The sequence below is a fragment of the Microbulbifer maximicatervae (SeqCode) genome (assembly GCF_052467505.1).
The window spans coordinates 1997733-2228418 of record NZ_CP174313.1 but is presented as its reverse complement, the minus strand read 5'-3'; the positions used below and the strand labels follow the sequence as shown (position 1 = coordinate 2228418).

The window sequence follows — 230686 nt, the reverse complement described above, 5'->3', positions numbered from 1 at the left end:
GCACGGGCGAGGCGTGGGCGTGATTGCTCAAGAGGTGGTGAAATCAAAACCTGATGCAGTTAGTGAAGATGTTAGTGGCTACCTAAAGGTCGATTATGAAAAGCTCAATTAATCGCGATGCATCTTAAGGCATTGGCCGTAATTGCCTACAGCCTCAGACGCAACTACAACGCCATTTTTAACTATGAAGCGGGTGGAGCATTTCCAGGCACCGGTTGTAAACCCATCAAACTCCATCATTGTTCGTCCATCGCTTAGGGTAACTTCGGCAACTGGTGCGCCATAGCGAAGTATTACATCGTCACGGCTTGCTCCATTCCAATGGCTTATATCCAGCTGGTTGGCGCACCCAGCCAAAAGCCCTAAACACAGTAATCCAATTACTCGCATACATTTCCCCTTTTTAGGGATTCAAACAAATACCATTTTTCCAGTCAATCCATAGGTTGAATTATGCGACCAGTATTAACGATGGGGGAGCCGATAGGCACCCTAGATTCCAATTTTATTGAGCCAAAACAATCTCCACTATTTGATGGTGGCGACCCGTTTGCGCTGGAGATGGACCGTCGCCAGCAGCAAATCATGGAAAACGACAGCCGAGTGGAAGCCTTAAAGAAGGATAAGCTCGGGGGAATTGGTCGAATGTTGACAGCCATAAATATGGGGTATCACGGACAAAACCCTAGTGAAGCCTTTGCCGGGTTTAATAATCGAGTGGCCGCGCTCCAGCAGCAGAACGCACAACTCAATTCCGAGATGGGCGATATCAATTTAAGGCGGGCGATGATGGAGCAGCAAGGAACAGGCTCTGCGGATACGGTGGGCTCACCGTTGACGCTCGCTAATGGCAATTATGGAATCGCCGTAAAAAATCCAGATGGCTCAACTGAAGTTCGAGACCTGGGGGTTAGGTTTGACCCGAAGGTGCACAAGGTGGGTGACCAGCTTTTAACTACAACGGGAGGCGGCACACCGGTAGAGCTATTAACTGATGAACAGCTCAAGAATATTTATGACCAGCGCATGAAAAATGCAAAAGGCGAAATTGATTTAAAGAATAATTCTGAGGCTGAAAAAATCGCAGCTCTTAACGCCAAAACATACAAGGCGTATCGGGCGGGAATGGAGGGCTTGTCCAGAGGGATGGAGGGGACCACCACCAACCCGCTTGTGGGCTCACTACCTGCACTGACCTCGGAGGCGCAAACCGCAGATGGCGCCGTCTCTGCAATGGCTCCGATTCTAAAGTCTCTGTTCCGTGAAGCCGGTGAGGGTGTCTTCACCGATAAAGACCAAGAGCTACTGCTAAAGATGATTCCAACTCGGAAGGACCACCCAGAGGCCCGCAAAGCAAAACTCGAAATGGTTGATAGGATTGTTCGGGCGAAACTTGGAGTCGATTTCGAAGATATTGAGCGTGATGGCCCCGAGGCAGCAGCTGACGCTGCCAATACAAATAAAGATCCACTGGGGATTCGATAAATGGCTCTAACTATCGCGGAAATTCGTAAGCAATACCCTGAGTACTCAGACATGAGCGACGAGGCTTTGGCGCGCAGCCTACATCAGTCGTATTACAGTGACATGGAGTTTGGTGAGTTCGCCAATAAGATTGGCTACACGCTGCCGGACCCTGCGGGCCTTAATCAGCCAAGCGCTGTTGAGCAGTTTGTGGACAATTCAATTGGTGAATTTGAAGTATTAGGTGCAGTAGGTTCGTCGATTTTGGCTGAGCCTGTTTCCGGTCTCGCCGGTATTGTTCAAGCTTTAAACCCTTGGGCTACACAGGGGGCTGGTTCTCGCACTGTAGAGGCAACCCGCGATTTCCTCACCTACGAACCGCGCACAGATATAGGCAAGGATAAGCTAAATGCTATAGCCGGTTATATCGAACCTGTTGGTAAGGCATTGGAGTATGTCGAAACCGGATTAGGTGATGCGACTTATGACGCTACTGAGAGTCCAGTGCTATCTGCCGGAGCCACCACCGTACCAACGGCAATATTGGAAGCGCTCAGCGTTGGTCTCGCTAAAGGAGCTGCTCGTGTTAAAAGGGCTACTCCAGAGAATGTAAAAACGGAGCTATCTAAACTCGGAGTAGACCCGGCCCAACTGTCGGATGAAGCCGTTCTAAAAGTGGTGGATGAGCTGAACGAGGGCGCCGACTTCTCTGGGGATGGGTTGGTCGGTGCTCTTGAAAATGCCGAAATGCCTGAGGACTGGGTGCCGAAAACACGTGCTGAGCAGCAAGGCATTGAGACTGGCAACTTTGACCTGTGGCGAAAACAGAATGAAGCCGCTTCTGGCGTCTATGGCAGTAACGCTGAACAGGCCGTTAATCGATTTACTGATTTCCGCGAGCGTCAGCTTGGTAGGGTGGTGCAGGGCCAGCTGGATAGTCTGGGACCAACTGAGGGAGCCAGTTCACTCGCAAGTAGCTCGGAGCTGCTCTATGACGGCATTCTTTCAAAAGTAGAGAATGCCAAGCAGGCTAAGTCCGATGCTTATGCCAGGGTGGAAAATATTGCTAATGAGCATGGCCCAATGATGGCTGAGGGCTCGGTAATGCAAGAGGGACTGGGGGCGGCATATCAGGGTTTCAATGGTGACATTAAGCTGGCGAGCAAGACTGAAACACCCAACGCCTACGGGTTGTATGAGGAGCTTCAGGCAGCACTGCGCGGTGAAAAGTCTTCAGACCTGCCGGGCGCGCTGACAGTCGCGACCAACAAGATGGAAAGTCTGGATAACTTCGAAAGCTTGCGCCGTCGAATCTCTGCTGCTGAGCGGGCCACCGCGCCGGGCTCTGCCGACCAGGCATTACTTGGGCAAGTGCGTCGGCAATATGACAGCTGGCTGGATGAGGCCGTGGAGAATGGGAAGTTTTTCGGCTCACCCGAGCAGCTGGACGCCCTCAAAGAAGCTCGCCGCCTGAATCGCGATTACATGCAGATAGTTAAAGGCACCCACAAGGACGGCAAGCCAACAGCCCGCACCCGCATCATCAATGATGTTGTGAATGGCCGTAGCACACCCGAGGAGGTGGTAAACAAGATTATCGGCGGCACCGGTAAGAAGCAGGGAGCGGCTATCGTTGAAGACTTCAAGCGGCTATTCGGTGAGGACTCCCCGGAATTCGGAGCCCTGCGGCAGTCTGCTTTTATGAATATTTTCGGTCCCGCTTTCAAGGTGGCCGAGGATGGCAGCCTACAGCTATCCAAGGGCAGCTATATCAATCGACTCTCCGACCAGCTCAAGAACAATGAGAGCAATCTGCGGGCGTTGTTCGATGAGTCTGAGCTGAGGCGGTGGAATAAGTTTGCAGGCGAGTTGCGGAAGTTGCAGGAAGATGTGCGCAAGAAGAACTTTTCAGGCTCAGCGTACCACTTAGCTGGGCCGATGAGTGCACTAGTAGACAGGGTGGGAATCATCACTCAATGGTTGCCATTCCTGCGCGAGGGGGCCGAGAGCGTGAGTAAAAGCCGCCGTTGGCGAGACCTGAGAAAGAACGGCTTGGCTGAAGGTGATTTCACCGTGTCCAGCGACACTGCTACTTTACTTGGTGCATTACTGGGTGGCGCCCCGGCGCCCTCAGGAGTATCACCGGCGCTACTGTTAAGTGAGGATGACGAGCCTCGCAATCAGGGTGTCTTGGCTGTTAAATAATTTATCTATTGCCTTTCGGTTTGGTTTGGCCTTCAACCCTAAAGGCGGGGAGCGCCACGAGCGAATACCTTTCTGGCTTGGTGCTGCCTTAGGCCCACAAAACTTCAACAGAAAACCCTGTCTTAAGACGCTTAATGGCTAGGGCTAGATGCTGGGTTTCTGAGAAGATAAGTCTCTATGGCGATTGAGTATAAGATATCACGACTATTTGAAACGATTGTTTTGAGCAGCTGGCATGAGTCTGCTCTAGAGTCGACTGAAAAGCTGGGGTTGTCTTGGACGCGCTTCAAACAATACTATGAACTAAATTAATTCCCAATAGCAATAAATATGAATTCTATATGCAGCCTTTTAAAAGACCCTACAAAAAACCATCACTATGTCTCCCAAGTAGAGCAAAGGCTCAATGCTTGGAATCCAAATGCACAGCCGAGAAACCAAAAAATATATGCTTTTAATGTTATCGATAGGGATAACATTAATGTGAAACTGAAGTCAGATAGAGGCGAGGGAATAGAGTCTAATCTCAGATGTTTAGACCTTTATTCGTTTGAGGTCTTTGATGACGAGCAGAGGCTGAACTTAGAAAGGGCCTTTAAGAAATATGAAAATAAAGCTAGGGTCTATACGAGATCTCTTCTTGAGAAGATTAATGGGGGTAGATCTGATATCAAAGAGGAGGTGTTAGAATTATTCGCCTTAAAGCATCTCAATATACTGAGAAACCCTTATAATATTCATCTGACGCTTGAAGTTTTAGAGAATCTTTCAAATCTAGAGCCGGCAGACGATATTACAAGAAGATTTTATAGGAAGGTGGAGATATACGATTTTCCTCAAGCTAGAAGAATACAAGAGGAGTATGCTATATCCATTGAGAGTTACAGAAGCTGGATCAAAGCGCTTTTTTTACTCTTGGTTCCTGCGGATATGGAGAAAAATAATATTCTTGAATTATTTGTGAAGGAATTATTTGAAAGTAGTCGCGAAATAAATATCCATGTGTACGACTGCTCGGGAGTAAGTAATGCTCATCCACTTTTGTCCGATAGAGGATTTGCATCTGCCCCAAGAGTCGAACAAGATTCTTTAAATTACTGTTTTAATTTGAGCTCGGATGCTTTTATTTGCTATGACTTCCGCGGTGCTGGTGTGGTCGAGGCGGAAAAAGGTAAGCATCAATCCAAAGCTAATGTCATGAGAGTCAATGACAAAAACTCTGTGTCTACGGCGCTGTCAGTTTATAACGAAAATGTTATTAGGCAATGTTTCGATACTGTTTTCTGTAAATCTAAAAAAATATATGGGTTGGGAAATAAGTCAGCGTAATGTTTAGAGTTGGATTATTTCTAATGATTTCAAGTAAGTATATTTTTGTTCGCTTTACTTGTTCTGGCAGCAATGCCAAACGGCTGTTAGGGTACCAACAGTAAAGCGGAACCTGGGACCTACGACGACCAGCAGCGGCTACCCCGCTGGTTCGATGCTGATGGTGACTAGCATAGCACTCGACAGGAGCATCTGATTCGTCTTTCCCTACTTTCAGTTGCTTGCGGCAGAGTGTTGCGTTAGATTTCACCGAGAAAGGATGCTAGTTACCAAAAGCGTGGCGCTACCCAAGGAGGGGGGAGTGAGAGACTATATAGTTCAAAAATTTCTTCATTTTGAAGAGAGAGACTTTGTTCCTGGTGAAAGCTTAAAAGAGGCGATTGTTATATTCCTTGCCTGGACGGCTCCAGCCTTTCTATTTGTTCTTTGGGCAAATAGGTTTTATCCAGAGGTAGAGTTTTATCAAGCTGCAATTAGAGAAGGTATTGGCCCGAATCTCTGGAATGTAATCGGGGCCTTTGGATTCATTTCGTTTTCAGTGGCTGTTATGTTTCCTCAGTTTTCCACCCCCTCGTTGGTTTCAAGGCACATACTGTCAAACACCTATGCAATTGGCTGTCTTACGTTTGGGTTATTGCTTGGTCAATGGTTCGGATTTCTATCGACTGATGGCTTAGTTTGGTGGCAGCGGGGTTTATTTGGGGTTACTTCGGGATTCTTGCTGGCTATAGTTTTAATGCTTAACTTGTTTGTTTGGTATTTGGGTTTCCTACTTACAGGTGATTCTGGTATGAAATCGAGTTTCTTGAGAAAGATGGAGCAACTGCATGGGTTAATTAGAATCCCATTAAGTATATGTTTTGCAGCTGCAATGATTATGATCTTTTTGTCCGAAAAGTAACTTTCGGTGTGCATCACTGTATTTGTCAGGCTTTTTTATCTTTAGTACGATCCCTTAAAATTATAGTGAGGGGTCGTCATGCGCCTTCTGTTGCCTATTCTAATATCTGCCGCCTTGGCCGGCTGTCTCGAAGTCGAAGCCAAAGAAGAGCGCGGCTATGACCGCCATGAATGGCTACCGAAGTGGTCCGACTCTGACGGTGATTGCCAGAGCACACGTCATGAGCTTCTGGTTCAATACTCCCTGGCTCCGGTCAGCTTTACCAACGACAAAGCATGTACGGTAGACACTGGCCTGTGGCTGGACCCATACACCGGCAACTTCTATACCCTGGCTTCCGACCTGGATGTTGAACACATCGTACCGCTTTCATGGGCGCATGAGCACGGTGGTGCCAATTGGACTGTTGAGTTAAAGAGGCAGTTTGCAGAGGACCCAGAGAACCTGTGGCTAGTTGATGATGGCCGGAACCAAAGCAAGGGTGATAAAGGCCCTGATGAGTGGATGCCACCCTATGAGCCCGTCCAGGCAATCTATGTGCAGCGGTTCATGGCGATAGTGGAGAAGTATGGGTTGGCGTTCTCAGAACAGGAATCAGCCCAGATTTTGGCGCTTCTAGAAGAGTAAATAACTAGCTCTCTATTTGTGATTGTAGGTTTTTTAGGAGGGAGTGAGAAGGAATACCGCTCACCTCTTCTTGATTATTTATTTGAAATTCTCTTATTGCTCGTATAGTGTTTTTTCCAAGAATTCCATCCTCTTCACCTGCTTTGTATCCAAGCATGTTTAGTGATTTTTGTATGCGGATTACCAGCTCGTGGGAGCTCAAAGGTTCTAAACTCTCTGTAGGAATTTTGGCATTATAAATGTCTGATATGGCCGTCATTTCATTTGCAATCTGATCGATGTTGTTACCTAGCCGGTCAATCTGTGCAGAGTAGTTGACAGTTGAGCCTTTTAAAATTGCTGATTCAATAGAGTTGACCATCTGAGGAACCTCGTATTGCGATGAGGGCTTGAGGTAAATATTAACTCCACTTATAAATATGGGGCTAGCTATAGCAAGCATTAAAGCTCTTTTGGCGTTTTTATTTTGCTCTTCAAATCGAGCCTCTTCTTCACTTTTATAATCGCGCTCACAGAAGCGTTTAAGTTCAGGAGTTGAAAGCAACTCTAGCCCTGTATATTTTCTCAATAATTTAATTAAATTTTCGTCTAGTAGAATATTAGCGATAGCATTTTGACCCTCATTCCCTACGGAGATCTCTATTGGATCATTGGGATTATAATTGGGTGGATGATAGAGATTGATTAATTTGTCTGAGTGCAAATTATCAATGATATATAGAACGTTGACTAAGTCTTCAGTTACTAAACGTTTCAGATTTTCAGGTACGGTATGATTGCTTGCATCTTCGGTAAATACACGTTGATCAATATGGATGCTTATTCGATCTGATCCAGGGGGTAAAAAAATGCTGACCCCATCATCAATCCGAGATACTTTAGTGAAAATTCCAGCGAATCCCCTTGCACCCTCCTCGCTCACAATTTCACTAATGATTATCTTTTCTTCTCTTGATGTACTCATAGCTAATCTAGTGCCGTTTCCAAGGCTGACCTTCCTGGTCAGACATCTTGAGTGAATTATGCCATCGCTTTCCGATAAAAGGTAAGATCGGGTTAGAAATCAGTTGGGAGCTTATCTAAACAGATAGCGGCCAACTGAGAGGCGCGTTTGCTTGAACACTATTGAGATGACCGCAGACACTGCCGATCCTAAAATCAGGGACATGCTAAAAGTGCAGATAAACAACCTGGATGCGGCAACCAACACTCTTGTTGATGAGCTAAACGCTCTCAATGAGAAGCAGGAGCGGCTTAATGAGCTATTGAAGTAACATCACCATGCAAGTACCACCGCTATACAGCTGCGGCAATAGCATCGGACTTCAACATGTATCATGTGGTGGTGGGGATGCCCCTCCAGACTGGCGGGGCTAGTCAACTAATACTGGGTGAGATTCTTGCTGAAGAACAAGCCATCCAGCGATGAAGCTTCAACTGCTTCTTTGAAGGCCTCAGTGCAATAGATACTGACATTGGACTCTTTCGTCCTGAATATCGGAACCCCTTTCAGCTTATTTTCTTCGAACTCAATAGCTGAGATTAGATCGTTATCTCGAGTAACCGATCCGGGCACTACTGCATTAAGGTCTTCGGCAATAGTTAGTGGATTGAATAGGTAAAAATTGGCCCCTTGATAGGTGCAAGGCAGAAACTCGCCAAAAGAGCCTAGTGTAGCTTCGAGAGCGTTGTGCGCAGCCTCATGCAATACAAGATAGTTTTGCCACCGAGAAATCGTTGGAATGACCGGGGCTGAATCACAAGCCTTGATACTCAGCTCTAATGGTTCCCATTCTTCACTGTAGGACTTAGGGACTGTATTGAAAAGGAACTTCATGCCCACTCGCTTTTTAAGCACCGCGGTAGGCTCGAAGTAGGGTGTCATAAAGTCGCTGTCGTTTTCAGATACTTTATAGATGCTCATGCTTTTCCTATACGTCTAAGTTCGTCGGCCGGTAACATAACATAGTGCGGAAATGATGAGAATTTGAGGTCATACTCGATACCTCTTAGGAGATTCTCTACACCCTCTGGATTTAGCTCCTCAGGCTGCATGGTAAGTGTGTCGAATTTCTCCCTTAACCACATGTAGTAGCCGTTTCTATGAATGCGAGAGTGAGGAACTGCACTAGGCATTTTGGGGTGAGGGGTGTCTGCTGTTCTAGAGGGGAGCCAGGTGCCATTCCGTATATCATCTATTCGGATTTTTACATAGGCTAGAATGGCCCGCTGCTGCACGGCTTTTGGGTGGGAGCCAGAGACTATGGCATGAGCGTCACAATTACCGCCAGGGTGCGGCTTGCCATTTTTGTCCATAAACTGCCCCATTCTGGTTGAGTCATGTTCCTCTAGTAGTAGGGCCTCTTCATCCATATCCTTGGATGCTTTACGGTACTTGTCTAGCCCCTCTTCAACTTGCTCAACGACCCGCAAAGCCATGTAGTCTGCCCGAGTAATGTTTTCCTTTGAGGCAAACATATCAATGGCTACTTCGCGGCGATCTTTTAGGTAGAACGGTTTTGGTTGTTCATAGTGGCCCATTCTTGAAGCTCCCTCTTTGAAACTGAGGCGTATTATATGAGGGCAGCTGGCGGGCAAAGTCTGCTGTAAGGAAGTGAAATGTGAGCTGGTTCATCAATTAGATCGAATAAATTCGCCCAGCTAGTCAACTGCCCATATCACTAAATTGATTAGGCGGTATCGTTGTGGAAGGCTGGTAAATACATCAATTTGGTACTCTCGTTGGGATTGCTGGGAAGCTGGCTATACATACAGTTTTGCCGCGATTTTCGACGCTACTGTGACAGGCGGGCATTTCATCTATAAAACCCTTTAAAATCAATGAGTTAAATTTTTGTACTAGTATTTCTGGGGGTGTGGTGGTCGTCGGTTCAAATCCGGCCGCTCCGACCATATATATCGTTGCCTAGCAACGGCCAAGAAACCCGCTTTTTAGCGGGTTTTTTTGTGGATTGGAATTGATACCAGCTAAATCTGAATATGTTGGCTCACATAGTGATTATCTTGCACATGGCTCAAGCTTGAGCTTATAAGGTTGAGCATTGGTTTTGAGCTATCTGGAAGGGGTGGTCGTGTGGGCTGCGGGGGCAGGAAATCTACGAGCCTAAAAGGGGTCTCAAGGCACCATACTAGAGTAACCCCTTGATCATCAATGTCTAAATTTGGCGTTAGAGCCCATCTAAATTGATAACATTCTCTTCACCAAACCATCCTATAGCCTGATTCACTACAGCCTGGCTCGGCTGGTGGAAAAATACTGCCAAATTCCTTTTGGCTCGAGTGCAACAGACATAAAAAAGTTTTCGGGTCCTCTTGACTATTGAGGCTTTGTCGGCACGCTCAGTGAATAAATATTCGAAGTTATAACTGTTCCATCCGCCATTGTCTAACACCACCAGCACATTTGGAAATTCTGAGCCTTTGGTTTTATGTTGAGTTGAAAATGGCGTAAAGCCTTCCAGATATGCATACAAATTTTGAAATTCACTGAAGTTAAGCTTTACAACTTGATCATAAATATACCTCTTCTTAGAAATGAAATTTTTGAGCCGGTCATCAATTTCAACGATTCCAGCTTTATCAGCAATTTCTATAACTTCTTCTATTGTTTTGCCGTCCACTTCAGATAATTTTTCTATGCTTTCATGTAATTTAATTTTGTCAGAGACTCGAGTGATTTTATAATCTGTGTATTTAATAAATTTGTTATACTTTTTCTCATTATAGAGTCGTACATTATTTTGGATTTTAAAAAGATGTTTTATGAGGTCATCCCTGTTTGAGCCTGGTTTGCCTTCATCCTCCACATGATTTTTTTTGTCATCGACTAGCTGGTCTTTATCTATATATATTGATGAGATTAAATCGTAGGTGGTTTCAAGGGCTGATTCAAATTCCTGACTATGCTTATTAATATAAGCTTGCATCCCTGGAGTTGGTTGAACTTTTGAAAGATCGCTTCCAGCTTTACCTTGGGCTAGTTCATTCAATACTTCTGAGAATTTTTTACCATTGGTGTTAATGTTGATATTGTTGTCTTTTATGTGATTCTTTATTCGGCTGACGAATTTCAGAACTTGATCACTGGCGTATATTCTCATTAGATTCGAGAATCCAGCTTTATTGGCGATTAGATTGTGGGTGAGATTAAGTTCTTTGATTGACCGTGTATCTTCAAAATCCCAGCCAAGAAATTCTCTAACCCTTTTAAGGTTTGAGTTCTCAGAATAAAGAAAATAAGCACACCCAGCTCTAACGTTTCCATCTTCACATATGTTTGGTGCGGAAGGGTCTTGTGATGGGTGTTGAACCAATCCATCATTTCTAAGTTTATTTGCTAGAGAAATTATCGCAGATGGATTTCGTCGATTTTGTTGTTTTCTTACTTCGAAGACTTCATTTGATCCATTCTGTGTATAGGCATCAATGTTCTCAATGCTTTTTTCATAAATGGACTGCATTGAGTCTCCAAAAAAACCTATCACATGTTTTTGAGGTGAGCTTTTGAAGTGATCCAAGAAGATATCAATTATGGCTTTGTTAGAGTCTTGATATTCATCGATGAAAATAAATGGGAATGAACTTTTCGTAATCGCGGATAGTCTTGGATTTTTTTCATACATTTTTTTTGCAACGATCAAAAGCTCATCATGAGATATTATCCCTTCTGATAATTTGACAAATTCTTTGTATTGAACTCCTTTTTCTAGGTTTTTAAAATGGTTGTGCTCTAGTTTTTTATCAGAAAATTGTCTGAATAGTGAATGATCGTCACTGTTAATGAGCTCAACTAATAATGATTTGATTTCATTTTGGAAATGTTTTATGTTGAGCCATAAAAACTCATGTATTGTTGATACATGTACTTTTTCATCGTCTGCCCGCTCCGATATTTCTTCAGCCGCAACATTCGTGTATGTGATACAGGCAATTCTGTCGGTTGGAAATTTTTTTCGAATTTCTCTTATTACTTCTACTAATGTATGAGTTTTCCCAGAGCCTGCGCCACCACTTAGAAGAAAATTTTTTCCCTCCATGATCTTATCTATGATTTTTGATGTCTCATCGCTCGTAATGAAATCATTTAATTTTTGCGGAGCCATGTGAGACCCTCCTTAATGTAGCTGGGAATCTTCCAGTTGCTGAACTCAGAGTTTTGGGTGCCCTTGCTGTTAATGAGGATTTCAATTGCTAAAGAGGGTTTGCTTCCAATAGCTTTGTTTGAGAAGGTGAACACATCGGTAGGGTCTTGATCATCGATATATTTGTCGAACCATTTTTTTGTTAGTGATGGAAATCTGTAAGAATCATCCCCTAAAAATTCTTTGTTTATACTAAAGAAAGCATCTTCAAAGCTTCGGGGGTGGTAGCTTTTTTCTTCCATTTGATAGGCGGTTAATAGGCTGTCATTTTCATCTTTTTCCCATTTGCCATTTTTAAAAGAGAGGATTTTTTGGGGGAGGGTGAGTGATTTAAAATATTCCAAGTCTTCTTTGTTCTTGTCATGAAAAAATAGTAGAGAGCTGTTCGACGTTTTTTCAGCGTTTGGATCATTGGGGGAGCAAACGATAGTTTCTTGTTTCTCTTTTCCATTATCGTCCATGGTTATTTTTTCATAATAGCTGTCTATGTCAGTTATTACTAATGTTTTGGCTCCAATGAATCTAATAAATTTCTCGAATGTTTTCGAATGTGCTCCTACTTCAATAATTGAAATGTTTTGTGAGAGTAGCGGAGTGTAGGAAATCCCTTCTGATTCTTCTTGGTCGATCTTTCTCATCATGGCGGGAAGCAATACTCTTTCTGTGTCTCCTTCTATCAAAATTACTTTTTCAGCGAAGAATATTTCAGATCTATTGAGTGTTAAGTATTGTTTTAAGAACTTGAATTGCCTCTTGTATGCTGCATCTTGGGTCACTTCTGAAGATCGGTATTCTTTTTGTAAGTCTTTTAGATTTTTTGACTCCACGCTGTTTTTGTCGATACTTTTTCTTAGATATTTTATATCGTTAAAGTCGGATTCTGATACAATGTGCGAAGAGTGTGTGCTGATTAAAGTCTGTAGATTAATGGATATGCCGTCGGTTCTTTCCCTACTGTCGCTGAGTAAGTTTTTTATGTTCTTAATGAATATATATTGCATTTGCGGGTGAGTATGAGCTTCCGGCTCTTCGATGAAAAGCACGTTTATTGCTGAAGGGCTTTCTGTGAGAGTTCTTTTGAATTCACTCATGACAACTTCAATTTCGAAGATCATGCTTATGAGGTTCATATACCCCAAACCATTGTAATGTTCAGGGAAGTTGTGATCATCGTGAGCGTAAAAAACTGTGGTGTTTCCTTCAAGTAGCTCTCGGTCTTGTAAAGTAGAAGCTATTTTTATATCGGTTTCGTTTTGCTCTATACCACCAAATTTAGCAACTTTTTGTAGAACTTCGCTAAACATAGATCTATATATGTCAGTTAGTTCTAAATCTGTGCTTCTTAGCTTATCTTTGAATGCGTTAGTAGATGACTGATGTTCGTCAGAAGCTGGAGATTTTTTATATATTTGTGAGGTTTGAGTTGAAAGCGTCTTGTCATTGTTTTTGTTTGTTACACTTCTTTTGGCGCTGATATATTTAAAGCAAATTACCTCTCGTAAACTAATGCCTTCCTTTGCTAAGTCTACAAAATTTGCGTCATCCGCAGGGTCAATACTTTTTCTTTTAATTGGGCCGAAGTAGTTTTGAATATTTTCTTTTAGGAATAAATTTGGATCGTTGTTATATTTTTCTTTTTGCTCATCGTAAGTGTTCACCATCAGATGTAGCTTATTCCAAGTTGCTTGATACTCAAAGCCCAATACGATTGAATTATGGCTAATGTCTAAGTTCATTATTAGGTTGCGAACTGCTGAAAGATCGTCATTTTCATCATAATCAATAATGACTCTCAAGGTGATTCCGAGAGGCTTGTACTCTTCTTCAGTACCAATGCTTTCTGGGTCTACTAAGATAGAGGATAATTTCTTTTTTAGGTTGACATTAAAGTCATCTATCGTTATGGGATTTTTTTCTGATGGATTTATAAACTTATCAATTGCCGTTAAAATAGATGTCTTTCCTGTATTGTTCTTCCCAATTATAAGAGAGAGATTGTCTTCGAGATCAAGTGAAAAATCTTTTAGCAATCTATAGTTACTGATTTTTATGTTGGCTACTTTCACCGGAATCGCCTATTTGAAGTTCATAAGAGATAATTCTTAATCGACCTCCATCTTAATTGCTAGATGTATTGGACGTAAAGATACAGATATATTATTTACGATAGAGGTGCACTTATTTTTCTTGAATAAAGAAATCCTAAATGTATGGAATGGTCCCTAGCGTATGGCACTACTCAACCGAGTTCTCAACTTATTTTTGATTCTATCGGCTAAGCAAAGGCTTTTAGGGCCTAAGAAAGCCATCATTTGATTTTAATATCTCAACTGGTACGTCCGAACCTTTAATCTGAAGTAATTCTAGATATCCGAAGACTTGAGAGAGGTATAAGTTATGCGGCAAGCATGAGTTTTGAGGCTCTTCATATCTAATTTAGAGGTAAGGGACGTGAAATACTGGGCGTTTGAGTTCGAGATTAGTGAATTTTATTTGAACATATTGTCGACAATTTTAGCGTCGAGTGCTTGCAGCAGGGCAAAATTAGTAGAAATCATCAGATAAAAGGCACTGGCAACTGCCTATGTTGTGTACCCAACGTTTATTGAGCTAGTTACAAACTTGTTATATTACCCAGACTGACTCCTTCAAGCCTTGTCCTTAGGTGATCCTTAAATTTCTGGTTGGAATATAGCCTGTGTCTGGATGAAATACCAAGCCGCTTTAGAAAAGAAAGCGCGCTTTCGGAAATACAACCTTGTTTCTGAGATCTGCTTAGGCTATACAGGCGGCGAGGATTCCTTGATTCAGAACCGGCAATCGAATCCGGAACACCCAAAGATTGGAGGGTAGTGTCAGTTACGTGGCAAGCACCAGCTCTGGTGGTTCTTCCTCTCTGATTTAGGGGTAAGGGGGGTGGAATACAGGGGGGGGTTGTGTTCAGTCTGTAGGTAGCGCAATTTTTGGATATAAAACCGGCAGTCGTGCTATCGAATGTTTGGAGTAGGGCTAGATTAGTGGGGGGTAGCTGAGAGGAAGCGCCGGCAGTCACCAATACCGTGTACCCAGCGTTTATTGAGCTGGCTACAGGCTTGCTGTACCACCTTCACTGATCCTACCAAGCCTTTAAAGCGACTTTCAAAATTCCGGTTGAGATAGAGCCAGTGCCTGGGTGAGATACCACTTAGCCTGATAGAGCCCGCTTATCCAAGCAAGCTTGAGATTTGAATGCCTCCTTCCAAAAGTGGCGACCCTACCTCTCCTCATAGCAGTTAGGCGGAAGTTTGTTATAAAACTCTACTCACTATGGTATTTGCCATAGCCCTCTGACCACTCTTGCTGATAGCCTTGCTTTTTGAAGTAACCTCTAAATATATGAAGTGCTTTTTCTAGCCAAGACTGAATATCTGAAATACCCTCAATCATCTTGCAATCTTTTTCGTCATCAACCGCTTGATCCGTCATTTTCCAGAAAAAGTAAGCCAAAGACTCTGCCTCCTCTTTACTATCTAAATTGGAGTTTCCAGAAACAACCGATCGAGCGATTTCAGAGTTTAGTTGTTTCGCATAATACAGAACCAATGTCTTTGCTGGTTGATTATATTCATTGAAATTTATCATGCTTTATAGGTCTCTAGTGGCAAGTCATTCATTATGGCCACTCTTTAAGCTCATGGAGCTTTTCTATTTCGCTAGAATCGAGAGTGTTCCCTTGAAGATAGCGCTGAATTAGTACGGAAGTTCTTAAAAGCCCTCATCAGGGAGTAAGGATCTCGGTATCGGACCAAGTTTTGGCGGCTTCTGCGCTGATATAGAACACAATATAGTAGTGGTTGCTCACCACAGCATAGGCTGCAACATCGAGCGCAAAGATGGCGACTAGCTTTTGCATTCTACCCTCAATACACTGACGTCGATGCTCAAAATCCTCTCTGGGTTGGGTATCTTTCCCACAAAGAAAGGCCCTGCGTATGTAACCAGAAGCGCAATGATTTACATTGGAGTCAAACTTACGAATGGAGATAGAAATACTCTTGAAATAGTTATCAATATGACTAGCTATTATTGATGGCTACCTATTAAGCGCATTTATAAAGGAGATAACTGCCATGCCATACAAAGAACTTGGAATGCTAAAAGATAGCGGTTTAAGTAAAGATACTTATAGTGGAGTTGTTGTGCCCTATATGAGTGAAGCTGAACGAGAAGAATATCAGGTTACGATACAAGATGGGCTTCTGTTTTGGCGCGGAGAGAGACTTAATACCAATCCTGGCGGATCTTGGGCATTCGTTATGGATAAGAATGGGCGTATCTTTTGTGGTAACAAAAATGGTGACATTCAGCACCATTCAGCATTTTTCTCGGGGCGACCAGTTGCTGCGGCTGGGCATATCTCGGTGGTAGGTGGAATAATAGAGCATATTAATAATTTCAGTGGCCACTATCAGCCCACTAGCGATTATATGGAGCAGTTTAAAGAAGAACTGGAAAAAAATAATGTTGACTTAAGTGAAACTGAAATGGATTTTGGGATTTCGTCAAAAACCTGTAAGTTGCGCTTAAAAAATTTTCAAGATCATAATTATAGAGGCAAATGGTATCAACGTTTTCGCGGTACTGTTGTTAAAGAGACTGTCGATGGGAGCGAGGATACTTATACCGGCCGTACACATATTCAAGGGCAAAGATTAAGGCTTTATCCTGATGGCCCCAGATGGCAGTGGCTCTGATGTAAATAGCCATAAAAGCTTTCTGCAGACTCTCCATCTCTGGCATAGAGGCAGGGGAAGTGGAGTACCAGAAATTGACGTTCAGGTTTTGGTGAAGGCTGATTTTGGGGGTAGGCCAGATTATAAGGAGCGATGAGAGGAAGCTACTGGCAGTCACCTACACTTTAATCTGCTTTCAAAATATGGTTGCTTCATAGCCAATGGAGAGGTGAGGTATCAAGTATCTCGGATAGGAGGGCTGATACAGCACATCCTACCTCGTTTTAAGGATCTAAATACCGGCCACTCCAGTCACTGGCTCGAAATAGTATTCCAACTGAAAGGGGAGTGCTATAGCTTCCTTCAAGCGCTCACCACCAATAAATAAAGTAGAGCTTTGGGTTGCTCACTAGATACGACTGTGCGAATGCGCTGTTGAGTACAAGTGTAATCAGAGTCTTCAATATCTTGGCAATACTGGTAAGGAGAGAGCTAAGCCTGGAATTTAAAATGACCTCACCAGCGGCTACTTGTACGGTTGGTTTTAACCCAAAATAACCAAGCAATAGCACTAATGTGGAGAGGTGACTTGCAAGGTGGTAACTCCATGCTGAACTCAATATTTATCCCTACAACGGAATCCCGTTCCTCCAGTATTTAACAAAGGAGTGTGGATACGAGTTTAAAACTAATGAGCCAATAAAATCATTAGTGAATTTTCACATTCCCCGGTTTTGCCTTTAGTTAGTCATGTGATTGAGAATGTTGCTCTTTAATATTTTAAGAAAAGCATAGGGTGAATTTCAATGTGAATTGAGTTTTCCAATGGTTGATTGAGATTTCCTTAGTCAAAAATAACTAAAATATAGGCGCGAAAATTATCCTATTGGAATTTATTCAGTTTGTTTCGCTCTCAAAGCTGCGTAAAATCGATAGATATTTTTGGTATTTTGGCCGTAATTGAGCGAGCCAATTAAAAAGGCTTCAGAAGTTTAAAGGATTTTGGAAGCTCCGATAGAGCCGAGAATTTTCTAAAAGACCCATCCCCTCAAAGGAGAACGGTAGCGTGACGTAAGAGTAAGTAAAAGGCGCTGACCCAAGGTGCTAGGAACACCCGGGGCCAGCTAACCAAATTGATACGTAGACTATCAAAGTGGCTATATGCATAGTACGCTAGAAACCCGCTCGTCTTCAATAAAGTGGAGTACATTCAGCAGCTTGGGGCCGGTTCCCAAGCGCTGGAAGCCTAGCGCCCGCCTTTTCCTCTTCTCTGCCTACCGCCCCCGCGCACCACCCCACATTTCCTCCAAACGTTAAGCCCAAGCTTCCCCATCCCGGAAGCGCCCAAACTTTGACCATCGAAGGAAATAAGTATGTTGATCTTAAAGCGACGGACAGGTGAACTTCTGAGGATTGGAGCAAATGTCTCAGTCACAGTGCTGGAGGTGAAAGGCAATCAAGTGAAGATAGGCATAAGCGCACCCAAATCACTCCCCATCCACCGTGAAGAAATCTATGTGCGGATCAAAAAGCAGCAGCGAGCAAAGGCCTGAATATCCTAAAAAGGGTAGGGCGACTTGAGGCACCCAATAATTGAAAGCGGGATTCCAAGAAGAATCATTGCGCCTCTGTTAGTAAGGCGATATACGCGCACTGATTCGAATGCCTCTTGGATGCCAAAGGTGACTAGGTAGCGAACTAGGAGTGACCGTGCTAATGTCTTGGAGGTGTTTAACAAGCAGACCCTCTTATCCGACAGGAAGAGAGGGTAAGCAAGCCTTGCCAGCGTCATAAGATGTGTACTCAATGCTTGGCTTGCTATACACAGATCCTCCAGATGAATGTCGCCGAGCCCACCAGCTGCTTCAAGCAGCCTTCAGGATTGCGCTGAAGGCAGACTCTACACTAAGTGAAGATGCCTAGCCTTTTGATGAAGGAGGTATATTTCTGTCAATGCTCCCTAGCTCTTGTGTACTGAGTCAGTGATTAATCTAGCTGCCAGCAATGGAGGTTCCACTTTTGAAGGAATCTATGCTTTGGTTTTTCTGCTCCTCGCAGCTCATCCTTTCCTGAATGGAGCCTCAAGCGGCTCGCCTACCCTGCAAAGTGCCCCTCCATATCTCTAGATTTCAATCCAACACACTTTTTCGAACCTGTATAGCCAGCCCCGCAGAATCGTTATTGCTACTTACAAGGGTGGTAGTAACGGAAGCCCTGTTGACGCCAGGTGATAAAAATCAGGAGATCAATAAGGTTGGGGGAGTGAGAGGGCAGATGTGACTAGCTAGTATAACCCTCAGATTATAAACTTTTGGCTATCCAAATTGGCTAATACCGAACGAAAAGTGTACAGCTGTACAATCTATAACAAAAATCAGCGATAGCTGCTCCTATTTCTAGGTGAAACTCAGTAACTCATTGATACTTAAAGGGTTCAAAAGTTGATGTAAAGCAGAGAAAATACGGAATTGTAAAGACGCTGCTTTGTATTTATTTTTGCGTATTAACACAAATTTACGATAACTTATTGGTTTTTTAAGTCTTCAGAGGAAGTGGAGTATAGAAATATAAAGCAGGGTGATATAAGGAAGTTTCTTTTAAATTAACTGTTATACGTCTTTGAAGTGAAGGAAAGTTCTAATTGAAACTGATAGGAAAAGAAAAGTTTAAGCAATGGAAAGAAGAGCGGAGTATCCCTGAAGATGTCCGTTTCGGTACGAGCAGAGCTTATTACGGTCTGTGTTTTCGTTCTAGACCAGGTGCATTGTATGTAGATCGAGAATCGATCGTACATTGGTCCTATAGTCCGAATGATTGCTCGGCGGCAATGTTTGAAAAGGAAATAAAAATCGCCATTCCACTTGAATGTATCAAGTCTGTAGAAATAGAAAACTTGAGTTTCTGGTGGAAAATAGCGTTTATGGGCGCTAAATGGGTTGTAAGAATTGAGACCGATTCGGATAAGCATGAAGTAGTTCTTTATGACGATCCATCAGATCTTATGGCCCCGATAAAAACAACCAGTCCGCGGGCCCAATAACAAGTTTAGGCTGGCGACGCCCTAGCGTGCACACGCTGCTAAAATCGTTAACCCTCAAGGAGAGTCATGAGGCATCTACTGAAAATAATCGTTATTTCTTCGTTGTTATCTGCCCAAGGGGCATTGGCGTGCTCATTTAGCGGCTCTGATTTATTCAAGCCCACTTTAAAGCAATGGGAGCAACACCCTGGTCCAGCTCAAAAGGGAGAGAAAGGAGACTATTGGGAGCAAGTTCCTGCTCCTATCGTTAGAGTATCTGGCATCACCAGAGGTTCAAGCGCACCGGGAAGCTCCTGTTCTGATGCTGGCACTTTGTCTCTGGAAATCTCCCTCCCCAAAGAATCCACATACTCAATCGAAGAGTTTGGCATTTATTTCCGAGTTAAAAACGGAGTTCTGCCAGATGCTATTTTCCCGGACTTACCCGTGGTCGGAGCAATTGAAAACGGCAAGAGTAATATCTTATTTGCGTGGCTGGATGGGCACCCATCTCATCAAATCGCGCTTGATTTAGAAATTGAGGTATTTCTTGTTACCAACGGCCTAAACGTTGGTCCATCAAGTGTTTTTACCGTCAAAGCGGGCAAGGGTTAACAAGTGACTATGGTTGCCAATCAAGTTATTAAGCCATACTTTCATCCCTGTAAGTGTTATTTTTCACCATCGTATTCAGGATCGTAATCTGCTTTCTTATGCTGGCAATTAGAGCGACCCTTTAAATTTGCCAGCATTTATACATCGGCTTTAGTTTGGGATGATGCTGTATGGCCGGCCTGATGGAAACAAACAGAATCGTGCGTACACAATGCCTTCCGCCCCGAATGTATCTCTTTCCCTGGAAGCTGACGCTAGCACGGTTAATCGGTGCGACACCTACAAGTGCAGCGATTTCTTTACGGTTCAATTCTCCGAGCTCAGGAAGTTCACTCATCAGCGTATAAGCCAATACATTTCCGACTCCTTTAGGGTTCAACAATAGGTCGCGCCTTTGCTGCCACTCAGACACACTGTTATCCAGTTTTTTTGTTGATACCTTGTAACTCTTTTCTAATGGTGCTTAAAATGGTCTGGATAGGTTTGTGCACTGATCTAGGCATCCGCTGAAGCCGACTCTTTTGCATTGTGCTCATCTCTATGCACTGGCTTCTTGCAGATCAGTAAGTCACTGATCTCCCTAAGTTTTTCTGGTTTTAGCGTCGACAACCTTGGCTTCATGGCCTCACCACAATGTGCAATATCTATTGCATCTAGCTTTGTTAGTCTAGGCGAGGCGACCTGCGGATTTAGCGAAGTTTCTTATCTGCTAAGAACTGCAAACAACAACAGGTAATCCAGCTTTGTCGGCGGCGTAAACAAAATGTAACTCGAGTCTTCCCGTGGACTCTATTAATACTCTTTGAGGTTTAATCGGTTGTAGTTGTTTAATGGCATCCTTATTGCCGTTTTCATTATCGGCAACACTAAAAAACTGACCAGTAGGTCTTACATAAATATCGAGCTGTTTACTGCTGGTGTCGATACCGACATTGATATCTTGAGGTTCTATAAGATAAGCTATTTCCGCCTTGCTATTCAGGCTCGAGGCCCACATGACTATCTGAGTTATGCCTAGTGAGTGTTTGTCACGTTCCTACTTGTTATAAACCTGTGCAGCGACGAACGGTGACAAACAAGGCCTTCGGTGGCCGCCGAAGGTAGGTCTCAATTTACCCGTTAGCGAAAAAGATTTTCAACATCAGAATCGATCAAGAACAACCATACAAACGCAAGCAGTTTGCTGCGGCCCTTCGGGCCTCCGCGGGAGTTATGATTTTTTATGCCTAGAAAGATACAAAGAATAGGATTAAGGCACTATGGAGCTAAGACGGTTGAGTTGAATAGTTCCGTAGATTGGGAGTCAGTGGTAACCGAGGTTTTCATTGGTTTTCTGCTTGGAGTCTTCGCTTATATGGGGTATGTAGGTGGAATTCTATTGCTCTTTGTCCCGTGCTTCATCGGATCAGTTATATGCTTCTGCACAGTGATAAGAAGTGCTGTGTTGTATTCCTGTAAGAAATCTAAAAAGAAGCGTGCTGATGGCCCAACTTCATAACAAGCGGCTCAAGTACACAGGCTTCGTCTGCCGGGCTCGCTGCTGGGCGTTGTGCTCACAAGGAAAGCGAGTGAAGAGAGCCCCGATATTTATTTTAATATTCCTCATTCTTGTGCAAGCGGGTTGTACAACGAAATCACAAACTAAGCCTCCACTGGGAAAGAGTGCGTTTAAACGGGAGTTTCTTACAGATTGCAAAGGCATAAAAACAATCTACGAGGGGCACAATAGCTCAGGCTACTATTTTGAGGGCAATAGCGGCGGAGCGATCACAAAACACTCAATTAGCTTGTCAGAAATGGCATCGTGGCTCAAAGAGTGTGGAATTGATCCAAGTAGCGTAAGCCAAATAATAGAGTAGCAATAATGTCAGCATTGCATAACAAGCGAAGTTGCACCGCCCACTACATGGGTTGGACAGTTTTTCAGCAGCTTCGCTGCTTCAAATCTGCCGCTGTTTGCGGCGTTATGTACAAGACTTACCCACGCTTGGTAGACACCCTGTATAGTTAGGTTTAGACCTATTGCAGATGATCGATGAATTGGCACGTCGTGCATTGGAAATGGCTCTAGAGCGACGATAAATAAAGCCTGGACTAATAGTTCGCTCTGACAGGGGGGGGGGCAATATCGGTCGCAGAAATGCTAGTATCTCTTGTCTGAAAGCAAGTGCAAGCCGAGTATGAGTCGCCAGGCTAACTGTTGGGATAATACGGCAATGAAATCATTCTTTAGCAGGCTAAAAGTCGAGCTGGTCTATGCCGGAACATTCGAAAGAGAAGGGCAAGCAAAATCTGAGGTGTTTGAATACATTGAGATTTCTACAGTAGGGTTCGTAAGCACTCTGCATTGGGCTGTGTAAGTCCAGCAGAGTATGAGCGAAAATACGTATAGTTGGAGAGTCTACTTTTTGTGGGCAAGCCCAGTCTCAGGCAACGACCAAGAAACTCATGAGTAAATACGAAAAATCCATTAAATTATTTGGCGATTATTTATTCGAGTCAAAATTTGATAAAGACAATGCAGAAAAAGATTTTTTGTATATGTACTTCTACTCGAAAAAATTTTCTAGATTGATGGCCCTACTTTTTGGAGAACAGAGCTCTCCATTTTGGGGTTACCTCCCAAGGAAGCTTAGAGAAGACAAGGATGGATGTCTGGCATTTGCCTCTCCTATTATCGAGAAAAGTAATACTAAAAGTGGGGAAGTTTTTATTAATTCGGGAGAGGAGATCGACATTGAGGAGTATTTCAGTGTTGTTCACTCTATCGATTCACCTAATAAATTACTCACACACTTATTTAAATTTGACAAAAATATGGTGGGGGTAATAGAGAGGTATTGGGTGTTTCTATATCTCTGTTGTGAATCTGGTCTATCGGAAGCCGCTAGGATGTTAACTGATGTGGAAATCCAGTATCGAAATCGCTGGGGAAGTGCGAAAGAACTTGATGAGTATATAGTTAAAGAGTTTATAGAAATATATGAAAAAACATAACAAGCTGATGTAATTTGCTCTGGGTCTTCGCCCCTCCATGGGATAAAGCCTCCCCCCTACTGAGTAGATGCTTACCATTTTGAATTGGGTAGGCGTCTACTCAATACGAGAGAGTTTTCAGGGGGTAATTACATGACAAGCCCAAATTCCAGAGGCTCATCATCATTCGAAATGAAGGCCGTGGATATGAAATGTTACAAATTTTACTCAGCCTTCTAACGCGATTCTTTATAGAAAACGGCAATCGCGGCGGTAGATGTTCGAGGGTGAGCTAGATTAGCAAAGAGTAATTAAGATGAGGTGACTGTATTGATCTATGCCATGTACCCAAATTCTATTTAGTCGGCTTTAAATTTGTTGCACTGCCTGACTAATTCCTAAAAGCCTGGAGGCGGCTTTCAAAATCCCGGTTAAATGCAGCCTTGATGGTGTGAGATACCAAGCCGCTTTGGGTGGGAGGCGTGCGTTCGATAACATAGCCTCGATTTCTAAGATCTGAATGCCGACGACTCCAGCCCGGGAGTCTCAAATAGTTGTCCAATTGAAAAGGCAACGCTTTCGGCGTATTCAAACGCTTACACGGGTTAATAGAAATAGGTATCTGGGCTGGTTGCCTTAGGCTGAGACACGAATACGTTGTTAAATCGAAGAGTAATTAGTGCCAATTGACATTGGTATGGGTAGAGTTAAGGCTTTTAAATGAAGCTGCGCAAGCAGGGATTACTCCTAGGTTGAAGTTATACATCTTAGTCAATTGCCTCTTGGAGTTGTATAGATGAAGGTTTGGGTCGATCTAATTTAGGTAGAAAAACCCACTCATCCCACAGCTATCTATTCGTTACATGAGTGCTATAGATGATGAAATATACATTGGATTGTTGTAATATTGAATTTATTTTTGATATTTAAAGGGGGTGAGTGTTGAAAAATTTTGCTTTTTCTCTGCTGCTGATGCTTGTAACTCCAAATGTATTTGCAGAACCTAGCTGGTCGTATGGCGAGATTGATTTACTTGAATCTTTTTCTGATTATGTGGTTGTAAGATGGACTGGGCCTAAAACTCAAGAGTGTGGTAGCGGCAGTCATGCGGTAAGATTTGATGCTGACTCTTTGGGTAATGAGGCAGCTTTTAACCGTGCTGTATCAATTGCAATGACAGCTCAAGTTAGCCAAAAGCCTATTCGTTTCAAGTTGGACGGATGCATTGGTGAAAAGCAAAAAGCCACTATAGTTCAGCTGTGTACCAATTCAGATTGCACTTACAATAGTTAAAATAGTTATTGCAAAGAATACCCTTGTGTTCTTAAGCGCATGGGTATTCCCCCCCCCCCCTCCCTCACACAAACACAATTAAAGTCATAAATTATCGCTAATTTACAATTGAAGGGGAAATGCATACAAGTTGTTTTTGCTCTATTTAGGTTTGTTTCTTGTTTTGGCGTTATGAGTAGGTAAGTGTTAAAGTTACATTTATTCTCTTATACACTATCTTCCGTGGGTATTGTACGGCCTGAGCTAAAAAGCAGAGGGTAGATGGCATCTAATTGCTCCATAGGTAAAGGCAGGGTAATGAATTTAGTGGGGGTTCTCAGTCGATAATGGTAGTATTTTATTACCAATACTTTCTTTTATTGCATGAAGGTTAATTTATTTAAATAAACGGAAGGGAGCTCCAATGAAGGATTTAATCTTTTCAGCTATGTTGGTGATATCTTGCCCTATATCGGTGTACGGCGACTGTAGCGGTGTGTGGAATATCAGTGGTAATGTATATGTAGAGGGAGTTGAGTTTCAGAAAAAAGAGCACGCTGGTGAGATGTTCTGCTATGTGGAGTTTTATTACGATAGTGGGGGTTATTTGCCAGATAACTATATTCTCGAAGAATGCCATATCGGTGAAACGGTACTAGATTGGAGGGGGGAAGCAAAGGCCCTAATTACATTGATAATGATAAGCAAGGAGCCAGATGCAAAGGGAGATTATGGAATCAGGAGAAAGCAAGCGTACACCTATCATCATTGTATTAATTAGAAAAGTAGTTTATTGGCATCTATGGATTGGAAAGGGGTGTCAGTTGTACGGCAAGCCTATACTCTGAAGGATTTTTATTTGCGAATAATAAACAAGGAAAAAGTGCTGGCAATTTGTACTCAGGTTTTAAAGTTTAATGTTTAACTAGAGGGATGGTGGTCGCCTATGTCGTGAGCTCAAAATTTATTGAGCTGGCTATAAGCTTGTTGCAGTACCCCCTCCGATCCCGTAAAACCTTTAAAGTAATCTTCAAAGTTTAGGCTGATAGAAGACCAGCATTTGGATGATGCATTAATCCACCCTGGAATAAATGGAATATTTTTAGCCGTGTGATTTTTCCTGAAATCTAAATTGCGATCCTTCTTTTTGGAGGCTACATACAGATAATTCTATGGGTTAAGCAAGCGTGGTTTCGCGAAGAGAATAGAAACCACTTTATGCCGTTACACCCAAAGCTTCCGAACACTGGAGGTGCTCGGTTCAAACTTGAAACTTGAGACGGTAACAGCTGGCGATCCATTTTTTAGATCGCCTGGAGAAATACATCCGCTTATAACTGTCTAGCGTATGCTGAGTTTTGGGCGCTCTACCTGATGTTTATACTTATCTTAAATTGATAACTATTAAGAAAAGGTCACTGCACGCTCATTCAAATCATAATATTTGGTATTAACCTTAATCTTGACAGAGCTGCCAGTAGCGTCAAACCAACCAAGGTACCCAGTAACCTCTAGGCTTTTATGGGTAGTGGCCATCGCCTCACGTAAACGCTGTGCCCAGGGCCTTAGCCTCTCACCGTCATAACCTGACCCGCAAGCACAGAGATGTAGGTCAACAAAACTACCAGGCAAACCTTCTTTAACCAAAGTAGCTGCTAGTTGCGTCGGGGTATAGGTTTTCCATTCTCCACCCTGCCACGACTCTACGCCTCTCTCGAAAACTTTGGTTTGTTTATTCTTACCGTTATTGCGTTGAGCACCAATTTGCTCACCGTCACCAGCGCCAGTACCATGAGAAACAATATAAAGAGTATCTCCAGATTTGAGGCTACTGAGACACTTATCAATCCAGCGGTACATAGACTTACCAATACCGGATGTAACCTTGTTGGCAAGAATATGATTCTTCGGAATACTCCATGCGCTCGCCATATTCTCCGCAAACTCTAGCATTTCTTCACTGTTTACCGGGAGGTAAATATATTTTGCCATTTCGACACCTTGTTATTATCACGGTGACAAGATTATAACACTAAGCTTCGTTCATAAATAATTATTCAGAGTATTGTGTGGTTAGTGAGAGTTGTCAGTTACACGGTAAGTGTCAGTTTCTGTGGATTATCATCTCTGGTTTAGAGGTAAGACACTTAAAATGCTGGGCGTTTGTGTTATAGCTTTAAAGGCTAGCTTTGGGATAAAACTTAAAGGGCTGTGGTGTCGGATGTATTGAGCAGGGCTAGACTAGCAGGAAGTTGCTGAGAGGAAGTACTGGCGGCTAGCTATCCTGTATGCCCACGCTCATTGAGCTGGCTAAAGACCTTTGACACTGCCCTCAATGATCTCACCCAGCAAGCGGTCTGCGATTTTAAAATTACGGTTGAGATATGGCCGGCGTTGGGGGAGATAGCAAACTACCTCGGGATTGGAGGTCAGCTCTCAGACATGCAGCCCTATTTCTGGAAGATAAATACGGCCTGATCACTTGGCTGACAAACAGCAGATCAACTTGCAGTACACAAGTCAAATAATATCCATTAGAAGCTCGCTTTTCAGGGCGACAACTTCTTGTAGTTTTACCAATGTATAGTGGCTGAGGGTGCCGTTATGACAGTTTTGAGGTCTTAATTAGCGTCTGCCAATGAAGAATAACTTTGCAATCTATCCTCTTAAGGGGTGGCTCTTTGTTGATAGAAAGTACGATATTGTAGTGATTGTTCACTACAGCTTAGACTGTGGTATCAATGATAAAACTCCTATTACTTGTGTATACGGCTTTTAACCACACAGCACGCAGCAGGATGGGTAGTTATAAGGAAGTGTTGCATCAAGAAAAATCTCGGCGCGTCATAGCAGAGCCTCTGGCTAAACATATGCAGATAAACGTCCAGTGCTCTATAAGATCTTACTCGATTGTTAATGAGATTGGCGCTTGAGACTTTATGTTGGGAGGATATCCATAGACAACGGGTACCAATATCGCATTCTTTGTGTCAAACATAAAGCGAGTTAGGAAATGGGGCTTTTGAAGTTATGTACATATATGTTGCGGCATGCGACAAATTGCAAGGGTATAGTTAAGATGTATCAGACTTATCCCCTAAGTGTTTGCCCCTTGTCTATATTACGAATTGCTTATCTATTCATGGGGGGGCGACTAACAGTATTGTGATCGGATTAATATTCAGGCGAATGAAAGTTCGGTATGGATGGAAGCTACTTATGCGATCGGCAATTTATTATACTTTTTATTGCTCTCTTGACAAATGACAGTGGAGGGAGCTGATGAGATATCCGGTTTCAGGTTTGCAAAAATTAGATGAATACCCTTCAGTTAGTTTCTCTGGCGTGCTTATAGGAGTTGTACTTTTACTGTTGGGGCTGATGGGCAGGGCATTAGGCGCACAGGAAATCAGTTCCTCAGCAGCAGGGCAAATTAAACTCGCTAACGGTATCGCTGTTAATTAGTTAAAGAAGGAGCTAGAAAGCAGCCAGAACTTGGTTTGGATTGGTCATAAAATTCCCGATACAGATTCCGTGAGCGGAAGCTTGCTCGCAGCCTTTATTTATGGAGGTGAACCAAGTATTCCGAGTAAAGTTAACCCGGAAACTCGCTTTGCAGTTGAGCGATGTAATGCGAGTGATCCAAAAATTATCGAGGATTTTTCAGGAAAGACTGTTGGACTGGTTGATTTCAACCAAAGCACTCAACTACCAGGCGGCATCGATCCAGACTCAATCGTGGCAATAATCGATCATCATGCAATTGGTGGGTCGCCAGTCAACATTCCAAATGTGATCAATATAGAAGTTAGACCCTGGGGATCAACTGCGACAATTTTAGCTGACCATGCACAGTTGCTTGGTATTGAGTTACCAGTGAATTTAGCATGTATGGGATTGGCTGCAATCCTCTCTGATACCGTGAATCTGACATCACCGACTACTACCGAATATGATAAAGCCTATGTTCAAAATTTGGCCAATAGAGCAGGTATAGATGATGTCAATAAATTTGCAGAGAATATGTTGCTGGCGAAATCTGATCTGGGTGGGTTTTCAGCTACGGACATTATTTTACTTGATTATAAGAATTTTGAGTTTGGAGGAAAGAAAGTCGGAATTGGTGTTGCTGAAACACTTATACCCCAGGAGTTGATCAATCGGAGGTATGAATTGAAGTCCGCTATGGAAGAGATTAAGAAAGAAAAAAATATCGATCACTTGATCTTTGCAATTGTCGACACTCGTGAAAATAGATCTTATCTCCTTTGGAGTGACGATCAAGACAAAGATGTTGTTGTTGCGGCTTTTGGAGATCAGGAGGTGGATGACATGGTTATTGCCGAGGGGGTGATCTCACGTAAGCGCCAAATTGGCCCTGCTATACAAAGAGCTCTAGAAAATTGAAAGGTTTATTTGTTTATTGAGTTCTCCAAAAATATTTTATTTCTGCGATGCTCATTCTTGGGTGATGATAAAATCGGGCGGGATCATTATCAAGAAAGAGAAGATGTCAGAAAAGCTGGAATAAAATTGGCTTATGCCAGGTGTGAGAATTTACTACAAGTAAAAAATGGAGTGCGGATAGTTTCGCTGGCGCCAGGATACCTCGATCGTCAACGACGATTCTGATTGAAATGGTTGGAGATCATCAAATATTTCGAGTACTTATAGGATTGTCCTTGGTAAGGTAAAGTCAATTGTGTGGGAGATAATGTTTCATGATAACTACCTCTATAACAATTTAGAATGTGTTGTAATTGATTCTTACCACTTCGCTTTTAAGTAAAAGTGGGTGGAAGTATTTATATGATTAGTAAGTAATTTATAGTTTTAGAAGGTTTTATTTTCTCAGGATAATTTCCCCCTTTAGATTGTTGAGTATATATTTCTAAAAATCTTATGGAGGTAAAGATGAGATCTGATATAGGCGATATCTGACTGTTGTTTCCATTGTTAAAGATGTACAGATGTGGGCGTGATAACAAGATTTTTAAATGTTTTATGCTGGGTTGAGTGAGATTGGAAGGCTTTGAATATTTTAGGCTTCCTCTCCAAAGAAATGTCTTCCCTGTACTTTTTGTATGTTTATGTTTGTTAGTAGGGGATAAAGCGGTAAAGCCCAGCGATAGTCTGGAGATATGATAAGTTCATTAAATTGTATTTCCTTGTTCATGTTGTGTGTACCAATTTTCCTTTCCCTAATACGAGTTTGGGTTCGTCAAAGTTTATGCTGCTCCAGAACTGGTACCTTTGATTCTTGGTATCTTAACTGCCAAAACAGGCCCCTAAAAAATCTTTTGGAGTTGTCAGAGTCACAAACACGGAGGTCTTACTACTGGATACGCTAACCTGAATCCTAAATAAAGAATCGGTTACTTCACAGTTAATGCAATCCCAAGGTATTATGGTAGATGTCGCAGTAGATCAAACAAAACCTTTGTTCCAAATTCAGGGGGCTGGACGATGATGGCATTACGGACATTAGAATAGTAGTTGGTGGTGGTACCAGTAATGGTTTTCGCGGATTAATCGCGATAGTTCTCAGGTTCTATTCCTCCAATATTCTGGAATGATTTATTAGTGAAGTGGCTTGGCGATATGATAGTTTTCTGGAGCCGGAGTCGAGAGGACAGTGGAAGATCCTACTTGGTAAGGCTTGAACTATTTGAGGCTTCAAGTCTCTCTTAAATCCATTGTTCTACCATGATCTATCTACAATATGCATTTTGTCGCTTTATTCGGTTTGTTTGGCGCATTATCTAGATCTAATGGTTGTGCTTTGTTTAAGAGCGTAGTGAAAATAGCGGCACAATTTAGGAGGATCTAATAATGATAAAAACAACAGCCAAGTGGGTTGGCGGGATGCTATTACTTGGAATGGTTGCAGTTTCAGTCTTTGCTGTAAATGCGATTTATTTTAAACCGTGGTCTATCAATGTGTATTTTGAAAGGGCCTTTATAAAAATCCAAAGTACCAGCCCGGAAACACTCTCAATTTTTCGTATGCTAGAACGATTTGGGATTGATGACCATAATGCTCATCTTGATGATGTTTCTGAAAAGATGGAGCTGCATGAGATACAGATAGTTAAGGATGAACTATCTACTTTAAGAAGCTATGATCGATCTAGCCTCGATGATCGGCAGGCAATTTTCTACGATATTCTGGAGTACTACCTGGAGAATCTTGTAGAAGGAGAGCGCTGGAGGCATCATAATTACCCTCTCAATCAAATGTTTGGTGTGCAAAATGCTCTTCCGGAGTTTCTCGTTGAATTGCATCAAATTAATAATGTCAAGGAAGCTGATTATTATCTCTCCCGCTTAAGTGAAGTAGATAGAAAGTTTTCTCAAGTATTGGATGGGTTGAAAATTCGGGAGCAGAAGAAAATCTTGCCTCCACGTTTTGTAATTGATCGTGTGTTGAGCGAAATGCAAGGATTTATTAACGTTCCTGTGCATGAAAACATACTCTATACCTCTCTGGAAAGGCGACTGGATACCCTTGAAACTCTGCCAGCCAAAGAACGTACACGCATTCTTGATAGAGGAAAAATATTAATTGAATCAGATGTCTATCCTGCATACGCAAGCTTGATCGCCTATTATCAAGAATTACAATATAAAGTTACAGAGAATAATGGCGTTTGGGCCCTTCCTGAAGGTGATGAATTTTATGCATATCAAACACGTATTCATACCACTACAAATCTGACTCCTGATGAATTGCACCATACAGGATTGATGGAAGTGGAACGTATAGAAGACGAAATGAAACAGATCTTTGCTTCTGTAGGTCTTGATACGGGTAGCATTAATACCCGTTTCTCTGCAATAAATAATGATCCTCGGTTTCTTTATGAAAATTCAGATAAGGGCCGTGAGCAGATTATCAAAGACTATCAATTGATTATCGATGAGATTAACGCAGGTATTGACGATTATTTCAATATAAAGCCAACTGCGGGTGTTGAAGTTAAGCGAATTGCGGAGTTCAAAGAACAAGGCGCACCTAAAGCATACTATATGCCCCCGGCAATTGATGGGTCTCGCGGAGGGGTGTTTTATGTAAACCTGCGCGATGTTCATGAAACAAAGAAATTTACCATGCGAACTTTGGCTTATCATGAGGCAATTCCAGGGCACCATTTTCAAGAGGCAATTGCAAAAGATTTAGAGGGATTGCCAACTTTTCTTAAAGCCGTATCAAATACAGCTTATGCGGATGGCTGGGCTCTTTATACAGAGAGGCTAGCCAAGGAGATTGGTTTTCAAGATGATCCCTATGATGATCTTGGGCGTTTACAAGATGAGATGCTTCGTGCTGTTCGTTTAGTGGTAGATACCGGTATACATCACAAGCGTTGGAGTCGAGAAGAGGCGATTGAATATATGGTGAAAACGACCGGTTTTCCGAGAACTGAAGTCACCACTGAGGTTGAGCGCTACTTCGTGATGCCGGGTCAGGCTGTAGCTTACAAAACTGGTATGTTGAAGATATTGGAGTTGCGAGAACGTGCTCGTCAAAAGTTAGGGAATAAATTTGATATACGTGAATTCCATGATGTGGTACTAACTAATGGTGCCGTACCACTGATGGTGTTAGAGCAACTAGTTGATCACTGGATTGTCACTAAGAAAGTCTATGAGAGTTAATAAAGAGGCATTTCAAGCGGTATTATTTGCTATTTAGAGTGAGCTCGCGTTAATTGTAATAGAGATCATCAAGGTCATTGTAGCACTTGAATAGGGGGTTGAGTTCGACTCATACCCCACTACTGAACCCAAACAGATAATGGCCTGCTTGCTGCGGGTCATTTTTTATTTATCCCTTAGAATCTCCATCGCAGCGTTATGTCCAGGCACTCCAGTAACGCCGCCTCCTGGGTGGCTACCGGAGCCACAGAGGTACAGCCCTTGGATCGGCGTGCGGTAATCGGCAAAGCCCATGAAGGGCCGGTTGCTCCACAGTTGGTCCAATCCTAAGGCACCATGGAAGATATCCCCCCCCATCAAGCCAAATTTGCGTTCTAAATCTAGAGGTGAGTGAATTTGATGAGCGATGATGGAGTCACGGAAATTGGGGGCATGGTTAGTGACAGTATCGATAATGGTTTGTGCTGCTTGCTCGCGATAGTCATCCCAGCTTTTAGCGTCCGGCAGTTCTGGAGCAAATTGTTGGCAGAATAGGCTGGCGACATGTTGACCCTCGGGGGCCAGGGAGGGATCGATGGTGGAGGGGATCAATATCTCTACTATGGGTTGCTTTGACCAGCCGTATTGAGCCGCATCTATATAGGCCTGCTCCAGGTAATCCATGGTAGGGCCAATGACGATTCCTGACTTGTGGTGTGGTTGCACGTGAGTACCGGGTTTGCATGTAAAGTCTGGCAGTTCAGACAGTGCGACATTCATACGGAAGGTGCCGGACCCCACTCTAAAACCACATACACGGCGGTGGAACTCTGGGTCCAGGTGTTGTTCGTCAATCATCTGGGAATAGAGTAGTTTGGGGCCGACATTAGCGATTACTTTATTGGCAGTAATGGTCTCCCCGCTACTTAGTCGTACCCCGGTAGCGCGATCACCATCGATAAGCACTTCTTTAACTTCAGCGTCTGTGCGAATAGTGACTCCGAGGTGCTCTGCTTCTTTACACATAGCCTGAGTGATAGCACCCATACCGCCCATGGCATGACCCCAGGCGCCTTTCTCACCATTTACTTCTCCAAATACATGATGTAGTAACACATAGGCAGAGCCGGGAGTACTGGGGGCGGCATAGTTGCCGACAATAGAATCGAAGGCAAGCGCGGCTTTGACATGGTCGTTCTCAAACCAGCTATCGAGTACGTTGGTAGCGCTCTTAGTGAACAGGTCCAGAGCATCTCGGCGTAATGCCATGCTTAACTTTTTTGCTCTAAGCCCAAATCCACCAGCGCGAACCATGTCCACAAGGCCGCCTCCCACATTGGGGGGAGTGCGCAGTAGCTCTTCGCGCAGTATGTTCGCAACGCTTTCGAGCATGGAATAAAAGTCAGGTAGCGTGGCTGCATCCCTCTTCGAGAAGCGGGCAACTTCAGCCTGTGTATCGAGAAAATTCTTATGGAAAGAAAGGCTTTCATTGTCTGAAAGTGGATAAAAATTAGATTGAGGCCGTAACTTTATATCCAGGCCATGTTGACGGAGGTGCAGCTCCTCAATGATTTTCGGGTTGAGTAGACTTACGGTGTAGCTTGCTACAGAGTTCCGGAAGCCCGGGTGAAATTCTTCTGTAATCGCGGCGCCGCCGACTATAGATCGGCGCTCTAGGATTGTTACAGCTTTTCCCGCTTTTGCCAAATAGCAGGCGCAGACCAGGCCATTATGGCCACCACCGATAATTAAAAAATCCTTCATTATTATTCTCTAGTTGGATTATGGTTGTACAGATTGTTGCCAAAAAAAATCAAAAAATAAAGGGGCGACTCAAATATACCTTTCCTAAAGACTGATCTCTTTTATTTTTAGTCTAAGGCTAAAATAACTTGCGATCCAATTATTTTGGCACACTGGCCCTAAGCTCTATGGGGATGCTCCTTTGTGCTGCCTGTAGTAAGTAATAGAGATACTCTATCTTACTTTAATCCTTTTAGGGTCGGGTGACTATTTTGAGAGGTAAAGTCTAATCAATGAGTTAAATCAAATGAAAAATCGGTAGTCGGTGTGAATAATAAGTGCCAGTATAATGAGTAGCAGTTTTAATTTTTACAGGCACTGAAGGGATGAGGATCAATTCTTCCAAATTTAATTTCTCTAAGTATGCTCTATCGGAGCAACGATTTCACCTAGATTAAATAGGCGGTTTAGAATTAATCCAGTGCAAGTGTTTAACTCAAGCCCTAATTATTTTTAGTGATCTAGCTGTTGCAATATGATGCAAATCGGCGCCATCCTTCTTCAAAAAGAGTAGGGTTTCATTGACTGTACTATCATTTGTGTCTAGTGACGGTTGAATGATAAAGCTATATTTCGAATTTTTGTTAGTAGATTCGTGATATTCTGAATGTGGTTTCTATTTAGAAAATTAGCCTTTTTTACCTCGGATAAAGACTGTATTGGGCGCCGCAATGGATATTATGATTCGCCCATAGTTTTCCCTCTAAGTGTACTAGGGTATCCTTCCCTCAAGCTGCTAAAAAGTAACTGAGAATAAGTGATTTATTTTGTTCTAAAGAAACGCCGCCAATTACATATCATGAACCCAATACAGAACAGGTATATCTTTTAGTACTGCCTATAAAAACTTGATGCAATTAATCATTTGGCGGCTGTGAGGTAAACAATATTAGGTGATCTAAGATTTATCACTCACCGACAGGGAGGGGTTCTCTTGACAGTAGCTGCGTGCGCACTCAAGGTTTGCATGGGGTGAGAGCATGCCAAAATTAAATTTCTTCAACAAACGGTTTTTCTTAACCGCGCAGGGCCAATCTTGATTGGCCAGGGCAGTTTTACCTAGCGAGATAATATCTGCTTGATTACTCTCTAGTACCTGACTTGCCTGCTCTGGCTCGGTCACGCCACCATTGGCGATCACTGGCAGACCGCTGTACTTCTTCGCTAGCTGCGAGAGTGATTCCGTGCCTTCAAAGGCCGGAGCGCTTATTTCAGGCTCCGTGGTGTGAATATAGTCGGCGCCGTATTGTCTCACTAACTCGAAGACTTTGGCAGCTCCAGATTCGCCTTCGTCCCAGATGTGGTTGGTATCGTTGACTTTCTTCTGTGAGAAGCGAATACCTACCGTAAAGCCATCTCCGACTGTTTCCCTTACAGCTTTAAGGGTTTCTTTGTAGATACGTAAGCGGTTATTAAGTGACCCGCCAAAGCAGTCTTGTCGTTTATTAGTGTAGGCGGTCAAAAATTGATCTAGAAGATAGCCATTAGCTCCGTGGATTTCGACGCCATCAAAGCCAGCAAGCTGGGCTAAGTGGGCAGCCTTAGCAAAACCTTCAACAGCCTGTGAGATGTCCTGCTGTGTCATGGCCTCTGGTATGGGGTAGGGGCCTTCGCCATGGTAGAAAGGCATCTGGATTCCCAATGGGCGAATATCAGAGGGGCCAGCAGTTCTGTTGGCGTAAGGGTTGTGCTGGGAGAGGGCTCCGGCATGCATTAACTGGGCAAATACCCTTGCTCCTAGTGCATGGATATCATTGGTAATTGGCTTCCAGCTCTCTGCGTGGCTGAGGCTGGCCATGCCAGGTTGATTTCTATAGCCCTGACTAAAAAGTTTATCGGTATAAAGCCCCTCTGTGATAATCAGCCCAAATCCACCACTGGCAAATTTCTCGTAATACTCCCCCATTAATGGCCCCACCCTGCCATCTGGCTCTGCACTGACCCGTGTCATCGGCGCTACGGCTAGTCTGTTAGGTATATAGAGCTTTCCAATCTTAGTGTCGTTAAATAGATTACGGTACTTAGTAGTCATAAATCACTTGTGCTTGTAATAAGTTTCCTCATTTTGACAATTCACAAAATGTTATGTAAATGAGTCATTCTGTCGTTACATTTTTAACTTTTTATTGAATATGCCGGGTATTAATCAGTTAGAGAGCTTGAGAGTATTCTGTGCCGTGGTGGAGCGCGGGAGTTTTACCGCTGCGGGGAAACGGCTGGGGGTTTCTGCCGCTTGGGTGTCCAAGTCGGTAGAGCGATTGGAATCTCAGCTAGGGGTTACGCTTTTCCATCGCACTACTAGGCACATGCAAATCACCGACGCTGGGGAGCGTTGTTATTCACGTGCTATTGACTTGCTCAGCAAATGGGATGCTTTAGAAGATGATCTATCGGAATCCCGTGAGAGTCATAGTGGGAAGCTGAGGGTAAGCGTGCCTATGTCCTGGGGGCTATCCAAATTTGGTCCCATCCTAAATGCATTTATGGATAGCTATCCAGATATTAGCCTCGATATCCAGATGGGGGATCATCATGTCAATGTGTTAGAGGAGAAGTTTGATCTCGTATTACGGCTCACTAATGAGCTAGTTGATAGTTCACTACTTTGTCGAAAAATAACCAGTTATCGCAGAGTTGCATGCGCCGCACCCGAGTATATAGAACAATATGGCGAGCCGCGCAATCCTCAAGATCTGAGTGATTATTCATGTCTAGTGTATACCTTGCCGGACATGCCTAGAGTGTGGCAGTTTAAGGAAAAGGATAAATTGCTAGAAGTTTATCTGGAGCCTAGGCTCGTTTCCAATAATAGTAAACTACTCCATACGGCTTTATTAGAGGGAAAGGGGATTGCCTTGATACCTGAGTTTATTATCGCTGATGACCTTGATAAAGGAAGACTGGTCCCGATATTAACAGGCTTTGAAACGAAAAGGCTGAACCTTTATTCATTGAGGCCTGGAAATAGGCGGCCCACCTATCGCTTGACGCTACTGACAAATTTTATAGATAGTCATTTGAGTGAAAGTTCAGGTGACTTAAGCATATAAATTTTGTACTTTTCTGTTTTCAAGAACTATTTATAGGATTTCTCAAATGTTAAATTATAAAAATAGGTTGCGATTCTTAGAAGGATGGCTGAGGCATGTCGCTTTACTGTAAAAATTGCTTGCAAGGTTGAAGCACATCAGTATTTCTTAAGTGGCCCATTGATGTGCTTCGTGATTGAGACTCAAGTGTAAATCGTTACGTTAATATCAAATGATGATTGCAAGTGAGATATATGAGTTAGACTATGCTTTGTTGTTTAATTATATTACTTTTTTCTCCACGTTTTCAGTGTTCCAATGATTAAAACCTCTTGCGTTTATTAAGAAGAAGGCCAGGTTGCCAATAGCCATACCATAACTTGACATGAAGAATATTCCTAAAATTATCCAGAGAACATTGGAAATTGCAAAAATAATAAAGCCAATTTTTTGCTTGTTGCCAAGCAAGTAGGCTGCATATAAGCTTAAGGATATAGCTAGCCAGTCAAGACCGTAGTGTGCCAGGTTATTTTCCATTTAAGTTTATCTCTTGGAATTACTTGGAGATATACTTTCCCACCTAACAGGATACGAGTTTTTCCATTTGCTTATCTTTTAAAGTAAGGAGGTCACTTAATCTGATAGGGGGCGAATATCTATTTTAAAGTGGTAACAATTAAACCCTGATTTTTTGCTTTATACATAATCCAGATCTATATAGATATACAGATAGTTTGTAAAATTTTCTGATCGAAAACAAAAGATGATTAAAGTGTGAATGGGGGTAGATACAAGTTGTGCAAAGAACATTTCCAGCTGAGTGTGGTATGTTTACTCATTCTTGCTGTCTTATTGATTGCTAGGGCCTTATAAATTTCCGCCTGTGAAGTTCAATTTGTGTCCTTGTGACGCATCCCTCTAAATGATCGTTAATTAGTCCCATTGCTTGCATGAAAGCGTATACAGTTGTTGGGCCTACAAATTTCCAACCGAGTTTTTTTAAGTCTTTTGAAAGTAAGATAGACTCTTTTGAGGTTGACATGCTTTGTGGTGTGGCAAGGGCTTCCTCCTTAGGTTCGTATCTCCAAACAAACGATGCCAGCGAACCTTCGTTCTTAACGATTTCTTTGGCGCACTTGGCATTACTAACTACAGCCTCGATTTTACCCCGATGCCGAATTATCCCTTCATTTTTTAGAAGTTTTTCAATATTTGATTGGTTGAAACGAGCTACTTTGTTAAAGTCAAATTTATGGAAGGCCCTCCGGAAATTCTCTCTCTTGGCTAGGATTGTGCGCCAGCTCAGTCCCGACTGGAAACCTTCCAGGCATAGTTTTTCAAATAGACGGTAATCATCATCTACTGGGTAGCCCCATTCAGAGTCATGATATTCTAGAAAATCCGGTGCCGAAGAACACCAGCTACAGCGATATTTACCATCGTGGCCTTGTATAAGTTGTGCAGGCATATCAGCTTCCTAACCATCTGTCTCAGTATTTAGTAAGAATTCAAGTTGCGGACTTGTTTTGGATGCATCGATTTCTATGACTTCGCTACTAACGACATTTTCAGATATAAAAGGATCTTGACTGATGCGTTCCAACAATTCTTCGTAAGTAGTATTAAACGCTAAAATCCCCCCACCAATACCGGGCTTTATGTTTCCTGATGCTAGAAATACACCATCATCATAACCTTTTTGCAGCCACACCTTATGACCTGACATATACTGGGCAGCTTGTGCTTTGTTCTGTGAGAATTTTAATAGGATAATAAACATATAATTCAATTCCTTTATAAATAGGGCTACCCCTTCATTTGGAACGTATCAACCCAAGAGCACATCTTCTTAACTTCATGCTCGACAAAACCCTTATCTTGAAAGGCGTTTGCCATAGTGGCCACCCCTTGGCTCCAAGATAAAACCTTCAATGATAAGTTATCTGCATCAATATCGGGGTTTAGCTGAGTAAATTGCATTCTTAACCACTCTCTGAATAGAGTGAATATTTTATTAGCGTCCTCCCGGCTTATATGATTCAGCTTAGCTAGTTCATTGGAGAGAGTACCAATGGGGCAACCAAAATCTCTGACTTTATCCCAATTGGTAATAACAATACGTATATAGCACTTGATTCTCTGATCAGGTGCGCTTCCTTGATTTTCCCAATCTTGGAGCATTACTCGGGTTTTTTGTAATCTTCGTTCTATTACGCTGGATAAGATCTGATCCTTCGTCTTAAAGTGATGATAAAAATTCCCGCGTGAAATATTTAAGAGGCTGGCAATATCTTTGAAAGAGGTATGCTCAAATCCCTGTTGGTAGAATAAATCATCTGCAACATCAATGATTCGTTCACGGGTATCTAGTTTTTCCATATTGATCGGGGACTATTTTCTAATCTGGGCTGAAGCGAATGGATAGTCATTATAGCCTTTTTCGTCCCCGCCGTAAAAAGTTGAATGGTCAGCTGGATTAAGTGGCATACCCTGCTTAAGTCGGTAGACTAAATCGGGATTTGCTAGGAAGGGTGTCCCAAAAGCAATTAGGTCAGCTTTATTTTCTTTCAAAGATGTTTGGGCGCGCTCGAGGTCATAGCCGTTGTTGGCGATATACACACCTTTAAAGCGTTCCCGCAAGAGCTGGTAATTTACATCTCGCTCTTTCTTCATCATATCACCTTCTAAAATATGGACGTAGGCAATATTTCGGAAGCTTAGTTGCTGCAATAGGTATTCAAAGTGATTTTGCGGATCGGAATCGGACATCGAATTAAAGCAATTTTCGGGTGTAAGTCGCACTCCAATACTATTTAAAGGCCACGCTGCCATTACGGAGTCAATCACTTCATTTAGCAGCCGCATGCGGTTCTTTATATTACCGCCATAGAGATCACCGCGCTGATTAGTACCATCCCGTAGAAACTGATCGATCAAATAACCGTTCGCACCGTGAATCTCAACTCCGTCAAAGCCTGCCTCTTTAGCCATTTGTGCGGCAAAGCCAAATTGCTCTACGATTTTGGGGATCTCACTGCTCTCTAATGACCTGGGAAGTACAAAGTCTTTTTTTCCTTCATAGGTAACCGCTTGTCCAACTGGTTTAACTGCCGATGCGCTGACGGGGGTATCTCCATCTGGCTGCAATGTGGGGTGGGATATGCGCCCACAGTGTTGCAGCTGTATAAAAATTTTCCCACCTGCTTGATGCACTGCTTGTGTGAGTTTCCTCCAGCCAGAGACCTGCTCCGTTGTGTAAATACCCGGTGTGCATGGGTATCCAATGCCTTGAGCAGATATAGGGGAGGATTCCGTGATGATTAGGCCTGCGCTTGCCCGCTGTTGATAATGCGTCACCATCATTGGTGTCACTACCCCTTGTGCATCTGCTCGATTGCGAGTCATTGGTGCCATCACCACTCGGTTTGAGAGTTGAAGACCTGCCAAATCGAAGGATTGGAATAAATTAGCCATGTTTTACTTCCTTTTCTCAGCTTTATTTCTCTAGGACGCCTGACCTAGTGATTGTTATGCTAGGTCACCCGTCCTAGCGGTGTCAACCATTTATCAATTCGTATACTGATCGAGGATAGGGGGGCGATAATTTGTACACCCAGTAGGTTTGATTGATAGGGGGTGCAATATGGCAACATTTGTTCTGGTACACGGTGCTTGGCAGGGAGGCTGGTGTTGGAAGCGGGTATCAGCGTTTCTTAGGCGGTACGGCCATGAGGTTTATAGCCCAACTATGACGGGGCTCGGAGAAAGGGCGCACCTTTTAGATGACACAATCAACCTGGATACGCATATACAAGACATTTTGGGTGTTATCGCATGTGAAGAGTTAACGGATATTGTCTTGTGTGGCCACAGTTATGGTGGAGTGGTAATAACCGGTGTGGCTGATAAGGTGCACCAGCATATACGATCCCTTGTCTATCTTGATGCCTTAGTTCCAGAGGATGGGCAAAACGTCTTAGATCTTTTGCCTGTAGAGGTCGGGTTGAGTTTTCAGGATATTGCCAGAACTCAGGGTGATGGATTTCGTGTAGCGCCAAGTCCTGCAATAGATTTCGGGGTTAACATTCAAGATCAGGCATGGGTGGATCGGCGCTGTGTCGACCATCCTCTGGGATCATTTGAGCAACCGATTCAACTACAGGGCTTATGGAAGCAAGTAGCTCGGCACCGATACATCTATGCGTCGGGCTGGGCACCAGGAATTGGTAGGCCGTTCTTTGAGAGAGCCCAGAGAGAACTTGGTTGGGAGACGATAAACCTTCCCTGTGGTCATGATGTGATGCTAGATATGCCCAAAGAACTTACCCAAATTTTGATAGCCTCGATATAGCAATAGCTGCGCTACTTTAGCAACTTATATGGGGCACCCCTTATGGATGCTCCAATGAGAGATGGGGCAAGTATGTCTCTGTATAATTTAAGCACGTGTCGATATAAAAAATAATTAATCTATTGAATCCAAGTTTCGCGTTGACTACGCCTAATTACATAGTGAAGAAATCAAAAGAAAAAATATTTCCTCGATTGCAGGTGGGTGGCATAAATCTAGGGGAGCAAGATAAGCCATGGTTGGTACTGCATCACGGTGGCGTGACTGATGATGCGGCTACGGCTTACCTTTTAGTTGTTCCTGGATGTAAGGCTTCTATATCTTTTGCGACTAACTATGTGCCAGAAAAATTCTGGCGGATGCGGGGGCGTATGACGTCAATCTTGAAAGAATAACTTGATGTTGAAAGGTGCAACCGCTGGGATTTCCTTCAGCCCTCTGTATAGTTGCGTTAACTTTTCTGTATCTTCATTGCTGCATACGTTGAGCGTGCCTCCCGGCAGACAGCCCTAAGCTTTTGGAAAGGCGGGTAGATGCTCATGTCAAATTTCTATAAGGCCTTTAAAGGCTTCTATACAATATCTCCATTTTTAATTTTGACTTATACCTGAAGTAGAAAGAGATAACTTACTGTTTTTGGTTGAAATGAACTGGGCTGGCTAAACTAAAGATACTAGTAGCAGGAGCTATCAGATTATATAGAGAAGACGCCTGCATAACACTATAGAAAACGGTCGATATGGGTTGTGCCAAAGGCGGAAAAAAACGCGTTTCTCTGTTGAGTGCTACGCTGCTTAGTGCCACCTGTATGATAGGTTCGGGCTGGTTGTTTAGTGCGCAGCTTACGGCAAACTATGCAGGTAATTGGGCTTTTGGAGCCTGGATATTAGCGGCGCTTTTGGTTTTGATGGTTGGCTTGTGCCTAAGCCGTGTCGTTGCATTCTACCCAGTCCGGGGAGCCCTCGCTCAATCCAGTGCATTGTCGCACAATAGTATTCTTGGAATGCCATTTGCGTTTGCTAACTGGTTTGGCACATTAATGGTTGTTGCGACCGAGGCGCAGGCAACTACCCAATACCTCTCATCTGCTATAGATTCCTCTTTGTTAATTGGCAATCACACCTTGACTCCGTGGGGGAAGGTTCTCGCGTTAAGTATTCTTTTTGTATATTTGCTGATTAACTATTACGGAATACGGTTTCTTGCCAAGATCAATAATGTTGTCACTGTTCTAAAGATATTTACTCCCACCTTTGCAATAGTTGTATTGCTTATAGTTGTATTTAGTAGTGATACAAGTGGGTCAAATTTTTCAATTGACTCTAATCAGGAGTTTGGGTTTGGAAGCGCTTTTTCCGCTGTTATTGGGGCAGGTCTAATATATTCGTTTAATGGCTTTCAGATCAGTGTTGCCTTTGCCAGTGAGATAAAACATCCCAAGCGTAATATTCCTTTGGCCGTTACTTTATCAATTACAATAATGACACTTGTTTATCTTGCATTGCAATATGCTTTTATGGCCTCAGTGCCGAACGATCTTCTGGTGGAAAATGGTGGTTGGCAAGGGATTAATTTTGACTCGCCGCTTTTGGACTTGGCGACACTGCTTGGCTTGCACTTTCTTGCAATGATACTACTCGCAGACAGTGTGATAAGCCCCTCGGCATCTGGATATACTTATTTGGGGGCCTCGTCAAGAATTCTATTTGCAATGGCCTCTGTAGGGCAAATGCCGCGATGGTTAGCTGTTTTAGATCCTGTACATAATTTATCAAGGCGCTCGATGCTTACTAATTGGTTGATAGCAGCAGTTGTACTTGCTCATGCTGATAGCTGGGCAGCACTTATGGTGATCGTATCTGGCTATCATATAGTTGGATATATGGCCGCCCCCATTAGCATGGGTGCACTTGAACCTGGCACGAGATACTTTGGAGCTGCTGTTTTTGCTGTACTGGGGGTGCTCATGATTACCATAACTTCATCATCCCTTTTGTTGGTGTGCGCCTCTTTGTCAGTACTTATTTGTATTTATGCATCATTGCATATTGCCAGTATTGGGGTTAAGAAATTATCCGTGTTAGTTCTGCCGTTTATTATATATTTATGGATTTTATATTTTATTCAGTATGCTTGGGCGGTAATTGTTTTTTCAGTTGCTTTTTATTTTTTAATATCTTCGAAGTCCTATGTTAAATTTTGCAGGGTATATAATAAGCTGTAGCTTGATGTATGGTTTTAAATGGTTGGTGTCTGTGATATTAGTAAAAGATTACAGGGTGTTGGGTGGATCCAAGTACATGAGTGAACCCTTTTGCCAAGGCCAATTCTGACAGGGTCAGTTTAAGTTATTGAATGCCTGATAATAGCTATCATTTTATCCGCAAATATATTGGTAGATGGCAATAGGGGGTGTTCGAGCATAGCTCGCGCAGTAATATCAACTTGAGGAAGCCTATTAATTCTTGTTTGTTTAATAAGTTAGTACTTTTCTCCAAAAAATTACGGTTAACACATTTAAGTCCGGGGGAGTGCCGGGTTTTAACTTTTACTACACAGCCCTCCTGGAGGCTCACTTTCGGAGGGAACATAGTTAGTAGGCTGATGTGATAAATTGCTCAATTGTCAGAGCTTAGAGAGCCGTCTTACAGCTTTCTCTCTCCACTCTTTGGATAAGGGTTGTAGTTGACTTGCAGCCTGGAGTACTTGCTTGGTATCGGGAAATTGCTTATCAAAAAAAGCTCTGAACATAGATCGTATGTCGATTGAGTTTGGAGCTTCAGCTATCTTACAAATCGAATCCCCTTCTTTAATATGCCCCTCCTTAATAACCCTAAAATATACACCGCAATTAAAGCTACTAGTGAGAATCTTGGCTGCAGCGTCATTATCTAGGGCCATGCTTAGCTTAAAGCAGGGTATTCTGGGTTGACTTACCTCAAGGATACAACTGCCTATGCGGAATTGGTCTCCAACAAAGATATTTTGTTCTCGAAGCCCTTCTACAGTTAAATTCTCACCAAATGCGCCATACTTAAGGCTCTTTCTGCCTAACAGGTCTTCCCAGTAAGGGTAGTGGTCATTAGAAAACGCATATATGGCCATATCTTTGCCGCCATGATTTTTTAAGTCTGCCTGCTCATCTCCTTCCAAATTATTCTTTCCAACAAAAAGTTTTCCTTGGACTGGCTTCTTGAAGATCCCCGTTGTTACAGTTTTACCCCTGTATTCGCAATCTACTTTTTTGGATACGTTTATAGAGAGGAGTTTCATATTTTCTTATTGGTAGATAATTTATGCAGGACCTGGATCTTAGCAAAATATACGCTTAATGCACAGCTATCCTATGTTGCTTTAATGTCCTATAGGACGGCTTACATATATCTGTTTATTGGTTAATGGTTGGAAGATTTATCCCGATACCAGCGCCAGCGATCTTCTTCGTACTCATAGCATATATTATCGCAGTGGATCTTCTTCTCTACGCACCAGTCTTGATTTTCATTATCTCTAATGCAGTCATAGTAGCTATTCTTACAGGTTTTTATACACCTGTTTCGAGCCTCACGATCATGAAGTTCTCCAGCTCTTACATTCACAAAGAGGCAGGAAGTCAGTGTAATTAGAATTGTGATTAGATAGCGAAGCTTTGGCATGGTTAAACGCCGTTTGATTTTGCTCCTGAAGAGTAATGTCACTAGCGATAAACCAGTAAAATATTTGTTGGTTGGTTTGCTGGCAGGCGGGTGAGAGGGTGGTGGGTGAGAGGGTGGCGGGTGCTAAGCGTGTATTTTCTGATAGAGTGAATGCCACTGTCCTTAGATTAGGCGGCAACCGTTTTGCTGAGTTGCCGCCTTACATTGTGATGAGATTTTTATCCGTTGGCAGTGGCCAATTGGTCAATTACCTGTTGTATTTTCTGTTTATTGTTTTTAATGAGTCGATCTGAGTGAATCTTGAGTGAATCGATATTGTCATATTCAAATAGACCGACATGGGGTTCAGTTACCTCTACATTGAGATAGTCATATTTGATCTTTACATTGTTGGAGAGTAATGAAGCAATTTCCAGGGCGTGCAATTGCTGCTCATCCATTGATCTTTGAACACTTGAGATAGCATCTCGTGCCCACTGTAGTATGCCCCAGTTTTTCAGGTCTTTATATTTCACCTGCGAACTGGTTAGCGGGGAGGTGCCGGACCCAAGAATCAGCACATAGTAGTTCTTGTGAGGGAACTCTTTGATGATATCCAGGAGCGCAACACTTGCAGGGTTGTTGGCAGAAATACCTGCGTCGGCAAAGTATTTATGGCCCACTTCTTTGCTGTCAGCCATAAAGCCAACTGGGGGAAACAGTGAAACCCCACTAACTGCAGCTGTGACCAGTTGATATAGGCTGTTGGTAGGAAGCTCACTGGTATCTCCTCCTCGGTTTTTGAAGAGGTGAAGTTCACCAGTATTTACACTGAGTGAGGGGATAATCACATAATTTTTCAAATCGGTGAAGTTAAGCTCTGGTGTATAGTGCTTCTCCATCACTTTGTGAAGGCGGCGACCCAAATATTTTGGAGAAAAAAGACCGGATGCTGTAAGCAGTTTATGATACCAAGGGGTTGAAAACAGATAATTACTTTTCGACTTGTATAAGTTAATAAGCAAGTCTGTTTTTGAATCGACATTGGCATAGTTTTTAGCCAGGTGAGATGAGCGGACATTCAACCCGGTAACAATGACAGCGCCCGTTGAGACACCACTAAACACATCGAAAAGCTCGTCAACTGGTTGCCCCAGTGCTTTTTCCAAGTGCTTAATGACATATAGTGGTATGAGTCCACGGATACCACCACCGTCAATGACAAGTATGTTGATCGTATCTTTATCATTGAGATGATTGCGTATCGCAGTCTCATCCTCTTGCACTGGAGAGCGATAAAATGTTGCGCTTGCTGTAAGGATATAGTTGTACAGATAGGCGCAGGCAGTGAATATCACGATGATCACTGTACATATAATAAGGATATAACTGAGTTCCATTTCTGCACCTATAAGGTATTTACGTCACAAGGATATAGACACCGAATCTTTGATATTGACTAAATGGAGAGAGCGGGTTTTGTCGGGTAAGAAGGGGGGCGAAAAAAACGTATGATATTACTTTTTATGGGTTTAACGGTCCGTAGTTTTTTCTCGGTTGTAAGGGCTTTCGGTGAGAAAAAAGTGCGATTTATAGATCTGTGCGTCTTATTTTCAGTTTTCTGGTAATGATTATTTCGTATATCGATTTTTTCGAAATTATCGATATATCGACGATGACCGAATGGTTTAATATAAGCTGAAGATGACTATTTAGTTAAACATCAATAGTTTGATGCTGGATGGAGTGCTGTCCTAATTTGGGATATTAAACATTCCAAAAAATAAGTGTATTTCTGTATTAACCCCTTAATTTTTCAGTGCTTTTTGCTTGACTGAAAATTCCGCCTTTAGTTACTTTTCACGCATAGAATCTTGAGTGTCCACAGAGTCCAGCCTTATTGGCTGGCTCTCAGCAGGATTGATATCAGCGTTTGGCGTACTGGCTGGTATCAAATTTGCCCTTGATAGCGCTTGCCATGCAAATAGCTGAAAAGCTCTCGGTGGCTGAAAAAGAGGGGCTCAGCAAGGGGAGGAATGCTTTTTAAAGGTATTGAGCAGGGTTTTGGCTTCTTTAAGGCTTAGCAAATGTGCCCTGAATGAATTGGCCCCGGCATTTACTCCCAGAGAGATCAATTTCATCACTACATTGAACGCGAGTTCTGATTTTAGGTAGGGGGTAAATGCCAGAAAGGCATTAAATATAGACTGATGAACTCTGTTTAGTAACTCTTGTATATCTGGATTGCTAGTTGATATCTTCTCGGCCTTTTTCTCAAAGGCTTTTAGCTGATTGACATACTCTGAAAATAACCTGAGATTAAACACAACCGTTCTGTGCTCTTTATAACCGGCAATGATGGTGCTGAGTGCATCATTGATCTTGCGTAAGGCTATGTAATCATTTCTTGATAGGTCGGTATAAGAATCGGAGAGATAGCTGATCGTATCTCTCCGCAGCTGACAAAACTCAAATAAGTGTTGATCATGCTTCTTTACTTCCAGAAGCTGATACATTTTCGCGAAAATGAAGACAAGAGCAATTGCCGGCAATAGATAGAGCACTACTCAAACTCCTTTTCATTAATTGGCTTCTTGGGCGCGTTTTTCCTAGTGGGAGGTGAATAAGAGAAGGCGTTGTCCATCAACTTTAAAAACCTGTCCCTATATTCTTTATTATCTGCTGCAAGCCGGTCAATTTCAACTTGTCGGTCCTTCAGGCGCCCACTGTACATCCAGAAGAGGAGGTAATGAGCAAAGATGAAAAATATGACAAAGAGGCCATTCTTAAGCCCCACATTCTGTACGAACTGAAGTATATCTTTGAGGATATCAGTCATGTAGTCCCTTACTTCTGATTTTGACAGCTCCTCATGCATTTTTAACTATTGAGACTCTTGATTCAACTTGGTTTAACTTTGAACAGTAATTTTGGTACTTGAGTCTTATTTGCTTCTGTTTAAATCCCGGATATAGCCTTCGTGAGGCTGGAGGTGCCCGACCTTGCAGCGCAAGCCACTTCTCTTTTGGGCAGTTAGTCTAAGCATGTGGGGTCTGAAGTAGTGAACTGGTTTCCACTCCAAAGATTTCTTTCATTGCAGTCGGGGTCAAAGGGATCTGCGAGGTCAAATTGCTGATTGCCGTTTAGGGTATTCCCGGTAACCCGGTTGTTTAAGCTGTTCGAGTCGGTAACGATAATACCGCCATTGCTTGGTAGTACCGAGAGCCCATTATTGGATACCGTGTTGCTTGCAATCGAATTGCTTGAGCCGCCACTTAGATTAATGCCCACCTGCCCATTATCCGCCACATTGTTACTTGCTATGTTGTTGAAATTACCGTTTATCAGGATTCCAGCTTCACCGTTATTCTCAATGATGCTGTTAGATACAAATGTGAAGTTGCCGTCAATCTCGAAGCCGTCCTCGCTAAACCCAGAAACGGTAGTAAAGGAGATATTGTTATAGTCTCCCAGGATTTCAATGCCTTCGTCTCCGCCTCCTAGTACCGTACTGCGACTAATGGTGTTGTAATCGCCAAAAACCTCAATACCATCAGAGATGGTTGAAGTAGCAGGACCTGTAATATCGACGTTGGTGATGGTATTGCCGTTGCCGAATAGTAAAATTGCATTTCTTACAGCGCTATTTATTTCCATATTGGAGATGGAGTGGAAGCCTGAGCTGGAGGTGATGACACCATTGGTGCAGTTGGTTAGTTGGCCGTTGCTGAGATATGCTGCGGTGCCCTGGAGGTCTATTGCGTAGAAATCTGTTTGGGTTGGGTCCAGCGATACGCAGCTAAGCTCAAACCCCGCCATATTCAGGCTCCCCGATGGGCCTACAATGGTGAGTGCTACAGGATTGGCGATACTCAACTCGCAATTCAGGTCCTGAGATAGAGTGGTGGGCTCAGATATAGTGTCGCCGCATTCAATGGCCAGTGCGGCCGTAGATAGGGTAAAGACTGCGGCTAACAAACCTAGCTGCTTAAGTACATTCAGAGTCGTGATATCCATGGCGCTAACCCCTGAAAACTTCTCCTTGTTTCCATAGTCCAAAGCCTAGCTGTGTTTTGGTGTTGAGGTTGTCGCAATAAAAAAGGGGCTTACGTCAAAAAACGTAAGCCCCTTGAAAATGGCGCGCTCGGGAGGATTCGAACCTCCGACCGCCTGGTTCGTAGCCAGGTACTCTATCCAGCTGAGCTACGAGCGCGTCGAGGAGGCGCACAATATAGATTGGTGTAGGTAGAGTCAAGCATTTTTTTCATATGAAGCACTTTTTTGGTGTTTGGTGACCGTAAAACCTGTTTGTCTGTTTCTGTTTTCTCACAAAGGGATTTGGCTCAGGAGCCGTGGGTAGGGCTTTCTTGAGGTTATAAGAGGCTTTTGAGGCTTTGCGGCGACTACTGACTGATCGTTCCGCTATTGCTTGTTCCCAGCTGGGTCACATTGGCAAGTTGTGAGGTTCCACTTTGGCTAGCTGTGAGGCTGTTCAGGGTCCCGTTTTGAAGGGATGTTAAAGTGTGGTTCATTCCGCTCTGATTCGACATTACAGAGTTCTCCATGCCACTTTGGGTGGTCCATGAGTTAATTTGTGAGCCTGTCTGAAACAGTGTTTGTGAATTTTGCATGCCTTGTTGGCTTATATTTAATTGGCTAAAGGAACTGTTGGATTGATTGGCTGACACGGTATTTAGCTCACCAACTTGATCTCCAATAGCAAAATTATTACCGCCTGCACTCTGACCAAGGCTGAATATATTTCCAGTGCCAAATTGTGTAGAGCTGGCAAAATCAGAAATGCTTAAGCTGTGAGATATTCCACTCTCATTTTGATCTCCGATTTGTAAAATTTGAACGGTACCCAGTGAGCTTTCAATCTGTATAGATACTCCGACATTGTTAGTGCCATCCTGAGTCATATTCATGAAATTATTGGTGCTATCTATTTGGGTGAGCAAGGTAGTATTAGAATCGCCTTGTTGTAAGGAGATGGCAGTGTCATTAGAAGAGCGAATTTGCGTGCCGGCTGTTCCATTATTGATCCCAAAAAGTGTCTGGGATAATGTCGTTCCAATAGAATCAATCTGAAAATTTGACAGTGTGTTTCCATCACCATTCTGTAGGATAGTCATACTGGATAATTCAGCATTTTCCTGCTCTAAGTTTAGAGTGGTATTTGCGTTGCCTATTTGTGTATGGCTGATGGAGCTATCAAGGGTAGCTCCAAATTGGATTGCTTCAGAGAAATTATTGTTGCCATTTTGCACTTGTAGAATGGTGCTGTTCTGAGTGCTTGAGTCGGATTGATCCGTCATTGCCATGTTGCCGGTACCGGTCTGCTGTACAATGGAAGTATTATTATTTGCCTGTAGATGTGCACTGAAAGTAGTAAGTGCAACTGCCATAACTAAAAAATTTGCTTTCATAGTGCGACCTCTAGGGTGTAAATGGAAATAGTAGTTGGATTGATATCAGTAGGATGCGCATACTTGGTTATGTTGCCCTCTAAGGGGAAGTTGATAGTGTCAAAATTGGGGGCTGTTTTGAGTGGCGCTAAGGGCAGTTGTAGCCAAATACTGCAAAGGAGGCTATCAAATTGTAGGAGGCGTCTGGCGAAAGACTTCACGCAACTTGACCCCATTTATGCTCTGTCACTCGTCTCACGGGAAGCCCTTTGGGTAACCCCGGTGCAGCCATCCTTCTCGCGACATCTTGATCAGGTCAATCGGTGCAGGGAAAGTGTTGGTGATCTGAGTTGAAGTTGCCATAGGAACTCAGTGTTAAATTACTAGGAAGAAAGTTCAGGTTTTAGTGCCCATTAAATTCCAAGTAATATCTTCTATTAAAAATTATCTTAGGTTTTAAGTAGTGGATATTGTCAGCGAAGATGAAAGGCCATTAAGCAGACCTCTCCCGACTTAAATCGTAGTACAATTCGAAAAATTGCTACTTGCTACTGATAAATAATACTTGAATTGGAACTTTGGAAGCTGGATATAGCATGTCCGGCAGTATCTGTTATTTAGGTGGGGCCCTTGTATACCCCGAACAGGATGACTTATGGTTGAGATAAATATTAAGGCTTGGATCTAGTTTGCCCTTAACCTCTTGGCGGTTTATTAGCCTTGGCTAACGTGCGATTCTAGTGAATTGATATAACCCATATATATGTCTCGGTCACGCCTGTCTCCATTTGCATCGACTCCTGCCATAATGTCATTGATTAGATTGAATAGAGTTTCCGATAAGGTCTCTGATGCTTCACTCACAGCTTCAAGTCGGACAGACTGGCTTATATGGGTATAGAAGAAGTCCAATAGCCTTGTATCGTGGAGATTTATCGTTGAGCAAGCCAATTCTATTTGTCGGGCGTATATTTTGTATTCCGTCATGACCATTGCTCTGAACTTGTAGTCTCGAGGAAGGGCTTCCTTAAGGATATTTGCATTTCTATTATTATTGTTCTCCAAATATGCTCTAAAACCCATCATGTCATAGGATGTTGGGGCTTGTTCTTTGTGGGTTATGGTGCTGATAGCCGCGGAACAAAAGTCGGCCATATGAACTCGAAAATAGTGGTATGCATTTTTTAATTGTTCGACTCTTTTTTCTTGTCTTAATTTTTCTTGTCGGTTTGATTGGTATTTTGTAAATTCATTCAATAGTAGCCCAAATGTTGCAATTCCCGTCAGTGTTTCAATGGAGGTTAGTAGGTAACCGAGCTCATTGACAGGGTAAATTTCTCCATAGCCCAAAGTTGTTATTGTTACAATGCTGAAGTAGATACTTTTTGTGAAGTCGAGCTTTTCATTTATACAGGAGTCACATTCACTATATATTGCAGCAAAGATGAAGATTACTGAAAAATAACCGACAAGTATTTTTTTCCATGTCAGAAAAGATAGGAAACGTGTCATGTTCTGTGCTCATTAACTATAAGCGATGTAATTTATGCCTGCGTCATTCCTTTTGGGATAATTATGATCCCGCCAGCAAGTGTAAAAGAGGGCTGCTTGCAATCAGTCAATCTGGATTATGGTGGCTGTTTTGATCTTACGTTTCTATTAGCATAGTAATGTTAGCTAAGTTGTGAATTATTGAGTCGACACTATAAGGTGTATTACTTATGGGGTGGTGGTGTTGAGAGTATCATTTGCATTCATGAGTTGATGTGGAGGGGTAGGTTATATCATCGAGAAACTCGCCCCTCAATTTATCTAGCATCTAAAATGGTCTGTACGCGAGGGGGTATGATTATTGCTCTTCAGCAGAGAGTGCTGATGCGTAATTCTATTACACCTGATAATGGCTTTTCGTTGGCTATTTGTCGACTGGGGTTCGCCCACTTACTTGTTGCTAGTGGAGCTCAGTTAAAATCTAGTGCTTACCCAATCGCTGGCTTTCTTCTTGGGAAAGAGGAACTGGCTCAGCCCGTGCTTGTATAAATTTATCTGTATCACCGGCAATTTATGTTTCTGGCAGTGAACCGCCAATTCCATCACTAGCTCCCAGCAATGGGTTTAGGGTGAGGAATACTTCCTAGAAGTTCTTGTGTTACGGCCCGGTGACGGATGCCTAGTGGAGGAGTTCTGGGGGAGTTGATGGCGGTGGGGCCGGCTCAGGCATAAAGGTAGTGCTGGCGGTGATATATGCATGCGGGTTTTACCGCACTATAACAAAAAAGGGCTTACGCTGTTAAGCATAAGCCCTTCGTTTGTATGGCGCGCTCGGGAGGATTCGAACCTCCGACCGCCTGGTTCGTAGCCAGGTACTCTATCCAGCTGAGCTACGAGCGCGTTACGGATGCGGATACTATAGATGCGGTGGGGGTAAGTCAACCTTAAGAGTAAAAAAATCCTTAAAAAACATTATGTTGGATAAAAGTTAGGCACTTTGAGTGAGTGTTGACTAGTTACAGATTCGCTGCCAGGGCTAGCGGGTTAAGAGGATGAAAAGGCACCACCATCAAGAGCAGACAAGTGGTTTTACAGAGTGAGGTGGCAAGGCCCGCTTGCGGGGCTTTTGGAGGCTCTTGAAAGGAAATGTACCGATCAGTGACAGAGCAGGGGTCAATCTCATCCAACTTATCAGGTTTCGATCTCAACGCCTAAAAGCGCGTCTCCAATGACAGGTCAAATCCGCTTATCCTCAGGGTATCGTTATCAATTGTTTTCCATTGGAGCCTGCAAGCAAAGTTATCAGTGAAAGAATACTTTACTCCAATGCCGTAGACTAAGTCCGTTTCATTTTTGCTTTGGGAGTAGGTTGGGCTTAATGGGCTATCTGGTATCCAGCTGGATCTTGGTATGAACTCGCTGTCGATTTTGGTATGGGAGAGGCCAACAAGAGCATTTACAGTCGTCTTGTTAAGGATTGGATATTGGGCAATAACATGCAGATGATAACTTTCTACTGTAACCGTTTCATCATCGGTGATATAGGCATCGCGATATTCATCAATTTCTCTGTCATAGAAACTAACTAATGCAACAAATTCATCATAGGTGTTACCGAAGTGGTCATACCCGAGTTCAACGGAAAGAAACTGATTGAATTGGTACCCAGCGTGAATGTTGACATTGTTGGCGTGATCGCCAAAGCGTTGAGAGCTTATATAGGGTTCTGGAAGTTTGTTCTGGCCCTTAAAGTCAAAGTATCCATATCCTATTCCGGCGTAGATTGACTTCTCTGCCGCGATAGAAGCATTTGCAAAGGTTAATAGTAATATGGCTAGTCTAGTGTATTTCATTTTGGCCCCATTTATTCCATTAAATGAGCGGTTTTATCTCTTTGATAGGTTGTAAATCGCTAGTTACCGTTGCGCTATATTCGCTTTCAAGTAAAGTTAGGATTTGTTGCCTGATCAACTCAATCTATTTTAGGCTTGGCTCATTAAGCCTCTTTAAACTGCTCAGCGAGCTAGCTATGGAAGTGTAGGGTATTGGCAATAAAATGAAAGCTGGAAGTTTAGGGGTTTAGAATATGAGGCCAGTTTCGTGAGGGTAAAAATAAAGGCAGTTTTTACCCTCGGATATTCATTTTATAGATGTCCTTAGAAATGGGTTTCTATAGACAAATGTATGCCACTGATATCTACGACATCATTATTGATGTTTTTCCATTGCAGTTTGCCGCTGAACCGGTTGGTAAAGTCGTATCTGACGCCGATACCGTAAGTTAGGTCAAAATCATTCTCGCTGGACTTGAAAGGTTTATTGTCTTCATAATTTCCATCAATATCCGCGATGCTCATGTAGGCGGTATAAGTACTATCTATTTTAGTGTAAGAAAGGCCAAGGTAGGCGCTGACAGTGACATTATCTAGCATTGGGTATTCGAAGACAGAATTTATTTGTACGCTGTCAATATCCAAGCTTTCCTTGTCATTAATGATGTTATAGTCAAGTTGAGCTATTACTGCACTATGATGAATATAGGTGTCGGATGCTTTACCAAAATGGCTGTATCCTGCCTCTACAGAGAAGAATTGATTTAGTTGGTAGCCAGCGTAAATATCAAAGGAGCTGGTGGTATCTTTAAAATTATTATTTACATAATAATCTGTAAGTTCTTGTTGCCCATCAAAATCCTGAGTCCCGTATCCAATTCCAGCGTAGAAAGGGGTTTCTTTTGCAAATGCTGAATTGTAGTTGGCTAATAGAGGGATCAATAGAAATATTTTTGAAATTTTCATGTTGGTCTCCTGAGGTGTAAAAGTAACGAAATGCTCAAGCGTCAAAATAGATAACACCTATATTGCTTTTGGCTGAAGAATTCAGTCAAGTTGTTTAATTAGAGTAGGATGGTTTTGAGGCGTGATTGTGCGTTGAAGGGGTGTTTTGTCTGATTTGATTGCCAATCTGTCTTCTTTTGATTTGTCAAAGTATCGGTCTGCACGCCTTTTTTGTCTGAATTTAGTTGTAGTTGTGGCAGGTTTTTTGAAGAGCTTTTTGTAGTTTTTCTAACTTGCCACTGTAGTACATATGGAATTGTGTCATTTTTAAAACCCATCTATAAAGGTAAAATTGTCAGGGTACTTATGTAACCCATCAAAATCGCCTTTGCTAAGGGTTACACCACAGTGGCGTGCAATTGCATAAACCATGCTTATATGGAATAGTAAGTTTGGAATTATATATTGATGGATATATTGTGGCTGTGGGAGATCCACGGTTGTAAAACCTGCTTTATCATTGATTCTTCTACTACTGTCCAGATCGGTTACTTCGGGTAAAGAATCTAAATAATTTAGTGTTTTCTGGATGGTTCTCAGAATACCCTCCTTTGTACTGCCATCCTCTTCAAATGTCACAATTTTTTGGTCAACGAGTGGGCAGTATCCGCGAAGAGAAAAATTGGCTGCAATTTTTGCATTCTCGGCTAAGCTGAACATGTCAGGTGCCAGCTGCTTGTGAAATATTTCCTGTGGAATTTTAGTCGTAATGGAAAGCAGTTGGGAAAGATGATTATGAAGAAGGCTCTTGATAGATATTTGCATTAGGTAACCTGATAACAGCGGAGTGAATTAATTTTTTTGGTGCGCACGTTCCTAGGTATTGCTACATCAGATACTGTGACAAAGTCTCCCAATCAAACCGCCGAGCTTTTCCATCGCTAAATAAAACCTCGATACGCTTGTCCTCCCATCCCAAAACCCTTCCATAGCCAAGTTTTCGATGCCGCAGCCCCTCTCCAGGTTCTGGTTTTCGCATTGGTGCCCGGGGTGCACTGATAGTGGGGTTGTAATCGCAAGCTTCTAAATAGTGGAGCGCTTGGCGTGAAACCGGCACATCAGTGTCGATTTTTTCCGGGCGCTCCTTAAGGGAGTCTGCCATCAATTTACTTAAAGGAAGCTGCATTTCATTAATAAATAATGAAGGCTGCGAAGCCTCGGGATCATTCTTTTTGGAGTCTTCTGCAGGGGCCAACAAGAAGAGTTTTGACTTGGCGCGGGTCATCGCCACGTACATCAAGCGGCGTTCGCTCTCCAGTGACGCGGGTGTGCTGAAGTCCCGTTGGGGCTGATAGGGCATATTGTGCTGGGTGAGGGTGGGGATAATCACTTGTTCCCACTCCAAACCTTTAGCCTGGTGCATAGTCGTTATCTGTATAGCATCCGCTTCGGTTTGTTCGCCCTCCCGGTGTTGGCGTTGAAGTTCTTGTAGATGTGCCAGGGCTTCAGCGGGTGGCTGCTTCAGTGTGTCCAGGTATTTGCAGAAAGCGAGGATGGTTTGTTGCCTCTCCTCCCCTTGTTGGCGGGTGAAGGCGTCGTCAGCGATTCCGCTGAGAAGTTCCAGTTCACCGATATGGCGACGCAGTAGCTCTCCGGCGTGACCGCGCCAGCTCTCGATCTGGGTAAGCAGGTCTGCCCGTTGGCGCAAGCGTTTGGTCTGGGGCTTACTCAGGTTTTCAGGTAGCAGGGCAATCAGCTTCTTGCCCCAGCCTTTGTCCAGCGCTGCCAGAGAGGAACAGATGGGCTCCAGGACTTTGCGCGGAATACGCACATGGGGAGAGGTCAGCCATTCGTAAAGTCCCTGCTGGCGCCGCTTGGGAGGAAGTTCGGCGAATCGACCGGAGGCAATATTTAAACTCCAAAATAAGGGGCGGAGCTCCCGGCGCGAAAGGACGGTGTTGCGGCTTGCTGAACGGTAGGGAATATTATTGGCCAGCAGTGCCAGTTCAATAGGAGCGGCGATAGACCACAGTCGCACCAGTACGGCGACCTCCCTGAGTGACTGACCGTGCTTTTGGCATCGGCGCAGGTACTCTACAAGCCAGCGCCCCTCCTTATCGGTTTTTACCAGCTCGATTTCTGTTTGCTGATCTTCATTGGCTGAAACACAGAATATATCGGCGCGATCGCGATTGTTCTCAATAAAGTGGTTGGCGGCCAGGGATAGCTGGTGGCCGTAACGGAAAGTGCGGCTCAGGTGATAAATATTCGAGGGGGGGAAATCCCCATCGAAAAATGTGAGCAGGAAATCCGGTTTGGAGCCTCGCCATTCGTAAATTGTTTGGTCTGGGTCGCCAATCGCGATGACGTTGCCAGATTTTCCGTAGAGAACTCGCAATAAAAAGTGTTGTATCTCATTGATGTCCTGGTATTCGTCCACCAGGATATCTTCGTAATAGCTGCCGTACTGCTCGGCCATTTCCTCATCCATGCTGAGCAGCATGGCTGGGTCATAAATCAGATCGGCGTAGGTAACCGCATTTTGGCTGCGGCGCCAAGCTTCAAAAGTGCGAAACACCTGCAGAAAATACATGTATTCATCACCGAGCTTCAGTTCCTGAAATGCGCTGAGATCTCCCGACAGAATCGTTTTGGTGTAGTCGATAAAAAATTCAGCGGCCTCAATCTCAGATTGCTTCCGTGCTCTAATCTCTTCGAGTTCGTGAGTGGGCGCGCACTCTTCAATGGCCTTCCAGATTTGTAATTGGATTGTGGATTGGGGCAGGGGGGATAGGTTGGCAGCAGCGATATGATCATTGGCGATCATGCGTTGGTATAAACGATATCCAACACTGTGAAAGGTATGTACCGCTGGTGTCGAGCCTTCAGTCAGCTGCCGTAAGCGGCGGTCGAAGTCCTCCCGAGCACTGCGGTTGTACATTAATACCAGCAGTCGTTCGGGGGCGATACCTGCATCAAGGCGGTTCTTTATGTAGTGCAACAGAGCAGTGGTTTTGCCAGAGCCGGCAACGGCAATGATCTTGGCGTGACCACCGGCATGATCTGCAATTGCCTGCTGTTCAGAGGTAAGGTTATTTCCGCCCATCGCGCTCTTTGCTCAAATACTGGATATTTTGCCAGTGTTTGATGCTGTCTTACAAGTCGCGCAACCTTATTCGGATGGTTTGTCGCTATCGGAGATTTGATGGTGGCGCAGAGCAAGCTCTGCGATGTAGGGGGAGAGGAACACGCGGCCGCTCAATTCCTGCAGTAACTTGGAGTGGCCCAGGCGATCCAGTACAGCCCCCTTTACCTCAGCCAGATGCAGCTGGATATTTCGATTCTGTAAATCCCGGTTTACTTGTAACAGACGCTCTATCGCTGTGCTGTCGATCCGGTTAACAGACGATAAGATCAGCACCATATGGCGGGTATTGCGATGTCGCTTTATCTCTACAAAAAGTCGCTCCTCAATCGCATTGATGTTGCTAAAAAACAGGTTCTCATCAATACGCAGGAACAAAATCTCAGAGTCGGTTTTCACCGTATGGCGAAGTACATTGCGGAATTGCTCAGTACCCGGTACACGCCCCACAACAGCGATATGTGGCCGGCTGGCTCGCCAGATCAATGTGGCGAATGAGAGCCCGACGCCCAGGGCAATCCCGGTTTCCACGCCAAAAAACACTACCCCGAGAAATGTGCCGGCCATAGCCAGTCCATCGGTGCGGTCGTAGCGCCAGTGGTGGGCCATACCCTGGAAGTTGATCAGGTTTGCGGCTGCAACAATGATGGTGGCAGCTAGCACGCAGATTGGCAGTTCGGTAAAGACTTTGGTGGCATACAGGAGTAGCAGGGCTATTAGCACTGCGGCTATCACGCCACTGAGAGGGGTTTTTGCTCCACTCTCATCGTTAACGGCCGTCCGTGCAAAGCTGCCGGTCACCGCAAACCCTCCTGAAAATGCGCTGAGTAGGTTGGAGGCGCCCAGCCCCCGCAGTTCCGCATTAGTGTTGAGCTTCTCGCCGCGCCGCTGGGCGATAGAGTGGGCAATAGATAAGCTTTCGACAAAGCCGAGCAGGGCAATAATCAGGGCGGGCAAAAGCAGTTTGTAAATCAGCCCCGGGTTAATAGAGGGGATACTTAAGTGCGGTAGGCCAGCGGGAATAACTCCCACAACGGGTAATTCTTTCTCCCAGTGAAAAATAGTGGTAAGCACAATGGCAATCACCACGATAAGCATGGGCGCCAACCGCGAAAGCAATTTGGATCGTGCTGGGCCGACCCCGATTTTCCTGAACAGGAAGGGCAAACCTAGACGGGCGGCAATTAAGCTGGCCAGTGCAATGAGCCCTAGCAGAGCTGCTTCCCGATCGGTTTCGGGCAGGTGGTTAAAGGTGCTGATCAATATCTCGAGAACCGTATCGCCATTGCTTGATATTCCCAGCAAGGGGGCAAACTGCCCGGCAATAATCAGCAGCGCGGCGCCGGAGACAAAACCGTCAACAACCGGAAGGCTCAAGAGGTTAGCGAGGCTACCGAGGCCAAGAAACCCCATTAATAGCAGGATTACTCCACTCAAGAGTGCTAATAATATGGCGCCGGAAATGTACTCGGGACTGCCCGGTGAGGCTATGGGGGTGAGAGCTGAAGCGGTCATTAGGGCGAGCACGGCCACCGGGCCGACGGACAGCACTGAGCTGGAGCCAAACAGTGCGTATCCTATTAATGGGAGTAGCCCAGCGTAGAGCCCTAGATATGGGGGTAGGCCGGCAAGTGCGGCATAGGCGAGGGCCTGTGGGATCAGCATCATGCTGGCCAGGAGGGCGGCAACACTATCTCCCACCAGCCACTTGGGCTGGTAGCGTCGAAGCCATGGAGGGATTAGGTGGAGTAGCCGCATCCTTACACTTGTTTCCGCTCTCTTCCTGCCGCAATTGTGTGAACTGCTCAAACAAGATAGACGGCGGCTGCCTCACCGTTGTGCTTGGGCGCAAGTTACTCCACTGCGGCAGTACGCTTGATCCCGAAGAGTTGGAATATCCCCATACCCGTGAGCATGGCGAGTACAAAAATTACCGCTTTAAGTTGTCCCGCCCCGGTAGCGACAATCGCCGGTCCGGGGCAAAACCCCGCCAGTCCCCAGCCGGCGCCAAATAGAAGGCTGCCCAATACCAATCGGCGATCAACCTGGTTACTTGCCGGCAGGTGAAGCGGTTGCTTCCAGATAGACTGTCCCCGCCGTCTGATGAAATGGAATAGTGGCAGGCCCACGGCGATAGCGCCAAACATCACCAGTCCCAGAGAGGGGTCCCAGGCGCCGGCTAAATCGAGGAAGCCCAGAACTTTCTCCGGGTTGGCCATACCGGAGAGCAATAACCCCAGGCCGAAAGTGAGCCCGGCCAAAAGTGCACTGATATTGGTTTTCATCATCATTGCCCCAGCTGGCTGATCAGGAGGTGTCGCATTAGAAACACGGTTGCGAAGCCCCCAGCCATAAATGTCAGGGTGGCGGTTAGCGAGCGAGTGGAGAGTCGGGACAAGCCGCAAACACCATGGCCACTGGTACAACCGGAAGCCATCCGCGTGCCCAGGCCCACCAGTAATCCCGCTGCAATTAAGGTGGGATAACCTGCCTGGATATCAATGTCGGGCACTGTTGCAAAGATTTTCCAGGCAAGAGGGCTTATCAATAGCCCCCCGATAAAGGCCAGGCGCCACAGGGAACCCTGGATTTGGTCAAGCAGTCCGCCAATGATGCCGGAGATACCTGCGATACGACCGTTGAAGGCGAGTAAAGCGGCACTGGCGAGGCCAATCAGTAGCCCCCCGGCGAGTGCAGTGCCCGGGGTGAAAGCGGTCCAATCGATGGTCATGGGATTACTCCGCACAGTAGAGCTGGTAAAGGGTTTGCAGCAGGGCGAGTACTCGCGGGTCTGCAACCCGGTAGAAGACGTTTTTTCCTTCGCGGCGTGTTTCGACCAGGCCTTCGCGACGGAGGACCCCCAGTTGTTGGGACAGGCTTGGCTGATGAATACCCAGGCGCTCTTCCAATTCGCCTACATTTAACTCTTCCTGGCTGAGCTGACATAGAAGTAGCAAGCGGTCCTGATTGGCCAGGGAGCGCAGCATCGCTGCCGCTTGGCCAGCGGAATCGCGCATTTTGTTGAGATCGAGATGTTCAGTATCAGGCATAGGAACTAAATCAATTTACACAATTACAATATATTGTTTTATATAATATCACATTGTATATTGTTGGTGTAGTGAATACGGGAGAGCAGAAGATGGCTCATGAAGAACACTGTGCCCGGGTACAGCCGTTCCTGGATCGGGATACAGAAACCTGGAGCTATGTGGTGTACGACAGGGAAGGGGGTTCCGCCGCTATTGTGGACTCTGTGCTGAATTTTGATTCAGCCTCGGGTCGCACCAGTAGCCGAGGTGCTGAGGAGCTGGTGTCATTTATTCAAGAGAAAGACCTGACTCTGGAGTGGATACTGGAGACTCATGCCCATGCTGACCACTTATCAGCGGCACCGTTTTTACGCCAGCAATTGGGTGGGCGTATCGGGATCGGTGAACACATTTGCCAGGTGCAGAAAATCTTCCGCGATGTATTTAACCTTGAGCGGGAATTCCTGGCAGATGGCAGTCAGTTTGATCATCTCTTTAAGGATGGTGAAACTTTCCAGGTCGGTAAGCTGACAGCGAAAGTGATTTACAGTCCCGGCCACACCCCCGCAGATATGGCCTGGCTAATCGGCGATGCGCTTTTTGTTGGCGATACCTTATTTATGCCGGATGTTGGCAGTGCGCGATGTGACTTCCCCGGCGGCGATGCGTCAGAGCTGTATCGCTCAGTGCGTAAGATCTTGTCCCTCCCCGACCAAACCCGCATGTTTATGTGTCACGACTACCCGCCTAAAGGTAAGCGGGGCTATCAGTGTGAGACCAGCGTGGGAGAGCAACGCAGGGAGAATATTCATTTGCGCGATGGGGTTGCCGAGGAAGATTTTGTCGCGGTGCGCCGCAAGCGTGATGCCACTTTATCTGTGCCGCGGCTGATAGTACCGTCTGTGCAGGTGAATATTCGTGCGGGGCAAATGCCCCCGGCAGAATCGAATGGTACAGTTTATTTGAAAGTGCCGCTTAATCAGCTTTAGACGAAATTATTGATCGATATATTTATTCAGTTGAATGCATAGAACTGAGGTGACAATGAATATTAAACAATTAGATGAACAGGTGAGCGTTTCTGAGCATATAGCCTGTGAAAGTATGGTGCCATTGGCTCAGAGTGGGGTGCAAGTTGTAGTATGCAATTGCCCGGAAGGTGAGAGTGAGACTCACCCTTCCTATGTGGAAATGGAGCAGGCCGCATTAGCGGTGGGCATTAAATTTGTGGCTATACCTTTTACTCGCGGACGTATGATGCGAAATCACTGCGAGGCATTTCGTGATGTTTTGCAGGAAGGAGACAAAGTGCACGCGTTTTGCCGGACGGGAAATCGTTCCAGCCAGGTATGGGCCGGTGCCAAGATCCTGATGGGGGCAGATAAAAAGCAGCTCAATTCCCAGGCCCAGGCCGCAGGATTTGATATTGGCGCTGTGCTGATATCGATTGAACCCTAGCTCTAAAGTGCAGCACTTTCGGTGCTGCAATTCAAACCCTTCTTCTAAGGCGATAGAACTCAGGCCGTAAGGCCAGAGCGGAAAACAGATCATGGCGATGCAGCATCTCACCAGATGGTTTCCCATTCTGGCTACTATTCACTCCTATAATCGGCAGCTGCTAACCCAGGACCTACTGGCGGCCTCAATTGTTACCGTGCTCCTTATTCCCCAGTCCCTAGCTTACGCTTTGCTTGCCGGATTGCCACCTGAGGTGGGCCTCTATGCGAGTATTGTTCCGCTGCTAGTCTATGGCCTGTTCGGTAGTAGTCGAACCCTATCCGTAGGACCTGTAGCGGTAATCTCCTTAATGAGCGCCGCTGCTCTTGGAAAGGTAACAGCGAGCGGTGAGGTAGATTACCTCACTGCAGCAGCGATATTGGCGCTCTTGTCCGGGGGAATTCTCACTGTATTAGGTATATTAAAGTTAGGTTTTCTCGCTAACTTTTTATCACACCCAGTAATCTCCGGCTTTATAACTGCTTCTGCATTATTAATTGCACTTAATCAGATTACCCAATTGCTGGGGCTATCGGTCCATGGAGATACAATATTAGAGCTGTTGCCTGGCTTGTTTGAAAACTTGGGTGGCTATAATCAGTTGACCTTGTTAGTCGGTTTGGGGGTGGTGCTATTTCTATACCTATCTAGAGCTTGTGCGGCAAAACTATTGCAAAGATTAGGAATCACAGCTGATACCGCTAATCTTCTGTCTAAGTCAGCCCCCGCAGTAGCAGTGCTGATAACCGTGTACTTCTCATATACTTTTAACCTTGAAGCATGGGGAGTAGCCCTTGTTGGCAGTGTTCCTTCGGGGCTGCCTCAATTTAGCTTGCCAAAGCTGTCGGTTTCCCTATTTGAGTCACTTGCGTTACCTGCGCTAATGATTGCTATCATCGGCTATGTAGAATCGATATCCGTGGCAAAGACTTTAGCCGCAAAACGTAGACAAAGAATTGATTCCAACCAAGAACTGGTGGCTTTAGGGTTGGCGAATGTTGGGGCAGGTTTTTCTGGTGGATTTCCGGTAAGTGGTGGCTTCTCACGCTCAGTTGTAAATGCTGACGCGGGAGCACAAACACAGTTTGCCAGCCTATTTGCCGCAATAGGCATTGGATTCACGGCTCTTTTTCTAACGTCACCACTATATTTTCTTCCGAAAGCTACTCTCGCTGCCACTATTATTGTTGCAGTACTTTCACTGGTAGATTTTTCTATCTTGCGCAAAACTTGGCAATTTTCCAAGGCGGATTTTCTTGCTGTAGCGGTGACAATCTTCGTTACTCTATTATTTGGCGTTGAGTCGGGCGTGCTCTGTGGAGTGGGTGCATCGCTATTATTATTCGTTTGGCGCGCATCAAAGCCTCATATTGCAGAGGTAGGATTAATCGAAGGCACTGAGCATTTCCGCAATATAGATCGACACCCAGTTAAAACTGCTTCTGAGATTCTTACTTTTAGAGTAGATGGCCGTCTGATGTTCTCTAATATAAGTACATTGGAAGAGCGTATTTATAGCCGTCTAGGAGGCAATTCCCAGGTCAGGCATGTGATCCTGATGTGTAGTGCCGTTAATGAAATTGATTGGAGTGCCTTGGAAGTACTGGAAAGTATAAACAGTATCTTACTTAATAGAGATGTTCGACTTCATCTTTCTGAAGTTAAAGGTCCGGTGATGGATCGTTTGGAGAAAAGTAGCTTTTTACAAAAGCTCTCTGGCGAAGTATTTTTAAGTCAGTACCAGGCATTTGTAAATATACAGGTAGGGCAAGGAGGTAACACATAGATACCTGGAAACCTTCTAGGTTTCCCCATGTTGATTTAAGAGTCACCTGTCAAGACTTATCACTTGAATTTTTAATGCTCTCACTTTTTAAATGGTCGACAATTAGATCGATTTGGACCTGATTGTCTTTGATTAGTTGGTCCGAATAGTCCTTTAACTTTGGGAGTTTCTTGTGCTCAAATATGCCGATAAAAGGCTCTCGAATTTCGATATTTAGATAGTCGTATTCTATCCTCCCTTCTTCAGATAAAGACTTTGCAATTTCCAGTGTGTGGAGCTGGTGTGTATCCATTGAGCGCTGCATATTTGTTAGCGCATCTCGAAACCAGTTTATTTGTCCCCAGTTTTTCAGGGTATCGTAGTTTGTTGTTGAGCTAAGGAGTCGAGGGCTACCAGCACCTAATACCAGGATGTAGTAATTTTTATCGGGAAATTCGTTGATAACATCTCGAAGAATCATACTGGCCGGGTTGTTCATAGCTATAGCTGCATCTGCAAAGACACATTGGGATTCGTTTTCCGACTCTGCAAATTCAGGCTCACAATGCTGGATACCTTCATCTTCTGAATAGTTGAATACGACAGGCGGAAAAGCCGTTTCAGCACTTACCGCGGCTGTCATTAATTGATAAAGCCGATCGGTGGGGAGATAATTGACCGTCTCACCTTTGTTCTTAAAAAGGTGTATCTGTCCGTCCTTTAAGTTTAAAGAAGGGATGATTACGTAGTTCTCAAGTTCAGTAAAGTTAAGGTCTTTAGTATAATGTTTTTCCATTACCTCATGTAATCGGCTGCCAAAGTAAGAGGGTGAAAACAGACCGCCTGCGGTTAGGAACTTGTGATACCAAGGGGGAGAGAAAAGGTAATTTACTTCGTTCTCATAGATATCAACCAGATAGTCGAGATGGGAAAGCTTTTGCCCGTTTCTGGTGGGAATAGCTTCATCAGGAATATTGAGGCCTGTTGCGATAATTGCTCCAGTGGAAACCCCTGAAAAAACGTCGAACACCTGATCAAGGGGCTTCCCCAATTTGTCTTCAATATACTGCAATACATGTAGAGGAATTAAGCCTCTGACTCCTCCGCCTGCTACGACGAGGATATTAATCGTGTCTTTTTGCTGGAGATAATCGGTATTGTGAGTAAGATCATAGGTGACCGACTCTCGGGGGAATGTGGTTGTTTGCGTGAAAAAATTGTTATAAACGTAGGCGAAAAAAGCATAACCAACAGCTATATACACAAGTGTAATAATAGTCTTTTTGAAAGAGGCGTTGAACTTACTTGCCATGTTGTACCCAGAAACCATCTATTCCTCATGGGTTTTGCCTTTTTAAAGACAAACTCCCAAGGCTATAATAACTTTTATTTTGTATCTTCAAAGACTGAATGGTGATAAATCAAAATCTATAAGCAATATGGTAAGGAACTTACGCGTAGCTTAAGTAGAAAGTGTAATTATTCTAGTTGGTGGTGACTTGTCTCGAAATCCGACGCTGGTAAGCTCCGCCTTTCTATTGATATAGCATATGCAATGATATCTAGTGGAAGTAATGCAGCTAGATTATGTATCTTGGTTTTTGAAATTAATGTGTTTGGATTGTAACAACTAATTCATACGGTCTTGAAGTAAATGAAACAGCATGGTAATGGAGCTATTGTCCAGATATCAAGTGTTTTGGGGGAATTCGTATTACCTTCTCTTGGCTCATATAATGCTAGCAAGCACGCAATAGAGGGAATCGGAGAAAACTACCGCGTGGAGCTGGCTCAATTTGGCATTCAGTCTCTGATTGTTCAGCCTGGTTAGCATTCATTTAGAGCAACTGTTGATGGCACAGGCTTAAATCCAACTATTGAGAGAATTAACAAAGCTACAGAAGAGGCGATGCAAGAAATTTATTCAGCTTATGGGATGAGCAATATGTTTCAGCTTAAGTAGATTTGCCAATATAAATAGTTGCTTGGCACCTCAAAAATAGGTTGATTTTTAGCGGGTTTGTGAGGTGCTTAGTTGTATGAGAGTTTAGCTTTTTTGATGGTTATTTTCAGGGTTTCCCTTTCAAGGCTGTTTACTTAAAGTAATTTATCGAATGGAATACTATTCTGAAATAAGGCTATTTAATATACGCATATATTCATTAACAAATAAATCGATACTATGTCTGCTAATCAATGGTTCACAATACCCAAAGACAAAAACAGCATTGCGGTAGGTGGTGTAGGTTACTGCCATGATTGGGTTTATACCATTGGTTAGGGTGATCATAGGCTTTTGGATCTCAAAATACTGCATTTCATCAGCTAGTAAGCGCATACTGCCCACATTGGAAACAATAATACCTGCTGGAAATGACTTCTGTTGGGCTGTTATCTCTGAAGCCATTTGAGTGATATCATCCATCTTATAGTCAGAACTTAGGTTTTTTGTCATAGGGCTCTGCTTGAGGAGAACTGAAAGAATCTGCTGTTGAAGTTGTTTAGCAACTTCGATAACCTCAGCGGACTCAATGTTTTCAGGTAATTTTAAACTGGTAGTTTCTGAAAACGCTCCAATGTGCCCTATGGGGATATTGGGAGAGCATAACCCCCTAGCATCCATGGCCAAAATTACTTCAGTTAGATGCTTGTAGATAGGTATGGCTCGAGCTGCTATGGATGCAATAGCACAATAAATGGCAGTTATTTTAATGCCATTATCCTTGCCCCATTGGGCGAGTTTGTGGATCTTCTCTGGGGGCATCAGGTATGAAACGGCACAAGATATACGTTCTGTAGGAGGGGCCTGCTTCTCTACTGGCCAGCTAAAATCTCCGGTATTCTTGTGCTCGACCTCTTTTTCTCCAAAGTATCCAGCTGACTCTAGCTGGCTCGCAATACTCTCTTGTAGAGGTAGTGACTTGGCCTGTTCAAGTGTTTCGTTAGATTGCAGGAATTTGTCTAAGTCTGAAAATATAGTCATTACTGATCTGCCATCAAATGCTGCATGTATATTGATGACAGAAATCCACTCTACGAGACCTTCTTTATTGAGGTAGAGCTTTATGCTGTATACATATTTTTCACTGTCCAGGCAGTTTATGCCGTGAACTCTAAACTCATCCTCTAAATTGAGAGTACCGCCAACTTGGCATATATTTAATGGAATATCATTGAAGTCAACGTCGCAAATCCAGCGAAGTTTTTCCCCTCTTTGGATACGAGCGCGTAGAAGAGGGTGGCGTTTGTGTAGGTACTCTAATCCTGTGCGTAAAGTGTCAACACTTAACGATTTGCAGACTCTAATGAAAGAAACAAATTGTAAGCCACCATAGGAGAGTCTTGTCATCTCTATAAATAAGGCCTCTTGTGGGCCAAGTTCTCGAGATGGAGTTTCTAAACTCATAAAAGACACCGATCAAAATATCGACGATCTTGATTATTTGGGGTCAGAGCAGCATGAATGCCGCATTCGGGAATGTATCCTGACTTGCTGTCAAGGATAGTATTACTCCGCAATTGACTACTTCAGTGCACCAAGCTGCTTTAGGAATCCATATTTATCCCAAGTGACCCAAGCTTCGACTATTTTGCCGTCCTGAATCTTGGAGAATTCCACGGCATCCCAGGTGATTGTTTTTTTGGTTGGAGATTCCCCCATAAACGAGCCGACATGATTAGCGCTGACTGTAACATGGGTTGCGACTAAATCTCCTTCAGCTACTTGCTTGGTACTGACCGCCTTGATGTCTTTGAAAGCCTTGTGAAACTTAGCCACCTCTTCTTCAAATTGTTTGAGGTTACGCTTTTGTGGGCCTGCGCTATCCGTTGTCGCAGAATCCAGGTTATTTATATAGTTAGGAGATAAAATTGTCTTGGGATCTATCTTATTGCCGCTTAGCCATAACCCCACAGCTTGCATTGCGAGTTTTTTATTCTCTTCTAAGTTATTTGGCTGTGCCGCCACCAAATTGGTGATACTGAATAAAAGGGCTGTTAAAACCAAACAGGAAGCTCGTTTGAACATTTGATAGATTCCTTTCTACATAAATTAGGGTGTGTTTCAGGACGTCTTGTAAACGACATTAAAAATGAGTAAAGAATTGTGTCATCTCCTATTATGGACGCATATTTCATAAGGTGAATCGATATTCAGGTAGCTTGGCAAGCTGTCCATCTTTAGACTTTACTGGATTAAAAGTATGCCGCTAAAATTGATGTTTCAGATTAGCAGCAGAGTATTTATACGAGGTGAGTAATAGAGATGCTGCTGCCAGCATGGTACCTGGCAGCAGGTTATACGGCCGACCTACAAACTTAGCATTTCCCGTAAGCGAGTAGCGGGGCGTCTTGCAGCCTCTATTTCTTTTCCATCGGTCATTGTTATTAGTAGCCCACTATTGATCCATGGTTGAATATCCTGAATAAAATTCAAGTTTATGATTTGCTGGCGGTTGGCGCGAAAGAAAACCTCAGGATTTAAACGCTGTTCAATTTTAGATAATGATTTATAAATAAACGGCTTGTTGTTATCAAAGAATACTTGGGCATGATTTCCACAGTTTTCAAAATAACGGATATTTCCTATTTCTATTAGCCAGCAGCGCTCTCCGTCCTTGATAAAGATCTTGTTGTTGGTGTCTAGGTAGTTCGATAAGTGATTATCATCCTGTAAAGGAGAATCACTTAGTGTTTTGTTAAGCGCTCGCTTTAATTTTTCCGGGTTGATTGGTTTGAGGAGGTAGTCTAATGCGTTGACTTCGAATGCTTGTATGGCGTATTCGTCATAAGCCGTTGTGAAAATAACCTGGGGTGCAGTTTCAAGCTGTTCTAGTATATCGAAGCCTGTCCCATCTGGTAGATTAATGTCTAAAAAAAGTAAGTCTGGTTGTTCTTTTAAAATCAGAGAAACTGCCTGCTCACAATCTTTTGCCTCTGCAACTAAGTTAATATTTTTGTGAGGCTTTAACAGCTCTCTCAATTCATTGCGAGCGAGTCTGGAATCTTCAATAATAATGGCTTTCACTTATTATACCGCCAACTGTAGAGATGAAGTAGGAATATGGCATTGGGCAATAACTTGCTGCCCCTGTTGCTTTATCTGGAAGGATGTGTTGTTACCATATTGAAGAGTCAATCGTTTTTTTATATTAGCTAGCCCCAATCCGGTATTTTCATTTTTCTTTTTGCTGGGCTTTGTTTCTAGAGGTGCGTTTAGTTCTAAGGTCCCTGGGTTAGCTACCGTGATGACTAGGTGTTCCTCTTCATGGGATACTCTGATGGTTACTTCACCGCCATGCTTGGACTTTTCAATTCCGTGGCGTATCGCATTTTCTGTAAGCAGTTGGATAATAAGAGGAGGGATTCGTTCTCCCATCAATTCTGGATCAGTTATCAAGTTGAAAGTCAAACGATCTTCATATTGTATTTTGAGGAGGTCGATATATTGACAAACAATTTCCAGCTCATCTCTGAGTGGCACGGTTTTCTGTTTATGCGCCATCAATGTATATCTCAGTAGATCAGAGAGGTTTGTCAGCATCGTTCTTGATTTAGTAGCATCCTCGAGAATTAAGGCCCGGATATTGTTTAGTCCATTGAAAAGGAAATGTGGGTTAAGCTGCCCCATAAGTGCTGCCATTTTAACCTCATTGAGCTGTAGGTTAAGTTGAATGGCTTCCTGTTCAGCTTTGAGTAAACGGTCTTGATTAACTGCTGTAACATAAATCAGGGTCCAGCTTACTAATAAAATAGTCATGATAAGCCAGTTGCCAAGTACGTTGTGCCAAATTGATTCGGGAATGGCATACCCCATTAAATTATAATATGAGAATAGAAAAATAACTGAAATATAGGCACAGGTAAATGCAAGTGAGATTGAGGATAGAAAAAAGTAGGGCCACTGTTGCCTCCAGTTTTTATCTAAGAGGTCAAAGCGATAAATCATTTCTCTGATGATTAGTGTTAAAGCTCCGCAGGTTAATATCAGGGTGAGTGCATGTATGGCGAGTTGCTCAAAATTTTCATCGGTAAGTAATCCGCGAGAAATGGAGTTCACTAGGGCGAATATTAGCCAGCCGCCAAAATGATACGCTAAGAATTTTGTCGTAGGTGCGGGGGACTTCAGTAACTTCATAAATTAATACATGTTAATAAAATGGCCCCTTGTTCTGGGGCCACAGAGTTTAGTTAAAATCAGAATCTCTCGTTCAGCCAGGTTGACATCATCTCGAGGGCAATAGGGGAAAAGGTTTCCTCTATTTCCGCATACTCGGCATAGCTGCCGGTTTCGGCTGTTTGAAAGAGATGATTCATTTTATCGAGTTCAATAATTTCATAATCCTTATGATTGGATTTACTCAACACCTTTTCTATATTGCCTAAGTTCATTTCCGCATCAACTTGAAAATCCAGTGAGCCGTTAAGAGCCAAAATAGGACATTTTGTACCCTCTAAATAGGGCTCAGGGTTGAAGTTCAATGCATAACGAAACCAAGGGGTGGAATACTGTTTCTTAAGTACCTCAACTTGAGCTTCCAGTTTGCCTCCTTCCAAGCCTTCGAGTTTAACACTCTTATGAAGAGCTTGATGTAAGCCATCACTGATAGTTCCCCCTATGGGAAGACGAGCAAATTGTTCAAAAATAATTTTATCAAGCTTGCGTAACTCTTGTAGGTTTTTCTCAGTCACACCGCTGTGCTTTCTATCCCTGTGCCACTGGTCGAAAAAGAGCTGTTGCATTTTAACCCCTGGGCCGCCGAGAAGAATTGTAAACGCAATATCATCACGATTGCTGGCTACCATGGGGGCAATCATCCCCCCCTCGCTGTGCCCAATCAAGCCCGTTTTACCCTTGGGGAGATCGTTACGACTGTTCAGATAATCCACAATTGCACTGGTATCATTGGCAAAATCTTCGGTAGTTGCCGTGGAGAAACTCCCGGTAGAGTCACCAATTCCTCGTTCATCATAACGCAATACGGCGTACCCTTGCCGGGTTAAATAGTCGGCAATTACCGCAAATGCTTTATGGCCGAATGCGGTTTCATCCCGGTCTTGCGGCCCCGAACCACTAATCAGGATCGCAGTAGCTTTTATCCTTGAGTTTGGTTTGGTCAATGTTCCAGAGATTATATTATTTGTGATTGTACTTTTAAAACTTACCTCTTCAACAGTATAGGGATAGGGGCCTGTTGGTATTTGTGGACGGTTATCCGGTTTAGCAGTATTTATCTTTCTGAAGTTAAGAGTCTGTGACTTCCCTTGAGTAAATGATCCGAACATAAGCTCAACTACTGGGTTGTACGCCCCCTCGTAGCTGATTTGTAAGTCTTCAATTTCGAAGGATATGTTGTTGCCGCTAATGTCCAAGGATGACATCTCTATGCCATAGGCATTTTGTGAAGGGCTATCCAGTACGCCCGTCCATTTATCGTTATCCTGATCAAAATGGAGGACAATCGGAAGTACCTTGTCACTCTCTGTTTGGATAGTGGCCTTCCATTCTCCATCAATGCCACCAGCACTTGCTGTAGTAGAAAACAGGCCGGCGGCTAAGAAAAGCGACTTTAACTTTGCGTTTGTCTTTGAAAATCTAGTTTGAATATATCGCACAACTATTCTCTCTGTGTTCACCTGCTGAATGCTTGCCATCTTAGAGGAATCTTTTTCTTCTGGATTAAAATTAGGATAAGTGGCGAATAGGGCTGCTGAACGGCGAGGAAGTCTTGGCTATCCTTTGTCTAGTTATGCGTGGGGTAAAGGTATGTTGCGTCATCAGATAGAGGCGACTTATCCTGATAGATGGGACGGAGAGACTAACTAACGGTGCGGATTGTACCTATGACGAACACGAAGTCGCCTATATAAGTTGGTAAAGAACTTGGGTTATTGCTAGGTATGTGGATGTAAGGGAAGAGTTGTTTCGGAAATAACTCTTTGGAAGATGGTCTTTCGGTGCCAATGAGTCCATGGGTGCTGCCCATTTATGGGCAGCACTGCGAGATGAAGCGTTTACTGTAGAATCACACCTACGTTTGCGTTTCCGGTTTGATTGGCAAAAGCAGATTGCGCATCGCCAATTTGCGTTGTTGTTTGGGCGTTACCCACACCATTTTGGTAAGTTTGAGCGGAAGAACCAATACCTGTTGCCGTAATATTGGCAAAGTTGGAAGTTCCGAGCTGCTCGGTCAGTGCGTAGTGATCTGAACCCGTCTGGTTATGAATGGCCACATTGTTGTCGCCAATTTGCCAGAGGTTGCTCTCGTGATCATCGTTGGTTTGAATCACATTTAGGGTGTTGGTAGTACCGTCCTGATATGAGTAGGAGTAGTGGGAGTCCCCATTGACTTGATTGTGGGTCGCCAGGTTGGAGTCGCCGAGCTGATCTACATAGACTTCACTGTTTGACGTCAGTGTTTGGGTAACAAATGCGGTTTGGTTTACCCCAGCTTGAGTCACCACAATAACATCATCGGTACTATTGGTTTGAGTTAAGGTTGCACTGTGGCCATCCCCATCTTGGGTAATGGACATGGTGCTACCGTCAACAAATGACTGGAGAGTGAAGACGTACTGATTGTTGTCACCCTGATTGATCTCGATATAGGCGCCTACAGAGTTATCCTGATAGGACTCGGCGGTATTCATATCGCCAGTTTGGTTATGAATGATCGTGCCACCATCACTGTTAGCGGATTGCTCCGCATAGCTGGTGTTGTTATCACCGATCTGAGTTTGATCGATGGTATTGTTTGTGGCGGTTGGATCACTTTGATCAGCTGTTGCAGTGTTCCCAAGACCTTCTTGGTAAACCGTTGCAGTATTGGTGTCGGCGATAGCGCCCTGGCTAATGATTGCCAGGGCAATACTGGCGGCTAGAGGTGCAATATTCTTCATCATAAACTCCTTTAGTGATGAGACTGTACGACCAATGTCGTTTTCCATTGCATTTTCAAGGTTGAGGTCGTATCAATCACCGTTCACTAGCCTGATCATCGGAATTTGGCCGACAATCTGGCACGTACTCCTTGTGAATGGGGTTGATACAAGTATGAGTTTGATAGATGGCCTAGATAGATGCTATGAGAGGTAAGTGCTGATTTAGTGGGACATTAGTTTAATGGGAGGTTTTACTTATTGTCGGTTTGAAATTCTTGCTGAAGAAAGCTTGATAGAGGACTGCCGGTAACAATGTATGATTTAACTTACAAGGTATTCTATTGCCCAAATGATAGTCATTGAGAGAAGGCGATACAGAACTTGATTATCGCCTTTAGTTTTGAGTTATTTAGGGTTTAATTTATTCTAAACATGAAGGGTCACGGGTAACAAAAGTATTACCTATCCAGGTGTTATCAGTGCAAGTTGGATCGTTGGGTGAGTAAAGGTCAAAGATCCCATTGTTTAAGGAGGAGTTAGATAAGACGGTATTACCGTCGGCGCTTCCACTTTCAATAGATATTCCGTAGTCATTGTTATCACTTACACTATTTACACTAATGGTGTTGTTATCAGCGCTCTCAACCCTGATACCTGTCACGTTATTTGTCACTACATTTTGAGAAATGAGATTAGAGTTGGAATCTATCTCAATGCCAACGTCTGTACTGTTATCAATAACATTCAATATAAGGATATTTGAACGACCATCGGGATCGAAATCAACACCGTCACCACCAGCATTTGTGATTATATTGCTAGTAACATTGTTTGAGATTCCCTCTAGATATATTCCATCTCCACCGGTGCTATCGATAGTATTTCCGATGATTTGGTTATAATTAGCGGGATCTTCAGTTTCTATACCATTTCCGGAGGTTACGCCATCAGATTGTATCTGGATGCCGGTGACAAAGTTACTATCGCTTGAAATAAGTACTCCTACTCCATCAGGATCATCTATATCAACACTTGTAACATAGTGGGACCCATCGTCTTGTAACATAATAGAGTTGTTACAGTTATCGATAACTCCAGAGGTTAAACTAGCAGATAGGCCATTTAGGAGTATGCCGTCGTCTGTTGAGGCAGAGCACGTAACAGTAAATCCATCCATATCAAGTCCGCCCAAGGGACCGGTAATTGTTAGTGCGGGATTAGTGGCACAGACTAAGTCCTGAGTCAGTGTTTCTTGGGAGGTAATGGTATCTCCACAGCTAACAGCATAGCTTTCGAAGGAAATTGCTATTCCAGCAGCGGGCAAAAGAAAATAGGCAAGGGCTAATTTTAGTTTTTTCATACTTTCCATTCCTTGTTCGCGGTTGTTATGTTATTGAGGGTGATTCATTTTCTATGGTTAGATTGGATGAGTGCGTAAGCTGGGCTAGCGTTACTTTTACTATTATTAGCTTTTTTATTTGTTTTCGATAATATTTAATTTAAATTATGGCTTTGATTTTAAAACCCATTGTAAATATTGAATCTTACTTTCAGTAAGGTTTATGGGTGTCTGGAACTTTTGCGTAATACTTTTTTTCTGGTAGAAGTCAGTTTTAGCTTTATCCCATTAGTGCTGGCATGGTTGTAGTTTGGGGGCTATGAAGATGTGAGTATTGATTTCACTCTCAATCCGTTATCGGGGAGTATTGGCTACGAATGATTGCTAAGAGATTCTTTACTTTTTTATACTTTATAAGTAAGCAATATACCGCTCGGCTATTGCTTAACTAGATAATTTTATGGATTTAGTTTGGCAAAGCCTCAATCCAAGCAGTTAGGGTCATTAATGGTAGAACTATTGCCAATCCAGTTGTTCGAAGATGTGCAGTTCGGATCATCAGGGGAGTAAAGGTCGAATATACCATTGTCATTGGCTGTATTAGATAAAATGTTATTGAATTCTGCGCTAGTTCCCTCGATCACTATGCCATAGTCAGTGTTATTGTCAGCTTCATTGCTGCTTACTGTATTGCTGTCACTGTTATTGATTCTGATTCCAGTGGTGCTGTTCGATATACTATTTTGAGAAATGAGATTTGAATCTGAACTTACAGATATTCCCACATCTCCATCGCCATTGAGAGTGTTGAATATTCTCGCTTTACTGTCACTGATTATAGTGTTAAGTAGGATTAAGTTGCTCCCTCCATCGGAATCAAGAGCTATGCCAAAATCACCAGGGTTAAGAATTTCATTTCCGGTGACTGTATTGCTTCGCCCCTCGATATATATTCCTGAAAATCCCGGGAACTCTAGAAAATTTCCAGTGATCTGATTGAGGCTTGCGGGATTAGCTGTTTCTATGCCTATTGCATATTGCGTACCATTAAAAGGTATCACGATGCCGGTAACAAAATTACTGTTACTTTCAATACGTACGCCCACACCTACAAGATTGTTAATCTCAATATCACTGACAAAATGAACACCATCTTCCGTAAGTGCTATTGAGTCATTGCAATTGTCTATTACGCCGTTAAACAGGCTTGCAGCTAGCCCTGTTAGATAGATGCCCTCATGTAATGGTTCTATACAGGTAACAGTAAACCCATTTAAGTTCAGCCCGCCACCGGGGCCGTCAATTGTGAGGGCTGGATTGGTTTCGCAGGAGAGGTCTTCTGTGAGGGATTCCTGGGTAGTAATCGTGTCACCACAGCTCACAGCAAAACTGTTTGAGGCTAAAGGTAATCCAAAGGTTGGTAGCAGGGTTAAAAATAGCGTTAGGCTTGGCTTCTTCATGGGGGGCTCCCAAGATAATGAGTCTATTATTTACTCTAAAGTTTTCTTTCGATTAGTAATTGATAGGTGATGCCAAGTGGTATTTTATAGGGTTTAATCAGTTTGTTTTTGGTTTGTTAATAATATATATAAATTAAAGGTGCGGATTTAGTGTCCATTATAAATATAGGTTTATAAATGGCGCATGATATTTTATGTGGGCTCAGGTCTTAGCTTGAAATCTGTTCTCCTATATTGTCCATGCTTAAAGTGAATATAAAAAAGGGCCAGTCAATGACTGGCCCTTTTTAACGCTTTGGTGTTATTCAACCGAAGACCTAATCAAGTAGTCAAATGCGCCCAGCGAAGCAGTTGCACCTGCACCCATAGAGATCACTATCTGTTTGTAGGGGACAGTGGTCGCATCGCCGGCGGCGTAGACGCCGGGGACTGAAGTTGCGCCGCGCTCGTCGATCACGATTTCGCCCATGCGATTCATCTCTATATCGGTTTCGTTAAGGAACTCCGTATTGGGTACCAGGCCAATCTGTACGAAGACGCCTGCCAGGTCGAGTTGCTTGTTTTCACCACTCTCTCGATCGGTATAGGCCAGGCCGTTAACTTTGTTGCCGTCGCCGAGTACTTCGGTGGTTTGCGCATTGACGATAATATCAATGTTATCCATTAACTGAGCCTTGCGTACCAGCACCTCGTCTGCACGCAGTTTATCGGCGAACTCCAGTACGGTGACGTGCTCGACGATTCCGGCGAGGTCGATCGCTGCTTCGATGCCCGAGTTGCCGCCACCGATAACAGCTACGCGCTTACCTTTAAAGAAGGGGCCGTCGCAATGGGGGCAGTAGGCTACGCCCTTGGTGCGGTACTCCGCTTCGCCAGGTACCCCCAGTTCTCTCCAGCGGGCACCGGTAGCCAATACTACAGAGCGGCTGGATAGGGTAGCACCGCTTTGTAGTTTGATATCTACCATTTCGTTGCGTCGCAAGTTGGCTGCGCGTTGATCGGTAATGATATCAACACCATACTCTTTTACGTGTTGCTCAAGGCTGGCTGCGAGCTTGGGGCCCTCGGTATAAGGTACAGAGATAAAGTTCTCGATGCCTACGGTATCCATTACCTGGCCGCCGAAGCGTTCTGCCACTATGCCAGTGCGAATGCCTTTGCGAGCGGCATAAATAGCAGCCGCTGCGCCCGCTGGGCCACCCCCTATCACTAAAAGATCGTAGGGTGCTTTTTCATTCAGTTCTTCAGCTTTACGCTCGGCTGCGCCAGTATCCAGTTTTCCAACAATCTCTTCGAGGGACATCCTGCCTTGGCCGAAGTGTTCACCATTGAGGTAAACCGCAGGTACAGCCATAACATTGCGCTTTTCAACTTCCTCCTGGAACAGGCCACCGTCGATCATTTCGTGGGTGATGTTTGGGTTGAGGGTTGCCATCAGGTTCAGCGCTTGGACAACATCCGGGCAGTTTTGGCAAGAGAGGGAGATATAGGTTTCAAAGTGGAATTCACCCTTCAGGTTTCGTACCTGCTCCAGTAGCTCCGGGTCTGCTTTTGAGGGATGGCCCCCCGCTTGCAATAGTGCCAGTACGAGTGAGGTAAATTCATGTCCCAGGGGAATACCGGCAAAGCTAACCCGGGGTTCCTCTCCGGCAGGGGCGATGGCCATACTCGGCGTGCGCTTGGCTTGACTCTGCTGTGCAGTAATTTTGCTGGAGAGTCCGGAGATTTCATCTACCAGCGCCTCCAGCTCTTTGGATTTTTCACTGTTATCTGTGGACACACGAATCTCGATCGGTTTGACGATATTCTGCAGGTAAGTGTCCAGTTGTTTTTTCAGGTTTGCGTCCAACATCGGTGTGTCCTTTCTCTAACAATTTAAGGCTTGGTTGTGGCCCACCTTTTGATGGGCCGGGTCAGAGGTATTTGGGTTAAATCTTTCCTACCAGATCTAGGGAGGGGGCTAAGGTCTCTTCGCCTTCTTTCCACTTGGCCGGGCAGACTTCACCGGGATGAGCGGCGATGTACTGGGCAGCTTTGATCTTGCGCAACAGCTCGCTGGCATCGCGGCCGATTCCGCCGGCAGTGATCTCGACAATTTGGATACGGCCTTCCGGGTCGATTACAAAGGTGCCGCGATCGGCGATGCCTTCTTCCTCGATCATCACACCGAAGTTGCGGGTGATGGTGCCGGTGGGGTCGCCGATCATCGGGTATTGGATTTTGCCGATGGTGTCGGAAGAGTCGTGCCAGGCTTTGTGGGTGAAGTGGGTATCGGTAGATACGGAGTAGATCTCAACGCCCAACTTCTTGAACTCTTCATAGTTGTCCGCCAGATCGCCCAGCTCAGTGGGGCAGACGAAGGTGAAGTCTGCGGGGTAGAAGAAGAATACGGCCCACTTGCCTTTAACGTCGGCGTCGCTGATATCGAAGAAGTCGCCGTTTTGATAAGCCTTGGCGTTAAAGGGTTTCAGCTGGGATTCGATGTAACGTGACATGGATAGCTCCTTATTTATCACTGTCTTGTCGGTCGTTGTTTGGAAGTGGGATCAATACTATCGGTCGATGCTCTTTGATAAAAATTATTAATGTAAATACGTGTGATAGCTTTTGGCAATCGTTGTTGGCTATTTGATTGGTTGGGTGTTTAGCCGCTATTTAATGGCTTTGGCAAAGCGACAGCCGTTAGGTGAAACCTTATCCGCGCATCCTGATGTCTATTGAGCCGCAAAGACGACATATAGAAGCGTTGATCGCGGTCCATACCCTCAGGCATCAAAAAAGAGTTGAGTCGTAAATCAGCGCACATTAGCAATAAGTTAGAAGTGCAAGCCCGGTTCTGATGATCTGGGTAGTGCCAGCGGATGTGAGGTTAAATGTTGCCGCTATGAATCAGAATGTGGTGCATGTCACGGTGGTAGGTGTCGGTCTGCCTGGGGAGTCAATCGGATGGCTGCATTTGTCTCAGCTAATGAATATGCGAAATGTAGTGGTGGATGCGATTGTTGAAGAGTATTGGCTTTCCAGTGATGTCGAGTCATCTGAAAAAGGGATGGTTTTCCGAAACGAGATGGCAAGACTTAAAGCTCAGTATGGCGATTTCAAAACTTATTCCTCGGTGGAGCAAATACCTGATGCGCATCCCTCCTTAAAAAATTTGGTTGTTATCTCTGTGAGGACTCCACTCGCGAAGGGGATTTTTGAATCGGTAATTAATAAAGGATATAGGAATATATACCTTGAAAAACCTGGTGCAGACTCGCTGGAAAAGCTGCGTGAAATGGAAATGATCGCCGACAGAAACAATGTAAATGTTGTTGTTGGCTATCAAAAGCATATCGCAAATTACGTGGATAGAGCCGAGAGGCTTAACGAGCAATGGAAGTTGAAGTCCAGGAGTGTCGGATTCATTCATCACAACCCGCATCCGGAAGCCAACCTGGAAAGCATTTTTAGGCAAAATTCCGAGGGTATGCTGCTCAACCAGTGTTGCCATGAACTTGAACTCTGTATAGCAAAGTGGAACCTTGCTCCTCACAACATTACTGATGTAGTGGTGAACCGAGATGAAACCGTGCAGAAGCGCTTCGGTGATATCGAGGATTTCAAAAAGCTGTCTTTTACGCTAAAAACTAATCTGGGGGTGAGTTTCTCTTTTCTGGCTACCCGTTGTGAAGGTGTCGAAAATTGCATAGTGATGCGAAAAGGCATTCGAGGCGACCCTGTTTTTATTCGGCAGGCCATGGAAGATGTCCTTGATCGGGCACTTGAGCTTACTAGAAAAGAAAAGGGAGGGATGTGGTATTGCTACTTGTTTGAGCGAGATTATTACAATCTGAAGCGGCTGTTTATTGAATCCATTCTAGATAGCAATGATGAGAAATACTTGAGCCTGCCGCGACTGCTTCATGCATGTGGTGTTCTCGAATTGGCCGCAGCGATTGAGCCCAGTATTAAGGCTCAATTAAGAGAAGATGAAAGCCATCATTCTATCGTACAAATTTCAGATACTATTTGTCAGGCTCCAACAAACCAAAGAATCTGGTACCACCATGGACTCTTTAATCCTGGTAATAAATTCCTTATAGAACTCCTAAGACCGCCGCAGAACAGAATTATTTGTTGTGTTGATGACAAGGTATGGGAGCTCTATGGGAAGGGTATTACCGAGTGGCAAAAGTCCATGGGGGTTGAGTTCATCCCGATAGTTATGAAGGGTGGCGAACAGTCAAAAAATATTAATAGTCTTATCAGTATGATTGATGAAATATGGAAGGCAAATCCTCTTCGTTACAGGGAGCCAATCTTAGCTATGGGTGGAGGGGCGGTAACCGATACGATTGGGTTTGTCAGTGCGGTGTGGCGACGGAATACACCCTGGATACGTATTCCAACGACTCTAATGGGAATGATTGACTCCTCTATCGGCATTAAAGTCAGTGTGAACCACAATATTAAGAATGGGATTGGTGCTTTCCATTGTCCCTTGCATACCATTATTGATCCCTCCTTCTTGAAAACTAATCCACAGCGGGTATTAAAAAGTGCGATTGGTGAAATGATTAAGGTTGGAGTGGTATTCAATAAGGATGTGCTCGATACCTTGTCAGCTCAGGGTGCCACTCTGTTGGAAAATAGTTTTTTAGAACCTGATGGCCTGCCGGGAGATGCATCCTATAAACTGCTGATAAATTGTATTGATGCCATGCTGGATAGTATTGCGGGAGACTTAAAAGAAGAAAACTTATCCAGACCAATGGACTTTGGACATACGTTATCCCGCTGGTTGGAGCGTGATGAGGCTTTTAGGTTGATGCATGGTGAAGCTGTGGGCATTGATTGCCTGTTTACTTCGCTGGTAGCTGAAAAAATGGGATTGATATCCAAGGCAGACATTGAGTTACTGTTTGGAATTTACGTGCAGCTGGGACTTGCAGCTAGTGTCAAAGGGCTGAGCCTGGATGTATACAAGACGGCAATAAAACAGATCTCGATTCATCGCTCCGGTACTTTGCGAGCGCCTCTCCCAGCCCCTCTAGGAAACTGTATTTGGGTCAATAAGATAGAGGCGAACCATCTGGAAAGCGCTTGGTATGACCTGCAAGAAAGGCTTACTCGTCATCCAGAGCTCATATTGGATCCTGATGAAATAGCAGAGGAGGAGTATTTACCTAAGCAATTAGACTTGACCAGTCATCAAAGCGCTAAAAAACTACCATTGAGAAGGCTGCGCTGGGGATTTATAGGCTGTGGAAGAATAGCAAATGATTTTGCATTAGTCCTCGATTACCTGGATTCCTCAGAAGTGTTTGCTGTAGCTTCCAGGGATTTTAATAGGGCGAGAGAGTTTGCGAATAGTCATGGAGCAAGTAGGGCTTATGGCAGTTACCTGGAACTTGTTTCTGATCCTGATATTGACATTGTCTATATTGCAACTATCCCCGAGTTACACCGACAACATGCTGAATTAGCATTAATGGCAGGTAAGCCTGTTCTTATTGAAAAACCTCTGGCGTTAACAGTTGAGGATGCTGTAAGGATTAAAGAGCTTGCCAATAAAAAACAGCTGTTTTGCATGGAAGGGATGTGGATGAGATTCTTCCCTGCTATTAAATACTGTAGAGATATTATTAGTCTTGGAAATATAGGTAAGGTAAGCCAGCTTCGTGCAGATTTGAGCTTTGACCTGCGTAAGGATGAAGGGTTGCAGTCTCCAAAATGGAAGGTGGGAGCTGGTATGGATGCCGGTGTGTATCCTGTCCACACGGCGCTGATGGTATTGGGTAGGGGGATATCAGACCTGGAGTTCTCTGGGGTGCTGGATAACTACGGTTTCCAGGAGGATGGTGCCGGACTCATTTATGCGCACTTCGATAGTGGATCAACAGCTGTAGTTTCCTGGAGTCATCTGGTTGAGGGTGCGGAAGAGTTGGAAATCTATGGCACAGAAGGGCGGATAAAAGTGTTTGCCCCGGCACATTGTCCAACTAGGGTGTCAGTGACGCGGATCACTGGTGATCGAAGGACAGATAATGAGACTAAGTTGTACGAATTCCCATTACCGAGAATAAGAGGCAGGTTTAATTATCCAAATTCTGAAGGGCTTTATTATGAGGCACAGGCTGTTCAGTTATGTATTGAGAAAAACTTAATTGAATCACCGGATCTTCCTCTTGCCGACTCTATACAAGCAATCCGAATGATTGAAGAGTGTGATCAATATATCAAAAGAAGGGCTGCGTGAAACGCAACATCTATTGGTTTGGATTGCTGTCATGCTATGGGGCTCTATTTTTACTGGGCTTTGTGGAGGTCTATAAAGCTCCAATTTATCCAAAAATTTTAGATTTTTTTTCTGTTTCCCCAACAAAGGGCTCCACCTTTTTCTTCCTGTCCACTTTTTCTGCCTTACTTATGACTTTGTCAGGGGCTCTCTGGGTGAAAAAAATCAGAGTGATCTCTGGGTTAGCATTATTCGTAGTGTTTATGGGGGTAGGGTCGGTACTTTCAGGTATTTCTGGATATTTGTACTCGTTTACCCTGCTTATTCTGGGCAGCTTCCTCTTTGGTTTGGGTGCCGGAGGGAGCATGGTTTTGATTAATGTGGCAATCCCCCTTTTTGTGCCTGAAAACTTAACTCGTCAAGGTTATTGTGGATTACATAGTACCTATGGGGTTGCCTCCATATTGTCTCCTTTGTTACCTGGGTTGTTATATAAATTTCACTTTGGATGGGAGGGCGGTTTCTATTTGTTTGGGGGGATAGCTGCAAGCATATTATTTTTTATCTTGTCTGGATTAATAAGAAGAAAAGGAAAACTAAGGAAAAATGGGAGTTCTTTTAACCCTGGCGCCTTTAAAGAGGCGAGCCAACGAGATAAAGAACCGAAAGAGTGGTGGATCGCAATTGGTGGTGGGTTTATTGTTTCTGCCTACAACGGCGCTGAACATATATTGGCGAGTAGGATGGTACTGTTTCTTGAAGCTAGGGGAGGGCACTGGGCCGTTGAGGCGGATATTTTGCTTTCAATCTTTTTCGGATTGCTCTGCTTAGGGAGAGTGGCCTTCACTTTTATCCTGCTGAAGGGAAGTGCTTTTTTCTGGTTGATAGTCTCCTTTTTATCGACAGCAGCCGTATTTTCTTTGGGCTACTGGGTGAGCCCACTATGGTTCCCAGTGTGTGGATTGACACTATCCTACTTGTTTCCTTATGCCATGGAATGGTTGACAGATTGTAGTAAGAATCCCCCTTTTACAGTTTCATTCTCCTTAGGTATGGGGGGAATTTTCTTGATTCTGGCCCATGCTTTGGTAGGATGGTTAGACGAAAGTTATGGAATACAAACCGCAATCTTTGTAGTTCCTGTGTTCCTCTTGGGAGGAGTTGTATGTTGCTTGCTTTTATCACTTATTGCGAAGCAAAGAAGCCATTAACACGGATTAGCAATATTTGATTAACGACAATGCCCGCCAAAAGGGCGGGCAAGGCCAGTTCCAATCCTGTGAGGGCTTGGGAAGTCTTAAATTTTGCCTACCAGATCGAGAGAGGGGGCCAGGGTTTCCTCACCTTCCTTCCATTTTGCTGGGCAAACTTCACCCGGGTGAGCAGCGATGTACTGAGCAGCTTTGATCTTGCGCAGCAGCTCACTGGCATCGCGGCCGATACCGCCAGCAGTAATTTCCACAATTTGAATACGGCCTTCCGGGTCGATTACGAAAGTACCGCGGTCGGCAATGCCTTCTTCCTCAATCATTACACCGAAGTTGCGGGTAATGGTACCGGTAGGATCACCGACCATCGGGTACTGGATCTTACCGATAGTGTCAGAGGAATCGTGCCAGGCCTTGTGGGTGAAGTGAGTGTCTGTGGAGACTGAGTAGATCTCTACACCCAGCTTTTTAAACTCCTCATAGTTGTCTGCCAGATCGCCTAATTCAGTGGGGCATACAAAGGTGAAGTCGGCGGGGTAGAAGAAGAATACGGCCCATTTACCTTTGACGTCAGAGTCACTTACATCGTGAAATTCGCCATTTTGGTAGGCTTTGGCGTTAAACGGCTTGAGTTCGGATTCGATATAGCGGGACATGGTTAGCTCCTTATTGGGTGCCTGGCTCTTAACTTTGATGCTGTTTATGCTATTGGCTGGCGATTGATAATAGAAATTAACAATTTAAATATCTGAGATAGTTTTCTGCTATCTAGGCAGCCTGGCGATAATTTAGTCTGCAATCCGTACCAATTTGAGGTCGCTGGTTACATCGGGGATACTCGGGACCAAAGTATTAATACCCATCCATCGTGTATGGGTAATTTTTCACAAGGCGCATCTATGCGATTGATTCGGTTGCTTAAGCATGACCTGGCCCGCGAGGCCGGAGATTGGGTTGAAGACGGTGTGATCAGTGAAGCTCAGGCTGAGCAGATCTGTGCCCGCTATGAAGTGGATTACCACCGGGCGCAAGAAAGAACACTTGGATATCGTATTTTGATTGGGTTGGCCTATCTCTTTATCGGGCTGGCGGTGATTACACTGATTGGGGCCAATTGGGAGGAAATCCCCAGAGCGCTGCGAATGGGGGGGCTGATCGCTTTGACCTTGGTGACCCAGGGAGTGGCGTTTAAGGTTTACCTGTCTGGAGATCGGAAAGCCGGAGAGGGCTTGTTCTTGTTGGGCAACCTGTTTTTTGGTGCGGCGATTATTTTGATCGCACAGGTATACCACTTGGGCGAGCATATGCCAGATGGTATTTTCTGGTGGGCACTGGGTAGTTTGCCATTTGCTTTAATTACCCGCAGCCCATGGATTGCAGAGCAGTCGTTGCTATTGGCTTTGCTTTGGTTCTTCCTGGAGTCGAGTTTAGGCTTTTACCCCGCCCTGTTCCCAATTTTCTTGCTGGGAGCCCTCTATATCCTGTTAAGTGGTCGTGCGAGCGTGATTCTCTTGCTGACCTTTATCTTTGGCTTAGGTTTTTGGCTGGAATTTTCCCTATCAGAATTTTGGCGTTTGCAGGATGGGAAATTTAGTGCGGATATTTATCCAGAGAACCTTGCTGTTGCAGTCTCGCTCTTTATCCTGATGTATTGCTTTGCCCATTGGTTGGCAACTCGCCCGTCGGCGGTAGCCAAGGACTACGCAGCAGTAATCTCTATTTGGTGCCTTCGGTTTACTTTAATTGGCTTACTGATTTTTAGCTTTGAATATCCCTGGGAGGAGATGATAGAAGCCCCCTGGAGTCACCTACCTTCTATGTGGGCGGTAGTGGGGACTATGTCTGCTGTGTCGATAGTGTTGGCGCTGCTGTCTCAGAGGTTGCTATTCGGACTGGGGTTGTGCGGTGTTTTTGCGGCAGTACTTGCGTTCGTAACGAATGCCAGCTCCAGTGACTACGCAGTTTGGTTACAAATTGTTACAAACTTTGCCCTGATTACCTGTGGAATCTGGTTGATCTTCAGGGGTATTCACGATGGTATCTCGCACTACTTCTTCCTCGGAGTTATGGCGGTCCTGTTGACGGCTCTGCTGCGCTATATTGACTTGATTGGCGACTATATAGGAGCTGCTCTCCTGTTTATTCTCTTCGCAGTTTTATTGCTGGCAGCAGCCAAGTATTGGAAATATCACCAGGCGGGGGGAAGTTTGCGATGAAACGTAGAGTTGTGATTGGCCTGGTTGCCGCCATTGGCGTGCAGTTTTTTATACTGTTAGGAATGTATATTAAGGCTCAAATGCCGCTGTGGACGGGCCAGCCTGTCTCAGTGAAAACTGTTCCTGTAGACCCGCGCTCATTGTTTCGGGGTAACTATGCCCAATTGAGTTACCCCTTTTCCACTTTAGATAAAGCCTTGTTTAAAGGGCAGGGACGACTGCGTCAGGGAGAGGTGGTTTATGTGGGCTTAGAAAAAGGGTCATCCGGATTGTATGAACGCGCCTCTGTCAGCCTTGAACAACCACAGGGCGGAGTTTTTATTCGAGGGCGGGTAGCAGGCCAGAATTTTTGGAATTCATCAGATAGCTACCGGATTCGCTACGGTATTGAAGCCTACTTTGCTCCGAAGGAAAAAGCCCTGGATCTGGAAAAACAACTGCGGGAGGGTGGCGTGGCCGAATTGATGATTTCTGCGGATGGGCGAGCGAGCTTGAAGGTTGTCAGAGGCTCAGGAAATCAATAGGCAAAGGGAAAAATCAGGAATGGAAGCGATTGGTCCGGCACGGCGCAGCCTGCCGGTTTTCTTTTTTTTAATGGATATTCAACTGGGCTGTCTATTGCTTGCAGCTCTGGGTCTCTACCTCGTGCCAATGGAAGTTTCATTTGTTGGTGATACGGTATGGCTGCAACTGCTGTTGGGATTGTTAGGCGCTATTGTCACATTTGCGGTAGTACTGACATTAGCTCGTTCTGAGACGCTATTTGGGAAAATGCTGCGGCTCCACTGTACTCAATTGACCCCTCTGTTTTCCAAGTTGTCCCCATCACAGATGGTATGGGTTGCTTTAGCTGCGGGTGTTTGTGAGGAGCTATTGTTTCGTGGTTTTCTACAGTCTTGGCTCTCCCAGCTCAGTACGCCATTCCTCGGTTTATTGGGTGCATCACTGATATTCGCATTACTGCACTGTGTTTCCTGGGTGTACTTCTTCCTTACCTTTATGATTGGGCTCATTTTAGGCATTTTCTACCAAATGTCCGGGGGCTTGGTGGGGGCGATTGTTTGGCATGCGGTATACGACCTTTTGGCAATTTTCGCCATAGTGCACTTTCCCCATTTGCTCGGATTAAAAAATCAAGTCTTAAAGCGAGGGTAAGTAGCCAGCTTTGGTCTGGAGACCTGCAGAGATGTTACGGAGTTACTCGCGGGCTCCTAGGGAGCCTCTGAATAACTCCATAATGCCTCTGCGGGCCTTGAAGGCTACAGATGTTAGGCGCAGCTCGCCGCGAATGGCTCGGTCCTTTGCAAGAGCTGCGCCTAACATCTGTGGCCTTCAAGGCCCGCCCTTCGGGGCTTGCAGAGCGATTCACACTCCGCGTTGCGACTTCTTGAAAGGTCTAGACATTCCTGCGAAGCCGCGCCTTGATTGTGAACCGCTCTGCAAGCCAGAGGTATCACGGAGTTATTCAGAGGCTCCCTAGATCACGGCAACGATCACCACTAGTACTAGGGAGGCCGTTAGGATAAAAGCAATAAGCGCTAAGAGTCCGTCTCGAGCTGCCAGCGATAGCCCAAAAATGGTGAGAGCGAGACCAGCAGTTGAGGCAGAGAAGGGGATTACTTCCATTATTGGCAGGGTCAATGCAATAAAAATGCAGGTTCCAGCAATAGCGTAGGTGCCATATCGGCGCACGATAAAATCCATCCGTGGCTGAATCCAGCGGTCGGCAAACCGGGCGGGCTTTTCCATCCAGTGCAGGGCATCCATCAGCTTCTCGCTGGATATGGAGCGGTTGATTAACCACTGAGGAAGCCAGATATAGTTGCGCTTCATCAGCAGTTGTAGGGCAAACAGTAGTAGCAATACGCCCATCGCGGTAGACATTCCGGGAATACCGCTTAGAGGGGAAAACAGGATCAACCCGATAAGGATAAGGAATGGGGCAAAGGATCGAAGCCCCACAGCCTCAATAACATGCTGGATGGAGATTTTCTCCTGCCCCTGACTTTTCTCCTCAATATCCTTCAGCAGCTGGCCCAGTCCTATGATTTCTTGTGTCATGGTTGGAATTAGTTGCTGTGTAGTTTCTTTGCAAGACATTCTACTGATAAGAGGGCTGGAAACGGGGTAGTCTCTACGAGCTATCCGGTTCCAGAGATATTGTCGAGCATAGCACTGTGACTGGCTTTTCGGCTAAAGTCAGGCAGTTTTTCAAAGGGGATAAGCTGTCTGGCGTCAAACTAAACGGATAGAGATAGGTTGTTGGCGGAGGATTATGCCTGTCATCATTTTCTGTTAGATTATTGCCGATGGTGGGTGTGCTTATTTCGGCTGATTGAATTTCGATGTGGTTTCTAGTTGATACGGAATCCTAAGGCAGTCTATTTAGGTACTGAGCCACTCGACTACCTCGATAAACTACTAATAAAAAGGACGGTCACAAATGGAAGCTGTTGACCAAACAAAAGGGAATCCACCAGTTTTTCTTTTATTAATTGGCACTCAGGTTGTTTGCTTGTTGCTGGCCTTTCTGGGCTTTTATCTGGCTTCACCCAAGGTAGTGATCATTGGTGATAGCGTAGGGTTACAAGTAATAATTGGCATCATTGGGGCGATGGCTACCTATGGTGTGATGTTGTCGTTAACTCGCTCAGAAACGACCCTCGGCATGTCAATGCGGCGTCAATCGATCGCCCTGATTCCACTATTTTCACGATTGTCTTTCTTTCAACTGCTGTTGGTTTCTGTTGTAGTCGGAATTTGTGAAGAGCTTTTGTTTCGGGGGTTTTTGCAGTCCTGGTTGTCAGAACTTAGCTCGCCATTGTTGGGGTTACTAATTTCCGCAATTGCATTTGCGCTACTTCATTTCTCATCGTGGACCAATTTCTTTCTGACTTTGGGAATTGGTGTGGTTTTAGGTGTGGTTTACCAAGTGTCCGGAAGTTTATTGGGAGTAATAATCTGGCACGCAGTCTACGATGCAATTGTCCTTATTGTTTTGACTCAATATCCGCATTGGCTAGGGATTAAAATAAAAGAATAACCGCAATATTCGGGAGCGTTTTACTTGTTTTAAGCTCCCGAATTTAACCTTTGGGGTTTAAGGAGCCTCCCAGATTCGCCGAGACATTACGGAATTATTCAGAGGCTCCTTAAGTATTGAATAGCTCATCCAAACGCAGGGTCTCAACCCCTGTTCGTTCTTGTCGACTTAAATAAACCATTTTTTTGGCTACTTCACGCCCCTCAATGGGCCTATAACGTCTCAGCCCCGGCAGCATACAAATTACTGGTAGGAGGATGCCTCCGATTTTCTCACCGGGGCGGGCATTTGCACGATCTCCGAGAAGTAGGGAGGGTTGCAGAATACTGATGCGCTTAAATGGAAGTTTCTTGATTTTCTCTTCCAGCTCACCCTTCATACGTAAGTAAGCACTGGCGCTATTGGCATTGGCCCCGCTGGATGAAACCAGTACGTAATGGCTGACCCCTGCCTCCGCTGCCAATTGGGCCGCTTTGTATTGATATTCAACGTCAACCTTATACTGGGCGGCTAGGCTGCCGGCTTGCTTGCGAGTGGTTCCCAGGCAGGAAAATAGAGTATTTCCCTGAAAAAGAGGGGCAGCCTCCTCCAATCGATCAAAATCGACAATATGATTGTGTATTTTTTGACTTGCAGTGGCTTTGGGGCGTCGAGTGAGGGTAAGTACTTCATCAAAGACTTCTTCACCAGCCAGTTGCTCTGTGAGATGGCCACCGATAAGGCCCGTAGCTCCGAGGATAATGGCTCTTTTGGTCATTGGAGGTCGATTTCCATTGATTATAAGTTCGCAAGGCTAATAGCGTACTTTAGCGCAAAGATGTCTATGTTCGTTAAAAGTTGCCAGCTGGAAAGGGTGTCTGGTGAGCAAAGAAGGCCGAAGCGTAATTAATTGAGGGAAATCTAACTCTGGGATTCCTCAGTAATACCGGGGGATACAAAAATTCTCTATCAGATTGTGGATGTTCAATAATTGTTCACTGTGCAGATCCTTGCTGCATCTCATTGCGTCGCATGGGCATGCTGTCGATACGTTGGAAAACTTCGACGGCTGAGAATTTATTGGCTTTATACTTTACTTCCCCATCCATTCCTATAAGAAGTACTTGCATTGCTGGTCCTTGCAGATATTTTTCCCGTACATTTTTAGCAAAATTGTCTGTGACTTTACCGGGGAAGTTAGTCTCAAGGGTGCCGTTAGAGAATAGGAACCATATCAAGTTTCTCTCTGCAAACTGCGGCGCTAACTTGAGTAATTCATTGATTGTGCTATTGGGATCTTCCGGGATATTCAGTAATAGAATGCGGTTTTTCCACTGGAAATCTTTTAGGTCGTTCACCGTAGATCCCTGGGCGAATGTAGAAGAAGTCAACAGAACCAAGACAAGCACAATGAACTTATGCATTTACTAATCTCATCTATTAGCGTGATCTTAGGGGGCTCAGTAGGCTATCCAATCACTAATTCAATTTTCCGGCGCTTGGATGCCCTTTAAGCATAAGATATGAGCTGCCAGTTACAAGGCAGATGATGATCGGTATCGACAGTGAAAACTGACTAGTCAAAAGGCGTGTAAATGAGCGAGTGGTCTAGGCTCTAGGCGGGAGTATTAAAAATATATCGCAAGCTAAGGAGCCTCTGAATAACTCCGTAATGCCTCTGCGGGTCTTGAAGGCTGCAGATGTTAGGCGCAGCTCGCCGCGAATGGCCGTAGCCCTTTGCAAGAGCTGCAACGCAGCAGATGTGGCCTTCAAGGCCCGCCCTTCGGGGCTTACAGAGCGATTCACACTCCGCGTTGCGACTTCTTGAAAGGTCTAGACATTCCTGCGAAGCCGCGCCTTGATTGTGAACCGCTCTGCATGCCAGAGGTATCATGGAGTTATTCAGAGGCTCCCTAATTAGGTTCTGAAGGATTACCTGAGCGGCTCGGGTGTCGAGTGAATTACGCAGTATGGCTAAACAGAGCGGCAAAATTACACGAGATCAGTACTTGGGGTTGGCTGCATTAGTTCTCGCGGCCTTCCTTATTAGTAATGACTATACCGCTTTTGCCCCCGCACTACCTGCCATCGAAAGAGAGTTCAATGCAGACATAACTAGCTCCCAGTGGATCATTAACGGCTACGCCTTGGTTTTTGGTGTTTTCATCATAACCGGTGGCCGCTTGGCGGATATCTATGGCCGTCGCAGAGTATTTATGATTGGAGCGGGAATATTCGTATTCTTTGCCGTGCTGGGTGGCTTGGCAATGGATATGTGGATGTTATTGATATCCCGCGCATTGATGGGAGTGGGTGCGGCATTGATGTGGCCGTCCACTTTGGCAATGACTTTTAACTTGTTGACCTATGAAAGGTCAGGGTTGGCGGGTGGCATCCTGATGGCCACCTGTGGGTTAGCGAATGCAGCTGGACCAGTTTTGGGTGGGGTGCTCGCAGATTTTTTCAGTTGGCGATGGATTTTCTTCGTTAATATTCTCCTCACTCTGGCAACAATGCTGGCTTGCTGGTGGGCAGTACCCCCCGATAAACCTCGTGACACCGAGGAAAAAATAGACTTCTTCGGTGTGCTACTATTGTGCACCTCGCTATTTTGTTTGCTTTTTGCACTGGATGTCTCCGCGGAAATTGGTTTCAAGCATCCTGTGGTTATCAGCCTGATTGTTGTGTTCCTGGTGTTGCTCTGCCTATTTACCATCGTGGAGTATCGAGTTGGTAAAGATGCCCTGATTCCCCCTGATATTGCAAAGAACCGGAAGTTCCTAGCGGTAGGTGTTACAACACTTCTAATCTCCGTAGTATTCCTATCGGCAATTCTCTATGTCCCCCAGTTTTTGGCGAATTTTCGTGGTTACTCAGCATTTCAGGCCGGTTTATCTTTGGTTCCTTTAATGGTTATATCGGGGCTGGTTGCTATTATCTCCGGCCGCTTCTATGAAGTAGCTGGACCAAAATTACTCGTCTCATTAGGTATTTTGGGGATGAGTGTTGGAATGTTCATGCTCTCGAACCTGACTTCGGACACGGGTTTTTTAGATATGTGTCCGGGCTTGGTCGTGTTGGGAGTGGGTATTGGGCTGTTCAATCCATCCAGTACGACCGCGGGTATTACTGTGGTGGAACCTCACCGTGCCAGCTTGGCAGGCGCAATCCTCTATATGTTTAAAATTGGTGGGGGTGCGGTTGGTTTGGGTATGAATGCTACAATCATCGCCTTCGCTCCAGATATACCTACGGGTATAGATAGAGCTTTTACAGTAAATGCCTACCTAGCTTTGGTTGGCCTGATTGTTTGTATGTTCTTTGTGATCGGTAGGCCAGAGAGCCAAAGCGGAGAGCTTTCTTGATCGCAAGTGAAGTGCGTCTCATTTCTTTTGTGTCGTAGATCTCTTTTATCTAATTGAAGTGCTTTTTTCAAAATTTATCCATTCTTTGAGTTTTTGTGAGATTTGAATTTCCTCACATCTGATTAGCCCTCTATTCAATACAATGCCGCAGCTCAAGGCCCTGTTGTGCCTGAGTTTATTGTGGTCCTGTTCCAGGTTCTCTGGCAGGAATTGATAGTTTAGGGTTGGGTCGGAGGTAGGCCACATGTTCAGAATTCTTCAGATTGTACTTTTCTTTCTGTTGGCCAGTACTGGGCATGCTCAGACTATTGATAGAGATGATATCCGTGGCCTGGATGAGCAGATCCAGGATGTTAAGAAAGATGTAATTGATCTCACTGCTGAGTTGTCACAGTTGGAGGAAAAGCTCTTATTCCCCTCTAATACGCAAGTAGCTCTTTTTGTCTCGGTGGCTGATGAAAAGCCCTTCGAGCTGGAATCGGTTGAGGTCACATTGAATGGCAAATTAGTTGCCCATCATCTCTATACCTACCGGGAAATTGAGTCCCTGCAAAAAGGTGGGGTACAAAAAATATACACTGGCAATGTGCAAGTGGGTGGGCATCCATTAGAGGTTAGTTTTCTCGGTAAAACCCCATCAGGAAAAGAGTATCGGGCTACAGCTTCCTACACCGTGGAGAAAGCAGTGGGTCCTAAATTTGTCGAGATTAAGGTTCTGGGAACCGAGTCCACGATAAACTTCAAGGACTGGTAATCATGCTCAGGTCCCTGGTAAATGTGTTGTCCTGTCAAACCAGGATGATGCTTGGTGCTCTATCCCTTTGTTCTTTGGCTGCTCTCCCCGCTGCAGCGGCGACTGAACCGCAGGAAGAACTTAAAGACCTGTTTTTCGGTGCGGCAATGTTTCATGCCCATCAGGAAAGTTATTTTGATGCGATTGTGGCACTGGACACAGAACTTGCTCAGTATCACCGCTTAGATCAGCCCGAACTCGATCCTTTCAGTGCGCACTTGGGGCAAGCTGAGTTTTCGGTGGGTGACTTGGAATTGTCCTATCGAATGCACAGGGAGGCCGGGCGGGCTATTGAGGCTGTACTGCAGGGAAATGTTTCCCAGCCGGTGCGCAATGAAGCCGCTTATCGACTGGCAAAAATTCACTATCACAAACAACAGCCGCGCAACGCCTTACACGCTCTGGAAATGATTGACGGGCGGGTTCCCGAGAGGGTCCGTGCAGATGAGCAGTTTTTGCGTGCTCGAGTCTATATGCAGCTCGGTCGATTCGAAGAAGCCGTAGAACTGCTGCAAGACCTGAAGGGTGAAGAGTCATTAGAGGGCTTTGTTTCCTTCAATTTGGGTATTGCACAACTGAAGGCGGGAGAAGAGGAACGCGGTGTTCTGGAGTTGACTGCGCTTGGAAGAAAGCGCAGTTCAGAGGCTGCGCTGCAGGCCCTTTACGATAAAACCAACCTCTTATTGGGCTCCCATTTAATGGAGCTGGGCAAGCTGGATATGGCGCGCCCCTATTTTGATCGTGTAAACCTCGATGGCCCTTTTTCAAACAGGGCGCTGCTGGGTGCTGGCTGGGTAGAGGCCCGCGCGGGTCGCTATGACCGGGCACTGGTGCCCTGGAAACTGTTGCAAGACCGCAAAGGCACCAGTGAGCCAGTGCAAGAGGTCATGTTGGCGGTGCCCTATGCCTACGGCAAACTGGATGTCCACAGTACCGCTGCAATTAATTACGGCCGCGCATTAGACGCGTTCGGGCGCGAGATTGATACCCTCACTCAGTCCATTCATAGTATTCGCAAAGGTAAGTTCCTTGAGGCGTTGCGTCGTAAAGAGGCTACCCAGGTACAGAACTGGGTAGTGGCCTTGCGCAATTTACCGGAAGCCCCCGAGACCCATTACTTACTCGACCTGATGGCGTCCAATGACTATCAGGAATTTTTACGCAACTATCGCGATCTCAACGATTTATATGAGCGCAATGAGGAGTGGCTAAAAAGCCTGACAGCCTACGAAGATATTATTCGTATTCGCCGCAACTATTACGAGCCCCTGTTGCCGGAGCTGGACAGACAATTCCGGGAACTCGACGCCCGTATCAAACTGCGGATGGAGCAGCGCGATCAGTTTGCCAGTCGTATAGAGCAGATGCTGGTCTCCCGCCGACCAGAATACCTGGCAACGGCCGAAGAGCAGGAAGCGCGATTGAAGCTCCTGGAACTTAGCGGAAAAATTGCTGAGCATCCCCAGGGCTTTACTGAAACTACTTTGGAGCGGGTACAGCGGCTCAAAGGTGTATTGGACCTGCGTCTTTCCTTTGAGTACGACCAGCGTTTGACCGAGGCCTACAAACACCTGGCGGAATTAAACCAGGAGATCGAAAGTCTCCAGTCTGTTTACGATTCCTTTGTGCGCAGTCGCCAGGCGGCAACTCACAGCTATACCGGTTATGACCGCGATATTACTCGTTTGCGCGCGCGTATCCAGCAAATCCAGCGGCGACTGAAAACCCTGATGGCGCGCCAGGGCACCATGCTTGAGGCATTGGCAATTGCTGAGTTGGAACGCCGTCGCGCACAGTTGGAAAGTTATCAAATTAAAGCCCGCTTCGCCCTGGCAGACAGCTATGACCGCGCTAATGAGCTGCAGGAGCAGCGTGAAGATGAATTTAAGGTAGAGCAGCACAAAGCACTGTTGGAAGAGCAAATCCCTGAGGACAATCCGCCGGAGATGGAGCCGGTGGAGGAAGAAGAATCAGCAGAGGGAGGTGATTCGTGAGTAAGTTGCTCAAATCTAAATCTCGAGCTGGTAAATCTCTCAATCGCGCCGCCGGTCTTCTCTCTGCACTTATAGTGCTAGGGGGTTGTGCGGGAAACAGCGGCAAGACCATCGGTAGTCTTCAAAATGTCGAAGTAGAAATTAAGGAAGAGCATATTGATGGGAGTCTGGAGAAGGCACTGGCCAGCTACCAGAAGTACTTGCAGGAAACCCCTGAATCCAAGCTGACCCCCGAGGCGATGCGCAGGATTGCCGACCTGAAAATCAAGCAGGCACACCGCGCTGAAGATGCAGAATTCGATAACCTTGTTGGAGTAGCTGCTGGAAGCGGGGCGGTGATCTCTGTCGATGCGTCAGAAGCTATGGCTGAAAATACCCTGGATGCTCCAGAGACGACAGCGCCGGTGGCGAACATAGAACCGGTAGTGACTGAGGCGCAGGCCCCTGGGGTTGTCGAGTCTGATGAGGAGTTTGAAACCCGCGCTAGTGGCAGCATAGAAATAGCTGCAGATGATACCCCGCTTGAAGCGCCGGGCGTTGATTCTGAAGAGATGATGTCAGCCAATGCCCGCGAGGCCATCGATCTCTATATTAAATTGCTGCAAAAGTACCCCCTGTATCACCGCAACGACCAGGTGATGTATCAGTTATCCCGGGCTTATGAAGAGGCGGGAGAGATTGATGCAGCGGTAGATGTATTGCGTCAGCTGGTGGCCAACTATCCGGACTCGCGACATATCGATGAATCCTGGTTCCGGTTGGGCGAATACTATTTTACCCGCAAGAAGTTTCTCGATGCGGAAGAGTCCTACGGAAAAGTTATCGATATTGGTGTGATATCCAGTTTTTACGAGCTTGCCTTGTATAAACGCGGTTGGGCGCTGTTTAAGCAGGATATGTATGAAATGGCCCTGGATGATTATATCGCCATGCTGGATTACAAAGTTTCCCAGGGATATGACTTCGACCAGCAAAACAATAAAGGCGAGCGCAAGCATATTGACGATACTTTCCGTGTGGTCAGCTTGAGTTTTTCTTATCTGGAAGGCCCTGATTCGGTTGTCGATTACTTCTCCCGCAAGGGCAATAGAGATTATGAATTCCGGGTATACAGCCAGCTGGGTGAATATTATTTGGAGAAGCGTCGCTACCAGGATGCGGCAAAATCCTATATTGCGTTTGTTGATCGAAACCAGTTGCACAGAGTATCTGCGGATTTCTCAATTCGTGTTATTGAAATCTACAGTAAAGGCGGCTTCCCCAAGCTGGTACTGGAAGCGAAGAAGGATTTCGCCACTACTTATGCACTTAATGCCGATTACTGGACTGTCTTCAATATTAATGAATACGGAGAGGTGGTTGCCTTCCTGCAGACCAACCTGATCGACCTCGCCGGACACTACCATGCGGCTTACCAGAATAAGAAGTTAAAAGACAAGAAGGCCGAGAATTATCGCGAGGCGATTCACTGGTATCGCAGCTATCTCGATTCTTTCCGGGAAACTGAGCGCGCACCGGAAATCAATTATCAGCTTGCCGGATTGATGTTGGAAAACCGGGACTTCCATGGTGCAGCTCTGGAGTATGAGCGCACGGCCTATGAATATCCTGCGCATAAGGATTCCAGCGAAGCAGGCTACGCAGCTGTTTACGCTTATCGCGAACATCTGGCCAATAACTTAAAAGATGCAACGGATGAGCAGCGTGCACCACTATTGCGGGAAATTATCCGTTCATCGCTGACATTTGCAGCCACATTCCCTGAGCATGCCAAAGCCCCTCAGATCATGCTCGGCGCGGTGGAGGATCTCTACGGGTTAAAAGACTATGCCCCGACAATCGCCAATGGCCGTTCGCTGTTGGAGCAGTTCCCCGCTGCGGAGCAGGAGATTAGACGTTCTGCCTGGCTGCTGGTGGCTCACGCTTCTTTCGATACTGCGGCCTTTGCGGATGCAGAAATCGCTTACGGTGAAACTTTGATGCTGACTGCCCAGGACGCAAAGGATAGGGCGGGTCTGGTAGATAACCTGGCGGCTTCTATCTACCAGCAGGGTGATATGGCCCGTAAGCAGGAGGATCATGCAACCGCAGCGAGCCATTTCCTGCGTATTCGAGGTGCTGCACCTGGCGCGACCATTCTGGCTACGGCGGAGTACGATGCTGCCGCATCATTGATCGTTCTTAAGGATTGGGTACAAGCGGCAACGGTATTGAATAACTTCCGCAGTCACTTCCCGGAGCATGAGCTGGCGAAAGATGTCACCAAGAAGTTGGCAGTGGTTTACCAGGAGAGCGGTGAGCTGTTGCTGGCAGCTGCGGAATTTGAGCGTATTGAGCGGGAATCCGAGGACGATGAAATACGCCGTGAGGCCTTAACCCAGGCGGCAGATCTTTACGCAGCGGCAGAAGATAGCGCTAAAGCGCTGTCTGTTTTGCGTCGCTACGTCGATTATTTCCCCGAACCCATGGAGCCGGCGCTGGAGACCCGCCAGAAAATTGCCGATATCTACAAAGTGTCCGGGGATCAAAAGCTTTACATGGCAGAGCTTCGTGAACTGGTGAAAGTTGAGTCCCGCGGTGGTTCCCAGCGCAGCGACCGCACCCGTTATCTCGCCGGTAATGCGGCCCTGCTATTGGCTGAGCCCAGTTTTGAGGCTTTCACCCAGGTGGATTTGGTTGCGCCTATCGAGAAAAGCCTCAACCTCAAGCGCAAGCGTATGAAAGCAGCCACCCGTGCATTTACTGACCTGATTGATTATCAGGTGGCCGATGTGACTGCGGCGGCAACCTTTTACCTGGCTGAAATTTATCTCCACTTTAGCGTGGCCCTGAAGGACTCGGAGCGTCCAACCAACCTGAATGCCCTGGAGCTGGAAGAGTATGAGTTGGCATTGGAGGAGCAAATTTATCCCTTCGAGGAAAAAGCCATTTCTGTTCACCAGAAGAATGTCGAGTTGCTGGGCGTCGGTATTTATAACCCCTGGATTGATAAAAGTATTGGCAAGCTTGCTAATTTAATGCCCGCTCGCTATGCACGGGCGGAAGAGGCTGGAGAGTATCTCCAGACTATTGTACCCCTGCCGCCAGAGCCGGAATTGCCCTCTGCGGGATCAGCAGTTTCGGGTCAGTAATAACAGGCATTTGCCTTTTGGAGTGGAAAGTTATGCAAAAACAAATGCGTTTGTTTTTTCTGGTGGGCTTAGCTTTGTTGTTGGCAGCTTGCGCCAGCACCCAAACCAAGTCTGGAAAAATCTCTGATTATTCTTCGGTGCGGGTATCGGGCAGCGTGAGTCGGGACTTTGAGCGATCCCTGGAATATCTTGCCGAGCAGGATTATGCGAGTGCTATTGAACTTCTGCAGTCAGTAGTGGAGCGCGAGCAGCGCCTTCCGGCACCCTATATCAATCTGGGTATTGCCCACTATAAAAGTGGCAATGAGGCAAAAGCGGAAGAGGCTTTTTTAAAGGCATTGGCGCTGGACGAAAAGCATCCGGTGGCAACTAATGAACTGGCTGTTCTCTACCGAAAGCAAGGGCGCTTTGCCGAGGCGCGAAAAATATATGTGAATGCTTTGGCAGAAAATCCAGAATATCTACCTTTGATAAAAAATCTGGGCATATTGTGTGATCTGTATCTGCAAGATCTCCAGTGTGCTCTGGCACAATTCGAACAATATGTTCAATTGGAACCAGAGGACCGGGATGTCACTATCTGGTTAGCTGATATTCAACGGAGGGCTGGCAAATGATTAAACTTCGTTGGGCTTTGCCATTCGTGGCCAGCTTTATGGTTTCCCCTTATGCCTTGGCTCAGTCTGAGGGAGAGGAGAAAAAAGAATCTACCGATAAAAAAGTGGATTCAAAAATTAAGGAGTTGTCGGGTATTTCTATTATCGGTAACAAGGAAGCCCCTAAGTCTCTCTATATTGTCCCCTGGAAAAGTTCCGAAGTGGGTGTCGAAAGCGACCTTGTCTCCAGCTTGATGGACGACAAACTCAAACCGCTCGACAAGGAAGTTTTCATGCGTGAGTTGGAGTTCTATCAACTCAGCCTGTCCGGCGATTAACGCCATATTGATTCTGGCTGTCGCCGGAGTAGCACCAAGTTTTAGCTGTATTTCTCAAGAGGGTTTGTAATGGACTTTTTCAATAACGTCATCGAGTTTTTCCAGACGGGCGGTACTTTCATGTATCCGATTCTCGTGGTTGCCGCACTGGGTGGTGCAGTGGCTATCGAGCGCTTTATCCGACTGCATTTGGAGCGCCGCAGCAACCGCAATATGTGGGATAAGCTGCAGCCGGTATTAGCTTCAGGAGACTTCGATCGCGCTCGCAACCTGGTAAAACAGGACGAGTCCAGTGTGAGCAAATTATTGTCTATGGGGCTGGCCCGGCAGGGAGCTGTTCGCCGTCGTGAAGATATCGAAATCGCGATGGAAGAGAGCATGATGGAGATCACTCCACAGCTGGAAAAACGCACCCCTTACGTAGCTTTGTTTTCCAATATCGCAACTTTGCTCGGGCTTCTGGGAACCATTATGGGGCTGATCGAAGCCTTTACAGCGGTTGCCAATGCCAACCCGGCAGAAAAGGCAGACCTACTCTCCGCCAGTATTTCCGTGGCGATGAACACCACCGCCTTCGGTCTGATGACTGGTATCCCGTTGTTGATCGTCCACGCACTGCTGAACTCACTCACCGGTGAAATTATCGATAGCCTGGAGATGGTCTCAGTAAAAGCATCCAACCTGATTGATGGTGCAACCCGTCGCCGCTTTGAAGTGGAACCTGCGAAATCCAAGCCGTCTAGTGAAAAAACTACACCAGCTAAAACCAATCCAGTAGCACAGCAAGCGGAAACTGCGTAATGAGAAGGCGGCGCCACGGGCGGGATAAAGAAGCTCCTGAGCTGGATATCACTGCTTTCTTGAATTTGATGGTGGTATTGGTGCCTTTTCTATTGGTATCGGCGGTATTTTCGCGGGTGACAATTCTCGAACTGAATATGCCGAGTGGTGCCGGTGGTGGAGCACCGGATGATCCCACGGTTACGGTGGAGGTAGTTGTGCGAGAACAGGCCGTGGAAATCAGTGATGGTGAAAAGGTTATCGCACGTTTCCCCAACCTGAATATCGATGGCGAGGGTGAAAATGCTCTGGTTGAAGCTCCCGTTGGGGCAGATACAGAACAGACTGAGATTCTCGCTGTGCTGCCCACAGCAGAGGTGTATGACCTTAAAAAGCTCACGCAATTTTTGTTGGAAGTTAAGGCCAGTTATCCGGAAAAAACTGATTCCATCATCCTGATGGAGCCCACAATCGCCTATGAGCATTTGGTGGGCATTATGGATACTGTGCGCGGAGCTGAAGTGCGGGTTGAGGGGAGTGATCCCAGTGATCTGGATGCGGTGGAAAAGGTGGTTTTATTTCCTGATATTTCCATAGGAGATGCGCCATGAGAAATGAAAGCCGACGCATGAAGCGTATGGCGCGAAGCCATAAGCGCAAGAAAACCTCGGGCATGAACCTGACTTCCCTGATGGATGTTTTTACGATCCTGGTGTTTTTCCTGCTGACTAATACCTCCAGCAATGAAGCGCTGGAGCCTCCCAAGGTGATTACCTTGCCGGACTCAGTGGTGGAGACCAAGCCCCGGGAAACGGTGACCCTGATGGTGACCAATGATGAAATCCTGGTGGAGTCCAACTCGATAATTGCCACCTCCGAAGTGTTGGAAAGCGAGGAAACCATTATTGCGGCCATTAAGGAAGCGATGGTTGCAGAGCTGGCCAAGGCAATTGGAGTTGCACAGGCCTCGGCAGATTCAGGTGAGGGCGGCGTCGAGGGAGGCCAGGATCCAGAACCACCGGAGGTCAATATTCTCGCGGACAGAGGCATTCCGTTCAGTTTGCTGAAAAAGGTGATGTCCAGCTGTACAGACGCTGGCTATACCAAAGTTTCACTGGCGGTTATTCAGAAAGCATCTCAGGGTTAATGGAAGTTTGTGAGTAATTTTCTTCAACAACAGCGGGCGGTAGGTGAGGCGCTTGAGGCGGTTCACCATCGCATGCAGCTGCTCGAGGATGAGCGGCACCAGATCGAAGAGAAGCTGGCTGAATTACAGGACCAGGGGTCCAAGTACCAGTTGCTCGACGAGATTTCCGAACGCCTGCGCAAGCTTGAAGAAGCGGGCGCGGGAGAAATGTTCTGGGCGGAAGATTATCGGGAGAATGCTTCTGCGCAGGTTATCGAGCGTATCGGTCAGTCGACGTGCAGTTTCAACCAGAGCCTGGAGCAGCTGCGCGATGAGCGCAGTGCTATACAGAACAGCATAAGCGAGTGCCAGGAAGAGGTCTTTGCGCTGGATGAGCGCGCGGATGAGCTGCGCCGCGAGGAGGAAGAGTCAAAGTTCGAGTTCGAGATAACACGGGAATTCGAACAGCCTAAGTTCCGCCCTATGGTGATGCCATGGCACAAGCAGGGTGAGGACGAAAAGCGTTTTCGCCGCTGTGTCTTTGCCTCACTGTTTATCGCCGCCTTGCTGGGCTACCTGATTCCTCTGTATACGGTGCCCCAGCCCGAGTCTCAAATAGTGGAAATTCCCGAGCGCCTGGCCAAGCTGGTTATTGAGAAGAAAACCAAGCCCAAGCCACCGCCGGAGCCAGAAAAAGCCAAGCCTAAGAAAGAGGAGAAAAAACCGGAGAAGAAGCCTGAGCAGAAAGTGGCCAAGCAGGACCCGAAACCCTCCAAGACGGAGAAAAAGCAGGCGCGTAAAAAAGCTGAGCGATCCGGTGTTCTCGCCTTTAAGGATAATTTCCAGGACCTGATACAGGATGATCTGGATAACCGCCTCGGCCAGCAAACCCAGCTGAGCACAGCCGGTAAAAAAGAGAACCGCAGTCAGCGCTCACTGATCATCGCAGCATCTACCGCGGGAAGTGGTGGTATCAATACGGCAGAGTTGAGTCGCAATGTGGGTGGATCTGGTTCGGACTTGGGTGGCGTTGCCTTTGCACGAGTGGAAAGTTCTATCGGTACTGAAGGTGACTTTGCCGGCGAGGACCGTCCTCTCAGTGATGGTGCTGGACCGTCGCGGACAGATGAGGAAATCCAGATTGTTTTCGATCGCTACAAAGCCACCTTGTATCGTATCTACAATCGTGAGCTTCGTAATAATCCCGCGCTGCAAGGTAAGATGGTGTTGAAGATTACTATTGAACCCAGCGGATCGGTTTCTGCCGTGAGTGTAGATTCCAGTGATGTGGATTCGCCGTCGCTCAATGCAAAAATTGTGGCTAGGGTCAAACGATTTAACTTTGGTGAAAAGGCCGGAGTGCCGACCATTACCATTCTTTATCCGATTGACTTCTTCCCACCAACCTAGGCTGATAATTGGCCGGAGCCCACTGAATAGTGGGTTCCGGTCGTTTCAAACTGATGAAATTTTCGTCATACCTATTCAGTTATTATTTGTCCGTTCTGAACTAAATTTTCCCTCACAGAGGGCCCGCCTGAGAACCACTTGGCAATCCCTACAAAAGTTCCACTTGCTAGCTGGCTAATTATGACTTGTTTCACGGCTACCTAAGTGGGTTGTAATTAAAGTTCGCCCACCGTGGAGTGTCTGGTGTAAATGCCCGATTTATCTCCAAATATCTGTATTAGAAAGTGGCGGCCGTTAAGTGATAATAAAGTCGGAATTTGTTGAGCAAAAATCCTGCAAGTCTGTGATTGTTGGATTTTTATTGGTCTGTGCGGCGATCCTATTAGCTGCACCGCAGGCATTTGCTCAATCTAGCTGTCCTTCTATTACCGATGATCCTGCAGGGTTCAATATTCTCAGTCACCGCTCCGGCCAAAGTTGGTGCGTTTTATGTGGTGATGGACAGGTAACCATCGAAGTTGATGTGCCCAGTATTTTCAGTGGCCTATCAGGTACTCAGTCCATTCAGAATATCGTTATTAGGGAGAACCTCGGGTCCTCCGGTCTCGAGTATGTGACTGGCTCTACTTCAGTGAGTTCTGGGTTTGTTCTGGGTGAACCCACTATTAGTGGTACCACAATAACTTGGGATCAAAATGACCTGTCGGCACTCGCTGAGCGCGACGAAAATACGACCTTGACGATTACCTTTAATGTGCGCAGTCAGGATGACGAAGAGGAAGAGCTGGTTGTTAAGAATCGTACCTTAAATGCTACCGCAACTTTTGATTACTGCAGTTACCCCACCACTACAGATACTCACAGCATGGAGTTGGCGATCCGCGAGCCGGAACCCTCCATGGACAAGCGGGGCCGTAATATTGATGCGGCGCAAACGAACTACACCAATAATGTCTATGGCAATATTGAAGATGATGTGATCTGGCGTATTCGTATCTCAAATGATGGTGACGCGGATATGCAGGATGCGCGTTTTGATGATTTGATGTCCAACCCCAACATGGATATCAATTACGCTTGTCCGAGTGAAAGTGCCGCTGAAGCTGTTGCCAATAATAATGGTGTTGCGCCCGGTGGCAGTAGCTGTGTTTCCGCAAGTAATTCTATTAATAACTTTGAGCTGGATGGTAACTTTTCCAGTGGCTCAGGGCGCACTGACGTTCCGTCTGGTGGCAACCTGGATATTTATTTAGTAGGTAAAGTAAATACTTCCTGTAGCAATGGCACTAATACAGTGTCAGATTTACAGTGGGGTTGTGAGATTGATGGTGATACGGGTGTGGGCGGTATTTCAAGCCCTGCAGAAGCCTCAGATCCAGGCTCTGATACTTCGGAAATGCGTGTTGAGGTTTTAACTGATCTCACTATTACCCAGGAGATTACCGGTACCAACTTGAATCAACCTCTCGGTGCTTCCGGTTACGTTACTTTAACCGTAAATAACCGGACGGGTGGCTCGGTAAGAGATATCCAGTTTGTCAGCGATCTGCCCGATGAGTATGTGGTTGATACCACCTTTACACCGGAAATTACCCGAGAGCGCCGCGGTATTGATAGCCATAGCGCTAACTACGGCTCAGACTATGACGGCAAAGTTGATACTCTGGAATGGCGTGTGGGCTCTAACTGGAATCAATGGGATACGGATCCACTTAATAACAACCAACCGGAGTTCCGCTTGTTGAGTAGTACAGTTCACTCGGTATACTCAGACCAAGAGCACATGATGCGACATGGAGATGAAATTCAAATTCGTTTCCGCATCGTTACGATTGAGTCCGACTTCTATGACCTGGATGCGGACCTGGATGTAGAGGAAGAGTCTTCCACCACCAGTACTGATCCTAATAGTAATATCGCTCTGGCAAACAATGTTCTCACTATTGATTACGAGGACTTTTGTTCTTCAACCAGCCCTGCTACTCAGGTAGATACGGAATCAGTTACGCCCGATCCCGAAGACCTGGATGTTAGTACTGTTCACCCCCTCTATATTGTTCGCGATAGTGGCACTTCAGAACTAACAGTGGATATCACCAATAATGGTGGCCACGATGCGAATGATTATTCAGTGTATGTCACCTTCGGTGAGGCGATGAGGGTATTGTCTAACGACCGCAGCTGTACGGCGTTGGGCAATCCGAATGTAGGCACTGTACCTCAGCATCCTGTATGGAACCAGCCGGATTACTTGCCAGATTCCTCAACAGTGTATCGCTGTGACAGTGGTGATCTTGGTGGTGAAATTGGACCCGGTGATACAGAGCGGGTGATTTTTGTGGTTGAAAAGAATCACTCGGCCACCGATGACGACCTGACTTTCCGCGCGGATGTGGTCGGTGAGATCACTTTGAATGATGGTACACCTCTGTACTTTCCGAGCCCTGCCGTAATTCCCGAGACAACACCAAGCTTGCAGCTGGCCAACAACTACACCCTTGATGGTATGCGCGCGCGGGTAATGGGTTTTAACCTGGTCAAGGACCGTTCCGATGAATGTACCGAGCTGACCAGCGAAACTGCTTTTCCAAATAGCAGTGTATTGATTGGTGAAGAGTGTAGTTTTGAAATTCAAGCCGGTGGTTGGTTTGGATTCGATACACCGGGATTTACTTTGATTGAAGTGAAGGATATTGATGTTATCGATGACCTTCCCGACGGCCAGGGTTATATTGCGGATTCACCGCTAAATTGTTCAGACGTTAGCCTTCCTGATCCCACCTCTCAGGCAAATTGTGTGGTTATTTTGAGCAGTGATATTGTTGAGGGCGGTGGTCTAAATAATTCTCTGAGCGAAACAGACTTACAGTGGGATATTACTACCAATATTACTGCGAAAGATCGCTGGTTCCTTGCGGATATGACAACCCGCTTGCTGAATGACCCAGTGGATACAGAAAACACTGATCCGAACCAACACGCAAATGACAGTATCGATTACGCCCGCGCCCAGTTTGCTGCGGTTTTTGATACTGAAACGATTATCGTAGATAACTACAATACCAGTGGAACCCTGACCAATATTGATGGTGTTCCAACCACGGTCCCTGGTTTTCCGGATATCACCGAGTGGTCGGAATCTGTCACCGTTACTGAACCCTCGATAGAAGTCGACAAAAAGGTCTGTAACGAAAATCTCTACGGCACTGGAACAAGCTGTAGCAATTTTGTGGATTTTACTGATGAAGGACACCGGGACCAGACTTATATCTTCCGTCTCACGGTTACCAACCGGGCTGCGGATAGCGGTGTTGATCGCGCTCCTGCATACGATGTTGTAGTAACTGATACCCTGGATTCTTCCGGCCAGATGTGTGTGCAGGCAATGGATTCCGATAGCCTGGATAACGATGCTGATGGCAGTTCGGAAACTATCAGTGGCGACGATGGCTTGGTGGGAATTACCTCCGGTGCAAATAACTATTCGGAAGCTACCCACTGTAGTGATGGTGGTACACCGGCGATTATCACTTTTTCCTATGAGCATTCCACTGCCCTTGAGCGAATTAACCCGGGTGACTCCGTAACTCTGTATTACCGTGTGAAACCACATCAGTCAGTGGCACCACTGCAGCTGTTTACAAATACTTTCTTCGCTCGCTATGACAGCTTGGAAGGCGATTTTGGTAATCAGACTTCTCCGCAAATTGACAGTGACACGGACAATGATGGTGTCGGTGATGGCACTCCTGCAGCCGGTCGGGCGCGCCACTACCAGTCCGACGATGCCGAAGCACAGATGAGGATTATTGAAGTACAGGCAGAGCCAAAGAAAGCCCTTGAGTTCTCCAACGGCACGGCCAGTGGAACCAGCAGTGACACAGCGGTTGTCGGTGAAGAGGTACGTTACGAACTGACAGCACAGATTCCGGCAGCGAAACTGCGAGATTTTGTGATTCGTGATGAATTGCCGGCAGGTATGCGCTGTATCGAAGGGGAGACCATCGATTTAAGTGCCTCCCCTTACGATGCCGCTGGCTTTGTACCGGGAGGTACTTTTAATGCTACCTGTACCAGCACAGGTACTGCAGATTACGTTGAGTGGGATTTTGGTGATCAGGAACTCACCACCGTATCCGGTAGCCTGTTTGATTTTCCGGTAGAGTTTATTGCCCGTATTGAAAACAGCAGTAACACCAATGACGGCGATGTTTTGGGTAATGGCGGCAGCTATACCACTGCGCAAGTTACCTATGTGGATGAGTCCGGTGCTGCGGTGGCGGTGCCATTTGATGCCCATGAAATAACAGTACTCGAGCCACAAATACAGCTGACCAAATCCTTTGCTGTTACCAATAGTGATGCTGACGATATTTTGACAGTCACGGTTACAGCAGAAAATATTGGCAGTGCCGATGCCTACAACTTGCAGGTGCTCGACGATCTCACCGGCAGTAATCTTATTTACCTGGGAAATGTGGGCGGTAACGATCCACCCAATAATGTCGATGTCACTACGGTGGGCACCAATGCTCCCATCTTTAGCTGGAATCGCAGTAATAGCGATTACACTATTGCGGTTGGCAATACAAAAACATTCACTTTTGAAGTCCAGGTAGAGCAGGGCGTTGAGCCCCATGAAATTCTGGACAACACCGTTGAAGCCCGCTGGCAGTCCCTGCCGGGCTCGGATGTTGCACTTAACAGTGGAAATTCTATTGGCATTGATGGTACCGCTGACGGCATGCGTATTGGTGTTTTGCCCAATGTCGGTGATCCCATCAATGATTATGAAATCACTGCCAGTGCCCAGACTGAAGTGCCGTCATTAGCAATGACTAAAACGGATTTGGGCACCTCGGTAGTTCCCACCATTGGTGCCCATAAACAATTCCAACTGGAAATCAGTTTGCCGGAAGGTATCAGTGAAAATGTAGTTATCACTGATCAGCTGGGTAGCCCTGAGGGTTATGTGCTCTCTCACAATACTGACTACGATATCACTTACGATTTTGTCGGTATTGAAACTATTAATGGCAGCGTGCCATCTGAATCGGCCTTTAACAGTTTTCCGGGGGATAATACTTCCGGAAATGCTACCTGGGATATCGGCACCGTCGATACCAGCAGTGAAAATGACACGGCCGGAAGCACAATTGCTCCGCTGATTCGAATTACCTATTTTGCCCGCATCGAAAATGATCTCGCCACTAATGATGGTGATAATCGCCAAAATAATGCCGCGCTTACTTACAGCAATGGGGAAAGTGGCAGCATAGAAAATATCAACGACAGCACAACCAGTGTAACGGTAGTAGAGCCGTTACTCGAGATTAGCAAGACAGTGAGTAATGCCACCAATCCCGGCAATCTGCCGGTGGGTGGTGATGTGCTGGAATATGTTATTACCGTGGAACATGATGCGGGCTCCAGTGCAGCAGCTTATGAGCTGAATTTAGTCGATACGCTGCCTTCAGAGTTGACTTTTGACAGCAGCTTTACACCCACAGCAGAAATAGGCGGTACCGCGGTATCCGGCTTTGTCGCCACACCAGCGGCAGCTCCAGCAGGTCCACTCGTATGGGGTCGTGACAACGGCGATAACAGTCTGGATTTAGCGCTGGGTCAAACTCTGGTGCTCACCTACCGAACCCAGGTTACAGGCGTTTTTGGTTCGCCTATCAGCAACAGTGTGATGCTGGACTGGACCTCCCTGGACGATGGCAGCATCAATGACCTGGCCTATGAGCGCGACGGTGCTGGATGCCCCAGTATTTCCGCACCTGATGATTACTGTGTTGGTCCTGCAGAAGCCAGTATTAATACGGTAGACAATACCAGCATTACAAAAGCAGTAATTGCCGACACAGATACCGCAACTGCTGTGGGCACTCTGCGTGTTGGCGATACTGTCACTTACCAGCTCACCTTGAATTTACAGGCGGGAACAACACCTGCAGTAACTATTGATGATACGCTGCCCAGTGGCTTGGAGTTTGACACTGTTGTCAGCGTAAATGGGGACACAGCTGCTCCCTACAGCGATAGTCTGAATGACTTTACCTATTCAGCGATTTCGGTTCCCACTGCCGGTGATACTGGCACGGTGACCTGGGATCTGGGGGATATCACCAGTAATTTCGGTAATACCAATAACTTTGTTATTGAGTACACCGCTAAAGTAGTGGCGGGTTCGGGAATCACCGCGCCTACCGCAACCCTGACCAATACGGCCCAGCTAAATTACACCGGTGCCGCCAGTACCTTGCAGGACAGCGCCGATATTACTGTACTGCAACCGGTGATCGACAATCTCACCAAGACCGATGCTACCTGGCCCAGCTCCCATATGAATGTGGACCCGGCCAACGATATTATGCAGTTTACCCTGCAGGCCTGTAACTCGGGTCTTGCCCCCGCCTACAACCTATCGCTAACTGACGATTTAGCGACGCAAATGGACGAGAGTTCCATTGTCAATCTCCAGGTGAGCCTCGACGGTGCTGTACTGACACAGGGAGCAGATTACACCTATAGCGCGCCGGCAACGCGCGGTGCTGATATGGGCTTCGATTTCCTGGTGCCGGTTGAAGCGGGCACCTGTTTGGAAATCAGTTACCAGATCGGTTTCTATACAGATATTAGTGGCGGTGAAAGCTGGGTTAACACTTTTGCCGTCGATGAATTCTGGTCGCTGGAAGCTAGCAATGGCGAACAGTACTCTGCAGTTACCTTGGGCACTCCCTATCCGATGGGCACTGTTGCGACCAGTGTGACTGCTCCACAAAAAACACTGCAAACAGCGACTACTGCCGCTGTCGGTGACGAGGTCGTATACCAGATACAGGTCCCCGGTAGCGGCACCACCTCGGCCATTTACGATATTGAAATTTCCGATGTACTAGACCCCAGCTTAGAGCTGGTGCAATTGCAGGAAATTAATGGGCTTACCTACACCGATAATACCAGTGGCAATAATATCGATCTGGCAATCGATATTATCCCAGCCGGTACCGTGGCAATTTTTGAAGTTCGCGCCCGGGTTGCCAACAATGCCACAGCCCAGGCTGGCCACAGCTTTGAAAATGAGGTGACTTATTCTTATGCCGCGACTGATGGCGGCACTTCTCAGTCTGGAGGCACCGGCACTGCAGCGACACTTACCATCGTCGAGCCAGAGATAAGTGCAATTGCCTCAGTCGCAAATCAAACCAATCCCGGTAACGATCCGGATGCGGGCGATGTACTGCGTTTTACCTTGGACCTCAGTGCTGCGGGTAATGCGGAAAATTCTGCAGCTTACGATCTTTCGGTTAATGAGTTGTTATCCCTGGGGCTTGAGTTTGTACCGGGCACCGTGACTTTTGCCGGAGCCTCCCAGGCAGATCCCACCGTAACTGGTGACGGAATTACTACTGCACAAAACCTGGTTTGGGATCGGGCCAATAGTGATCTGGATATCGCCGCAGGTAATAACAGTGAACTGGTCTTCGATGTGGTTGTACTCGATAGCGTACAGCCGGCGGCGGCGCTGTCCGCAACTGCCAGCGTGGAATGGACCAGTCTCGATGAAGATAACAGCAGTATTTATGAACGTAACGGTGCTGATGGTAGCGGCGGCCTGAATGATTACTTGCTGGAAAATATTGCTACTCAGCTAGATGCTGCCAATGACAGCACAATCACCAAAATCCGTTCAGATGACAGCTATGGTAGCGCTGATGAGCAATTGCGAGTGGGTGACTTGGTTGAATACCAGATTACCCTCTCCCTACCAGAGGGCACGGCTTCCAATGGGCTTATTGTCGATACTTTGCCCCAGGGAATGGTGTTTGTAAGCACACTTTCAATTAATGGCCAGACTTCTGCACCATTTACTGCTGCGGCGCCCTTTACCCACACCGATATCGCAGAACCAGTGCAGTCTGGTGATCCTTCTACTGGTGCCACTACGGTTACCTGGAGCATTCCCGACCTGGTCAACACGGGTGATAACGATACCAGCAACGATGAATTTGCTGTGCGTTACCTTGTGCGGGTTCTCAATGAGGATACCCATCCCTGGCCAGCAACGAATACTGCGCTGACCAATACTGCAGAGTTTGGTTTTGATGCTGCCACAGGAGCCGAAACCCGCAGTGATAGCGAAACACTGGATTTGTTGCAGCCGGATCTCGCCGTAGCTATTAGCTCAACTCCCGCGGATGGCAGCACGCTTTCCGCCGGCGATACCATTGAATATACCGTTACGATTACCAACAACGGTTCTTCAACAGCCTATGATCCGGTATTCCGCGATGTGATTCCCTTGGGTCTGCGCCAAGGGGGAGTCAGTGTCCAGTCCCTCACGGTAAATGGTGCCGCAGCAACAGTGGTTGCGCCTACTTTCGATAGTAGTAATGGCGAAGCCGTTTGGGATTTTGCCGCAGGTACGGGTTACGGAATCAACGCTGGTGAGTCCATGGAAATGGTATATCGCGTTGAAGCGGATTCTAATTTAGGGGCTGGACTTAGTCTGCAAAATGCGGCCTATGTTGAAGTTTATTATTCGCTTGATGATAACGATTTGCCGTCTCTCAATTCCGTGGCGGTCACTGACGATTTACGCGAGGATTATGGCCCGACTTCTCCGGTGAGTGTTCAATTTAATACTCCCAATGCCGCGCCACTGTTGATTGAAGTTACCCAATTAACAGCTTCCATTGGCGAGCCGTTTAACTATCGCATTACCATCCCGGAAACGGTGCAGACCACAGCGCTTCACGATGTCACTGTGCTGATGGATCTGACTGCGTCTGCTGCGGATCTGGAATTTGTCAGTGCCAGTAAAGTATCTGGCAGTGCATCTTTCACTCCGGAAAATAACGGCAGCTCCACCAGTCTCAGTATTGCAGATAGCACTAACGGAATTGATGTGCCCGCCGGCGAGCAAGTCATTATTGATGTAACCCTGCGACTGCTGGATATGGACCCGCCGAATGTGGACGGTTTGAATTTTGCCACCACTGCCAGCTACAGCTACAACTACGATAATGATAATGCCTCTGCGGGGCAGGGTGCGGGTAGCGGCAATACTACGGCGGACATGACAGTAGTAGAGCCCACGGCTATTACCCTGACTAAAACTGGCCCCACCAGTGTCCAGTCCGGTGTAGGCGGTACCTTTACTTTAGATTTGCACAATACCGGTACGGGCCCGGCCTGGGATATTAGTGTTACCGATATTTTGCCGGATAATAATCCCGGTGGAATGTGTGAAACGGCCCCGGCCAATTTCACCGCGCAAATTACTGACAGCGCCGGCACCACGACGGCCACCCTGACAGAGGGTTCCGACTTTAGCGCGGTATTCGATAACGATAGCTGCACCCTCACAATTACCTCCATCGGCCCAGCGGCAATGCTGGATGCGGATTACCATCTGCTGATTGGTTACGATGCCTATTTGGATGCCGACACCGTGGATGGGGATACGCTGACGAATATTGCTGGTGTTACTCAGTGGCACAGCTGGGATAGCAGCCTCACTGAAGTTCGCCAGTACACCCGTGCGGCGCCCACCGATGGCACTCCCGGTGTGCTGGATCATGAGGATGCTTATTCGGTTAGCGCCTCCGTACCGACAGTGACTTTCTACAAAGCAGTGGAAAATATCAGCCGTGGAGAAAACCCGGCCACTGCCGCCAGCCCCACGGAAGTTTTACGTTACACATTGACTCTGACCAATACGAGTGGTGTTGATGTGAGCGGAGTCGAGATTACCGATGACCTGGGTCGATTAAATAATTCTGCACTGTTTGAATCGGGCACTTTACAGTTGGTAAGTGCTCCAACTGGCAGTGACAGCAGTGCTATCGATGCTTCTGCCGGTACCTGGAATAGTGGCTATCTGGAAGTCAGTAATCTGGATCTTACGGCGAGCGGTACCACGGGAGATTCTATCCAGATTGTTTATGAAGTTACCCTGGCAGCAGTTATTGATAGTGGGACCCAAGTCTTCAACCAGGCCCAGGCTCAGCTTCCGGGGCAATTACTGCAAGACAGTGATGATCCCAACATCAATGGCACCGATGATCCGGATACGGCGGGTGATGAAGATCCTACAGAAGTACTGATTGAGTCAGAGCCATTACTGGTGGTAGAAAAAACGTCGGCAGATATGACTAATGATGCTGATCTGCTGATGGTTGGGGATACCCTGCGATATACCATTACCGTGGAAAATGCCGGCAATGAGAATGCGATCAACGCCCTGATAATGGACCAGGTTCCGGCAAATACAACCTATGTCAGTGGTTCTACCACCCTCAATGGCTCCACAGTGTCTGATGTCAGCGGCACCTCTCCTCTGGCTGCAGGTATGAGCATTAATACCGATGGTGAAGCCGATGGTTTTATCGGCGCAGCGGCCAATGGCGCACCTGCAGTGGTCATCACCTTTGATGTCACCATTAATGACGTTAATGATGGCACCGTTATTTCAAACCAAGCGTTTGTAAATGGTGAAGGTGCGGGTAGCGGTACTTTTGATGAAGTGCCCTCCGATGATCCGAATACCGATGCTCCCAATGATCCCACGATCGATATTGTTGGTGATGTACCCCTGTTAATTGCCCACAAGACTGTGGAGATTGCCGAAGACTATATTTCCGCAGGGATTGTCGATCCGGGTGATGTACTTCGCTATACCATCGCAATCACCAATATGGGTGGTGTAGATGCTCTCGAAGTAGCGCTTACCGATCAGGTACCAAATGACACTACTTATGTTGCTGGCACCACCACTTTAAATGGTGAAGTGGTCGCGGATAACGGTGGTGGTAATTCACAGTTGGATTCTGCCCTACCGGTTTCATCCGATGACCTGACTCCGCCGCTACCGGGAGCCAATGAAGGCATTATTACCTCGGGTCAAACTGCCACTGTCACATTTGAGGTAATGGTGAATGCTGGCACTCCGACAGGCACAGTTATCAGTAACCAGGGTAGTGTCGAAGCAGATGAGTTGGCACTTACCCTGACCGATGCAGATGGCAACCCAGCCAATGGTGCACAGCCAACTGACGTTGTCGTGGGTGATGCCCAGTTGCTCTCAATTGTGAAAGAAGTTGCGGTTGTCGGTGGCGGTGCCGCAGAAGCGGGTGCGGTATTGGAATACCTGGTAACCGTCGAAAATATCAGCGGTGTCCCAGCAACTTATATTGAGATCACCGATGACCTGGCGATAGCCGGAGATGGAGTTCTTACCTATATCGCTGATTCGGCCATGCTCAACGGGCAGACCGACGGAATAACGGTTGTCGACACGCTAATCACTGCAGACTACGCCACAACTTACGGTGATTTGGAACCGGGAGAGATGGTTACTCTGCGTTTCCAGGCGCAGATGTCAGAAAACCTGGATTATGGTTTTACTGTAGTGAATACCGCAGAAGTACAGTGGAATGATCCGGCCTCCAGCGCTCAGGCTAGTGTTGCCATTGACGTTGGCGGTACCCCGGGCATTGCCAACCTGGCTGGTTATCTGTGGCACGATGTGAATTTCAATGATGCCTTGGATACGGATGAGAGCCTGCTGCTTAATTGGGCGGTAGACCTGTATTTCAATGACGAATTGATGGAAACAGTTCAGTCTGATGAAAATGGTTACTTCCAGTTCCAGGGGCTCGTACCGAACAGCTATGGTGGCCTTAGCTATGAAATGCGTTACACCGCACCAGATGCTACTGAAAGTACAGCTTCATTGGGTAACTCTGTTTCTGATTTCACCAACGGCCCGCAGTCCATTAGTGAAATTTATGTAGATTCGGGAGCGAACCCACAGGACTTGAATTTGCCTCTAACACCCAATGGCGTGGTTTACGATTCAGTAACCCGCTCCGCCATTGAGGGTGCCACCCTCACTATGTTGAGGGTGAGTTCCGGTCAGGAATTGCCTGCGCGTTGTTTTGATGATGAGAAACAACAAGGGCAGGTAACCCAGTCTGGGGGTTACTACAAGTTTGATATCAACTTCAGCGATGCAGCCTGTCCATCCAACGCGGACTACCTGATTCAGGTGGATATCGCGGATGAGGATTATGTGGGTGGTGAATCACTGGTAATTCCTTCTCAGACAAACAGCGAAACTGCCGGTTTTGATGTGGCCGGTTGCCTGGGCAGTAACGCCGATATGGTTCCTGCGACCGCAAATCATTGTGAGGTGCAAGAATCGTTCTCTCACCCCTCTCTTGATGTCGAGGCGCGGGATGCGGCAACGGACTACTACCTGCGAATGACTTTGGATGATGGTCAGATTCCAGGGGAAAGCCAGCTGTTCAACAACCATGTCGCCATGGACCCGGAGTTGGAAGGGGCGCTATCCATCACCAAAACCGCGGCCATGCTCAACGTAACCCGCAGTCAGTTGGTTCCTTACACCATTACTTTTGGCAATACGCTGCCAATTCCACTGACAGATCTACAGCTAGTCGATTACTTCCCGGCAGGCTTCAAATATGTCGCGGGCTCGGCGCGCCTTGATGGAGAAGCGGTTGAGCCTGAAAGCGAAGGCCTGCAATTGAGGTGGTCGGATCTGCGCGTGGAAGCGGAAGAAACCCGTGTATTGAAACTGCTATTGGTTGTGGGTTCCGGTGTGGGCGAGGGCAAATATGTGAACCGCGCCCGTATGTTTAATCAGCTCTCTGGACAGGCAGCCTCTGGTGAGGCCTCAGCCACTGTGCGCGTGGTGCCCGATCCCACCTTCGACTGTACCGATGTTATCGGCAAAGTGTTTGACGATAAAAATATGAATGGCTACCAGGATGAAGGAGAGGGTGGTTTACCGGGTGCTCGAGTGGTGACTGCTACCGGCCTGAATGCTACAGCGGACTCCCACGGTCGATTCCATATTACCTGCGCAGTGGTGCCGAATGGAGATCGAGGTTCCAATTTTGTGCTCAAGCTCGACGATCGCAGCTTGCCAAGCGGGTATCGTCTCACCACTGAAAACCCGCGTGTGCTGCGAGCCACCCGAGGCAAGATGCTGAAGTTCAACTTTGGAGCCAGCTTGCACCGGGTCGTGCGCCTGGATATTGCCGAAGCGGTATTTGAACCGGGCACAACAGAATTGCGCCCGCAATGGCATTCCCGAATGGATTTATTGTTGGAAAAACTCAGTGAAGCCCCCTCTGTTTTACGCCTTGCCTATCTTGGGGAGAATGAAGATCCGGATCTGGTGGACGAGCGTCTGCAGGCAATTAAAGATCAGGTCGCCCAGGACTGGGAGAGCCGTGAAGGTGACTACGATTTGACCATAGAAACTGAAGTTTTCTGGCGCCGTGGAGCGCCTCCTGGTAAAGGAGGTTTGGAGTGATGTCCTTTGCAAAACGGAATCGTGATCAGCGAGCTTGCTCGATAAATACTGCCGCGAAGACGACCCGCTTTTTCCCCCGGCGGGACTGCCGTCTCGCCACTGCGATCGCGTTGGCATTAACACTTCCAGCGCAGGCCCAGGAAGCGGGTGCGCAAGTAGATGAGCCTAGTTGGTGGCAGGTCTGGCAAAATATTCCAAGCCTGAGTTCTGAAGAAAGTGGAGCTCAATCCGAACTCGAAGAGCAGTCGATAGGCAGTAATACTGAAGGTATGCTGCTGCGCGCACCTACAAATCAATGGTTGCAGGATGCAACTCAATTTGTTGCACCGCTGGACCCGATTGTGGTGGAAGATTTTATCGACCCAATCCTGTTCTATGGCGTAGAGGATGAAGTTCCTCTGGAGACCGTGGAGTTACTGCGCCAGAGCTTGAATGACTTGGGTGAGACGCCCAATTTTAAGTTGCACTTTGTTGGCCATACAGATTCCGATCCCCTTACCGGGGAGCAGGTAGCAGACTTTGCCAGCAAAGAAGAATTTACTTTGGCGCGGGCCCAGTTCGTGGCGGACTTCCTTCAAGAGGCCCTTGAACTACCTGAGCAAATGATTGTTGTTGAAGGGCGTGGGGATATAGAACCCACAGCGGATAATATTACTACCGCAGGTCGTGAAGAGAACCGCCGAGTACAGGTAAAAGTAACCTACGACGCCCTGGATGAAAAAGCCATGGCGGACCGTGCCCGTGCGGAGGCATTGTTGCTCAACCGGGTGAAAGTATGTCGCCAGGAAACGGTGTGTAGACTTACTTACGCTGCAGGCAGTGAACAGCGGGCACGCCTGAGAAACCTGGTGACGCCACTGAGGATGGAGCCCGGACAAACAGAATTGCCGGAAGCCTTTATCCGCCGTATCCGCGAGGTTCGATCTAACCTTGCGGATAAAAACAATCTGGTTATTCACTTTATTGGTCATACCGACGCCCGTCCCCTGGACGTGAGTGAAAATCCGGAAGCCCAACAGAGTGCTTATCAGGAGCAGTCCTATAGCGAGGCTCGCCGTGTCGCTCAGGCCCTGGGTACTGCATTGAATTTGCCTGCGGCCATGATCACCAGCAGTGGCAAAGGGGCGAGCCAGCCGCTAGCGGCCAACGATACGCCGAAAGGGCGAGCCCTCAACCGTCGGGTGGAAGTGGAATTTTGGTATGACGACCCACTGGAAGTCGCTACAGATTCTGTTCAGGCGTGTCCGGAAGCTGCCGCTGCGGAAACTCTCACCATTGCCTATGAATCTGCGGGTGGAAAACTGTCGCCGATTCGTTTTGATAATGGCGATCCGATTATCAGTCAGGCACAGCTGACACAAATACGTGCGGCCATGGCTGAAATTTCCAACAAAGCGAATGTTCGCCTCAGCTTTATTGGCTACAGTGATAACCAGCGTATGGATCGCCGCGAAGCGATGGTTTACGGCGATGACCAGGGATTGTCCGGTGCCCGCGCTCAACGCGCTATGGCACAGGTACAGGAGTTGCTCAACCTCGAAGATAGCCAGGTGGAATTTGAAGGGCGCGGCTACGTCCAGTCCGCAGATGTAGTGAGCAATGGCTTTGAGCAGCGGGATGGCGCCAGGGTTGAGGTCGAAATCCTGTACGATGAACTGGCAATTCTCACTGAAAGTGATCGCTTGGAAATCGAGCGCATTAATCGTGAAGCCATAGCCAATAATCCCTACGCACTTAACTTGATGCGTATTACTGTCGACGGCAGCCCGGAATACGACCCCTATAAAAACTCGGCGGACTTACAGCGCTGTACTGATGTGGCCTTGCAAGAAGCGAATATTCAATTTCGCTTCGACAATAAAAAAATGCAACCGCGCCTGAATGTGACAGCGTGGCCCAACACCATCCGTTACGCAGATAACCCGGATACCGATCTGGCAGAGAACCGGGTATTTTTCAGTAGCTATACGAACTATCCCTCTTTTATTAAAAGTACCGAAGTGCGATTGTTCGAAGAGGGACAGTCTCTGCGCGATACACCTCTGGCAATTGTACCGCTGGACCACTTTGGCAAAGGGGAATGGTATGCAGAATTTTCTGAATTCCAGGCGCCTCTAAAAAAATTACATTACGTACTGCGTGCCTATGACAACAAGGGCCGCTATGACGAGACTACGGAACAGACCCTGTGGTTGGTAGATCAAATTGAAGAGTCTGCAGAAAATGAAGATATCGGTAGGGAATTATTAGTAGGCTACGGCGAGAACCGCTTAGCACAGCGGAACATCCCTCTGGATGGTAACAGTGTATTGGTCAATGGCACTCAGGTGCCGTCCGGGCACACCGTATGGTTAGCGGGCAATCCAGTACCGGTCGATAGTCAAGGCCAGTTTATCGCCGAGCAAATTTTTGAGCCGGGCATGCATACGGTTGAAGTGGCGATACTTGATGATGAGGGTAATGGTGAACTTTTCCTGCGGGATTTGGATTTTGCCAAAAACGACTGGTTTACTGTAGGTATTGCCGACCTTACCGTGGGCTACGATAAAACCAATGGCCCAGCAGCCCTGGTTACCGGTGATGAAACTCACTATGACAACTCAGTAAGCTACGATGGCCGTCTGGCGTTTTACACCAACGGCGGTTTCGGGGAAGGCTGGCGCCTGTCGGCCAGTGCCGATACCGAAGAGGGCCCGGTAGAGGATCTATTTTCCAACTTTATGGAGAAGTCTCCCGATGCCTTGTTTCGCCGCCTGGATAGTGATTTGTATTACCCGACGTTTGGCGATGACTCCACCGTAGTTGAAGACGCCCCCACGTCAGGCAAGTTTTATGTGAAATTGTCCAAGTACGATGACTACGGTCTCTGGGGTAATTTCAAAGCCAACTACGCTGATAATGAGCTCGCCCAAATTGACCGAACGCTCTACGGCGGCAGTGGTCACTTTGAAACCGATGCGATGACCAGCTTTGGCGAGAAGCGCTTTCAAATAGATGCCTTTGGAGCAGAGCCGGGAACCATTGCCGGGCGCGATGAGTATCGTGGAACCGGCGGTTCCCTGTATTACCTCCGCCACCAGGACATTTCCAGCGGCTCGGAAAGTTTACGAGTAGAAGTTCGGGATAAAGATTCCGGGCTGGTGCTCGCAGTTAAGACACTTACTGCAGTAGTTGATTACGACATCGACTATATCCAAGGGCGTATCCTGCTTAACAGCCCCTTATCTTCCCTGGCAAATGATGAACTGCTCATTGAAGATGGCGCTTACAACGGCAATCCCCAATACCTGGTAGCACGTTACGAATACACACCAGGTTTTGAAGAAATGGACACCCTGGCTGTTGGTGGGCGTGCCCACTACTGGTTGGGCGATCATGTCAAATTGGGCTTCAGCAGTATTCAGCAAGACGAAGATGAAAATGAAAGTTCCTTGCAGGGTATTGACCTGACTTTGCGTAAAAGCGCCAGCAGTTGGGTGAAAATTGAAATGGCCGATAGCGAGGGTAGCAATCTCGATAGCGTCAGTTCGCTCGATGGCGGCTACACCTTTGATGATGAAAGCCTGGATTCCACGGTTGCTGCCAGTGCAACCAAAGTGGAAGGCGTTTTACAGCTGGGAGATTTCTTCGAGAGTTTGCGTGGCTCGGGTAATTTCTACCATCAAGAGCGTGAAGCGGGTTTTTCCGGTCCAGGTCAATTTGTGGATGGCGATACCATTCAATATGGCGGTGGCGTTAACCTGCCGATCGGCGAAAGTTTTGATGTAAGAATCAAAGCCGACACCAAAGAAGAAGAGCAGGGGTTGCAAACCAATGCCATGGACTTGATGCTCGGCTACCGCATCAATGATCACTGGCGACTCACCTCCGCAGTTCGCAATGATAGCCGTGAAGATGAATCCGAAGTTGTCGCCGCTACCCAGACTGAAGGGGATCGCACAGATGTTGCTGTCGAGGCGAGCTATGATTCCGGTGAGAGTTGGAGCGCCTTTGGTTTTGTTCAGAATACGATGGAAGTGACCGGTACCCGCGAAGAGAACAATCGCATCGGCCTCGGTGGTGCTTATCGGGTAAGTGACCGTTTGACAATGGACAGTGAAGTTTCCGGTGGTGATACTGGCACAGCTGCCCGACTCGGTACGGATTTTCTGGTGACTGACAGAACCAGCCTCTATATGAATTATGCGCTGGATAACGAGCGCAGCGATACCGGTGTGCGTGCACGCAAGGGCAATATGAGTACCGGCTTCCGCAGTCGCTATTCTGATACGTTAAATATTTACGGTGAGGAGCGCTACAGTCACGGTGATGTTTCCACTGGCCTGACCCACGCCCTGGGTATGGATCTGGCCCCCAATGACCGTTGGACCTATGGCACTACCCTGGAGGCGGGTACACTCGAAGACCCGGATACAGGAGCCAAGACCAAGCGCAATGCCATGGGCTTTAATGTGGGCTATGGTTTGGATGCTATACGCATCGCATCCGCGCTGGAATACCGTACGGATATATCGGAAACGGTATCGGGCGAAAATATTGTATCGGAAACTGAGCGCGATACCTGGCTATTAAAAAATACCTTCAACTACCAGTTCACCCCGGACTGGCGCTTGGTTGGCAAACTCAACTATTCAGACAGCAAAAGTTCGGAAGGTGAATTCTACGATGGTAAATTCACCGAAGCGGTAATGGGTTATGCCTACCGCCCGGTAAACAATGACCGGCTGAATACCCTGATGAAGTACACCTATTTCTATAATGTGCCGACCCAGGATCAGGTTACGGTTGAAAATACCTCCACGGAATTTATCCAAAAGAGCCATATCTTTTCGATAGACGCCAGTTACGATCTCAATCGACAGTGGACTTTGGGTGGCAAGTACGCCTATCGTCTGGGCCAGTTGAGCATGGATACGGAAGACCCGGAGTTTTTCGATAGCCGTGCGAGCCTCTATGTACTGCGTGCCGATTGGCATTTTATCAAGCGCTGGGACCTCCTCTTGGAAGCGCGTCTGCTCGATTTACCCGATGCCCAGGATAGCAAGAGCGGCGCCTTAATCGGCTTGTATCGCCATGTTGGGGATCACCTTAAGTTGGGGGTGGGCTACAACTTTACCGACTTCTCTGATGACCTCACCCAGCTGGACTATGACAGTCATGGGGTGTTTATTAATATTATTGGTAAGCTGTGATTTTAGGGCCCGGTGCAAGCTGGGCCTTTGTACCAAATTAGACCGCAACTGCCAGTTTGACTAATACTCCTCTTGCCACTTTCATGGAAACTCGGCAGCTTCTAGCTAATCACGCTCGTTGATCAGTGTTTCCACAAATTCATATTGAAGCTTATCTAGTTTCTATTGAAAGATACTTCTGAAGATCAGCGGCGTTACCAACTTTTCACTTGCTGCCTTCGTAGATACTTATGGGGCGGTCACTCGCTCAAAAGAATGGTGGATAGTTGTGCATTCTATGGAGTTGTTATTACAATGCTAAAGGCTAGTAGGCGTTCAGGTGTCAATATAAAAAGCCGCCGTTTATATTATTATTCGTAGTTTAACTTTAGTTGTGTTATGGGCGTGGCCTCACATGGATGGATTCCTACCATCTAATTTCTCGAAAATAACTCCGGTTAATATGATTTAATTTGATATCAACAGGTTACGAGCTTTAAAAGAAAAGCATATTTAATCGTATTTTTTAGTAATTGCTTTGGGAAACATCAAGTTGTTGGTTATACACTAATGCCGCTGTATAAAATAGAAACCTCTGTACCAAGTTAACTTGTAAGATAGCCATTACTCCATCACTTAGCTAGAATGCCGATCATATATTCTAAAAGCCTATTATTGTTATTTTTTTTGGGGGGGGTATGAATAAGATTTTATTTTATATTTTTTTACTACTGATCTCATCTGGGTCCATAGCTGAAGATGTGTACCAAGATCCTGGAGTCTACGAGTCGAGCCTTTCACAGACTGCTGATGCACCTTTCCCCAGTTTTCCTGGGGAAAACTTAGACCTTCGTACAGGTTCAAGCTACTGGGAAATTCCCGGGCCATCATTACCTGGACAAGGTGGTTTGGATATGGGGGTAAATTTCTCATTTAAAAAAAGCACAGAAAGCGGTTTCTATAATCTGGGAAGCTGGGATTTAGAAATTCCGCGCATAGAAATTGCCGCGAGAACTCATGTATATGGCCACACAAGAGGGAGCTACAACAATAGAAATAAAGCTTGTGAAGATCCATATACCAAAGGAAGTGATTATCACGGGGTTCCAGATGGTAAAAGGAGCCCTATCAGTTTAGTGATTCCAGGAATGGCCCCGCAAGTGGTTCTTGAGAGAGATGCATCGGCCGATATCTACCCGTCTGGAGTCAAGTACTTAACTTCATCCAATTATATTGTTTACTGCTCAGATAATGGTGCAACATTTAAGGTGATTTCTCCCGATGCTATTACCTATGAGTTCAATGTACTTAGTGCAACAATGGGATTTTTTAGCTATAGAGATTACCCGGCATTTTTAACTATTTATCCAAGTAAGATTTATGATCCATGGGGCAATAAACTTACGTTTACCTACTATGACAGTTCGGCGGCAACAAAATTACCCGCTTACCATACACGGAAGATAATAGACAAAATCCAGTCTAATGATGGCCGGCTTATTGATTTTACTCACTCATCCGAAATAAATCCAAAGTTAGAGAAAATAACTGTTAACGGCCGTGTATGGAATTTTAAATATGAAAGTGCTACGACCACTTCAAAATATCTAGAGGAAATTATCCTGCCGGATAATTCTAAATGGGTTATCACACACGATAAACACCCAAAAGGACGCTGGAGTAACTCAACTTTTGGTGTCCTTCCAGAAAAATACAATTCCACTATAACTTCTAAATATTTATATGCTATTAAAGAGGTTAAGAGTCCAACGGGTGCAAAAGTAAATTATACATACACCGCACTGGACAAAAAATTCTGGGGGTTAAATGCCTGTTGCGGCAAGGTGCCAGTGATATTCACGAGAACGGTAAGTGGCAGTGATATCCCAACGCACTCCGCAACTTTTACCTTAAGTAAGCAGGAAAATAACAGTATTTCAAGAACTGAGATTGTGTCGGGTAACCGAAAGGATGTACTTGATTATCATAGGAATGTTTGGCAGCACGGTCTGTTAAGGAGCCATACGGTCTATGACGACGGGAAAAAGGCTTTAAAGAAAAGTTATACCTGGGGGCGTGCCGGGCGAATAGGGCGAACCTTTCTTGAAGGAGAACATGTCAGTAGCCAAACACTTCGCTGGGTGAAAAGTATAACGAGTGAGTTAGATGGAAAAACTCTCAGTATGATTTTTTCCGGGCAGGATAAATTGGGTAATTCACAGAAGATATCCGAAACTGGAACTAGGTCTAGAGTTGCACGGTATACCTATCATAATGACTTGGATAAGTGGTTTGTTGGCAAGGTGAAGAAGGCCTCTGTAGATGGGGTTTCAGATATTACCTCCTATACCTATGAGAAGAATAAAGTTAAAACTGTAACAGATAATAAGTTGACACAAACTTTCTATTACCACAGTAATGGGAATGTAAAAGAGGCTACTAGAACTGTCAGCGGTGTTTTGGAACGTGAATATTATAGCGATTATTATCGAGGGGTTCCAAGGCAGTTAAAAGATGCCGATGAAAATACAACCAAAGTTGTAGTGGACTATTTTGGAAACACTAAACGTATTACTGACGCTGAGAGTAATTGGGTTGAGTATGAGTATGATTCTTTAAACCGGATCTCTAAGGAAAAAAGGCCTGGTCGGGCAGATATGGTGATTACTTGGCCCTCAGTAACTCAAAAAAACACCACTCAAGGCAGCTATAGGAGTATAGAGAAATACAATGCCCTAGGTAATTTAAAATATAGTAAAGTTTGGGATACCAATTATGTATCCGAGCCAATTATTAGTACTAAGCAATATACAAATCGGGGTGCGCTCTACTTTACTTCTTGGCCTTCTGAGAGCGAAGGCCAAACAAAGGGCGTTAGACAATATTACGACGTTCTTGATCGTCTTAGTAAGGTAACCAACACAACAACCGGGAAAAGTAAGAATATTTGTTACGGATCTGCATGTATACAATCCGGTGAACCCTCAATTGGCTATGGACTGAGGACGACGAATGAAAAAGGTATAACAACAATTATGGATTTTGATGTTTATGGTAGCCCTAGTGAGACCTACCTAAAAAATCTATATCGAGAAAAGTCAGCGGGATCTAATAGCTTTGTCAAGACTACGCATGTGCGCAATGCAAAAGGTGTTATAAATTCTGTAACACAAGGTGGGGTAACTGAAACCTACCATTATAAGCCGGGTACTCGCTATATAGAGAAGATTACACGGCCTGAAATTATTGTTAATAGCTCTCTAGACGAAAAGGGTCAAATTGTTGAAAAATGGTACAATAATAATCGGTCGCAGATTGCAAAATACGATTATACAAAAAGTGGCCGATTGAAAAGTATTGACTACCCAGCGTCCACTTATGATGTATTTTTTGAATACTATAAAAACGGAGCAATGAAACGCGCCCAGCGGCTAGATGATGTAGAAAATCCTACTCATGAGTTGAGTTCTTGGTACTACAGTTATTATCAAGATGGTAATTTAAAAAGTGAGGAGCTATCTATCTCTGGGAATAGCCATAGTTTGGCATATAAATACAATCCCCAGGGAAGTGTGGACACGATAACTTATCCGTCGGGGGAAACAGTGAGTTTTTCTACTGATAGCTTGAGCAGAGATCGCGCGTTGTTTAGCAGTTATTCTGAAAAACCATCCAGGTACTTGGTAAATAGTGTGGATTACCATCCAAACGGTGCTATTGAAACCATTAATTTTAGTAACGGGCTTTCTCAAAGCTATGGCGTGGATTCTCAAATGAGAGTTGATAGGATTACTGTACCGGGTGCGGTAAATCTAAAATATGAATTTGACAGTTTGAATAATATCGAGTCCATTACCGATTATACTGACGGCGGTAGGAAAGACCACTTTACTTATGATGGTTTGAATAGGCTTTCTAAGGCCAGTGGTCCTTGGGGAGATTACACCTATAAGTACACTGATTCTGGAAATATAGATAGAAGAGAGAAAGCCGGAAGCGCTTCTTTGGTATATGCGTATGATTCCAATAATTTGCTGAGCGCAGTATCCGGTGCTTATAAATATGCTTACGAGCATGATAGCCGTGGCAATATCACCTATAACTCGAGAAATCACTTTATTTATGATTTTGCGGATAATGTTTTGGGTATGGGAGAGACGGAAAAAGCTGACGATTGGGTTTATGAGTATGATGCTCATAATAAGCGAGTAATTAACTATGCGGGAAGAGGTGAGTATATCTCGATGTATAACCGCGCTGGAAAGTTGATGGCAGAGATAGACACAAATGGAAATGTCAGTGAGTATTACTATCTTAATGGAGAGCTAATAACCAGAAGGGATGATTGTGTTTCATTTTCCGATGCCCAAGGTAATTGTAGGGTGAAGGTGGAGTGGATTATGCCCATAATTACATCACTGCTGAATTAGGAGGAATGATGAAAAGTATAATGGCATCAGTTATTCTGTTATGTTTTTTATTTTTCTCCACATTTGCTGCGGCAGAAGAAAAATTAACTTTTTACCATAATGATATGTTGGGTTCCCCCGTGGCGGCTTCTGATAAAGAAGGCAAGCTTCTATGGAGGGAATCCTACGAGCCCTATGGTAAAAAAGCGGGTGATGAGCAAAGCCTGAATCACCGCGGTTACACGGGGCATGCGGAGGATGCCAATACGGGACTTGTCTATATGCAGGCCCGTTATTACGATCCACTAATTGGCCGCTTTTACTCTATGGACCCGGTGGGGTATCTGGGGCATTTAGAGCGAGGAAACCCTATTCAGGGAATGAACCGCTACGCCTATGCGAATAATAACCCCTATAAATATAATGACCCGGATGGGGAGTTCTTAAACTTTGCTATTAAGTTTGCTGCTGATGTGGCCCTGACCGCAGCGCTGAATTATGCAGAGACTGGCTCTCTTAATCTGACTGGGGCAATGGGTGAAGCAGCAGTTGGTATGCTAAACCCAGCCAAAACTTTGCAGAAATTCAATCGAGTAGCAAAGCTTTACAAGAAGGGCGGCGGCTGTAGCTTTACACCAGAAACACTGATCCTGACCCAGGATGGCTATAAAGCCATCATTGAAGTTCAGGTAGGCGATATTGTTCTGTCCAAAAATGATATTACCGGTGAGCTAAGCTGGCGGGAAGTTACTGATACCTTTAAGGATTGGCACCAGGAAACTATTACATTCACAGTTGTTGATGAGAATGGTATTCAGGAAACGATTACCACCACTGCGGAGCACCCTTTCTATATCGCTGGGCAGGGATGGTTGCCGGCGGGTGAAGTTGGGATTGATACCGTCTTTGCGGGGTCTTCTGCTGAAGGTGCGATTAAAGTTGTTGGTATAACTGTTAATGATTCACCACAGTATGCCTATAACTTTACAGTAGATACTGACCATACTTACTTTGTTGGTAAGACGGATGTTTGGGTTCATAATCACTGTGATTTTGATGCTACAAAGGGAGTAAAAGCTTTACCTCCCGCAAAGGTAATGGACCATCACTTGCTTCCGAGGCAGTTTAATAAATTCTTCAAAGATAGAGGAATTGATATTGATCTGCACACAGTGACTCTGGGTGAGAAGACACACTTAAAAGGTGTTCATGGTAGAGGACTTGGCAAGATGCCTGGTGGTTGGAACAAAAGGTGGCAGGAGTTTATAGATAAAAATCCAAATGCAACTACCAAAGAAGTTTACCAGCAACTAGGTAGAATGATGGATGACTTCGGTTTAAACAATTCGCGGATTCATCCATATAAAAAGTAAAGGATATTGCATGAAAAAGATTCCTCCTTTTCAACTTGAGCCGAAAGCTTTAAACGATGAAGCAAAGAGCTTACCTGGTTTTAAATGGGCTGATGATGAAGTTGGTTCTAGGCACAAGCTTGGTGGAGAGCCCGATTTTATTCAGGGTGAAGATATTCCAGTTTGTGAAGATTGTGGAGAGCAAATGTCATTTTACGGACAGCTAGATTCAATTAATGATGACTACTGTATTGCTGATTGTGGAATGATATATACGTTTTTATGTTTTGATTGTAATACGGTAAAGTCAATCATCCAGTCCAACTAATAAGCAAGCCCGGCGATGCCGGGCTTGCTGTTTTACTCAGCAGTTGATCGGGGCTTGGTTGCCGGTGGTTTTTTCCTGTTGCATAGCATCTAGAGCTTCAAACATCACATAGTTAAATACCATGAGTTGTTGCCAAGGGGCTTCACTATCGGTCGGGGTGGGGTTTTTAGCTTGGTGCAGGCGAGCGCCTGACTTATAGTAGTCTTGGACACCCATAGAATAGAGGTAGATACCACTATCGTTACTGGCATTAGCTTCGATAGTTATCTTATCTAAATTAGCGGAAAAAAAGGGGGATTGCCAAGAAGTAGATACTTAGTCTTTGAGGGAGCTTTTTTAGGCAAGAAATCGGCATCAGCAGCTTTCTAACATGGGGTTGAGTAGAGTGAGTTTGGCAGAGAAAAAGCTCTGAAAGCCACTAATGCGATGTACCCAGCGGTTATCCAGCTGGGTGTAGTCTTGGCAGACACTCTCTACCGGTTTATAAACCGACACTAAAATTTCGGTTGAGGTAGCGTCAATACGAAGCCGGGATGTTCTGTTGCTTGAGGCGGGATGCTTTGAGAATGTTTTTCCCCGGTAATTGATTACCTCTTCTCTAAGAGGTGCCTTTTAGTGAACTTGGTATCGATATAAAGCCCTATATCACAAGGCTCTTGATCGTCGCTTGAGCCTTAATGCGACCTTTAACCTATGGCTTATTGAAGATTAGATATTACTCTTGCAAGTTAAGCGAAGCTTAATTTGTCGTCAATAAAAAGTGTGGAATTTATCTCATGATCTTAAACTGGCACTTGTGTTATAGAGCTTCGGTTAAATTCAAGGTGAGTCCCCTAGGGAAGTAAGGCGGATGAAGTTTAAAGTTAGTTACACTTATAAAACAAAATGTTGAATTCTATTTAGGTAAGGTGAGATAATTCTATTTTTAATATTAAATGGAGTTTGATCAAAGTGAATCTGGGTAAGATTGTTGGTGGTATATTCTTGATGGCTTTTGCCTCTTGTACTCTAGCTGAGTCAACAAACGTTAAAGGTAAAATCATATTTACTGAAGGGCATCGAGTACCGAATTGCCGCACTGTGCAGCTAGAGAGTAATACAACGAAGGAACGATTAACGTTTAGAATAAAAGATGACGAAGGATCTTCTGATATTCTCTCTATCACCTTGGCTGCCCTAATGGGGGATAGAGAGGTGCTGGTGACATATGATCCTGAGGTTACAACAGGCTGCGGAAAAGATCCTCAGATTCTTTATATCAGAATTCACTAAGTTGTGATAGCAATGATTAATTAACATTAGTCATTGATTGGAGGGAGGCGCTAGAGATAACAGGTAGCGCTCTCCCTGGCTGTACTTTTCTTTTAGTTTGGCACAAAGTTTAAGTGAAAGGAGTCATAGTTATACTACAAGAAAAAATATAGTAAACGTGGATAAAACAGTAAGAAATGATAGCAGTTAGGAATCAGGCCATAACCTATTTGCATGTTACGGAAAGAAAGCACCAGTAATTATCGATGCTGTATACTCCTTGTTTATCGCATTTAGTCTAGATTCACTCTACATTTTTTTGGATTCTACCTACCTCAATAAGCAAACTTCTGGATATCGGCTATGATATAGCAGATATTGTCACTAACAAGACGTCGTTATATGGCTCTAAATATCACCCGTCTAGCCAAATAGAGGGCAGATTGAAAGAGGGTTCTGTTGTTATATTCAGATGTTGGTTTTTACAGATCGCAAAAATACAGATCTGTAGCCTTAAATAAATCTACTTAGCCGTGTAAGATTGTAGATTACCTAAAAATGTACCGTAAGTGTCAATTGTAGGCTCTGGCCATAGCCAGCTATCCCTTATATTTCTCTTAGTCTTTCTAAGGTGATGGGATATTGTGAAATTGCTAAAATACCGTTAAATTGATTTTAAGCCTACTAAGGGTTATGTAAAAAAGTGCTTGACTCTAGTGTTTTCGCTTCTTCCGATAAATACTTATGCTGGTGAAGGATACCTTACCAAAGGTGTTACAGTAACAAAAGCATCATCGACTTCACAGAATGAGGATGCTTTTTGGGTATGGTATTCATCAAATACAGATAACTGCTCTGGGAAGATAAGATTTCAGCATAGTTAATGCAGGGGCTGAGGGAGTATTTCAGAGGAGTTTTACCCTGGCAACAACTGCTCTAATTTCTGGTAATAAAGTGGATGTTTGAAGTTGCAAGGATGATACTGACTGTTTCTCAGATGTTTCAATTTATGCTTGTTGAATAATAATGCTGTGGAAATTGCTTGATGGAATATTGCCGCAAAAAATTACAGCAGTTGTTGTATGCGTATTTGAAAATTGGATGCTTGTTTTTTAGGTTCTTTTGAATTTTAGTATAAGCCTTTCTGGAGCAAAGGCAAGTATCAGAATTTCAGATGCCTGCTAAAATGAATCTTCCTTTCTAATTTCGTGATCTAGTAAAGTGAAATATTTAGGGTTCGAGCCTGTTGATTTCAATATAGGCTGAAGTTGGAGTTAGGCAGATTCTACTAAGTATTGGTGTCTTCACTATCCCGATCTTAATATCCATTGAGAAAAATTCAGCAGTACCATACGGTTTGTGCTAAATCTACCAGTCGCTATTGATTTATAATTAAAGATTAGCGGTTTAGCTTTATTTTAATGTGGTGATTTATTGGTGTTTTCAAGGGGTTAATTTTTGGAGGGCTCATTATTCGAGGTGTAATCCTTTTTGATTATCTTATTTTAATTTTTCATTATAATTTGGGCTCGTAGGGGGCGGCAACACGTAGAGCTTGGCCGTTGTGGCGTAAACTTTATTTGTAGGGGGTGTATTGATATAATATGCATTGTGAGGTGCTAAGATATTACTTGTAGCTTGATTAAGAGTTTATGAGAAATATAGTTATAAATATTTACTTTTCTTTGTGGTTGTCTTCATTGATAAAATGAGTAATCTCTAGAGGTGAAACGATGCTCAGGAAAAATAGTTCTAGAATATAGACTAAAGTGTAAATTTTAGGCACTTAAATTGCTCGTGCGAATAAAATGGTAAAAGTAAGTGGTATTTCTACAAGCCAATACTGGGGCCTATTAATCCTTTTTCTGACAGTATTCCTAATCGCTAGTGATTTTACCGCCTTTTCACCGGCTCTCCCCGCTATCGCTAAAACCTTTTCTATACGCCTATCATTTGTGCACTGGGTAGTGAATGCCTACGCCTTGGCTTATGGGGTCATTATAGTAACTGGTGGACGTTTGGCGGATATTTATGGGCGTGGAAATACATTCCTGATTGGGATTGTAATTTTCTGTCTGTCATCACTACTGGGAGGTCTTTCTAGAGAAATAGAGGTGTTGTTGGTCGCCAGAGCACTGATGGGGTTGGGGGGCGCCTTAGCTTGGTCTGCCTTATTGGGCATGGCTTACACCCTATTGCCATCTGATCGGGCAGGGTTTGTTGGCGGATTTGTTTTGGCGGCATTAGGTGTGGCTACCGCCTGTGGGCCAGTTGTTGGTGGGATCTTGTCAGATTTTTTTAACTGGCGTTGGATTTTATTTATAAATATTCCAATTGCTGCTTTGGTGGTGTCTTTGTACGTTTTAAAGTACCCGGCGGAGGAGCATAAAAAAATAGAGGATCACATTGATTATCTGGGTATATTGACTCTTTCCCTGTCGCTGTTTTTATTTCTGCTCGCCTTGGATTTTATTGTTGAGCCTAGTGTTTCTAGATTTTTGGTGTTCTGCTTGTTGGTTATATCTGTAATCGCTGCAATGAGTTTTATACTTGTCGAGAAGCGAATGGCGGAGGATGCACTTATTCCAGCGAGTCTGGTAATTAATCGTGTCTTTATGGTATCAGGAATTAGTGTCTTTTTTGTCGCTATCGCGTTCTTTGCAATCCTTGTCTATATCCCTCTGCTTTTTATTAGCGTGCATCATTATTCCGCATTTCAGGCTGGATTGGCTTTGTTGCCAGCTATGGTCTCTTCTGGCGTTTTTGCCTTTGTATCTGGAGCAATTCATGAACGGCTTGGCCCAAAGCTGCTGCTCTGCTCAGGTGCTCTGGCGATGAGTCTGGGGCTTTTTATGCTCTCGGTTCACGGTAATCATATCGTCTATCTGGTCTTTGTACCGGGCATGCTATTGATTGGCATTGGATTAGGTATATTTAGTCCTGCCGCTGTGACTGCCGCAATAACTTCCGTAGAGGCCAGTAAATCCAGTTTGTCTGGCGCTATTGTCTATATGTTTCGTTTTTTAGGTGGCGCTGTGGGTTTGGGGATCAATTCAGCCATATTGGCATCAGCGCCGGATATTGCTACCGGTGTAAACCGAGCACTACTGGTAGATGGGTTTATTGTTCTGATAGGTTTCTTGATTTCACTCCTCTTCTTCCAAGAGAAGAAGGGAAGGTAATAAAGGGTTATCTATTCACTCCTGGTAATCTAGCTTTTTATTGTCTTTCACAGGCGTATTCGTCTTCTTACATCTTTCAAATATTTTTGTAAAGTATATGGCCGGCACTCAGAGCTATTCTTAAATTAACATTAGGGAAAGCTATCTCTATTTTAATTCGTATAGGCTATTGGCAATTTAACTTTGGTGGTTTCTACGGCATTGTGCTCTTAGCGGCCGCAAGTCAATATTTACGTCAACGGGATGTCGGATATGAAGCTGTCTTGGCTGTGTTTCTTTCGCAGAAAACTTTCTATTGCTTACTTTGCTTCAATCTTTGTCATATCAAGTTTTACTGTCCAGGCAGAAAACCTGCGGGGAAGCACCACGGGACCGACCTCTGCACCTGGATACAGTCACCCAGATCAGTTTCTTCATTTAAAGCCAGTAAAGCTGGCTGACAATATGTATCCGGTAATTCAGCATCCGCAAGAGGAAAAGCAGGCTAGACAGAAGCTGGCTCTTCTGGAGGAGAAATTTGGCAAAAAGCCCAACATATTGATTTTCTTACTTGATGATGTGGGCTGGATGGATGTTGGCTTTAATGGTGGAGGTATTGCTGTCGGCAATGCCACACCCACCATGGATAAATTGGCGAATGAGGGTCTTATTCTAACCTCTGCCTACTCAACACCTTCATGCTCGCCAACACGGGCAACGATTCATACCGGTCAGAACCCCTTGCACCATGGCATTTTGCGCCCGCCTATGTACGGTGAAGCCGGCGGTTTGGATGGCGCAGTCACATTGCCCGCCATACTCAAGAAGCTGGGATACATTACCCAGGGGGTCGGAAAATGACATATTGGTGAAAATAAGGGATCGCTACCGCAGAACGTTGGTTATGACGATTACCGAGGATTTCTCGGTGTATCAGATATGTATACGGAATGGAGAGACATCTATTTTAATCCGGAAGTGGCATTGTCTCCAGAGCGCTTTGCCATGATGCAGAAGGAGCCTTTTAGTCATAGCGAAGTACACTGTACGCCGCAGGATACGGAGCGGTGTGAAGATGTTCATTTGATTGATCTGGACTATGTCAAGGTGCTCGATGACCAATGGATGGAATACAGTGTAAATTTCATTAGGCAAGTGAAAAGCTCTGAAAAGCCATTCTTTTTGTATCACGCCCCCCGAGGTTGTCACTTTGATAATTATCCATCTGATAAATGGGCAGGGAAATCGCGAGCTCGTACAGTATATAGCGACTGTATGGTGCATATGGATTATGTACTTGCACAGCTATTTAGTGCTTTGCAGGAGACAAACCAGCTGGATAACACCCTGGTTTTCTTCACCTCGGATAATGGCCCCGAGTGCGAGGTTCCCCCTTATGGCCGAACCCCATTCCGGGGTTGTAAAGGTACGAGCTGGGAGGGTGGAGTAAGAGTGCCGACATTTGCCTATTGGAAGGGGATGATAAAGCCGCGCCGAACTGAAGGGTTGTTTGATCTGGCTGATCTCTTTAACACAGCCATTTCAATAGCGGGCAAGCCCGGTAGGGGGGTGGCAAGTTTTGTTAATGAAAATCGATATATCGATGGTATCGATCAAACGGGAATGCTATTGGCGGATAATGGCCAGTCTGCACGCCGTAGTCGGCCCTATACGATGAATCAGTATTTTTCTGCCATGCGTATTGATGAGTTCAAATATGTATGGACGGCAGAAATCGAAAATGGTGTCGTACAGAGGGGAAACTGGGGCGGGTTCAGTGGTCCCATTTTTGTTGAGAGTGGCGGGGCAATGTTATTTAACCTTTATTCCAATCCTCAGGAAGATGTCATTATCGGTGTGCGTCATTTGCCAATGCTTGTGCCGGTGATGACAACAGCAGGGGACTACATGAAAGAACTCATCAAATACCCCCCACAATTCAAGATCGGTTTCATATCCAACAATCCGCCAATATATAACCTTTTACCTCAGGCGAAAGAGAAGTTGGAGCAGTTTGAGAAAGAGGGTACTGGTAAGTATCCCTGGCCTTAGAGTTGAACCGTGAAATGTAGCTTTAACTCTATGAGTGGATTTATGCTTGAGCCGTATAAATATGTAATATTTTGACGGCTATTAAATAGGGTGGCGGGAGTCATTCTCTTGAGATACAGGCCTCGATAGATCAAACAAAATGGCCGGTCTCGCTCGTGTTTCTGGAGGCCGGCCTGTGGATCACTGTAAGATTGTGCCTGTGTTACTGGTGCCGACTTGCGTAGCGGTTGCAGAGTTTCCAGATGTTGCCTGGGTGGTATCATGGGTGTTTGTTGTGCCCATTTGCATAATGTTGGTGGTATTCATCGTCATTGATTGGTTAATCGTAACCGTATTAGAATTTCCAATCTGTTCCACATCGGCAACCAGTAAATCTCCAAGCTGGAATAGCGTAGAGGAATTGCTTAAGCCATCCTGTTCGATCTCAGCATCGTTACTGTCACCAAATTGAATGGCAAAAACCATATTGGTTGTACCCAGTTGTTCGGCAAAAAGGTTATTACCGAGGCCGTCCTGCTGCCCAAGATCAGCATCGTTTGAATCGCCATCCTGTATTAGCTCAGCAGTACCACCGGTAGATGTAAATTGTGTTATGAGTGAGGTATTACCTGTCCCTAACTGGATTGTGCTCTGAATATTCCCCGATCCGTTGGCGACCTGAAAAAAGGTAGCCATATTTGATGTTCCATCCTGAAATACAGTTGCCGTGCTAGAGGATTCGTTTGCCTGAGTACCGTCGACTTCATTGGATGTTCCAAGCTGGGTAACAACAATCCCATTTCCTGAACTGCTTGATTGAATAGTTGAGCCGATATTGGAATCACCATTTTGGGTAATAGCGGCAGTATCCAGGGAGGAATTGGCTTGTAATGTGGTGAATTGATTGGAAGTGCCAATTTGTGTGGTTGTCGAAGTTACCGATGTGGTATTGGTTTGGGAGGCGTCAAACAAATTAGTTTGACCGTTTTGCAGTACAGTAATTGTTGATGTGGTCGCATTGTCTTGATCAATCGTCGAAACCGTATTGTTGTCGCCAATTTGGGTACTGTTGATAACACTATTTGTAGAGTTGGTTATCTGTGATGTGGTCGATGAATTGTTGTCGCCGGTTTGAGTGAATATCGCAAAGTTGCCCGACGTGGTGGGGTCAGCTTGGTTGGCTGTTGCTGTATTCCCGGAGCCATTTTGATTGACAATCGTGGTATTGGCGACAGCATGCGCGCTGATTGCTAAAGCAAGTGCCGAAGCAATATAGGTGTAAGTTTTCATATCTACTTCCTTACAAATCAACATATTAATCTTTATCAAGCGGATTACCGCCTGCTTGTCGATTTGGGACTCTGCGGAATATCTGGTTAGGCAAAGACGGCTCTCAAATCCCTGGGTAATTACTTGAATTATTCCCATCCAAAGTTACTGCTCACACCCAAGATACTATCGTTAAAATGATATTGGGTGATGATGTAGGATGACCTAACGATTTTCGGCCAGGTGAGCAGTATTTTCCGTGGGAATTAAATATCAATATGTTGAGAATAAATCCTCAGAAAGACGGTGCAGGTTTGTTTTGAATTTTTGTATGAGCAAGAAAGGCGCAGGCTAACTAAGTCAACTACTTTTCTTGCTCATTGGAAAATTGTAAGTGAAAAGTTTGAGGTATAACAGCTTGATTTTCAAGTGAAAGTCAAGCTGTAGAAATTCTCGGCTGGCCGGCTCCGATTGAAGTTATCCGGATACCGCCCTCTGGATTACTGCAGGATGGTACCTACGTTACTGGTTCCCACTTGAGTAGCAGTTGCAGAATTTCCGCTTGTTGCCTGAGTAGTATCATGGGTCTTAGTTGTACCCATTTGCATGGTGCTGGCGGTATTCATTGTAGAAATTTGGGTAATCGTAGCTCCATTAGAATCTCCAACCTGCTCCATAAAGGCTACAAGCAGGTCTCCATCTTGAGAGAGGTCTGCGGTGTTACTGAGGCCATCTTGTTCAAGTCCTGCCTCATTAGTTGATCCAGTCTGGTCCGTCATTACCATGTTAGTTGTGCCAAGCTGTATGACCTCAATGGAGGTGTCGGAGCCATACTCCTGGACAACATGGGCATCATTAGAGTCACCATCCTGTAGCAGATTAAAAGTGTTGTTAAATGCAGAGGATTGTTTAGTGAATGATGTATTACTAAGGCCTAGCTGTATGGTACTTTGATAATTCCCCGAACCATTTTCAAAAATAGAGTCTGCAATATTCGAGGTTCCATCTTGGAAAATTATGCCAACACTAGACGTCTCGTTACCTAGAATGCCTCCGACTACGTTTGAGATTCCCTGCTGATTTAAAATTTGGGAAGTATTAGATGTTTGGTCTTGTCCGAGCACGCCTATATTTGAATCTCCTGTCTGGGTAACAACCATATTATCTAAGTTGGATTCAAATTGTGTAATTACCATTTCATTAGATGTACCATTTTGTGTGCTTATTGATGTGCTTGTCATCGTATTGCTTTGCATGGCAAAAAAGAGATTGGTTTGGCCATTTTGCAGTACATTAATGGCTGAAGTGGTGGTGTCAAATTGACTAATTGATGAAACGGTGTTGTTATCACCTATTTGTGTGCTATTGATAATACTGTTTGTAGAGTTGATTGTCTGAGCGGTGGTGGATGAGTTGTTGTCGCCAGTTTGAGTAAATATTGCAAAGTTGCCAGATGTTGATGGATCATTCTGGTTAGATGTTGCTGTATTTCCATTACCGTTTTGAATGACAATGGTAGTATTGGCGGCTGCATGCCCACTGATGGCTATAGCAACTGCCGCAGCAATGGAGGCGTAAGTTTTCATATCTATTTCCTTACAAATCAACATATTAAATTCTATCAAGCGGATTACTGCCTGTTTGTCGATTTGGGACTCTGCTGAATAGCTGGTTAGGCAAAGACGGCCCTCAAATCCCTGGGTAATTACTTAAGGAACCTCTGAATAATTCCAAGCCAATATTGGTAATATTCACCTACCCATCAAGACTACGATGAATTATGCACCAAGTCACCTTTGCCGAAGCAGAATATAAGCTAAAGCGCCGTATAACTCGCCGAGAGAAGTTTCTTTCTCAAATGGAAGCCCTCATCCCATGACAGCGACTAGAAGCTCAGATCACTCCTTGCTATCCACAAGGCAAACGTGGCCGACAGCCATATCCATTGAGTGTCATGCTCCGTATTCATTGCATGCAGCTATTTTATAATCTCAGTGATCCCGCTATGGAGGATGCACTGTATGAAATTGAATTCATGCGTAGTTTTGCTGGATTGACTTTGAGCGGCCCAATTCCCGATGAAACAACGATTCTTAACTTTCGCCACTTACTGGAGCTCAATCAGCTAGGTGCAGCTCTTTTTGATGAAATCAACAAGCATCTTGCTGAGAATGGCATGGTACTGCGTGAAGGTACGATTGTAGATGCCACTATTATCTCTGCGCCAACTTCAACCAAGAATAAAAAGAAAAAACGTGATCCAGAAATGCATCAAACAAAGAAAGGCAATCAGTGGCATTTTGGAATGAAAATGCATATCGGGGTTGATGATGTGCTCGGAGTAATACATAGCATAGATACAACAGCAGCGAATTCGCATGATGTCACAACTACAGAGCGAGTTCTCCACGGGGAGGAGAAAAGAATCTGGGGAGACTCTGGGTACATTGGTGCGGAGAAACGTGAAGAGTTGAAAGAGCGGGAGGCGGATTGGTATATAGCAATGAAGCCGAGCAAGCTAAAAACTCTTCCAGGGCGTGATGCACTTCGTAAAGCGGAAAAGATCAAGGCGCAGATAAGAGCGAAGGTCGAGCACCCCTTCCGCTACATCAAACGGGTATTTGGTTATGACAAGGTCCGCTATCGGGGACTGGTAAAAAATACTGAGAGGCTGTGCTTACTGGCAGGCTTTACCAACTTAATAATAGGGAGAAAATACTTGGCTGCCTAGGGGTGGTTCGCCTGAAATCCACCTATTGAGGGTTTCAGATGAAAAATTAGTGGACTATTACGCGCAAATTACGCGTTTGTGCGTAATAAAGTGAATTTTTCAAGCAGCTCAGCTTAATTCTGGAAAAATGCTTCGTTGATCAGAGGGTCCTTAAATTATTTTCACCCAAAGCTACCACTGACATCCAAAGCACTATCGTTAAAATGATATTGGATGACGTTATAGGATGACCCTCCGATTTTTGATTATGGGCAGAGTATTTTCCTTGGGATTTAACTATCAATCTACTGAGAAGAAATCCCTAAAGAGGTAGTTGCAGGCCTGTATTGCAGTTTGTCTTGCATAAAAAAGAAGTGACTAATGACGTTAGTCATTTCTTTTATGCATTTAAAATAGGGGAGGGTAAAGCTTGGAAGCTTTAATTGTTGAAAGATTTACTATAGCAAAGTAAATATCACTATATCATTAGGTATGGCCGGCTCCAGATTGAGTTTCACAGGAGCCGGCCGATAAATTACTGCAAGATGGTACCTGTATTACTGGTACCTAGCTGGGTAGCAGTTGCTGAGTTTCCACTTGTTGCCTGGGTGGTGTCATGGGTGTTGGCGAAACCCATCTGCATAGTACTGGCATTATTGTTGGTTGATGTTTGGGTAATTGTTGCAGTATTCGAAGTCTGGATTTGTTCTATATAGGCTACGAGCAAGTCGCCATCCTGTGATAGATCTGCTGAGTTACTTAATCCATCCTGGAGAATTTCACCATCGTTACCCGCACCAGTTTGAAAGGTCATGACCGTATTGGTGGTGCCTAGTTGTTCAGCGTAGAGACTATTGCCCGCGCCTAAATCTTGTTCAATATCTGCATCGTTTGAATCACCTTCCTGTATTAATTCAGCAGAATCTCCGACACTGGTAAATTGAAGAACTAATGAGGTGTTACTCGTTCCCACCTGGGTTGTACTTTGAGTATTCCCTGTTCCGAGAGATTGTGTACTTCCCGACATATTTGATGTGCCATCTTGAAGTACCGTGATGGTGCCGGAAGTCTCAGTTGATTGAGCTGCTCCTGCGGTATTAGTTGTTCCAAGCTGGGTAATAAAAAGCCCATTCCCAGAGGAGGATGACTGAACCATGGAACCCATGTTGGAGTCACCATTCTGGGTGATTACGGTGTTATCCAAAGATGAGTTAGTTTGTACGGTGGTATATTGATTGGAGGTGCCAGTTTGTGTCGTTGTTGAAGTGCTTGAAGTAGTGCTAATTTGAAGCGCATTAAACAAATTGGTTTGGCCATTTTGCAGTACGGTAACAGTTGATGTAGTAGCGTCGCTTTGATCAATCGATGAAACAGTGTTGTTGTCGCCAAGTTGAGTGCTGTTAATAACACTATTCGTAGTGTTGACTACCTGAGATGTGGTCGATGAGTTGTTGTCACCGATTTGTGTGAATATCGCAAAGTTACCTGACGTGGATGGGTCAACCTGGTTGGACAGGGCTGAATTCCCGACGCCATTTTGATTGACAATGGTAGTATTGGCGGCAGCGTGCCCACTGATGGCTATAGCGACTGCCGCAGCAATGGAGGCGTAAGTTTTCATATCTATTTCCTTACAAATCAACATATTAAGTTCTATCAAGCGGATTACTGCCTGTTTGTCGATTTGGGACTCTGCTGAATAGCTGGTTAGGCAAAGACGGCTCTCAAATCCCTGGGTAATTACTTGAATTATTTTCACCCAAAGCTACCACTGACATCCAAAGCACTATCGTTAAAATGATATTGGATGACGTTATAGGATGACCCTCCGATTTTTGATTATGGGCCGGGTGTTTTCCCTGGGAATTAACTATCAATATTCTGAGAAGAAATTCCCAAAGGTGATCGGAGGCTCTTAATTCTTCGTCTGAGGGAGGGGGGAAGAGGCAGGTTCCTTTAAGCGCTCTTTACATCTTTGCCAGATTTTTCAACAAAATAATGGCATAAAAAGGCAATGGGAATTGAGTATAAAGCGATAATAAATGCGAGACCGAAGAAACCTGATTCTGTTGTTGCTATTCCTGCACAGCAAAGGAGAATGCTTGGAAGAGCACCACCCAACATCATAGAAACTCGGTTGTATCTCTGCATCTTTAACAGGAAGTGCTCAATAAGCTTCCCGTAGGTTAGGGTGGCGATTAAAGATATCAGGGTGGTCATCAGATAGAATGTCAGCATGGGGACTGTGCCACTAAGAATCTGAATTCCGGAAGTACCTGGCAAGGAAAAAACCGCAATAATAGTTGGCAATACGACACAGGTTAGCGCAGTAGCTTTAAGGGCAATAAGGAAGGATATAGTTTTGGGCGAAGGAGTGGTTTTACTTTCCAGGTTGGCCTTAGGCGCTTTGTAATAATTTGTAGACATGTACTTATTGATGAAGCTCGTTTAAATCTGTTTTTTCAAGTGGAATGTAGCTTAATTAATGGTAATCATTAGCTGTTGTCATGTATATGTGATAGTGGCTCGAATTATATTGATTTTTGATTACGAATTGAGGCTTTGCTGGGGTGGGTGTTGGAACAAATACACCATACTGGATATAAAGTACCTGTAGATTTAATCGATGGCATCCAATGAAAGCTCTTTAACTCCCACTCACTACTGGGGGCTCTTTGCCCTGCTACTGGCGGCATTTCTTCTTGCCAATGATTATACGGCATTTTCGCCGGCACTCCCGGCAATTCAAAAGACATTCAATGTCGATATCACCACCATTCATTGGGTCGTTAATGCCTATACCCTGGTGTATGGCGTTTTGATTGTGTCTACGGGCAGGATGGCTGATATCTATGGTCGCCGGCGAATGTTTATTACCGGCATCTATATCTTTACTGCATCTTCCCTTGTTGGTGGGTTTGCGGAAAATATAGGGACGTTATTATTCGCCCGTGCTGGGATGGGGTTGGGAGGCGCCTTGGCCTGGGCTGCGATCCTGGGCATGGTCTTTTCCCTCTTGCCCAGGGAAAAGGCCGGGCTGGCCGGAGGATTGATTCTCACTACAACGGGGTTGGCCAATGCCAGTGGCCCAGTGATTGGTGGCCTGTTGGCTGATTTTGTTAGCTGGCGCTGGATATTATTTATCAATATTCCCATTGCTCTGCTGGTTATTCTTCTGTGCTTGAGAAAATATCCTCCAGCTAATACGCAGAGAAGCACTAAGAAAATTGATTATTGGGGTGTTATTACCCTCTGTGGGTCTTTATTTAGTTTCCTCCTGGCTATGGATCTGGTGGTTCAGTATGGCTTGTCCCACATCTATGTGTGGGGTCTATTAGTACTTTCCATATTTCTCATGATAGTTTTTGCTGGTGTTGAAACTGTTGATCCGAATAACGCACTAATTCCCGGTGAGTTGATAAAGAATAGAGGCTTTATCGCCGCTGGACTCAGTATGTTCTTTGTTGCTATCGCATTCTTTGCAACCCTGGTTTATATCCCGCAGCTATTTATCAAGGTGAAGGGCTTTTCTGCCTTTGGGGCTGGGTTGGCTTTGTTACCATTAATGGTCAGCTCTGGTGTTGTCGCCTATATTTCTGGCACTTTATACGAGCGGTTGGGCGCCAAGATTTTGATTTGTTCTGGCGCTTTGGGTATGTGTATAGGGCTATTCCTACTGTCGGCTATAAAGCCCCAAGTATCTTATATTTTTTTCATTCCTGGGCTTTTGATAGTAGGCAGCAGTATTGGCATATATAGCCCTACGATTGTTACCGCGGCAATTAGCGTAGTTGAGCCGAGTGATTCCAGTTTGGCAGGGTCGATTATCTATATGTTTAAATTTGTGGGTGGTGCACTTGGGCTGGGGGTTAATGCGACTTTACTGGCGATGGCTCCAAATATCTCTGTTGGGATTGAGCGGGCCTTTGTGGTTGATGCTTATCTGGCACTACTTGGGTTCTTGATTTCCATGATTTTCTTTTCTGGTCATTCTACAAAAACGATCCATTAATGGCAGCTATTTTTACTGAGAATAAGCCGAGTTTTAGGTGTGGTTGATAAAAAGCCCTCGGTGAAAAGTAATCTATATCTTGGCCTAGGCGCGCTGTCCCTGGCCATCTTTCTTGTGGCCAATGATTTCACTGCATTTTCGCCGGCACTGCCTGTGGTTGAACAAGAGTTTCAGTCAGATCTTACTACGAGTCAATGGGTAATTAGTGCTTACGCATTGGTTTGCGGTGTGTTAATAGTTTCAGGAGGTCGTCTGGCTGATATGTATGGTAGGAGGCGAACATTTATTGTCGGGTTATTAATTTTCATGTTTTTCTCGTTTTTGGGCGGAATTGCTGGAAGTATGGGGATGCTGTTGGTTTCCCGTGCATTTATGGGGGCGGGGAGTGCGCTGATTTGGCCGTCTGTTTTGGGGATGATGTACAGTCTGATGACACCGAAGAATGCAGGGTTGGCCGGTGGACTGATTATTACGATATGCGGTATAGCAAATTCTGTAGGGCCATTAGTGGGAGGTTTCCTGGCCGACTATATCAGCTGGAGATGGATTCTATTTATTAATTTACCACTTTCTCTAGTGGTTCTTTATCTGTGCTTCAGAGTGATTCCACCAGATTCGTTAAATGTGCCTATAGAGAAGTTAGATTATCGAGGAGTTGCTCTACTGTCATCGGCACTATTCTCTCTTCTGCTTGCTTTCGACTTTGTAGTCGATGTGGGGTTTAAAAACTATCTGGTGTTTGGACTGTTTATGGCTTTCTTTCTCTTGTTTTGCCTCTTTATATTGGTTGAGGGGAGAGCAGCTGAGGGGGCATTAATCCCTCCAGATGTAGCAGGAAACAAGTCTTTTGTCACTGCAGCCTGTGTCGCTTTGTTAATTGCCCAGTTCTTCTATGCGGGGTTCTTTTTTATCCCGCAATATTTAAGTAAAGTCCATGGAGCTTCTGCAACAATAGCAGGTCTGGGATTGGTTCCACTTATGTTGGCATTTAGTGTATTTGGTTTTGTTGCTGGTAATGTCTATAAGGTGCTGGGAGCCAAGCTAATTGTCTCCATAGCAACACTATTAATGGCTTTAGGTTTATATATGCTGTCTCATATCTATCAGGACGGTCAATATATTCGCTTGGTTCCCGGGTTGTTAATTTTGGGGGCGGGTATTGGCTTATTCAATTCTACTATAATCACGTTTGCAATATCGGTTGTTGATCCGCGCCGAGCAAGTTTGGCCGGAGCAATAATCTTTATGATTCAAATAGCGGGTGGTGCAGTGGGGTTGGGCCTGAATACCACAATAGTCGCAATGGCTGGTGATATATCTTATGGGATTAGTCAGGCATTTACATTAAACGCATACTTGGCGATGTTATCTTTTATTATTTGCGTTTTATTTATAGGGTCTAAGGAAGAAAAAGCTTAACGTCATTTTGTATGTCAATTGGTTTATGTATATGTAAGTATAGGTTTACGCAATGGAAAGACAAGAGGGTCTCTTAGATAAGAATTTATACCTTGGAATGTTGGCTCTGTCTCTTGCTATTTTCCTTGTCGCCAATGATTTTACGGCCTTTTCTCCCGCGCTGCCGGCAATGGAGCACGAGTTCCACTCTGACCTTACAACAACCCAGTGGGTCATTAATGGTTACGCCTTAGTCTTTGGAGTACTGATTATTTCAGGTGGTCGCCTTGCCGATATGTATGGCAGGAGGAGGGTATTCTTTATTGGAACCCTGCTATTTATGGCGTTCTCACTTATCGGTGGGATTGCAGTTAATATGGGAATGTTATTGATATCCCGGGCACTGATGGGGATTGGAGGGGCTATGATGTGGCCGTCGATCCTGGGTATGACCTATGGCCTGATGACTGAAAAGCGTGCGGGTTTGGCTGGAGGGCTGGTGATTACTGTTTGCGGTATTGCCAATTCAGTTGGACCACTGTTGGGTGGTGCGCTGGCAGATTATGCCAGTTGGAGATGGATTTTCTTTATTAACCTGCCGGTATCAGCAGTTGCCTTATATGTTTGCTGGAGAGTGATTCCTGATGACTCTCCAGAAGCTTGTGATGAACGTATTGACTATGCCGGAATCACTTCGCTGTCGATGGCTCTATTTGCCTTGCTGCTGGCGTTTGATCTTGTGGTTGATGTCGGTTTCAAAAGCCCATTGGTCCTCGGCCTTATCGCTGCCTTTTTCTTACTTATATGCTTGTTTAGTGTCGTTGAGAAGCGAGTTGGGGCTCAGGCGTTGATTCCACCGGATGTGGCTGGGAATAAACGGTTTGTCTTCGCCTCTGCTGCTACGTTATTGATTTCAGCGCTTTTCTTTGCTGGATTGTTTTTTATTCCACAGTTCCTAACCAATGTTCGTGGTACCTCCGCAATGAGGGCGGGGATGGGGCTGATCCCTATGATGCTCTCCTTTAGCGTTTTCGGCTTTCCGGCAGGGAAGCTATATGATGTGATTGGAGCAAAGAAGATAGTATCGACAGCTACTTTATTGATGACGCTGGGAATGTATCTTCTATCTCATATCCACAAGGATACTCAATATATGTCTTTGGTTCCTGGGCTTGTGATATTGGGTGCTGGTATTGGTTTGTTCAATTCCACCATTACAACTGTAGCTATAACGGTTGTTGATAGCAGTAGGGCAAGTTTAGCGGGTGCAATCATTTTTATGTTTCAAATAGCGGGTGGTGCCGTAGGGTTGGGGTTGAATACAACGATAGTGGCGATGGCCACTGATATGCCATCGGGTATTGGATATGCATTTACTGCAAATGCCTATCTCGCCATGTTTTCTTTTATTATTTGCATTTTATTTGTCGGGGATAAAAAGCCTGAAGTTTGACTTTAATAATCTATCTATTATCTACCTTTCCGTTTCAGTTGTTAATTGATCGGCAGCCTTTAAAGGTAAATTTTGTGCTTCTTTGTCGAGGTTCCAAAATGGAAAAATTCCCGTTTCAATTGGGAAAACAGGTTTGCATTGACTGATTGGTACGGCATTAATTATTATTTTTAGATCTCCATAATATTGTCTGTAGGCATGGGCTATTGGGGTCAGCCTCTGCCGGTCGAAATACTTGGCGCCCTTGTTGTTTTCGAATGCTTGTAGAAAATTATCTATTCCCTGCTGGATGCCAGCCCCATTTCTTGTCGTGAAGTTCCAGAGATTCTCATTAATTGTTTCTGCAAGACTGGCAAGATAAATCCATGATTGAAGATTGAGGCATTCAAAATTAACACTATTTTTACTCTTGGTTTTCGATACTTGGTTATCCGAGTGATCAAACTGCTCTAATATTCGGAAGCGGGAGTCCCTGAGAGTTTTTCTGGCAGTTTGTATTTGATTGAGATAGAGCGCTAAAGCTACAACTTGTAAATCATACTGTGTGCCAAGATGCCCAAGTTTTGGGCGTGTTGATTGTCCGCGATGACTATCTATCAACCAGTTAAAGTATTGCTCCAGATGGTAGTCTAATCGCTCAACTCCTATCAGACGAATCTGCTGTTCTTGTTTCAGTTTTTTGAAATTGGAGAGGGTGTAGACCAGTAGGTTGGGATTTACAGATTGTAATTGTTTGCTGTATTTCGTTTCATGTTTGTTGGGGAATAGCTTGATGAGGCTATTGTCGATAAATTGAATGAATTCCTGCTTCGAGCAGTTGGATTGCGCAAGGGCGACAATGGTCAAATCCTGAAGCAGGCTGTTAATCGAACTGGATCGCGCCCTCTGTTTTGCTTTTACCGACCTTTGCGTGGCCTCTCTTAATAGCATTAGGTAGGGAAGGTCGCACCTGTTTGCTGCGGCCAACTTGCTGCCAGGGGCGCTTGTATCGGCGGAAAAGCAGGAATCATCGAGGTGATCCAGCATGGCAAGGATAGCTTCAGAGCGAGTTGTTCCTCGATCCCGGCTGGACTGCTGATCTGTCCGCTCCAGGTGCGGCTTTCCGGAAAATAGCCTGGCTACCCAGCCTCCTTGAGTATAGTGACCTGCGGCTTCCGAGTAATCCGGGCAGGGGAGATCCCATGGGAAAATCGCCCACTCATCCCATTTCCCCGATACGCCTAGCCGCCATAAAAGTTCTACCTTGGGGCGCCTGCCGTAGCAGTAGCGGCTATCAAAAATCTCTCTGCTATCAGATCGAAATACTATTTGTGGTTCTTCAGTGGGAGTTGGTTTGAAGTTTTCACATAGAATGGATTGGTTATCCAGCAGTCTTGTCATTGGAATAACATGGTAGGGGTAAGCGTTGTTGTGAAGTACCTGTTGCTTTATTGCTTGCCAGGCTTTTGGGGTTACGAAGCAATTGCCGTCCCAAGGTAAAATCCAGTCGGCTTTTGATTTGCCGTCCTGGAGGGCGAGATTTCTGGCCCCATTATTGTTCATTACATAATTATTTTTATAGCGGTAAAGGCTCAGCTCTGCCTGAGTCGCTAAGTCCTGACGTAATCGTAGCCCTTTTAATTTATAGGGGGCATAGATGATGGGGTGGTCGAGAATATTCCACTCTACTTTTCTGTAGTCGTCCCAACTAAAGGGGATTCTGATGAAAGTTTGTTGATGGTCGTCGAGCAGTTTAATGATGGCTGCTTCTTCATTAGGGTCGACTATTCGATTGAGGATAAATACTTTTTTGCAGTTGTCGAGTACCGACTCATGCTTCAAAATAAATTCCAGATTCTTGCGGGACTGTCCCACACTATGCCGGGGAGCTAAGTCGTTGCCGATGATTCTGTAGAGGATAAAGGTCTGGATATTATTTGATGTGTTTAGGTGGGTATTGATTGGTGTGGTTTTAGGGTAGGGTGGGCGGTTGTAAGGAAAGTAAAAGGTTGGGAAGAAACGATTTCTGTGAATGATGATACGGATTAGAGTTCTGGAGAATTTTAGTATTTTTCTTTTGAGTTTACGAATAAAAAATATCCAGCGATTTTGCCACTGTAACCAAAAGGCCTTTTTGTGGGCGACTATTATCCTTTGTTTGGGCTTGGTGGGCTTCTGCATATATAGATATGTCTTTTGGTTCAGTTCGAGGGCTCTTAATGGTTGTTGGCTGGTACGATAAATGCCTTTGATATCAATTTAGCCGTGTGATTATGGGCTTAATATAGCAGGTTTGATTTTTGATTGGGATTTCGGCGCTATAAAATACGCCAATTAACGGCTAAGCCGTAAATTAAGATATCTCCAATTGACTAAGGTGTGGACGTTAACGTATTGAACTCTAACCTGAGTCAGGGTTCCACTTAAACCTTCTCTTCTTTAGTGAAGTACAATTCTCTTTGCGGTGGATAGGATGGTTAGTTTATGTTTATTAATTGAGGCGAGAAGCTGATTGGGTTTACTGGGCTTAGGCCAAGGTGGGCGGGATTTGTATTTTTTTGACTAAGTCGATTTTACTCCCGCTCTTGCTCTTTTATTTTCTACTGACGATTTTCTTTTGCTGAAAATATTGACCCATGCTTTTCTGTAAATCGTTCGAATATTTCTATGTCGTATTTGCAGATATCTTCGATCTTTTTAATGGTTTTGAGGTCGGATTTTATTTCTTGGGCCAGTTTATTGTTGGGGTTCTTGTTGATTTCAGGGATGTTCAACTGTATATCAAAATCTTCTTCGATCTGCTGTGTTAGTAGGTCAAGGTGGCCAGTTGTGCCTACAATGGAAAACTGTTGGAGGTTATCCAGGGCCTCTGCAATATGTTCTGATGGATTTCGATTATTAAAGTTAGAAAAATATTGAAGATACTCTTTTCCAGCGTTAACCCCAGTTTTGGAGTCTAAGTATTCATTTAGAGAGAGTGTATTTTTATCCCACTGACTTTTCTTGTAAGTATTGTAGGTATAGAGAGATATCCATCTATCAACAGGATTCCTCAGTACCGTCAAAAAGTTCCACTCGCCGGAGAAACTTTTGACGACATTTGGGCGGCAATATGAATGACCTCGGCCGTAATAGTTCGATTTTATTGATAAGTTGTGGACCATTACGATTTCTCGTACCGACATCATTGGGATATCTAATATGTCTGCTGTACGTTTGTTTACTGCTCGTTTGATACCAAAAGTGTCTAGTTTGTTGGGCTCATAGTATTGAGAGCTAATGGCAGAGTTGAGGGAGGAACCGGCACATTTTGGTACGTGACAAAAGAAAATTTTAGGTGGGGAGGTTAATTTTATCGGGAGTCTAGCAAGTGATGGGCGAACCAACTTTTTTAACATTCTTTTCATTTGATGAAGTACTGCTAAGTTTTTGAAAGGCTTGGTCTGAAGTAATGGAAGGGTAAGTTTAATATATTGTACGGAAATTAAAAAACCCGCCTTTAGGCGGGTTTTTTAAAGGCTCGTCCGTACTTAAACAGTAACTTCCTGGATCTCAGTCGCTGCGATGCGCTTGCCTTCTTCGGCAGACTTCTGGAAGTCTTCAATCTGATCGAAGTTCAGGTAGCGGTAGATCTCGCTGGACATGGAGTCCAGGTTCTGTGCGTATTCCTGGTACTCAGCCGGAGTCGGCAGTTTACCCAGGATGGCGCCTACAGAAGCCAGCTCAGCGGAGGTCAGGTACACGTTGGCACCATCGCCCAGACGGTTGGGGAAGTTACGGGTAGAGGTGGACAGTACGGTGGCGTTCGGTGCCACACGTGCCTGGTTACCCATACACAGGGAACATCCGGGCATCTCGGTGCGGGCACCGGCAGAGCCGTAGATGTTGTAGTAACCCTCTTCCATCAACTGGTGCTCGTCCATCTTGGTGGGCGGGGAAATCCACATGCGAGTGGAGATGCCACCTTTGTGTTCTTGCAGCAGTTTACCGGCAGCGCGGAAGTGACCGATGTTGGTCATACAGGAGCCGATAAACACTTCGTCTACCTTGTCGCCAGCAACGTCGGACAGCAGGCGAGCGTCGTCTGGATCGTTAGGAGCACATACGATCGGTTCTTTGATCTCGGCCAGGTCGATCTCGATGACTTCCAGGTATTCGGCGTCGGCGTCCGCTTCCATCAGTTTCGGGTTGGCCAGCCACTCTTCCATGGCGCGCGCGCGGCGCTCCAGGGTACGCTTGGAGCCGTAACCTTCAGCGATCATCCAGCGCAACAGGGTTACGTTGGAGCGCAGGTACTCAGACATGGTGTCTTCGGACAGCTTGATGGTACAGCCAGCAGCGGAGCGCTCGGCGGAGGCGTCGGACAGCTCGAATGCCTGCTCTACAGTCAGGTCTTCCAGACCTTCGATCTCGAGGATGCGGCCGGAGAAGATGTTCTTCTTGCCTTTCTTCTCAACGGTCAGCAGGCCCTGCTTGATGGCGTAGAGAGGAATGGAGTGCACCAGGTCGCGCAGGGTGATGCCGGGCTGCATTTTGCCCTTGAAGCGCACCAGTACGGACTCAGGCATATCCAGCGGCATAACACCAGTAGCGGCGGCGAAAGCTACCAGACCGGAACCTGCCGGGAAGGAGATACCCATGGGGAAGCGGGTGTGGGAGTCACCACCGGTACCTACGGTGTCCGGCAGCAGCATGCGGTTCAGCCAGCTGTGGATGATGCCGTCTGCCGGGCGCAGGGAAACACCGCCACGGTTCATGATGAAGTCCGGCAGGGTGTGCTGGGTGCTGATATCAACGGGCTTCGGATAGGCCGCAGTGTGACAGAAAGACTGCATTACCAGGTCGGCGGAGAAGCCGAGGCAGGCCAGGTCTTTCAGTTCGTCACGGGTCATGGGGCCAGTGGTGTCCTGGGAGCCCACAGTGGTCATTTTCGGCTCGCAGTAGGTGCCCGGACGGATACCTTCAACGCCACAGGCTTTACCAACCATCTTCTGCGCCAGAGTGTAACCCTTGCCAGTGTCGGCAGGTTGCTCAGGCTTGCGGAACAGCTCGGAAGGCGCCAGGCCCAGGGCTTCACGTGCTTTGCCGGTCAGGCCGCGACCGATGATCAGATTGATACGACCGCCAGCCTGAACTTCGTCCAGCAGTACGTCGGACTTCAGTTGGAATTCAGACAGGACTTTGCCGTCTTCGGCCAGGATCTTGCCGTCGTAAGGGCGGATCTCGATAACGTCGCCCATGCCCAGTTCGTCAACGGGGGCTTCGAATACCAGTGCGCCGGCATCTTCCATGGTGTTGTAGAAGATCGGGGCAACTTTACCGCCGATACAAATACCGCCACCTTTCTTATTGGGCACGCCGGGCATTTCTTCACCGAAGTACCACAGCACGGAGTTGGTGGCGGACTTACGGGAAGAACCAGTACCTACTACGTCACCAACGAAAGCAACGGGCAGGCCCTTGGCTTTAACTTCTTCGATCTGCTTTAGGGGACCGGTAACGCCTGCTTCTTCTGGCTCCAGACCGTCGCGCTTCATTTTGTACATGGCCAGCGCGTGCAGGGGAATGTCCGGACGGGACCAGGCATCCGGTGCCGGAGACAGGTCGTCGGTGTTGGTTTCGCCAGTTACCTTGAATACGGCAACTTTGATGCTCTCGGGTACTTTGTTGCGCTTGGTGAACCACTCGGCGTCTGCCCAGGATTGCATTACCGCTTTGGCGAATTCGTTGCCGGCTTTGGCTTTCTCTTCCACATCGTGGAAGGCGTCAAACATCAGCAGGGTGCCTTTCAGCTGCTCGGCAGCCAGTTCGGCCAGATCTTTGTCGTCCAGCAGCTCGACCAGGGTGGAGATGTTGTAACCGCCCAGCATTTGGCCCAGCAGTTCTACAGCGTGTTTGCGATCGATCAGCGGGGATTCTGCTTCACCTTTGATAATGGCGGACAGGAAACCTGCTTTAACATAAGCGGCTTCGTCAACGCCCGGCGGAACGCGTTGGGTGAGCAGGTCAACCAGTTCCTGTTCTTCGCCTTTTGGCGGATTTTTCAGCAATTCAACCAGGCCGGCGACTTGCTCGGCGTCCAATGGCTTTGGCGGAATGCCTTGTTCGGCGCGCTCGGCGACGTGTTTGCGATAGGCTTCAAGCACTGATAAGTCCCTCTTGGTGTGTGGGGTGGCACCTACAGCGGGCGGAATTCCCGGTCTATTAACTGTCAGCCGGGATTTTTTTTTCGAGGCCGCTGATGGCGGGGGGCGAATACTACAGGAAAGCCCTACAGCTGTTAAGTTTATCGAAAAATCAATAATTTAAGTGAATTATGACTATTTGCTAGGTGAATTTTAGTGGTTTGGCAGCTGGTACTTCCCCCCTTTTCTTGGCGGCGGAAACAAAATAGGCTACGCGCAATTTGAAGGCCGCGCGGGCGGCATAAATAGGTTGGTCGGATAGTTAATGTATAAGAAGGTTCGCACGCCCTGTATCGGTGTTTGCTCCACGGGAATTGGCGATGATGTTTGCCGTGGCTGCAAGCGCTTTGCACACGAGGTTATTGATTGGAATGCCTATAGTGAAGAACAGCGCCGAGTAATTGCCGAGCGCCGAGAAGGGTATTTGGTGAACGCAGTACGCAGCCAGTTGGAGATCGTGGATCGCGAGCTGCTATTGGAGCAGCTTCATCACCAGCGGGTCCGTTTTGATGAGAGTCAAAATCCATACTGCTGGGTGTTCGAACTATTGAGGGCAGGGGCCAGCCAGATATCGGACCTCAAGGCTTTTGGGTTGCAACTCACCGCACAGGCTCGCGGCGTCCCACTGGTGGAAATTCGCCGCCTTATCGATGAGGATTTTTACGCACTGTCTGTCGCCTATTACCAGCGCTATGTGGCGCCTGGTATTACCTAAGAAGGTTCAAAAATTTGATGGCAGCCCCATTTGGGGCTTGGGTTTAGCGCTGCTGGCGCAAAAATACTCTGAGCGCCGGTAGAAAGGGTTCACTGGCGATTGCCAGATCCCGCCGCTGGCGCCGTCGACTCAAGCTCGGTTGGTGGTCAACTCGGGTGAATTCAGGCAGCTGCCCGGCTTCGTTGGCCTCTACCAGAATCGGCATGGAGGAATAGCCGACCTGATGATATTCCTCTTCCTCACCTGGCTCGTGCCCATAGAAGATTTCCGCTACTTGGAGATTGGGGCGACTTTGCACTTGCACCTGGCGTAAATCCTCCTGCTGGCTTTTGTGTAGCCCGGCGAGTAGCTGGCGCTGATATTGGATACCGGGATCGGACCCTTGAGGGTCCAGCTGCACCAACTTCTTTTCACACCATTTCACCGTGACCTTGCGGATGGATTTACGCGCCTTGATCCATGAAAGAGTGATGGCATCGGGCCGCTTCGGGCACATCAGCACCAGGCGGTAGCACTGGCGTAGATGCGCGCGGGGGTATCCAGCATCCGCAAGGGTTTCCCGCACAGTGCGATCCTGTTCGGCCACTGGCCGCTCCGCTAGGGCGCTGCGAAGTTCGGCGATAGCCTTGGCGAAGATCTCTTTATGGGTGTTCAGTTGTTGAGCAAACTCAAGGGTTTTGGTTGGCACCGCCAACAAACCCGGTACCTGTAAAGTAGCGCGGGCATCTCCTCCGGCGCTAATGGGCTCCAGATAGTCGAGTTGCGAGTAGAGAGCGCCTGACAGTGAATAGGGGCGTTCAAAGCTCTGATTGAGACTGAGTGCGGCATCCTGTGCGAAAGGGGGCTGAAGTAGATAGTGCTGCCAGGGTTTCTCGGCATTTTGCAGCAACTCCAGGGATTCTCTCAGGGCTTGGGCGGCGCCATGGATATTTTCTAATAGCGGCGGGATAGCTTTTGCCTGGGTTCTGTAGTCATTCATCAGATATGCCGGATAAAAAGTGACTTTTATATTAATGCACTTAATAAATCGTTATCAAGTTGAGTGTATTTATCACTAGGGACCTTCCTGGATAATTGCAGCCCCGGTTTGTCAGTCGGGGGAGTAGTGCCCGCTGGTGGTTTAAAAGCGGGCGTTTGTGGCTTGGGGCCGCTATAATCCCGCGCCAAGTTATTTTGCTCCGGTTAAGTTTGTTCGTCCTATGAATGCTCAAGTCCCAGATCTGTCCGCTATCAATGAATTCCTGCTGTGTCCCACGCCCGATGCCTGGGTGGAGGCTGCATTGAAGGAGCCGGAAATGATGCTGATCGATCATGCCAACTGCGAGAAAAAAGCGGCGGGTACTGCCCTGAACCTGATGTTTCGCTATCTGAATGACTTTGAGCTGCTGAACAAAATGTCGCGTCTGGCTCGCGAAGAGCTGCGCCACTTTGAGCAGGTGCTGGCGATTATGGAGAAGCGCGGCATCGCCTATCCCCACGTTAGTGCCTCCCGCTACGCAGCCGGTCTTCGTGCCGAAGTGCGCAGCGCAGAGCCGGGGCGTTTGATTGATACGCTGATTTGTGGCGCTATTATCGAGGCGCGTTCCTGCGAGCGCTTTGCACGGATTGCGCCTCAGTTAGATGATGAGTTGCAGAAGTTTTATCTCTCCCTGCTTAAATCTGAGGCGCGTCACTTCCGCGATTACCTGCACCTTGCCCAGAAGGCTTCCGATGAAGATATTCAACCTAGGGTTCAGGTGCTGCTAGAGAAAGAAAAGGAATTAGTAGAAGGCAGTGATGGACAGTTCCGCTTTCACAGTGGTGTGCCGGAGAGTGCCGGGCAGTAATTCTCGCTTGGCCTGCTAAGGTGGGTCAGATTTACAGGAAGCTTTTGCATTGACGTTTATTGGCTCCAAGCTTCCTGATTCTTTAGTGAAAATACCAGAATACTCGCTGCCTAAGCCCACTGAATTGGGTCATACCGGCAGTAGCTCTAATCGTTGGCTGTGGCATTATCGTAGGACTGCTTGGTAGTTCTGCTGTCTTTACCCGATTCTACGTTTGTGCTCTAAAAATCAGCACAGGTCTCTTTGGGATCTCGCCGGTACAAGTCGATATCGACTGATCAAACGCTATAAGTAAGCTGGGTGAGCGGTAGTAAACTAATACTAATGGGTATTTGTAAGCTGTACTATCGTAAGCTCGCTAGAAGATCAAACTCGTACACTAGGGGCTGTTCATCAATACCCTGTTGGCCACAATCTTGAAAAAGGTATGTACTGCACAGTGATTTCTACTGACCATCCTTCCGTAAAAATTATAATTTAAAGCCAATGTGTGGAAGTACAGTTTTTGAGTACCGCCTTTTGAAGGTTTAAGTGCCGTTTCTTAATTAACTTTTATTTTCAATCAGTTATTCTGTAATCAGAGAGCATAAGTGGTTTATGGGCATCTTTGTCTGAGTGATTTAAGGAAGACGAAAGTGGCTCGTTGGATGCTTTTTTGTAGTGCATTAAGGGCTAATGAAACTGCTTAAAGACATATTAAGAGAGGGATACTAGGCAACGGGCTAATTTCAGGAAGTTTTTAGGCTACCTGAGAAATGCACCAAAACGGGAAAGCCTGGGGCGGTAAACATATTGGTGTTACTGCAGGGGCCGCATTCGACGATCTTGGAGCACTGAAGATTGAGGAGCGTAATGATCAGTCAGGATGATTGTTATGGTGAGTTTGTACCAGGTAGCCCGGTATCTCTTCCCTCCTCCCCCAGAAAATGTAAGTAATGGAAAAACTATCTTTCATTTCCAAGAAATATACAGATGCTGAGAGAAGCACAGAGGCAAGGCTGTCCCGTGCTTTACTCAATAATTTTGCACAAGATCTCATAAAGCAAAACGGTATTCACAGTGGGGTTGATCACTTAGACGCCGTAGTATTTTAGTTTGCAGAAAATATAAAGATCTTGGGGCGCTCTTCAGTAGATATGACCATGATTTACATTTATCCTTGGCGAGAAGGTTGTATCAATAAAACCATTAAAGAATCCTGTTAGGGTGTAAGGCTATTTGGCCTTCCTCGAGAAGGACTGAAAAAAGACATGGCAAGCTTCCAACTTTACTCTGGCGAAAAAGGTTATATTTTGCCGTTTGAACATCAACATAGCTAACTCTGAATCAGTATTGATGCTCAAGATGATCTTTTGTGTGACCAATGATGTTGCTAGGAGCAAGATATTTCAAAGCTGTAATTGTTTATTGGCTCCTGAGGATGTTAAAAAATATTTGCATGCAATGAAATGTAAAGGTTGATATTAAAGGGAGGCTGGGGAGATGGTGTTATTTGGGACTGGTGTTTGACGAAGTATCTGGTTATGGATAGCCAACTATTGGATTTTTTAAACACAATTCTACCATGTTGGCAGGTGGTGGTCCTCTGCTTTTAGACGTGGCAGAAAAGTACTGGGCGCGTCTCCCAGTGATAACACTGAACCTTTTGGAGGTGTTGATGCCTTTTAGGTTCCGGGGGGGGATTGAATATGATGCGGAAGATATTGGCAACCGCAAGTTCAATCTTGCTGGCTACTTTGTTCCGTCAGGGAGTAATCCCCAGGCTGATCTCGCAGGTATTTTTTCGTTCATGGAAGCTAATAAGGTTTCATATGAGAATTTTAAGTTTAATCTAATAGGTTTGAAGGCTGTTCAAATATCCATTAATGTGGATATTCCAAAAATAGGGAGATTTTTGGAGGATGGAAAGAAGGAAAGAAGGAAAACTTGATCAATTAGGAGGAATGTTAATGAAAGTTATATATAAATTGTTTTTTATGGTCTTAACTATCAGCGTATGTTTTGCTGGCTCAATACATGAGGATGTGATGCACACTCAAGTATCTGAAGAAGGGAAAACCATTTCAGCAGATATGTTAATGGCTGGAAGTGATGTGTCTGGTGGAGTGACGGATAGTGTTGGTTATATTCTTGGGGCAATAATTAAAATTCTACTAGGGGAAGCTTAAGATTTAGCCCAGCGGACTTTGGGTGAAATGATGGGTCAATGTTTCGCTGGGCTTCAAAATTCTGTGCCACCCGCATAATTCCATAAGATGATCGATTTATCTGGAAGTTAGCTGCGGTAGTATTAGGCTGTAATTTTAAACCGGATGCGTTGGGTTTTCTGAGATTTTTAAGCTTGGTGGCGGATAGTGTCCCCATTTGTGCTTAGGGTGTTCTTTTAGTGAATATCGAAAAGTTGCTCTCAATGTGTCTCATTTTGGTGTTTAAAATTTACCTCTATTTGAGGTTTCTAGGTTCTTTTCTCTTATCCTGAATCAAGCTTTTTCAATAGCCGAATAAACTCTTCGAGCTCTTTGCTACTGGTGGAATCCACAGAAAATTTATTGTGGAAAAATATGGTGAGTTTTACTTTGGGGGAGTTGATAAAAACCGTATAGCCGTCAAAGTCAGTGCTGACTGCCAGCCCCTGGTAATGCCATTCGTTACCTTCCTTGCGCCCCTCCTTTGTCGCCCTATCAAACACCCGCAGCGCTTGTTTGACGTCAATCTTCTGTTCGGCATCCATTGCTGCTTGCTCCTGCCGCTAAGCTTGTTGTTTGAGACGAAACTGTCTTTGACTTGGAAGCTTAGACGACATGGACACTGACATCCATCACTACCCACCAGTAGATACGCGGCTGTTTGACTGGCTGGCTTACCTTGGTTTGATTCCATTTGTCGCAGGAATCATTATGCAGTGGTTAGGGTTTTCCCTTTGGGGAGTGACTCCGCGCCTGCTGTTCACCGCCTATAGCGCGGTGATTCTGAGTTTTCTTTGCGGTGTTTGGTGGGGCGCTGCACTCAATCAAGTGGGGCATCCGCACAGGATGATTTTAGCGCTACTGAGTAACCTGGTGACATTGGTGGGGTGGGTGGCGCTGCTGATGTTTCGCACCACTTGGGCATTACCGGTATTACTAATTGCTTTCGGTTTTGTGGTCTGGGCCGAGGCCCGGTTGAACCCCAATCTGCCCGGGAGGGATCAGTATTTCCGCACCCGCAGCATCGTGACCTACCTGGTGATGGCCTGCCATCTTCTAATGATTCTGCTGCTCCTTTGAAATGCCTGGCGCAAACTAAACTGTTACCAGCGAAGTTATTTTGGGGTAGCTCTTATGCAACCTGTTTCCTCTGAGTTGCTCGACCAGTTGTTCAACAAAGCCCGAACATATAGTCATTGGCAGGATAAGCCGGTTTCAGAAGTGGTTTTGAAACAGCTTTACGACCTAGTCAAATTCGGACCCACCAGTGCTAATTGTTGCCCTATGCGATTGGTGTTTGTTGTAAGTACGGAGGCTAAGGAGCGGCTCAAGCCAGCGCTTAATGAGGGAAATATTGAAAAAACTATGCGGGCTCCAGTGACTGCCATTGTTGCTTACGATATGCACTTTTATGAACACCTTCCGAGGCTCTACCCCCAGACTCCTGCGCGGGAATGGTTTGCCGATAGCCCCGAATACGCCGAGGTTACCGCATTTCGCAATGGTTCCTTGCAAGGAGGCTACTTTATTTTAGCTGCGAGGGCCCTGGGGCTCGATTGCGGCCCAATGTCGGGGTTTGATAACGCATTAGTTGATGAGGAATTCTTTAGTGACAAATGCTCAGCACCGGCTTTTCTGCCGGAGCACTTCCCCGATTGTCATATTAAGTCCAATTTCTTGTGCAATCTTGGCTATGGCGAAACTGACAAATTATATCCGCGCAACCCTCGGTTGGATTTCGATGAAGTATGCAGAACTCTGTAAATTGTTGCGTTTAACATAATTCGTATTTGTTAATGCGGGTTAATGGCAGTGGATTAAGAATTAGGTGTGCTTAAGTGGTTCTTAAACGATCTCAGCGGTTGATGGATTCGGAAGAACATTTTTTACCAAGGCAGGAAGGTGCGCTTTATGAGTTGTTTGGCCGGGACATTAGCAGAGCTGTGATAGAACGATTTTTGTCGATGCAAGATGCAGAATACTTCCGCTGTGTCGGTTCGGGAAATTCCGGTATCTATGCCGCAGATCAACTACTGATTGATTGCTACGCAAAAAAAATTAACGAACAGGCAATCCTCGATGAAAAATTGTTGTTTAGTCGAGAAGAGTTGGAGCCGATTATTCAGGCTTATAGAGCGGAAAAACTCTATATGAACCTCGAAATGGAAGGCACAGCGCTGCCACACGATGTGATTACCACTGAGGAATTTGTCTTACATCTCCAGGCAACCATTCTTAAGGCGTTAGAGAAAAAGCGGGATGCTGATGATTTTGTCGTGGTTATCCCAACCACCAGCTACAAGGGAGAACTTATTCCCAAGGCCATTTGCAGTAAAGCCAAGTTGAATGATGAGACCTTTGAGCGTCAGTTTCAGTTGGGGCTTGTTCGCAATCAGCACTTACAATATGTCCTAAGTAAATCTTACTTGTGGACTCTGGCACATGCCTGGCCCTTTATTACGGGTTCGGAAGTGGGGGAGGGGCTGTTTAAAGGGGTGGTATTTCGGCAGTTTGATCTAGGTTTTGGCACCATAGCCTCGGATCTCGATAGTGATACCAACGTCTTTGTGATTACAGATGCGAGTTGCACAGGCGGCGAGGCAGAGCATATTCGCAGTCGTCTGTTGAGAATGGACCGGCATGAGCGTTCGGCAATTATTATTCCATTGTGTAAGAAAGAAGCGATACAACGTTTGGATAAAAGCGCGGAGGGTAATGCTGAAATTGTGTCCGGCGTTATCCTCGATGACTTCAAGCGGCAGTGGAAAGATGTTGGTCATCGAGCGAGCTATAAGACCCTCAGGGGACCAGAAAAGTAAGGGGCCAGGTATGAGTCCCTAGAGTGCCGGTTTGGACACCATCAGATAGACAATGGCAACGGTAATGGGAAATGCAATAGCCCCGAGCAGGCACCAAGCCATCATTAGCTTGCGCATTTTGTCTATATTACCGTCTTCTTTGGCATGTTTACGCAGCTGGTACTGAAGGTAAACAACCGGCAGCCACAACAAGAACACGGTTGCGCTGAGCCCGGCGGCTAATTGCAGCCAGGCTTGTAGCATCCAGCTTGGATTAATCAGTAGCATACCCACCGCACTACCGAATAGACCAATTACCGCCGATCCGGTAAATATCCAGTCTGCCTGTACCGTTTCCCGGCTAACCCACTGCATAACTTGGGCATTTCCGGACAGCCAGCCCCTCAGGGTGTACCAAGCGATGCCGGTCCCTGTGCCGAGTACGATTATGGCGCAGAGGATATGCAGTGTTTTCAGTATCAGATAGTAATTCACAGCGCTGCCGGCCAGACTAAAGTTGGAGATAAATTAGTGGCTGCGGTCGTTAATTTCAATGCCAATTATCGCTGCCTTGATATCTGCTAGCTCGAGCTAGTAGGACGATAAACGATATGGGGGAGAAAAGTGATCTTCCGACCGGAGAAAATTATCAGTGGTGGTCAGACGGGGGCGGATACCGGTGGCCTGCTGGCGGGGCAGCGCCTGGGAATTGCCACCGGTGGCACAGCACCGCAGGGTTACTGGACTGAGATCGGTGATCGGCCGGATTTTCTGAAAGGGCTTGGGCTGGTTGAAAACACGTCCCCGGATCTGGAAGAGCGTACTCGTAAGAATATCCGCAACTCTGATGCCACTGTTATCTTCACAACCAATCCCAGTAGTGATGGCACCCTGTTTACTATTGAGTTCTGCCAGGCATCGGGGAAACCACACTTAGTAGTCAATCCGACTGATGCCGATCGAGTACAACTGGTGCGTGACTTTATCCTCAAGAATCGTCCGCAGACGCTCAATGTGGCGGGTAACCGTGAATCCAACTCCCAAGGGATTACTGAAATTACCGCGGAAACCATCGAGAGGGCGCTAACCCGCTGAGTCTAGGTTTCAATGTGCCTCTCAAGATGATGACCCGAGGGGTTGGGTGCGCGCAAGCGCAATTCCAAGTCCGGGTATTGCCCTACGGAAAACCAGAAGAACAGACACAGGGCAGCAATTGTGGCAAAGAGAGTGAAGTAGTGAACCCAGGCTGGTTCTGGCCCACCGGGTAGAAAGTGCTTTTCTTCAACGCTGCGACGGCGATTTAAAATTAGCGCATAAAAAATGACTGTCGCAATCACAAAGATCAGGGACCAGCGGGTTTGTTGCCCGTCAGATCCCACCAGGGCCACAAGGCAGTACACCGCTGCAATCAGCAAAATCACAGTAAACAGTCCGTACTGCTGAGGCGGCATTTTGCCGTAGGCCAAAACCCGCAAAGCTACCGCTGAATAGATATAGGGCATCAGTGTCATAATCACAGCGACAGAGGCAATTTTGCCAAACTGCTGGCTGGCCGTTGGCGATATGGTGGTAAGTATCAATACAGACATCAGCACGGCCACCAGGGTTAATCCGCCGGTAGGCACGCCTTTGTTATTGGTGCGGGCAAATAGTGCTGCAAACAGGCCATCATCTGCCGCCGCCTTGGCAGACTGCCCCACCAACAGTATCCAGCCGGCCAATGAACCGATACAGCCAATAGCGGCGCACAGGGCTACGACATTGGCCGCAGTATTTCCCAGTGCCAGGCGAGCAGCATCGGCAAAGGGAGCGGAGGAGCTGATTAATTCCTGGTTCGGCAGCATCCCCATAATGACCGATGAGCTGAGTACATAGGCAATAGAAGCCAGGATAACTCCCCCAACCGTTGCGATTGGGACGTTCTTGGTGGGGTCTTTTACCACTGCGGCGGATACAGAGGCGGTTTCCACCCCAATAAAGGCCCAGAGCGTGAAGGTCAGGCTGGCCATAATGGCACTGGGGTCGCTTTTGCCTGAGACATTCCAGCTGCTGGTAAAGTTTTGCTGGTCGAACCAGAACCAGCCAAAAATAGCGGTGCCGAGGATTGGAAGTAAAACCAGGCCGGTGGTGAGGGATTGGATGCGACCGACGGTGCGCGGGCCCAGTACATTGGCGTAAGTCAGCAGCCAGACCATGGCAACCTGAGCCATGGCAAAAGTCAGTGGGTCTTTTAACGGTGGAAAAAAATGGGTCAGATAGCCCAGGCCCGCAGTAATCAGCGCAACATTACCGATAACATTGGCCAGCCAGTAAACCAGATTGGTTTGGTAGCCAATGTAATCGCCAAAAGCGCGGCGGGCATAGGCATAGGGGCCGCCGGCTGCGGGATAGATAGCGGCGAGCTTGGCAAATACCAGGGCCAGGGAGATAGCGCCGACGATGGTTATCAACCAACCAATCAGGGAAATACTGCCGACTGCGGCGAGATTGGCGGGGAGCATAAAAACCCCGGAGCCCATCATATTGCCTGCAACCATCAGGGTTGCGGGGACCAGGCCTATTTTATGCTCCTCTTTGATAGGTGAGCCTATGGCGAGTCTCCCCGCAGGGCGTAAATATGATAGTGGCCGTCCCGCACCTCTACTCCGTGGTTATCGTGGGTAAAGCCTGGAAATTTCTGGTCGAAGGCTTCCAGAGTTCTCAAGTAAATCAATGCCGGACTGTCTTCATCGCCAAAATTTTCTCCGGGCATTAACAGAGGAATACCTGGAGGGTAGGGTACAACGCCGGTGGCTGCGGTACGTCCCGGTAACTTGCTTAGCGGAAGCATTTCCACATCGCCGCGAACCAGGGTTTCATAAGCTTGTACCGGACTGCAGTCAGCTCTAGGTAAGGCTGAAAACCCTGCAGACATTTGCACTGTGGTCTGTAATTTTTTCATGGAAGCAAACATATTGTCTGCAAGGTCGCGCAGCCCGATATTGCGATAGGCTGGGGACTTTTTTAAAAGGTTTGGCAGGCATTCACTCAAGGGCCGGTTGGCATCGAAGTCGCGCTTAAAGGCCAGTAAAGCATTGATGAGAGTGCCCCACTTACCCTTGGTAATACCGATAGAAAACAGGAACAAAATCGTAAAATCGGTAGTTTTCTCCACGATAATGCCGAGATTGTCCAGGTATTTACTGACGATGTTGGCAGGTATTCCAGATGCAGACAGTTTGCCATCAGGGTTTATCCCTGGGGTGGTAATCGATACTTTAATCGGGTCCAACATGCAGTAATCTGGCTCAATATCACCAAATCCATGCCATGACTCGCCGGGGTCTAATAACCAGCAGCTGGGCTCATGACACAGGAGCTCTGCTGGGGCGCTGTGAAAGGCGTAGTTGTGCCCGTTACTGGGGTCGGTGACATGCTCAGGCTGCCAACCTCCGAAGAACCACTCTTCTTTATCGCGATACTCCTGTTGCAAACGGGACAATACTTGTCGGAACGCTATGGCCTCAGCAATTGACTCCTCTGTTAATGCTTTTCCACCCGGCCCATCCATCATTGCTGCGCTCACATCATTGGAGGCCATGATGGAGTAAAGTGGGGAGGTTGAGGCATGCATCATAAAGGCTTCATTAAAGCGCCCATGCTCAATGGGTTTACGCCCATCGCGAATGTGAATCATCGATGCCTGGGACAATGCGGCGAGTAATTTATGTGTTGACTGAGTGGCAAATTTGCTCGGGCCATTTTTCGCGTCGGCTTCGCCCAAATCATACATTGCGAAGCGATCCCGATAGATAGGATTAAATCGAGCGTATGAGTACCAGGCTTCGTCAAAGTGCAGGCGATCAATGGACTCGCCGAGAAGTTCTTCCACTCTGCGCACGTTGTAACAGAGACCGTCGTAGGTGGAATTAGTAATGACTGCGTGAACGGCACGGGAGTTTTTGGCGTGCTTGGACAAAGGGTTTTGCCGAATAGCATTGGCAACAGAGCTGGCCGTCAACTGTTGGGGAGGGACAGGGCCTATGAGGCCGTAGTTGTTGCGTAGGGGAATCAGGTAGGTTGGAACTGCACCTGACATGGTGATCGCGTGTTCGACGGATTTATGGCAGTTTCGATCGCACAGAGCCAATTGCCCCCGGGTAACCGATGCCATCAATATCACTCTATTCGATGTCGAAGAGCCATTGGTTACATAGTAAGTGCGATCCGCACCAAATACTTTTGCTGCATATTTCTCTCCCTTGGCAATGGGGCCCGAGTGATCCAAAAGCGATCCCAACTCTGTTACAGAAACAGAGAGGTCCGAGCGCAACATATTTTCCCCAAAGAAATCGTAAAAAGCGCGACCCGCAGGGGATTTGAGAAAAGCTGTTCCCCCAGTGTGGCCGGGTGTATGCCATGAATATTCATGGACCCGGGCAAAGTGGGTCAGGGCGCGAAACATGGGGGGAAGAATGGCGTGGCGGTATCTTTCAATCGCACTCTGGATGCGACCGCCGATAAAGGTCGGGGTATCTTCTAGCATCCAGATAAAATCGTTGGCTAATTCCAGGGCCCGTCGCGGCATGGTGCTGACAGTCTGCTGATCTGCCAGAAGGAATACCGGCATTTGGGGATTGCGGGCGCGAAGTTCTTCCAATACAACCAGGGCGGGGCATTTCGCTTCACCGGGCAGGGTCCAATTAATCAGCAGGCATTGGATCGCGGTGTTAGTACTCAGTATGGCGCAGGCATCACTACCACTGGTGGTTGTTATTACGTCAATTTTTCGCTCTGATAACTCTGCCTGTAGCCTCATGGCGGCGCGGCCGGGAGCGCTGTTGTCGTCGACTTCACTGCTGGCGATCAGGGCCAGCATGCTGTTATGGCGTTGCTGTCCGAAATGATGCATGAGTGCCGCACAAACCTTTTGTTGTGGCCTGCTAAAAAGTCTCAGCGCAGGAAATTGTCTCGCAAAAGATCTACCACCTCATCGGCGCGGCCGTTGAGTATTGCCTTAAGTCCGAACAGTGCGGTGGAGGTGACTTGCTGCGCTGTAACTTCCGGCGGCATCACCAGCTCCACGCGGTTCGTCGGTACGCTGAGTAGTGCCGGCCCGTCAGTGGCGAGCCAGCGCTTCATACTTTCCTCAAGCTGATCCGCACTCTCGATACTGGCACCACTGATGCCACAAGCTTCGGCAACGCGGCCGAAGTCCGGGTTATGTAAGTCGGTATAGCTGTCGAGAAGCCCCTCAATGCGCTGCTCCATCTCTACGAAGCCGAGGGAGTTATTGTTAAATACCAGGACTTTTAATGGGATTTTTTCTTGCACCAGTGTCAACAGGTCTCCCATTAACATGGTCATACCACCGTCGCCGCACATAGCGATGACCTGGCGCCCGGGATAGGCTTTGGCCATGCCCAGGGCTTGGGGGTAGGCGTTGGCCATGGTGCCGTGGGAAAGGCTGGTGAGAAATGAGCGCTTGCCGTTGGCAGTGAGGTCGCGGAGCATCCAAACCATACAGGCGCCGCCATCGGCGGTGAATACGGCATCCTCATCGGCCAGCTTGTTGAGCGTCTGGGCGACAAATTGAGGGTGGATCAGGCTGGGGTCTTTCTCTTTGCCGCGGCTCTTCATCTCTTCCCGATCTTTTTTGTATCGTTCGAGAAGGTCATCGAGGAAGGTGCTATCGGTGCGGGCCTTTAATCGGGGCAAGAGGGCTTCAATGGTGGGCCCCACATGCCCTACCAGGCCCATATCCACAGGAGCGCGTCGCCCCAGGTGCGGCGCTTCCGCATCAATTTGAATAATGGTGGCTTTTTTCGGGTAGAACTGGGTGTAGGCAAAATCGGTACCCAGACACAGTAACAGGTCACAAGTCTCCATGGCCCGGTAGCCCGCGGGATTGCCGAGAATCCCGGTCATGCCCACATGGCAGGGGTTGTCGTATTCGAGAAACTCTTTCGACTTGGTGGTGTGGGCGATAGGAGCGGCCAGGTGCTGTCCCAGTTTTACTACTTCATCGTGAGCGTGACGGCAGCCGATACCGCCGTAAATAGTGATATTTTTTGCGGCGTTGATTTTCTTTGCCAGGGCGTCGAGCTCAGAGTCAGACGGACGCGCTAGCCATTCAGGGCGATGTACCGACCAGGGCAGACTGTCTTTGGTCTTCTCCTTGAACAAGTCGCCGCTAATTTGCACCACCGCGACACCACCGCGAGTAAGCGCAGTTTGTGCCGCCTGCACAATCATTCGACGGGCTTGCTCCGGGTGGGTCATGGTTTCACAGAAGACCGAACACTGTTCGTAGAGTTTTTGCTGGTCCACTTCCTGTGGATAGCCGAACCCCTGTTCCGCACGGTCGATGCGGGATGCAATCAGTACCACCGGGGCGCCATTGCGATGGCTTTCAAAAATGCCGTTGATAAAGTGCAGGCTGCCGGGTCCGGCAGTCCCGGCGCAGACACTCAGCTCACCGGTAAGGTAAGACTCCCCCCCAGCGGCGAAAGCGCCCACTTCCTCATGACGCACATGTATCCACTCCAAGTCGGAAGTGCGTACCGCTGATGTAAAGTGATTGATGGTATCGCCGACAATGCCGTAGCACCGTTTGGCGCCGGCCTTGACCAGTGTATCGACAATAATCTCTGAAACGGTTTGCATAGCAATCTCCACAGATTGGGTGGGGCTAGCGGTTAATAGCGCGGCGGATCGACGCGTACTTGCCCTCTTCGAGCTTGATCGCAGGCTGAAAACTGTCTGCCTGTGCGGCCAGCCACCAGTGCCAGTAGGGCGTATCTTCTGGTGCGTCGATCAGCGAGTTGGTGTCAAGAAAATGCCAGATACGATCTATCGGCCTGGATTCTGCGCCATTAATTCGGTGAATCATGTGATAGGGTTTTAGGTCTCGGGGGTCGGTAAGCCCCGCGCCGGCCACAATATCCTCCAATGCTTCGAGGGTTTTTGCCTGGAAGGCCGCCGCTCGCTTGCTTTGCACATCCACCACTAGCCCACGCTGACGCCGAGGATCTTGGGTGGTAACGCCAGTTGGGCAGGTATCCGTGTGGCAGCGTTGGGATTGAATACAGCCTACGGAAAGCATGAAGGCCCGCGCCGCATTGCACCAGTCGGCGCCGATGGCCAAGCATTGCGCTAGTCCGGATGCGGAATAAACCTTGCCGCTGGCAGCCAGCTTCACCTTATCTTTCAGGCCCGCCCCCACCAGGGCATTGCGTACGATAATCAACCCTTCCAGCAGCGGCATACCCACGTGGTTGGAAAGCTCCAGCGGCGCTGCACCGGTACCGCCTTCGGCGCCGTCTACAACAATAAAGTCCACCAGTTTCCCGGTTTCGTGCATGGCCTTCATTATGGCCATCACCTCGTAGATATGCCCTACACAGAGTTTTATGCCTACCGGTTTGCCGCCGGACAGTTCACGCATTTGTTCGGCAAATTCCAGCATTTCAATGGGGGTGGAGAACATGGAGTGCGCGCGGGGGGATACGCAGTCCTGGCCGGGCGTAACCTTCCGGGTGGAGGCGATCTCCTGAGTTACTTTGGTGCCAGGTAATACTCCACCGTGCCCGGGTTTCGCTCCTTGGCTCAATTTAATTTCCGTCATTTTAACCTGGTCGTTACAGGCCTCGCGGAATAGATCCGGGTTAAAGCTGCCGTCATCGTTGCGCGCACCGAAATAACCGGTACCCAATTCCCACACTAGATCGCCGCCATGTTTGCGGTGATAGGGGCTGATACCCCCCTCACCGGTATCGTGATAGAAGCCGCCAATTGAGGCTCCTTTATTCAAAGCTTCTATTGCGGCGGCGGACAGAGCGCCAAAGCTCATGGCCGAGATATTTAACAGGGCGGCGGAGTAGGGCTGTTTGCAGCGGCCCGTGCCCACTTCAGTACGGCAGGAGGTGTCTGCATGTTTTTCGGGCTTCACCGAGTGAGTGAGCCAGGTATATTCCTCACTCTGCACATCTTTTTCAGTGCCGAACGGATGCATATCAGAAAAACCTTCGGAGCGGGCATACACAAGCCTTCGGGCTTCAATGCTGTAAGGGCGTCCTTCCTCATCACCCTCTACCATATAGGCGCGGAAATAGGGACGCAGGTTCAGGAATATCCAGCGAATGCGGCCGGCAACCGGGAAGTTCCGCGTAATGCTCCAATGGGGTTGGAGCATATCGTAGATTCCCAGTAGTACCAGTGAAACGCTAATCAGTAGAGCCACCAGCCACCAGGCGCTGTTTGTAAACGTGAGCACCAAGAAGAATGGGGTCAGGATAAGAGCGGTAATGGGAATAATCGCGCGCTTTATACCATTCCGGCCGGAATAGGCGCACCAGGGGTTGGAGCTACTCATAAAATCAGGTTCAGCATCGTTACATAAAGTTCCGATACTGAACCTAGATCATTTGTAAGGGTTCTGCCTTGATAAGGTCAACTAAAGGGCTTTTTCCCCTAACTTGCCGCTAATGCAGGCAGTGAATTTTGCTTTGCAGGTAAAAACTCGATGGCAGTGACGATAGAGTAATCCTTTAGTTCATCCAGAATTTCATCCAGCTTTAATAGTTGCCAGCAGGCGCGCGCGCCACTGTCTGAAATTTCACCGCGAAGGAATTTTCTCGCCAAGGCCACTGCGGGTGCTGCAGGAATCCAGACACCATCGCCATCCATTCCAAGTATTTGCCACTGCCTACCAGCTGTCCTACCGTCAGCATCTTCACCCAGTGCGCGGACAATCATGCCGCCGTGAGAGCTGCCACCAGGCCAGCGGGCACTTAATTTATGGGCAATTTGTGCGATGCGGGAACTTGTGGCGGGCAAATTTAGGCGCGAGAGTTGGGCGCACAAAGACAGGCCGGCCTGGAGAATCAGGGGCTCTGTCCCCGTGGAAAATAGTGCTGTGTTTAAATTTAGCAAGTATCTTGGGCACAATTCCAGGTCGGGCACCTCAAAATCGCACAGCCAGCGTTTTCCTACTGGGTGGGCAAGAGTTACCGAGCGCAGATGATTGCCGGCAAATGATTCTCTCCAGCGCCCATCCCGCAATTGGGGGAAGCTCTCCCCCAGCGCTTCAAAGCCAGAGCGCACGGTGGCGAGGCCGCGCTCTACCTTGTGTGCCGGAGCAATTGCCGCCTGCACGGAGCGAATGACCGGTAGCTCTTTCTGGATCTCAGCTATGGCTGCTGAACTGAGGCCGGGCAGGCTGCTGGCACCGGATACCATGGCGATACCGGCGGCCTCGGCGGCCGGGGAGAGACGGTGAAAATCACATACAAAGCGGCGTGCATCTGAAATATCGATGTAGGGTGTGCGGGCTTCAATGCAGGCTTTGGCCACCCGGTAATCGGTTTCTCTCTGGTAGGGGCCAGCGCAGTGGATTAATAAATCCAGGTGCAAGGCTTTCAGTTGCGCAGCCAAGTTGATGGAGTCCCGCTCCAATCGTAACCCCTCGGCGAGGCCACCGAGTGATTGGGCGCAGCGGTCTGCCCGTGTCTTGTTATGGCCGGCAATAATCAGCTGGATATTGGGCTCAGAACTCAGCATTTGTGCAATACGTGCACCGAAATTGCCGTAGCCGCCGAGAATCAATACGCGTTTATTCAGGTTATTGATCACCTGGATGGAACTCCTGCCCCTTATAGTTTGTAGAGATCATGCATCGTGCCGGCGACTTAAATCAAGAGAATCTTGTCTGCGGCTTCAGCATACCGCCGTTGTCATTTCACTGTTTTGTATATTCTAAAAGTAACGTTCCCGATGATCTTGTGCAGTTTTATCAGATTCATTAGTGATCTTGTGTCGGGCAAATGATTTTTGGAGACCAGAATGGCCGGTTGGAGTTTATCGACTCAGGTCCCCCTATCGATCACTGAGCAGCGTATTTATGATTTGCATCACCGCAAGGATCTGGTCGACCTGATTACCCGCGCCATGGTTTTCAAAGGAAAATTCGATGTTGAACTGTTTAAGAAGTCCATTTCAGAGGTGGTAAATACCTATCCGATTTTTCGCTGTCGTTATAGCGGGGAACCGGCTGTTCGCTCCTTTGTAGATATTGAACTGGACTATATCGACATCCGCCACTTAAGTGATGCTCACTTCGAGAGCTTTTTGCGTCAATTTGGCAGCTCGCCAATGGATTTGACGCAGGACCAATTGTTGGGACTCAGTGTTCTTCGCAGTGGAGAAGATGAATACATTTTTTTGACCAAGTGTCACCACATCATTGCCGATGGGATTAGCTTGTCACTCCTCTGGTCTGAATCCTTGACGCACTATTTGGATAGTGCAAAGGGTAAGGATTATCAACCCAGGGTGGAAACTGCAGACTTTGCTGATTATGTGAATTATGAAAATACCTACTTGAGATCGCCGAGGGGGGATAAGGCGCGAAATCTTTGGCAGAAAAAGTTGGAATCCCAAAAAGATGAGATAGAGCAGTTGCCCCAATCGGAAGAGACTTCGGTTATTTGTAGTGAAGTAATCCAGCACATAGATGAGATTGAGCTGGAGCAGATAAAGGCATTGGCCAGCTCGGAGAATGTGAACCTCTTCGCTTATCTAGCAGCCGCATTTCAGCAAGTTTTATGTGATTTCATACCTCACTCTTTTTGGATGAATGGCAATTTATCCCTTCGGCTTAAGAGGGAGTATCGGGAAGTGTTTGGCCCCATGTGCCGGTATGTCAATTTGACGGTTCGTAGGGATGAGTCCTGGCAGGAGAAGCTCTCGCGCCTGTCTGCGGAGATAAAGTATGCCATGCGCACGGTTTATGCTGCTGATGCAATTGGGCCTCACGGCCTGATTGGCCACCACCTCGATGCATCCCATTGCTACTTGGTGACTTTCCTGCAAACAGAGGAGCACCGGGAAGGTTTTTTTGCGGTTTATACCGGTGAAACTTCTAACTGGGTCAAATTGAATGACCATTTGAAGATTCGCATTGTCCCCCTGGCGACGCGCTTAACGCCATATGGCATCTATCTATCTATTACTGTCTTTGGAAAGCAGTTGCGCTCGAGTTTTATCTACAATGAGAATTGCTTTGAACAAAAACAAGTAGAGGAAATGGTAAGTCGCTGGTGTGACAGATTATTGTGCGGGCCTGAAGATATTCTACCGCCGCTGTAAATAACGCTGTATAGGGACTGTAGAGCCAATTGTTATGTCAAGATGTGCCTTTGTGACCCTGGTCAATAGTGCGGATTATGTAATAGGTGCGCAGGCACTGAAACACTCGTTGGATCGTACGGTCAGTGCCTATCCGTTAATTTGTATGGTGCCACCGAACAGTTGTGATCCAGCGCCATTGGAAGCGGCGGGCTGTAAGATAAAAGAAGTTTATACGCCTCGTTTTTCCGATGAGTTTATCCGCCGCCATAAACGCGATTCTTTGCACCGGCGCGCGCCCTTTGACAAGGGTAGTAAGCCCGCTTTCCATGACCCACTGAATAACTTTTGCAAATTGGCACTGTGGCAATTGACCCAATTCGATAAGCTTGTTTTCCTGGATGCGGACACCCTGGTATTGCGCAATATTGACCACTTGATGAATTATCCGGAATTTTGCGCAGCTCCCAATCTTTACGAAGACTTGGATGGATTTCATCGTATGAATTCGGGATTGTTTACTGCGGTACCGAGTGAAGCGACTTACCAAAAAATGCTTGAGCAACTGGATCGACCAGGGGTTTTCTGGCGGCGCACAGACCAGACATTTTTGCAGTCCTTTTTTCCTCGTTGGCACGGCCTGCCTTATATCTATAACGCCTTGCAATACCTCTACCTGAATTTACCGCAGCTGTGGCAGTGGGACAGTATTCATGTCATTCACTACCAATATGAAAAACCCTGGCAAAAGCAACACTCGAAAGTTGAGAGGCTCAAGCCCCTGATCGACTTGTGGTGGGCTGTTTATGAGGGGCGGGATATTGCCGTTGACCTGGATGAGTTAGCCCGTGCTTAGAAAATAAAATCGAGAGAGGGAATTGTGAGAATAGGGATTACTGGCGCCAGTGGCTATGTGGGGCAATTTCTGGTCAGGCATTTTTTGCGGCAGGGCTATGAAGTGCGAGCATTACTGCGCAGGGAGGAAAGTGCAGCTCTTTTTCGCAGTATTGCTTCACCCAGATTGGCGTGGAGCGTCGGGGATATTACTTCTGATACAACACTACAGACATTCGCCAGCAATCTGGATGTGGTGGTGCATGCGGCTTTCGAGCATCTTCCCGGGCGCTATCGAAATGGGGAGGGGGAAGATCTCGAGGGTTTTTTACATGTAAACCTCAATCAAACCCTTGCATTAATCCGATTTGCCTATGCAGCGAAGGTAAAAAAATTTGTGTTTATTTCCACTCGTGCCGTTTATGCCACTGGAAAGTTGAGCGGTTCTTTAAGTGAGGAGCAGGTTGTTCAGCCGGATACTTTCTACGGCGGCTATAAAGCGGCTGTGGAAGCCATGCTGTCTGCTTGGGCGCATCAGCGCAGTTGGCATGCGGTGTCATTGCGCTTAACTGGAGTTTATGGGCTGGTGAGTCCGCTAAGTCGCAGCAAGTGGTATGACATCGCTCGAGCAGTGATATCTGGGGAAGCCTATTTAAATTCCCGGCTTTCAACGGAAGTGCACGGAGAAGATGTGGCGCGGGTGGTAGAGCTTTTACTGGAGCATGAAGATGCCCGGGGGCGGGCAGTAAACTGTAGTGATTGCCTGGTTAGCAGTCGCGAGTTGGTGAAGATTCTAAGATCGATATCCGGACAGCAGGGACCGCTACCTCCCCAGCCACAAGTGAAACCGCCGGCAGTGATGGATTGCGCTTATTTACAGGGGAAAGGTTTTCAATTTGGGGGGGTGCAGCGTTTGCGGGAGACGCTTGGGGAATTGGTAGAGGCTGTGCAGCAACAGCAGAGCCTCATCCAAAACGCCGGTTCCTAGCCGATCGGCCAGTGAATCAACTCCAGTGAGTCGTTGTCCGCTTTCAGGCACCAGGCATTCTTATCCCAGTCTCCCAGGACAATACGCTCCGCCGGTTCACCGTTGATTGTCAACGCGTGGCGGGCGGGCCGGTGGGTGTGGCCGTGGATCAGTCGATGTACATTGTGCTCGAGCATCACCCGCTCCACTTCTTCCTGGGTTACATCCATTATGTCTTCGGCCTTGCGGCTGTTCATACTCTTGGATGCCATACGAATCTGCGTGGCAATAGCGCGGCGTTCCTGAAGGGACTTGGCCAATAGCTCTTGTTGCCACTTGGGGTCCCGGGCCTGGCGGCGGAACGCCATATACTCTTTGTCGAGGGTGCAAAGGCTGTCACCGTGCATAAGCAACACGCGCTCATTACCGAGGGACAACGCAGTCGGGTCCTGAAGTAAAGTGGCTCCCGCGCGCTGGGCGAAGTCGCTACCCAGCAGGAAATCTCGATTGCCGTGCATCAGGTACAACTCTACGCCGGTACCGCTATAGCGACTTAACTCGCCAATCACTTCGCGGGCCAGCGGGGCATCGTCGTCGTCGCCAACCCACGCCTCAAAAAAGTCGCCGAGAATATATAGCGCCTCAGCACCGGCAGCTCGCCCGTGCAGAAAATCAAAAAACGCCCGGGTAATATCCGGGCGTTTTTCGTCGAGGTGCAAGTCAGAAATAAAATAAGTAGACAATGTCCCCGCCTTAGAGTCGGTACTGACCCGTGGAATTACTTATCGGCGTAGGCGTCAGAGATGCTGATACCGGTGATTTCGATAGTCTCCAGGGGTACGTCCTGGTGGAAGCCTTTGCTGCCGGTTTTAACGTCTTTGATTTTGTTGACCACGTCCATGCCGTCGACAACCTTACCAAATACGCAGTAACCCCAACCCTGAGAGTCTTCGCTGCGGAAGTTCAGGAAATCGTTGTCCTTAACATTGATAAAGAACTGGGAGCTGGCGGAATGCGGGTCCATAGTGCGGGCCATGGCCAGGGTGCCAGTGTCGTTCTTCAAGCCATTGTTGGCTTCGTTTTCGATGGGATCGCGGGTTTCCTTCTGCTGCATGTCCGGAGTCATGCCGCCACCTTGGATCATAAAGTTGTTGATCACCCGGTGGAAGACAGTGCCGGTATAGAAATCGTCACGGCAGTACTGCAAGAAGTTGGCAGCAGTCTTGGGTGCCTTTTCGAAATCCAATTCGATGGCTATATCTCCATGGGTTGTGTGAAGGGTGATCATAAAATGTCCTATGAGGGTTGATTTGGGGCGGCATGATACCTTGTAGTCTGTAGCTGTAAAATGCTGTGTCGGAATATCTGTGTCAATTGCACAAAAATCAAACGCTTGCAGTGAATTTCTATGAAAAGCGCTCCTTCAAATTCGATATTCTGTCTCTCAAGTAGGTTATAATTCGCCGTTTATGTTCGCACAGCTGTAAATTAAGAGAATCCTATGACATCCGAGAGCAAGCCAGCTCACTTTTTACAGAACCTTATCCGTGAAGATCTGACTGAGGGCCGGGTTACGCAGATCGCGACCCGCTTCCCGCCGGAGCCCAACGGCTACCTGCATATCGGCCACGCCAAGTCCATCTGTCTGAATTTTGGTCTGGCGCAGGAATTCGGTGGCACCTGTAATTTACGCTTTGACGACACCAACCCGGCCAAGGAAGAGGAAGAGTTTGTCGATGCGATTAAGCGCGATGTCTCCTGGCTCGGTTTTGAGTGGAATGGCGAGGCGAAGTACTCCTCGGATAATTTTGATCAATTGTACGAGTGGGCGCTGCACCTGATTAAAGATGGCAAGGCCTACGTTTGCGACCTGTCCGCAGAAGAAGCTCGTCACTATCGTGGCACGCTGAAAGAGCCGGGCAAAAACAGCCCCTTCCGCGATCGCTCTGTCGAGGAAAACCTGGCGCTGTTTGAAAAGATGCGCAACGGTGAAATGGAAGAGGGCCAGTGCAGCTTGCGCGCCAAGATCGACATGGCCGCGCCGAATATTAACCTGCGCGACCCGATCATCTACCGCATCAAAAAGATGGCCCACCACCAGACTGGTGATAAGTGGTGCATTTACCCCAGCTACGATTTCGCTCACGGACAGTGTGATGCGATTGAGGGTATCAGCCACTCCATCTGTACCCTGGAGTTTGAAGATCACAAGCCCCTGTACGATTGGCTGATTGAGAACCTGCCGGTGCCTTCGCGCCCGCGTCAGTACGAATTTGCCCGCCTGCACCTCAACTACACCGTGGTGTCCAAGCGCAAGCTCAAGCAGCTGGTAGACGAAGGCCATGTAGACGGCTGGGATGATCCCCGCATGCCGACCCTGTCCGGTATGCGCCGTCGCGGCTTTACCCCGGCTTCCATTCGCAACTTCTGCGAGATGATCGGTGTAACCCGCTCCGACTCAGTTGTCGATGTGGGCATGCTGGAATACAGCATTCGCGACGATCTGGATAAAAATGCACCGCGCGCCATGTGCGTGATGGAGCCTTTGAAGATTACCCTGAAAAATTACCCGGAAGGCCAGGAAGAGATGCTGTCAGCACCCGGCCACCCGGTGCGCGATGATCTGCCGGCCCGTGAACTTCCTTTTGGCCGCACTCTCTATATTGAGAAAGAGGATTTCCGCGAAGAGGCCAACAAGAAGTACAAGCGTCTGGTGCTGGGCAAAAAAGTTCGCCTGCGCAACGCCTATGTGATCTTTGCTGAAGAAGTCGTGAAGAACGATGCCGGTGAAATTATTGAGGTGATCTGCTCGGTTGATCTGGACACCCTGGGCAAAGACCCGGCCGACGGCGTTAAGCCAAAGGGCGTTATTCACTGGGTATCTGCGGACAACAATGTCGATTGCGAAGTGCGCCTCTACGATCGCCTGTTCAATGATACGGCGCCGGATGCCGGCGGTAAGAACTTCCTCGACTGCGTAAACCCGGACAACCTGCAAATCCTAAAAGGCTGTAAAGCGGAAATCGGCCTAGCCAAAGCGGAGCCGGAGCAGGGTTACCAGTTCGAACGCAACGGCTACTTCTGTCGCGACAGCAAGTACGGCAGCGCAGAAGCGCCGGTGTTTAACCGCACCATTGGTCTGCGCGACAGCTGGGCCAAAGAGCAAAACAAATAGCAAAGCGGAGGACTGCCCGAGCGGCAGTTTTCGCGGCTGGGCCAATGACTGGCCCGCCACACAGCAAAAAGAATTCGAGAGAAAAGATGTCTCTACAGGTCTACAACACGTTTTCCGGGAAGAAAGAACCCTTCGTACCACTGGTGGAAGATCAGGTGCGCATGTATGTGTGTGGCCCCACCGTGTACAACCGCGTGCATATTGGTAATGCCCGCCCTGTGGTGGTGTTCGACACCCTGTACCGGGTACTGAAAAGAAATTTCAGCGATGTGATTTACGCGCGCAATATCACCGATATTGACGACAAAATCATGAAGACCGCGCGGGATAACGGCGAGGAAATCGGCGTGCTGTCAGCGCGCTATGCCCAGGCTTACTACGAGGATATGGCCGCGCTCAATAACCTGGAGCCGGATATTGTCCCCTACGCCACCCAGCACTTGCCGGAAATGATCGCGATGATCGAAAGCCTGCTGGAGAAAGGTCACGCCTACGCCGCCGAAGGCCATGTGCTGTTCGCCGTGGAATCCATGCAGGAATACGGTCAGCTGTCCAAGCGCTCCCTCGACGATATGCTCGCCGGTGCGCGGGTGGAAGTAGCGCCTTACAAAAAGTACGCCGGCGACTTCGTACTGTGGAAGCCGTCCGCCGATGGCGAGCCCGGCTGGGATAGCCCCTGGGGCCGTGGGCGCCCGGGTTGGCACTTGGAGTGCTCGGCCATGATCAAGAAGCACCTGGGTGAGACTATCGATATTCACGGCGGCGGTCGCGATCTGACCTTCCCGCACCACGAGAACGAGCGCGCCCAAAGCTGCTGCGCCAATGGTGTGGATTTTGTGCGCTACTGGATGCATAACGGCTATGTAAATATCAATGGCGAAAAGATGTCCAAATCCCTGGGCAACTTCCGCATGGTCAAAGACCTGCTGAGCCAATACCCGGGTGAAGTGCTGCGTTTTGCACTGCTGTCTGCCCACTACCGCTCAGAGCTGAATTTCAGTGCTGATTTGCTGGATCAGGCATGGCGCACCCTGGATACTCTCTATGGCGCACTCCGTGAAACGGAAGCGGTTGAGGCTGAAGCGGCAGATCTTAACGACACCGCCTTTATCAGGGCGTTGGAAGACGATCTGAATACGCCGATCGCCATCAGCGAATTGCACCAGATTGCCCGTGACTTGAACAAAGCCGATGAGGCCGATAAAGCACGCCTGAAAGGTTTGCTGCTGGCCGCTGCAGATATGCTGGGCATTCTCCAGCAAGACCCGGAAGCCTGGTTCAAACAGGCCCGTGGTGGAGATGAAGGCATTTCTGCCGAAGAAGTTGAAGCACTGATCGAAGAGCGCGCACAAAGCAAGAAGAACCGTGACTTTGCCCGCGCCGATGAGATTCGCGAAGAGTTAAAATCCAAAGGTGTGGTGCTTGAGGATAGCCGCGAAGGGACCAAGTGGCGCCGCGAATAGCGCGGTCCCACCCCGAGACACGGATAGACTTGAGACACCGATAGATTTTCCCTGGCTTGGCACATTGCGGCTGCCGGGGAAGTGAAATTCGAATTTCATTTGTAGAAGCGAACCATGAAAAAAGTATTTGTCCTGACCAGCGCTGTGATCGCCCTTATCGCACTGACCGGCTGTGAGCCCAAACGGGGTTCCGATGCCTGGTGCGAGAAAATGGATGGCATTCCCAAAGGGCAGTGGACTTTTGACGATACCCGCGACTACACAAAATATTGTGTCTTCAACCAAAAGCCGGAAGAGGAATAAGCGGGCCTATAGTCGTTGTTCTTCGTCGATTCCTACCAACACTTCTTCCGCCCGCTGACCGGTAAATATCGCGAGCAGGTGGTTGAGTGCTTGCGTCTTTTGTATGAGCGTCTGTACACCGCCAAGGCTGACTACGGTGAGTCTTTGCTGCGCGAGCAGATCCTGGAAATTTTTGCCGAGGCCCTGACCCGCGCGCCCCAACTCGATAGTGAAGATGGAGTGCAGGACCCCGAGGGCCGCTTCCGCAACCTGCGCGATCAGGCCGTCTGGGTACTGAACAGCCTGGTGGAGTTCGGTTGGCTGGAGAAGCAGGTAGACAGCGCCACGCTCACTGCCACCTATCCGTTTAGCCGCCGGGGCCGACTTTTCACTCAGCCGCTGGTTGAAGTGAACGGCACTCGCGTGCGCACCCGCCACCGCAATACCCGCAACACCTTAAATGCCCTGGAAGCCTTTGCCAGCCGAGGTGAAATCCACGACTTGATCGATGCCTGGGAATACTCCGAGCGTATCGTGGCGGATTTCACCGATATGATCGCCGAGCTGGAAGAGCGCAAGCGGGAAATGGTGCGGGAAGTGGAGGCCCAATTGCTGGTGCAGCAGGCCACCGATGAGTTTTTCTCCTTTATGGAAAGCCGTTTCCAGCCGGACCTGGCTATCCGTCTGTCTGCGGACAGCGTGGAAAAGCATCGCGATTCCATCAACCGGGTGATTGACTGCATTCGCCGCAAGGAGGATATGCAGAAAGCGGAGTGGGAGAAGCGCCTGCGCCAGCTGCTGCCGGAGTTGGTACAACCGGGCCAATCCCTGTTGTGGCTGATGCTCGATACCATCGAGGACCGCATGCGCCGCGCCTGCGAGGTAAAACTGCCCGCTTTGCGCCGTGCACTACAGGGCTTTACCAAGCGTGCCGATATTATTATCCGCCAGCTCAGCTACCTGCACAGCCAGGCCGAAGGTGAATTTGCCGACCTGTGCCAGCGCCTCGGCGAGAGCCAGCAAAAAACACAAATTCTCGAGCAGCTGGGCGAACAGCTAGGTGGCTTCCAGCTGCGCCTGTTTGACCCCAAACAAACCCAGCTGTGGCAGCGCAATCGCCGCCAGCCGGTGAATACCCGGGTCGAAGATGAAACCCCCATCGGTGAAGAAAACCGCCGCGAGATCGAGCTGCAACAACTGCTCGACCAGGCGTTTAATTTCAACAATAGTAACCTGCGCGATTATCTGAGTGATGCCCTCGGCACCGGCCGCCAGATCAACAGCCGCAACCTGCCATTGCGGGATGCGCGTGATCTGCTCGCTATGAGCCATGTGATCGAAGCAGCGGCGGTGAACCAGAGCGGCGCCGCCGACCTGCAGGTGAAATTTACCGGTGAAATCGCCAGTAATGACTATTTCACCGAATTTGACGAATATATCCTGGAGCTGAAAAACAGTGATTGAGCAGGCTTTGGAAGAGGCCCTGGCGCAGTGTCGCCTGAACCGCAGCGAATTTTCCGAGCTACTGGTGCGCCTGTTGGATTACGGCGTTATCTGCCGGGATGAAAGCGTTATCGAAACCACGCTTTATGATCGCTTCCAGCGCTGCGAGCAGCTGGTGCGCGAGTGGTTGGCCCCGCTGGGGTTGCGTTTGCAGCACGACAGCCGTTTCCAGTTTATTCGCGTGTATCCGCCCGGTGCCGAAGTACCGGGTCTGCCGGATCAGGAAGAGCCGCACCACGGCGGCTTCCGCGCCCGACTCAGCCAACAGGAAGTGGCCGCGATTCTCGCCCTGCGCGTGGAATACGATAAAGCGCTGCGGGAAGGACAGGTGGATGAGAGCGGTTGTGCTGCGCTGTCGATGGAAGCCCTGGAATTGGGCATGCGCAACCTGCTGAAAATGTCCCTGCCGGATAAACACGCCGAGCGCAAAAACCTGTTGAAGAAATTGCGCCAGCTGCGTCTGGTGCAGTTCAGCAGTGAAGAAGTGGAGAGCAGTGCGGAGGTTTGGTTGCGCGTACGCCCGACCATCGCCCACTTTGTCAGCGAGTCGGTATTGCACCAGCTGATCGACAGCGAAGTCCCGCCCGCAGTGGGGAGCGGGGCCACTCAAGCTGATGAAATTGATGAGGCTGAAGAAGAGCAAGCGCTCGAACGCATCACTCCAGAAGTCGAAGATAACAGCCTGTTTGAGAGTGAAGCCGCTTCCTAGTTGAAAACAGATGCCGCACTAGCGGCTATAAAAAATCGAAAACATTCGACCGCCCGGGTTTGCGTAAATCGCGCCCGGGAGCCTCGGAGAGGGGTGTCGGCTTCCCGCCTGCAAAAAGACCCTGCTTTTGAAAAGACCGTTTTTTTGAAAAGACTATGTTCCTAAAAAAACTGATCCTGATTAACTGGGGCAATATCCCGCAGTTGGAATATGATTTCGGCCCGATCAACCTGTTTTCCGGTGGCAACGGTTCCGGTAAAACCACGGCGGCCGATGCTATCCAGACATTGATGACAGCCGCCCACGACACCCTGTTTACTTTTAACCCGGGGCAGGATGAAACCACCCAGCGCGGGCGCGGTGGCAAGCAGGTGCGGACGCTAGCTTCCTATGTGCTGGGTTGTGACGACGGTAGTTATGCCCGTGTCGAGCCCACTGACTGTTACATCGCCGGTATTTTCCATCCCACCAGCGGTGAAGACGATGCTGAGCCTTTTACCGCAGTGATGGGGATTCGCGCGCACCTGGATAACAGCAGCAAACCTGCCCAGGCCCGCCAAAGTGATTTGCGCTTTTTCGTATTCCCCGGCGAACAGTTGGTAATGGGAGATTTTGTCCGGGATTACACCGATGGCAAACACCTGCTGCCGCTGGATAAATTCAACCAGGTCCTGAGCAAGCAGTTCGAAAAAGTAGAGCAGTACGACAAGAAAAAGGCCTATCTGCGCCGCCTTTACGGCGCCCTGCGCGGACGCCGCGATGCGGTCTCCGATCGCGAGGCCATGCACGCCGCGCGCACCTTTGCCAATTTTATGGCCTACAAGCCGGTAAAAAGCATCAACGATTTTGTCGCCCAGGAAGTATTGGAAAAACGTGATCTGGGTGATGCCATCCGCTCCGTCTCCGAGCTGATGAAAACCATTCACAGCATGGAGCAGGAAGCCCGCCAGATTGTGGAGCGGGTCAGTTCCCTGGAGGCCATCGCCCAGTCGGTAGAGCTCTACCGGGAGCAGTGGTTACAGTTGCGGGTGCAGGAATATTTGTGCGCACGCCACCGCCAGCAGCGGGTACAAAAGAGTTATCTGAGCGGCAAGAACGACCAGAAAAAACTGCGCAGCGATCTGGACAACAATGAGCGCGAAGTGCGCGTCGCCTCCGAACGCGTCGAGCAGCTCAATGGTCAGCTGGTAGAGCTTCAAGCCCAGCGCCTGGGTATCGATGCGCTGCGCAATAAGGACGAAATGGAACAGCGTATTAACAATGCCCTGAGCCTTCTGTCCCAGCAGCACACCCCCATGTCTGCCGAAGAGGCGCGCTGGCGCGAGAACCGCGAGGCCGCCGAAGAATTATTAAACTTGCTCAACTCCACCTCCGCCGAGCTGGAAATTCCCGCCTTCTCCGATAAGGCACTGGTGCAGGCAATTAAGCAGGTGTCCCGCGAGGAAGACCTACCTGATCTGCACAAGTTGTTGGGCAAGGACTGGATCGATCTGGCTGCATTGGAGCCACTGCGCGAGCGTGCTGCCAGCAGTGAGGCCCTACAGAACCGCCTCTTCGATCTGCTGGATAGCAGTGGCAAAGCCGGCGCCAGTGATGAGGTTTCCCCCAAAGAGCAGATTGCCCAGCAGGCTTCCCGCTGGGAGCAAAAAGTACAGCAGCTGCAAAAGCAGCTGCGCACCCAGGAAAGTCGCATTCAGCATCTCCAGGCCAATCGCGTGCGCTACCCCCAATCGGTAGAAGTGGCCCTGGCCGCAATTCGCGAGCAGTGCCCAGAGGCGGAACCCCGCGTCCTGTGTGATTATGTGGAAGTGCTGGATGAGCGCTGGCAGATGGCGATTGAAGGCTATCTCGGCGGCGCGCGTTTCTCGATTATTGTGGAGCCGGAACACGAGGCCCGCGCGATTCGTATCGTGCGCGGCCTGCCCGGGCGCAACAACCGCGCTCGTGTGATCCAGGGGGACAAAGCCCGCCGCGATGCGGAGCGCCTGGATATGCCGTCGGGCTCCATTATCGAACTGATGGAGTTCACCCATAAAACTGCCGAGCACTATTTGCGCGCCTCTTACGGTGCCGTGGTTCAGGTGGAGGATGAACACGAGCTGCGCGGCACCCGCCGGGGCCTGACTGCCGACGGTATGGCCAGTGGCAACTACAGCATGTGGCGCTGCGATATGGACGATGCCGAGCTGGTATTCGGCCAGGGCGCCCGCGCTCGCGCACTGGCGGCGCAGCAGCGCGCTTTGGAGCAGTTGCTGGAAGAGGCCGCCCACGTCAACGAACGCCACCAGCTCTACCGCCGTGTCACCAATGCGGTGCGAGGATTGGCGAATATCAAGCTGTTGTCCATAGTGGATTCCGCCCTGGCGGCCCAGCGGGAATGGCGCAGCGCCGAGCGGGCTCTGGAAAACCTGGACCTGAAGGACTTCGAGCAGTTTGAGCAGCAGGTCGATGAACTCAAGGCCCAGCTCAAAGATCAGCAAAACCAGCTGTCGGACCTCCAGCGCAAGCATGGCTCTCTGGAGACCAAGCTAAGAAGCAACGAAAAACTCTTATACGCCCTGTCTGGCGAGCTGGAGTCCCTGGACGATGCCGCCAGTGACAGCGAGGCAATGGTAAGGCGTATTACCGCCATCGATCCCACTTTCGATGCCGAGCAGGTGCTGGTTACTGCCGATGAGCAGGTAGAGCGCGCCGCCGACAACTTCGACTTCTCGGCGGATATCGAAAGTTGGCAGGGACAGCTGGAGAAATACAGTCGCCAGCTCGATCGCGCGGTGATGGAGTACAACGCCACCTGTGCCAGCGTCGATACCCTGGTGTTTGAGCCAGACTTGAGTGGCGGCCATAAAGATGGCCTGTTCAAGTTGATCAGCGGTCTCGGCGATCAGGTAGAGACCCTGCGCAACCGCCTGAAGAACAACCTGCTGGTGGAGCGCCACGATCAACTGCTGGGATTGAAAAAATCCTTTAACACCACTTTTGTAACCCACTTGTGCCACGCTATTTACCAGTCCATTAACGATGGTAAGCGCGTGTTGGATGATCTGAACAAAGAGCTGGAACACCACCGCTTTGGCGCCGACCGCGAGCGCTTCCGTTTCGATTACCAGTGGGTGGCGGAATTTAAGGAGTACTGGAGCTTCTTTAAGGCGGTAATTGAACTGCCGAATCTGGGTGAAGAGCAGAGCCTGTTCGACACGGACTTGGCGCCCAAGCACCGCAAGGTGCGGGATCGCCTGTTAAGTATGTTGCTGAGTGAAGACGAGCAGGTAGCGCGGCGCGAGCTGGATCGAATCAGCGATTACCGCAACTACCGCAGCTATGAGATCTATAAGGAACCGGAGGGCAAGGAGCCGATTGCGCTCAGCCAGTACGGCACCGGTTCCGGCGGTCAGCTGGAAACGCCGGCTTATATTATCCGCTCCGCAGCGGTCACTTCGGCCTTCCGCTTTGGTGAGAGTGGCAGCCATTTGCAAATGGTGCTGGTGGATGAGGCCTTCTCCAAAATGGATGAGTCCCGCTCCAAGGAAGTGATCCGTTACCTGACTGAAACCCTGGGGCTGCAGCTGCTGTTTATTATGCCCAGCAGTAAATCCGGTCCTTTTATGGACCTGATCTCGAATCAGTTTGTATTCAGTAAGTGCCCCAGTGCAAAGCCCATCGGCCAGCTGAATACGCGGGTGTATGTCGATCGCAAGGTGTGCAACCAGGAGCGTATCGCCGAACTCTGGGCCAATCACCGCCGCACGATTCGCCAGCAGGCGTCGCTGGATTTTATGGACCTGGTAGAAGTAGAGGGATAGGTATTTTCGGGGGAAACCCCTCCATTGGCAGGGAGGCAACCGATGGAAAAGACATTGCCCTATTGGGTAGAGGAAAACCCGCTGTTAATCGGCATCCTGAATTTTATTCTGGATCGGCGGGACAGCCAGCTGGAACGCGGCAAGGAAGCCCGCATTAGTTTCAGGCTGGATTTGCGCGCTGGCAGTAAACGCTGGTTGGAAGTGTTGGAGCCCCTCAGGGACCCCGATCAAGACGAGCAGGAGCTGTGGAATGAATTGCAGCATTTTGCGCGGGAATATCAGTGTTTTACGGTAAAACCGAATCCGAAAAGGCGGCCGGGTATTGCCGAGTGGCAAGGGGCCCAATTGATTTTTCGGGATGCCAGCGAGGAACAGCTGCGCCTGTGGCTCAATCGCCCATCCCCCACCGTTCGACAATCCGCCTGGACGAGTCTGCTGGAACCCTATGTCGATCGCTTTGAAAATCCCTCTGCTTTTCCCCTCGAGGGCTTGGAACTCCAACCGGGGTTTGATTCCGTCGAAGAAATTATTGCTTGCTGGGTGTCCGTCGGCAAAGAGCTGATCTTTGCCAATAAAATTTCCTGGCGACAATTAGCCGCACGCTGCTTTAAAGGGGATTCCAAATACCTGGAATTACCCAGCCGCCAATCTCTGGTGCGCAACCTCTATCCTGACCTGAGCCGTAAAATCCAGGGGCGCCAGCTTTTACTTCACGCCTACCTCCCCAGGCAATTTGAGCAGGTCATTTTTATCGAAAACCAGGACACTTTTATTAGCCTGGCGGAGCTGCAACCCAGTCGTGCAGCACTGGTTTATAGCGAGGGCTACCAGGGAGGCGCAGAAAGGATTCGCAATGGGGAGAGGGTTCGCTTCAGCACTATTAATGTGGTTAGTGAAAATATCCGGCAGCAATTCCTAAGCTGGTGGCACGATGGGGAGTCCCGAACGGTTCCAACATTTTTCTGGGGGGATCTGGACTATGAAGGATTGCGGATTGCCGCAGCGCTGAGAAAGAGCTTTCCCGACTTGCAGTGCTGGCGCCCGGGCTACGATCTGTTACTGCATTTTCTGCGCACGGGAAAAGCCCATGCTCCGGAGCAGGCGGAAAAGGTGGGGCAAAAGCTGGTGCAAGCGATTGGTTGCCAATACGCAGATAGCACTCTGCTGCCAGCAATTTCAGACAGCAATCGCTATGTGGATCAGGAGGCGGTTGAGATTGGGGAGCTGGCTGGGACATTAGTGTGAATATGTCGCTATCCGATAAATTTTAATTGTTCGTTTTTTATGGAATGGTGACTATCAAGGTGTCGGCGGGCGTTTGAACTTGTTTTTTATGCGCAATTTCTCGGAAGATAGAAAAAATATGCTGTAAAAATGCCCCTCAGAATAACAAGTGCAGTTTCCGGAGTTTGCTATGCGTCAGTTTTCCATCCTGGTCATTTTTGCGTTGGCCTTTGGCGGCGCCGCCGTGATGTACGAGAAGGAAAGTCGTAAAGTAAAAGGCGTGTTGACCCAGATTACTGAACTTCAGGCGCAGATGGGTGATTTACAGGCGGAGATCAACCGCCTGAACAGCGAATTGGAAACCGTGAAGCTTGCGGAGCGCCGCCGCCCTAATCTGAGTGCTATGGCCAACCGTATTCGCCGTGAAGGTAGCGGCAATCCCGCACAAGTTGCGCCCAAGCCAAAAGTGGAAGACCGCTTTGAAAAGTCGCGCAACCTGATGCAGTCAGACGTTACCAGCGCGCCGCCGGCTATCCAGTCGAATACTCGTAGCAACAATGATGAAAGCGAGTGGTCTCGCCCAACTGTAGATGCCGATGAGTATCGCGGTGAGACCGGTGAAGAACCCGCAGTGGTCGATCCCTACCAGTAATTTTGCACTCTGCATATTGATTCCCTCGCCAAAGCCCGCAAAATACCTGCCTCCCGCAGGATACTGTTTTGCGGGTTTGCCAGTTTTAGCTGACACGATTTGAAATTATAAGTGGGCAAGGGGCGCTAGGTATGTCGCTGAACAAGTTTTACACCACCTTAAATGGGCAGCTGGAAGGATTGCTTTCTGGAGAGCGAGACTGGCTGGCCAACACCGCCAATGCCAGTGCGCTGTTGTTTATGGAGTTGGAAGATATCAACTGGGCCGGTTTTTATTTCCTCTACGGTGATGAATTGCGTTTGGGGCCCTTCCAGGGCAAGCCTGCCTGTACCCGGATTCCAGTGGGTGCCGGTGTTTGCGGTACTGCTGTTTCGACCGGTGAATCCCAATTGGTAGAGGATGTGCATCAGTTCCCCGGCCATATCGCCTGCGATGCCGTGTCGGCTTCAGAGGTGGTGGTGCCGCTCTATGACGAAGCGGGTCGTTGCCTGGGAGTGTTGGATATCGATAGCCCCAGTGTGGCGCGCTTTAGCGAGGAAGACCTGGTGGGTCTACAGGATTTTGCCCGGGTATTGCTCAAGTCCTCAGACCTCCCGGCGAGCTGATGGCGCTGCTTTGGCAAAAGCAGGTTGGCGACACCTGTTACCAGGTGCGCAATCATGGTGCCAGTGTGCGCCTCTACAGCAACGGGGTTTTCCACTCTCAATGGAATCCCCGCGATCCGCTCAAGGGTTCCCTTTGGGAGTTATTGCTGCTACCGGCATTCTTCCTCCCTGAAGAGCGCTTGAATTCGGTATTGGTGCTCGGCGTTGGTGGCGGTGCCCTGATTCGCCTTTTGCAGGCGTTCACCTCCGCCAAGCGTATTGTCGGCGTAGATTTGGACCCGGTGCACCTGGATATTGCCCGTCGCTTCTTTGGCGTGCGCGATGTTGAACTGGTGTGTGCGGATGCCTGTGATTTTGTGCGCGATCACTTGAAGCGACCCTCTCACAGCACTTTCGACCTGGTGATCGACGACTTATTTGGGCACTGCGGAGGCGTAGCGCAGCGAGCGGTGCCCGCCGATAAGTCCTGGTGCTCCAGTCTGATGCGCCTGCTTCATAAAGATGGCGTGCTGGTCAGCAACTTCGGGGATAGGCCCGAGCTACAGAACAGTGCTTGGCGCGATAAAGCTATGCGTGAGCGACTCGGCGGTGCCTGGATGGCCTATATGCCCCAGTATGAGAATCATATCCTGGCAGTGAGCAGAAGAACTCTGCGCAAAGGTGAGCTGGCGGCCAGGGCCCCAGAAAAGATCAATCCCGCCAACCCCAATCGGCGCCTGGATTTCCGCATGAGCCAGCTTCGCTAATCTCGACAGCCCCCACAGAGGCCGGCTCCTAAAATCCCTGTCACTTTAATAGTGATATTCATTGGCGCCCTTTGTCACCTCGTGACTATACTCAAGGTGAGCGAAGTGTTCTGCCGGGATCGATTGATGCGGTACAAAACTGTTGAGGAAGTGATTCAGGAAGGAAGGGATTTTCATGCCAAGTTGGCGCTGCAGTACGAAGAGTATGAGCAGCTTGCCACCAATGAACGGGTCGAGTTGCTGCTGGATCAGCTGCGACGACGGGAAGATTCCATGAAGCACTCACTGGAAAATTTCCATGAAGACCTGCCCCCTGGAGCCCTACATACCTGGGTGCAATTTGCCCCGGAAGGGCGAGAGAAAGAATTTTTGCAGCGCTTGCGCGGCATTGATATTGAAGACTTGGAGCAGATTGCCAAGTTGGCCATGGATATCGAGATCTACCTGGCCGATCAATATCGGGATCTTGCCCAGGGCGCTGAAACCCCATCGGCACGGGATGCATTCGAACGATTGCGACAACTCGAAGAGTTGGAAGAGCATACGCTGTCGATGAACTTGTTTAATTTGCGCGATTACTAGCCTTTAATCCTGTTTCCAGGCGACTGCTGCCGGCCTGCGCCCCTAGCTCTTAGGGGCGCAGACGGTATACGCAAAATCCTTGCTCTTTAGTGATCAAATCCACCTGGGAAAAATAGCGGGGCCCTTTTTTCGCAAGGGGAATAAATTCATTCACCACAAAAATCGCAGCGCCGGAATCTTTGAGAATCCGCGCACTCTGTTGCAGAAAGCGATCGGTCAAATCTCCCTCCACCTGAAAGCCCTGGTGGAAAGGTGGGTTGCACAGCACCAGATCGGCGATTTCACTCTCCAGTTCAGAGCCTGCATCAGAGGGCACAACGATGCCTTCGATTCCCTGTTCGGTAAAATTCTTGCGGCAGGCCAATAGAGCAGCGGCGTTATTATCCGTAGCGGTAAAATGATATTTACCCAAAGCGGCTAATTGCATACTCAGGTAGCCATAACCACAACCGAGATCAACAATACGAGAACCGTCCTGTGGCAACTCAGTCGTTAATTGCTGGGCGAGGAGAGCACTGCCTTTATCGATTTTGTTCCAGCCGAACAATCCCGGCTTGGAGTAGAGGTCTCCAAGCTCGGGCAGCTTTTGTAACTGGGCGTACTGAAGCTCACTGACTGGATTGCCGGTGTCCTCGTGAGCGGCAACATTACTGCTCAGGTAGTCGTTGCCGTTTTTTTGCAAGTGCTTGGCGGTACCCAGGCGCTCGGCCACTTTCGCAGCGTAGCTTTTGATTCCGCTTTGCTTTTCACCCAGCAGAACCAATTCGCCACCTTCACCGAGGAAGTGGGGTGCGCAATCAATAATATGGTGAACTACGGCCTTCTCTTTCGAAACGGCGTAGACAATACGGCGGTATTTGCGGTCCAGTTCTTCAAAGTGGAAATCATTGAAGAAGCTCCGCTTCACCGTATTTTCGGCGAGTTCGGCAATATCCCAGCGGTTACTGATTAAATCCCCGGCAAAATGAAACCCCTCCTGGTGTAAGAGGGGCTTGCTGTTTTCATCGGCGATCCACAGGGTTTCCTCTGGGGCCTGGATAAGTTCCTGATGTAGAAGGGCTGACATATCTTTTTTTAATTGATAGAGGCAATTTCTTCAGGGGTCAGGAGGCGGTAATCACCTTCCTGAAGTTCTTCATCCAAGATGATTTCGCCGATCTTTTCCCGGTGCAACTCCAATACCTTGTTGCCCAGGGCCGCAAACATACGCTTCACCTGATGATAGCGCCCTTCACCGATGGTGATGCGCACTTCGTTGGCAAAGAGGATCTCCAGCTTGGCGGGCTTGGTTCTCTTCTTTTCGTTATTGAGCCAGACACCCTTGGCAAGCTTGGCCACGGCATCTTCCTCAATTTTCTCGGCCAACAGAGCGTAGTAGGTCTTGTCGCAATGGTGGTTGGGGGAGGTCACTTTGTGGGACCACTGGCCGTCATCGGTAAGCAGCACCAGGCCGGTGGTATCAATATCCAGGCGCCCGGCAATATGCAGCTTTTCCTTATTAGGCTCATCAATCAGGTCCAGCACTGTAGGGTGCTCGCCATCTTTGGTGGCACTGACATAGCCCAGGGGCTTGTTCAACATAATGTAGCGGGGCCCCGGCTCGTGCAGAGGCTCATCATCCAGGCACAACTCATCACTGACTTGTATTTTGGTGGCCGCATTGGTGACCACCTCACCATTGACGGTAATGCGCCCCGCCCAGGCGGCGCGCTTTACATCGGTGCGGGAGAGGTCGGTGACCTGGCTGACCGCTTTATCCAGACGAATCAGGTTAGCCAATTTTACGCTCACCGGAATCGACAGATTGATAAATCAGGGTATTGATGGTCATGGGACCAACACCGCCGGGTACCGGGGTGTAAGCGGCAGCGCGCTCAGTCAGCGGGCCCAGCTCGATATCGCCGACACCGCCGGGGTGGTAACCGGCATCCACAACCACAGCGCCATCCTTAATCCACTCGGCCTTGATAAACTCAGGCTTGCCCACGGCGCCCACTACAATATCGGCGCGGCGGATATGCTCAGCCAGGTCTTGGGTGCGGGAGTGGCAGATAGTCACGGTGGCATTGGCATTCAACAACATGGCCGCCATAGGCTTACCCAAAATGGGGCTGCGGCCCACAACCACGGCGTGCTTGCCTTCCAATTCAATATTGTAGGCTTCCAGCAGGCGCATAATTCCTTTAGGAGTTGCGCAGCCATAGGCCTCTTCACCCATTGCCATACGGCCAAAGCCCAGGCAGGTTACACCGTCTACATCTTTCTCCAGGCTGATCGCATCAAAACAAGCGCGCTCATCGATCTGCGCCGGTACCGGGTGCTGGAGCAGAATGCCGTGGACGTTGGGGTTGGTGTTGAGTTCTTCGATCTTAGCGAGCAGCTGCTCAGTGGTGGTGGAGGAGGGCAGTTCCACCTGGAGGGAGTCCATGCCGATTCGGCGGCAGGCATTGCCCTTCATCTTTACGTAAGTGGCGGAGGCGGGGTCATCACCTACCAGAATGGTCGCCAGGATTGGCGTTTGGCCACCACTCTTTTCCTTTAGTACGGCTACCCGAGCCGAGAGTTCCTCTTCAGTTTTCTGTGCCAGGGCCTTGCCGTCCAGAACCAGTGCAGACATAGATACTATCTCTAACAGTAAAAAATCGATGGCTAATAGACCGGAATCTGCTTCAGCACCTACTTTATATAGAAGGGCGGAAGCCGGCGATTTTTAAAAACGCTTACTTTTTATCCGGTCGGATTCGCGAAGTGCGCCATTTTCGCACAGGTTGGAAATAATTTCGCCACTTCTGGGCCCAGATAGGCAAAAGGATAAACTTCTTTAAAAATAATAGCTTAGAAGCGTTGACATGGGCCGGGGGTATCATTACTATGCACGCACTTCGCAGCTACAGCGACTTACACAACCACCTACGGGGCGGTTAACAGGGTCAAAGAGGTGCGAATGATTGGAAAAACGGGGCATAGCGCAGTCTGGTAGCGCGCCTGCTTTGGGAGCAGGATGTCGGGGGTTCGAATCCCTCTGCCCCGACCAATTTTCCGGGTTCACCTTGCGCCCGTAGCTCAGCTGGATAGAGCATCCGCCTTCTAAGCGGATGGTCGCAGGTTCGAGTCCTGCCGGGCGTGCCATCTTCACAAGATGGTGCTGGTTTGGCAAAAAGGACTTAGTCTGAAGCCAGATTGGCTGCAAGAGGTATCCGGCAATCAGTACTGCCACAAGGTGCTGAAGTATATCACTTTTATGGTGGCCGTAGCTCAGTTGGTAGAGCACAGGATTGTGGCTCCTGAGGTCGCGGGTTCGATCCCCGTCGGCCACCCCAGATTTTTCCTTGTTTATCAAGGACTTAAAACCCCGCCTAGTGCGGGGTTTTTTAGTTTTAGGTCCCGTGGTGCCAATTCATGGTGCCAATTTTGGCCTCAATCTATGTTGAGGTTTAATTTTGGCAGATCTTGAGCCATGCCCATCTGGCGGTAAAAATCCCCCCTTTTTTAAATCACTAAGAAGTAGCTTGGAGCTGTAATGAAGTATCTGCTGTCCGTATTTTTCCTAACTTGTTCTATGTTCGCCTCTGCAGCTGGGGACTCAAACTTTTCATTAGGCGTGGGTGTGGATCATGCTGGGCTAGGAGCAAAGTACTCGATTAACCGCGGTAAAGATAAGTACTTCGGCTCTTTGGGTTGGAAGGGCTTTTCCGATGAGGCTGGTTCAGTCACGGGTTACGGATTGGGTTGGGAGCGACTTGTAGCTTCCGATAGTCATTCTTTAGGAGCTTTCCTGGGGCTTGTAGAGGTTCACTATAGTGGAAGTGAAGCAGCGCGCTATAACGGGATTGCTTTGCTTTACAATTATTACTTTTCAGGATTTTCTGAATCCTCATTTGTTCTTGGTGCCGCTGTTCATACGGGAACCAGATCAGGTGATAGACCGTATTTTGATGAGCATACTACCGGTGCAAGCATAAAGTTTGCTTATCAGTGGTAGCGTAGGTGAAAGATCTTTAGGTTCGCCGCCCCCCGCTCGCCTGTCCCGAATTCTTCCTTGTTTATCAAGTGCGTAAAACCTCGCCCGGTGCGGGGTTTTTTATTCTTTTGGGGTTGATCTTTGGAGTTTCGAGCAAAGGACTTTTAGTGGCCTAAAGTGATCGTTTGAGCGTTATTTTTGTGTTTCAGAAATTTTCGGGATTTATGAATTTAGTACCTAAATTCTGAAAGTTCTAATCCTCTTAGCTTTGTTTTTAGTGGGAATGGAAACTGTGTGCCAGAGGCGACTGTAAGTGTATTTTTATCTAATTCAAAATTCCAACCTTTGAAGCCGATCACTGATGCATCAATTTTAAATGCTGCTTCATTAAGCATTGAAGATTGAAGGCTAAATATTAAGTTCATCAGTTTGGCGTGCTCATTTACAGAGTACTTGGTATCTGAGCTTATAATGGTTTCTATTATTTTTAGACAAGAGTGGCTTGAATTGGCTAGCTTGCCAGTTTGCAGGGGTATACCTGTTTTTCTATCAAACAAATATAGAGAGGTAGATTCCGAACTTCTTATTAATGCCCAGTCATTATTAATGTCAGTTCTTTTTTTATTTAGGGCTAGCATGTACAGTTGTATTGACATGCAATTGTTGATTATGCATGAGAGGGTGAGGGCGGATTTTGGTCTATCTATAGATTGAAATTCGTCATCTCGGATCGTTTCTTGCATCCAAATGATTTGTGATACCAGCATTGAACTACAGTATTCATGCATGGCCTTATTGATCCTATGGCTGCTGTTTTTTTATTCTTTGCTTTCCATCGAGGAGGCTGAGGATTAGATCAACTATAGTCATAAGGTATATTTGATTACTCTTATTTAGGGTTTAATCAACTGCTTTGGGTGGTTTCTTTTTTCCAGTTGAGATATTTACAAAGTCCCTCTAAGTCTGGGAACAAGGTTCTACTGTTGATTCCGTATCTATCTAAGGATTGAAGGATGTCCTGTTTTGAATTTTGAGCTATGGTTATTTCAGCTACATAATCCTTGATTTTTTTATTGGCGTTTAGCGGTACAAATTCATTATCTTTATTGGAGTATTTATGAATTGTGAACCATCCGTGCTGTGCGATAATTCTTTCATTGTTTAATCTGGGTTGAAAAGCACAAGTATCGCTTAGCTCAAAAGGGTTGACTGTGTAAATGTCTTTATTGAGGAACGTGTCAGGGTTAAGGATGTATACATACGAGTCACTGTCTTTATTGCTTGAACATGCGAACCATAGTGCGACAAGTGGATTAGAAGTCCAGTCAAGTAATCTTGTCTTTAGCCCAAAGTGTTGAGCTAGCACAAGAAGATCTAAGTCTGTTTCATTGGTGTTTTTAAGGTGGCTTGATCCCAGCAACTTCATAGTTCTTAGTGAATTTATTTCTGTTGCAGTGGAGTTGTTTTTTGGAGCTTCTCTAGCGATGCTGGGCAATAGGTTTCCCATAACATCTTGCCCGCGAAATAGATAGCTAGAAGACGGTTTAAGAATATCTAAAAACTCGATTCTCTCTATAAATTGAGAGAGACTGCTAACCCAGTTCTGAGTGTTAATTGTGCGATGTATGCGGTTGCTCATTTCTAGTTCGCTTGTTCACTGTAAGTTCTGTCGGGGGCGGTTTTCTTGATAAGTACCGCACCTAAATATATTGTTTAGGTGTGCACTATAGTGTGTGACTGTATTTTGCTAAAGGGGAATATTATTTTCTCTCTTGGAGATCAGTCGAGATTTTATAAGAATAATGTTAGGTTTTGTCTAGGGACGATCTGCTGCGATCTAAGCTAAGCACTTTATCCGCAGTACGATTGTACCGCTCAGCCATAGATCGCGTCTTATGCCCGGTGAATTTTTGAACATCCCCTTCAAAGTCACTAGCCGCTTTGATCTTCAAATCGTGAAAGCGAAAGCGCTGTTTGATAGCGCCAGCGGCTAGGGCTGCTCGTTGTTCGCGAAGCCATATAGCATTAAACCCCATGCGGGTGTAGGCACGGCCAACGCGGCTGCGGATGATGTGGGTGGTTTGAATTTGTGCTTCGGTATTGGTGGCTACTGCGCGATCAACGGCTTCTTTGAGGGCTGTGCTCCATAGCTTTAGTTGGGCTTTGCCTGTTTTGGCTTGCACGATCAATAGGCCATCTTCTTGGATGTCTGCACGGGTCAGGGCGAGTACATCTTGTTGTCTGGCGGCACAAAGGTAGCTGATTTCCATGGCGCACTGGTGCATTACGTGGCCGTGATCGCCCAGCCATTGCCAGAAGGCTTGGTATTCCCAGTCTTCTATGTAGCGCCCACCTGCTTTCTCTTTCAGGCTTTTAACTACCGCCGTTGGATCTTCAATCTTCACGAATCCTCTGGCTTTACCCCATTTCATAACAATGCCGAGGAATGTCTTCTCGCGGTTTGCGGCTGTGGGATGTTCGGCTCCGCGGGCATCAAGGAACATCTGTACCAGAGGGGAGGTGATGTTATCCGGTTCCATTTCCCCAAATACCGCCAAGATACGCAAGCTATAGCGGTGATAATCTTTCTGGGTTTGAGGCTTGATGTGCTTAGTGTATTGAGGGGAGGCGAAGTAGAGTTCTGTTAGGTCTGTGAGGGTGAATGTCTTTTGTACCAAGCCTGCCTGATACTTTTCGTAAGCGGCCCACACTTCTGATTTGCTAGCGTTGAGGTCGGCTAGATGCTGTATAGGCCAGCCTCTGCGCCTTACGCGGTATCCGCGAGGGTAGCGGACAACGTAAGGTGGCATCCATGCATTTTCGGGGTTGCGCCTTCTGCCCATTAGCTTGCTGCTCCAAGGTTAAAGCCTGGGGGTAGGTTAACACCGGCTAAGTCGGGTTTTGAGGCCCCTCTGGCCAGAATGGCTTGATTAACCATTTCCCAGGTGAGTGCAGGGGACCGGTCCTTTTTCAGCACATAGGGAATTCGATTGGCATCGAGAATACGCTTTTGCTCCTCGGCATTCTCGGCGCCAGTGCCCGTTAGTCGGCCTATCTCATGTTTGGTTAACAAGTTGCCCATCGCACATCCCTCGCGTTGTTGTCTTCTACCTAAAAAGCCCGCACTTGGCGGGCTGAGAAAACTGTTTTTAATTGAGGTCAAGCGTATTGCGGTTCTGCCTGGGGTTTTGATTCTGGGTGAGGGCAGTCTTTGGGTTTCTCTTCAATGATTTTCTTATCGACTATGCGATAAATTTTTGCCTTGTCGGTTTTCTTGTCGAATATCTGCGCCCAGTGGGTAAACAGGTCATTCTGAGCGATGCGCTGTATTTCTTCGAGGGCCTCCTCTTCAGTGGCATAGGAGCGTTTGAAATCTTTGATGCCCCCCATCAATAGGTTGTAGGTGCCAGTAAGCAGTGCGTATCTTTCCATTGGATTTTCCCATTTCAAAAAATGGGCTCCATACCGGCAGCCCAAGGATGGTTACCTCTGACTGAATGCGCCGGGGCGCGGTTAAATTTCTAGCTGGCTTGGGAGATGGAATTCTTTTCGATCAGATCTCGAATCCACACCATGCCTTTCGATGTCACCTTGGTATTGATATACGGCACCTTCACCGGGCCACGGCTATATTCGGCATTCTCTGCAACCAGTAACCCCTGCTGTACGGCGGCCTTTGTCGGTGAGTTGCGCATAGGTTCGCGGTTATGCAAAAGATCGCTATTTCGCAGTAGCTTTAACAGGTTGTTTCTGCCCATTTCTAAAGTTCGGGCGGCCTGGGTGATGGTGAAGAGTTTTTCCTTTTTCACGCTGCCTCCTGGTCCTTCAAATTTTTTTCTGATAGTTGGTCCTGGATGGCTTCGGAGAGTGCGGCTATTTGCTCTTGCATGCCGTTTATTTGTAACTGCTGAGTTTCTACCGTAGCCATTAGGTCTTGAGTGATTTTTAGTAGTTGGGAGAATTCATTCATGGTTCGTCCCTACTATTTTTTTGAACTTCCGCTCCCTGCCAATTGCCGGCTCCCAGTATTTGCAAAGCTGACAAGTCCAGCCGCGTAATAACAGCTTTCCATTGAATACCGGCTCTGCGGGTTTTCCGCAGTGGGCGCAGTGTATTCGTGGTAGCTGCTGCGGCTGATTCATGCTGCACCTTTTCTCTGGGTTTCAAGGTGAGACCACTCGACCCGAAGGGTGCGAAACTTTTTCTCGCCGTGCGCAATAACGCTTTGGGGTTCTTTGCCCATGTAGCGAAGCGTGATTACGTTAAGTGCGTGCTGATAGTTGTCACCATCAAGCAGGGAGAGCTCGGCAACGGGGACCGTGAAATCATTGCTATTCCAGGCTGAAAGCAATACCTGTGCAGCAATTGCGCTAGCGCCGGAGTAACCGTTGGCTACAGTAAGCAGAGTTTCCACACTCTGTTTTGAGGTGAAATAAGTCATGCTGCATCACCTCCAAACGGGGGCCAATCGTCACCCTGTGAGGAGGATGCCGGTGTCGGCTTTAGCGATGTTTTTATCGCGCGGTGGTGCTTTTGACTGCTGGCGATAACTGGCCCGGGTTTACCACTTGGGCGATGCTTATCGCATTGAGTTTGAGCTTTTGGGAGTACATAGACTGTGGCGGTCATACGATGCCCTCGTAGTTATTGCGAATGCGGATAGTTTGAGTGGTGGGGCGGCGCTGCATACGGGTGCGCAACTGTTCCTGCGCATCCGTACCAATACCGCTAATAACTGAGGCGATCAGAGCAAATTGAATTAATCCATGCTTAACTGCTTTGGCCACCGCTTCAGTACTATTGCGGGCATGCAGTTTGTAAAAGCATTCAGCCAGCAAGTTGGTGACATTGGCTACAGAGCACCGCATAGCTGCTGCGGTCTCTTTGTTGGAGAGGCCGCGGGCGCGGTGCATGAGTGCTTCTGACTGGCGTGGGGCCAGTGGTCTGTACTCAATGGTGGCGTGCATTTGGGGTGCCTTGACCGAGGTTGATATCTAGACAGTAGCTGAAAGTTAATTGTTTGGTCAGTAGCCAAAAGTTAATTACTGAAAAATAAATAGAAATGACCATATCCTTATTTTTTTGAATAAGTCTTTAATTTTAATTAGGGAAGTAGCTGTTGATGATTTAGGGGATTGCTATTAGATATGATTGTGCCAATTCTTCAATTACGATCATATTTACTACGAACGTACAAAAAAAAGACTAGTACTTTTGGCTTTTTAAGCTTTTGGGAATGGGTTTGAGCGTTTAATATTACTGCTTACCATGCGACGAAATAAGCACTTACGTTTTGCAGCTTAAAAATTATAACGCTCGAAGAATAAGCGCTCTTTGATAGCGATTTTGGCCTGGATTGGCCTTTGAGAGTAAAAAGTAGCGCCTTATTGGCCATTACAGGGAAGATTCTATTGAAATTCAGGAGCCGCCACCTATATCTGTTAACTAATAGGTTAACAAGCTGTGATACTCTCTGATATAGTCCCGCCTGATCAATGGCGGATACTTGTTGAAAGTGACGAGAAATACGACTCAGAGATTGCAGCAGATTTTGTGAAGCTCCTTACGGATAGGGAGCGTGCAAACTGGATCTCACTGTTAGAAATGGCGAGTCAATATGGGCCAAAAGAAATGCCTAGTAACACTAGGCATCATATAGATAGGCGGAATGATTTATATGAGTTTATCAAGGGAAACTTTCGCTTATCCTTTTTTGTCGATTCACCCAAAATGGTCATTTGTTGCCATCTATTTCGTAAGAAAACTCAAAAAACACCAGAATCTGAAAAGAAATCTGTTATTAGATTAAGGAAACGTTATTTGACTGCTAAAGAAGAAGGGAAGCTTCGAATTTTAGACTACGAGGAGGAGTAGATATTATGGCTCGTTTTAAAGATATACTTTCAAGGCTTAAGAATACGCCTGAAATGAAAGCTGCTAGGGTGCAGATGAAGTTAGCCCTGATGCTAGATAGAGTAATGCGTCGAAGGTGCATGACTAAGGCAGATCTTGCTGAACAGATGAACTGTAGTCGCTCCTATGTTACTCAGGCACTGCGTGGTGATAAGAATTTTTCTATTCTTAGTTTGGCCAAGTTTGCCACAGTTCTAGATTGTGAGATCTCAGTTAATTTTATTCCAAAAGATATTTATGAGCAAAATTTTGAGAGAATTAAATATCTTATTAAGACCTATGATTTGGAAAGAAATAAGTTAGCTTATAGTGAGGCTAAGTCGGTACAAAGTAAGCAGTCCAGAAATGTTGACCTTACTCAAGTTAGATTAGAGTGTGAAAGTGATGAAGCAATCAATCTTGCAGCTTGAGAGTTACAAATTTATAGAATTCTCTGTCAGGTGTGATGGTAACGGTGAGTTAGAAGATTGGCCTGAAGCGTTTAAGGTCGATGATTTTGAATTTTCATTAGAAGATTTGGAGTCTGATGACGAATTACACCAAGCATTTATTAGGCTTACTGTGAGTTCGAAGTCAGAGGATTTAGAGAAAAGCAGTTTCGGAAATTTTTATTCTGTAAAAATAGTGGCAATTGCTCAACTATCATTTTCTAGCGATGCTCCTGCTCGTTTTTTAGAGAGCAAGGATACGGCTAATAAAGTTCTTGTTATGAATGGCGCTAATATTCTATATGGCTTAATGCGTGATAGGCTTGAATCGTTGACGGGCTCTATGCCATGGGGTGGGGTTATTTTACCTCTAGCCACATTTGATGGTCTTATGAGAACGAAGGAGCCTAAGAGTGAGACTGCTGGAAGATCTGAGACATCTTAAAAAGCCTATGGTTTTTTTATTCTTTATTTCATCATGATTAATAGGTGTGCTAATAAAGACATTTTAGGGAGAGATGGAGTTAAGCAGTTTAGTCCGGTATGTAAGAGCCTAATATAACCCCGCAGAAACTGACATCTTTGTCTGTGATATCCATGGATGGATAGCTTGGGTTAATAGGCCGTAAAAAAGTGCGGCCCATATCTTCAGCATAAGTTTTAAAAGTTACTTCATCATTAAGCTTGGCGATTACCCTGCAGCCGTTAGTGAGTGGTTTTTCGGGATCCACAAAAATAATGGTGCCCTCTGGGTAAGAGCGCTGGCCTGGGTAGGGGCTAGTCATGCTGTCGCCACTCACTCGTAATGCGTAAGCCCGGTCTGAGTGAGCAGCGGGGCAAGGCAGCCAAGCTTCGGCATCCCCTGGCTCTAGTAGGTCTACGGCTTCACAAAAGGCTCCAGCCTGCACCCAGCTAATCAGTGGTATTCTTCCTTGGATTCGCGGCCCTTGCGTAACATTGCTTCCCCCACTGTTACTTTGTTCGTCGGGCCCATTGCCGGCACCGATGAGCAACCAATCTACAGATACCCCGAGAGTTTCAGCAATCCGTGTAGCTGTGCTCATGCGCGGCAGTTTTTCGCCGTTGCGGTAGCTCCAAATAGTTACGGTACTTACGTGAAAGAGGCGCGCTAATGCTTCCTGCGTGTCTTCTACGCCGGCATGTGCGACTGCCTGTTTGAACCGCTTAGCAAAGTCAGGATGTTTCATGACCACATATTAGCTATAAGTTAATTAATTATCGGCTATTGATTTTTGGTAGCCGAAAGTTAATACTCGGGCTATTGGTGGCAAGGAGGGCCGAAATGACCCAACCAAGGAACAACTCAGTGCTTGATGATGCTGTGAAGGCATTGGGGTCATCAGCCAAATTGGCGCGGGCTATTGGAGTTTCGCCTGCTTTTGTTTCCCAAATGCGAAGCGGTGTCAGGGCGATACCTCCAAACTCTGCAAAAAGATTGAGTTAGCTACCCAGCGAGTCGTTACTCGTACACGTCTGCGTCCCGATATTTTTGGTCCGTTAGACGATCAAGTAAGCGTTGAAATTCAGCAAGCTAGCTAACTGAGTCTGAGCTTGCTGGGAAACCCTGAAGAACAATCATTTCCAAATCCCACTGTTGTGACTTGGTAATTTTGCTGCTTGTGGTGTAGGGCGGTAATCAGGTGCGATATATGGAAATTTATACAGGAGGTGCGTGGTGAGCTTTGAAGCCGCTGCATGGGCCATTAAACGCAGGACCAGAACACCAACCGCAAAGCTGGTTTTAATTGCGTTGGCCGATTGCCATAACAGTGACACGGGGCAGTGTGATCCGGGTAATTCTTACCTGGTGGACGTTGCGCAATGCACAAAGCGCTCGGTGATTAATGCCATCGAAGAGTTGGAAGAATTGGGCTACCTGAGCGCCGAAAAATCCAACGGCCGCAGAACCAATTATGACCTCTTTTTACACGTAAACCGGTGCAATGATTTCACCGGTGAAAAATCTTCACCGGTGAAAATAAAACACGAACCGGTGAAATCTGAGCACCCAACCGGTGAAAATGACAACACGTCCTTCTCTATAGAACCAGTAAGAACCAATAAGAAACCAGTAGAGAGAGGCACAGTTCCAAATCGCGCCAACCCCAAACGCGGCACACGCTTGCCTGGAAACTGGGTTCTCACGGACAAATTCCGCACCGAAGCCCAACGCCTCCGCCCAGACCTGATCCCCCGAATCCACGACATTGCCGAAAGCTTCCGCGATTACTGGATATCCCAACCCGGCCAGCGGGGCGTAAAACTCGATTGGCTCGCCACCTGGCGCAACTGGCTAAAACGCGAGAACTGCCTAGCACCGCCACCCCAAGCGCAAGGGGCGAAACAAACGCGGGACCGATCGATTAACGACCTGTTGTCAGATACACGCTGGTAAAACTCAATCACCAAGGAGCGCTCACCATGTGCACAGTCACCATCCCAGAAGCCATCGCAAGGATTGCCACAACCAACCCCATCAGCCCCCTAGCCGTATTCCGCACCAAGTACGCTCACCTCGTGGAGGTTGTGTTCGCGAATACGGTGGTTACCCAATTCTGGATAAACCAGGGCCACATAAATTACCTGGGCACGTATCACCGAGATAATTTGCACGCAGCTGAAAGGCGATTTCAGGATTACTACGAGAGTATGCCGAAGGCTGCTTGATGGGGAGTGTGGTTGGTTTTTGGTTGCTTGAAAATTGCTTGGGGGGCATGACATGAAATTTGAAAGTGCTAGACAAGCGTGGCACGACGCCTTTGATAGCTCCACAGCTGCATTTGATTATGAGGCCATGGGCGGCAGAAGTACGGTTACCTCAGCTGGGCGAGGGCGAAAAGTTGTAATTCGCGGAGAGGTGCAGGGGAGGGCCAACCAAGTCATTTGCCGGGTTGCAGCCCCAACACTAGTTGCAAAAGAAACCCCGGGAACTAAGGACAGCGGCAACCGCATCATGGACGCCTGTGAAAAGGGGTTAATCCAAGATGCAGTTGCAAAGCTGCGAGCGAGTGATCCGTTGGCATACTGCTGGGGCATGGCCGCCTACGCCCCGCCAGCCTCAAGAGTCAAAGAGCGGGCAACACTACTGAAATACTTGATGAGTGAGTTCGATAAATGGGGAGAACCGCACCCGCGAGAAAAGGTTAGCCAGCTGGCGTTATTTTGTATTAATGCGTGTGCACTGCGTGATGTGAATGGCCGATTAATAGACCTGGGCCAAGCGCGGACAATTTTAGGGTGTGACAAAAAAGCGGTGGGATAGGGATTGGGTAAAAATTTGGAAACGTTTGCAACGGCGTTTGGACCCTTTGCCCGCAAGAGCTTTAGGGCCTATATCTGAGATTGTGCAGGAGTACAGAGGGCGACTTAAAGCCGCTTGTTGACAGCTTTGTCCTGAGGGGGTATAAATTTCCTAGCGTGCAGTTTTTCTGCTTTGCAAAATTAAACCGGCCACTGAGCCGGTTTTTTAAGTTCTGAATACAGAGAAGTTTTAATTGACAATATAACCCCAACTCCAACTTTCGATTTGGGAGTAGGCATCACATGAATCACTCCCAACGGCATATATTTTCTTACCTTGTGCTTGAGCTGCGAGGGCCATTGCATATATGGACGCGCCACCCTTTTCATTTGTATCGAAAGCGAGCGCATCCTTATAGTGCGAGCTTACGCACTCGGGGGGATCATAGTTTAGTTCTGATTTGAACCTGACAAACCCTTTTCCAGACTTGCCAATACGCACATATTCAATATCAAATGAAGACGCAATGCCGGCTGCACTGGTGATTGGTGAGTAAGATAAGGCAATAGCAATCGGTAATATTAATTTTTTCATGATAAGTTTTTTCATGTTTATCTATAAAGCATTTTCGCCTGAAAATAATAAATTGGAACTATAGATGGGTTTGACTTGCTTCTATATAGGGAGAGTAATTAGTTGTCCTATGGTGGAGTTTGTGGCCTTTTGAAAATTAATAAATCCTGACATAAATGGTACGAGGGTTTGTTCCGCAATCCGGTGTAGTCTCGGGGTCATAAAAGAGGAGTAGCTTACCTATTTTTTGACTACTTTCAACTAAAAAACCAAATAGGAAGTTTCTATCTTATGGATTTTAGCGTGACAAGATTTACCAGTGAGTCGGTTGCTACTTTGGGGCGCTTGATGTTGTATGGCTGAACTTTCTATATCGTAGAGCGTCCATGGTTGGGTAATCGTAATTGTATCTCCAGGGGTATATACCTATGTGAGCCTTATAACTCTGCCAAGCGTTCTAACGTGTAGGGACTACAGGAAGTTCCAGGTCGCTCGATAATCTGGACCTCCACCGCCATCAGATTTTCAAGGATGTACTGGAATTGATACAGCTCTTGCTCCGGGAGCCTGGCGAGTAATCCAGTTGCGGAGAGCTTTGAGTTGAGTGCCGTTCGCTATATTCCGAATTGCTTGCGAGAAAAGGTTAGCCAGCTGGCGCTATTCTGTATTAATGCGCGTGCACTGCGCGATGTAAATGATCGATTAATAGATCTGGGTCAAGCGCGGAAAATTTTAGGATGTGACAAAAAGCGGTGGGATAGGGAGTGGGTAAAAATTTGGAAACGTTTGCAACGGCGTTTGGACCCTCTGCCCGCAAGAGCTTTAGGGCCTATTTCTGAAGTTGTACAGGAGTACAGAGGGCGACTTAAAGCCGCTTGTTGACAGCTTTGTCCTGAGGGGGTATAAATTTCCTAGCATGCAGTTTTTCTGCTTTGCAAAATTAAACCAGCCACTGAGCTGGTTTTTTTATGCCTGGAAGTTGGTTAGCTCAGTAAGTTTCTTCAAACTTTAATCGCACTTTATGTATTTTTTGAATGGCTGTTTTACAAAGTGTGATCAGGCGCTGGGTTTTTACGCGTTCTGTTTGTATTAATTCTGGTGAATGAGAAAGATATTGTTCGTGAAATTTTGAGTTTCTTTATTTGGTAAGATCGTACTGGGAAAGGATGCTAAATTAAGTTCAATATAATTTACTTAGTTTAAGGTGTGCTGTAAGTTTTACTTCCTCTTTCGTTAGTTAATCAATACATTTTTTGGTGAGTTTTTATGTTTTTAAGAAATACCGTCAAAACAGTAGCTGTTTCTGTGGCCTTGTTGGCCTTCGGCGCGCAGGCTAAAACGTTCCAATACGAACTTCAAGATCTAGGTTCATTTGGTGGTGAATTACAGTACCCCGGTCTAGATTTAGAAGGCGCTAGCTCTGCAACCTTGACTGTTGATCAAAAAGATAAATGGTCCCCCGCTATACTTGCTTCGTTGGAAATTAACTTTCCTAATGCACCCAGTCTGTCAGTAAGCAATTTCCAGGTGGATGACGGAGGTTGGAGACATGAAGCGACCGTCGATGACGCCTGGGTGTATCGTCAGCTTGATGTTGTAGTAGATGGCTTGGACCTCGAAAGCTTAAATAATACAATGATCAACATTGATGGTTATGTCTCTGAGGCTGAAAATTTTATTGGGGCAGAGCGTTCACTGAACTATGACCAAAGACTATTTACTGTTCATGGGCAGCTGGTTGATGTGACTCCAAGCAAGATTGTTGATGTCGCAACGTTCACAGTTGACGGTAAGCAGGTTGAATTGTCTCTAAGAGATAACCCAACTCTTGATCCAAATTCAAACAATGGTGATATGGCATTTGTTGTCGAATTACTGTGGTTTGGGGAGGGGAAAGAGGTTTACCATTTTCACGCACCTTTTGGTGATGAATCAAAATTCTATGAAGCATACAAGCTAGAAGTGACAACAACAACTGCTCCTGATGGTGATGAAACAGCCATAGGTGTTAAAATTAAAGACGCGCAAGGTATGGAATCTGAAACTCATCATGTATATCTTGAAGATATGCTGAGAGATGCTTACCAGCACTAAGCGCGTCCTTATTTTTGATTTAAGGTTTAAGATGTACTGTAAGTTAAAATCAGTTAAGAAATCTTAGATAGTCGCTCAGTAGCGATACTTATTTCATAAAAATTAACCCGCCTTGTGCGGGTTTTTTCATTTTTTAGTCTTTGATTTTCTGTACTTGGCGGTGTTCACTTGGGTGCCGTTTTCTATTCCAATACTCTGCGAGTAGAACTTCATGAATTGCAATCTGCAGCGATTTGCCTATGGGCCTAATGCCACATTGGGACGGCTAAGGGTGCGCGACTGTGTGTTTTATACGGTAGAGCGCCCGTGGTTAGGTAATCGTCCGTTCGAGAGCTGTATTCCTGAAGGGGTTTATTCCTGTAATCCCTATAGTTCACCAAGGTTCCCCAATGTGTGGGAGCTACTGGAAGTGCCTAGTCGTTCAAAAATCTTGATCCATACAGCAAATTATGCTGCAGATGTGCAGGGCTGCATTGGGGTTGGCTCTAGTCTGGCTCCCGGCAATTGGTGGGTGACGCAATCCCGCAGGGCAATGCAGCAATTGCGAGAGCTGCTGCCTTATGAGTTTAATCTAACAATCACGCACTATGTGCCGGAGTATCCGTGATGGGTATTTGGTCTGGAGTTAAGAGTTTATTTGCTGGCCCCGAGTCGGCAAACAAAGTGCTAGATGCCACTGTGAATACTGTAGATGCGATGTGGTTTACCAATGAGGAAAAATCTCGTTGGTATCTGAAATAACTGAAGGCCACGCAGCCGCAGAACCGGGCGCGAAGATTAATTGCCTTTCTGGTGACAATGGTTTGGGCGCTGCTGGTTTTATTTATTGCAGCGGCCAAGGCTTTTAACGCGCCTTTTGTAGCAGACCTAAAGGGTCTGCTAGTTGATGTGGTTGTGCAGCCTTATAGCATCATCATCGGTTTCTATTTTGTGAAGTCGTGGGTGAGTGAGGTTAAGCGGTGAACACTGTAGCTCAAGAGGCAGCGAGGGAAGCCATGGTTCAGAAGGTCGCCAGTGCAACCACTACGGTTGCTGCGGGTACAGCGGTAGTTGGTGGATATGCAGCACAAGAGATATTGGCGGTAGGTGGTTTCTTGATTGCTTTGGGTGGGTTCATTGTGAATTGCTATTACAACCACAAGCGCTTGAAGCTGCAAGAGCAGCAGGGCGGGGGCGATGGACGTTAATGTAAAGCTCGATACCTCAAAGTTTGATCGAGCAGCTGCTGAACTGAAGAAGCAATTACCTTATGCCAGTTCGGTTGCCCTAAATAACGTGGCCTTTCGTATACGTGGAGAAGAGCGCGCAGCAATTGGGCGTATCTTTGCAAATCCAGCGAAGCTGACACTGAACTCTGTACTGGTGAAGAAAGCCACTAAGCGCTCGGGTGTTGCGAAGATCTTTATTCGTGATCAAGCAACCAACGGCACGGCACCGAGTAAATACTTGGCGCCGTCGGTTATCGATGTGAAGCGCAACGATAAGAGATTTGAGCATGCCCTGCGGGATCTAGGTGTGCTGCCTGCGGGTATGTAGGCCGTACATGGAAAAGCGGCAAGGCTAAACCGACATGGGAATATCTCGGTCGCTACCTATAAGAAGATTCTGGCAGAACTCCGTGCTGGTTCAGGTACCAAAAAGGGCAGGGCAAATAGTACTCAAGGGCCAACAGGCAAGCACTTTGTAGGAAAGGTAAACGGAGTGTTGGGTGTGTGGAAAAGGGCCGGGGGTAAGCGACGTCCTACAGTAAAGCCCATTCTCATTTTCCTAAAGGGAAAGCCAGACTACCGCAAGCGCTTTCCTTTCTTTCGGATTGCTGACGGCACAGCACGTAGGCATTTGCCACTAGAACTTGATAAAGCCATGGACCATGCGATTGCGACCGCGAAGAGGCGCTGAATGGGTCCTCCTGAGAGGGGTAGCACACGGGTAATTCGGACCGTGTTTTTTTAACAGATATCTGAAATTTCCTAGGGGGTTATACCTTGGCTGACAACCTATCACTTGATGATCAGGCCACTCAGTCTGGTTTTGCTCGCCTGGTTGGTGCTACTCAACCTGCTATTGCCAAACACTTCAAGGCTGAGGTCTTTACCGTAGGTGCCAGCTACAAAGTTTGGCTTCATGAATATTGCGAGCGATTGTGAACTGAGGCCGCAGGCCGCCAGGCGAATGAGGCCCGAAATCGTCGCGATATGGCCCAGGCGATTGAGTCTGAAGTTAATGCAAAACTAAAAATGCGCGAGCTGTATCGAGAGGATCAATTAATCCTTGATGTCGAGTCGACGCGCAAGGCGATGGTGGAGTGGTCCACCGTTGGAAAAAATGAATTTATAGGAGCGGTAGAGAGCATCATTATTGCTATCGAAAGTCAGTGTGCCATTACCGTCGACAGAGAACCCCTATAGCCAAACATTGAAGCTGCCCTCAGAACTATTGGCGGTTACGAGATTGAATTTACAGAGGCTGGTGAAGGAGGTACGCCAGACCTGGATACCGCAGCCTAAAATTCCGCTGATTGAGTGGTTGCCAGAAAATATCAAACTGCCCTCTGAAGATAGTGATAACGCAGGATATTACAGAGTAGATTTTGTGCCCTATTTCTGGGGCGTAATGTACGCGCTCGACAGCCATGTCTCTTGGATGGTGGTAATGCAAAAAGCGGCGCAGATTGGCTGGACGGTACTGCTAGCGGCAGATATCTGTAAGGTGGCGGTGACTGATCCCGCGCGGGTTTTGATGCTCTTTCCTAAGGATTCAAAAGGCCAGAACTTCATGGACGAAAAGTTCGTGAAGATTGTTGAGGGCTCGCCGAATGTAGCGCGTGTGATCGATGTCTCCACCAGTCGCAAGCTAGGCAACAGACCTACCAGGAAAGTATTCCCGGGTGGGGAAGTACGTACAGTCGGTTCTAACTCCGTCTCCAATGTTAAATCCACCACCGCCAAGCGCGGCTATGTGGAGGAGCCGGACGATACTAATAAAGACGTTGGTGATCAGGGCGATTCCATTCGCCACCTGCGCGAACGCCTCAAGCGAATGCGCAATAAGAAATTGATCATTGGTGGCACGCCTGCCGTTGCTGATCTTTCCCAGGTGGAGCACTACACCAAACTCGGCACTATGCGTGTACTGCCGGTTACTTGCCATGACTGCGGTGAGTCTCATGTACTGGATTGGGAAAACGTTAGTTGGTTGGAAAAAGAGGGAGGCACACCGCACCCGGTATTCGGCTTGAATCAGCCAGAAACCGCAATTTACGGTTGCCCCAAGTGTGGCAGTGAATGGGATGACTACCGCCGCCAAGCTAACATATTGAAGACCTGTAAAACAGCGCGTGAAAACGGTGATGAATTTGCCGGCTGGGTTAAAACCCAATGCGGCGAAGACTATGAGCAGGATGAGATAGAATCGATAGAGACGTTTATGGAGCTATCGGAGCTTTATGTGTGTATCCCTGGCACAGGATTGGCGGAGGTCGTTAGGGATTTCTTAGAGGCTGAGCACGAAGCCAAAAGCGGCGATGAATCTGCACGCATTGTATTCCAAAACAACAAGTTAGGCAGACCTTATAAATATGCTGCCAATCGGTTACTGGACCACGAGAAACTGGAAGAAGCTGCCGAAGACTACTCAGAATTGTTTTGTCCTGCTGGCGGTTTGCTGGTGACTGCCGGTGTCGATGTCCAGCACGATCGACTCGCAATCACCATCCGCGCATTTGGTCGCAATGAAGAAAGTTGGAAATGTACTGGGGCGAAATTGATGGCGACACGGTAGATAAGCGTGATAGCTGCTGGGATGCCCTGGATAAGTTAGTTTTTCAAAGCTTTAAGCACGAGCGCTTTGGTGAGATTTACGCATCTGCGGTGAGCATCGATTCCTCTGATGGAACTACCAGCGGCGCAGTGTATGAGTGGGTAAGAACCAGAAAAAGAAAATATCGTCGCGTTCTTGTGATAACGATTAAAGGCGATAGCAGAGACTTTGGTAGTAAAGAAATATTTTCCCACCCAAGGAAAGCAGAAGTTAGCAACCCTACGCGTACTACGAAAGCCGATCGCCACGAAGTGAAGGTGTATATGGTAGGCACCCACAAGGCTAAGGATCTGATGGCCCGGCGACTACTAGGCACCAGTGCCTATATGCACAGCTGTAAGCATGTGCGACAGGATTACTGGGAGCAGGTAACTGCTGAAGTAAAAGCACCGAGTAAAAAGCACAAAGGTAGAGAGACCTGGCAGCAGCGACCCGGGAGACCGAATGAGGGCACAGATGCCAAGGTTTATGCCTTACACGCCGCTTACGCCATGGAAATACACAAAAAGACTGAGAAAAATGGTCAACTCTTGAAGCGCGTTTAGGTCAGCGCACTTTGTTTAGTGAGTCTGATCGGGACCCTGAATCAACGCACACCACTAAAAAACCACTCCGGCCAGTGCAGCCCGTTGGCTCCTTACTGGATAGTTAAATGTCTAAAACGCCTCAAGAAATGGTCGACCTCTATATCGAGGCCGAGATAGACGTGCTCGCCGGTAAAACCACGGTGACCAATGGTCGGCAATTTACTGCAGAGAACCTGCAGGAAATCCGTGCAGGCCGCCAGGAGTGGGAGCGCCGTGTATATCAAGAAAAATTAAAGGCTGCAGGTAAACGCTGCGGACCTGCCTACGCGAATTTCTACTAATGAACAAACTGGATTCTCTCATCGGGTTTTTTGCTCCCGAGGCTGCTTTGCGCCGTATGCAAGCTCGCCGGGCATTAGAACTGGTTGCCGCTTACGAGGCCACGCGCCCTAGCCGTACAAGAAAAAATCCCGGGGATAACCGCAGCGGGGATTTGGTGCTTGAGAGCAGTGTAGAAACCCTGCGCGGCCAGGCTAGGCACCTGGAGCAAAACCACGATTTTGCCTGTGGCATTCTCACCACCTTGGTAACCAACGTAGTTGGTCCGCGCGGTATTGATGTGGAGTTCCAGCCCAAAACCTGGGATGGCGACATTCATGAAGACCTCGCCACCCAAATGAATGCCGCTCATGAGGAATGGGCTCGGCGCCCGGAATGTACCCGGCAGTTCAGTTGGGGGAAAGCGCAGCGGCTTCTGTGTAATACGTGGCTACGGGATGGTGAAACCCTCATGCGGCACTTGCAGGGCACGGTACCTGGCTTAAAGCATCGTACTGAAGTGCCTTACACCATCGAATGCCTGGAGCCGGATTTCCTGCCGGTGGATTACAACGATCCCAGTAAGCGCATTGTTCAGGGTATCCAAAAAACTGCTTGGGGCGAGCCCTTGGGCTTCTGGTTACACGATGAACATCCCGGGGCATCCTTTAACTGGCGTATGAAGCGCAGATTTCACAGTGCCGAAAATATTGAGCATCTAAAGTTTGTGCGCAGGCTGCATCAAACCCGTGGAGTTTCCATCTTTGCTGCGGTGATGAACCGCCTTAATGACATTAAAGACTATGAAGAAAACGAGCGAGTTGCCGCAAAGATTGCCTCGGCCATAGTTGGATTCATTCAAAAAGGTGGTCCTGAAGATTACAAACCTGAGGACAGTGATGATGAAGGAAATCGCACCTTGGCTATTCGCGCTGGTGCTATCTATGACGATCTGCGGCCTGGGGAATCTGTCGGCACCATTCAAAGTAATCGCCCCAGCGGTCTACTAACGCCATTTTTAGAAACTATGCACCGCATGGCTGCTGCCGGCACCATGGTCAGCTTTAGCAGCATCAGTAAAAACTACAACGGCACTTATAGTTCGCAGCGCCAGGAACTGGTAGAGCAGTGGGCAAACTACGAAACCCTCAGCTTGGAATTCTGTGAGGAAATTGTAGAGCCAGTAACCCGGCGCTGGGTGCAAATGGGTTTATTAGCAGACGCCTTTCAAATGCCTGCTGATGTGGACCCGGCAACCCTGATGCACGTCGATTTTATTACCCCGGCTATGCCCTGGATTAATCCAGCACATGAAGCCAGCGCCGATGAAACGCTGCTGGAAAATGTTCTGGCCAGCCCACAGCAGACCATTCGCCGCCGAGGCAAGAAGCCGGACGATGTGATTAAGCAGACTGCTGCCTGGCAACAAAAGTTGCGAAAAAACAAGATCACCACCCCAACTAAACGCACTGCGGTCCCCGCAGAAAACACTGAGTCTGACTCTAAATAGGAGACCGCAATGCCTAAAAAATCTTGGTACAGCATTACCGCGGCCACAAAAAAAGCGAAGCCGATATTTATGTATATGACTACATCGGTTATTTGGGCGTAACTGCTTAAGGCTTTGCCCGTGATCTCAAAGCACTCGGTGATGTCAGCAAGATCAATCTACACATCAACTGCCCCGGTGGTGATGTGTTCGACGGTACCGCCATTTACAACCTGCTCAAAGATCATAAGGCCGAAGTGGAAACCTGGATTGAAGGCATCGCAGCCAGTATGGGTAGTGTGATCGCCTTAGCCGGGGATACGGTTCATATCGCCGAGAACGCCTATTACATGGTGCATAACCCTAGTGCCAGCGCCAGAGGCGATGAACGCGCCCTGGAAAAAACCAAGAGCCTGCTGGCAAAAGTGAAAACCACCATGATCGGCCTTTATTCCTCCCGCTCAAGAATGCCGGATGAGGAAGTCAGCCAAGTGATGGATGACGAGACTTGGTATACCGGTGCTGAAGCCGTAGAAGCCGGTTTTGCCACCGATACCACCACAGAGATCGAGATGGCTGCCAGCTTTAACGCCGATCTCTTAAACCAATTCAAAAATACCCCTAAAGCGATTAGCGAATTGGTCATGCAGGGGCCCACTGAATTTAGATTCCCGTCTGCGGTTGCAGACAACCCAACCGAAACCAAGGAGGCGCAAGCCATGCGAAAACTACCTCCACTACGCCAGCTGCAACCGCTGTGCCCGAGGTTACCCCAGGAATGAAAGCGCAAATTGAAGCCGATGCCAGAGCACAATTTGCAGCAGACGAGCAAAAGCGCAAAGACGATATCAAAGCCGTATTTAAAGGTTTTGAAGCGCACAGTATTGTGATGCAGGAATGTCTCAATGATATGGACTGCTCAGTGCAGGGCGCCAAAGACAAACTGCTCACAGCCCTGGGTATTCAAACCCCAACCCCAGTGCAAAGCTACAGCGTGGTGGTGCAGGAAGGTGAGGGCATGAAACGGCTTAAGGCTGATGCTGAAAATGCCATTGCCGTGCGTGCCCTCGGTGAAAAGCGCACAGAGGGCAATGAGCTCAGTGGCTACACCATGATGGAGATTGCCCGCATCCTGATACAGGCCCATGGACAGAGCCTGTCTGGCCTGGATCGGATGGGTGTGGTTGCCGCAGCGTTTACCCATAGCTCTGGTGACTTCGCGACTGTCCTTGGCAATACTGCCAATAAATCCATGCTGAAAGGCTATGAAGAAGCACAAGAGATCTTCCCGCGCTTTACCAGCGTGGGCAACCTCAGTGGCTTTAAACTCACAACTCGCATGGACCTGGGCAGCTTCCCCTCACTTCGCCGAGTGGCTCCGGGGGCAGAATTTAAATACGTGAGCATCGGAGAGTGCGCCGAGACAGCTACACTGGCTACTTACGGTGAACTCTTCTCCATTACCCGCCAAGCCATCATTAACGATGACCTCAGCGCATTTACCCGTATCCCACAAAAGATGGGCCTCGCTGCCGTGCACACGGTGGGTGACCTGGTATTTAGCATCTTGCTCAATAATCCCAATATGGCTGACGATAAGCCCTTGTTCGACGCAAGTCATGGCAACCTCGCTAGCCCAGCGGGAATCAATACCAGCAGTATTGATATTGCGCGGGTATTGATAGGTAAGCAAAAGGATGGCGATGCGGTGCTCAACATCCGGTCCAAGTTCCTGCTCTGTGATATTGCTGATGAAGGCAGTGCAAAGGTTGCCCTGGAATCTGAGTACGAAGTGGGTGCATCCACCAAAAACAACACCACACCGAATAGCGTACGCAATATTGCCGAAGTGCTCTCTGATGCGCGCCTTAGTGGCCACAATGCGTGGTACCTCAATGCCGACCCAGTAGCGTATGACACTATCAAAGTGCTCTATCTGGATGGCCAGCAAGCCCCAATTTTGGAAGAGCAAAATGGTTGGAGTATTGATGGGGTGGAATTCAAAGTCCGCTTGGATGCTGCAGCCAAAGCCTGGGATGCTGCAGCCAAAGCCTGGGATGCGAAAGGCATGGTGAAGACTCCAAAAACCAGCCAACCGCTAGCTCTAACAACGTTCATTGAAGAGGCCGCATCGCGCGGCCTTTTTACTTTCAGTTACAAACTCAATTGAGGGAAAGAGAATGGCTACTAATTTTGTACAAGACGGGCGTATGCTGGATTACACCAACAGTACCAGTGCGAAGATTACCTCTGGCCAGGTTGTGGCGGTTGGTGCGGTGCTGGGTGTGGCGATGGATGATATTGCCGTGGGTGAGTCTGGCGTGATTGGTATTGATGGCGTATTCACCGTGCCCAAGGTATCCGCCGCAGAGGTCAACCAAGGGGAAACTCTCACCCGGGTAGTTGCATCCAGCTCATTCGATAACAACGCAGCCACCGCAGCCACTGGCGATATCATCGGCGCAACGGCCTTTGCCGCTGAGGCAGCGGGTTCCAGTGTTACCAGCTTCGCGGTCAAATTTACAGGCGTACCGGGCACAGTGAAGTCCTAATTCATCATGGACTTAGATCAGAGAGCCGCAGAGCGCGCGTTTCGCAAATGGGGCAAAGCCGCTACCTATGATGATGGTAGCGGCGGTGAGCCTATTGATTGCCGTGTGATCTTTGAGCAGGAGATTGATGACCTTGGTAGTGATGAACGCGTGCAGGTACCGCGTGTTGAATTGAGTCTGTTGGTGAGTGAGGTAGGTGCTTACAACTCAGAGGCGGTGATTACCCTTGGTAGTGTGGGGTATACGGTGCGCAAGCGATTGGCGGATGATGGGGTTGTTTGGCGAGTGCTGGTGGATGTGTAGCCTGAGTTGGTAGGTCAGCACAGGATTTATGATCATTGTGATTGTTATTTTTTTGAGTTGCTCAAACATACAGGAAAATGCTTTAAAATCATTGACTTAAAAGATCGGTTAAAAATGGGGATAGTGGTCAAATTGATCATTTTTCCAGATGGACCGGTAGTGCCAAATGATCGTAATCCATTGATTTAGTGGAATAAAATGGCGTATTGGCGTAAATTTGTGCCAGAAATAGTAGTCATGATGACTCCTGCATAAATATTAGGCAAAGTCAAGAGAAAATCATATGAGCATAATTGAAAAGTTTCGCAAAGGTATTGGATCTAGTCGCTATAGGCGATTTATCGTACTTACGAGATCACGAACTGGATCGAACTTGCTCATATCGTTGCTCAATTCGCATCCGCAGATTGAGGCAGATGGGGAAATATTCTCTAAATTGAACGGAAAGAATTACAAAACAGTTTTGTCCAAGGCATTTCCTAAACAGCCACTTAACATAAAGGCCAAAGGATTCAAGATTTTTTATTATCACCCGCAGGATGATCATTCATGCGGCATATGGGAAAAACTTAAATCAATGAATGATCTACATGTAATTCACTTAAAGAGAGAAAATATCTTGCGTACTTTAATTTCGAGAAAGGTCGCAGGAGTTCAGGATGTTTGGGCAATTAAATCTGACCAAGCTTCAAGCACTCCTAGTAAAGAGGTATCAGTCAGCTTTACCGAAGATGAGCTGCGAGCTGAATTTAAGAGAACAAGAGATTGGGAGGAAAATGGTGAAAACAATTTCAAGAACCACCCTCTTTTGTCTATCACCTATGAAGAATTAGTAAATAACCGCTCGGGTACATTCAGAAAAATTACTGAGTTCTTGGATGTTCAGCACATAGAACCAAAAACGAGGTTGAAAAAACAAAATACCAAGACCTTGAGGGAATCGATAAAAAATTACGATGAATTGAAATCAGAGTTTTCTAAAACAGAATGGGCGCCTTTCTTTGAAGATTGATTGGCTAAATCGGGTAGCCGGTAGTTTCTAGCTACCGGCTACCACACCACCCATCGTGCGGGTCCGCAATGGGCGGTTCCCTCTCCGTAATGAATTTCTACCCCGCGATCACGTAACGAGACCAATCCCATCTTTTGGAAAAGCTCATTGTTGAGTGCAATATGAATACCTTCCGTCTTTGCATTTCGCCAGTAACTTTTACCGGACGATCCACAAGTGACAGCCCGTGATTCACTCACGCCCACGCGCAGTAAGTTTCGGACTTTCGTTCTCACTTTACGCCAGTTTTTCCAGTAGCTCATTCTCAATCTTCGTCGTATCCAGCAGTCAAGATCGATACATTTTTGATAGCCTTGCGCTATCCCAAAATAGTTGATCCAACCATGGAGGTATACGGTAAGTTCTTTCAGTTTCTTTTCCATCGAAATATCATGGGATCGCCTTGTGATCTGGCGGACGCGATATTTAAATTGGAGCAGAGACTTATCATGCCAGACAAGCCTTGCACCGCGAAAAGAGAATCCCAAAAACTTACAGCGGCTGACAGGAACTACTTGGCTTTTAGTGTCGTTAACTTTGAGCTTAAGCTTGCGCTCAACAAAGCGTTTAATACTCGCCATAACCCGTTCACCCGCGCGCTTAGAAGCAACAACGATCACAAAATCATCCGCATAGCGAACAAAATCATGTTGGCGTTTTTCCTGCTCTTTATCGAGCAGGTCGAGTACAATGTTGGAGAGCAGCGGCGATAAAGGGCCGCCTTGTGGTACCCCCTCATGACAGCCTTTCCAGCATCCATCTTCTACACTTCCTGCACGCAAGTAGCTTGCGATTAGTTTGAGTAAGCGCTTATCGCTGATTCTTTGGCCAAGTAAACTCATGAGAAAATCATGATTTACCCGGTCGAAGAGCTTAGATAAATCGACATCTACGGCTATTCGTTTCCCGCCTTCGATATACTTCTGTAGCTTTTTCACCGCATGATGCCGTGATCGCTTTGGGCGGAACCCATAGCTGAACTCCGAAAAGGTTTTATCGAAACTGGGACCGATGATTTGGGCGATAGCCTGCTGAATAACACGATCAAAGATCGTAGGTATCCCGAGACCACGCTGGCCACCATCTGGCTTGCGAATGTAGACGCGCCTGACAGGAAGCGGTTGGTAATGACCTTGCCGAATGGTTTCGATAAGGTCATCGCCAACTGCCTTAAAGTGCTGCACAAAGTTATCGACTGTAATCCCGTCAATGCCTGCGGCACCTTTATTGCTCCGAACGTGCTTCCATGCAGCATTGAGGTTTTCTTTGCTGAGGATGGTTTCGAGCAGATTTTCATTTGAGTTGAGTGTCATGGCAATGCGCTACGTCAATTTTATATCCGGCTGGCAACATATCAGTAGGCTAGCCCTGTCTTTTAACTCGTGGATTTTGGGTTCAGGTCTTCACCCTGTCCAAGGTATTAAACTTGGCATTTCGCTACTATGCCCTCGGCTGACTTCTGTTTAATCACTTTGATCATTGCTGACCGAAGCGCTTCTGTGTCCCACCATTTTTTGTCTACACCCGCGATGGTGGCTAGCGGGTTGGGCCTACTTATGAGTCAGCGGCTACGCTGACAGCTTCACAGGAGCAAGCTAAACAGATCTCCCCAGATAAGAACGTGAACTTTCACTACACAACTGCATCATTTACTCTACCCGTTAGATCACATGGCTTCGGTGTCCTTGGCCGCCTCGCCTCCAGGCTAAGCCTTATATGATGTTTCTGTCCGTCAGCTCGTAGTTTTGCTAGCGGCTTCCTCCCCACAAGACCTCGCGGCATTGCAGTTGCCATTCGCTAGTAGTTAGCATTTAATGGAATCCATTAAATGGTGATCCTCCTACAGGGGACTTTCACCCCATTAGTTCACGCCCATGCTGGGCGTACCAAGTACAAGCAGGTTGCTACGGGCCTTTGGCCCTTCGCGGGACAGCTTACGCTCCGCTCCGGACGCCCCTGTTGTAGTCGTTCAGACTGTAGAAAAACTCTTAAAAGGAAGCTTTTTTGTTAAAATGGAGGTCTTGATGTCGAGATTATCCATATGCCCAATTTCAAACGTTACGATTACAACCAAAATGCAATGGTCGTCATCAATTTCGAAGAACAACTACAACCTGAAACCTTTGAATTTACACTTCATCATTTGATTGATGATCATATAGACCTCTCTGTCTTCCATAAAAAATATCAAAAGGATAGCGGCGGGCGAACCGCCTATGATCCAGCTATCCTGCTGAAAATCATATTGTTTACTTACTCAAAAGGCATTACCTCAAGCCGTGAAATTCAATGGCAATGTGAGAACAATATCCTCTTCAAAGCACTGTCATGCGATACCGTTCCGCATTTTACTAGTATTGCAAGTTTCGTAAGCAGTTATCCTGATGCGATTGAATCGGTGTTTGAGCAAGTGTTACTGGTCTGCGATCAGCAGGGGCTGCTTGGCAACGAACCTTTCGCAATAGATGGATGCAAGATGCCATCCAATGCTAGCAAAGAACATTCGGGGACTTTTAAAGAGCTAGAACAGAGGCAGGAAAAAATTCGCAAGAAGATCAAACATTGCCTCAAAGAGCACAAGAGGCTTGATGGCAGGAAACCTAAAGAAAAAGAGCTAAAGCGGCGGATACGCTGCAGAAACACTTTGATAAAATTGATCAGTTCTTAAAGAATCACTCCCCCAGGATGGGGCAAGGTAAAAACCCTAAAGAAGTAAAAAGTAATATCATGGACAATGAATCATCTAAGATGACTACCAGCAAGGGAACCATCCAGGGCTATAACGGTGTTGCCGCAGTTGATAGAAAGCATCAGATAGTTGTTGAAGCACAGGCCTTTGGAGAGGGCCAGGAACATCATACACTGAAACCTATTCTCGATGGCATCAATTGCCATTATCAGAATATAGGAATAGATGAAGACATCTTGGCCAAACAGGTCATCATTACTGCTGATACTGGATTCTCCAACGATGCTAACTACAACTACCTGCGAGAGAACGGCATCAATGCCTACATACCTGACAATAAATTCCGTTCACGTGATAAAGCTTTTACAAAGCAAAAAACCAAGTATGGCAAGCGCAATCAAAAAGATAGGGCTAATGTCCAAAAGACTATCCCGGCTAGTGAATTTACATTCAACAAGAAAAAGAAAACCTGTATCTGTTCAGCAGGAAAATCCATGCTCTTGTTAAAAGAAGAGCATGTCAGTGAAGGTAAGAAAAAACTATTGTTCGAAGGGCGCCTCACTGACTGCAGGAAATGCAGCCTTAAAAATCAGTGCATGCGAAACCCAGATTCTGCCGACTCTCGAAAAGGGCATGGAAGGCAAGTATCCCTAACTTGGACAAACGGACGGACAGCCACTGACTGGATGAAAAAGCGGGTTGATAGTATCGAAGGCAAGACCATTTATGGGCATCGAATGTCTGTTGTCGAGCCTGTGTTTGGGAACATTGGTACCAACAAGCGATTAAATCGCTTCTCGCTACGAGGAAAAAGTAAGGTTCAGGGACAATGGCAGATGTTCTGCTTGGTACATAACATTGAAAAGTTGATGAGATATGGCAGTATTCACTGATTGAGTGATGAATTAAGGGCGTCAAGACGCCAAAATTTAATACAATGAAAGAAATTTGGTGGTATAGCTAAATTTAGCCCGAAATTTTAATTAGAGGAGCCTGAGGAGTGACAGCTTTTTCTAAAACTGTTTTTCTACATCCTCGTTATGCGCCGTAAGAGTATATACGAGCAGTAATGAGCAAAATCTATATCTACGTACTCACAACAGAAACGTTTCCTGATAGGCAAGCGTACTTTGATGCATCTTCAGAGACTGAATATTTCTATGTAGGTAGAACGGAGAACCCTGAGCGTAGAAAAATGCAGCATGAAGGAGAAGCCAGAAGAGGATCTAGCTATCCATATCATGAAAAAATAAGAAATCTCAAGGAAGGATGGGATTTAGAAGTATTAGAGGTTGTTGATAAACAGTTAGCTTCTGATCATGAGGAGTACCACATGATAAGGTTTACTTGTGAAGGCCACTCATTGCTAAATATAAAACGTGGTGATCGAATAAAAAGGGCGTCAGTAGATATATTCGAGAGTTTCAAGCGAAGCGGCATAGAAAATTCAACCGACTACTTCAATGTAATATCTATTACCAGAGAGAATAGGATAAGTCTTCGCGGGTCCAGACAAATAATGAAGCGCCTAAAACACGTAAAGTATGATTCTGAGACAGAAACTCATCACTATGTCCTCGATGGAGTAGTATATATTGTCGAAAAATATGTATCGAAAAAAGAACTCATAGAATCACTATGTCCAAGTATTGATAAAAAATTGCAAGATCTTCTTAAAAGAGTAGAGTCGTTTCGAAAAGAACGTAAAGCAGACTAGGTATGAAATGCATGAAAAAGTGCGGCAGGCTGACGTCCTACTCTGTGCAGATTTTATGTGGTTGTTACGCTCCTATTTTTGCACAAAAACTTCACAGGGTACGCCGCAACAGCGAATGGCTTTCGGACTGCTGAAAAACTAATGTATGTATTTGTCCTCTCAAATATGATCGAATATCAACCATAAATGATGATTTTACGTGAATTCTGGTTTAGCTTTCACTGATGAGTGGGCTGCTTTTCACGTAGAAGCACAATACAAAAGAGGGATGAGCTTTTTTACCCCCTCGTTAGGTGCATTTATGTTAAAGGCAACTAAGGTGTTTTACGCTATTAGCTTCGCTCTGAGTTTGCTGGTTACGGTATTTTTCTCAGTTATTTGGTGGAAGTGGCATCAAATGCCATACAACGAAACCGGTAGATATTGGGATGGGTTCGTTGTTTGGCACGAACAAGCGGCGGGAGTCTATGCAGGTTGTGCGATAGTTTCATTGGTTGTTACTGTTGCTATGGCAATTATCTATCGTAAGGTAGGGCGCAGTGAAAATACCTAACTAACAAAGGTTGCGAAGGCAGCAAGGGTCGCAGCGCTGCTTTGGACGTTATCGCAAGCCCTTCTGAAGTTGGTAGCTACTCTCAATCACTCGGTGCATATGTCGGCGAAACTCCTGTGGCAATTTTGTATATAGTCGGGCTGTTAGCAATGGAAAGGGAACCTTCGCAAAGTGGTATAGGTTCTCAATCTCACACACTTCCGCCAAAGTAACCCTTACTAGCTCACACCATAATGGCAGCAAGTCCGCAGGGATTCGTTGCAAATCCGTTTCCATTTTCGATATTTGAGATGACACAAGCCCCATGTCCAACGGATGACACACGGCTAATAGTGCAGCTGGTAAGGCGTGTGATTTCAGAATTGTTTCAGCAGGGGCATAAATTCCTGAAAGCCGGGGTAGGGCTGATAGAGCTTACCCTCGCTCGTTGGGGCAAGGCGATATATTTGCCGCTGGCCAGCGAATACGATCAGACGAGACCATGTAGGCCATCGATCAGATTAATCAGAAATTTGGACGAGTTACCTTGTTCTTGGCGCTTAAAGTATCAACAAGATGCGGTAATCGCATTGCTCTCTAGCTTATATAACTCAGCGGGATCAGTTGCCAGAGATTGCAGTCTAGGTTCTGTGTAAATATACAGTTTGTGAGTGTGGCAAAAATTGAGAGACTGAGTGATTCCGGGGTTTATGAGAGGTGCGAGCCGCCGTACCAATTACACATGGATGATTGTAACTATATGATTATTATAAGGTTATACATTTGATTGTGACTCCTGAGGTCGCGGGTTCGATCCCCGTCGGCCACCCCAGATTCTTCCTTGTTTATTAAGGGCTTACAAACTTACCTATGCGAATTTTTTCGTTTCTGTTTCGGTGTGGCAATTTGGGCCTTAATCTATATTAAAGCTTTTTTTCTCGGTGTCCCGTTAAAAAGATTCAAATATTAGCTAGGTGGGTGTACTGGAGCCGATCATAGAGCTTTTGGGTACGGTGGTAGGCAGTGAAGAGTAGCAGATAGAATTTGCTGTCAAGAGAGAGGCTGGGAAGAAGCTCAACTGATCCTACTCCCTTTTGTCATACGATATGAAGACTTTTATGAGTAGCTTGGAAGCAAGCTGGTTATCCAACTTCAGAAAGAAATTTCTAATCTCTGTTCCTATACTACTTTCGCGCCAAGGCCTGAACTTGTGGCTCGGTGAGGGTGAGTCTCTTCTCCATCTTAGCTCCAAGCTTTTTAATCTCAGTTTGAAATCTTTTAGTCTGATCTTACCCAAATGCTTCGAACGCCACGAGGACACACAAGTGAACTGCGTTTACGCAGTTCACTGATGACTCGAATCTGCCGATGGGTAGGCTCCTAGAGGAGGGCATAAGTCAAAGCTGTTTTTTATGGCTGTGTCAATATGGTTCTTACGGTTGGATACCCATCGATTATTCTCAAGATGGGCGTCTACGTCGCGAATTGAAACGGTCTCAAAGGTGTCTCTCGATACATTCTGAATCATATCAGCTTTGGATATATTGCCCAGTTCTTTTACTGGATTGAGCTTCATATTTTTTGTTTGATAATGCGATTATTAGTATGGATCATCGGGCTTATCTTTGGTTTTAGGTCTAGGTTCTTGCAGCTAAACCGCTAAACACCTCCTTTTCATAGGGTGTTTCAGATTAAGATTGAGCTAGTTCATTTAAGTGGTTTTTTTATGGAATTTCCGTTTCGCAGAGATACACCTATGGCCTGCATAATTTGACTACTAGCGCTATAAATTTTTGTAGGTTGGGATACTCTTGTGTCGAAGCTACCCTTCAGAAGCATATAAGTAGCTTTAAGAACGGAGTAATTTCTTCTTTATACTTGCTGCTATTGGTAATTGATACCCGTAGGGTTGATAGTGCCCAGGCATTGTTGGAAAGTAAAAATCTCTTTATTTACTGAGTAGCCACATAGGTATCTGTTATTCGATAGTGCATAATATATATGCGAAGGTTTGCGAGCCTGCTTTACGCGGGCTCACAAGCTGGCTGAATACTATTTAACAAAACTCAGTTACAGCCTTCACCATTGATTTAGCAGATTGCTTTGGGTAATCATTGATTTTATTCTCAATCACATTTTCATCGATAATATTAAAAATTCTTGCCTTATCAGTTCTCTTGTCGAATATCTGTGCCCAGTGAGTAAATGGGTCAGTTTTAGCAATTTGTTCTATCTCTTTATAGGCGTCCTCCTCATTGTGAAATGATCGCTTGAAGTCCTTTATTCCACCCATAAGTAGGTTATAAGTACCGGTAAATAGTGCGTATCTTTCCATGGGATTCTCCAAACTTATAAATCTGGGCTCCGAGTCGGTAGCCTTGGGTAGCTGCTGTCGGCTAAATACGCCGAAGCGCGGTTGGCTAATTTCTCGGCTAGAAGTATGTTTTATCTTTTATAAAACCTACATACTAACCATGCACTCTAATTTAACCCTTTTGTTTATGTATAGAAGCTTAACCAGTACATGCATTTGCATTTTGAGGAGAGTTTTTGTCGTGATCTGCAACATGTTTGCGCAAGAATAATAGGTCTAAATTGTTCTAGGCTTTATATTGTTCGATATATTTTTATTTTGCTTGCCTTAATAGATGAAGGGGGAGGATTTTCAGGTCCTCTCAACCGCTCTTAACCTTCCTGGCTTGATCTAAATGTTTTTTTTAGCTTAAAGGATAGAATTTCCAACTCAGAAGCTTGATCGACATGTCCTTAATTGATAATGGAGGCTTTGTTTAGTTAATGAATTTGGTGGCGATATTTTCTAGATTTGTGCATTAGTACTTAATATTTTAATGTACGATATTGCTTAAAATAGATGGGTGCATTTAGAGTGGGTTATCAATCAGGTTTAAGTACTTTAATGGTTGATTCTTTGGTTGGGTATACGTGAACAAAAAGAGCCTTGAAGGCTGTAAGAGTTACTTTTGTATCTCTTATATAGTTTAAATAGGTTGAATGAGTCAATTCGTGCTTTGTATGTGAGGGAAATAGTATGCCTAATACTATTTCTCTGTAGTATCTATTTTGGATTGGCTTTTGTTTGTGTCTGAGCAATAGTTCTTCTCTTAAAACATAGGAAACTTCTAAATGAACAACGCGCTCAAGATCGTTACTTGTCTGGTTTTATCAATGATGGCTTATAATAAGGTTTTGGCTATTGATATCCTTGCTCACAGAGGAGCTTCTGGTGAGTATCCTCAAAGCACCATTCTGGCTTTTGATATGGCATTGGAGCAGGGGGCTGATACTCTAGAGTTGGACATACATTTGTCAAAAGATCAGTTCATTATTATCAATCACGATGCAGATCTTAAAAAAAATGTAGGTGTCTCGGATAAAATAGAAGATTTGACTTTGGTAGAAATAAAAGCATTGGATGCTGGGCATGAGTTTACCCTAGATAATGGCGACAGTTACCCATTCCGAAACCAAGGGCTCGTCCTCTTAACATTAAATGAGCTATTTGAGAGCTACCCTAATGCCATTTTTAATATTGAAATTAAACCAAATAATAAGGTCCTATCAGAAATACTATGGCAAGTAATTGTTGACTATAGAATGGAGCAGCAAGTTACTGTGGCTAGCCAGCATAATAGGGCTATGGGCCATTTTCGTGATATCAGTGGGGGAGAGATTAGAACGAGCGCAACAATCGGTGAACTTATAGAGGCCAGTCTAGCCTGGAGTTCGGGCTTTGGATGGGCTTTCAAGCCGGACTTTGAAGTTGCCCAACTGCCATACAGTATTACCACTAAGCCCTATGTTCGCTTTTTTCAGAGTAAAGGCGTGGCCGTCGATCTCTGGACAGTTAACGATATAGATGACATTGAGCGCAGTATATCCCTTGGTGTAGATGGGATTATTGGTGATTTCCCTGGGCGAGTTTATCAACTACTTGAGAGTGCTGGAGAACGGTAATTTTTCTCGATGCGAGTCAGAATTGCCGAGTACAGAAATTTTCTTGTAAAAGAATAATGAAGTTAGTGTTAACTTGATAATTTCAACCTTAAAAAGTCAGTGCTTTATTGACTTTTTAAGGTCCTAGGAGACGGTGATATCGATCTTTATGGGCAAAAGTAGCATACAAAGAGTTTGTGTTTAGCCTGGAGGCAGAAATCTACATACTTCATTGAGCCTACCGAAACTTCAGATTCAACAATTAATGAGGGTTGGGAAAGACCTAGCTGCAATCTATTTCGGTATACAAAAAAAGTACTGTTGGGGAGGTGTGCTCTGATACCGACAGGCCTCCACTTTCTAATACTTACATTGTTAGTCGATAATTCGACCTTCGGTTTGCTGTATGCAATCCGTCGGTGAGACTGCAATTAGAAGCTAGCATTCTCTACAGGCTGTTGTGTCAATTTCCAGGGCTAGCCCGCTGTCGACGACATTGTTTCTAGAAGAAATATGGCTGGCCATTTTTTGAGCCATTTTCATTCCATTTTTTGTCGTATCTCTGGATCCAATTATTGCAATGCTAGGCTACTTAAGTAAGCTAATATTACCGCGTGCACATACAGTCGAGAGGGAATTGGGAGTGTCTTCTAGTCCATAGGGATATTTGCAACTACCACGTTGAATCTTGACTACTACCATTGTGCAAGCCAAAAGAGTCCCCATACTTTCTAGCAAATCTCATTAACGCGTAGACAGCTAACAAAAAGTCATAGCCGCAACACATGAGGCTTTCATATCAGGTTTCTTTCGGCCTTTGAGTGACCCCGCGTTTATAATACAAATCCTGTTGGAGAAACAGTAGGCTTCTGAAATGAAGCTTTGTTTTGGGTGCGGGGCTGGGAATGTAATGTCATAGTTGCCTTAAGTTATACAATCAGATTTAGGGCGAGACTTGTTGAAAACGATGAGTTGACAGTTTAAAAATAACAGAAAGCCCTGTAATTGGTGTCTTCTGGTAATGGATTTTTTGTGAGATAGACTTGTGCCAAAATAGAAGAGAGCTAGGGCTGTATATGAGATGTTATTAGGTATACATTTTGCTGAAGTTGGAAGTTATTCTATTGATATCATCTGCGTGGATAAAGATGTTCATCGTATAGTAATAATTGTTTGCGTGCGACGCAGATGTGTCCTGTTCGTTTGTTGCTTATATCTCCTCGACCTTTAATTTTTTAAAGCTCGCGGGAGGTTTGGTCAAGAAAATGATAACTTCTGACCTCCTATGACTGTTTGAGAGTTGTGCCGTAATCGAGGTTTTAGTCCGCTCGGGTTGAATACAAAATAGGTGGTATTAGATTGATTTTTTAATTTTTCCTCTTTGTGCTTCGAACTCTTTTCATTTAAGCTGTGGTGGAATCGGTGCTCGATAAGTTCAGTTGTTATTAGTCAAATATACTGGAGGGGGAATATGTACAATACTATCCTTTGCGCTATAGAAGCGTCTCAAGAAGGGAGGTATGTGTTGTCTAAAGCGGTAGAATTATCTAAGAAATTTGATAGCAAGCTAGTAGTTTTAAATGTGCTGCCTTATAGCTTCCTGCCCAAGGATTATCAAAAAGAGCTGAAAGAGAGTGCAATTCCGAAGTTTGAGGAGATTACGGAAGACTTTGGGGTTAGCAAGAGAAATCGGGCCCTTAAAGTGGGAAAGCCTTATGAGGTTATCTGTAAGGAAGCTGAAAAAAGGAAGGTGGATCTGATAGTTCTGGGAACTCACTCCAAGAAAGGTTTGAGTTCCCTGATTGGTTCTACCGCTAATAGCATAGTGAACTATGCACATTGTGATGTAACTTTGGTTCGAATCTAAGTTATAGGGCCATAGTCGATTTAAAGTTTGCCTTCTATTCGTTCCTTATTAGTGATCACGCTTTTTGTAGGCCGGGCAACCGGAGTTTGCCCGGCCTATTTTGAATGTTGCTGTTTAGTTGGACGTAGCTTGGGCCGGGTAATCTGGCTCCTCGCCCTTGACTTCATTGTCTTCTGAGGCGGGAGCATTACGCAGCACCAAAAAGCCAGCTGTCCCAGCGATAACCGATGCTAATAGAATGCCGGCTTTCGCCTGAATAAGCAGTTCATTTTGCGAGCTAAATGCTAGTTCGGCGATAAAAATGGACATGGTGAACCCAATACCTGCGAGCAATGCTACACCGACAATATGTTGGAAATTCGCCGCTTTGGGTAATTGGCCCCAACCTAGCTTCCAACCTACCCAAGTGGCCCCTACAATCCCAAGCAACTTACCGACCACCAAGCCAAAGATAACCCCGAGAGTGACCGGGTTGAGTACTGCTTCGGAGCTGCTGAAGCTGTCGACCGGAATTCCCGCGTTAGCTAGTGCAAAGATAGGTATCACTACAAACCCGACCGGTATGTGCAGGCGAGTCTCCATTCGTTGTAGCGGAGATTGGGCTAAGTTCACGCCATTACCCAAGCCCATTACGCGAGCTCGTAAATCATCGTTAGCGATAATCTTGTCGCCTGGGCGGAAGCAGCGGTCGAAGCTGCGAATGATATCTTTTACGAAGGTACTAAATGCTACAGGATCGTATTTTGGCTTGGCAGGTAGTGCCATAGCGGTAATGACACCAGCGAGAGTAGCGTGGACACCGGCTGAGTGAAGTCCGTACCACAATAGACCTCCAACAAAGACATAGGCTGCGGATCGGCGAATACCCGCAGCATTGAGAAGCCCGAGCACTATAACCAGGCCACCTGATGCGATGAGCGCTGTCATGTTTACTTGCTCTGTGTACCAGATGGCAATAACGAGAATTGCCCCTAAATCATCTACGATCGCTAGTGCGACCAAAAAGGTCACTACTGCTCGTGGTACACGGTTGCCTAGTAGTGCAATACAGCCTACCGCAAAGGCAATGTCTGTTGCCATCGGGATACCCCAGCCTGGACCGGCTTCGGTACCTAAATTAAGGGAGCTGTATAGTAGGGCGGGCACCACCATGCCGCCGATAGCGGCCATCACAGGTAGTACTGCCTGACGGAGATCTGAGAGTTCTCCCACAAGAAACTCTCGTTTTAATTCCAAGCCTACCAGAAAGAAAAAGATGGCCATTAGGCCGTCATTGATCCAGTGATGCAGGGAAAGGGAAAATGTCCAGTCTCCTGCACCTATCGCAATAGGCATATGAAGTAGGTGCTTGTAAGCCTCTTGCAGAGGAGAGTTGGCAATAATCAAAGCGATAAGCGCAGAGAGCATTAGTAATATACCACTGCTGCTTTGGCGATGAATAAATTCCTCAAAAGGAGTAACCAGGCGACCAAATGCCTCTTCTAGCGGGGCTTCAAAAATTTTTCCTTTGCGAATTTTAAATCTATTTAAAACCCCTTTACTCATCGTTGAGCATCCTCCTTTATCGGCTATAAACCCTAAGAAATATAGGGCTGTTTTTTCTCAATTCAGGCCCAAAGATTACCATGGAACTTGTATTTTTAACTAGATTAAAGCGCGTCACTCGGTAGCCGGTCGCAAATATGATGAATGAGAAAACCTGCGCAATTGTTGGGGGTTTGTTTGCTTCGTGTGAGAAAGTTGAGGGTGTTGATGATTTGAAATTAAATGACGCTTTTTATTGGAAGGTGACAAGCTTGAGTCTAAGGCCATGAAATTTTAGTGTATTCGGATTGTAAAGAATAATAGTTTTTTATGTTAGCTATAATAATCAATTGTCTATGGATTTGAATGGTCTACTTTGGTTTGCCTAGCTAGTCCAATAGGGTAGCGATGTTCCTAAGTTTCTTTGCTTGAGGTTAAGGAGGGTAGCATTGTATAGGAACCTCCTTGCCAAATTTCCCTAGCTGCTATTTGCTTTCCTGCTGATGATTCAACGGCATATAGTTCATTGGAGCGAGTAAAAGGGGCTACCGGAAAGGGCTTACATCCCCGGTGAGAATTTATAGATTTACAAAATATGTAGATGGGTATTGGTTGCGAGCGTTTGTGACTAGTGATACTTCTTGCTCCATTCTTTATTTCACTCAATAGCTAATAGAAGTACCTAGTTATAGATGGATTAGTGTAACAACCTGATGTCCCACTCAGCCTTAGCGTAACGAAGGGATGCTAGTGGCAGAATGGTTTAATGATGCTGCCTGCAGTAGTACCACTGGAGCAGATTCCAAGCAAAAAAGTCCTGTCTATAGAGTTATTTTGCCCATTCGGCCCCACTATTAGAACAATGCCACTTTGTTGCTTATGCACTTAAGACTTTGAGTTGAATAGACACGTTATAACAGAGGGCTTTACGCTTACCGCCCAAATACTCAATAATTAGCGCCCACATCACAGGCAGGCATTGGCACAGAGTGCAGTGAAATGCTTGATACCTGTGACACTAGGATTGTATTCAAGATTTGGAGTAATCAGTGACAGCTACAGTTGAGCAAAAAGCGACCAATGTCCATTGGCATGAGGGTGATGTGACCCGCGAAAACCGGGCGAGTATCCTCGGCCACAAAGGCGTGACCCTCTGGTTCACCGGCCTTTCGGGCTCTGGTAAGAGCACTGTGGCTGTTGCCGTAGAGAAGGCTCTGGCTGCTCGTGGCGTGCTCAGTTACCGTCTGGATGGCGATAACATCCGCTTGGGCATCAATTCTAACCTTGGCTTCTCAGCTGAGGACCGCCAGGAAAATATCCGACGTGTAGGCGAAATTTCCAAGTTGTTTGCGGATACTGGCGTGGTTGTTTTATCCAGTTTTATCAGTCCGTACCGTGAAGATCGTGATTTAGTAAGAAAGATGCATGAAGCAGGAGATCTTCCGTATATGGAAGTGTTCGTAGACTGCCCACTGAAAGAGGCTGAGGCACGCGACCCCAAAGGCTTGTATAAGAAAGCTCGCGCAGGTGAGATCAAAGGTTTTACTGGTATAGATGATCCCTATGAGGCACCTGTTTCACCAGAATTGCACCTGAATACTGCTGAAATGACTCTTGAAGAGGAAGTAGAAGTGATTCTCTCCACTCTCCAAGAGAAAGGCATTATCGCTAAAGACTAGGCGGTACTGCTTTCGAAAAGGGGATCAGGAGATTCCCTTTTTTTGTTTTTGTCCTAAAGATATTTGCGCTTCTGCGCATCGCTCTACAAGTCCTGCCTCTCTTTAAGTCTTCCTCGGCGCCAACTGCCAGTAGCCTGGGACATCCGTTCATATACTCAAGCTGTACAGAAAGTGATGTTTCCTGTGGAGGCGCTTATGTCCGTTAGGAGAGGCTGGATACTCTCTATTTTGCTCTTGGTGCTAGTGGGCCTGGGGGCAGCAGCTTGGTATGGGTATAACCAGCTGCCAAAAGTCCACGGGAGCGTAGATGCTCCGGTGTTGAAGGTTCCTGAAGGGGTGTTGGACTATCAACCTGCGCCAGCTTATTCCGGTCCTCACCCCCGAATGATGTCCCGCCCGCCTGAATATTTCCCATTTCCTATTGGCTTGGGAGAAGTAGGGCCTGTAGAGACTCTATTCAGTGGCCCAGCCAGGTACCCTCTTTATTGCGGGAAAAACAATATTACAAATAAGCAGCCCCTGGTAGATAACCAGGATGGTGAAGGGGTGCCTATCTTTGCTCTAAATGATAAGGGCAGGAAGACAAAAGAGGTTATTGGGTATAGCCGGGATTGCAGTCACGCTACAGAGGTTACCTATTTTTACCGTAGTACCACTGATGGCCAGTTTCACTATCTGCATGAGGCCAGAAATGATATCGATAAGGTGACGGTAAACGGGAAGCAGGTAGATTTTATTGTTCGTGTAGAGACAGGCACGATCAACCGTCACTTTTATGCAATAGCAGTATTGAGGGGCGAGGGTGAGTCTGCAGGTAGGCCAAGTGGTAGTAACTGGAATAAGCGGCTGATCTATCAGTTCCGTGGTGGCGTAGGCATTGGAGGGCGCCAGGGAAAAATCAACAAAGGAGATATCACCACGCGGCGAATGGATGAGCTTGCGCGCGGTTATGCGATTGTCTATTCGACCGCCAATCAGACTAGAAACCACTACAACATGTGGCTGGCAGAAGACACTGCTCGTAGGGTGAAAAAGCAATTTGTATCGTTATATGGGGAGCCAATGTACACCGTTGGCATTGGGGGGTCAGGTGGAGCGATCCAGCAGTATCTATTTGCGCAGAATGCACCGGGCCTCTTAGATGCTGCTATCCCCTTGTATTCCTACCCAGATATGGTGTCCCAAACAATTTATGCCTTCGACTGTGAGCCACTGGAGTACTTTTTTGACATTGTGGATAGGCAGAATCAGCGCTGGAAAAAAGCAGAGGAGCGCACGGTTATCCAGGGGTTAGCTGCCAGTGAGAATGGTTCAAGTAAATTTGGAGTGTTGAGCTTTTTTGCTGGGATTTTTGATAGTCGTTACCGAGATAGGATGCAGGGAACCACTGAATGTGTCGAAGGGTGGCGAGGCTTAGTACCGTTGGTTAATAACCCTAACTTTGTTCACTTTGCTAAGAGTTTCGCTGCTGAGGTTGTCCCAAAAGTGCATTGGACGCACTGGGAGGACCTTCGCCAATTTTATGGTGCAAACGCATCAGGGTACGCAAATAGTTCTTGGGACAATGAGGGGGTGCAGTACGGCCTGAAAGCCCTGGTGAACGGCGAAATCAATATAGATACATTTTTACGTGTCAATGCTGCTGTAGGTGGCTGGAAAGTGCCAGAAGACCAGAGCCAAGAGCAGTTATGGTTTATGAATGGGAATATGTTTCCGGTTCGCTTGTCCCTTTGGAGCGAGCAAAACCTCAATATGGGAACACTCCAAAAGCCGGCGAAGCGCAGCCGCGCAAGTCTGGAGGCTATTAATGGAATATATCGTTCCGGGCACGTTTTCCTGGGGGATGTAGAGATTCCTATTATTGATTTGCGGCACTACCTCGATAAAGAGCCTGATATGCACCACAGCTCTGCCTCTTTTTCTGCACGCGAGCGTATTCGGCGCGCCCGTGGACATGCGGAGAATCAACTGATTTGGATGAGTGACAAAGGCTACAACCCGCTGCATGAGGCGCTGGATTTAGTTGACCGTTGGATGCAGAGCATCATAGAAAACCCAGGTAAAGGTGTAGTGGAAAACCGCCCGGATGACGCCAATGATCGATGCTTTGACAAGGAAGGAAATTTGCTAGCGTCTGGAGGCAAGGTCTGGAATGGCCCCTGGAATAGCCAGGCTCCCGGGAAGTGTATGAGGGTATACCCGATTCATAGTACATCAAGGCAAGTGGCGGGGGCACCGGTGACCGATGATGTCTTTAAGTGCGCTCTACAGCCGGTTGAGCGGGCGTTGGCGAAGGGGATCTACGGTCCATTCACTGAGGAAATTTCCAGTCGTGTGGCAGATCTAAAGAGAATATTTCCTACTGGTGTGTGTAATTACAACGAGCAAGACTTGGCCCGCCCAAAAGAGCAGCTGATACCGAGGGGGATACCTGTGAAGATAGCTGGGCATCTGCTAGACCCAGACTATCGGCAGGGTAAGGTCTTGCAGGGAGCAAGTACTGAAGAGGCTGAAATGAGGGGGGTTCCTGTCTCTTTACCAGACGAATCGGATGGAAATTAATCGGACGTGATTATTTGGCGTGAAAATTGTTGACAGGAATCTACAGTCGGGTAATATGCGCGTCGCTCAAGGGGGCACGGCCCCTATAGCAAAGAGCACCGGGTGGTTAGCTCAGTTGGGAGAGCGACGGCCTTACAAGCCGTAGGTCACAGGTTCGACCCCTGTACCACCCACCAACTTCCATAGAGGAAGTTTACTACCGAGGACCGGTAGTTCAGTTGGTTAGAATGCCGGCCTGTCACGCCGGAGGTCGCGGGTTCGAGTCCCGTCCGGTCCGCCAGATACGAAAAAGGCCCCCTCGAGAGAGGGGGCCTTTTTTTATGGCGGAAAAATAAGCCTGAGGGGGGCAGACTGGAGCTTTAGTTCATTTCGCCCAGTGTAAGATGGCTCGACAGATTTGATTTTCTATATGGCTAACTTGCCCTTACCGATTGGAAGTGTGCTAAGGATTCAATCTCAATTTTCTAATTTTAGGCTAGTGGATTTGAGCATTGGCAGGAATATTGTGGAACACTGTTTAGTCTTTCTCGCCTGAAAGAGGGTGAAGCCAGTAAAGGTTTTCCTTTTGCAGGGGCGCGATTTAAAAAGCCTTAGTGGCGCCTGTCAGTCGAATAAAGAAGGGTGCCAGTAGGGAAGCTTGCTTAATTAGAATAATTGATTTCGGCGATTAGTTTTGGTTTTCTGATAGCAGCTGGCTGATAATGATTTGCTTAATAAGTGCGATTTGCCTTGGCTAGATTAATGACTGGTAATTGTGGTGATGTAATTTTTGGTAAATGTAATACCGCTTATTAAGTGTCAGTTGCAGGCTTTGGGTTCGATGTTGTTTTATTAGGAGTCCTTCACCCCTTGCCTGAAATGATATGTAGAAGGGGCGTATCTTTCAGAGCAATGGTTTTTTGCTTTGATTTACAAAGCTCGACCGTATGAATTAATGGGTGAATCTCTGAGTATTTACCTGGTAAAGAGGGCTATACAAATTCGCTACTTAACTTGCCTCAATTTGAAAAGTATTCTCGATGCAGCACGGGCAATCCCTTATCAAAGAGTTGATAGTGATCAGTTCTCAGGGATTGAGCTATGGGTTCGTCGAGATGACCTTTTGGACCCTCTAATTTCAGGAAACAAGGCCTATAAGCTCCTATACAACCTAACGGAAGCGAGCGAGAGGGGCTTTGAGGTCCTGATTACTTGCGGTGGCGCTTGGTCAAATCATTTGCATGCCACCGCAGCAGCGGGGGCGCGGTTTGGATTTCGTACAGTTGGTGTTGTTCGTGGCCAACGACCGCCTGTGATGAGTGGCATGCTTCAGGATGCAGAGCGGTTAGGGATGCGATTAATCTTTATCTCTCGACAAGAGTACCGACTTCGCCATCATCCCGATTTTTTGGGGCTAATTGGGCTAGAGCCAAACTGCGGGCTCTACATCCCGGAAGGTGGGGCAAACTTTGCTGGAGCAAGGGGGGTGAGCCTGTTGGGTCAAATTATTGAAGAGACAGCCCCGATTAAATTCGACCAGCTCTGGGTCGCTTGTGGCACTGGGTTAACTTTGGGCGGGCTGAGTTCATCTATAGACAGTTTCCCGGTACATGGTGTTGAGGTATTAAAGGCCGGGGACGGCATTCGTAGAGAAGTGCGACATTGGCGGGCGGTGTTGTCGGGAGGCAATGCCTCTGATAATTCATGTATCACTATGAATAATATTCATTTGACCAATCAGTATCACTGTGGAGGCTATGGCAAGTACCCCGGTCGGCTGTTGGATTTTCATCAGTCTTTCGAGCGTCAGTCCGGTATCCCCTTGGATCCTATCTACACTGCAAAACTTTTATATGCTCTTTCTCAAGAGGTCCGCGCTGGCCGTATTTGCAGCGGATTTAAGGTTTTAGCTCTGCACTCTGGGGGACTGCAGGGTCGGCGCGGATTCCATTGTGCCGACTGAATTAAGGGTGTGGTCATTCGACGGTGCCCGACCTCTGACTTGTCATCCGTAATTCGACTCACGTACCAAGCTAAGGCATAATTGCCTGTCACATTTAGAGAAGCTATGACTATCGGACTTACCTGGTAGTGGTGGGTATCAAGTTGGCAAAGTGTTATTTGTAAGGCCTTGGTTCGGCCACCCAGAGGGGAAGCGGTGTCGGAATTTTTTAATATCGGCTTGATTGGCCGTATAGAGAGTGATAGCGCTGTACTATCACTCAAGCGTTTGAGCGAGTTTCTCGAGAGAGGAGGCTATGCGGTTGTACTGGAGAAGGAGACTTCAACTGCGGTCACAGCCAATAATGCTCGCGTATCTTCTAAAGAAAAGCTGGGAGAGCTCTGCGACTTAGTAATTGTAGTTGGTGGGGATGGTAGCCTGCTAGCTGCCGCTCGCGCCCTGGCTAAATTCAGCGTTCCCTTACTCGGAATTAACCGTGGACGGCTGGGTTTCCTCACTGATATTACCCCTGATGAGATTGAGCAAAAAGTTGGTGAGGTATTGTCTGGTAAGTATATGGCCGAAAGCCGTTTTCTACTTGATATGTCGGTGACCAGAGAGGGCAAGCCTATTGGCAAAGGATCCGCCCTGAATGATGTGGTGCTGCATCCGGGCGAGTTTATCCGCATGATCGAATTCAACCTTTTCATAGATGGTCAATTTGTTTATACCCAGCGCTCTGATGGATTGATTGTCTCTACACCTACAGGTTCTACCGCTTATGCCCTTTCTGGTGGAGGACCGATTATGCACCCCAAATTGGATGCTATCGTCTTAGTTCCTTTGAACCCACACACACTCAGTAGTCGTCCGATTGTTGTGGAAGGGAGCAGCGAATTCAAAATCATAGTGGGTGAACACAATACCACAAACCCCCATGTTACTTGCGATGGGCACGATCAGGTCATTACAAAGCCTGGA

Annotated in this window: 192 protein-coding genes, 7 tRNA genes and 4 pseudogenes (2 of these 203 only partly in view); 116 read left to right on the top strand and 87 right to left on the bottom strand. The window is 46.8% G+C overall.

All coding sequences use genetic code 11. The features are described from left to right. Positions 1–112: the final stretch of a tail fiber domain-containing protein gene (locus ACJJIN_RS09700; protein WP_444897893.1), read on the top strand. 1052 nt of this gene lie to the left of the window's left edge; only the last 112 of its 1164 coding nucleotides appear in the window; the start codon falls outside the window, past its left edge; its stop codon occupies positions 110–112. Here ACJJIN_RS09700 and ACJJIN_RS09695 read toward each other — a convergent pair. Further along, the gene (locus tag ACJJIN_RS09695) at positions 109–390 is read right to left on the bottom strand and encodes a hypothetical protein (RefSeq protein WP_444897892.1); all 282 of its coding nucleotides are present in this window, start codon (positions 388–390) and stop codon (positions 109–111) included. The two genes, ACJJIN_RS09700 and ACJJIN_RS09695, sit on opposite strands and share 4 nt — an antisense overlap. A 63-nt stretch (positions 391–453) precedes the next feature. Between ACJJIN_RS09695 and ACJJIN_RS09690 the strand changes: the two genes are divergently transcribed. From ACJJIN_RS09690 to ACJJIN_RS09670, 5 genes are all read left to right on the top strand, one after another. Continuing rightward, on the top strand, positions 454–1485 hold the full coding sequence (locus tag ACJJIN_RS09690; RefSeq protein ID WP_444897891.1) for a hypothetical protein: 1032 nt from the start codon (positions 454–456) through the stop codon (positions 1483–1485). After that, positions 1486–3669 (top strand): hypothetical protein, encoded by a 2184-nt coding sequence (locus ACJJIN_RS09685; protein WP_444897890.1) that lies wholly within the window; start codon positions 1486–1488, stop codon positions 3667–3669. It begins immediately after the preceding gene. 330 nt (positions 3670–3999) lie between these two features. After that, complete coding sequence (locus ACJJIN_RS09680) at positions 4000–4998, top strand: DUF4238 domain-containing protein (RefSeq protein WP_444897889.1); 999 nt, start codon at positions 4000–4002, stop codon at positions 4996–4998. A gap of 301 nt (positions 4999–5299) precedes the next feature. After that, a complete protein-coding gene (locus ACJJIN_RS09675; protein ID WP_444897888.1) occupies positions 5300–5899 on the top strand; it encodes a hypothetical protein in 600 nt (199 codons plus the stop codon). 78 nt (positions 5900–5977) lie between these two features. Further along, positions 5978–6526: an HNH endonuclease family protein gene (locus ACJJIN_RS09670; protein ID WP_444897887.1), complete on the top strand. Its 549-nt coding sequence runs from the start codon at positions 5978–5980 to the stop codon at positions 6524–6526. 4 nt (positions 6527–6530) lie between these two features. On the opposite strand, the gene ACJJIN_RS09665 is transcribed toward ACJJIN_RS09670, so the two are convergent. Beyond that, positions 6531–7490, bottom strand: a complete 960-nt coding sequence (locus ACJJIN_RS09665) for a peptidoglycan-binding domain-containing protein (protein ID WP_444897886.1) — start codon at positions 7488–7490, stop codon at positions 6531–6533. A gap of 151 nt (positions 7491–7641) precedes the next feature. Here ACJJIN_RS09665 and ACJJIN_RS09660 point away from each other — a divergent pair, with 151 nt between their 5' ends. Beyond that, the gene (locus tag ACJJIN_RS09660; protein WP_444897885.1) at positions 7642–7800 is read left to right on the top strand and encodes a hypothetical protein; all 159 of its coding nucleotides are present in this window, start codon (positions 7642–7644) and stop codon (positions 7798–7800) included. Between the two features lie 107 nt (positions 7801–7907). Here the strand turns inward: ACJJIN_RS09660 and ACJJIN_RS09655 are convergent, their stop codons facing one another. From ACJJIN_RS09655 to ACJJIN_RS09630, 6 genes are all read right to left on the bottom strand, one after another. After that, the gene (locus ACJJIN_RS09655) at positions 7908–8450 is read right to left on the bottom strand and encodes a hypothetical protein (RefSeq protein ID WP_444897884.1); all 543 of its coding nucleotides are present in this window, start codon (positions 8448–8450) and stop codon (positions 7908–7910) included. Next, positions 8447–9067 (bottom strand): AHH domain-containing protein, encoded by a 621-nt coding sequence (locus tag ACJJIN_RS09650; protein ID WP_444897883.1) that lies wholly within the window; start codon positions 9065–9067, stop codon positions 8447–8449. The genes ACJJIN_RS09655 and ACJJIN_RS09650 overlap by 4 nt, the downstream gene beginning before the upstream one ends. 647 nt (positions 9068–9714) lie before the next feature. Continuing rightward, a complete protein-coding gene (locus ACJJIN_RS09645) occupies positions 9715–11649 on the bottom strand; it encodes a UvrD-helicase domain-containing protein (RefSeq protein WP_444897882.1) in 1935 nt (644 codons plus the stop codon). Further along, the gene (locus tag ACJJIN_RS09640; RefSeq protein ID WP_444897881.1) at positions 11631–13754 is read right to left on the bottom strand and encodes an ATP-dependent nuclease; all 2124 of its coding nucleotides are present in this window, start codon (positions 13752–13754) and stop codon (positions 11631–11633) included. Before ACJJIN_RS09640 ends, ACJJIN_RS09645 begins: the two co-directional genes overlap by 19 nt. Positions 13755–14985: 1231 nt before the next feature. After that, positions 14986–15309 carry a hypothetical protein gene (locus ACJJIN_RS09635; RefSeq protein ID WP_413662658.1) on the bottom strand — a complete coding sequence of 108 codons (324 nt, stop codon included), beginning with the start codon at positions 15307–15309 and terminating at the stop codon, positions 14986–14988. A gap of 136 nt (positions 15310–15445) precedes the next feature. Beyond that, positions 15446–15580 carry a hypothetical protein gene (locus ACJJIN_RS09630; RefSeq protein ID WP_444897880.1) on the bottom strand — a complete coding sequence of 45 codons (135 nt, stop codon included), beginning with the start codon at positions 15578–15580 and terminating at the stop codon, positions 15446–15448. 217 nt (positions 15581–15797) lie between these two features. Here ACJJIN_RS09630 and ACJJIN_RS09625 point away from each other — a divergent pair, with 217 nt between their 5' ends. From ACJJIN_RS09625 to ACJJIN_RS09610, 4 genes are all read left to right on the top strand, one after another. Beyond that, positions 15798–16421, top strand: coding sequence for an IQM protein middle domain-containing protein (locus tag ACJJIN_RS09625; protein ID WP_444897879.1), 624 nt, complete (start codon positions 15798–15800; stop codon positions 16419–16421). A gap of 1352 nt (positions 16422–17773) precedes the next feature. Further along, positions 17774–17953, top strand: coding sequence for a carbon storage regulator CsrA (csrA, locus tag ACJJIN_RS09620; RefSeq protein WP_444893306.1), 180 nt, complete (start codon positions 17774–17776; stop codon positions 17951–17953). A 1088-nt stretch (positions 17954–19041) separates the two neighbouring features. Next, positions 19042–19440, top strand: coding sequence for a hypothetical protein (locus ACJJIN_RS09615; RefSeq protein WP_444897878.1), 399 nt, complete (start codon positions 19042–19044; stop codon positions 19438–19440). Positions 19441–19506: 66 nt separating this feature from the next. Then, entirely contained in the window at positions 19507–20034 is a 528-nt protein-coding gene (locus ACJJIN_RS09610) for a hypothetical protein (RefSeq protein WP_444897877.1), read from the top strand. A 121-nt stretch (positions 20035–20155) separates the two neighbouring features. On the opposite strand, the gene ACJJIN_RS09605 is transcribed toward ACJJIN_RS09610, so the two are convergent. Together ACJJIN_RS09605 and ACJJIN_RS09600 are read right to left on the bottom strand one after the other, a co-directional pair. Continuing rightward, positions 20156–20446 carry a transposase gene (locus ACJJIN_RS09605; RefSeq protein ID WP_444897876.1) on the bottom strand — a complete coding sequence of 97 codons (291 nt, stop codon included), beginning with the start codon at positions 20444–20446 and terminating at the stop codon, positions 20156–20158. Between the two features lie 297 nt (positions 20447–20743). Beyond that, positions 20744–21031 (bottom strand): hypothetical protein, encoded by a 288-nt coding sequence (locus ACJJIN_RS09600; RefSeq protein WP_444897875.1) that lies wholly within the window; start codon positions 21029–21031, stop codon positions 20744–20746. Between the two features lie 1183 nt (positions 21032–22214). Here ACJJIN_RS09600 and ACJJIN_RS09595 point away from each other — a divergent pair. From ACJJIN_RS09595 to ACJJIN_RS09580, 4 genes are all read left to right on the top strand, one after another. Further along, entirely contained in the window at positions 22215–22394 is a 180-nt protein-coding gene (locus ACJJIN_RS09595) for an IS3 family transposase (RefSeq protein ID WP_444897874.1), read from the top strand. An 88-nt stretch (positions 22395–22482) separates the two neighbouring features. Continuing rightward, complete coding sequence (locus ACJJIN_RS09590; RefSeq protein WP_444897873.1) at positions 22483–23031, top strand: hypothetical protein; 549 nt, start codon at positions 22483–22485, stop codon at positions 23029–23031. A gap of 921 nt (positions 23032–23952) precedes the next feature. Then, entirely contained in the window at positions 23953–24303 is a 351-nt protein-coding gene (locus ACJJIN_RS09585; protein ID WP_444897872.1) for a hypothetical protein, read from the top strand. 403 nt (positions 24304–24706) lie between these two features. Continuing rightward, entirely contained in the window at positions 24707–25063 is a 357-nt protein-coding gene (locus ACJJIN_RS09580) for a hypothetical protein (protein ID WP_444897871.1), read from the top strand. 623 nt (positions 25064–25686) lie between these two features. Here the strand turns inward: ACJJIN_RS09580 and ACJJIN_RS09575 are convergent. Further along, positions 25687–26274 carry a hypothetical protein gene (locus ACJJIN_RS09575; RefSeq protein ID WP_413662643.1) on the bottom strand — a complete coding sequence of 196 codons (588 nt, stop codon included), beginning with the start codon at positions 26272–26274 and terminating at the stop codon, positions 25687–25689. A gap of 1290 nt (positions 26275–27564) precedes the next feature. Between ACJJIN_RS09575 and ACJJIN_RS09570 the strand changes: the two genes are divergently transcribed. From ACJJIN_RS09570 to ACJJIN_RS09560, 3 genes are all read left to right on the top strand, one after another. Beyond that, positions 27565–27747, top strand: a complete 183-nt coding sequence (locus ACJJIN_RS09570; protein WP_444897870.1) for a hypothetical protein — start codon at positions 27565–27567, stop codon at positions 27745–27747. Between the two features lie 30 nt (positions 27748–27777). Beyond that, positions 27778–28689 (top strand): manganese-dependent inorganic pyrophosphatase, encoded by a 912-nt coding sequence (locus ACJJIN_RS09565; RefSeq protein ID WP_444897869.1) that lies wholly within the window; start codon positions 27778–27780, stop codon positions 28687–28689. Between the two features lie 1425 nt (positions 28690–30114). After that, on the top strand, positions 30115–31941 hold the full coding sequence (locus ACJJIN_RS09560) for a DUF885 domain-containing protein (protein WP_444897868.1): 1827 nt from the start codon (positions 30115–30117) through the stop codon (positions 31939–31941). A gap of 165 nt (positions 31942–32106) precedes the next feature. Here the strand turns inward: ACJJIN_RS09560 and ACJJIN_RS09555 are convergent, their stop codons facing one another. Further along, a complete protein-coding gene (locus ACJJIN_RS09555) occupies positions 32107–33684 on the bottom strand; it encodes a phytoene desaturase family protein (protein ID WP_444897867.1) in 1578 nt (525 codons plus the stop codon). A gap of 937 nt (positions 33685–34621) precedes the next feature. Further along, complete coding sequence (locus tag ACJJIN_RS09550) at positions 34622–35755, bottom strand: oxidoreductase (RefSeq protein WP_444897866.1); 1134 nt, start codon at positions 35753–35755, stop codon at positions 34622–34624. Between the two features lie 100 nt (positions 35756–35855). On the opposite strand from ACJJIN_RS09550, the gene ACJJIN_RS09545 reads away from it, so the two are divergent. After that, complete coding sequence (locus tag ACJJIN_RS09545; RefSeq protein ID WP_444897865.1) at positions 35856–36773, top strand: LysR family transcriptional regulator; 918 nt, start codon at positions 35856–35858, stop codon at positions 36771–36773. Between the two features lie 261 nt (positions 36774–37034). On the opposite strand, the gene ACJJIN_RS09540 is transcribed toward ACJJIN_RS09545, so the two are convergent. The 5 genes from ACJJIN_RS09540 to ACJJIN_RS09520 all read right to left on the bottom strand — a co-directional run bounded on the left by ACJJIN_RS09540 (position 37035) and on the right by ACJJIN_RS09520 (position 40226). Beyond that, positions 37035–37289, bottom strand: a complete 255-nt coding sequence (locus ACJJIN_RS09540; RefSeq protein WP_444897864.1) for a hypothetical protein — start codon at positions 37287–37289, stop codon at positions 37035–37037. Positions 37290–37611: 322 nt separating this feature from the next. Then, a complete protein-coding gene (locus ACJJIN_RS09535; protein WP_444897863.1) occupies positions 37612–38220 on the bottom strand; it encodes a DNA-3-methyladenine glycosylase I in 609 nt (202 codons plus the stop codon). 9 nt (positions 38221–38229) lie between these two features. Next, positions 38230–38532: a YciI family protein gene (locus ACJJIN_RS09530; protein ID WP_444897862.1), complete on the bottom strand. Its 303-nt coding sequence runs from the start codon at positions 38530–38532 to the stop codon at positions 38230–38232. Positions 38533–38558: 26 nt separating this feature from the next. Then, positions 38559–39131, bottom strand: a complete 573-nt coding sequence (locus ACJJIN_RS09525; RefSeq protein ID WP_444897861.1) for a TetR/AcrR family transcriptional regulator — start codon at positions 39129–39131, stop codon at positions 38559–38561. A 12-nt stretch (positions 39132–39143) separates the two neighbouring features. Further along, a complete protein-coding gene (locus ACJJIN_RS09520; RefSeq protein WP_444897860.1) occupies positions 39144–40226 on the bottom strand; it encodes an alkene reductase in 1083 nt (360 codons plus the stop codon). 169 nt (positions 40227–40395) lie between these two features. Here ACJJIN_RS09520 and ACJJIN_RS09515 point away from each other — a divergent pair, with 169 nt between their 5' ends. The 3 genes from ACJJIN_RS09515 to ACJJIN_RS09505 all read left to right on the top strand — a co-directional run bounded on the left by ACJJIN_RS09515 (position 40396) and on the right by ACJJIN_RS09505 (position 43327). Further along, entirely contained in the window at positions 40396–41103 is a 708-nt protein-coding gene (locus ACJJIN_RS09515) for an alpha/beta hydrolase (RefSeq protein ID WP_444897859.1), read from the top strand. A gap of 161 nt (positions 41104–41264) precedes the next feature. Further along, positions 41265–41498, top strand: a complete 234-nt coding sequence (locus ACJJIN_RS09510; protein WP_444897858.1) for a hypothetical protein — start codon at positions 41265–41267, stop codon at positions 41496–41498. Between the two features lie 344 nt (positions 41499–41842). Beyond that, positions 41843–43327, top strand: a complete 1485-nt coding sequence (locus ACJJIN_RS09505) for an APC family permease (RefSeq protein WP_444897857.1) — start codon at positions 41843–41845, stop codon at positions 43325–43327. A 401-nt stretch (positions 43328–43728) separates the two neighbouring features. Here the strand turns inward: ACJJIN_RS09505 and ACJJIN_RS09500 are convergent, their stop codons facing one another. The 8 genes from ACJJIN_RS09500 to ACJJIN_RS09465 all read right to left on the bottom strand — a co-directional run bounded on the left by ACJJIN_RS09500 (position 43729) and on the right by ACJJIN_RS09465 (position 51658). Continuing rightward, complete coding sequence (locus ACJJIN_RS09500) at positions 43729–44376, bottom strand: MOSC domain-containing protein (protein WP_444897856.1); 648 nt, start codon at positions 44374–44376, stop codon at positions 43729–43731. A 601-nt stretch (positions 44377–44977) separates the two neighbouring features. Beyond that, positions 44978–46138 (bottom strand): patatin-like phospholipase family protein, encoded by a 1161-nt coding sequence (locus ACJJIN_RS09495; RefSeq protein ID WP_444897855.1) that lies wholly within the window; start codon positions 46136–46138, stop codon positions 44978–44980. Between the two features lie 621 nt (positions 46139–46759). Continuing rightward, positions 46760–47290, bottom strand: a complete 531-nt coding sequence (locus tag ACJJIN_RS09490) for a hypothetical protein (protein ID WP_444897854.1) — start codon at positions 47288–47290, stop codon at positions 46760–46762. Positions 47291–47301: 11 nt separating this feature from the next. After that, a complete protein-coding gene (locus ACJJIN_RS09485; RefSeq protein WP_413662626.1) occupies positions 47302–47616 on the bottom strand; it encodes a hypothetical protein in 315 nt (104 codons plus the stop codon). A 155-nt stretch (positions 47617–47771) separates the two neighbouring features. Beyond that, a complete protein-coding gene (locus tag ACJJIN_RS09480) occupies positions 47772–48755 on the bottom strand; it encodes a right-handed parallel beta-helix repeat-containing protein (protein WP_444897853.1) in 984 nt (327 codons plus the stop codon). 119 nt (positions 48756–48874) lie between these two features. Continuing rightward, positions 48875–48951, bottom strand: a tRNA-Arg gene (locus ACJJIN_RS09475). 190 nt (positions 48952–49141) lie between these two features. After that, on the bottom strand, positions 49142–50167 hold the full coding sequence (locus tag ACJJIN_RS09470; RefSeq protein ID WP_444897852.1) for a serine-rich family protein: 1026 nt from the start codon (positions 50165–50167) through the stop codon (positions 49142–49144). A 693-nt stretch (positions 50168–50860) separates the two neighbouring features. Then, positions 50861–51658 carry a potassium channel family protein gene (locus ACJJIN_RS09465; RefSeq protein WP_444897851.1) on the bottom strand — a complete coding sequence of 266 codons (798 nt, stop codon included), beginning with the start codon at positions 51656–51658 and terminating at the stop codon, positions 50861–50863. Between the two features lie 333 nt (positions 51659–51991). On the opposite strand from ACJJIN_RS09465, the gene ACJJIN_RS09460 reads away from it, so the two are divergent. Then, positions 51992–52186 carry a hypothetical protein gene (locus tag ACJJIN_RS09460; RefSeq protein ID WP_444897850.1) on the top strand — a complete coding sequence of 65 codons (195 nt, stop codon included), beginning with the start codon at positions 51992–51994 and terminating at the stop codon, positions 52184–52186. 274 nt (positions 52187–52460) lie between these two features. On the opposite strand, the gene ACJJIN_RS09455 is transcribed toward ACJJIN_RS09460, so the two are convergent. The 9 genes from ACJJIN_RS09455 to ACJJIN_RS09415 form a co-directional block, all read right to left on the bottom strand. Then, positions 52461–52537, bottom strand: a tRNA-Arg gene (locus tag ACJJIN_RS09455). Between the two features lie 311 nt (positions 52538–52848). After that, positions 52849–53490 (bottom strand): outer membrane beta-barrel protein, encoded by a 642-nt coding sequence (locus ACJJIN_RS09450; RefSeq protein ID WP_444897849.1) that lies wholly within the window; start codon positions 53488–53490, stop codon positions 52849–52851. 303 nt (positions 53491–53793) lie between these two features. Beyond that, on the bottom strand, positions 53794–54435 hold the full coding sequence (locus ACJJIN_RS09445) for an outer membrane beta-barrel protein (RefSeq protein ID WP_444897848.1): 642 nt from the start codon (positions 54433–54435) through the stop codon (positions 53794–53796). Positions 54436–54741: 306 nt separating this feature from the next. Then, the gene (locus ACJJIN_RS09440; protein WP_444897847.1) at positions 54742–55239 is read right to left on the bottom strand and encodes a DUF1993 family protein; all 498 of its coding nucleotides are present in this window, start codon (positions 55237–55239) and stop codon (positions 54742–54744) included. Between the two features lie 61 nt (positions 55240–55300). Then, positions 55301–57520: an ATP-dependent helicase gene (locus ACJJIN_RS09435; protein ID WP_444897846.1), complete on the bottom strand. Its 2220-nt coding sequence runs from the start codon at positions 57518–57520 to the stop codon at positions 55301–55303. Positions 57521–57586: 66 nt separating this feature from the next. After that, positions 57587–59317, bottom strand: a complete 1731-nt coding sequence (locus tag ACJJIN_RS09430) for a SulP family inorganic anion transporter (RefSeq protein WP_444897845.1) — start codon at positions 59315–59317, stop codon at positions 57587–57589. Between the two features lie 95 nt (positions 59318–59412). Further along, positions 59413–59850 (bottom strand): DUF6691 family protein, encoded by a 438-nt coding sequence (locus ACJJIN_RS09425; RefSeq protein ID WP_444897844.1) that lies wholly within the window; start codon positions 59848–59850, stop codon positions 59413–59415. After that, positions 59847–60290: a YeeE/YedE family protein gene (locus tag ACJJIN_RS09420; protein WP_444897843.1), complete on the bottom strand. Its 444-nt coding sequence runs from the start codon at positions 60288–60290 to the stop codon at positions 59847–59849. The genes ACJJIN_RS09425 and ACJJIN_RS09420 overlap by 4 nt, the downstream gene beginning before the upstream one ends. 4 nt (positions 60291–60294) lie before the next feature. Continuing rightward, the gene (locus tag ACJJIN_RS09415; protein WP_282932131.1) at positions 60295–60609 is read right to left on the bottom strand and encodes an ArsR/SmtB family transcription factor; all 315 of its coding nucleotides are present in this window, start codon (positions 60607–60609) and stop codon (positions 60295–60297) included. Between the two features lie 92 nt (positions 60610–60701). Here ACJJIN_RS09415 and ACJJIN_RS09410 point away from each other — a divergent pair, with 92 nt between their 5' ends. The 3 genes from ACJJIN_RS09410 (at position 60702) to ACJJIN_RS09400 (ending at position 63874) form a co-directional block, all read left to right on the top strand. Beyond that, positions 60702–61580 carry an MBL fold metallo-hydrolase gene (locus ACJJIN_RS09410; protein WP_444897842.1) on the top strand — a complete coding sequence of 293 codons (879 nt, stop codon included), beginning with the start codon at positions 60702–60704 and terminating at the stop codon, positions 61578–61580. Between the two features lie 55 nt (positions 61581–61635). Then, entirely contained in the window at positions 61636–62049 is a 414-nt protein-coding gene (locus ACJJIN_RS09405; protein WP_282932133.1) for a protein tyrosine phosphatase family protein, read from the top strand. A gap of 91 nt (positions 62050–62140) precedes the next feature. Then, a complete protein-coding gene (locus ACJJIN_RS09400) occupies positions 62141–63874 on the top strand; it encodes a SulP family inorganic anion transporter (RefSeq protein WP_444897841.1) in 1734 nt (577 codons plus the stop codon). 49 nt (positions 63875–63923) lie between these two features. On the opposite strand, the gene ACJJIN_RS09395 is transcribed toward ACJJIN_RS09400, so the two are convergent. Beyond that, a complete protein-coding gene (locus ACJJIN_RS09395) occupies positions 63924–65165 on the bottom strand; it encodes a patatin-like phospholipase family protein (RefSeq protein ID WP_444897840.1) in 1242 nt (413 codons plus the stop codon). Between the two features lie 342 nt (positions 65166–65507). Here ACJJIN_RS09395 and ACJJIN_RS09390 point away from each other — a divergent pair, with 342 nt between their 5' ends. Continuing rightward, positions 65508–65684 carry an SDR family NAD(P)-dependent oxidoreductase gene (locus ACJJIN_RS09390; RefSeq protein ID WP_444897839.1) on the top strand — a complete coding sequence of 59 codons (177 nt, stop codon included), beginning with the start codon at positions 65508–65510 and terminating at the stop codon, positions 65682–65684. A gap of 291 nt (positions 65685–65975) precedes the next feature. On the opposite strand, the gene ACJJIN_RS09385 is transcribed toward ACJJIN_RS09390, so the two are convergent. The 10 genes from ACJJIN_RS09385 to ahpC (ACJJIN_RS09340) all read right to left on the bottom strand — a co-directional run bounded on the left by ACJJIN_RS09385 (position 65976) and on the right by ahpC (ACJJIN_RS09340) (position 78027). After that, positions 65976–67259 (bottom strand): condensation domain-containing protein, encoded by a 1284-nt coding sequence (locus ACJJIN_RS09385; protein ID WP_444897838.1) that lies wholly within the window; start codon positions 67257–67259, stop codon positions 65976–65978. Between the two features lie 117 nt (positions 67260–67376). Next, positions 67377–67880, bottom strand: a complete 504-nt coding sequence (locus ACJJIN_RS09380; RefSeq protein ID WP_444897837.1) for an ester cyclase — start codon at positions 67878–67880, stop codon at positions 67377–67379. Positions 67881–68162: 282 nt separating this feature from the next. Beyond that, on the bottom strand, positions 68163–68879 hold the full coding sequence (locus tag ACJJIN_RS09375) for a LytR/AlgR family response regulator transcription factor (protein WP_444897836.1): 717 nt from the start codon (positions 68877–68879) through the stop codon (positions 68163–68165). Between the two features lie 3 nt (positions 68880–68882). Then, entirely contained in the window at positions 68883–69989 is a 1107-nt protein-coding gene (locus tag ACJJIN_RS09370) for a sensor histidine kinase (protein ID WP_444897835.1), read from the bottom strand. Between the two features lie 59 nt (positions 69990–70048). Next, positions 70049–71506, bottom strand: coding sequence for an alpha/beta hydrolase family protein (locus tag ACJJIN_RS09365; RefSeq protein WP_444897834.1), 1458 nt, complete (start codon positions 71504–71506; stop codon positions 70049–70051). Positions 71507–71866: 360 nt separating this feature from the next. Then, complete coding sequence (locus ACJJIN_RS09360) at positions 71867–72754, bottom strand: hypothetical protein (RefSeq protein WP_444897833.1); 888 nt, start codon at positions 72752–72754, stop codon at positions 71867–71869. Positions 72755–73154: 400 nt separating this feature from the next. Further along, entirely contained in the window at positions 73155–74093 is a 939-nt protein-coding gene (locus ACJJIN_RS09355; protein WP_444897832.1) for a right-handed parallel beta-helix repeat-containing protein, read from the bottom strand. 461 nt (positions 74094–74554) lie between these two features. After that, complete coding sequence (locus tag ACJJIN_RS09350) at positions 74555–75532, bottom strand: right-handed parallel beta-helix repeat-containing protein (RefSeq protein WP_444897831.1); 978 nt, start codon at positions 75530–75532, stop codon at positions 74555–74557. A 301-nt stretch (positions 75533–75833) separates the two neighbouring features. Continuing rightward, positions 75834–77384, bottom strand: a complete 1551-nt coding sequence (gene ahpF / locus ACJJIN_RS09345) for an alkyl hydroperoxide reductase subunit F (protein ID WP_444897830.1) — start codon at positions 77382–77384, stop codon at positions 75834–75836. Between the two features lie 76 nt (positions 77385–77460). After that, the gene (gene ahpC / locus ACJJIN_RS09340) at positions 77461–78027 is read right to left on the bottom strand and encodes an alkyl hydroperoxide reductase subunit C (protein ID WP_444884410.1); all 567 of its coding nucleotides are present in this window, start codon (positions 78025–78027) and stop codon (positions 77461–77463) included. A gap of 344 nt (positions 78028–78371) precedes the next feature. On the opposite strand from ahpC (ACJJIN_RS09340), the gene ACJJIN_RS09335 reads away from it, so the two are divergent. Both ACJJIN_RS09335 and ACJJIN_RS09330 read left to right on the top strand, forming a co-directional pair. After that, the gene (locus ACJJIN_RS09335) at positions 78372–81773 is read left to right on the top strand and encodes a Gfo/Idh/MocA family oxidoreductase (protein WP_444897829.1); all 3402 of its coding nucleotides are present in this window, start codon (positions 78372–78374) and stop codon (positions 81771–81773) included. Then, positions 81770–82963: an MFS transporter gene (locus ACJJIN_RS09330; protein ID WP_444897828.1), complete on the top strand. Its 1194-nt coding sequence runs from the start codon at positions 81770–81772 to the stop codon at positions 82961–82963. The genes ACJJIN_RS09335 and ACJJIN_RS09330 overlap by 4 nt, the downstream gene beginning before the upstream one ends. 86 nt (positions 82964–83049) lie before the next feature. Here the strand turns inward: ACJJIN_RS09330 and ahpC (ACJJIN_RS09325) are convergent, their stop codons facing one another. After that, positions 83050–83616, bottom strand: coding sequence for an alkyl hydroperoxide reductase subunit C (ahpC, locus tag ACJJIN_RS09325; RefSeq protein ID WP_444897827.1), 567 nt, complete (start codon positions 83614–83616; stop codon positions 83050–83052). 243 nt (positions 83617–83859) lie between these two features. On the opposite strand from ahpC (ACJJIN_RS09325), the gene ACJJIN_RS09320 reads away from it, so the two are divergent. From ACJJIN_RS09320 to ACJJIN_RS09310, 3 genes are read left to right on the top strand one after another with little or no spacing between them, the layout of a single operon-like run. Then, the gene (locus tag ACJJIN_RS09320; RefSeq protein WP_444897826.1) at positions 83860–85176 is read left to right on the top strand and encodes a DUF2157 domain-containing protein; all 1317 of its coding nucleotides are present in this window, start codon (positions 83860–83862) and stop codon (positions 85174–85176) included. After that, positions 85173–85700: a GDYXXLXY domain-containing protein gene (locus ACJJIN_RS09315; RefSeq protein ID WP_444897825.1), complete on the top strand. Its 528-nt coding sequence runs from the start codon at positions 85173–85175 to the stop codon at positions 85698–85700. Before ACJJIN_RS09320 ends, ACJJIN_RS09315 begins: the two co-directional genes overlap by 4 nt. Positions 85701–85719: 19 nt before the next feature. Beyond that, a complete protein-coding gene (locus ACJJIN_RS09310) occupies positions 85720–86331 on the top strand; it encodes a CPBP family intramembrane glutamic endopeptidase (RefSeq protein ID WP_444897824.1) in 612 nt (203 codons plus the stop codon). Between the two features lie 321 nt (positions 86332–86652). On the opposite strand, the gene ACJJIN_RS09305 is transcribed toward ACJJIN_RS09310, so the two are convergent. Further along, positions 86653–87237, bottom strand: a complete 585-nt coding sequence (locus ACJJIN_RS09305; protein ID WP_282932146.1) for an exopolysaccharide biosynthesis protein — start codon at positions 87235–87237, stop codon at positions 86653–86655. A gap of 382 nt (positions 87238–87619) precedes the next feature. On the opposite strand from ACJJIN_RS09305, the gene ACJJIN_RS09300 reads away from it, so the two are divergent. Beyond that, positions 87620–88219 carry a CPBP family intramembrane glutamic endopeptidase gene (locus tag ACJJIN_RS09300; RefSeq protein WP_444897823.1) on the top strand — a complete coding sequence of 200 codons (600 nt, stop codon included), beginning with the start codon at positions 87620–87622 and terminating at the stop codon, positions 88217–88219. A gap of 109 nt (positions 88220–88328) precedes the next feature. Here ACJJIN_RS09300 and ACJJIN_RS09295 read toward each other — a convergent pair whose 3' ends face one another. Further along, entirely contained in the window at positions 88329–88976 is a 648-nt protein-coding gene (locus ACJJIN_RS09295) for an oxidoreductase (protein WP_444897822.1), read from the bottom strand. Positions 88977–89193: 217 nt separating this feature from the next. Beyond that, positions 89194–89622, bottom strand: coding sequence for a DUF4174 domain-containing protein (locus tag ACJJIN_RS09290; protein WP_444897821.1), 429 nt, complete (start codon positions 89620–89622; stop codon positions 89194–89196). Positions 89623–90147: 525 nt separating this feature from the next. Here ACJJIN_RS09290 and ACJJIN_RS09285 point away from each other — a divergent pair. The 15 genes from ACJJIN_RS09285 to ACJJIN_RS09215 all read left to right on the top strand — a co-directional run bounded on the left by ACJJIN_RS09285 (position 90148) and on the right by ACJJIN_RS09215 (position 126345). After that, positions 90148–91563, top strand: a complete 1416-nt coding sequence (locus tag ACJJIN_RS09285) for an MFS transporter (RefSeq protein ID WP_444897820.1) — start codon at positions 90148–90150, stop codon at positions 91561–91563. A gap of 244 nt (positions 91564–91807) precedes the next feature. After that, positions 91808–92317: a hypothetical protein gene (locus ACJJIN_RS09280; protein ID WP_282932151.1), complete on the top strand. Its 510-nt coding sequence runs from the start codon at positions 91808–91810 to the stop codon at positions 92315–92317. A 2-nt stretch (positions 92318–92319) separates the two neighbouring features. Next, positions 92320–94350, top strand: a complete 2031-nt coding sequence (locus tag ACJJIN_RS09275; RefSeq protein ID WP_444897819.1) for a tetratricopeptide repeat protein — start codon at positions 92320–92322, stop codon at positions 94348–94350. Further along, on the top strand, positions 94347–97481 hold the full coding sequence (locus ACJJIN_RS09270; protein ID WP_444897818.1) for a tetratricopeptide repeat protein: 3135 nt from the start codon (positions 94347–94349) through the stop codon (positions 97479–97481). The genes ACJJIN_RS09275 and ACJJIN_RS09270 overlap by 4 nt, the downstream gene beginning before the upstream one ends. 32 nt (positions 97482–97513) lie before the next feature. Further along, positions 97514–98098 (top strand): tetratricopeptide repeat protein, encoded by a 585-nt coding sequence (locus ACJJIN_RS09265; protein ID WP_413662567.1) that lies wholly within the window; start codon positions 97514–97516, stop codon positions 98096–98098. After that, positions 98095–98415 (top strand): hypothetical protein, encoded by a 321-nt coding sequence (locus ACJJIN_RS09260; protein ID WP_444897817.1) that lies wholly within the window; start codon positions 98095–98097, stop codon positions 98413–98415. The genes ACJJIN_RS09265 and ACJJIN_RS09260 overlap by 4 nt, the downstream gene beginning before the upstream one ends. Before the next feature lie 69 nt (positions 98416–98484). Continuing rightward, positions 98485–99216, top strand: a complete 732-nt coding sequence (locus tag ACJJIN_RS09255; protein WP_444897816.1) for a MotA/TolQ/ExbB proton channel family protein — start codon at positions 98485–98487, stop codon at positions 99214–99216. Further along, on the top strand, positions 99216–99806 hold the full coding sequence (locus tag ACJJIN_RS09250; protein ID WP_444897815.1) for an ExbD/TolR family protein: 591 nt from the start codon (positions 99216–99218) through the stop codon (positions 99804–99806). Before ACJJIN_RS09255 ends, ACJJIN_RS09250 begins: the two co-directional genes overlap by 1 nt. Then, positions 99803–100342: an ExbD/TolR family protein gene (locus ACJJIN_RS09245; protein ID WP_444897814.1), complete on the top strand. Its 540-nt coding sequence runs from the start codon at positions 99803–99805 to the stop codon at positions 100340–100342. The genes ACJJIN_RS09250 and ACJJIN_RS09245 overlap by 4 nt, the downstream gene beginning before the upstream one ends. A gap of 9 nt (positions 100343–100351) precedes the next feature. Further along, on the top strand, positions 100352–101731 hold the full coding sequence (locus ACJJIN_RS09240; protein ID WP_444897813.1) for an AgmX/PglI C-terminal domain-containing protein: 1380 nt from the start codon (positions 100352–100354) through the stop codon (positions 101729–101731). A 298-nt stretch (positions 101732–102029) separates the two neighbouring features. After that, positions 102030–115085, top strand: coding sequence for an isopeptide-forming domain-containing fimbrial protein (locus tag ACJJIN_RS09235; protein WP_444897812.1), 13056 nt, complete (start codon positions 102030–102032; stop codon positions 115083–115085). After that, positions 115085–120277 carry an OmpA family protein gene (locus ACJJIN_RS09230; protein ID WP_444897811.1) on the top strand — a complete coding sequence of 1731 codons (5193 nt, stop codon included), beginning with the start codon at positions 115085–115087 and terminating at the stop codon, positions 120275–120277. The genes ACJJIN_RS09235 and ACJJIN_RS09230 overlap by 1 nt, the downstream gene beginning before the upstream one ends. A gap of 677 nt (positions 120278–120954) precedes the next feature. Further along, a complete protein-coding gene (locus tag ACJJIN_RS09225) occupies positions 120955–124686 on the top strand; it encodes an RHS repeat domain-containing protein (RefSeq protein ID WP_444897810.1) in 3732 nt (1243 codons plus the stop codon). A 5-nt stretch (positions 124687–124691) separates the two neighbouring features. Then, positions 124692–126038, top strand: a complete 1347-nt coding sequence (locus ACJJIN_RS09220; protein WP_444897809.1) for a polymorphic toxin-type HINT domain-containing protein — start codon at positions 124692–124694, stop codon at positions 126036–126038. 10 nt (positions 126039–126048) lie between these two features. Beyond that, positions 126049–126345 (top strand): hypothetical protein, encoded by a 297-nt coding sequence (locus tag ACJJIN_RS09215; protein WP_444897808.1) that lies wholly within the window; start codon positions 126049–126051, stop codon positions 126343–126345. Between the two features lie 36 nt (positions 126346–126381). Here the strand turns inward: ACJJIN_RS09215 and ACJJIN_RS09210 are convergent, their stop codons facing one another. Further along, complete coding sequence (locus ACJJIN_RS09210) at positions 126382–126561, bottom strand: hypothetical protein (protein ID WP_444897807.1); 180 nt, start codon at positions 126559–126561, stop codon at positions 126382–126384. Positions 126562–127296: 735 nt separating this feature from the next. Here ACJJIN_RS09210 and ACJJIN_RS09205 point away from each other — a divergent pair. The 5 genes and pseudogenes from ACJJIN_RS09205 (at position 127297) to ACJJIN_RS23415 (ending at position 132809) form a co-directional block, all read left to right on the top strand. After that, positions 127297–127617, top strand: coding sequence for a hypothetical protein (locus ACJJIN_RS09205; RefSeq protein WP_444897806.1), 321 nt, complete (start codon positions 127297–127299; stop codon positions 127615–127617). Positions 127618–128312: 695 nt separating this feature from the next. Further along, positions 128313–128480 carry a hypothetical protein gene (locus tag ACJJIN_RS09200; RefSeq protein WP_444897805.1) on the top strand — a complete coding sequence of 56 codons (168 nt, stop codon included), beginning with the start codon at positions 128313–128315 and terminating at the stop codon, positions 128478–128480. Positions 128481–129404: 924 nt separating this feature from the next. Then, the gene (locus tag ACJJIN_RS09195; protein WP_444897804.1) at positions 129405–130778 is read left to right on the top strand and encodes an MFS transporter; all 1374 of its coding nucleotides are present in this window, start codon (positions 129405–129407) and stop codon (positions 130776–130778) included. Between the two features lie 243 nt (positions 130779–131021). After that, positions 131022–132299, top strand: a pseudogene (locus ACJJIN_RS09190) (sulfatase-like hydrolase/transferase); the annotation flags it as partial. Between the two features lie 81 nt (positions 132300–132380). Further along, positions 132381–132809, top strand: a complete 429-nt coding sequence (locus tag ACJJIN_RS23415; RefSeq protein ID WP_507019904.1) for a hypothetical protein — start codon at positions 132381–132383, stop codon at positions 132807–132809. Between the two features lie 180 nt (positions 132810–132989). On the opposite strand, the gene ACJJIN_RS09185 is transcribed toward ACJJIN_RS23415, so the two are convergent. Both ACJJIN_RS09185 and ACJJIN_RS09180 read right to left on the bottom strand, forming a co-directional pair. Further along, entirely contained in the window at positions 132990–134216 is a 1227-nt protein-coding gene (locus ACJJIN_RS09185; RefSeq protein ID WP_444897803.1) for a hypothetical protein, read from the bottom strand. Positions 134217–134557: 341 nt separating this feature from the next. Then, entirely contained in the window at positions 134558–135643 is a 1086-nt protein-coding gene (locus ACJJIN_RS09180; protein WP_444897802.1) for a hypothetical protein, read from the bottom strand. Positions 135644–135837: 194 nt separating this feature from the next. On the opposite strand from ACJJIN_RS09180, the pseudogene ACJJIN_RS09175 reads away from it, so the two are divergent. Next, positions 135838–136788 (top strand): annotated as a pseudogene (locus tag ACJJIN_RS09175) (IS5 family transposase). Positions 136789–137302: 514 nt separating this feature from the next. On the opposite strand, the gene ACJJIN_RS09170 reads toward ACJJIN_RS09175, so the two are convergent. Next, positions 137303–138526: a hypothetical protein gene (locus ACJJIN_RS09170; protein WP_444897801.1), complete on the bottom strand. Its 1224-nt coding sequence runs from the start codon at positions 138524–138526 to the stop codon at positions 137303–137305. Positions 138527–138723: 197 nt separating this feature from the next. Then, positions 138724–139194, bottom strand: a complete 471-nt coding sequence (locus ACJJIN_RS09165) for a hypothetical protein (RefSeq protein ID WP_444897800.1) — start codon at positions 139192–139194, stop codon at positions 138724–138726. A 199-nt stretch (positions 139195–139393) separates the two neighbouring features. Here ACJJIN_RS09165 and ACJJIN_RS09160 point away from each other — a divergent pair, with 199 nt between their 5' ends. From ACJJIN_RS09160 to ACJJIN_RS09150, 3 genes are read left to right on the top strand one after another with little or no spacing between them, the layout of a single operon-like run. Continuing rightward, positions 139394–140779 (top strand): MFS transporter, encoded by a 1386-nt coding sequence (locus tag ACJJIN_RS09160; protein ID WP_444897799.1) that lies wholly within the window; start codon positions 139394–139396, stop codon positions 140777–140779. A 39-nt stretch (positions 140780–140818) separates the two neighbouring features. Further along, positions 140819–142198 (top strand): MFS transporter, encoded by a 1380-nt coding sequence (locus ACJJIN_RS09155; protein ID WP_444897798.1) that lies wholly within the window; start codon positions 140819–140821, stop codon positions 142196–142198. Positions 142199–142250: 52 nt separating this feature from the next. Next, positions 142251–143630, top strand: a complete 1380-nt coding sequence (locus ACJJIN_RS09150; RefSeq protein WP_444897797.1) for an MFS transporter — start codon at positions 142251–142253, stop codon at positions 143628–143630. A gap of 21 nt (positions 143631–143651) precedes the next feature. On the opposite strand, the gene ACJJIN_RS09145 is transcribed toward ACJJIN_RS09150, so the two are convergent. The 3 genes from ACJJIN_RS09145 to acnB form a co-directional block, all read right to left on the bottom strand. Next, positions 143652–145790: an alginate lyase family protein gene (locus ACJJIN_RS09145; protein ID WP_444897796.1), complete on the bottom strand. Its 2139-nt coding sequence runs from the start codon at positions 145788–145790 to the stop codon at positions 143652–143654. A gap of 419 nt (positions 145791–146209) precedes the next feature. After that, a complete protein-coding gene (locus tag ACJJIN_RS09140) occupies positions 146210–147016 on the bottom strand; it encodes a sulfotransferase family 2 domain-containing protein (protein ID WP_444897795.1) in 807 nt (268 codons plus the stop codon). Positions 147017–147139: 123 nt separating this feature from the next. Beyond that, positions 147140–149755: a bifunctional aconitate hydratase 2/2-methylisocitrate dehydratase gene (gene acnB, locus ACJJIN_RS09135; protein ID WP_413662548.1), complete on the bottom strand. Its 2616-nt coding sequence runs from the start codon at positions 149753–149755 to the stop codon at positions 147140–147142. A 304-nt stretch (positions 149756–150059) separates the two neighbouring features. Here acnB and ACJJIN_RS09130 point away from each other — a divergent pair, with 304 nt between their 5' ends. Beyond that, the gene (locus ACJJIN_RS09130; RefSeq protein ID WP_413662547.1) at positions 150060–150509 is read left to right on the top strand and encodes a DUF1289 domain-containing protein; all 450 of its coding nucleotides are present in this window, start codon (positions 150060–150062) and stop codon (positions 150507–150509) included. Between the two features lie 43 nt (positions 150510–150552). Here the strand turns inward: ACJJIN_RS09130 and ACJJIN_RS09125 are convergent, their stop codons facing one another. Beyond that, positions 150553–151488: a hypothetical protein gene (locus ACJJIN_RS09125; RefSeq protein ID WP_444897794.1), complete on the bottom strand. Its 936-nt coding sequence runs from the start codon at positions 151486–151488 to the stop codon at positions 150553–150555. Positions 151489–151708: 220 nt separating this feature from the next. Here ACJJIN_RS09125 and ACJJIN_RS09120 point away from each other — a divergent pair, with 220 nt between their 5' ends. The 3 genes from ACJJIN_RS09120 (at position 151709) to ACJJIN_RS09110 (ending at position 154503) form a co-directional block, all read left to right on the top strand. Then, positions 151709–152335 (top strand): MiaE family protein, encoded by a 627-nt coding sequence (locus ACJJIN_RS09120; RefSeq protein WP_444897793.1) that lies wholly within the window; start codon positions 151709–151711, stop codon positions 152333–152335. Between the two features lie 1564 nt (positions 152336–153899). Then, complete coding sequence (locus ACJJIN_RS09115; protein ID WP_444897792.1) at positions 153900–154265, top strand: hypothetical protein; 366 nt, start codon at positions 153900–153902, stop codon at positions 154263–154265. Next, on the top strand, positions 154237–154503 hold the full coding sequence (locus ACJJIN_RS09110) for a hypothetical protein (protein ID WP_444897791.1): 267 nt from the start codon (positions 154237–154239) through the stop codon (positions 154501–154503). The genes ACJJIN_RS09115 and ACJJIN_RS09110 overlap by 29 nt, the downstream gene beginning before the upstream one ends. A gap of 302 nt (positions 154504–154805) precedes the next feature. Here the strand turns inward: ACJJIN_RS09110 and ACJJIN_RS09105 are convergent, their stop codons facing one another. Further along, a complete protein-coding gene (locus ACJJIN_RS09105; protein ID WP_413662543.1) occupies positions 154806–155066 on the bottom strand; it encodes a DUF3081 family protein in 261 nt (86 codons plus the stop codon). 70 nt (positions 155067–155136) lie between these two features. On the opposite strand from ACJJIN_RS09105, the gene ACJJIN_RS09100 reads away from it, so the two are divergent. The 3 genes from ACJJIN_RS09100 (at position 155137) to ACJJIN_RS09090 (ending at position 157340) form a co-directional block, all read left to right on the top strand. Beyond that, entirely contained in the window at positions 155137–155601 is a 465-nt protein-coding gene (locus ACJJIN_RS09100; protein ID WP_444897790.1) for a DUF3429 domain-containing protein, read from the top strand. Positions 155602–155655: 54 nt separating this feature from the next. Next, a complete protein-coding gene (locus tag ACJJIN_RS09095; protein WP_444897789.1) occupies positions 155656–156285 on the top strand; it encodes a malonic semialdehyde reductase in 630 nt (209 codons plus the stop codon). 74 nt (positions 156286–156359) lie between these two features. Next, positions 156360–157340, top strand: coding sequence for a hypothetical protein (locus tag ACJJIN_RS09090; RefSeq protein ID WP_444897788.1), 981 nt, complete (start codon positions 156360–156362; stop codon positions 157338–157340). 18 nt (positions 157341–157358) lie between these two features. On the opposite strand, the gene ACJJIN_RS09085 is transcribed toward ACJJIN_RS09090, so the two are convergent. Then, positions 157359–157814: a DUF2269 family protein gene (locus ACJJIN_RS09085; RefSeq protein WP_444897787.1), complete on the bottom strand. Its 456-nt coding sequence runs from the start codon at positions 157812–157814 to the stop codon at positions 157359–157361. 129 nt (positions 157815–157943) lie between these two features. Here ACJJIN_RS09085 and ACJJIN_RS09080 point away from each other — a divergent pair, with 129 nt between their 5' ends. Then, positions 157944–158414: a YpsA SLOG family protein gene (locus ACJJIN_RS09080; RefSeq protein WP_444897786.1), complete on the top strand. Its 471-nt coding sequence runs from the start codon at positions 157944–157946 to the stop codon at positions 158412–158414. A 2-nt stretch (positions 158415–158416) separates the two neighbouring features. Here ACJJIN_RS09080 and adiC read toward each other — a convergent pair whose 3' ends face one another. The 5 genes from adiC to ACJJIN_RS09055 form a co-directional block, all read right to left on the bottom strand. After that, positions 158417–159898 carry an arginine/agmatine antiporter gene (gene adiC / locus ACJJIN_RS09075; RefSeq protein WP_444898241.1) on the bottom strand — a complete coding sequence of 494 codons (1482 nt, stop codon included), beginning with the start codon at positions 159896–159898 and terminating at the stop codon, positions 158417–158419. A gap of 8 nt (positions 159899–159906) precedes the next feature. Continuing rightward, positions 159907–162210: an Orn/Lys/Arg family decarboxylase gene (locus tag ACJJIN_RS09070; protein ID WP_444897785.1), complete on the bottom strand. Its 2304-nt coding sequence runs from the start codon at positions 162208–162210 to the stop codon at positions 159907–159909. A 41-nt stretch (positions 162211–162251) separates the two neighbouring features. Continuing rightward, positions 162252–163964 carry a thiamine pyrophosphate-dependent enzyme gene (locus ACJJIN_RS09065; RefSeq protein ID WP_444897784.1) on the bottom strand — a complete coding sequence of 571 codons (1713 nt, stop codon included), beginning with the start codon at positions 163962–163964 and terminating at the stop codon, positions 162252–162254. Between the two features lie 25 nt (positions 163965–163989). Beyond that, the gene (locus ACJJIN_RS09060) at positions 163990–165672 is read right to left on the bottom strand and encodes an FMN-binding glutamate synthase family protein (RefSeq protein ID WP_444897783.1); all 1683 of its coding nucleotides are present in this window, start codon (positions 165670–165672) and stop codon (positions 163990–163992) included. Between the two features lie 98 nt (positions 165673–165770). Next, complete coding sequence (locus ACJJIN_RS09055; RefSeq protein WP_444897782.1) at positions 165771–166931, bottom strand: saccharopine dehydrogenase family protein; 1161 nt, start codon at positions 166929–166931, stop codon at positions 165771–165773. A 210-nt stretch (positions 166932–167141) separates the two neighbouring features. Here ACJJIN_RS09055 and ACJJIN_RS09050 point away from each other — a divergent pair, with 210 nt between their 5' ends. From ACJJIN_RS09050 to ACJJIN_RS09040, 3 genes are read left to right on the top strand one after another with little or no spacing between them, the layout of a single operon-like run. Next, the gene (locus tag ACJJIN_RS09050) at positions 167142–168446 is read left to right on the top strand and encodes a condensation domain-containing protein (RefSeq protein WP_444897781.1); all 1305 of its coding nucleotides are present in this window, start codon (positions 167142–167144) and stop codon (positions 168444–168446) included. Positions 168447–168480: 34 nt separating this feature from the next. Next, complete coding sequence (locus tag ACJJIN_RS09045) at positions 168481–169281, top strand: glycosyltransferase (protein WP_444897780.1); 801 nt, start codon at positions 168481–168483, stop codon at positions 169279–169281. Positions 169282–169305: 24 nt separating this feature from the next. Further along, entirely contained in the window at positions 169306–170247 is a 942-nt protein-coding gene (locus tag ACJJIN_RS09040; protein WP_444897779.1) for an NAD-dependent epimerase/dehydratase family protein, read from the top strand. Here the strand turns inward: ACJJIN_RS09040 and ACJJIN_RS09035 are convergent. Continuing rightward, positions 170244–170969, bottom strand: coding sequence for a UDP-2,3-diacylglucosamine diphosphatase (locus tag ACJJIN_RS09035; RefSeq protein WP_444897778.1), 726 nt, complete (start codon positions 170967–170969; stop codon positions 170244–170246). The two genes, ACJJIN_RS09040 and ACJJIN_RS09035, sit on opposite strands and share 4 nt — an antisense overlap. Before the next feature lie 35 nt (positions 170970–171004). Continuing rightward, positions 171005–171514: a peptidylprolyl isomerase gene (locus ACJJIN_RS09030; protein ID WP_444897777.1), complete on the bottom strand. Its 510-nt coding sequence runs from the start codon at positions 171512–171514 to the stop codon at positions 171005–171007. 213 nt (positions 171515–171727) lie between these two features. Between ACJJIN_RS09030 and ACJJIN_RS09025 the strand changes: the two genes are divergently transcribed. The 11 genes from ACJJIN_RS09025 (at position 171728) to ACJJIN_RS08975 (ending at position 184970) form a co-directional block, all read left to right on the top strand. Further along, on the top strand, positions 171728–173401 hold the full coding sequence (locus ACJJIN_RS09025; protein ID WP_444897776.1) for a glutamine--tRNA ligase/YqeY domain fusion protein: 1674 nt from the start codon (positions 171728–171730) through the stop codon (positions 173399–173401). Positions 173402–173487: 86 nt separating this feature from the next. Continuing rightward, on the top strand, positions 173488–174864 hold the full coding sequence (gene cysS / locus ACJJIN_RS09020) for a cysteine--tRNA ligase (RefSeq protein ID WP_444897775.1): 1377 nt from the start codon (positions 173488–173490) through the stop codon (positions 174862–174864). A 114-nt stretch (positions 174865–174978) separates the two neighbouring features. Beyond that, the gene (locus tag ACJJIN_RS09015; protein ID WP_108733723.1) at positions 174979–175167 is read left to right on the top strand and encodes a DUF3012 domain-containing protein; all 189 of its coding nucleotides are present in this window, start codon (positions 174979–174981) and stop codon (positions 175165–175167) included. Positions 175168–175182: 15 nt separating this feature from the next. Then, positions 175183–176610 (top strand): Wadjet anti-phage system protein JetA family protein, encoded by a 1428-nt coding sequence (locus ACJJIN_RS09010; RefSeq protein WP_444886516.1) that lies wholly within the window; start codon positions 175183–175185, stop codon positions 176608–176610. After that, positions 176603–177358: a DUF4194 domain-containing protein gene (locus ACJJIN_RS09005; protein WP_444897774.1), complete on the top strand. Its 756-nt coding sequence runs from the start codon at positions 176603–176605 to the stop codon at positions 177356–177358. Before ACJJIN_RS09010 ends, ACJJIN_RS09005 begins: the two co-directional genes overlap by 8 nt. A 155-nt stretch (positions 177359–177513) precedes the next feature. Further along, positions 177514–181161 (top strand): ATP-binding protein, encoded by a 3648-nt coding sequence (locus ACJJIN_RS09000; protein ID WP_444897773.1) that lies wholly within the window; start codon positions 177514–177516, stop codon positions 181159–181161. 42 nt (positions 181162–181203) lie between these two features. Continuing rightward, complete coding sequence (locus ACJJIN_RS08995) at positions 181204–182406, top strand: Wadjet anti-phage system protein JetD domain-containing protein (RefSeq protein ID WP_444897772.1); 1203 nt, start codon at positions 181204–181206, stop codon at positions 182404–182406. Positions 182407–182575: 169 nt separating this feature from the next. Beyond that, positions 182576–183037, top strand: a complete 462-nt coding sequence (locus tag ACJJIN_RS08990) for a 6TM ABC transporter family protein (RefSeq protein WP_444897771.1) — start codon at positions 182576–182578, stop codon at positions 183035–183037. Between the two features lie 131 nt (positions 183038–183168). Next, entirely contained in the window at positions 183169–183642 is a 474-nt protein-coding gene (msrC, locus tag ACJJIN_RS08985) for a free L-methionine (R)-S-oxide reductase MsrC (RefSeq protein WP_444897770.1), read from the top strand. Then, positions 183642–184388, top strand: a complete 747-nt coding sequence (locus ACJJIN_RS08980; RefSeq protein ID WP_444897769.1) for a spermidine synthase — start codon at positions 183642–183644, stop codon at positions 184386–184388. The genes msrC and ACJJIN_RS08980 overlap by 1 nt, the downstream gene beginning before the upstream one ends. A gap of 126 nt (positions 184389–184514) precedes the next feature. Further along, entirely contained in the window at positions 184515–184970 is a 456-nt protein-coding gene (locus tag ACJJIN_RS08975) for a hypothetical protein (protein WP_444897768.1), read from the top strand. Positions 184971–185019: 49 nt separating this feature from the next. On the opposite strand, the gene ACJJIN_RS08970 is transcribed toward ACJJIN_RS08975, so the two are convergent. Genes ACJJIN_RS08970 through folD form a run of 3 tightly spaced genes read right to left on the bottom strand, consistent with a single transcriptional unit; the run spans position 185020 to position 187587 of the window. Continuing rightward, on the bottom strand, positions 185020–186036 hold the full coding sequence (locus tag ACJJIN_RS08970) for a class I SAM-dependent methyltransferase (protein ID WP_444897767.1): 1017 nt from the start codon (positions 186034–186036) through the stop codon (positions 185020–185022). An 8-nt stretch (positions 186037–186044) separates the two neighbouring features. Next, positions 186045–186761 (bottom strand): 16S rRNA pseudouridine(516) synthase RsuA, encoded by a 717-nt coding sequence (gene rsuA, locus ACJJIN_RS08965; RefSeq protein WP_444897766.1) that lies wholly within the window; start codon positions 186759–186761, stop codon positions 186045–186047. Further along, entirely contained in the window at positions 186742–187587 is an 846-nt protein-coding gene (folD, locus tag ACJJIN_RS08960; protein WP_108733712.1) for a bifunctional methylenetetrahydrofolate dehydrogenase/methenyltetrahydrofolate cyclohydrolase FolD, read from the bottom strand. Before folD ends, rsuA begins: the two co-directional genes overlap by 20 nt. A gap of 340 nt (positions 187588–187927) precedes the next feature. Between folD and ACJJIN_RS08955 the strand changes: the two genes are divergently transcribed. The 4 genes from ACJJIN_RS08955 (at position 187928) to ACJJIN_RS08940 (ending at position 188952) form a co-directional block, all read left to right on the top strand. Continuing rightward, positions 187928–188004, top strand: a tRNA-Pro gene (locus ACJJIN_RS08955). An 18-nt stretch (positions 188005–188022) separates the two neighbouring features. Continuing rightward, a tRNA-Arg gene (locus tag ACJJIN_RS08950) sits at positions 188023–188099 on the top strand. Between the two features lie 115 nt (positions 188100–188214). Beyond that, a tRNA-His gene (locus ACJJIN_RS08945) sits at positions 188215–188290 on the top strand. Between the two features lie 200 nt (positions 188291–188490). Next, complete coding sequence (locus ACJJIN_RS08940; protein ID WP_444897765.1) at positions 188491–188952, top strand: hypothetical protein; 462 nt, start codon at positions 188491–188493, stop codon at positions 188950–188952. Positions 188953–189161: 209 nt separating this feature from the next. Here ACJJIN_RS08940 and ACJJIN_RS08935 read toward each other — a convergent pair whose 3' ends face one another. The 9 genes from ACJJIN_RS08935 to ACJJIN_RS08895 all read right to left on the bottom strand — a co-directional run bounded on the left by ACJJIN_RS08935 (position 189162) and on the right by ACJJIN_RS08895 (position 193898). Then, the gene (locus ACJJIN_RS08935) at positions 189162–189587 is read right to left on the bottom strand and encodes a hypothetical protein (RefSeq protein WP_444897764.1); all 426 of its coding nucleotides are present in this window, start codon (positions 189585–189587) and stop codon (positions 189162–189164) included. A gap of 248 nt (positions 189588–189835) precedes the next feature. Then, positions 189836–190570 carry an FRG domain-containing protein gene (locus tag ACJJIN_RS08930; protein WP_444897763.1) on the bottom strand — a complete coding sequence of 245 codons (735 nt, stop codon included), beginning with the start codon at positions 190568–190570 and terminating at the stop codon, positions 189836–189838. A gap of 166 nt (positions 190571–190736) precedes the next feature. Next, entirely contained in the window at positions 190737–191774 is a 1038-nt protein-coding gene (locus tag ACJJIN_RS08925) for a tyrosine-type recombinase/integrase (RefSeq protein ID WP_444897762.1), read from the bottom strand. Continuing rightward, a complete protein-coding gene (locus tag ACJJIN_RS08920; RefSeq protein WP_413662516.1) occupies positions 191774–192013 on the bottom strand; it encodes a hypothetical protein in 240 nt (79 codons plus the stop codon). The genes ACJJIN_RS08925 and ACJJIN_RS08920 overlap by 1 nt, the downstream gene beginning before the upstream one ends. 77 nt (positions 192014–192090) lie before the next feature. Further along, entirely contained in the window at positions 192091–192363 is a 273-nt protein-coding gene (locus ACJJIN_RS08915; protein WP_444897761.1) for a hypothetical protein, read from the bottom strand. 89 nt (positions 192364–192452) lie between these two features. Then, entirely contained in the window at positions 192453–192740 is a 288-nt protein-coding gene (locus ACJJIN_RS08910; protein WP_444897760.1) for a phage antirepressor KilAC domain-containing protein, read from the bottom strand. Continuing rightward, on the bottom strand, positions 192737–192901 hold the full coding sequence (locus ACJJIN_RS08905) for a hypothetical protein (RefSeq protein ID WP_444897758.1): 165 nt from the start codon (positions 192899–192901) through the stop codon (positions 192737–192739). The genes ACJJIN_RS08910 and ACJJIN_RS08905 overlap by 4 nt, the downstream gene beginning before the upstream one ends. A gap of 168 nt (positions 192902–193069) precedes the next feature. Further along, the gene (locus ACJJIN_RS08900; RefSeq protein ID WP_413662513.1) at positions 193070–193372 is read right to left on the bottom strand and encodes a DUF7673 family protein; all 303 of its coding nucleotides are present in this window, start codon (positions 193370–193372) and stop codon (positions 193070–193072) included. 184 nt (positions 193373–193556) lie between these two features. Next, positions 193557–193898, bottom strand: a complete 342-nt coding sequence (locus tag ACJJIN_RS08895) for a response regulator transcription factor (protein ID WP_444897757.1) — start codon at positions 193896–193898, stop codon at positions 193557–193559. A gap of 496 nt (positions 193899–194394) precedes the next feature. Between ACJJIN_RS08895 and ACJJIN_RS08890 the strand changes: the two genes are divergently transcribed. The 3 genes from ACJJIN_RS08890 to ACJJIN_RS08880 are packed head-to-tail and all read left to right on the top strand — an operon-like array spanning position 194395 to position 195717. After that, positions 194395–194805 carry a type II toxin-antitoxin system RelE/ParE family toxin gene (locus ACJJIN_RS08890; RefSeq protein WP_444897756.1) on the top strand — a complete coding sequence of 137 codons (411 nt, stop codon included), beginning with the start codon at positions 194395–194397 and terminating at the stop codon, positions 194803–194805. Positions 194806–194810: 5 nt separating this feature from the next. Further along, the gene (locus tag ACJJIN_RS08885; protein ID WP_444897755.1) at positions 194811–195254 is read left to right on the top strand and encodes a helix-turn-helix domain-containing protein; all 444 of its coding nucleotides are present in this window, start codon (positions 194811–194813) and stop codon (positions 195252–195254) included. Next, a complete protein-coding gene (locus tag ACJJIN_RS08880; protein WP_444897754.1) occupies positions 195226–195717 on the top strand; it encodes a hypothetical protein in 492 nt (163 codons plus the stop codon). Before ACJJIN_RS08885 ends, ACJJIN_RS08880 begins: the two co-directional genes overlap by 29 nt. Before the next feature lie 88 nt (positions 195718–195805). On the opposite strand, the gene ACJJIN_RS08875 is transcribed toward ACJJIN_RS08880, so the two are convergent. Continuing rightward, on the bottom strand, positions 195806–196480 hold the full coding sequence (locus tag ACJJIN_RS08875; protein ID WP_444897753.1) for a LexA family protein: 675 nt from the start codon (positions 196478–196480) through the stop codon (positions 195806–195808). A 488-nt stretch (positions 196481–196968) separates the two neighbouring features. Between ACJJIN_RS08875 and ACJJIN_RS08870 the strand changes: the two genes are divergently transcribed. The 3 genes from ACJJIN_RS08870 to ACJJIN_RS08860 are packed head-to-tail and all read left to right on the top strand — an operon-like array spanning position 196969 to position 198555. Continuing rightward, positions 196969–197688: a helix-turn-helix domain-containing protein gene (locus ACJJIN_RS08870; RefSeq protein ID WP_444897752.1), complete on the top strand. Its 720-nt coding sequence runs from the start codon at positions 196969–196971 to the stop codon at positions 197686–197688. 26 nt (positions 197689–197714) lie between these two features. After that, positions 197715–197960 carry a hypothetical protein gene (locus ACJJIN_RS08865; protein WP_413662507.1) on the top strand — a complete coding sequence of 82 codons (246 nt, stop codon included), beginning with the start codon at positions 197715–197717 and terminating at the stop codon, positions 197958–197960. A gap of 52 nt (positions 197961–198012) precedes the next feature. Then, a complete protein-coding gene (locus ACJJIN_RS08860) occupies positions 198013–198555 on the top strand; it encodes a hypothetical protein (protein ID WP_444897751.1) in 543 nt (180 codons plus the stop codon). 228 nt (positions 198556–198783) lie between these two features. On the opposite strand, the gene ACJJIN_RS08855 is transcribed toward ACJJIN_RS08860, so the two are convergent. Next, positions 198784–199143 carry a hypothetical protein gene (locus tag ACJJIN_RS08855; protein WP_444897750.1) on the bottom strand — a complete coding sequence of 120 codons (360 nt, stop codon included), beginning with the start codon at positions 199141–199143 and terminating at the stop codon, positions 198784–198786. Between the two features lie 1230 nt (positions 199144–200373). Here ACJJIN_RS08855 and ACJJIN_RS08850 point away from each other — a divergent pair. The 16 genes and pseudogenes from ACJJIN_RS08850 to ACJJIN_RS08775 all read left to right on the top strand — a co-directional run bounded on the left by ACJJIN_RS08850 (position 200374) and on the right by ACJJIN_RS08775 (position 211221). Then, a complete protein-coding gene (locus ACJJIN_RS08850; RefSeq protein WP_444897749.1) occupies positions 200374–201201 on the top strand; it encodes a hypothetical protein in 828 nt (275 codons plus the stop codon). 211 nt (positions 201202–201412) lie between these two features. Continuing rightward, positions 201413–201808: a DUF5675 family protein gene (locus ACJJIN_RS08845; protein WP_444897748.1), complete on the top strand. Its 396-nt coding sequence runs from the start codon at positions 201413–201415 to the stop codon at positions 201806–201808. Then, positions 201808–201942, top strand: a complete 135-nt coding sequence (locus tag ACJJIN_RS08840; RefSeq protein ID WP_444897747.1) for a hypothetical protein — start codon at positions 201808–201810, stop codon at positions 201940–201942. The genes ACJJIN_RS08845 and ACJJIN_RS08840 overlap by 1 nt, the downstream gene beginning before the upstream one ends. Before the next feature lie 218 nt (positions 201943–202160). Continuing rightward, entirely contained in the window at positions 202161–202388 is a 228-nt protein-coding gene (locus ACJJIN_RS08835; RefSeq protein WP_444897746.1) for a holin, read from the top strand. Beyond that, positions 202378–202737: a hypothetical protein gene (locus ACJJIN_RS08830; protein ID WP_444897745.1), complete on the top strand. Its 360-nt coding sequence runs from the start codon at positions 202378–202380 to the stop codon at positions 202735–202737. The genes ACJJIN_RS08835 and ACJJIN_RS08830 overlap by 11 nt, the downstream gene beginning before the upstream one ends. Positions 202738–203186: 449 nt before the next feature. Further along, positions 203187–203348: a hypothetical protein gene (locus ACJJIN_RS08825; protein WP_444897744.1), complete on the top strand. Its 162-nt coding sequence runs from the start codon at positions 203187–203189 to the stop codon at positions 203346–203348. Positions 203349–203396: 48 nt separating this feature from the next. Beyond that, the gene (locus ACJJIN_RS08820) at positions 203397–203609 is read left to right on the top strand and encodes a hypothetical protein (RefSeq protein ID WP_444897743.1); all 213 of its coding nucleotides are present in this window, start codon (positions 203397–203399) and stop codon (positions 203607–203609) included. 61 nt (positions 203610–203670) lie between these two features. After that, positions 203671–204981 (top strand): terminase gpA endonuclease subunit, encoded by a 1311-nt coding sequence (locus ACJJIN_RS08815; RefSeq protein ID WP_444897742.1) that lies wholly within the window; start codon positions 203671–203673, stop codon positions 204979–204981. Further along, entirely contained in the window at positions 204948–205565 is a 618-nt protein-coding gene (locus tag ACJJIN_RS08810; RefSeq protein ID WP_444897741.1) for a terminase gpA endonuclease subunit, read from the top strand. Before ACJJIN_RS08815 ends, ACJJIN_RS08810 begins: the two co-directional genes overlap by 34 nt. 107 nt (positions 205566–205672) lie before the next feature. Continuing rightward, positions 205673–205888: a DUF6148 family protein gene (locus ACJJIN_RS08805; RefSeq protein WP_444897740.1), complete on the top strand. Its 216-nt coding sequence runs from the start codon at positions 205673–205675 to the stop codon at positions 205886–205888. After that, positions 205888–207375, top strand: a complete 1488-nt coding sequence (locus tag ACJJIN_RS08800) for a phage portal protein (RefSeq protein ID WP_444897739.1) — start codon at positions 205888–205890, stop codon at positions 207373–207375. The genes ACJJIN_RS08805 and ACJJIN_RS08800 overlap by 1 nt, the downstream gene beginning before the upstream one ends. Before the next feature lie 125 nt (positions 207376–207500). Continuing rightward, positions 207501–208136, top strand: a pseudogene (locus tag ACJJIN_RS08795) (head maturation protease, ClpP-related); the annotation flags it as partial. Next, positions 208133–209524 carry a phage major capsid protein gene (locus tag ACJJIN_RS08790; RefSeq protein ID WP_444897738.1) on the top strand — a complete coding sequence of 464 codons (1392 nt, stop codon included), beginning with the start codon at positions 208133–208135 and terminating at the stop codon, positions 209522–209524. The pseudogene ACJJIN_RS08795 and the gene ACJJIN_RS08790, both read left to right, overlap by 4 nt. Positions 209525–209534: 10 nt before the next feature. Continuing rightward, positions 209535–209906: a DUF2190 family protein gene (locus tag ACJJIN_RS08785; RefSeq protein WP_444897737.1), complete on the top strand. Its 372-nt coding sequence runs from the start codon at positions 209535–209537 to the stop codon at positions 209904–209906. 6 nt (positions 209907–209912) lie between these two features. After that, positions 209913–210209, top strand: coding sequence for a head-tail joining protein (locus ACJJIN_RS08780; RefSeq protein WP_444897736.1), 297 nt, complete (start codon positions 209913–209915; stop codon positions 210207–210209). A 283-nt stretch (positions 210210–210492) separates the two neighbouring features. Then, positions 210493–211221 (top strand): Stf0 family sulfotransferase, encoded by a 729-nt coding sequence (locus ACJJIN_RS08775; RefSeq protein WP_444897735.1) that lies wholly within the window; start codon positions 210493–210495, stop codon positions 211219–211221. Between the two features lie 38 nt (positions 211222–211259). On the opposite strand, the gene ltrA is transcribed toward ACJJIN_RS08775, so the two are convergent. Beyond that, positions 211260–212573, bottom strand: coding sequence for a group II intron reverse transcriptase/maturase (ltrA, locus tag ACJJIN_RS08770; RefSeq protein WP_444897734.1), 1314 nt, complete (start codon positions 212571–212573; stop codon positions 211260–211262). A 728-nt stretch (positions 212574–213301) separates the two neighbouring features. On the opposite strand from ltrA, the pseudogene ACJJIN_RS08765 reads away from it, so the two are divergent. The 3 genes and pseudogenes from ACJJIN_RS08765 (at position 213302) to ACJJIN_RS08755 (ending at position 216219) form a co-directional block, all read left to right on the top strand. Further along, positions 213302–214842, top strand: a pseudogene (locus ACJJIN_RS08765) (transposase). 176 nt (positions 214843–215018) lie between these two features. Then, positions 215019–215666: a GIY-YIG nuclease family protein gene (locus ACJJIN_RS08760; protein WP_444897733.1), complete on the top strand. Its 648-nt coding sequence runs from the start codon at positions 215019–215021 to the stop codon at positions 215664–215666. A gap of 301 nt (positions 215667–215967) precedes the next feature. Then, positions 215968–216219, top strand: a complete 252-nt coding sequence (locus ACJJIN_RS08755) for a hypothetical protein (RefSeq protein ID WP_444897732.1) — start codon at positions 215968–215970, stop codon at positions 216217–216219. Between the two features lie 2035 nt (positions 216220–218254). Here ACJJIN_RS08755 and ACJJIN_RS08750 read toward each other — a convergent pair. After that, positions 218255–218533, bottom strand: coding sequence for a hypothetical protein (locus ACJJIN_RS08750; RefSeq protein ID WP_444897731.1), 279 nt, complete (start codon positions 218531–218533; stop codon positions 218255–218257). Between the two features lie 809 nt (positions 218534–219342). On the opposite strand from ACJJIN_RS08750, the gene ACJJIN_RS08745 reads away from it, so the two are divergent. Then, positions 219343–220173, top strand: a complete 831-nt coding sequence (locus tag ACJJIN_RS08745; RefSeq protein ID WP_444897730.1) for a glycerophosphodiester phosphodiesterase family protein — start codon at positions 219343–219345, stop codon at positions 220171–220173. A gap of 146 nt (positions 220174–220319) precedes the next feature. Here the strand turns inward: ACJJIN_RS08745 and ACJJIN_RS23410 are convergent, their stop codons facing one another. Continuing rightward, the gene (locus ACJJIN_RS23410; RefSeq protein ID WP_507019903.1) at positions 220320–220583 is read right to left on the bottom strand and encodes a DNA-processing protein DprA; all 264 of its coding nucleotides are present in this window, start codon (positions 220581–220583) and stop codon (positions 220320–220322) included. 7 nt (positions 220584–220590) lie between these two features. Further along, positions 220591–220728: a DNA-processing protein DprA gene (locus ACJJIN_RS08740; RefSeq protein ID WP_444898240.1), complete on the bottom strand. Its 138-nt coding sequence runs from the start codon at positions 220726–220728 to the stop codon at positions 220591–220593. Positions 220729–221623: 895 nt separating this feature from the next. On the opposite strand from ACJJIN_RS08740, the gene ACJJIN_RS08735 reads away from it, so the two are divergent. Further along, positions 221624–222019 (top strand): universal stress protein, encoded by a 396-nt coding sequence (locus ACJJIN_RS08735; RefSeq protein WP_413662467.1) that lies wholly within the window; start codon positions 221624–221626, stop codon positions 222017–222019. A 114-nt stretch (positions 222020–222133) separates the two neighbouring features. Here the strand turns inward: ACJJIN_RS08735 and nhaA are convergent, their stop codons facing one another. Continuing rightward, positions 222134–223564 (bottom strand): Na+/H+ antiporter NhaA, encoded by a 1431-nt coding sequence (gene nhaA / locus ACJJIN_RS08730; RefSeq protein WP_444897729.1) that lies wholly within the window; start codon positions 223562–223564, stop codon positions 222134–222136. Positions 223565–224592: 1028 nt separating this feature from the next. On the opposite strand from nhaA, the gene cysC reads away from it, so the two are divergent. From cysC to ACJJIN_RS08700, 6 genes are all read left to right on the top strand, one after another. Further along, positions 224593–225222: an adenylyl-sulfate kinase gene (cysC, locus tag ACJJIN_RS08725; protein ID WP_282932285.1), complete on the top strand. Its 630-nt coding sequence runs from the start codon at positions 224593–224595 to the stop codon at positions 225220–225222. Between the two features lie 195 nt (positions 225223–225417). Beyond that, complete coding sequence (locus ACJJIN_RS08720) at positions 225418–227784, top strand: DUF6351 family protein (RefSeq protein ID WP_444897728.1); 2367 nt, start codon at positions 225418–225420, stop codon at positions 227782–227784. Positions 227785–227884: 100 nt separating this feature from the next. Beyond that, positions 227885–227960 (top strand) — tRNA-Val (locus ACJJIN_RS08715). A 27-nt stretch (positions 227961–227987) separates the two neighbouring features. Beyond that, positions 227988–228064 (top strand) — tRNA-Asp (locus ACJJIN_RS08710). 654 nt (positions 228065–228718) lie between these two features. After that, the gene (locus ACJJIN_RS08705) at positions 228719–229726 is read left to right on the top strand and encodes a 1-aminocyclopropane-1-carboxylate deaminase/D-cysteine desulfhydrase (protein WP_444897727.1); all 1008 of its coding nucleotides are present in this window, start codon (positions 228719–228721) and stop codon (positions 229724–229726) included. A 195-nt stretch (positions 229727–229921) separates the two neighbouring features. After that, positions 229922–230686 carry the 5' portion of an NAD(+) kinase gene (locus tag ACJJIN_RS08700; RefSeq protein ID WP_444897726.1) on the top strand. It continues 105 nt past the right edge of the window, so only the first 765 of its 870 coding nucleotides appear in the window; its start codon is at positions 229922–229924; its stop codon lies beyond the right edge, outside the window.

Bases quoted from the DNA above. Each gene is read 5' to 3' on its own strand.
- ACJJIN_RS09695 (WP_444897892.1), bottom strand. From the start codon at position 390: ATGCGAGTAATTGGATTACTGTGTTTAGGGCTTTTGGCTGGGTGCGCC.
- ACJJIN_RS09690 (WP_444897891.1), top strand. From the start codon at position 454: ATGCGACCAGTATTAACGATGGGGGAGCCGATAGGCACCCTAGATTCC.
- ACJJIN_RS09685 (WP_444897890.1), top strand. From the start codon at position 1,486: ATGGCTCTAACTATCGCGGAAATTCGTAAGCAATACCCTGAGTACTCA.
- ACJJIN_RS09680 (WP_444897889.1), top strand. From the start codon at position 4,000: ATGAATTCTATATGCAGCCTTTTAAAAGACCCTACAAAAAACCATCAC.
- ACJJIN_RS09670 (WP_444897887.1), top strand. From the start codon at position 5,978: ATGCGCCTTCTGTTGCCTATTCTAATATCTGCCGCCTTGGCCGGCTGT.
- ACJJIN_RS09665 (WP_444897886.1), bottom strand. From the start codon at position 7,490: ATGAGTACATCAAGAGAAGAAAAGATAATCATTAGTGAAATTGTGAGC.
- ACJJIN_RS09655 (WP_444897884.1), bottom strand. From the start codon at position 8,450: ATGAGCATCTATAAAGTATCTGAAAACGACAGCGACTTTATGACACCC.
- ACJJIN_RS09650 (WP_444897883.1), bottom strand. From the start codon at position 9,067: ATGGGCCACTATGAACAACCAAAACCGTTCTACCTAAAAGATCGCCGC.
- ACJJIN_RS09645 (WP_444897882.1), bottom strand. From the start codon at position 11,649: ATGGCTCCGCAAAAATTAAATGATTTCATTACGAGCGATGAGACATCA.
- ACJJIN_RS09635 (WP_413662658.1), bottom strand. From the start codon at position 15,309: ATGATAAATTTCAATGAATATAATCAACCAGCAAAGACATTGGTTCTG.
- ACJJIN_RS09630 (WP_444897880.1), bottom strand. From the start codon at position 15,580: ATGCAAAAGCTAGTCGCCATCTTTGCGCTCGATGTTGCAGCCTATGCT.
- ACJJIN_RS09625 (WP_444897879.1), top strand. From the start codon at position 15,798: ATGCCATACAAAGAACTTGGAATGCTAAAAGATAGCGGTTTAAGTAAA.
- csrA (WP_444893306.1), top strand. From the start codon at position 17,774: ATGTTGATCTTAAAGCGACGGACAGGTGAACTTCTGAGGATTGGAGCA.
- ACJJIN_RS09610 (WP_444897877.1), top strand. From the start codon at position 19,507: ATGAGGCATCTACTGAAAATAATCGTTATTTCTTCGTTGTTATCTGCC.
- ACJJIN_RS09600 (WP_444897875.1), bottom strand. From the start codon at position 21,031: ATGTGGGCCTCGAGCCTGAATAGCAAGGCGGAAATAGCTTATCTTATA.
- ACJJIN_RS09595 (WP_444897874.1), top strand. From the start codon at position 22,215: ATGAGTCGCCAGGCTAACTGTTGGGATAATACGGCAATGAAATCATTC.
- ACJJIN_RS09590 (WP_444897873.1), top strand. From the start codon at position 22,483: ATGAGTAAATACGAAAAATCCATTAAATTATTTGGCGATTATTTATTC.
- ACJJIN_RS09580 (WP_444897871.1), top strand. From the start codon at position 24,707: ATGAAGGATTTAATCTTTTCAGCTATGTTGGTGATATCTTGCCCTATA.
- ACJJIN_RS09575 (WP_413662643.1), bottom strand. From the start codon at position 26,274: ATGGCAAAATATATTTACCTCCCGGTAAACAGTGAAGAAATGCTAGAG.
- ACJJIN_RS09570 (WP_444897870.1), top strand. From the start codon at position 27,565: ATGAGATATCCGGTTTCAGGTTTGCAAAAATTAGATGAATACCCTTCA.
- ACJJIN_RS09560 (WP_444897868.1), top strand. From the start codon at position 30,115: ATGATAAAAACAACAGCCAAGTGGGTTGGCGGGATGCTATTACTTGGA.
- ACJJIN_RS09555 (WP_444897867.1), bottom strand. From the start codon at position 33,684: ATGAAGGATTTTTTAATTATCGGTGGTGGCCATAATGGCCTGGTCTGC.
- ACJJIN_RS09550 (WP_444897866.1), bottom strand. From the start codon at position 35,755: ATGACTACTAAGTACCGTAATCTATTTAACGACACTAAGATTGGAAAG.
- ACJJIN_RS09545 (WP_444897865.1), top strand. From the start codon at position 35,856: ATGCCGGGTATTAATCAGTTAGAGAGCTTGAGAGTATTCTGTGCCGTG.
- ACJJIN_RS09540 (WP_444897864.1), bottom strand. From the start codon at position 37,289: ATGGAAAATAACCTGGCACACTACGGTCTTGACTGGCTAGCTATATCC.
- ACJJIN_RS09535 (WP_444897863.1), bottom strand. From the start codon at position 38,220: ATGCCTGCACAACTTATACAAGGCCACGATGGTAAATATCGCTGTAGC.
- ACJJIN_RS09530 (WP_444897862.1), bottom strand. From the start codon at position 38,532: ATGTTTATTATCCTATTAAAATTCTCACAGAACAAAGCACAAGCTGCC.
- ACJJIN_RS09525 (WP_444897861.1), bottom strand. From the start codon at position 39,131: ATGGAAAAACTAGATACCCGTGAACGAATCATTGATGTTGCAGATGAT.
- ACJJIN_RS09520 (WP_444897860.1), bottom strand. From the start codon at position 40,226: ATGGCTAATTTATTCCAATCCTTCGATTTGGCAGGTCTTCAACTCTCA.
- ACJJIN_RS09515 (WP_444897859.1), top strand. From the start codon at position 40,396: ATGGCAACATTTGTTCTGGTACACGGTGCTTGGCAGGGAGGCTGGTGT.
- ACJJIN_RS09505 (WP_444897857.1), top strand. From the start codon at position 41,843: ATGGGTTGTGCCAAAGGCGGAAAAAAACGCGTTTCTCTGTTGAGTGCT.
- ACJJIN_RS09500 (WP_444897856.1), bottom strand. From the start codon at position 44,376: ATGAAACTCCTCTCTATAAACGTATCCAAAAAAGTAGATTGCGAATAC.
- ACJJIN_RS09495 (WP_444897855.1), bottom strand. From the start codon at position 46,138: ATGGAACTCAGTTATATCCTTATTATATGTACAGTGATCATCGTGATA.
- ACJJIN_RS09485 (WP_413662626.1), bottom strand. From the start codon at position 47,616: ATGCATGAGGAGCTGTCAAAATCAGAAGTAAGGGACTACATGACTGAT.
- ACJJIN_RS09480 (WP_444897853.1), bottom strand. From the start codon at position 48,755: ATGGATATCACGACTCTGAATGTACTTAAGCAGCTAGGTTTGTTAGCC.
- ACJJIN_RS09470 (WP_444897852.1), bottom strand. From the start codon at position 50,167: ATGAAAGCAAATTTTTTAGTTATGGCAGTTGCACTTACTACTTTCAGT.
- ACJJIN_RS09465 (WP_444897851.1), bottom strand. From the start codon at position 51,658: ATGACACGTTTCCTATCTTTTCTGACATGGAAAAAAATACTTGTCGGT.
- ACJJIN_RS09460 (WP_444897850.1), top strand. From the start codon at position 51,992: ATGATTATTGCTCTTCAGCAGAGAGTGCTGATGCGTAATTCTATTACA.
- ACJJIN_RS09450 (WP_444897849.1), bottom strand. From the start codon at position 53,490: ATGAAATACACTAGACTAGCCATATTACTATTAACCTTTGCAAATGCT.
- ACJJIN_RS09445 (WP_444897848.1), bottom strand. From the start codon at position 54,435: ATGAAAATTTCAAAAATATTTCTATTGATCCCTCTATTAGCCAACTAC.
- ACJJIN_RS09440 (WP_444897847.1), bottom strand. From the start codon at position 55,239: ATGCAAATATCTATCAAGAGCCTTCTTCATAATCATCTTTCCCAACTG.
- ACJJIN_RS09435 (WP_444897846.1), bottom strand. From the start codon at position 57,520: ATGGGCGGAAATAACCTTACCTCTGAACAGCAGGCAATTGCAGATCAT.
- ACJJIN_RS09430 (WP_444897845.1), bottom strand. From the start codon at position 59,317: ATGCGGCTACTCCACCTAATCCCTCCATGGCTTCGACGCTACCAGCCC.
- ACJJIN_RS09425 (WP_444897844.1), bottom strand. From the start codon at position 59,850: ATGATGATGAAAACCAATATCAGTGCACTTTTGGCCGGGCTCACTTTC.
- ACJJIN_RS09420 (WP_444897843.1), bottom strand. From the start codon at position 60,290: ATGACCATCGATTGGACCGCTTTCACCCCGGGCACTGCACTCGCCGGG.
- ACJJIN_RS09415 (WP_282932131.1), bottom strand. From the start codon at position 60,609: ATGCCTGATACTGAACATCTCGATCTCAACAAAATGCGCGATTCCGCT.
- ACJJIN_RS09410 (WP_444897842.1), top strand. From the start codon at position 60,702: ATGGCTCATGAAGAACACTGTGCCCGGGTACAGCCGTTCCTGGATCGG.
- ACJJIN_RS09405 (WP_282932133.1), top strand. From the start codon at position 61,636: ATGAATATTAAACAATTAGATGAACAGGTGAGCGTTTCTGAGCATATA.
- ACJJIN_RS09400 (WP_444897841.1), top strand. From the start codon at position 62,141: ATGGCGATGCAGCATCTCACCAGATGGTTTCCCATTCTGGCTACTATT.
- ACJJIN_RS09395 (WP_444897840.1), bottom strand. From the start codon at position 65,165: ATGGCAAGTAAGTTCAACGCCTCTTTCAAAAAGACTATTATTACACTT.
- ACJJIN_RS09390 (WP_444897839.1), top strand. From the start codon at position 65,508: ATGAAACAGCATGGTAATGGAGCTATTGTCCAGATATCAAGTGTTTTG.
- ACJJIN_RS09385 (WP_444897838.1), bottom strand. From the start codon at position 67,259: ATGAGTTTAGAAACTCCATCTCGAGAACTTGGCCCACAAGAGGCCTTA.
- ACJJIN_RS09380 (WP_444897837.1), bottom strand. From the start codon at position 67,880: ATGTTCAAACGAGCTTCCTGTTTGGTTTTAACAGCCCTTTTATTCAGT.
- ACJJIN_RS09370 (WP_444897835.1), bottom strand. From the start codon at position 69,989: ATGAAGTTACTGAAGTCCCCCGCACCTACGACAAAATTCTTAGCGTAT.
- ACJJIN_RS09365 (WP_444897834.1), bottom strand. From the start codon at position 71,506: ATGGCAAGCATTCAGCAGGTGAACACAGAGAGAATAGTTGTGCGATAT.
- ACJJIN_RS09360 (WP_444897833.1), bottom strand. From the start codon at position 72,754: ATGATGAAGAATATTGCACCTCTAGCCGCCAGTATTGCCCTGGCAATC.
- ACJJIN_RS09355 (WP_444897832.1), bottom strand. From the start codon at position 74,093: ATGAAAAAACTAAAATTAGCCCTTGCCTATTTTCTTTTGCCCGCTGCT.
- ACJJIN_RS09350 (WP_444897831.1), bottom strand. From the start codon at position 75,532: ATGAAGAAGCCAAGCCTAACGCTATTTTTAACCCTGCTACCAACCTTT.
- ahpF (WP_444897830.1), bottom strand. From the start codon at position 77,384: ATGTTGGACGCAAACCTGAAAAAACAACTGGACACTTACCTGCAGAAT.
- ahpC (WP_444884410.1), bottom strand. From the start codon at position 78,027: ATGTCACGTTACATCGAATCCCAGCTGAAACCCTTTAACGCCAAGGCT.
- ACJJIN_RS09335 (WP_444897829.1), top strand. From the start codon at position 78,372: ATGATCTGGGTAGTGCCAGCGGATGTGAGGTTAAATGTTGCCGCTATG.
- ahpC (WP_444897827.1), bottom strand. From the start codon at position 83,616: ATGTCCCGCTATATCGAATCCGAACTCAAGCCGTTTAACGCCAAAGCC.
- ACJJIN_RS09320 (WP_444897826.1), top strand. From the start codon at position 83,860: ATGCGATTGATTCGGTTGCTTAAGCATGACCTGGCCCGCGAGGCCGGA.
- ACJJIN_RS09315 (WP_444897825.1), top strand. From the start codon at position 85,173: ATGAAACGTAGAGTTGTGATTGGCCTGGTTGCCGCCATTGGCGTGCAG.
- ACJJIN_RS09310 (WP_444897824.1), top strand. From the start codon at position 85,720: ATGGAAGCGATTGGTCCGGCACGGCGCAGCCTGCCGGTTTTCTTTTTT.
- ACJJIN_RS09305 (WP_282932146.1), bottom strand. From the start codon at position 87,237: ATGACACAAGAAATCATAGGACTGGGCCAGCTGCTGAAGGATATTGAG.
- ACJJIN_RS09300 (WP_444897823.1), top strand. From the start codon at position 87,620: ATGGAAGCTGTTGACCAAACAAAAGGGAATCCACCAGTTTTTCTTTTA.
- ACJJIN_RS09295 (WP_444897822.1), bottom strand. From the start codon at position 88,976: ATGACCAAAAGAGCCATTATCCTCGGAGCTACGGGCCTTATCGGTGGC.
- ACJJIN_RS09290 (WP_444897821.1), bottom strand. From the start codon at position 89,622: ATGCATAAGTTCATTGTGCTTGTCTTGGTTCTGTTGACTTCTTCTACA.
- ACJJIN_RS09280 (WP_282932151.1), top strand. From the start codon at position 91,808: ATGTTCAGAATTCTTCAGATTGTACTTTTCTTTCTGTTGGCCAGTACT.
- ACJJIN_RS09275 (WP_444897819.1), top strand. From the start codon at position 92,320: ATGCTCAGGTCCCTGGTAAATGTGTTGTCCTGTCAAACCAGGATGATG.
- ACJJIN_RS09265 (WP_413662567.1), top strand. From the start codon at position 97,514: ATGCAAAAACAAATGCGTTTGTTTTTTCTGGTGGGCTTAGCTTTGTTG.
- ACJJIN_RS09260 (WP_444897817.1), top strand. From the start codon at position 98,095: ATGATTAAACTTCGTTGGGCTTTGCCATTCGTGGCCAGCTTTATGGTT.
- ACJJIN_RS09255 (WP_444897816.1), top strand. From the start codon at position 98,485: ATGGACTTTTTCAATAACGTCATCGAGTTTTTCCAGACGGGCGGTACT.
- ACJJIN_RS09250 (WP_444897815.1), top strand. From the start codon at position 99,216: ATGAGAAGGCGGCGCCACGGGCGGGATAAAGAAGCTCCTGAGCTGGAT.
- ACJJIN_RS09245 (WP_444897814.1), top strand. From the start codon at position 99,803: ATGAGAAATGAAAGCCGACGCATGAAGCGTATGGCGCGAAGCCATAAG.
- ACJJIN_RS09230 (WP_444897811.1), top strand. From the start codon at position 115,085: ATGTCCTTTGCAAAACGGAATCGTGATCAGCGAGCTTGCTCGATAAAT.
- ACJJIN_RS09225 (WP_444897810.1), top strand. From the start codon at position 120,955: ATGAATAAGATTTTATTTTATATTTTTTTACTACTGATCTCATCTGGG.
- ACJJIN_RS09220 (WP_444897809.1), top strand. From the start codon at position 124,692: ATGATGAAAAGTATAATGGCATCAGTTATTCTGTTATGTTTTTTATTT.
- ACJJIN_RS09215 (WP_444897808.1), top strand. From the start codon at position 126,049: ATGAAAAAGATTCCTCCTTTTCAACTTGAGCCGAAAGCTTTAAACGAT.
- ACJJIN_RS09210 (WP_444897807.1), bottom strand. From the start codon at position 126,561: ATGGGTGTCCAAGACTACTATAAGTCAGGCGCTCGCCTGCACCAAGCT.
- ACJJIN_RS09195 (WP_444897804.1), top strand. From the start codon at position 129,405: ATGGTAAAAGTAAGTGGTATTTCTACAAGCCAATACTGGGGCCTATTA.
- ACJJIN_RS23415 (WP_507019904.1), top strand. From the start codon at position 132,381: ATGCTATTGGCGGATAATGGCCAGTCTGCACGCCGTAGTCGGCCCTAT.
- ACJJIN_RS09185 (WP_444897803.1), bottom strand. From the start codon at position 134,216: ATGGGAATAATTCAAGTAATTACCCAGGGATTTGAGAGCCGTCTTTGC.
- ACJJIN_RS09180 (WP_444897802.1), bottom strand. From the start codon at position 135,643: ATGAAAACTTACGCCTCCATTGCTGCGGCAGTTGCTATAGCCATCAGT.
- ACJJIN_RS09165 (WP_444897800.1), bottom strand. From the start codon at position 139,194: ATGTCTACAAATTATTACAAAGCGCCTAAGGCCAACCTGGAAAGTAAA.
- ACJJIN_RS09160 (WP_444897799.1), top strand. From the start codon at position 139,394: ATGGCATCCAATGAAAGCTCTTTAACTCCCACTCACTACTGGGGGCTC.
- ACJJIN_RS09150 (WP_444897797.1), top strand. From the start codon at position 142,251: ATGGAAAGACAAGAGGGTCTCTTAGATAAGAATTTATACCTTGGAATG.
- ACJJIN_RS09145 (WP_444897796.1), bottom strand. From the start codon at position 145,790: ATGCAGAAGCCCACCAAGCCCAAACAAAGGATAATAGTCGCCCACAAA.
- ACJJIN_RS09140 (WP_444897795.1), bottom strand. From the start codon at position 147,016: ATGAAAAGAATGTTAAAAAAGTTGGTTCGCCCATCACTTGCTAGACTC.
- ACJJIN_RS09130 (WP_413662547.1), top strand. From the start codon at position 150,060: ATGTATAAGAAGGTTCGCACGCCCTGTATCGGTGTTTGCTCCACGGGA.
- ACJJIN_RS09125 (WP_444897794.1), bottom strand. From the start codon at position 151,488: ATGAATGACTACAGAACCCAGGCAAAAGCTATCCCGCCGCTATTAGAA.
- ACJJIN_RS09120 (WP_444897793.1), top strand. From the start codon at position 151,709: ATGAATGCTCAAGTCCCAGATCTGTCCGCTATCAATGAATTCCTGCTG.
- ACJJIN_RS09115 (WP_444897792.1), top strand. From the start codon at position 153,900: ATGTTGGCAGGTGGTGGTCCTCTGCTTTTAGACGTGGCAGAAAAGTAC.
- ACJJIN_RS09110 (WP_444897791.1), top strand. From the start codon at position 154,237: ATGGAAAGAAGGAAAGAAGGAAAACTTGATCAATTAGGAGGAATGTTA.
- ACJJIN_RS09105 (WP_413662543.1), bottom strand. From the start codon at position 155,066: ATGGATGCCGAACAGAAGATTGACGTCAAACAAGCGCTGCGGGTGTTT.
- ACJJIN_RS09100 (WP_444897790.1), top strand. From the start codon at position 155,137: ATGGACACTGACATCCATCACTACCCACCAGTAGATACGCGGCTGTTT.
- ACJJIN_RS09095 (WP_444897789.1), top strand. From the start codon at position 155,656: ATGCAACCTGTTTCCTCTGAGTTGCTCGACCAGTTGTTCAACAAAGCC.
- ACJJIN_RS09070 (WP_444897785.1), bottom strand. From the start codon at position 162,210: ATGCATCATTTCGGACAGCAACGCCATAACAGCATGCTGGCCCTGATC.
- ACJJIN_RS09065 (WP_444897784.1), bottom strand. From the start codon at position 163,964: ATGCAAACCGTTTCAGAGATTATTGTCGATACACTGGTCAAGGCCGGC.
- ACJJIN_RS09060 (WP_444897783.1), bottom strand. From the start codon at position 165,672: ATGAGTAGCTCCAACCCCTGGTGCGCCTATTCCGGCCGGAATGGTATA.
- ACJJIN_RS09050 (WP_444897781.1), top strand. From the start codon at position 167,142: ATGGCCGGTTGGAGTTTATCGACTCAGGTCCCCCTATCGATCACTGAG.
- ACJJIN_RS09045 (WP_444897780.1), top strand. From the start codon at position 168,481: ATGTCAAGATGTGCCTTTGTGACCCTGGTCAATAGTGCGGATTATGTA.
- ACJJIN_RS09030 (WP_444897777.1), bottom strand. From the start codon at position 171,514: ATGATCACCCTTCACACAACCCATGGAGATATAGCCATCGAATTGGAT.
- ACJJIN_RS09025 (WP_444897776.1), top strand. From the start codon at position 171,728: ATGACATCCGAGAGCAAGCCAGCTCACTTTTTACAGAACCTTATCCGT.
- cysS (WP_444897775.1), top strand. From the start codon at position 173,488: ATGTCTCTACAGGTCTACAACACGTTTTCCGGGAAGAAAGAACCCTTC.
- ACJJIN_RS09015 (WP_108733723.1), top strand. From the start codon at position 174,979: ATGAAAAAAGTATTTGTCCTGACCAGCGCTGTGATCGCCCTTATCGCA.
- ACJJIN_RS09000 (WP_444897773.1), top strand. From the start codon at position 177,514: ATGTTCCTAAAAAAACTGATCCTGATTAACTGGGGCAATATCCCGCAG.
- ACJJIN_RS08995 (WP_444897772.1), top strand. From the start codon at position 181,204: ATGGAAAAGACATTGCCCTATTGGGTAGAGGAAAACCCGCTGTTAATC.
- ACJJIN_RS08990 (WP_444897771.1), top strand. From the start codon at position 182,576: ATGCGTCAGTTTTCCATCCTGGTCATTTTTGCGTTGGCCTTTGGCGGC.
- msrC (WP_444897770.1), top strand. From the start codon at position 183,169: ATGTCGCTGAACAAGTTTTACACCACCTTAAATGGGCAGCTGGAAGGA.
- ACJJIN_RS08980 (WP_444897769.1), top strand. From the start codon at position 183,642: ATGGCGCTGCTTTGGCAAAAGCAGGTTGGCGACACCTGTTACCAGGTG.
- ACJJIN_RS08975 (WP_444897768.1), top strand. From the start codon at position 184,515: ATGCGGTACAAAACTGTTGAGGAAGTGATTCAGGAAGGAAGGGATTTT.
- ACJJIN_RS08970 (WP_444897767.1), bottom strand. From the start codon at position 186,036: ATGTCAGCCCTTCTACATCAGGAACTTATCCAGGCCCCAGAGGAAACC.
- folD (WP_108733712.1), bottom strand. From the start codon at position 187,587: ATGTCTGCACTGGTTCTGGACGGCAAGGCCCTGGCACAGAAAACTGAA.
- ACJJIN_RS08940 (WP_444897765.1), top strand. From the start codon at position 188,491: ATGAAGTATCTGCTGTCCGTATTTTTCCTAACTTGTTCTATGTTCGCC.
- ACJJIN_RS08935 (WP_444897764.1), bottom strand. From the start codon at position 189,587: ATGTCAATACAACTGTACATGCTAGCCCTAAATAAAAAAAGAACTGAC.
- ACJJIN_RS08930 (WP_444897763.1), bottom strand. From the start codon at position 190,570: ATGAGCAACCGCATACATCGCACAATTAACACTCAGAACTGGGTTAGC.
- ACJJIN_RS08925 (WP_444897762.1), bottom strand. From the start codon at position 191,774: ATGGGCAGAAGGCGCAACCCCGAAAATGCATGGATGCCACCTTACGTT.
- ACJJIN_RS08920 (WP_413662516.1), bottom strand. From the start codon at position 192,013: ATGGGCAACTTGTTAACCAAACATGAGATAGGCCGACTAACGGGCACT.
- ACJJIN_RS08915 (WP_444897761.1), bottom strand. From the start codon at position 192,363: ATGGAAAGATACGCACTGCTTACTGGCACCTACAACCTATTGATGGGG.
- ACJJIN_RS08905 (WP_444897758.1), bottom strand. From the start codon at position 192,901: ATGAATGAATTCTCCCAACTACTAAAAATCACTCAAGACCTAATGGCT.
- ACJJIN_RS08900 (WP_413662513.1), bottom strand. From the start codon at position 193,372: ATGACTTATTTCACCTCAAAACAGAGTGTGGAAACTCTGCTTACTGTA.
- ACJJIN_RS08895 (WP_444897757.1), bottom strand. From the start codon at position 193,898: ATGCACGCCACCATTGAGTACAGACCACTGGCCCCACGCCAGTCAGAA.
- ACJJIN_RS08885 (WP_444897755.1), top strand. From the start codon at position 194,811: ATGGCTCGTTTTAAAGATATACTTTCAAGGCTTAAGAATACGCCTGAA.
- ACJJIN_RS08875 (WP_444897753.1), bottom strand. From the start codon at position 196,480: ATGAAACATCCTGACTTTGCTAAGCGGTTCAAACAGGCAGTCGCACAT.
- ACJJIN_RS08865 (WP_413662507.1), top strand. From the start codon at position 197,715: ATGTGCACAGTCACCATCCCAGAAGCCATCGCAAGGATTGCCACAACC.
- ACJJIN_RS08860 (WP_444897751.1), top strand. From the start codon at position 198,013: ATGAAATTTGAAAGTGCTAGACAAGCGTGGCACGACGCCTTTGATAGC.
- ACJJIN_RS08855 (WP_444897750.1), bottom strand. From the start codon at position 199,143: ATGAAAAAACTTATCATGAAAAAATTAATATTACCGATTGCTATTGCC.
- ACJJIN_RS08850 (WP_444897749.1), top strand. From the start codon at position 200,374: ATGTTTTTAAGAAATACCGTCAAAACAGTAGCTGTTTCTGTGGCCTTG.
- ACJJIN_RS08845 (WP_444897748.1), top strand. From the start codon at position 201,413: ATGAATTGCAATCTGCAGCGATTTGCCTATGGGCCTAATGCCACATTG.
- ACJJIN_RS08840 (WP_444897747.1), top strand. From the start codon at position 201,808: ATGGGTATTTGGTCTGGAGTTAAGAGTTTATTTGCTGGCCCCGAGTCG.
- ACJJIN_RS08830 (WP_444897745.1), top strand. From the start codon at position 202,378: ATGGACGTTAATGTAAAGCTCGATACCTCAAAGTTTGATCGAGCAGCT.
- ACJJIN_RS08820 (WP_444897743.1), top strand. From the start codon at position 203,397: ATGGCCCAGGCGATTGAGTCTGAAGTTAATGCAAAACTAAAAATGCGC.
- ACJJIN_RS08810 (WP_444897741.1), top strand. From the start codon at position 204,948: ATGTACTGGGGCGAAATTGATGGCGACACGGTAGATAAGCGTGATAGC.
- ACJJIN_RS08805 (WP_444897740.1), top strand. From the start codon at position 205,673: ATGTCTAAAACGCCTCAAGAAATGGTCGACCTCTATATCGAGGCCGAG.
- ACJJIN_RS08800 (WP_444897739.1), top strand. From the start codon at position 205,888: ATGAACAAACTGGATTCTCTCATCGGGTTTTTTGCTCCCGAGGCTGCT.
- ACJJIN_RS08790 (WP_444897738.1), top strand. From the start codon at position 208,133: ATGAAAGCGCAAATTGAAGCCGATGCCAGAGCACAATTTGCAGCAGAC.
- ACJJIN_RS08785 (WP_444897737.1), top strand. From the start codon at position 209,535: ATGGCTACTAATTTTGTACAAGACGGGCGTATGCTGGATTACACCAAC.
- ACJJIN_RS08780 (WP_444897736.1), top strand. From the start codon at position 209,913: ATGGACTTAGATCAGAGAGCCGCAGAGCGCGCGTTTCGCAAATGGGGC.
- ACJJIN_RS08775 (WP_444897735.1), top strand. From the start codon at position 210,493: ATGAGCATAATTGAAAAGTTTCGCAAAGGTATTGGATCTAGTCGCTAT.
- ltrA (WP_444897734.1), bottom strand. From the start codon at position 212,573: ATGACACTCAACTCAAATGAAAATCTGCTCGAAACCATCCTCAGCAAA.
- ACJJIN_RS08760 (WP_444897733.1), top strand. From the start codon at position 215,019: ATGAGCAAAATCTATATCTACGTACTCACAACAGAAACGTTTCCTGAT.
- ACJJIN_RS08755 (WP_444897732.1), top strand. From the start codon at position 215,968: ATGTTAAAGGCAACTAAGGTGTTTTACGCTATTAGCTTCGCTCTGAGT.
- ACJJIN_RS08750 (WP_444897731.1), bottom strand. From the start codon at position 218,533: ATGGAAAGATACGCACTATTTACCGGTACTTATAACCTACTTATGGGT.
- ACJJIN_RS08745 (WP_444897730.1), top strand. From the start codon at position 219,343: ATGAACAACGCGCTCAAGATCGTTACTTGTCTGGTTTTATCAATGATG.
- ACJJIN_RS08735 (WP_413662467.1), top strand. From the start codon at position 221,624: ATGTACAATACTATCCTTTGCGCTATAGAAGCGTCTCAAGAAGGGAGG.
- nhaA (WP_444897729.1), bottom strand. From the start codon at position 223,564: ATGAGTAAAGGGGTTTTAAATAGATTTAAAATTCGCAAAGGAAAAATT.
- ACJJIN_RS08720 (WP_444897728.1), top strand. From the start codon at position 225,418: ATGTCCGTTAGGAGAGGCTGGATACTCTCTATTTTGCTCTTGGTGCTA.
- ACJJIN_RS08705 (WP_444897727.1), top strand. From the start codon at position 228,719: ATGGGTGAATCTCTGAGTATTTACCTGGTAAAGAGGGCTATACAAATT.